This window comes from Cryobacterium sp. PH31-O1, from assembly GCF_030063455.1.
GTDB lineage: Bacteria > Actinomycetota > Actinomycetes > Actinomycetales > Microbacteriaceae > Cryobacterium.
The window spans coordinates 340187-513577 of sequence record NZ_JASITB010000002.1; the positions used below are offsets into that span (position 1 = coordinate 340187).

Sequence of the window (173391 nt, forward strand, 5' to 3'; positions counted from 1 at the left end):
CATGATTCTGCTCGCACTGGTCGGGGTGCACCCGGTCGTGTCGGTCGCGATCGTCGCGGCGCTGGTGCATCCGCTGCACCCCGACCCCACCCTGTTCGTTCTCGCCGCGTGCATCGGCTGGGGAGTGTCGACGGCGGTCGGACCGATCACCGGCTTGACCATGCTGCTCAGTGCGCGTTACGGCATCGACAGCATCACCCTCACCCGCCGCAACCTGGTCTATCTGGCGGCCGTGCTCGTCGCCGCGTGGCCGGCGCTGCTGCTCTGCGCGGCGTTGGTCTGACCCGGCGCGGGTGGATAGCGAACTACCGGGCCCGTTACCCTGGCGCACACGCAGATCAAGCGCCTTCAGGTGGATGCCGGCGGCAACAGATCAAAACACAGGAGCACCCTCGTTCGCGCGGCGAACGAGGGTGCTCCTGTGGCAAATTAGACGGCGACTTCGACCGGCTCGTCGCTGACGACGTAGTTCTGAATCTCGATGAGCAGCAGGTCGCCGGCTTCCTGGTCGGTCAGGCCCTGGGCCAGAGCGAGTTCGGAGACGAGGATCTGGCGGGCCTTTTCGAGCATGCGTTTTTCGCCGGCAGAAACGCCCTTGTCCTGGTCGCGACGCCACAGGTCGCGCACGACCTCACTGACGCGGTAAACGCTGCCGCTGGCCATCTTCTCCTGGTTGGCCTTGTAGCGGCGCGACCAGTTGCCCGGCTCTTCGGTGAAGGCGTTCTGCAGAATTTCGTATACGGCGCTGACACCAGCGGCATCGATGACGTCGCGCACGCCGACGAGCTCGACGTTGTCGACCGGCAGCTGAATGGTTAGCGCGCTGGTGTGCACGTTAAGGGTCATGAACTGCTTCTCGACGCCCTTGATGGTGCGGGTCGCGAGGGCCGTGATGGTGACCGCTCCGTGGTGCGGGTAGACCAGGGTTTCGCCGATTTCAATCTTCATAGAATGCGCCTTCAGTGTTGTGTGGGTGAGGCAACGCGAACGGGCGTTGCGCTTGAGGTGGAGGGCTCGAGCAGCCAGCCGGGCAGCAAGGCCACGAGCTGGTCGACGAGTTCGTCGTCTGAGACGTCGAGGTGACCGCGCATCCAGGCGCCGATCAGGGTGAGGGCGCCGCCGGCGACGTAGGTCGTGACCAGTTCGGCGTTGACGGCGTCGTCGAAGACCAGTACCGACTCGAGCATGCGGGTGGCGTAGGCCTCGATGATCTGGTCGTGCGCGCTGCGCGTCAATGGTAGCTCGAGCACACTCGCGTACAGCGGAAAATTCTCGACCATGTGTGCGACGAGGCGGGCATAGCCCAGCCGAGAGGCGTTCTCACCGGTACGGGGCCGAGGCAGATCAAGCCCCGCCGAGCCGATATCAGCAAACTGCGCCTGCAGCAGCTCGGCGGCGAGCACGTCGAGGCTGGCGAAGTGCGCATAAAAAGAACTGCGGCTGATACCCGCCAGACGCACGATCTCGGTCACCGAAACGGATGCCGCCGGCTGCGCGATCAACGTGCGTATCGCCGAGAGGATGAGCTGCCGGGTGCGCTCGGCCCGGGGATCGTGCTTGGGTTGGCCGAGAGTATCTGACGGCACCGTATCTGACGGCACCGCATCGGACTGCACCGCGCCCGCCGGCAGGCGAGGGGCAGTCAACGAAGTCATCCCCCTATACTAACACTTTTCGGACACATGTCCGAGACTGTTTGTACCACTTCACGGCAGACTCGCACGAAGCCCGCGAATGCGTGCCAGATTCAGCGCGCCCGGCTCGCGTCGAGCAGCTGCGCGCAACGGATGAAGCCGAGGTGCGAGTATGCCTGCGGGTGGTTGCCGAGGTGAGTTTCGGTGGCCGGGTCGAACTCCTCGGAGAGTAGACCGGTCGGGCCGGCCAGAGCAATCAGCTGGTTGAACAGCGCCTCGGCCTCGTCGAGGCGCCCGGTGAGCACGTAGGCCTCGATCAGCCAGGTGGTGCAGATGTGGAAGCCGCCCTCGAGCCCGGGCAGGCCGTCGTCGTAGCGGTAGCGGAACACGGTCGGGCCAACGCGCAGTTCGCGTTCCACCGCGCTCACGGTGAGCTGAAAACGTTCGTCGGTGACGTCGAGCAGTCCAGACAGACCGATGTGCAGCACGGCGGCGTCGAGGTCGGGGCTGTCGTAGGCCACGGTGTACGACTGGGCCTCCTCACTCCAGCCCTCGCGCAGAACTTCATCGCGAATGGTGGCGGCGAGTTCCACCCAGCCGGCACCGAGCACACGCCCATGCCGCTTTGCGGTGCGGATGGCGCGGTCCACCGTCACCCAGCACATCGTCTTGGTATAAGTGTGGTGCCGCGGCGAGCGCCGGGCCTCCCAAATGCCGTGGTCGGGTTCCCTCCAGCGACTCGTGACGGCGTCGACCATCTCGGTGAGCAGGTGCCACTGAAAGTCGGAGAGGGTCCCTTGCCGGGCGCTGAGGGTGTCGATCAGTTCGGCGACCGGTCCGAACACGTCGATCTGCACCTGGTTGTCGGCGGCGTTTCCGATGCGCACCGGGCGGGAGCCGGCGTAGCCGGGCAGTGATTCGAGGCTCGCTTCGGTCGACAACGACGAGCCGGTAACCGAGTAGAGCGGATGCAGCCACTGCGCGCCGGGACTGTCGTCTACGACCCCGGCCAGCCAGCGCAAAAACCCGTCAGCCTCGTCGGTCGAGCCGAGATCCACGAGCGCCTTAACCGTCATCGAGCCGTCGCGCAGCCAGCAGTAGCGGTAGTCCCAGTTGCGGGTGCCGCCGATTCCCTCGGGCAGCGAGGTGGTCGAGGCGGCGAGCACCGCACCGGTCGGTTCGTAGCAGAGAGCGCGCAGCACGAGGGCGGAGCGGCCGACGAGCGAGGGCTTCACCCTCGGCAGCGACAGGGAATTCACCCAGGCACGGGAGCCGTTCATCACCGCGCCGCGCCGCGCCGCTTCGCCGGCGGCATCCGCTCGATGGGGCTCGGTGTCGCCGCACCGCAGGTTGAGCATGACAGCGCCCCGGGAGAGGTCAACGACAGCGGTGGCTGTTTCGTTGCGGCCGTCGCCCGTGACGGTGAACTCGACACCAGCAGCCGTGAGCACGATCGGGTCAGGAATGCCGGTGAGCGTGACGATGCCATCGCCAGCGTGCATGTTGAAGTAGGCGACGGCGTAGTCGGGCCGCGGCGCGAATACGATGCGGGCCAGGCCTGTGCCGGTGAGCTTGCGCACCAGGTTGGTGACGCCGAGCGGTGAGGGCTCGATGTAGTCGGTCACGGTGACGTCGGCCCAGCGGGTTTCGACGATCATGGTGTTGTCGACGTAGCGCTGGCCGAGCACCCGGCTCTTCTTGACCGGTTCGATCGAGAAATGCCCGGCCTCTTCGCTGCCGAGAATGCTCGCGAACAACGATCCAGAATCGGGCAGTGGATGCGTCATCCAGCAAATGCGCGCTTCCGGCGTGACCAGGGCGGTCGAGGTGCCGTCGCCGAGCATCGAGTGGCGTTCGATGGCGACAACGTGCTGGCCGAACAGCCAGTCCTTGCGCAGTTCAAACAGGAGGGCAAGCATCTGCGCGAGCATTTCCGGGCCGCTGATGCGGTGGGCGGCGACGGATTCCCCGTTACCAATGCGAATACCGAGGTCGGGGCCGTGCAGGGTGTTCATGGCCATTTCGTCGCTCTCGGCATCGCCGGCGAAGAAGGCGGCACTGACGCCGAGCCGGGTGCGCAGGCGGTCCAGGGCCACACCGGAGTGCTGCGATTCGTCGGTCGGTTCGGGAGCATCGAAGAATTCCGAGTCGAACTCGGCGCCATTCGACCCAACCAGGTGCACCTCGCGGGGCAGGCGGGAATCCGCGGCGAGGTCCCGCAACGGGCGGCCCGACATGACGGCCGTGTGGGTGTTAGGCAGGGCCGCGAGGGCGCGCAAGGCGGTCGCCGACTCGGCCAGCAACACCGAGGGCACGTCGGAGGCGACATGGTGCGAGAGAGTGCCGCCGTAGTTGCAAGCTACCAGCAGCGAGGGCGTACGCGCGAGCTGCTGAAGGTCCTGCAGCATCTCACCTGACAGCCCCGTCAATGTGCGTGGAAGTTTGGAAAGATTCATGCGATGGGGCATCTGAGGTTCCTTGCAGGAGGGCGTCGACCGGTTGCCAGACCTAGGCGACGTTACCATTTGCCGACAACTGCCCGGCCGGGAACGCACCTTCTTGCGGGCTGTTAGCAGGTCGGCACGGCTGCGCGACCCGCTAGCCTGAAACCAGGACTTCATTTGATCTTCCACGGGTGGGTGATATGGCAACGAGATGGGCGCGATTCGCGCGCGGCTGGCTGACCGCCGCCGTGGCCGTATTCGTCGCCGCTCTCTCGCACGTGGCGGCCGGCGGGCATACCCCCGCACCGGTCAGTATTGCGATTGCTCTTGCCTTCTCGGGCATGGTCAGCGTGGCCCTCGCCGGCAAGAACCTGTCTCTCTTCAGGCTCACCGTGTCGGTGGGGTTTAGTCAGGTGCTGTTCCACCTGGTGTTCGGGCTCGGCGGATCGGCCGGTTCGATGACCGTGGCCGGGCACCACGGCACGACGACCGTGACCGTGGGGGCGGCATCCGCTTCGCCGGTCATGTTCACCGACGGGTGGATGTTGCTGGCCCACGCCCTGGCGGGAGTCGTCACGATCGTGGCGCTGCGCCGCGGCGAGCGCACGTTCTGGGCGCTGGTCGAGCTGGCGCGCACCGCTCTGGTGACCGTGGTCATCGCCCTGGGCATCGTGCTGCCGCCACTTTGGGTCGTTCGCGTGCGCGCTGCCCGGCACCTCACGTTCGTTCCTTTCGATCTGGCCGTGCTGCTGTCGCCGATGCGACACCGCGGCCCGCCCGCCCTGGTCAACCTGGCGCTCGCCGCCGTCTAGCAGACCGGGCGCTCGCGCTCCCGTTCGCGGCACGTGTTAGCCCCGCGCATCCGCTCGCGGCACTCGTTTGCGAGGTCGGCACTGGTGTGAACCAGTGCCCCGACCCCAAACACGTGCCACGAAACACCAACCCTTCTCGTGACCCCTTCGGAGGTATCACATGCACCATTTTCATGCCCGAAACCGGCTCCTGGCCGGTCTCGGGGCCCTCGCACTCGCCGCGGCGTTCGCGATCGGCGGCGCCGCACCGGCCGCGAACGCGCACGACTCGGTGCTCGCCACCGTGCCGTCCGACACCGAGCACGTCGACCTGGCGCCGGCAACGGTATCGATGCGGTTCACCGACGACATCATGCAGCTCGGTGCGGTCTTGCTCGTGGTGGATTCTGCGGGCACCGACTGGGCTGAGGGCGAACCTGCCCTCGACGGGTCGACGGCCACCGTGGCCGTCGACCCGGCCCTGCCGGATGGCGCCTACCAGGTGCGCTGGCGGGTCGTCTCAGCCGACGGGCATCCCATCTCCGGCACGTTCGACTTCAGCGTCGGTTCCGGCGCGCCGGCAGCACCCCCAACGGATGCCGCCGCGCCCGCTTTCACCACCCCCACCGATTCGAGCGTGGTCGCGTCCGTACCGCCCCCAGCGGGGCTGCCGATCGGCGTCACCGCGCTCATCGGTGCCGTCGTCGGCCTCGCATTCCTGATCGGCATCCTGGCGCTGAACCGGCGCCGCGCAGCATCCGCTGCACAACTATCTTCTACTCGTACAGAAATGACAGAACAATGACTCTCACCACGACCCCCCGCATACTCATCATCGCCGTCGCGGCGCTGCTCACCCTCTCGGGCTGCGCCAGCACCACCGACACCGCGGCTCCGGCAGCCACGACCGACACCACGGTCGAAACAACGGCGGCCACGAGCCTCGCCATCACCGACCCGTGGGTCAAGTCCGCCGAAACGGGAATGAGCGCCGCGTTCGGCACCCTGACCAACTCGAGTGACACCGACATCAACATTGTTGCGGCCATGTCGCCCGCTGCGACCATGATCGAGCTGCACGAGACGGTCGAAGACGACTCGGGAGCCATGGTCATGCAGCAGAAAGAGGGCGGGTTCATCGTTCCCGCCAATGGATCGTACGAGCTGGCCCCCGGCGCCAATCACCTGATGATGATGGGGCTGACGGAGCCCCTCGTCGCTGGCGCCGAGCAGACGTTCACCCTCACCCTCTCCGACGAGTCGACCTTCGAGTTCACGGCCCCGGCCAAGGACTACTCGGGCGCCAACGAGAACTACGAAGAAACCGACAAGTAATGACGGGCGATCAGCAGGCATCCGCTGGTCGCCGTCTCAGCCGGCGGCACCTCCTTCTGGGAGGTGCCGCGGCCGGGATCGGCGCCGTCGGCGCGGTCGGGATCGACCTGGCGATGAAGGCCGGGCCAACGGCGGTCGCTGAGCCCCTCAACGGCACGGCGACCGTGCCGTTCTACGGGGTGCACCAGGCCGGAATCGACACCGTGCCGCAAAGCAACGCGACCCTGATCGCACTCGACCTCGCCCCGGGAACCGACGCCCAGGCGTTGCGGCGGCTCCTGAAGATTCTCACCAGCGACGCCGCCAGGCTGAGCCAGGGCGAGCCGGCGCTGGCCGACTCCGAGCCCGAGCTCGCCGGCGCACCGGCCAGGCTCACCGTCACGTTTGGTTTCGGTCCCGGCCTCGTCGCCACGGCCGGCGGTACCGCACCGAGCTGGCTGCGACCGCTGCCAGCGTTCGGCATCGATCGGCTCGACCCAGCCTGGGCCGACGGCGATCTGCTGTTACAAATCGCGGCCGACGACGCCCTCACGGTCGCCCACGCCACCCGCATGCTGCTCAAAGACAGTCGCTCCTTCGCGAGCGTGCGCTGGGTGCAGACCGGCTTTCGGCGGGCGCCCGGCTCGGTCAAGCCCGGTACGACCATGCGCAACCTGTTCGGCCAGGTCGACGGCACCGTCAATTTCGTGCCGGGCACAGCCGATTTCGAGCGTCTCGTCTGGGGTAACGCCGACAACCCGGCCTGGCTGCACGGCGGCACCGGTTTCGTGTTGCGGCGGGTCGCCATGCAACTGGACAAGTGGGACAAGCTCGACCGATCCGGGCGGGAGGCATCCGTTGGGCGAACTTTGAGCAACGGCGCGCCGCTGACCGGCGTCAACGAAACGGATGCCCCCGATTTCGCCGCGAAGACCGCCATCGGTTTTCCCGTCATCCCGGAGTTCTCCCACCTGCGCCGTGCCCGCAGTGAGAACCCCGACGAACGCATTTTGCGCCGCGGCTACAACTACGACGACCTGCCCACCAATGACAGCGTGTCCAATTCCGGGCTGCTCTTCATCACTTTTCAAGCGGATGTCGACGCCCAGTTCGTGCCGATCCAGCGCCGCCTCGACGCCCTCGACCTGCTGAATGAGTGGACCACACCGATCGGGTCGGCCGTCTTCGCCATCCCGCCGGGCTGCGCCGTTGGCGGTTATATCGGCGACACGCTGTTCTGAGCGGCCGGGCCATGCGACGTCACGCGAGAGCGGGTGAGGTGTTACCGCAGGGATGTTGAAGCAACCTTTCACCCGCTCTCGCGGGCTGATGCTGACCCTCAAAATTGCTATTGATAATAGGAATCAATATGGTTAGTGACGATGGCGGCGACCACCTGCCCTTCGACACCGAACCAGAAGGCCGGCATGAATTTCGCCCTGACCGTGCACGATCTCGCCATCTCGGTCAAAGCGCGACGCCTCGTGCACGACCTGTCCCTCACCGTCGCGGCCGGCGAACGGGTGGCCCTGCTCGGCGCCTCCGGCTCGGGCAAATCGATCACCGCAGCTGCCATCCTGGGCAGCCTCGGGCCGGAATTTCGCGCCGAAGGCAGCATCAGCGTGTTCGGCACGCCCCTGCGCGGCCCGGCATCCCGGCGTTCGCACGGCGCCGTCGCCGCGATCGACCAGGATTCTGCGGCCGCCCTCAACCCGCTCGTCACGATCGGTGCGCAGCTCGCCGTTCCGGTGGCCCGCCACACCGGCCGGAAGGCGGTGCGCGGCCTCGTCGCTGACCTGCTCGACTCGGTCGGCATCGAGAACCCCGCGCGCACCATGGCCGGTTACGCCGCCGAGCTCTCGGGCGGCCAGCGGCAGCGCGTCTGCATCGCCCTCGCCCTCGCCTGCCGGGCCCGGCTGCTCATCGCCGACGAACCCACGACAGCCCTCGATGTCGTGAACCAGGCGCGAGTGCTCGAGGTGCTGCGTTTTGCCGGCCACGCCGAGCCGGCCGCGATCCTGTTCATCACCCACGACCTGGCCGCAGCGGCCGCACTCTGCGACCGCGCCGTCGTGCTCGACGGCGGGCGGGTCGTCGAGCAGGCGATGATGGCCGACCTGATCCAGGACCCGCAGCATCCGTATTCGCGTGCCCTGGTCGAGGCCGCCCAGCCCGCCCGCCACTTGGCGAGCGTCGCGTGACCGCCGAAACGGATACCGCCCCCCGCCCCGCCCTTCGCGCCACCGGTGTCTGGCACAGCTACCGGGCATCCACCCGCCGCCGCGCGCCCGCGACCCCGGCCCTGGCTAACGTCTCCTTCACCGTCACCGCCGGCGAGACCCTGGGGCTCGTCGGCCGTTCCGGCTCGGGCAAATCAACGCTGCTGCGCATACTCCTCGCCCTCGAACGGCCGACCGACGGTGAAATCCACCTGGACGGCGAACGGATCCGGCCGGGCAGCGTGCGGTCGCTGCGCTCGTTTCGTCGCCGTGTGCAGTACATCCCGCAGGATCCGGCGGCAAGCCTCGACCCGCGCATGAGCGTCGAGCAGCTCGTGCGCGAACCACTCGCCCGCCTCGACGTGGCCGGCCAGCACCAGCACCTCGTGCGCACCGCCCTCGACGGTGTCGGCCTGCCGGCGAGCCTGCACCGGCAGCGAGTGCGCGAGCTCTCCGGGGGCCAGGCCCAACGTGTCGCGATCGCCCGCGCCCTGGCCACGTCGCCGCATTTTCTGCTCGCCGACGAACCGGTCAGCGGGCTCGATTTGCCCCGGCGCAACCGGGTGCTCGATCTGCTCGCCGGGCTGGCCCAACACCGCGCGCTCGGGCTGATTTTCGTCTCGCACGACCTCGACGCGGTGTCGCGGCTGTGCTCCCGCAGCATCGTGCTGCACGCCGGCCGCGTCGTCGAAGCCGGCCCCACCCGCGATTTGCTCGACCACCCCTGCCACCCGGCGACTCAGGAGCTGGTCGAAGCGGTGCCGAGACTGCCCGCGCCGCGGCATCCGTTCACCGACCCAACACCGTTCACCGCCAGACCAAGGACCACATGAAGAACACGACACGCCTCGCCGCCATCGCTGTCACCGCGAGCCTGACTCTCACCGGCTGCTTCGCCGCCCCGGCGCCCTCCAGCACCGGCGACGACCCCGACCGCATCAGCCTCGCCATGCTGCAGCCGCCACGATCCGGGTTGTCCCCGCTCAGCGATGACGCCTTCAAACTCTCGCGCTGGAGCACCGGCGAAACCCTCGTCGTGCTCGACGCCCAGAGCGACGCCCGGCCTGCCCTCGCCACCAGCTGGCGCCAGACGGATGCCCGCACCTGGCAATTCGACCTGCGCCCCGACGTGAGTTTTCACGACGGCACGAGCCTGACCGCCGAGCAGGTCGCGGTCTCGCTCACCGCCGCAGCGCAAGCCACCCCGAAACCGCGCATCCTCGACGGGGTCGACCTCACGGCCACCGCCGACGGACCGCTCACGGTGTTGGTGCGCACCGGCACCGAAGACCCGCTCCTGCCGCAACGACTCTCGAGCCCGCAGCTGACCATTCTGGCGGCGGCAGCGTACGGCGACGACGGCACGGTCAACCCCATCAACGCAGGCACCGGACCCTTCATTCTGGCTGAGGTCGACGGCACCACCGGCGCCACCCTCAACCGTTTCGATGACTATTGGGGAACGACGGCTGCCGCGAGCGGGATCGACGTGAAGTTCGTGCCCGACGGCACCGCCCGCGCCGCTGCCCTGCGCACCGGCACGGCCGATATCGTCGAGGCGATCCCGGTCGGGCAGGTCGCCCAGATCGACGAAGCCCTCATTCACGAGGTGCCGATGCCGCGCACCAACACGCTGTACCTGAACACCGAATCCGGGCCATTCGCCGACCCGGCCGTGCGGACGGCCGCGCGCGTTGCCGTCGACAACGCCGCGATTGTCGAGCTCGTTTACGAGGGACGCGCCGATGAAGCCGCCGGGCTGCTCGGCCCCGCGGTGGGCTGGGCCGCGGGCGAGCGGGCATCCGCTGGATACACCGACGTTCTCGCCGCCCGCGCCGACGCTGCGGCCATCGACGGTGTCACGATCACCCTTGGAACTTTCACCGACCGCGCCGAACTCCCCGAAGTGGCCGTGCAATTGGAGCAGCAGTTGGAGGCGGTCGGCTTCAACGTCGAACAGGACGTGCGCGAATATCAGTACATCGAAGCGGATGCTCTCGACGGCGCCTTCGACGCGTTCATCCTCTCGCGCGCGACCGTGCTCGACTCCGGCGACCCGGTCGCCTATCTGTACAGCGATTTCGCCTGCGCCGGATCGTTCAACATCTCGCAGTTCTGCGACGAAACAGTGGATGCCGCGCTCGACTCCGCCGGCGCGCTCGCGGCCGGCAGCGACCGCCGCGCCGCCATCATGCACGCCGAGGCGCTCATCCTCGCGAGCGACGCGGCCGTGCCGATGCTGCACGAACGGGTGCTGCAGGGCGAGGGGCCCCGTGTCTCCGGTGTGGTGCGCGATCCGCGCGAGCGTGCCCTCATCACCAACGAAACGCGGGTGTCCGGCTGATGGCTCGGGGGTGGGCGATGGAGGCGGCCTCGCGTACTCTCGCGATCGCCGCCGTGGTGCTGCTGATCGGCCTGCTGCCGTGGCTGTCGGGCCGCAGCCCGGAATACACCATTTTGCGGGCCCGCTACGCGGAACTCGAAACCACCCCCGACAATCTCGCCGCCGTACGGGTCGAACTGGGCCTTGACCGCGGACCGATCGCCGTGTTCCTGCACTGGCTCAGCGGCGTAGTCCGCGGCGACTTCGGCACCTCGTGGATCAGTAACCGCCCGGTGCTCCCGGGCGTGCTCGACGCCCTCGGCGTCTCGCTCACCCTGATGGGGTTCGCCATCGGCGTGGCGGTGCTGGTCGCCGCGCTGCTCTGCCTGCCGAGCCTTCGCGCTGGCCTGGGCGGGCGCCGGTCTGGTGGCGGGGGAGCCATCGCGGCGGCGCTGACCGCACTGCCCGAATTTCTGCTCGCCGCCGGCCTGCTCATTGTCTGTGCGGTCTGGCTGCGCTGGTTTCCGCCCTACGGCTGGAGCGGAATCGACTACGCCGTACTGCCGGCGCTGGCCCTCGGCGTGCCGGCCGGCGGCCTGATCGGCCGTCTGCTCAGTGACGCGATTCTCTCCACTTTCGCGCAGCGGTGGGTGCTCACCTGGACCATGGCCGGGTTTGGCAACCGACGCATCGTCGGTGCGGTGCTGCGCCGCGCGCTGCCCTCGGTGCTCGGCCAGATCGGGCTGGTGCTCATCGGACTCACCGGCGGTGCCGTGGCTGTGGAGCAGATCTTCGCCATTCCCGGGCTCGGCCGGGCCACCCTCGGCGCGGCCAGCTCGCAGGATATCCCGGCGCTGCAGGCCGGCATCCTCGCCCTGCTCGCCGTCGCGGTGGTGGTCGGCGCTCTGGTCGGCCTGTTCCGACGGATGCTGCTCGGCCCGGCCCTGCGACTCGGCTCGCTGCCCGTGCCGGACGCCCGGGTGCCGACCCGCCGCCGCGATCTGGTCACCCCGATCGGGTCGGCTCTGGTCCTCGCGGTCGTGATCGGGGCCGGGCTGCTGCGCGACCCGTTCACCTCGCAGCACGCCCGCCTCGCCACGCCGTCGTGGTCACTGCCGTTCGGAGCGGATGCGAGTGGTCGCGACCTGCTCGGCCGCGTCGGTCACGGGGCGGTCATCACCCTCGGCACCGCCCTCGTGGTCGTGCTCGTCTGCGTCGTGCTCGGCATCATCATTGGACTCTTTCCTCACGCCTCGACCGGACCCCTCGAGGTGACGAACGCTGCTCCGCCCATTCTGGCCGGCATCATTGTCACGGCCTTATGGGGTCCGTCGATCACGGGCGCCGCCATTGCGGTGGCCCTGGTCAGCTGGGCACCGCTAGCCGCCCACACCGGTGCGCTCGTGCTGGAGGCGAAAGCCCAGCCGCACATCGGTATTTTGCCGGTACTCGGGGTGGGGCGGGGCCGGGTGATGCTGCGCTACATCGTTCCGGCGGTGGTCGGCCCGGTGTTTCGACACGCCATGCTGCGGCTGCCCGGTGTGGCTCTTACTCTGGCGGCGCTCGGCTTTCTCGGGCTCGGCACCGATCAGCCCACACCGGAGTGGGGTCTGATCCTGGCCGAGGGCATCGGCTACGCCGAGCGCGCACCCTGGGTGGTGCTCGCTCCCGCCGGCGCCCTGGTACTGGCCGCCGTACTCGCCGTTTCGCTCGCCGGACTCAACTGGTCCGGCACCCGGCGCCCTTTCGAGGTGGCACCAAGGTGAATCCGCTCGCGGATGCCCCGGCTTCAGCCGGCGACACCCGCCCGGTCAGACAGAAACGGGTTAGACGACCTCGCCCATCGGGAGGTTGCCCTTGCGGGCATCCAGCTTGCCGAAATGGGTCTCGAGCAGGCTCTTCATCTTGTGCAGTGCACCGGTGAGGGCTTCCTCGACGGTGGTGGCGTTCTCGGTGACGACGACCGGCGTGCCGCCGGCCGGACGGGCCTCGAGGGTGCACCTGATGTCGTCGGTGCTGCTGCGGCCGGCGCTGCCATCGGAGAGGTGAACCTCAACCCGGGTCAGGCGTTCGCCGTAGCGCGAGAGGGATTCTTCGACGATGGTTTCGAGTGCTCCGGCGACCCGCTCGGTGCCGTTGATGTTGCTGTCGGTGTTCACGATGACCTGCATTATCACTCCTCTAATTGCTTATGACTTAAGGCTACCGCTCCTTGATCCAACCAGTGCGCGTGCCGCCACGGCTCCGGCACATCCAGGCCGCTCAGGTCGGCAGCGAGGGGCGCGACAGCCTCAGAATGACGGAGTCGAGCAGCTCGGTCGTGCTCGGACCGGCCACGACAAGGAGGCGCTCAGCCAGCCCCATGGCGGAATGGACAACGAGCGGATGGTCGAGCCCGTACGTGGTTACGCCGGCGAAGACGTCGCCAATGAGTTCGTCGGCATCGGGCCAGTGCACTAGCACCCGCACGTTGTCGTCGGTGTCGGTGAGTGCGGTGACCGCTGACGGCCGATTCAGGAGATTGACCAGGGCGGTGGCGGCCAGGTCGAGGGCGCTGACGGCGGTATACGGGTCGTTGGTACCCGAGGCGAGGCCACGGACGGCAACTTCGACGAGTTGTTGCAGCGCGAACCGAACGTCCTGATGCGGAGTGCGGGCGGTTCCGAGCGAGAACGCCCCCCGAACACTTTTCACGAATGCAGGGTCCTGGATCGGTGGGGAGACCCGCACGAGGGGGTCTGTGGTGACAACGTAGGCCCCCGGCATCGCCACCACGTCAATGAGGCACTCCGCCTTCTCCGCGACCCGTTTGAGCTGGGCGAGGTCCACCTGCTGCACATACCCGTCGCTCGCGGTCGTGACCGGTTCCGGATCCGTCAGCACGGGGCGGGACTCGCGGGTGCCACGGGCATCCGCTTTGCTTGGATAGACATGGGCAATGGCACGTAGCAGGTCGGCCTGCACCCGGTGTTGCAGGGTGGTGATCTGCACGGAGTCGGCGATGTGGTGAATGAAGAACACCAAGACCGCCACATCGAGAACGCCAATGGCTACGCTGATGTAAATCGAAATCGTCGGCACGAAACCGCCCCCGGCGTCGGTCTCCGACCGCACCGACAGCAAAACAACGAGGGCGTACAAGAAGGTGGAGGTGAAGACAGCCAGCACGATTTGGTTTGCGCGGTCGGCCAGAAAGTTACGCACCAGACGGGGGCCGTAGGTTGATGACGTCGTCGCCAGCACAGAAATCGTGATCGAGAACGACGTGCCAGCCACGGTAAGCATAGAGGTGCCGATAATCGTGAGGATGCTTCGGGCTGCGGAGGCGCTGAGCGAATCCAAGAACACGACACGATCGCTGACGTCGAGCACGGCGTGGTCCAGCAACACCAGTGCTTGCCCGAGGAAGACCGCAGCGATTCCCAACGCCGCGGGGAGGAACCAGAACGATTCGCGGGTCCGGAGCAGAAAAGAGCGCATCAGGGTCACATCCTCTCACGAAGCATCCCCACGCGGACGGAAGAATTTTTCGCGCCCAGGACATGGTCATCGCGAGCTCAGCTAATGCCGCCCAGCCGCTCGAGGGCAGCGCGCATGATCTGCGCCTCGGGCGTCGGCGCCACGTGGTGGTTCGTGTAGATACCGACCAGCCACTGCAGAACTTCGTCTTCGCTCATGGCGACGTTGTTCCAGTTCACTCCTGGCTCGGCGGCCGTGCGCGGCTCACCGGTCTCCGGGTCGAGCCAGGCGCGGGCAATCGGCACATCGGGGTCGTCGTTGTTCATATTCCAAAGCAGGGCGATCGGGTGGTTGTCACCGTCGATGTGGTCCTGGTCGACCCGACCGGAACCAAGCCACGGCAACGTGAGCAATTCACCGACAATGCCGACCTCGATCAGCTCGAGTTGGGTCGGTTCGGTCTCGGGCACATAGAGCGTGAAGCCCTGCTCGAACCACTCGGCGGCCTCAAAGATCGAGTCGAGCAGCTCATCGAGGGCGTCGATCTCCTGCACCAGGATGAGTGCCCATTCGAGTAGTTTTTCGGTTTGGTCGGCCGGCCACGGGCTCTCGAACGGGTCGTTTGTTCCGTGGTAGTGAAAGCTGGGTCCGGCCTCGTCGAGCAGCACGTGCAGCTGGCCGCTGTCGTAGTCGATGGACAGATTGAGCGCCCCTCCCTCGTCATCACGGTCGGCGAACAGGTCGGGATGCCCCAGTTCCGGCGGCAAAGTGACGGCCGCGGCGAGCCGGGAACCCAAATCGAGTACGACGCGAAACTGGATGGTCGGCAGGCGCAGGGTTTCATCCTGCTCGAAGTGCTGGTCTGACATGGTTCGAGTTTATCGATCGTGCGCTGGTACTCCCGCGCGGATGCCCCGTCGCGCAGCACCAGCGAGCGTGGCAGACTGCGCCGTATGGATATTGAGCTGTGGTGGCCCAAGCTGATGCCGGCGACACGGGAGTGGCTGATGCAGAACAATGGTGACGCCGTTCCGCCCGAAATCGTCGCCGAAATCGCCCGAGCCGGCGGTGAGGTAGAACCAGACAGCGAAACGGATCAACCCGGCACCTACCTCTCCGATGACGACGTCGACTGGATCGAAACGGTCGCCAACGACGAAGAGCCCAGCTGACCCGTGGCCCGCAGCACCTGCAGCACCTGCAGCACCTGCATCACCTGCATCACCTGCATCACCTGCATCACCTGCAGCACCTGCAGCACCTGCAGGGTTTCATACTGTGCCACCCCCGTCCCCCGTAAACTAAGCGGATGCGCACTGCCGGAGTGGATCTCGCAGCCGAGCCCAAGGGCACCGCACTGGCGGTCATCGACTGGACCGACACCCGAGCAGGCCTGATCGAGCTGAACCTCGGCGTCGCCGACGAGGTCATCGTCGAAGCAGCCGGCACCGTGCAGAAGCTCGGCATCGACTGCGCGTTCGGTTGGCCAGACGAGTTTGTGCAGTTCGTACTCGCGCATTCCAGCGGCGACCCAGACCTGCCCGGCGTCGACGGCGGAATAGCCTGGCGTCGCACCCTCGCCTACCGGGAGACCGACCGCGAGGTACGCAGGCTGACCGGCCGCTGGCCGTTGAGCGTGTCCACCGACCGCCTCGGACTCACCGCCATGCGCTGCGCCGGGCTGCTCTCGCGAATCGCCCAGGCCGGCATCCGTGTCGACCGCTCAGGCTCCGGCGTCGTCGCAGAAATCTACCCGGGTGCCTCGCTTCGGCTGTGGGGTTTCACTACGACGGGATACCGCACCGATCCCGCTATGCGTGCGCAGCTCCTGCAGCGCATTCAGGATGCCGCGCCCTGGCTTGATCTCGGAGTATTCGCCCCGCAGATGATCACATCAGCGGATGCCTTCGACGCCGTGATCGCGGCACTCGCCGCCCGCAGCGCCGCACTGGGGTTCTACGAACCGCCAACGCCGATCATGCTCGATCGTGCCCGGCGGGAGGGCTGGATTGTGCTTCCCGCCGGCCCCCTGGCCGACCTGCTGGCTTAACGTTTCGGCGAGATGAGCCTGGAACCGACCGAAACGGGAAGGGGAACAGGTCTAAACCCGACGGCCACCGTGCTGAGAACTAGTGGCCGCCGCCGAGGTTGCCTGCGAGGCGTGTGTGCAAAATACTGCTGGCTTCGTTGAGGCCTTCGATGACAACGTGCTTGCCGTGGCGTTCATACTTGTACGTGATCGCGTCGAGCGTGGCGACGGTCGAGGCGTCCCAGATGTGCGATCCGGACATCTCAATGACGATTCGTTCCGGGTCGTCCGCGTATTCAAACTGCGTCATCATGTCGTTGCTGGAAGCGAAGAACAGCGCGCCGGTGACCGTGTAGTAGGCCGTCGGAGCTTCACCGGCAACGTCCATGACACGGCGCTCGACCTTAGCCAGGTGGGCCACGCGGCGGGCAAAAGCGACCATGGCGATGATCACGCCGACGACAACCCCGATAGCAAGGTTGTGGGTGAGAACGATGACGATAACGGTGGCGACCATGACCGTGGTCTCGCTCCCCGGCATCCGCTTGAGGGTCGAGAGGCGGATGCTGTGCCAGTCGAAGGTGAGATACGACACGATGATCATCACCGCGACCAGAGCGGCCATCGGCACGACGGCGAGCACGTCACCGAGGCCAAGCACCAAAACGAGCAGGAAGACACCGGCCAGAAAGGTCGAGATGCGGGTGCGGGCGCCGGAGGCCTTCACGTTGATCATGGTCTGGCCGATCATGGCGCAGCCACCCATGCCGCCGAAGAAGCCACTCACCATGTTCGCGACGCCCTGGCCCCAGGTCTCCCGGGTTTTGTTGGAGTGGGTGTCGGTGATCTCGTCGACGAATTTCGCGGTCATAAGCGACTCGAGAATGCCGACGAGGGCCATGCCGAGGGCGTAGGGGGCGATGATAGTGAAGGTGTTCCAGTCGAGCGGAACATTAGGGAAGACGAGTTCGGGCAGGCTCTGCGGGAGTTCGCCCTGGTCGCGGATGGTTGGAACATTGATCGCCATCAACACGGTGACGACGGTCAGCACAACGATCGCCACCAGTGGCGCGGGGATCACCTTGGTGATGCGGGGCATGACCACCATGATGATCAGTCCGGCGGCGACAAGCGGGTAGACCATGAACGGCACGCCGAGCAGTTGGGGCAGCTGGGCGGTGAAGATGAGGATGGCGAGGGCGTTGACGAAGCCGACCATGACGCTGCGCGGAATGAAACGCATGAGCTTGGCGACGCCGATCACGCTGAGGACGATCTGGAATGCTCCGGCAAGGATGACCGTCGCGATGAAGTATTCCATGCCGTAATCCCGGGCCACCGGGGCGATGACGAGGGCGACGGCACCGGTAGCGGCGGTGATCATGGCCGGGCGGCCACCGACGAACGCTATCGTCACAGCCATCACAAACGAGGAGAACAAGCCCACGCGCGGGTCGACGCCGGCGATGATCGAGAACGCGATGGCCTCAGGAATCAGGGCCATCGCCACGACCAAGCCGGCGAGTACCTCGCGGGTCAGGAGGCGCGGCGTTTTCAGAGCGGTCAGCACGGACGGTTCGGCCTTGTAACGGCTGACCTTGGGCAGGGAGGATTTTTCGGCAATATCTATGGGGAACTCCGGTGACGGGCCCTCCGGCAAAAGAGCCGTTGGGCAATGTAGGTGGGCGCTTCGGTACGCAGGCCCAGTACTGTCGTGTTCGACAATGGGGTGGGTGTGGTGGCGTGCAGGGAGCTGGCGGCCAGAACGCCAACACTACCCTAACGTTAGAGTTAAGTTGAAGAGAGGTTCGGGCATGGAGCCAGAAACACCCGCAGTCACGATGCACATCGGTGAGCTCGCTGGGAAGACCGGACTCTCGCTACGCACGATCCGGCACTACGACGAGGTCGGCCTCCTGAAGCCGACGGGACGCACCGATGGCGGTTTCCGCCTGTACACGCAGAACGATTACAGTCGGCTGATGCTCATTCGGCGCATGAAACCCCTCGGTTTCCCCCTCGAGGAAATGACCGCCCTCCTGCGTGTTATTGACACTCTGAGCCGCACGAGCAGCACGGGTGCGGCCGACCCGGGTGTTCGCCGCGAACTCAACGCCTTCATTACCGAGGCGGAGAATCGCCGCGGCAAGCTGCAGGAACAGCTCGCCATGGCCGACGAATTCCTGACGCTCCTTCGCGAGCAGTAGTACCCAGCTGGACCGCAAAAACGCCCGCCACTTTTCACTAAGACACTGGAAGGCAGGGGGTTTCTCGTGGCGGGACCGGTGGGAGTCCGCGGAACTGCCGGTAGATGTCTCTGGAGGGGCTCGCCTCGTCCGTCGGCGGCGCGATCGACCCAGAGGTCATCGGACACTTTCCGTAAGCGACCTGTGCGAGCTGAACTCCACCGATGCTTCGTCGATCCAGTAAGTCAGTCGCCGGAACTTTAAGGAAGTACATCTCGATCCGTGATTTGCCGTGTGGGCTAGACGGCCTGTCTCTCCACCATCAGGGCCTTCGTTCGCCGTCTCGGCCTGAGTTGGCCTTGACCGATGAGGATCGCAATAATCACGATGGTTCCGCCGACGATTTCGTTCCATCGGAGTGCCTCTCCGAGGATCAGGACGCCGAGGAGGACGCCGCCAATAGGGGTGAGGTACGTGACCGTGGAGGCGATGGTTGCGCCCCAGGCGTTGATGACGTTGGTGTACCAGATGTAGGCAAGCCCCGTGCCCACACCGCCGAGAACGACGACGCTGGCAACTATTCCCGGGGTCAAGGTGACCGTGCCGGTACCGATGACTGGCGTGAGCAGCAGGATGAGAATAGCGCCGGCGCCGATCTGTGAGGCGGAGACCGTAATAGCGTCGTAATCGTGGTCGCGGACGAACCGCCGGGTGTAGACGAACCCCAGACCGTAGCAGGTGGTTCCCCCGAGACAGGCCATCTGAGCCCAGAAGAACGTGGCGCTACCTGAATCGACGACGAGCCCACGCCACGGCTCGGCGACGAGGACCACTCCCCCAGCTGCGACGAAAAGACCGAGCAGCTTGACACGGGTCAGCCGCTCGCTGGGCAAGAATGCGAGGGCGACCAGCATGGTCGCGATCGGCGTTGTCGCGTTGTAGATGCTGGAAAGACCGGCTGGAAGATACTGCGCGGCCCAGGAAAAAAGAAGGAATGGAGCGACACACATGACGGCACCGATCGCGGCGAGGTGGCCCCATACGCGAAGCCCCCGCGGCCACCGCCGGCGCGTGGCCACCATAATGATCGCCAGTACGAGGGCACCGAAAAACAAACGGCCCAGCACGACCTGCGCCGGTGAGAGACCACCAACAGCGAGCTTAATGAAGAGAAAGCTCGCTCCCCAGACTGCCGCGGCACCCACGTACTGCGCCGTTAGAATCGCGCCGGAGCCGCCGCGCGCCGCTGGTCCCGTTGTCTTCGACAAGTTGCGTCTTTTCATCACACCAGTCTTCGTTAGGCTCATGGCATGAAACAAATGCATTCATCACATACTGACATGCTGAAAATCGATGGATCATCAATAACCCTCCGTCAACTCAGTGTGTTCGTTGCCGTAATTGACGAATCCGGGTTCGGCGCGGCGGCCGATCTCTTGCACATGAGCCAATCCGCCGTTTCACATGCCCTCGCGGCCATGGAACGATCTCTAGGTTTACCCCTCATCATTCGTGGGCCCCAGATCGCAGCGACCCCACTGGGCGAGGCCGTGTTACAGCATGCCCGAAGCGTTCTTGCCAGCCTCAGAGCCCTGCAAGCAGCAGCTGACCTCCACGTTAATGGCGCTGCGACGGGGACGGTTCGCCTCGCCGCTGCACCCACTGCCTCGCACCGGCTCGTGCCCGCACTCCTACAGCGGTGGCGCGCCGAACTTCCGGGGCTTGACATTCGCCTGTTCGAGGGTGGGGATGATGAACTCGAATTGTGGCTAACCAGTGGCATTGTTGATGCCGCCATTCTCATCGACCCCGACCCGATCCCTGAAGGTTCCGTCGTCCTGGCGCGCGACGATTTCCGCGCTGTGCTGCGCGCCGACCACCCACTTGCCGGCCTCGAGCGCGTCACGTTAGCGAGTCTCCAGGACGATCCGTTTCTGTCCTCGTCCAGCGGCAGTGAACCCAAAATCGCTACTCTCCACAAGATGGCCGGAGTGCCGTACCGACCCGCGCAGCGGGTGCATGAGTGCAGCACCCTGATCGGCATGGTCGAGGCAGAGCTCGGTGTCGCGATCCTTCCCTCCCTCGCTCGCTCGATGCTGACCGAGGGCGTGGTCATGATCGAGCTCGACCCAAGCCTGGAACGCACCCTCGTCTTCTCAGGGCCTCGCGACCGACCATGGCACCCCAGCGTTGAGCGCATGCGCGATATTGCTGCGGCTGGCGCGATTCATTTCTGACTATTGCATCAGACCGGCGGGTAATCCTGTTCGAAAACGCGTTCCTGTCCGGCATCGGTACCAAGTCCGCATGGCGGGAGGCCTTGCCCTTTGGAAACCATCCGACTCGTGTCACCACTAAACGGATTCCGCCAAAATGTTGACACGAGGGCTCTCTTGGCAAAGAAAAACCCTCTACTTCCCAGTGAAACACTGGGATGTAGGGGGTTTTTCGTGGCGGTACCGGTGGGATTTGAACCCACGGTGGAGTCTCCCCCACACGACTTTTCGAGAGTCGCACCTTCGGCCGCTCGGACACGGTACCGCCGTCGATCTTAGTAGAGACTGGGGGCCGACGCGAATCGGCAAACGTGCAGCAGACACACGGATGCCGCGGAGTAGCCTCAGCGGGTGACCTCACCGACCCCACGCATCCGCTCTCTCATCGCCACCGGAGCCGCCCTCATCGCGGCCGGTATCGCGCTGGGCACAACCTGGTGGCGGCGCGACCTGGAACAGCAGAAGGCCATTCTCAACGAGACCCTGCCGGTGCACTCGGCCTGGTGGCGCGCCCATGCCAAGCAACCGGGCGAGCTGCTCTACGTCGCGATCGGCGACAGCGCGGCCCAGGGCATCGGGGCTTCCAGCCCGAATAGGAGCTACGTCGGCGTCCTCGCCGATCACGTGCGTCTGGCAACCGGGCAGACGGTGCGCGTCGTGAACTTGAGCGTGTCGGGTGCCACCGTTGCTTTGGCCGTGCGTGATCAACTTCCACGCTTCGACAAACTCGAGCCAGACCTGGTCACGGTCGCAATCGGTGCCAACGACATTGCCTCGTTCAATTCGACGACTTTCGAATCGGGCATCCGCTCCGTATTCGCCGTTCTGCCGCCGCACGCCCTCGTCGCCGACCTCCCGTGCTTTCACCTCCCGCATAACGAGGTCAAGGTGGCCGTGGCCAACGAGATCATTCGCCGAGTCGCCGCCGAGCACGACCTCACCGTGGTTCCGCTGCACGCGACGACCAAGCGTTCGGGGTTTCGCAGCATCCTCACCCACGTTGCCAAGGATCTGTTCCACCCCAACGACCGCGGCTACCTGTCTTGGGCCGAAGCATTTCTGCCGGCGGTAGGCGCCGAAATCGCGCGCCGCTTCTCGGCGGTCAGCCAGACCTCAACCGACGCCGACTAGAGCCGGCACCCGCGCGCACGGCCGCCTGTCGGTGGCCCCGGCTAGGCTCGAAACATGGCAAAATCCGTCTCCTCTTTCCGTTGCTCCGAGTGCGGCTGGACCACCCTGAAATGGGCGGGCCGCTGCGGCGAATGCCAGCAGTGGGGCACCGTCGTCGATGCCGGCCAGAGCGCCGGCATCACCCGCAAGCTCAAGGCCATCACACTCGTCGGCGATGGCATCGCCCGCCCGATCACCCACGTCGAAACGGATGCCGCCGCTCACTGGCCGACCGGCATCAACGAATTCGACCGTGTGCTCGGCGGCGGCATCGTGCCCGGCTCGGTGATTCTGCTCAGCGGTGAGCCTGGCGTCGGCAAGTCCACCCTTCTGCTCGAGGTCGCGTCCAAGGCGGCCGCCGCGAAGAGCCGTGTGCTCTATGTCAGTGCCGAAGAGTCGGTCAGCCAGGTGCGGCTGCGCGCCGAACGCACCAACGCGCTCGAACCCGAACTTTATATCGCCGCCGAAACCGACCTCGGAGTCATCCTCGGGCAGATCGATGCCGTCAAGCCCGACCTCATCATCATTGACTCCGTGCAGACCGTGTCGAGCGCGCTCTCCGACGGGTCGCCGGGTATGCCCAGTCAGGTGCGGGAGGTAGCATCCACTCTGATTCGGGTCGCCAAAGATCGAGGCCTGCCGGTACTGCTCGTCGGTCACGTCACCAAAGACGGCTCGATCGCGGGGCCTCGGGTGCTCGAGCACCTGGTCGACGTGGTTTGTCAGTTCGAGGGCGACCGGCAGACCTCGCTGCGGTTTATTCGAGCTCTGAAGAACAGGTTCGGGCCTACCGACGAGGTCGGCTGCTTCGAGATGACCGGCGACGGCATCGCCGAGGTTCCCGACCCAAGCGGGCTTTTCCTCAGCCGCGCCACCGAACCCGTCGACGGCACCTGCGTCACCGTCGCGTTGGAAGGCCGTCGGGCGATGCCGGTTGAGGTCCAGGCCCTCGTCACCGACACCCAGGCACCGAACCCCCGCCGGGTCACCAGCGGCGTGGACTCCGCGCGCGTGGCCATGTTGCTCGCGGTGCTGCAGGAGCGGGCAGGCATGAATCTGTCGACCAAGGATGTCTACGTGTCGACGGTCGGCGGCATCCGTCTGAGTGAACCAGCCGCCGACCTGGCGATCGCGCTGGCCATCGCGTCAGCGTTCACCGGGCTGGCCGTGGCACACAACGTGGTCGCGTTCGGCGAGATCAGCCTGGCCGGCGAGGTACGCGGAGCACTCATGTCGAAGCAGCGAGTGAACGAGGCCGTCCGCCTGGGGTTCACCACCCAGATCGACGCCGCCTGCGGGTCGATCCACGCGGCGGTCGCCCTGGCACTCGGCACCACGCGCAAACCGCGCGACGCCGAACTCGACCGGGCGTGGAAATAGGGCAGGGCCGCCCGGTTCAGCTGCAGCGCGGTTATTCGCCGGCGCCCTGGCCGAGCTCAGGGCTCAGTGCCTTAAGCAGGTCGGCCGGAGCCGCCTGCATCACATTCGGTCCGGCAATGTCGAAGAAGACCATCTCCAGCGTCGAGGCGTGCACGGTGAGAAACTCTCGCAACCATTGACCGTCGCAGACCATGACCTGCGGGTTGATGTCGTCTGGCACCACACGCACGTAGTTCTCCGCCGCGGAGAAAAGCAGCAGCATCCGCTTCTCGGAGCCTTCTCGACCGAAAACACGCACCTGCGCCGCCTCGCCGTTCACGACGAGCTGCGGCACGATCATGTAATCGTTGCGCAGCGCATAGGCGACGGCGACGGCGTCTTGCGCCGCCAGGGCGGAGGCGAGAGCCTCGGAACGGGTGTTGGCAGTCGTATCGGTCACCCGTTCATTCAATCAGGCCGGACGGCTCGAGTCCCAGCTGGCAGCGCATGCCACGAGCGAACGGATGCCGCAGCCGCTAGTTCAGAATCATCAGCGCCGGGTCGGCCGCCTCAATTCCGTCCACGGTCACGTGCAGGTAGTACGACGCTCCGCCGGCCGGAACCGCAGTGCGAGTTTCAGCTTCACAGGTGTCAACGGCCGAGCGCGTGCGATCCCAGGTGATCGGTGTCGCGAGCGGCATGACTACCCCGGGCTTGAGCGTCACCTGGGCGTCAATCGGATCGGTCTGGCAGTCGGTCGAGGTCCAGTAGACGTCCGACCCGCTCATCACGGTGAACACCTGCCTGGCGTTACCGGCGTTGATCACACAGTCGGTCGTTCCGATGTTGGTCAGGCTCAGCGACAGCTGCGGCAGCGCGTCGGCCGCGTAATTCTTGGCGTCGGCGATGGCCGCAACCTGTACAGCGGACGGATCGCAGGCGGCACCGTCAACGGCGGTGGCCACCTCGGGAATCGTGGTGGCAGCATCCGTCGGTGCGGCCGACTCGGTCGAGTCGGCCGCCGGAGTTTTCGGGGCGTCTGCGTCGCCCTTGCTGGCTCCCGGTTGCACGATGATGAGAAAGAGAATGACGAGCACGGCCAGCAGGCCGAGCCCCACTACGAAACGTCGGCGCCGGTACACCTTGCTGGACTGGCGGCCGACCGGTTGCTTGATCGTCGACATGCCCCAAGGTTATTGATGATCGGAGCGACATCGCGGTAATACCGTGCGTGTCGGATCAATTTGCGCGGGAGAGGCCTCACTCAAGCGACGGGTTCCTGTCGCGGAGAGCGGGGCCCAACCAACTGCTGGGCCTAGTGCTGTGCACTCTTCGGTGGTTTCGGTGACTTTTTAGTCTTGCCAACCTTCACGGCTGTCCAGCCAATCACGTCTCCATCGGCGTTCTGTGCGGAGATTGCATATTTGCCGTGCTTGACGTCGTCTGCGACTGTGACACTCACGGTACCTTCCGCGTTCACCAGCAGCCAACCATCGAGGTTGTCGGCTTTTTTCTTGGAGTAGGCCCACACGGATACGTACTCTCCGGCGTGTTTCACTCCCACCTTGACGATCATCGTGTCCCCGGCCCGATAGGACCACTGGTCCGTCTCGATGTCATTCTTAAGCTTTTTCGTGAGCTCCTTCTTGGGTGCTGCTGTGGGCGCAACCCCCGGTTCGGCGCTCTCCGCAACGGCCACGGCAACGCGCACAATGGTGCCCGATGGCGCTGCGGTCATTTCCAGCACACTATTTTCGGTGGCATCTGTCGGCACGGTGACGGTGACGACGGCGGTGCCGGTCGAATCAACGGATGCCGTCCCCACGTCGGTCCCCGACCAGCGCAGCGCGAGCTGCGTGTTCTTCGGAGCCCCCAGGGACGTGAGATTGAGGCCACCCACCGTGAAGGTGAGTGTGTCACCCGCGTTAGCCGGCGCGCTGGGACCCCCGGTGACCGAGGCCTGGTTGGCGACGAAGGACGGGGTCAGTGGGCTGTTCTCCTGAAGATAGGAGATCCAGGCGTCTCGGTCGACTAGTCCGGAGTCGCGGGTCTGGGTTCCGTTCTTGAACTCGCGAAAGTTGTCACCACCGGTGAGGAGAAAATTGAACGAACCGATCCGGTAGGACCGCGCCGGGTCGATCTGTGCGCCGTCGATCCAAATACCCGTCACGCGGTCGCCCGCGGCCCGGCTGGAATCAAAGGTGTAGTTCACGTTGTCGCTCAGTCCAAGCTGCAGAAACGGACGGCTGGGAATCGTGCCATCGGCATTGGTCTGCCACTGCTGCTCGAGAACGGTTTTGAACTGTGCGCCCGTGAGGCTCGTCGTCCACAGGTTGTTCAGGAACGGAAGTACCGCGTTCGCTTCGGCGTAGGTCACGACACCGTCGGGAGCAAGCGAGAGGTCCGCGCGCATGCCACCCGGGTTGACGACGCCGATTTCAGCCCCGCCGATGGTGGGGTCTGCCAGCGAAGACCGCAGTGAGTTCGCGACGAGCGTGCCCAGGCTAGAGGGTGCCATGCGATTTTCGGCGCAGGGTGCCACTTTGTCAACGCAGGCTCGGGTGATGTCAGCGGTCACTGAACCCACCGGCACGCCCCCCTGAACAGCCGCCTCGGCCAGCGCCGCCGTCGTGATCGATTGAACTTCGGCAACCCGCGGATAGGCAGCAACGAGGTCGGCATCAGCAGCCGTGGAACGCGGCACGGTGCGGTTTTGCACCGTGGTCGTTTCGCCCGAAGCCACGTCATAGCTGAGGACGACCTGGCCGATGTTCTCGCCGTAACTGCCCGTTTGCAACACCGGGCGTTTCACGCCGTCGGCCGCGCCGGGAACCTGGGCGTTCCACGCGTACTGCTTGTGCGTGTGACCGGTGAAGATCGCGTCAACTTCGGCCGCAGTGTCGTTCACGATGCTGGCAAAAGCCCCTCCCGCTGCAAGCTCTTGCTCGAGCGTTGCACCATCGGGAATTCCCGCACCGGCACCCTCGTGATATTCGGCGATCAGAACGTCCGCTTCGCCGTTCGCTGGGTTGCCATCGCTGAGTTGGCCGGCAACGCGGTTGACGGCCGCAACGGGGTCACCGAAGCTCAGGGCCGCGATGCCGTTGGGCGAGACGAGCGAGGGGGTTTCCTGGGTCACGGCACCAATCACTCCCACGCGCACGCCGGCCACGTCGATGATGTCGTATTCCTGCATCGCGGGGGTTTCGGTACCGGCATCGTAAACGTTCGCACCGAGATAGTCGAAGCTGGCCGCGTCGGCCACTCGTCCGGTGAGGTCGCCGGAGCCCTGATCGAACTCGTGGTTGCCCACACCGGAGGCCGCGAGGCCAAGGGCATTGAGCACGTCAATGGTGGGCTGATCGTTCTGCGATGCCGAGGCGAAGAGAGAGGCGCCAATGTTGTCCCCGCCCGAGAGGAAGAGCGAGTTCGCGTCTTCGTACTCGGCGCGCAGCTGCTCAACGGTTCCCGCGAACTTGACGGTGTTGGAATCGATACGCCCGTGAAAGTCGTTGATGTTGAGCAGGTTGAGCTGGACCGCGGTGGGTGTTGTGAGGTTGAGGCCGAGCACGACCGGGTCGTGGTCCGACGACCGGTATGCGTCCGCGACATAGAAGTCGGTGACGTTGTTGTTATACCGGCTGTACTCGAGGGCGACCGACTCGACCGAGTTGATGTTCCAGACGTCGACCGCTTGAACCGTGGTGTCGGCCTCGGGCGATGCGAACACGTGGTCGAGCGAGCCGACCGTACCGCCAAAGGCGTAGGTGTATTCGCCGCTCTTGTTCGCCTGATTGATGTACCCGGCTTTCAGCAAGACCTGAATCGGGTCTTCGAGGTCGTAGGCGTTGAAGTCGCCGGTGAGAAAGACACGATCGATCCCCGAATCCGCCTTCATCTGATCGGCGAAAGCTACGAGCGCGGTCGCCTGCTCCACGCGGGTCGGGTTGGATGCACCCTGGCCGTCACCCTGATCGGCGTCAGCCCCGGTTCCGGAACCCTTGGACTTGAAGTGGTTCACAATGGCCAGAAAGCTGCTCTCGGTATCGCCGACGAGCGCAAATGCCTGAGCGAGCGGCTCGCGTGCACGACCGTTGAACGCTACCGACTCGGTGAGAATGATCGAATCTCCCACGGTTTCAACGACGGCAGGCTTATAGATAAAGGCGGTGCGAATCACGTCTTCACTGGCTGGAAGCGCCCGCGGTGAAGCCACGAACGACCAGATTTCACTGCCCGCCCCCGCATTCAGCGCCGCGGTCAGGTTGGCGAGGGCATCGTCGCGGTCTTTTCCAAAGGCGGCCGAGTTTTCGATCTCTTCAAGCGAGACCACGTCAGCGTCGAGGGCATTGATGGCCGCAACGATCTTGGCCTGCTGGCGTTCGAAACTGAGCTGGGTGGCGGCGCCGCGGGCGTCGCATCCGCTGCTGACGGTGGTCGGCACGCCGGCCCGGTCGGAGTAGTACCGGCAGCCCTCGAGGGAGTCGCCCGTGGTGGAGAAGTAGTTCAGAACGTTGAAACTTGCCAAGCGGATATCGCCACCTACGTCTTCGGGGGCGCTCGTGCGGGTGTCGGTGAAGGTTACGGGCTGCACGGTTGCGGAGTTTGAGCCGACGAGGGCCGTGGTCGGCTGGAATTTCCAGGTGTCGTTCCGAAAGTCGAAGATGACCGGCGATAGGAAAGACACCGCTGCACCGATGCGCACCGGATCGGTTACCGACAGGTACGGAACGGGGCTGCCCTGATTCGCGGCCGCCAGGTAGTTGGTCGTGGCGCCATCATCGAGGGTGACGGCCCGGCCGGCATTCTCGGCGAGAGCGTTCTGATACTCGGTCGAGCCCGGTAGCGCCGTTACGCTCGGATTCACGAGCGGGGTTGCGCCGGAGGCAAGGCCAATTTCGGCGTACTGGTTGGTCGTGTAGTTGTTGGTGATGGTGTAGTCGCCTTGCGGGGCGAGCAGCATACCCTCGAGGCTTTCGCGCTGTTCAGCGCTGGCCGGTAGCGACACCGTGGCCGGGGTCGGGGCGGCGACGTCGGTGTCGGCGAGTTGCGTGACGTCCTCGACGGTTCCAAAGGTGACCTCGGTCATGCCGAAGAATTCTACGACCGTACCGACAACCTGAACGTGGTCGCCGATCTGCACGTCGGCGGTTGCCGTGCTGGAATAAGCGAACACACCGTGTGAGGCCGTGTGGGTGGCGAAATCGATCTCGCCCCCGGTTTCCGCTGTCTGCAGATAGAACCCGTTGAATCCACCGCTCGGGTAGGAGGCCGTGACGACCCCGGACGTCTTGACGATGGTTCCAACCAGGGGGCTGGTATCCGTCGTGCCCTGAATTGCATCGATCGCAGTCGCCTCGCTGGGCAACGGGGTCGGATCGGGGTCTGGATCGGGTTCGACCGGGGTTCCCGTCTCCCCAGCCGCGTTTGTCGGCGTCGGGGCAGCAGCGCTGAAGTCGTCAGCGTTGACATCGCTGTCGACGAAGCCGGTGCGGTTCACCGAGGTGGTAACGGATGCGGCGGTAGCGGCCGTTCCCTCAAAGGTGTTTGAGCTGCCGTAGCCGATGAGATCGAGAATCTTGATCTGATCGATGAGTGAGCCGGTGGCGGGTGCGGTCAGCGCCGTGGGTTGATTCGCGAAGAAAATCGTGCCGGAGCCGGCGGCAAAGGAGGTGCCGAACGAGGCATCCGCTGTTGGAAGGGCCGCGCCATTGGCCGCGTTCGAGCTGCCCTGCACGAGGTAGTGCCCGCCGGCGGCGATGGTGCCGGTAAGGGCGATGACGCCTGTCGGGTTGGCGGTTCCTCCGGCAGAGCGGTACTGAATGGAGGTGCCGTCCAGGGATACGTCGGCAGTCGACGGGTTGTACAACTCGACAAACTTGTTGAGGTAGGTAGCTCCCGAACTTCCGCCATTCAGGTAGGCCTCATTGATGACCACTCCGGTACCAGCGGTGTTTGCGCTGGCGGGGAAGGCGATGAGTGGAGCGGCCGCGAGGCTCACCCCGAGAAGCGTGGCGAAAAACAGCCGGGAGCGGCTGCGAACGGCGGATGACATGGATCTCCTCATTCGTAGAACGATGGTCGTCTCATTACACCCGGGTTTGTACTCTCACAAATTCCCCCGGCGATTTGGTCCGGCGGGTGCAATAGTCGGCAGCCTAGCGATGCCCCACGACCGGGGGGTGAACTCCGCGTACTTTGCTCCTATGAGCACCCGATTCCGGCGCCACGCGCTGGTTTCAGCGGTGATGAGACCTGCCCCCGCACTTATTCGCTAGTTCAGGCGCTTCACCATGCGGGTGTTGCCGAGCGTGTTGGGCTTGACCCTGGCGAGGTCGAGAAACTCGGCGACGCCCTCATCGGGCGAGCGCACGAGCTCGGCGTAGATGGCCGGATCGACCGTTTCGGTGCCCATGTCGCTGAAACCGTTGCGGGTGAAGAAGCCCAACTCGAAGGTAAGGCAGAACAGTCGGCTCAGGCCGAGGTCGCGGGCATCCGCTTCGAGGCGCTGCATCATGGTGTAGCCGACCCCGCGGCCGAGCCACTCGGCGTCGACGGCCAGAGTGCGCACCTCGCCGAGGTCTTCCCACATGACGTGCAGGGCGCCGCAGCCAATCAGATTTCCGGCTGAATCTACTGCCACCCGAAATTCCTGCACCGCCTCGTAGAAGACGACGCGGTCCTTACCGAGCAGGATGCGCTGCTGCACAAGCGGCTCAACGAGCGCTTCGATGCCGGGTACGTCGCTCGTACGCGCGCGGCGCACCGAATAGTCCAGTTCGGGTAGTTCCGGTGCGGTCTGCTGCAGTTCAGTCACGCCAATCGGCCCCTTTCGTGGCTAATTCAGGATCAAACCACCAGTCTAGGGAGCCTGCCGCATGATTCTGCAGCCGCAGACCCCCACCACCACCCTTCTTCCTGATTTAGCCCCCACTTTTCCCTTTCACCAGAACGGATGCCGCCTCCCGCCGGCTAACCACCGGCATAACTCCTGCAAATTGGAGGGGCTCCGACAGCGAACCCCGGAATGACGCGGAAGTTCCCTGCGGCCGTAAGAATTTGCAGGAGTTATGCCGGACGGGCCCTGGGGCCGGACACAGAAAGGGCCCGGCAGACGAATCTGCCGGGCCCCTTCTGAACTTCTAGTCGCTCGTTATGGCCAGGTCGGGAGTAGCGGGACCTGTTCCTACAGCGGCGGCGGTGTTCACTCCGACGCCGACCGGGTCAACCCGGCTCGTCGTGGTGAAGACGTACGCCCCGTCGATGTAATCCACGTGCACGTGGTCACCGGCGTTGAGCTCGCCCTGCAGGATTTTCTCCGACAGGCGGTCCTCCACCTCACGCTGGATGGCGCGACGCAGCGGGCGAGCACCGAGCGTCGGGTCGAATCCGACCTCGATCAGGTGCTCCTTGGCGGGAACGGTGACCTCGACGGTCATGTCCCGGTCGAGCAGGCGCACGCCCAGACGCTTGATGAACAGGTCGACGATCTGCAGCAACTCGGGCTTGGTCAGCTGCGGGAACACGATGATTTCGTCGACGCGGTTGAGGAATTCGGGCTTGAAGTGCTTCTTCAGCTCGTCTTTCACCTTGCCGGCCATGCGCTCGTACCCGGTGGTGGAGTCGCCTTCCAGCTGGAAGCCGACCGGTCCGCCCGAAATGTCCTTGGTGCCGAGGTTAGTGGTCATGATGATGACGGTGTTCTTGAAGTCGACGACGCGACCCTGACCATCCGTCAACCGGCCCTCTTCCAGAATCTGGAGCAAGGAGTTGAAGATGTCGGGGTGAGCCTTCTCGATCTCATCGAACAGCACCACGGAGAACGGCTTGCGCCGCACCTTCTCGGTGAGCTGGCCGCCCTCTTCGAAGCCGACGAACCCGGGAGGCGCACCGAACAGGCGTGACACGGTGTGCTTCTCGCCGTACTCGCTCATGTCGAGCGAGATCATGGCGGCTTCGTCGTCGAACAGGAACTCGGCGAGCGCCTTGGCAAGCTCCGTCTTACCGACACCGGTCGGGCCGGCGAAGACGAAGGAACCGGAGGGACGCTTCGGGTCCTTCAGCCCAGCGCGGGTACGACGGATGGTCTTGGCGAGCGCCGAAATGGCCTCTTCCTGACCGATGACGCGCTGGTGCAGTGCCTTTTCCATGAAGACGAGCCGCGAGGACTCTTCCTCGGTGAGCTTGAACACCGGGATACCGGTGGCCTGGGCGAGGACTTCGGCGATCAGGCCTTCGTCGACGACCGCGGTGGTCTTGACGTCGCCCGACTTCCACTTCTTCTCGAGGCGCAGACGCTCGCCGAGGAGGTTCTTCTCCTCGTCGCGCAGGCCGGCGGCCTTCTCGAAGTCCTGCTCTTCGATGGCGAGTTCCTTGGCGGCGCGCACCACGGCGATCTTCTCGTCGAATTCGCGCAGCTCGGGCGGGGACGACAGGATCGACAGGCGCAGGCGGGCGCCGGCCTCATCGATCAGGTCGATGGCCTTGTCGGGCAGGAACCGGTCGGAGACGTAGCGGTCGGCGAGGTTCGCCGCGGCCACGAGGGCGCCGTCGGTGATCGACACCTTGTGGTGGGCTTCGTAGCGGTCGCGCAGACCCTTGAGAATGTTGATGGTGTGCGGCAGCGACGGTTCGTTCACCTGGATCGGCTGGAAGCGACGCTCGAGGGCGGCATCCTTCTCGAAGTGCTTGCGGTACTCGTCGAGTGTGGTCGCACCAATGGTCTGCAGCTCACCGCGGGCGAGGAGGGGCTTCAGGATCGACGCTGCGTCGATGGCGCCCTCGGCGGCTCCGGCACCCACGAGGGTGTGGATCTCGTCAATGAAGACGATGATGTCGCCGCGGGTGCGGATCTCCTTGGTGACCTTCTTCAGGCGCTCTTCGAAGTCACCGCGGTAGCGGCTTCCGGCGATCAGCGAGCCCAGGTCGAGCGAGTAGAGCTGCTTGTCTTTGAGGGTCTCGGGCACATCGCCCTTGACGATGGCCTGGGCGAGGCCCTCCACGACGGCCGTCTTACCGACACCGGGCTCACCGATCAACACGGGGTTGTTCTTGGTACGCCGCGAGAGGATCTGCATGACCCGCTCGATTTCTTTCTCGCGCCCGATCACCGGGTCGAGTTTGTTGTCGCGGGCCATCTGGGTGAGGTTGCGTCCGAACTGGTCGAGCACCTGGCTGCCGGCCGTGTTGGCCGCCTGCTCGTTGGCGCCGACCTGCACCTGCTCCTTGCCCTGGTAACCAGAGAGAAGCTGAATGACCTGCTGGCGCACACGGTTGAGGTCGGCGCCGAGCTTCACCAGAACCTGGGCGGCGACACCCTCACCCTCGCGAATGAGACCGAGCAGAATGTGCTCGGTACCGATGTAGTTGTGGCCGAGCTGTAGCGCTTCGCGCAGGCTCAACTCGAGGACCTTCTTCGCACGCGGCGTGAAGGGGATGTGGCCGGTGGGCTGCTGCTGCCCCTGGCCGATGATGTCCTGAACCTGCTCGCGCACGGCGTCGAGCGAGATACCCAGGCTCTCCAGAGCCTTTGCGGCGACGCCTTCACCCTCGTGAATCAGCCCGAGCAGAATGTGCTCGGTACCGATGTAGTTGTGGTTGAGCATCTTGGCCTCTTCCTGGGCCAAAACGACGACGCGACGAGCTCGGTCGGTAAATCTCTCAAACATATGATCGCTCCCTTGGCGCCAGGGCAGTTGGTGCCGTTACATCGAGAGTAACCAGCCTGCGCCGCTCGCGCGTGTTTGTTCGCCGTAGGCGTGACGGATGCTGCGCGCGGCTGCTCACTGCACGGCGGAGGTGAGCCGGGCGAGGTTATCGAGAATCGTGGAACGCAACGGCTGCTTGCGCCATTCGTCGAGGGTGAGCTCGCGGCTGTTTAGCCTGTTCTGGTCTTCCATGGCCCGCAGGTTACGCACGAACGACCGGCCGCGCACCATGAGCGACACCTCCATGTTCAGGCTGAACGAGCGCTGGTCCATATTGCTAGACCCGACGACGGCGACCTCGTCGTCGATCGTGAAGTGCTTCGCGTGCAGAATGTACGGCGCCTTGTACATGTAAATGTGCACGCCGGCGGTCAACAGTTCCTCATAGTAGGAGCGCTGCGCGTGGTAGACCACGGCCTGGTCACCGATCTCAGACACGAATAGTTCCACGTGCAGCCCCCGCTGCACGGCTGTTGTGATGGCGTACATGATCGACTCGTCCGGTACGAAGTACGGGCTCGTGATAATGATGCGATCCTGCGCGTAATAGAGCAGCGCGAGGAACAGGCGCAGGTTGTTCTCCCCCTTGAACCCGGGGCCGCTCGGCACTACCTGGCAGTCGAGGGCATCGGTCACCGGCCGCGGATGAACCGGCTCGATGTCGCGGGTGAGCAGTTCATTGGTTTCGCTGTACCAGTCGGTGATGAAGATCGCGTTGAGGCCCGACACGATCGGTCCCTCCAGCCGGGTCATGAAGTCTTTCCACTGCAGGCCGCGGCGAATGTTGCTTTTCATGTTGTACGAGCGGTCGATGATGTTCTGCGACCCCATGAACCCGACCATGCCGTCAACGATGAGCAGTTTGCGATGATTGCGCAGGTCGGGTCGCTGCCATTTGCCCTTGAACGGCTGCACCGGCAGCATGAGGTGCCACGCGATGCCCGCATCCGTCAGGCGTTTCTTGGTCTGGCGAAAGCCGGGCTTGCGCATGGACTGAATGTGGTCCATCAGCACCCGCACGCTGACACCACGATTGTGCGCATTTTCGAGGGCATCAAAGAAGGGTGCGGTGGTGTGATCGAGCGAGAGGATGTAAAACTCGACGTGCACGTACTTCCTGGCCTGGTCGATGTCGGCGATCATGGTGTCGAACGCCACCTGGTATTCGCCGATCAGGCTCGCCGTATTGTCGCCGACCAGCGGCATGGCTCCCAGGTTGCGGTTGAGTTCGACAACTGATTCGAGCCAGCCGGGCCACGGGTGGTCGCGGCGCACCAGTTCCATACCCTCGGTGCTGTCGAGAATGAACTTATTGATCTCATCCTGCATTAATCGGCGCTTCTTCGGCAGCGTGCGGTAACCGATCAGCAGGAACAGCAGCACACCCAGGTAGGGAATGAAGAAGATGGTCAGCAACCAGGCCATCCCCGACATCGGGCGTCGGTTGCGGGGCACCACGATGATGGCAACGACGCGAACCGAGAAGTCGATGATCAGGGCCAGCAGAACGGTGATGGTCGAGCCGTCGATGCCGAACATTGGTACTTAGGTGACCGGTTTGTCGAGACCGAGCCGGGCGCGCTCTTCGGCTTCTATTTGGGCGTACACCTTGCGTTCGGTGCGGTCGGCGCGCAGGATCGAGCGCATCATCAGCCAGAATATGAGGCCGAGCGCAATGGTGGGCACAATCGAAAAAAGCGCGTTACCCCAGAAGTTCTCAATCACGGTCCCAGCCTACGCGTAAAGGCTGGGATACCCGCTACTTGCTGAGCAGGCCGATGATGCCGCTGCCCAGATAGTAGACGCCGACACCGCCAATGATCACCCAGAGGGCGATGCGATTCATCGACGGCGGCTTGCGCCCGCCTCGGTCGGGCTTCAGCTCGTCGTCGGGCAGATAGTTCACTACTTCACCAGGGGAAACAGGATCGTTTCTCGAATACCCAGTCCGGTCAGGGCCATCAGCATGCGGTCGATGCCCATGCCCATACCGCCCGTCGGCGGCATGCCGTACTCGAGTGCGCGCAGAAATTCTTCATCGAGGCGCATGGCCTCAGGGTCTCCCCCGGCGGCGAGGCTCGCCTGCTCGATGAAACGCTCGCGCTGCACGACCGGATCCACGAGCTCGGAGTAGCCGGTGGCCAGTTCGAAGCCGCGCACGTACAGGTCCCACTTCTCGACCACGCCGGCCACCGAACGGTGGCCGCGCACCAGCGGGCTGGTGTCGATCGGAAAGTCCATCACGAAGGTCGGGCGCACCAGGTCACCCTTCACGAAGTGCTCCCACAGCTCTTCAACATACTTGCCGTGAATGGGGTGGTCGATCTCAATGCCCTCGCGGGCGGCGAGGGCGACAAGGTCGGCCAGCGGCGTCGCAGGGGTGATCGCGATGCCGACGGCCGCCGACAGGCTGTCGTACATGCCGATGCGGTCCCAGTCGCCGCCGAGGTCGAACAGTGTGCCGTCGGCCCAGGTCACCACGTGCGATCCGGCAATCGCGAACGCGGCATCCTGAATCAGCTTCTGGGTGAGGTCGGCGATGGAGTTGTAGTCGCCGTACGCCTCATAGGCTTCGAGCATCGCGAACTCGGGCGAGTGGGTGGAGTCGGCGCCCTCGTTTCGAAAGTTGCGGTTGATCTCGTAGACCCGGTCGATGCCGCCAACCACGGCTCGCTTCAGAAACAACTCGGGCGCGATGCGCAGGAACAGCTCGGTGTCGAAGGCGTTGCTGTGGGTCTGGAACGGGCGAGCGGATGCCCCGCCGTGCATCACCTGAAGCATCGGCGTCTCGATCTCGATGAACTCGAGATCGGTGAACGTTCTGCGCAGGCTCGCGACGGCCTTCGAGCGCGACAGCACGTTGGTTCGGGCCTGCTCGCGACTGATCAGGTCGAGGTAGCGGCTGCGCACCCGGGTCTCTTCGCTGAGCTCGGAGTGCAGGTTGGGCAGCGGCAGCAGCGCCTTCGCCGCGACCTGCCAGCCGGTGACCATGATCGACAGTTCGCCGCGACGACTCGAGATGACCTCACCGCTGACGAACAGGTGGTCGCCGAGGTCGACCAGGTCCTTCCACGCGGCGAGGGATTCTTCGCCGACGGCGGCGAGCGAGACCATGGCCTGGATACGGGTGCCGTCGCCGCTCTGCAGGCTTGCGAAGCACAGCTTGCCGGTGTTGCGCAGGTGCACGATGCGGCCGGCGAGGCCCACGATGACGCCGGTGGTGGCATCCGCTTGGAGTTCGCCGAATTCTGTGCGCACGGCAGGAATGGTGTGGGTAATCGGAACCGACACCGGGTACGCCCCACCGGCCGGGCTCGCGGCCGCGGCGTTCAGTCGGTCGCGTTTGCCGAGGCGCACGGCCTTCTGCTCGTTCATTTCCGCGTCGGAGAAGCCCTCGGCGTCGTCGTTCGAGGCGGGCGTAGGGTTCTGGCTCATTGGTCTCCGATGGTGCTGTCAGTTCAAATTTGAGCGGATGCTGCGGTTCACCCGAGAGTGAGCGACAGGTTGTCGATCAGTCGGGTGGTACCGATCCGCGCGGCCACGAGCATTCGGGCCGGCCCGCGATAGTCGCCCGGCACCGAGAGGAAAGTCTCCGGGTGCACGATCACGAGATAGTCCAGTTTAACCAGCGGCTGGGCGGCAATGCGCGCGTTCGCTGCGGCGAGCGCTGCATCGGGGCCGGCCTGCGCCGCCGCCAGGGCAGCGCCGAGCCCGGCGAACAGCGTCTGCGCGGCCGTATGCTGCGCGTCGTCGAGGTAGCGGTTGCGGCTCGACAGGGCCAGTCCGCTCGGTTCGCGCACGGTATTGACGACCTCGATGGTGGTGCGCACGTTGAGGTCGGCAACCATGCGCTGCACCAGAAAGGCCTGCTGACCATCTTTTTGGCCGAACACCGCGGCGTCCGGCGTCACGATGCCGAGCAGTTTCGCCACGACGGTGAGCATGCCATCGAAGTGGCCGGGGCGCGCAGCTCCCTCGTAGAGTGAGCCGACCGGGCCTGCGGCCACCCGGGTGTCGCCTTCCCCGCTCGGATACATCTCGCGGGCACTCGGCGCGAACACGAACGCCACGTTCTCGTTCCCGAGCGTGACCAGGTCGGCCTCGAGGGTGCGCGGGTAGTTGTCGAGGTCTTCGCCGGCTCCGAATTGCAGAGGGTTCACGAAGATCGACACGACCACGATGTCGCCGAGGGTATGCGCCCGTCGCACGAGCGCGAGGTGCCCGGCGTGCAGAGCACCCATCGTCGGCACCAGCACGATGCGGGTGTCACCGCCGGTCAGCGCCGCACGGTCGCGTTCCTGGCCGAGACGATCGTGCAGTTCGGCGATGGAGCTGATCACTTCTGGAGTAGTCATTCGACCTCCCGGTCGTCGTCAAGCGGATGCTGATGCCGTTGGATCTGGTCGAACCCGGCCAGGTCGAGCCGGTCGGGAGCCATCCGCCCCAGGGCGTTCTCCATCGCGGAGCGCAGCAGCGGACCAAGGATAGCGCCCGGATGCTCAAGGCCTATCCCCGCGAGCAGCCGGGCGGCCTGCTCGACGATCGATGTGGAAAAAACGGTGGCGATCTGGATCGCTTCGGCATAACTGGCACGGTCGGCTTCGGCGACGATGAGCGGTTCCCCGCCCATCTCCACGGCGAGCGCCTGCCCGATGGGCAGCACCGGGCCGGGTGCGGTCACCGCGAAGTAGCTGTCGGCCAGCCGGGCCAGGTCGAGACTCGTACCGGTGAAGGCCATCGCCGGGTGGATCGCCAGCGGGATGGCGCCGGCGGCCTGCGCCGGTGCGAGCACCGCAGCGCCGAAACGGGCAGAGGTGTGCAGCACAATCTGGCCGGGCTGCCAGGTGTTCGTCGCGGCGAGGCCCTGCACGAGGCTCTCCAGCTGGGCGTCTGGCACGGCGATGATGACGAGTTCGCTGCGTTCGACGACTTCGGGCACGGTGAGAATGGGCACGAGCGGCAGAATGGCTTCGGCGCGGTCGCGGCTGGCCTGCGAGATCGCAGAGATGCCGACGATCGCGTGGCCTGCGCCCGCGAGCGCGGCCCCGAGAATGGGCCCGACGTGGCCGGCGCCAATGATTCCGACGCCGAGGCGTCCCGGCTTAACGTTCATTCCGCGGTCTCCTGGGCTGGTGTTGCTGTCTCGGCGCGGCTCCACTGGTGGCTGGTGTCGGCGAGCGCCGACCGTACCGCGCCCCTGGCCATCCACTCGAAGAGAACCAGGGCTTCGTCGACGTCGAGAACGCTAAGTGAGGCGCTGACCGGCCCCGTGACCGTGTGCAGGTCGGCCGATGCGAGGCGCAGCCGCCTCCGCACTGGTCCCTGGCTGATGCGCACGCCCTGCATGCGCGCGAGGGGCACGAGAATCAGGTCGCGCGAGAGAACCCCGCGACGAAGTAAGGCAACCTGATCGGACACCGCCCAGCCGGTGCGCCACCAGGAGAATGGGCGCAACCAGGCAGCGCGGGCGGGGGCGTTGCTGTAGAAATCGGCGATGCCGGCGTCGCGTCTGCGACCGCCGAGCAGTCCGTTCTCGACCAGGGCGCGCTGAGTGTCGGTGTCAAAGCCGGGCAACGCCAGCTGCAGCACCTTTTCGACATCGGCGAGGGTTCCGACTGGCAGGATGGTGGCGCTGGTGGCGGGGGCGCTGTTGCGGCCGGAGGCCTGACCGGCGGTGTTGATACTGACCTGCCACCAGCCGAACCGACGCCAGAGTATGGGCTGCGACACCTTGATCGCGTGGATGCGGCCCGGTGGCAGGGTTTGGCTGCTCGTTGACAGCAGGCCGAAGCCGACCCGCACGCCGTCTGCGGTGCCGGCAATACTGAACCGCAACGTCTTGGTGATGCGGGAGAAATAGTAGCCGACGCTGCCGATGAGGCCAGGCAGCACCGCCACGAGCACCCAGCCGGTGCTCCCGGCGATCACGCTGACGACGAGCCCGATGCCGGCCAAAAGGAGAAAGACGGTGAAGCCGCTGAGAACAACCGATCCGATCAGGCGCCCCGGCGGTATGCGCACGACCGATTCGGGCGGAGCCGCGTCCGGGTCCAGCTCCGGCGCCCGGAACTCGTTGTAGCGCGCGGTCGCGAAGTCGCCGAGGGCCGAGTGTGCGGTCGGCGCGGCGGCCGCACCGATCAGGGTGGGTGCGGCTGCCGCCTCGGCTCCGGGCACGGCGGCTGGCTGCCGTGCCTGCCGCAGGCCGGAGGCGAGGTGCAGGATGTCGCGGCGCAGGTCATCCGCTAGTTTCGAGCCGAGGTAGGCGAGCTGCACGTTGCCGTCCTGGCCAGCGACCGTGATCTCCAGCCGGGCCGCACCAAACAGGCGGGGAATCAACGGCCGGGCCAGGTTGACGCCCTGCACTCGGTCGAGGCGGGCCTTGCGGTTGCTGCGAAAAATGAGGCCGCTACGCACCTCGACGATCTCACCGTTTACGCGAAAGGTGTGCGTGCGCCAGGAGAGGTAAAACACGACGAGAATGACCAGCAGAACGCCGGCGATGACCAGCAGTGCCCAGCCGGTGGCTCCGCGCTCGTAGATCGCGTCGATCGGATCGCCGCGAAAATTCTCTTCGCCGAGGAACAGGTCGATGAAACGTTCGCGCAGGTTGGCGAAAATGAAGCCGAGGATGGCCACCATGAAAATACCGCCGCGCAGCACCGGTGTGGCTGGGTGCAGTCGGTGCCACTCCCCGTCGGTGAGGTCGGTGCGCGGCGCCGCCAGTGGGGCCCCAATCGCGGCGGCTGGCTCGCTCACAGCCCCGCCCGGCGGCTCTCCGCGAGCTCCACCAGCCGGTCACGCAGGCTTTCGGCGTCGGCTTCGGGCAGTCCGGGAATCGACACCCCGGCGGTGGCCGCGGCCGTCACGAATTTGAGGTCGGCCAGGCCGAGCCACCGCGCGATCGGGCCGCGGGTGATGTCGATGAGCTGCATGCGCCCGTACGGCACCGCGACAAAACGTTGAAAGAGAATGCCGCGGCGAAACAGTAGGTCATCCTCGCGCAGCAGATACCCGATGGAGCGCACCCGGCGCGGTTCGAAAACGAGATTGATGATCGACGCGACCAGCACGGCGATGCCGACCCACAATGCCCAGGTCTGGTCGAGCAGCAACCAGAGCAGGCTCGCTCCGCCGCACACGACGACGGCGTTCACGATGGTGCCGACGATCTCGACCAGCACATACTTCGGGGAGACGCGTTTCCATTCCCCGGGCTCGCTCAATTCGAGCCGGGCAGACGGGTCGGCCCCCTCGGCGGGTTCGGCCGAATCGTCTGGAACGGGCACGTCTTGTGGAACGGGCGGCAGCGCAGCTGGCCGGTTCATCTCGGGCAGGTCAGGCACGGGTACCTCCGGACTCATGGGCATCGTCGTTCGGGTCGTCGTCGGGCGGCAGGGTGCAGAAGTGTTCGGCCACGAGGCCAGCCGTGAGCATGAGGGCCGCGCCGATCGCGGTGCCGATCGCTAGCCATAATGACGTGACGGCTGGCACCACCGACCGGGTCAGGATGTACAACACGATACCCAACGCTGCGCCCAGCAGCAGCGAAGCCGACAACGATGTGGCCTTCGACAGCACGGCCACCCGCATGGCCCAGAACGGATCGATGCGGCGCAGCGCCTTGCGATGGCTGCCCTGACGCACCTGCCAGGCCAGACTCACGACGACGGCAGCCAGCAAAATCAGGGTCAACGGCAGGGTCACCGGGGGAACGACGATCGGGGCACCGGACGCCGCGAAAGCGATCTCGACCAGAAAGCCGATCACGAGACCGGTCAGCAGCACGGCGAGCAGCCCGGTCGCCTGCGAACGCTTCATCGCCAGGCTCCCGGTGCCGGCGTGGTTTCAGTGGCCGCGGCATCCGCTACCCGGCGCACCGTGGTGCCGGTGGCGGCGAGCAGATCCCGAACCAGCCCGCGGCCGGGGATGACGGCCGCGGCGTCGAGGTCGAGCCACGGGGCCAGTACGAAGTCACGTTCCGCCGCACGCGGGTGCGGCAGGGTCAGGCGGTCGTCGTCTACGCTTCGCTGGCCGAACACGATGAGGTCGATGTCGAGCGTGCGGTCACCCCAGCGTTCGGCGCGCACCCGGCCGTGCCTGGCCTCGATGACGTTGACGGCGTCGAGCAGGGAGTGTGGGTCGCCGCCGTAGTCGATGGTTAGTACCGCGTTGAAATAACGGGGTGCACTCTCATCGACGCCGTCAACTTTCACGGCAGCAGACTCATACACCGGCGAGACGGCGACAAGCGCCGCCCCTGGCAGTTCGGCGATGTCCTGCACGGCACGGGTGAGCGCGGCCGCCCGGTCGCCGAGGTTGCTGCCGAGGGCGAGGACCACTCGTTCGACGGGCCCGGTCATGATCGAGACCGGGTGATCTGTACGGCCACGTCGGTGAACGGCACCGAGATCGGAGCCTGTGGTTTGTGGACCGTGACCTGCACGCGCAGCGCCGGCGGGTGCGCCAGCACGACGGCCGCGATGCGCTCGGCGACGGTTTCAATGAGGTCGACCGGGTCGTGCCGGGCCGCCTCGGTGACCTCTTCGGCAAGTTCGCCATAGTGGATGGTCCGGGTCACGTCATCGCTCGCCGCTGCGGCCAGCAGATCAAGCCAGACGGTCACGTCGATGACGAAGTCCTGACCGTTTTCTTTCTCAAAGTCGTAGACGCCGTGGTGGGCGTTCACCCGCAGGCCGGTGAGGGTGATCGAATCAGTCATGGGTCCATTGTGACGGACGCGCCGCGCTGTGCGGCAATCCCCGCCCACCGTGCGGGGTCGGCTGTTGCACGCTGGCCAACACGTTCAGGGCCGTGCGGGTTGCCGCGACGTCGTGCACCCGCACCGCCCAGGCACCGGCCTGCGCGGCGAGCACGCTGACCACGGCGGTGGGCAGGTCGCGGTCAGGCAGAGGAGCTCCGACCGGCAGCACCTCGGCCAGGAAACGTTTGCGTGACGCCCCGACCATGACCGGAAGACCGAGTTCGGCGAAGGCGTCAAGCCGGCCCAGGAGCTGCCAGTTGTGTTCGGGCTTCTTGGAGAATCCGAGTCCGGGGTCGAGCACGATCTGCTCCCTGGCCACTCCGGCTCGGGTCAACACGTCGACGCGGGTGCGCAGTTCGGCGATGACCTCGGTGACCACGTCGTCGTAGTCCGCCAAGGTGTCCATCTGCTGCGCGTGCGCGCGCCAGTGCATGGCCACATAGGTCAGGCCGGTCTCGGCGGCGATGCCGGCCATGCCAGGGTCGGCGAGACCCCCGGACACGTCGTTGATCACGCACGCGCCCGCGTTCGCCGCCGCGCGGGCGGTGGCGGCGTTGAGGGTGTCGATGCTCAGCCGCAGGCCCTGCCGGACGAGCTCGGTGACGACCGGAATGATGCGTTGCTGCTCCTGTTCCGGTGACACGCGGGTCGCGCCGGGCCGGGTGGACTCGCCGCCCACGTCGATGAGGTCGGCGCCCTGGGTGTGCAGCATCATGCCGTGCTCGATGGCGGCATCCGTTGACGCCCACTGGCCGCCGTCGCTGAAGGAGTCGGGGGTGACGTTGAGCACGCCCATGATGAGCGTCATCCGCCGGCGGCAATCAGGGCGATGATCTCGGCGCGTGCTGTCGGTTCGGTCAGGGTTCCGCGCGACGCCATGGTCACCGTCGAGCTCGCGGTCTGGCGCGGCCCCCGGGTGCCGACGCAGCCGTGCACGGCGTCGAGAACGACGAGGACGCCGAGCGGGTCGAGGCCTTCGTGCAGGGCATCGGCGATTTCCTCGGTGAGCCGCTCCTGCAGCTGGGGCCGCGCGGCGATGGTCTCCACGACGGCGGGCAGCCGACCGAGGCCGACGACGCGATCCCTGGGCAGGTAGGCCACGTGGGCGATGCCCAGAAACGGCAGCAGGTGGTGTTCGCAAACCGAACGAAAGGCTATATCGCGCAGCAGCACGAGTTCGCCGGTAGTCGCGCCGACCGGAACGAAGTCCATCAGCAGTTCCTGCGGGTCTTGGTCCAGCCCGGCGAAGAACTCGGCATAGGCATCCGCTACCCGTCGTGGCGTACTCTCCAGGCCGACCCGCGCTGGGTCCTCACCGATTGCAGCGAGAATCTCAGCGACGGCCGCCTGGATGCGCGCCCTGTCCACTGCCACGGGCGCCTAAGCGGTCGCGGGGCGGGGGTTGCGGGCCGGCGCGCGCTTCGGTTTGGCGGGGGCGGCGTCTCCACTGGAGATGCCACCGTCAACGGCCGCGCCGTCGATGGGAGCCTTCGGCGCCGGCATCGCGATCGGCGGTACATCCGAAACCGGGCGCTTGTCGCTGGACAGCCACTGCGGACGCTGCGGCAGCATTTCGACGTTGGCGAAAATCTCGGCCAGGGCAGTCTGATCGAGCGTTTCATGCTCGAGCAGCTTGGCGGCGAGATCATCAAGAATGGCGCGGTTCTTGATCAGAACCTCGTAGGCCTCATCGTGAGCGTCTTCGAGCAGCTGACGAACCTCGCGGTCGACACTTTCCGCCACGCGTTCTGAATAGTCGCGCCCGTGGCCCATATCCCGGCCCAGGAATACTTCGCCGGAACCTTGGCCGAGCTTCAACGGTCCAACAACACTGCTCATTCCGAACTCGGTAACCATCTTTCGGGCGGTCGAAGTGGCCTTCTCGATGTCGTTGGACGCGCCGCTGGTCGGATCGTGAAAGATGATCTCTTCGGCGACGCGGCCGCCCATGGCATAGGCCAGCTGGTCGAGCAGTTCGTTGCGGGTGACCGAATAGCGATCTTCGAGCGGCATGACCATCGTGTAGCCGAGGGCGCGGCCGCGCGGCAGGATGGTGATCTTGGTCACCGGGTCGGTGAAGTTCATCGCGGTAGCGACCAGGGCGTGGCCTCCCTCGTGGTACGCGGTGATGAGCTTTTCCTTGTCGCGCATGACGCGGGTTCGGCGCTGCGGTCCAGCCATGACCCGGTCGACGGCCTCGTCGAGGGCGCGGTTGTCGATGAGCTGGGCGTTCGACCGCGCGGTGAGCAGCGCGGCCTCGTTGAGCACGTTCGCCAGGTCGGCACCGGTAAAGCCGGGCGTCTTGCGGGCGAGCACCTCGAGGTCGACGCCCTCGGCCATGGGCTTGCCCTTGGAGTGCACCTCAAGAATGCGCTTGCGGCCGAGCATGTCGGGTGCGTCGACACCGATCTGCCGGTCGAACCGGCCCGGGCGCAGTAGCGCGGGGTCCAGAATGTCGGGGCGGTTGGTGGCGGCGATGAGAATAACGTTGGCTTTCACGTCGAAGCCGTCCATCTCGACCAGCAACTGGTTGAGGGTCTGCTCACGTTCGTCGTGGCCGCCGCCCATGCCGGCACCACGGTGACGGCCGACGGCGTCGATCTCGTCGATGAAAATGATGGCCGGCGCGTTTTCCTTGGCCTGGCTGAACAGGTCTCGCACCCGGCTGGCACCGACACCGACGAACATTTCGACGAAGTCGGATCCGCTGATGGCGTAGAACGGCACATTGGCCTCGCCGGCCACCGCGCGGGCGAGGAGGGTCTTACCGGTTCCGGGAGGGCCGTACAGCAGCACACCCTTGGGAATGCGGGCGCCGACCGCCTGGAATTTGGCCGGCTCCTTAAGGAAGTCCTTGATCTCTTCGAGCTCTTCGATGGCCTCGTCGGCACCAGCCACGTCGGCGAAGGTGACCTGCGGGCTCTCCTTGGAGACGAGCTTGGCCTTGGACTTACCGAACTTCATGACCTTGCTGCCACCGCCCTGCATCGAGATCATGAGCCAGAAGAAGGCACCGATCAGCAGTACGGGCAGCAGAAAGCTGAGCACGCCCAGCACCCAGTTAGGCTGCGGCACTTCGTCGGTGAAGCCGTCCTTCGGGTTGGCGGCGGTGACGGCCGTGATGATCTCTTCGCCGCGCGGTGCAACGTAGTAGAACTGCACCTGAGTTCCAAGGTCGCCGCTTGCCTTGGTCAGCGTGAGGTCGACGCGCTGCTCGCCGTCGACGATGGTGGCCTCGGCGACATTGCCCGATTTCAGGTAGCCCAGACCCTCCTGCGTGCTCACCTCGCGAAATCCGCTCATGGTGATGAGGCTTGACCCCACCCAGACGGCGATGACGGCGAGCACAATATAGAGAATCGGGCCGCGGAGTAGCTTCTTGACGTTCATGGTGACCTCAGGCTAGCGCTCGATTACAAGGGAAAGCCGTGTGTTCGCCCAAAGGAGAACTCAGGCGCGGGTCGCGGGCTGGCCTAGAGGGCGGCTGCAGCGACGGTGGAGTAGACGTGCGGGGCCAGAATGCCCACCGAACGCAGGTTGCGGTACTTCTCGTCGTAGTCGAGGCCGTAGCCGACCACGAATTGGTTCGGAATGTTAAAGCCCACATATTTCACGTCGATGTCGACGCGTGCAGCATCGGGCTTACGCAGCAGCGCGCAGATTTCAATCGACGCCGGACCGCGCGTTTTCAGGTTCGCCAGCAGCCACGACAGGGTCAGGCCGCTGTCGATGATGTCCTCCACGATGAGCACGTTGCGGCCGGACAGGTCGGTGTCGAGGTCTTTGAGAATGCGCACGACGCCGCTGGACTGAGTTCCGGAGCCGTAGGAGCTGACGGCCATCCAGTCCATGGTGACCGGGTGGTGCAGCTCACGAGCCAGGTCGGCCATGACCATAACCGCGCCCTTGAGCACGCCGACCAGCAGCAGATCGGTGCCCGCGTAGTCCACCTCGATCTGGCGGGACATTTCGGCCAGGCGAGCTCGAATCTGCTCCTCGCTGATCAGGATCTCGGTGAGTTCGCCGTCAATGTCGCGAGGTTCCATGTGGAAAGAGCAGTCCTTTGTGTCAGGTGGGTCCAGGCACGGAAAAAATCAATATGCCGTCCTGTCGTACAACTCTAATACCTGGCAGGCTGAGCGCCTCCTGTCCATGCCAGTCCGTCACGAGCGCCGCCACAGTGAGAGTCTGTCCCCGATCCAGCCACACCCCGCCGCCTTCCTCGACCCCGAAGCGAATCACCCGCTGCCGTATTGCAGCAGGGTGCGCTGCGAGCACGGCCGCCGCTATCCGTCCATCAGCCCAGTGCGCACGCAGTACTGAGCGCGCCAGCTCGTCGAGCGCGTCGGAATCCTCCCGCAGCGCTGCGGCGGTGCGAGCGAGCGCCAATCCGACGCCGGGGCCGAGCTCGTTCTCAAGCATCGGCAGCACCGTTTCCCGTACCCGCACCCGGGCGTAGCGCGGGTCGAAGTTCTGCGGATCGCTCCATGGTTCGAGGCCGGCATCGGCGCAGAATTGCCGGGTTGCTACCCGACGGATGCCCAACAACGGTCGCAGAATCGCCCCGGTTCGCGCCTTCATCCCGCGCAGGCTCGTCGGTCCCGAGCCGCGGGCGAGGCCGAGCAGCACGGTTTCGGCCTGATCGTCGAGGGTGTGACCGAGCAGCACCCCGCTTGCCCCGGTCTGCTCGAGTGCCGCATCGAAAGCGGCATAGCGGCTCGTCCGCGCCGATGCCTCCGGTCCTGTTCCGTCATCGTCGACGGTCACGCCCAAAACCAGCACCGGGTCGAGCCCGAGCTGCTGGGCGGTCTCGGCGGCCCGCGCCGCGACATCCGCTGAACCGGACTGCAGGTTGTGGTCGACGATGACCGCTCCGGCACGAATGCCAGCCCGACCGGCCTCGAAAGCGGTCGCGGCGGCGAGCGCGAGCGAATCGGCGCCACCGCTCAGGGCCACCAGCACGAGCCCTTCGGCTGGCAGGAGTGCGCGCACGGCCCGACGAATATCGGCGATGGCCGGGGTGAGGCGCGGGCGGCGGGAGGATTCCATCCAGTAACGTTATCCGCAGACTTAGATCAAGGGAGAAACACAGCCATGGCCGAATACGACGCAGTCATCGAAATCCCTCGCGGGAGCCGCAACAAGTATGAGGTAGACCACGAAACCGGTCGGGTGTATCTCGACCGAGTGCTCTACACGAGCTTCATGTACCCCACCGACTACGGCTACTTCGAGAACACGCTCGGCCTCGACGGCGACCCCGTCGACGTCTTAGTACTGCTGGACTACCCACTCTTTCCGGGCGTCGGCGTCTCCGTGCGTCCCGTCGGCGTGTTCAACATGACCGATGACGGCGGTTCCGACGCCAAGGTCATCGCTGTTCCGGCTGGCGACCCGCGCTGGGACCACATCCAGGATGTCCTCGACATTCCGGAGTACACCCGCAAGGAAATCGAGCACTTCTTCGAGCACTACAAGGACCTTGAGCCGGGCAAGTGGGTTAAGACGGAGGGCTGGGGCGACGCCGCCGAAGCCAACCAGATCGTCGTCGACGGCATCGCGAAGCTCGCCGAAGAGGGCCACTAACCCGCACGCTTACGAAGGCCCCCTGGTTGACTAGGGGGCCTTCGTTGTGCCTGAGGGCCCACGCGCCGGGCTAATTCAGGAGAATCTTGATCGCGCTGGGCCGCTGGGCAGCGCCCGATCCCCGGGGAATCTCCTGAATTAGCCGTCAGTTGGCGACGTGCAGGAACGCGAGACCGGTGTTAGGCGGCGGGACGGCCGACGTAGGGCGCGACGGCCCACGATGACCAGATGCTGTGCAAACGCACGCGGGCTGAGGGGTTGGGGGCTTCGAGAACCTGGCCGTTGCCCGCGTAAATCGCTACGTGGTAGTAGTTTCCCGGACTGCCCCAGAAGACCAGGTCGCCGACCTGCACCTGGGCGAAGGAGACGAGCTTGCCCTGTTGGGCCATGGTGTTGTACTGGTTCGTGGCCGAATGAGTGCCGATGTAGACGCCGGCCGCCGCATAAGCGGCTTTGGTCAGGCCGGAGCAGTCCCACGAGTCGGGGCCGGAGCCGCCGAAGACGTAGCGGTCGCCGAGCTGAGCGCGAGCGAAGGCGAGCGCGGTATCGACGACGCCAGCGTTGGGCGCGGGAGCCGGCGCGGGAGCCGGCGCGGGACCCGGCGCGGTAGGTTTCGCCGGTGCGACGGGCGTGACCGGCGCAGGACCGGATCCGGAACCAGACCCAGAACCTGAACCAGAACCCGCGCCCGCGCCTGAACCCGAGCCAGCTGCTCCGGCGTCGCGCGCTGCCTGCGCTGCCGCTACGGCCGCAGCGGACGCCTGCGCCCGCGCGAACGCGGAAGCGGCGGCGGCGGCGTCCTCGCCGGCGTGAAAGCTGCGTTCGGCCTCTGCCGTGGTGTCTTTGAGTAGCGCGAGCTGTTCAAACAGCTCGCTCGATTTGCGTTGCTGGGTCTCGTAGGCCGCCTCGGCGGCCGTCGAGCTCGCCGTCGCGGCGTTGAAAGTGGTCTTGGATTCTTCGGTGAGGCGTTCACGTTCCGCAGTCGCCGATGCCGCCTGCTCCCCCAGGGACTCGGCCGCATTCTTGTCCTGCACGGCTTCGGTGTAGATCTGCTCCGACTGCTCGCTGAGCTTGCTGGCCGTCCCGAGCTGGTTGAGCAGGTCGTCGGCGCTGTTCCCGTTCAAGAATAGGTTGAGCGATAAACCGTTGGCGCCGGACTTGGCCAGGTGCGCGGCGATCAAGCCCGCACGCATTTTGGACGTCGCTGCGGTGGCTTCAGCCGTTTCTGCCTGGTCCTTAAGGCTGGTTTCCCGCGTGGTGGCGGCATCCAGGGCGTCCTGCGTCACCCGGTAGGCCTCTGCCGCAATCTGCGCGGTCGTCACGGCCTTCGCGGCCTGGGTCGCGAGCCCGTCGAGCAGCTCGCCGAGGGTCGCAATCTCGGCCTGCTTGGTTGACTCGTTCTGCTTTGCCTTTTCGACGTCATTCCAACTCGGATAGTCGGGAGCGGCGAAGGCGGCTCCACCGGCTGCTGCAACGGATGCGGTCACCGCCGACACCGCCCCGATCGCTACAGCGGAAAACAGTCGTTTCGACGTCGTTCGAACTCGCCCGTGTGCGGTGTGGGTGGTGCCCGGTACGTTTGTGGTGCTCTTAGCCAAGTGATGCTCCCCGGTCGGCCATGAATGGAACAGGATTGATGCGGTTTCCACCAATCCACACTTCGTAGTGCAGGTGGCAGCCCTGCGCCGCCCCGGTCTCACCGGAATAGGCGATCAGCTGGCCGGCTGACACCGACTGGCCGGAGCGCACGTTGTAGCCGCCGTCCACGATGTGAGCATATCCGGTCGCTACGTTGTCGCCATGGCTGATCTTCACGAAGTTGCCGTAGGTTCCCAGGCGCCCAGCCCAGGTGACGACACCGTCGTGGGCGGCGTAGATGGGTGCGCCACAGCCGGTGCCCAGGTCGGTGGCGTAGTGGAAACTGCCACTACACGCTCCGCCATTGCAGATGACCGATCGGGGACCGAAGCCGGCGGTGATGCGACCGCTGGCGGGAACAGCCCAGCCGTTCATACTCACCGACCCGCCAGAGCCGCCACTATTGGCGCGCGCCGCTGCCGCTGCAGCGGCCCGTGCCGCTGCTTCCGCCGCAGCGCGAATGGCTTCGAGCCGGGCGCGTTCGGCCACACCGGCTTCATACCCGGCCGAGGTTGTGGCTTGGGCGTCGCGCATGAACTGCAGCTGCTGCTCCAGTTCGACGCTCTTGGCTTCGGACTCGGCGAGGGCATTCGCTGCCGCCTCGGCCGCAACCTGAGCTGCAGCCAGCGCGGCTTCGGCCGCGACTCGAAGGGTTTCACGCTCGGTCTTGGCGATCTTGGCCTGATCGCCGAGCGATTGGGCGTTGTTGGTGGCTGACTGCGCCGATTCGTAGACGTCAGAGCTGCGCTCAACCAGCTTGCTCATGTTGCCCAGTTTCGCCAACAGCAGGTCGGCGTCGGCGCCGTCACCCTCCCCCTCGAGGAAGAGGTTCACGCTCAGGTCGGTACCTCCGGTGCGGTAGAGCTGGGCGGCGAGCTGGCCAGCCTGCGTGGTGGCGGCATCCGCTGTTGCCTTGCTGGAATCGGCCTGGGTCTGGATGTCTTCGGCGCGTCGGGTGGCGTCATCGAACTCTTGTTGGGCAACCTCGAGTTCGCTGGCGCTTATCTCCGCCGCGGCCTGGGTCTCCTGCACCTGCACCTGCAGGCCCGCAATGAGGTTCTCGATTGCGGTCACCTGCGCGGTAGCCGAAGCGGTGTTCGCCTTGGCATTTTGCAGATCTTGCCAGGACGGGTACTCGACGGCGTTGGCCGGGGCTGCGGGGCTCACGAGGGTGACCAGAAGGGTCATCGCCGCCATAATGCTGGTCAGCGCCAGGGTGTGCCCGGGCCACCGATTGGTCACACGCAAACGACGGGCGGGTATGTCAGTTCCGCGGCCGGTCACGGTTCTCATTTGAATCATTGGTTCCCAACAGGCTTGTAGCAGTCGCCACGCGCGCCGAGGCAGACTCTTCAGAGTAACAAGGTGGGCACGGTTCGCCCAGCCTACCGGCGAATCTAACCCGCGAAATAGCTGCTGGCCCGCCTATTTGCGGGCGCGGTGCGAACTGGGTCGAAAAAATATCCACCGTTCGAGCGGATGCTGCGCGCGCCGATTTGGCCTTAGCCCCACAACTCCGTATGCTTACTCTTCGGCAGCCATGAATTTTGTGGCTCACGGCCCCATCGTTTAGCGGCCTAGGACGGCGCCCTTTCACGGCGTTAACACGGGTTCGAATCCCGTTGGGGCTACGCAAACTGCACGTGCATGAAAAAGTATCAAGAGAAATAGAATAGTCTTACCAAGTGCCTCGCACACAGATTCACATCTTTACATCGAGGCCCTGTAGCGCAGTTGGTTAGCGCGCCGCCCTGTCACGGCGGAGGTCGCCGGTTCAAGTCCGGTCAGGGTCGCAAAGGTAATAGCCCTTTCGAAAGGAAGGGCTTTTTTCCTTAGAAGAGGCGTTTAACGCCGCTTTGGGGCCCTGTAGCTCAGTTGGTAGAGCGTTCGACTGAAAATCGAAAGGTCACCGGATCGACGCCGGTCGGGGCCACCACCGCCACTCCCTAGGAAACACTGGGGAGTGGCCTTTTTTTATGCCCATTTTTGGGCCGCGATTCGGCCTCGTTTTCGTCAAGTGAACACATTTTGAACACACTTGAAAATGGAACACTGCCATTGAGGGCCACCGCGACGGCGTCTAAGTCGTCGTCGAAGAGGTCTGCGTAGACGTCCAGTGTCATCGCGGCCGACGAATGGCCGAGCATTCGCTGTACTGCTTTTACGTTGGCTCCGACGGAGACGGCGAGGCTTGCAGCCGTGTGTCTGAGGTCATGTGGTGTCACCTTGGGAAACTCTGGGTCGGCCTCTTGAATCGATGCAAGGGCAGAATTAAAGCGGCGGTTTCGAAAGTTTCCACTACGGAGAACTCCGCCGTCAGGCGCCATGAAGACTAAGTCGTCTGGGTGCTTTCCAGCGCAACGAGCCCGTAGGGAGTCCGAAAGGAAATCGGGGAATGGCACCGAACGACGCTCATGGGACTTCGGAGTTCCCCAGATGATCCGACCTCGAGGATCGGACACGGCCTCGACCACGTCAATCCGGCGGCGGTCGAAGTCGATTCGTGCTGTCTTGAGACCGGCCATCTCACCCCATCTCAAACCGGTGTACGCCAGCATGATGATGACGTCGGCATCGGGCCCACAGGCGCGAGCAAGTCGAGCCACTTGTTCGTTGCTGAGATATCCTCTCGAACTCTTCACGATCCTGGGGAGGCGAACCCCATCGGACGGATTGGAGGGAATGCGCCTGTCCATGACTGCGTACTTGAGAACGCCCGAAAGCACGAGATGAATCTGGCGCACGGTGGAAGGCGCCAGACGCGCCGAGAGGTCAGAAACCCACGCCTGGACGTCAGCGTGGCTCACCTCCCCTAACCGCGTCGTGCCCCACCGCGGCAGCACGTGCTTGTCAAGGCCGTGTCGGTAGCCTGACCGCGTCGTCGGCTTCAGTTGAACCTGCGCCGCGTACCACTGCTCGGCCCAGTGAGAGATGGTCACCCGGGACTTGGTCGGGTCGACCCATTCGCCGCGGTCTTTCGACATCTCGACGCCGGCGAGGAAACGTTCCGCATCTCGTTTTGTGGCAAAGCCACGTTTCATCGTTTGCCGGCGATCGGGCGTTCGGTACCGTACGAGGTACCGCTTTCCGCCGGCTGTTGCGTACGACGTGATTGTTGGCATTGGCGTCCTCCACCGAGAGGAGTTTTTATGTCTCACGACCATGATCTGCCACATGTCTGAGAAATTGTAGATGCTGCCTTCAGACGATATCCCAGAGATTGAGGATTACGGCCGCTTTTCGGATTTCGTCTTCTAAGTTGCAAAGTAGACATTCTGAAAACTTTAACCACGGCACTCTCCCGGGCTCGCTGAAAGCATCTCAGGTGCCAGGGTCAAAGACGCTTCGCGTTTTTCACCCGTTCGGCTGCGGCGAGCAGCCGTTTAACTGCGGAACTGTCAGCAGCTCGAGGCCAATCGATGGGCTACATTACGCGCAGGGTTCCAAAGAGTGCCCTACGGGCCCCTGAGTGAGTATTAGAGCCTCTGAGCCGCACTCGATCGTGCGATTGAGCCCCACCATTCGTGCGGAAGAGCACCAGCGGTGGCGTAGCTGAGCACCACCGGCGCTTCCCGTCACGGATTACGCGGTCGCGGACGGCATTGAGCACAACGCGAATGCTGTGCCGAGTCATCCTTTGAGCGGACTAGATCGCGGCATGAGCTCCGCGAAGAAGCTACGGAGCTCGGTCGTGAAGAGGTGGCTCGTCGGATACACCCAACCGTTCGTACCCACCCACCGCGGCAAATTCTTCGCCCAGTCATCCGTGAGTAGCCGCTGATAATGAAGGACCTGAGCAGCATTCGCGCGCTGCTCAAGTCCGAGACCAGTCTTGCCTTCCACTTCGGTTGCGATAGTGATCAGCAGACCTTCCCGGTTCCGTTTCGTCGCCGTGATCGAGACAATTGCCACCGCCACTAGAGCTGGAATGAGCCGAACCGAGCGGAGCATCTGATTCGACTGGAGTGGGAACGCTGCCCCGGCATCGACGAGTCGCTGCACCGCGTCCACCCATAGCCGATCGTGCACACCATCAGGGTCATGCCACACACCTTCGATCAGCAGTGGCGCGAGCTGATGCATCGAACGAACGTGACTATCGATTGTGTCGTCGACCGTTTGCCAAGTCACTTCAGCACCATCCAAAGATGAAACCGACTGAGCGGCGATGGAGTCGACCACACCGTCGACTATGCCCATGACTAAGTCATACAAATCGATCCTTCGAACGGGATCGGGCAGGTACCGCTTCAGCCGTGCGACCGCCATCGCCGTGGTCAGCGGCGGCGCCGATAACCGATCCAGAGCCTCTAGGCTCTCAACGAGCTCGCCGAATAAATCGTCAGCGCTGGAGGCGGGCAGAACGACCCCGCCCCGGCCGGTCAGCAGCCGTTTCGCGGTCTCGCCACGACTGCTGCGCTGATCCCAATACAGCGGATATCGACGTGACGTCGCCTGCTCCAAAGCACCGACAAGAGCAACGTCCCAGTCCGCCGACCATCCGGACACGACCAGCCCGTATTCATCGAACACCTGGTCCAGGAGACCAGTCCACTCCAGGGGATACTCCGAGAGCTCTGCTGGCGTGTTTCGAGTCCCGAGATCTCGATAGTCGCCATGCAGTTTAGTAACGGTCGCGCTCGAATGCGCCAATGGCTCCATTCCCTTGACGGCCTCCGGCCGCGAGATCACCTGAGCTGATACACCAACAGCATCTAGTGCCTGTTCCATCAGCCGGTCAAAGTTGGTCGTGACAATCACTTTCACTGATCCCCGGCGCACAAGCTCCGCGATCGCACGATGCGCCTTGCTGGGCTGCAGCACGGGTGTCTCATCATCTGAACCCGGCTCGAAGAAGCCAGCAAGCAGACCCTGCCGTGCCGCGGCGGACGGCGCCAACTGCTCTAATAACGACGAATACCCCAACTTACCGACGCCGTTCTGACTCCACCACAACTCAGGATCAGCCCGGGCAGCAGAAACTGCACTGGAATCATTAGGGGCCGAAGCGGCCGCGACACGAGCCACGAGTTCCGTAACGACACCCCAACCGGTCAGCAGCCCCGCTCCGGTTGAGACACCCGAACCTAGAAGCACCGCGTAGACGCCGGGTTGCGAATGCATCGACGTGGCCAACGACACCAGCGACGACAAACCTCTATTTGCAGACATGCGGCTAGCCTGACAGTAACCTCTTGCAATTGCATACCCCTGCCCCTCGTCGCCAGCTTCACGAGCGGGACCGCAGGGTTTATACGGTGTGTGACTAGCGCGCGTGCGACGCGCCACCGCTGATCGAACCGTTATGGCCCAATGCGCGGGACTGTAGAAACTGAGCACGCGCGTTCACGCTGCGGCGTGCATCTGCCGAGTTGTCTGAATAACGCTTTGTCAAGCGCTCATTGCTCCGTGCTGCCTTCTCGTCAACTCGACGTCCGGCGGCTTCCTCAGGGTTCATGCCCTTCATGGTGTGACCTCCTCCGTGATATTTGTAACGGTATCGGTACCGGCTGACACTTGGTAGTAGGCGGCCTGAGTGTTCAAGAACTCCGGCCCTTTCTGCGCGGCGATAACTAGCGCCATAGTTCGCGCCATACCGAGGATCGAAGCGCGCTGCGGCCCGCCGATGGCACCCACCTTCGCATTATTGACGCTCAGAAAACCGAGCTGCACCATATTCGCCTTGACAGGCACCGAGTAGAACGTCTTGTACTTCTTCCGACTCCAGTCAACGCCGTATACGACTTCGGGGTCACTCTTGACCTCGGTCTCTTCGTCGGCTTTGTCGAGAATTGCCCAAACCTCGTGATCTGGGTCTTCTCGCTCCAGGAAAGGCCTGTTTGGTCGATCATTGCGCCCATGCCTAGTTTCGTGGAGAGGGTTATCGAGAATGCGCAGGCCGCCTGCTTCCCTGCGCAGCGAATAATATGACGCACGGCTGTCGTCGCCGATCGCGCTGGCAGCTTGCCGGGCGAGAGTGCGCCGCAATGCCTTAATTGCCTCAATTCGAGCGGCACCACGCAAGAAGGTCGACTCGATCGCTTCGCTTATGAAAATGTTCAGGTCATCGACCGCTTTCTCGGCAGATCGTTCGCTCTCTCGAAAGGTGATCTCGCCAAGTTTTTTGTCGTAACGGTCGGCTGCCTTGTCAGCCATGATTGCCCCGGCCGCAATTGCGCCGGCAATGATTCGGGCCGTGCCCCACCCTGGGTCGGTCAACACGATTGGGGACAGCACGGCCACGACGGCTCCGAGAAATGTCAGGATCGTAAAGACGAAAGCATCCCGCAGAACGAGAAGCACTGGCCCGACCGCCTTCAAGAAGGGACTGACCGCACCCTTTTTGCCTTTGTCGCCCACATGCTTCGCGCCGCCCTTTTTGTCTCGAACCATGTGACCAATAGTTGCAGACCCGCAGCCATACGCACCGCCAAGGCGTACGTTGCAGATGTCGCGGCCGGCGGATTCGCTGACCTGTTCAAAATCTTCCGCATCTGTGGATGTAGGGCGTGAGCGTCGCCCTTGCGAAGGAACTTCCGAGGAAGCCCCGACGGTCACTGGCGGCGCGCGACTTGAATCATCACAGCAGGCCGTCGATGACTGCTCGGTGATCGTAGCTGCGGACGTAGTGAGCCTCGTCAGTGCTTAGCAGTCTCGGACGATTCCATACAGCATTCTGCCGTGCCGGCCGCGAAGTGGTGATCCGCTGGAACAGAATCGAGTCGAATCCCTCCAGTGCGCGCAGGTCGAAGGAGATGTCAGACAGAGAGCCGATGAATTCCTAGCCGAGGGTCAGCCTCAGGTAGAGCGTCGAAATGGCGACTTGGTGGAGCCAGAAATTGAGAGCGTCGGTTAGGAGCAAACTTGCGTCGGTCACGGGTGCGTCACAAGTGAACTGATTAGGAGTTGCTCTGTCTTGCAACTCTAGCGTTGCGAGGCGCTTAGCTCACGAGACACTTACGCGTGGGCGACACCCGCCCAGCGAAGCGAACCGGCGCTTCGCTGGGCAGATGTCTGGCCAGTTCCTGAGCTGCGAGACGGCGCTCCGACCACCCGCACTAGATTTGAGGCGCTTAGAGCTAAAAGGCAACTCCCAAGAATGCGCTACGCAATGATTGATGGCTGACCGCTGTCACCTCTCCCACGCATCCCGCTCGCGGGCGGCAAATTCGAGGAATGTGGTGGCGGGTTGTCCGGTGAGGCGCCGGACGGATCGGTTCGGGAAAGCTGAGATGTTGAAGCGCACGATGCGGTAGATCATCTTCTGCACGGCGATGTAGTCCTCGGGCTTGCCCTGTTTGCGCAGTCGGACGAGGTATTCGGTTTCGCTGGGTCGCCGGTAGTGGATGCTACGCCCGAGCGTGTGGCTGAGGATGGCGGCGACGTTGCGGTAGGTGAGGCTCTGTTCTCCTGAGAGGGTGTATGACCGCCCGATGTGACCGGGCTCGGTGAGCACGGCGGCGGCAACGCGGCCGATGTCGCGGGCGTCGATGAATGCGGTGAACGAGCGCCCGGCGGGTACGAAGACGTCGTCGTCTTCACGGATCTCCGCCGCGTGGGTGGTCGACAAGTTCTGCATGAAGAAGTTCGGGCGCAACGATGTGTACGGCGCACCGGTGCTCTTCAAGTACTGCTCGACGGCGTAGTGAGGGGTGCTGCGGTTCTGCTGCACGCCCTGCAACGACAGGAACACGATGTGTTGGATGCCGCGACGCCCGGCGGCATTGATGACCGGAAATAGGTATTTCTCTACATCAGCGATCGCGGGAGGTCGCATGAGGAACAGTCGGTCGCACCCATCCAATGCCTGATCGAGTTCGGCTGGTGACATCGAGAAGTCGAAGTGTCGTGCTTCCACGCCCTCACGGAGGTGGACCGCGTCGTCTGTGTTGCGCACGGCGCCGAGAACGGATTCTCCGCGCTCGAGTAGAAATTCCGTTACAGCGTCACCGACTGTGCCGGTCGCGCCGGTCACCAGAACACTCTTGGTCATTCTTTCGTCTCCACGGTGACGCGATTCATGAGGTTCGCGAGGGTTGTCAGTTCGGCCGGCGTCAGGGCCGCGAACCTGGGTCGCAGTCGTTCGGCGGTGGCTCCTTCGAAGTGCTCCACCTCGTCGTGGGCGGTGCGGGAGAGCACGATGATGCGCGATCGGGCATCATCGGGGTGGACTCCTATGTCTACGTGACCCTCCGCCCGAAGCGTGTCGACAAGTTGAGTGACAGCGCCGGCGGACACTGCGAGGAGCTCCGCGAGCCGTCCAGGGGTCGAGCCTGACGGGTTCCGGGCAAGGAAGAACAGCGCCGATAGTTGCGAACCAGTCAGTATCCGTCCTTCGAACGGACGCCGCTGCTCTGACGACAGCAATCGACTGAGCGACGCTACAGCGCCGAGCACCACACGCACCGGGTCGACCTGCCCCTCGGCGGCGCTCATCGTGCGCTGACGAACGGCATCTCGTGCACATACTGGCGATCGTCGATCTGGGTGATAAGAAACTCGGCGAGGTCGTCTCGACTGATCTTTGTGGTGCTGTCGCCACCCACCCAGCCCACGCCGTACGAGCCCGTCCCCGGATCTTCGCTCAGGCGAGGTCCGCGCACCACCGTCCACTCCAGTCCACTCTGCTGCAGCAGCGCCAAGTGCGCTTCGGCGTCTGCGAGCACTTGGCCCGACAGCAGCTTCAGGAGGCCGCGGATGATGCGATCTGGCAGCTTCGGCTGATCCTTGCCCTCAGCACGCAAGCCTCCGCCAGAAAGGGTCACGATCCGCGTGACCCCGTGACGCTGCATCGCCTCCAGGATGAGCCGAGTACCGCGCGCCTGCAAGTCATCTGGCGAGCCCTTCACATACCCAAACACACTGAGCACAACATCCGCCCCCGCCACCACCCGATCAACCGACCGCGCATCCAACACATCCCCCTCGATCACGGTTAGTCGATCATCGGCGACGGAGATCTTGTCGAGATCGCGCGCGAGTGCGCGCACCGAGAGCCCACGCGCGAGAGCTTGATCGAGCACACGACGACCGGTTTTCCCGGTCGCACCGAACAGAGCAATGGTCGTAATCATTCCTTTACTTTAGCAGCTAAACAATATTTGTATCGATGGCCACGATGGTAGAGCCCGTACCCGGGAGCCACACATCGCTGCCTACTGCATCTCGTATCCCTAGGGTCGCGATAGGTCTCATCGCTGCCGAGCTTGCGCAACGATTCGCCGCGGCACCGCCCTCACCGACGATTCTCGCAACTATGTTTCGTAAGTTATGAGCCTATTTTGGGAACACATAGTGAGTTACGAGACGCCCAGGAGCGGCTGGCTGACGCCATTCCAAAAGCCGATCGACCCAGCCCCCGAAGTCATCTGCAGGACTACTGCAGACATCTCAGCAATGGTTCCTTTAGCAAGATGATTATTTGAAGTCCTGAGCGCCAGCCAATCGTTCGGTTCAGGGCCGGGAAAGTCGTTGGCGCCGAGAGTTTTTCGAAGTTTTCGCCAGTGTCGTTCGAAGAAGAATTGGAGTTCGTCGGGGCCGAGAGTTTTGTATTAGTGGGTTATGCCCACTCGGCTGTAGAGCTGGGTGTATCGGCTAAAGTACCTCACGGATCGGGCGTACCGAAGACGATCAGCACGACGTTATATTGGTCACAGCGGTCCCGGAGCAGCTCTAATCGACGTCCAGCGGCCTCAAGTCAAGGGTGTCAGACACGGCCTCGCCGGTTAGGAATCGTGATGTTCTTACCTACCCCTTTTGCGCACGTTATCTACTTATGAGCAACCGTCATGCACGACTGGTATCGGACCCGCATCACAAACGCTTCTGGCGGGTCCGTCTGGAGGGATGCAGACTGGCCCGATGCGAGAGCCTCCCGGAGAACCCTCGTGCAAAACTTCTTTGCACGGCCTTGAAATTGATGGCCCTACCGCTCACCACTATTGGTACTGCCCGCAGTGCCGCATTTCTGCATTGTGTGAGACTGCGCTCTACCCACTTCGCCTATTTCGCAGAAGCACCACCGAGGACACGGACACGCATCCCGGCCTCGTCCACTGACCCGACCCTTCCACTCGTAGCGGTGTTGCGCGCCCGAACCGAATAACCGGATTGAGCCCCACGTGGGGAAGACCGGCCCACTGCTGCTAATTCGGCTTTTCGTGGACCTCAGAATCTGGATGAGTTCTCGGGCGGTCCCATCTGCAGTTTCGGGCAACGCGGGTGGGCCCGCCCAGAAACAGTAGCGGCGGGGGACTACTTCTTGAAGACGTCTTTGACGTTTTCGCCGGCTTTCTTTGCGCTGGCGGCAGCTTGGTCGGTTTTGCCCTCGGCAACTTTAGAGTCATCGTTCGTGACGTGACCAAGCCCTTCTTTAGCTTTGCCTTTGAGATCTTCGGCGGTGTTACGGATCTTGTCTGATGCGCTCATGGCCATCCTCTTTCTTCTGTTAGTTTTCCTCAGCTGTGCCTATTTTGCGTTGGAGAAAGCTCGGTCAAGGATGTGCGTTGTGATCCTGATCCGCCCGTGCCTAAAACTCCTACCGCTCAGAGTAGACAGTCAGCACCGAACTGACAAGGGAGACCGAGAGAGGGAGAACACTCGGATCTAGGTTTCGCGGGAGTTGGCGCAGTCGGCATTCCCCAGTGGCTCGTCGTGCACTGGCCACTGATCGGTCAAGCAGCCCTTCTTGATCACAACGGGGGAGTTTTTGTGTCGCTGTCCTGCCTCGCCGCTACCTGAGTGCGTCTAGCGCTGGCAGTCGTTGTTGGGCGGTCGTCGTTCTTGATTACGTTAGGCGATACGAGACACTTGAACTGTCACGGTGGAGTCGTGGCCATCAGGTATGTGCTGGAGCAGGGCGTCAGCTACACGTGTGGCGGTGTCTGGCGTGGCCGTATCAATACTGGTGCCCACGCGCACGGTGATAGCGGTCGTAGCCCCATCTGTGCGGACATCGACGCGGTCGAGGCGTTGCGAGTCCCCGGTCACGACGGCGGCGAGCAGGTGTGAAATTTGAGTGAGCGTGGGGGCAGGTGGGTAGACAGCGGTGACTCCGTCAATGGCGTGGACCCGTGCCGTGAGCAGGTCTTCATCAAGGGGGTGGCCGTCCTCGTTGCTGGTGGCGCCCATCAGGTCTCCTTGTCGCTGTCGGTGGTCTCTCGGTGCAGGTCTTCGATGGTGATGTTGATTGCGGTGATGTTTAGTGCTGTGTGCGTGGCGAGAGCGTCGGAAATTAGTGCACGCAGCGTGTGTGCGGCATCGGGGATGGGATGGTTCCAGAGAACGCTGGCGGTGACGGAAACGTCAACGGGGGCGCCGGGTTCCTCAACGTTGCCCTCGAGATGGGAGGTACCAATTAGCAATCCTGGGACGGTATCGCCCACGGTGCGGATCAGGGCGAGAACGGCGCCTTCGGTGACGCTGAGATCCACACGTGTGTCGGGGTGAGGCAGTGGGAGAGATCGCCCGGCGCGTACCTCACGGTGGATGTTCGTCATGATGTCCTGAAACCAGTTAGCCGGCGGAGCTGGCAAGTCAGCGACGTCTTGCGTTATTAGGTCCTGAAAAAGCTGCGACACCCGGGCGAGGCCTTGGAGCGCATTGAGGCACTCGGGGCAGGTCTCAATGCGGGGGTCGGACGGGGTACGACCAGCTGCAAGATATGCGCTGAGCTCTTCCACCGTTTTTCCGCAGTCGAGTGTTCTGGGTTCGTTGTCGTTCACCGCCATCCCTCCATTTGTGCGTAGATGCTAGCTCGGGCTCGGGCCAGTTTGCCGCGCACGGTCGCTGTGGGTAGTTCCATTTCTTGCGCGATATCGTCATAGCTGAGTTCTCCGACCTCGCGCAGCAGCCAGCATCGACGTTGGTCCTCTGGCAGTGTGTCAAGCGCCGCTGAGAGTGCCCTCAGCTGCGCGTTTCTCACGGCAATATTTTCCGGTTGAGTATCAGCGGGCAGCGCCGATTCCAGGTCTGGAAGTTCTACCTCAGCGGGTTTTCGTCGCAGTGAGCTAAACGCGAGGCGACTGGCGATGCGCATCAGCCAAGGCCGCACCGCGGCCGGATCACGCAGCTCCGGTAGCCGACGCCACGCCGTGTGGAATGCGTCTTGAACGACATCGTCCGCATCGGCCATAGAACCAACAATCCGCGCAGTGTACGCGCGCATCAACGGGCCATGCCTACGGATCAACGTTTCGAACGCGCCGGTGTCACCGTCCACCGCGCGCCCCACCAGGATCGCGTCGGCAACATCCTCCAAACGATCCCTATCGGGGTATTGCACAGTTTCGCTCATGCTCCCCGAATCTTCTTAAAGAATTTCATGACGAATCCTCGGCTCCGTGCGTCTTACTTCTTGAGCGACACTACCGCTCACGCGAACCACGTCATAGTACTTGCGTTTGCGCTTCCCAACACATATTAAGGATGATCATGGCTAACGACAACCAGAATTCCACCGTTCCCACTCCCCCCAAGCCTGCTGGCGTTGGTGCAGGCGCATCCCGCGTGGACCGCACCGCGCCCTCAGCATCTCCTGTGGATGATTCAGCGGGTGGGCACACCACCATCGCCGATGGTGTGGTGGCTAAGGTCGCTGGAATCGCTGCCCGCGAGGTGCGCGGCGTGTTCGCTCTCGGTGGTGGCGGTGCTCGTGCGTTCGGAGCGCTGCGCAATGTCGTCAACGCCGAGGATCTTACGCAGGGCGTCAAAGTGGAGGTCGGCGAGACCCAGGCGGCCGTCGACATCACCATTGTCGTCGAGTACCCCACCCCCGTCCACGAGGTCGCATCGGCCGTCCGCGCGGCTGTCAAGCGCGCCATCACCAATCTCGTTGGGCTAGAGGTCGTTGAGGTGAACGTCGACGTTAACGACGTACACCTGCCCTCCGACGACAAGGACGACGACTCCGAATCCCGCGTCCAGTGACAGCCACCAAAATGGGCATGGGAATCGGCGCTGTCCTGGCGTTGACGTGGATTGTATTTGGCTTCTGGGCCTTCCTATTTGTCGCCGTTGCGATGGCTATCGGGGCCTTGATCGGTCGAATTGTCGAGGGAAAACTCGATGTGTCGAGTATCGTTTCCGCAGTCCAGGGCAAGAAGAGCTCGTCGTGACTATCACCGACCCTGCTGTCGGTGAAAACGGAACCACCGGCGGCCGCACTCGGATCAGTCCGCGTGCGCTCGACCGGATCGTCTCCACCGTCACAGCCGAAGCCTTCGGGTCCGACCCAAAGAGAACATCGGTCACCGTAACCGACGAGAGTGGAACGCTTAATCTGGTGATCACGACGCCGGTGAAGGTTCCGTCCTTGCTCCGGGTGAACATCGACCGCAGTCTGATTGCCCGGACCGGGGGCACAGTCCTGGACCGAGCTGAGGCTGCGCAGGCATCAATCATGTCGCGGGTGTCGGAGTTGACTGGGTACAGCATCGGCCGGGTCAGTATCCGCCTAAACGGAGCCGATGTGATCCACGAAAGGAGGGTCAAATGAGCGAGACCACCGCGCTCTACCAACGCATCAAACGTCGCGAGACCCATTCATCCCGCAGTGGACTGGCGATAACCCTCGCGGTCATCGTGATCCTCACTTCTGCCTACGCGATCACTGAGATGATCCTTCACCTCGCCGATCAACCGGCGCTGGTCAGCGACATGTTTGGAGTTGCCCAGGCAACAGCGGGTCTGGCGGAGTACACCAATGGGATCGTCGTCGCTGGTGGCATCGTCACCGCTCTAATTGGGCTCATCATTATGATTGCAGCACTGACCGCAGGACGACGGGCACGGCACCTCGTCGAGACGGAGAAAACCTCGGCGGTGGTGGACAACGCGGTGATCGCTTCCGGGCTCGCCCGTCACGCCGCCTCCGCCGGGAATATCAGCCCGGACAATGTCACCGTCAGTGTCTCGCACCGCTCAGCGGTGGTGACGTTGAACCCGACGATCGGCGCGACTATCGACACGAGCGCGGTGCTCGCGGCGGTGCAGGAACAGCTGGACTCGTACGCACTCATCCCGAAAGTGCGGCCGCGAGTCGTCATCGACGAATACGGAAAGCGCGGATCATGAACAACACCAACAGGTTCCTGAACCGCACCTTCTCCTTCATCGTCGGCCTCATACTTCTCGCTTTGGGCGTGGGCGTGATCCTCGTGGCCACGATCCCGCAGGTCAGCGACGCATACAAGAACACTGCGCCGACGGTGGTTGAGAAGGTCACCAGCTGGTTCGTTGCAGCGCCCATCCCTGGACTTCAACACAGTTGGTGGTTCATCGCCCTGATCGCGGCTCTAGCGCTCCTGATCATCCTGCTCGTGGTGTTTATTTTCCGGCAGGGCCACGGCCATACCGGGACCCTCTTCACCGACACTCCAGCAGGGCAGGGACACATAACCGTGGAGTCCAAAGTTGCCGAGCAGCTCATGCAATCAGCGCTTGACGAGCATGCCGAGCTTATCTCGTCGCGGGTCAGTACCTACGAAGTCAACGGGACCCCCGTGCTGAAGATTTCGACCACCGCCCGCCGCGGCGTATCCCCGAAGCAGGTTGTTGATGATGTCGAGAACACTCTCGCCTCCCTCAGCGTCCTCCTCGGCCGGGACGTACCGGCGGCAGTGCAGATCGGCGGCGGATTCCGCGCCGCTACCAGCAAACCCACCCGACTCCGATAACCACAACTCCCAGCCCGACCAGGACAGGCGACGACGTGACCTACTGGCTTAGAGCAGTCTCCCGGCTACGACCACGCGTCGTCTGGTTCGCCCTCGGCACAGGAATCTTCTGCTGCATAGCAGTGACCGCGCTCATCCTCGCCCCCGTCCTCTCACTCATCGGAACCGGACTCGCGTTCGCTCCCTTCGTACAGGTTCCAGTAACGCAGATCATCATCGCGACAATCGGTGGATACATCCTCGTCCTTGGCCTGCTAACCCTCACCGGCCTGAGCCGAAACGGAGCCCTGTCTTGGTTTCTCGCGAGTACGGCAACACTTCTCTGCCTCATCGTGTCTCTCTACCCTCTATTTGCCGTCGCTTTCGCAGCCGTCGACAACGCCGGCAACGCGATCCCGTGGATTCTCGACTGGATCGCTCGCATCCGCGGCGGCCCCACCTAATTGTTCGTCCCACGCATCTCACGCACACACATCCTCACCATCCCTGACCTAGCACACCCCGCGTCTACATAAAGGAACATCATCATGGGCTTCTTCGGTTTTCTTCTCCTCGGCCTCCTGGCCGGCGCCATCGCCAAACTCGTCCTCCCCGGCAAACAGGCCGGCGGCTGGTTCATCACCCTTCTCCTCGGAGTCGTCGGAGCTCTCCTCGGTGGATGGCTCGGCGGTCTCCTCTTCAACGCCCCCCTCCAAGACTTCTTTAGCCTCCAAACCTGGATCCTCGCCATCGTCGGATCTCTCATCGTCCTCCTCGCCTACGGCTTCATCGCAGGCCGACGCCGCGCGTAATCCCCACCAAGCCCTAAAACCGCCTTCCAACGGGCACACCGTATTCGATCGAAAGGAACGCAATGACTAATCCTCAGGGAGAACTTCCCCCCAGCGAGGACATCGTCAAGCCGGACCAGTCTGGACTCGCCTGCAAACAGCGGGTGGGCAAATAGTCTCCGAGCGTCCCCAACTCGGACAAGACACCCCCTCGACCGGATTGCACAACCCACCAAGCTTGCCCCCGCTTACGGGTTTCTCGCCTCAGCCGAATCCAGCTCCGTAATTGGGGCGACCCTCAACGTGAACGGCGGTAAACCCACCCCTTAACGACGGATGGTATGGGGCATCCGACGTAACCCACGGCCCCTCATCGAGAGCTCCTCGTCAACGTGCGACAACGCCACGGCCCACCGTGCGCACGCCGCCCACGGCACGCTGTCTAGCCACGCCCCGTAATCCCTGACGCCATCACCGCGATCCTGAGCACTGGACAAAGCGGTGATATTACCCTTCGCAAAAATGCCTGCCCGATCCACGCGAACAGAAATTTTTGCTTCACCTTACACACTAATCACTATCAAGGAGGACCCATGAGTGGTCGCAACACAGTCATTAGAAGCCTGCACGACCTTGGACTTGCCGCCTGGTTTGGCGGATCGTTGATGGGCGCCGTCGGATTGAACGGTGCTACAGCTCAGGCCGCTTCTCCGCAAGATCGGCTCCGGCTCTCCTCGCTCGGCTGGGCCAAATGGGCGCCCGTGCAGCTGGCCGCGCTCCTTGCCCACGGCATCGGCGGTATCGGACTCATCGGCGCCAACAAGACCCGCTTGGCAGCGCAGCAGGAAAGCCGCACCAACACGACATGGAAAACTATCGTCACCGTCCTCGCCGGGGCCACGACCGCCTACTCCGGGATCCTCGGGCGAACAATCAAAAACCACCAAGACGAACCCACCCACGGTGTTACAGAGCCTGCGGATGGCGCCTCCGACCTGCTCGCGTCGACGCAGCGTCAGCAACGCGTCTTGCAGTGGGTGACACCCGCCCTCACCCTCGTGGTGATCGTCCTCGCCGCGCAGCAAGGCGAACAACAACGGCCCCTGAAAGGACTTCTGCAGACAACCATTAAGAACTTTCGGAAATAGCACCCCGGTCAACCCCTGCGGCCGTACACCTCCGGGTGCTGGAACTTTGCACCATCTAAATTTCATCCCAACGTGAACCCAGACCCCGTCCACGCCGCGACAACACACCGCCGTCGTGGACGCCCACTATTGGAGCTGTCCATGTCAAACACCAACGAATCCACCCACAACCGCAACGCCCCGAACCCCGTCGTCGCCCGTGCCGCCGGCACCGACACCCCGATAAGGGACCGCATTCTTGAACGAGAAAGGGCACAATTTGGGGGAATGAAGTTCGGATCGGCGTTCTTTGGTTGGCTCACCGCCACCGGAACCGCCCTGCTTCTTACCGCCCTGCTGGCTGCGATTGGCGCTGTCATCGGGTTTAGTACCAACTCTGACCCCGGCCAAGTCGCCAACAGCGCGGCAGACAACGCCGGCACCATCGGAGTGGTCGCCGCGATCATCTTCGCGGTCATAGTGCTGGTCGCGTATTACTGCGGTGGGTACGTCGCTGGGAGGATGGCACGCTTCGACGGCCTCAAGCAAGGCGTCGCAGTGTGGGTGTGGACGATCATCGTTGCCGTCGTCCTAGCCATTGTCGGCCTCATCGCGGGCAGCCAGGCCGATGTCCTCTCCGGCCTCAACAGCGTGCCCCGTATTCCCCTCAATGGCGATGACGTCACCGCCGGCGGCATTTCCACCGCCGTGATCGCCTTGGTGATCAGTCTTCTCGGCGCCATTCTCGGCGGCCTCGCTGGCATGCGCTACCACCGCCGGGTCGACAATGCTGGCCTCGGCCGCTGACAATACAGCCCACCACAATTTCACCACCGCACCACATATCCGCACCCACCCCACATAAGAAATGAGAAACGAATGATCAACACGAACAATGTCAACGACCTCATCGGCGCCGACGTGTACGGCATCGGCGACGACAAGATCGGATCCGTCGGGCAGGTATATGTCGACTCCGATACTCAAGCTCCGACTTGGGTCACCGTCAAGACGGGCCTGTTTGGTGGATCGGAAACCTTCGCACCGCTAGACGACGCGACGTTCGACGACGGAATCGTACGCGTCATGTATGAGAAGTCGAGGGTGAAAGACGCCCTCCGCATTGACGATGATGGCGCCTTGAGCGAAGAAGAAGAATCCTCCCTCTACCGCTACTACGGCAAGGAAAAGCGTCCCGGTGTGGCGGATTCCGGCGTCTACGACCAAGATGCCGACAGCGACTCCGACGCGACCACGGGCTACGACACCTCCGGCCCAACCACCGATACGGCGATGACTCGCTCTGAGGAGCGCCTACTCGTCGGCACGCAGAAGGTCGAAACTGGTCGGGCACGGCTTCGGAAGCACATCGTCACCGAAAACGTAACGACGACCGTCCCGGTCAGCCATGAAGAAGTCACCCTGCAGCGTGAACCCATCACCGACGCGAACCGGGGCGATGCCACCGCAGGACCCGAACTCAGCGAGGAGGAGCACGAAGTCGTCCTCACCGGTGAGCGCGTGGTCACCAGCAAGGAAACCGTTCCCGTGGAACGCGTCGCACTCGGCACAGAAACCATCACCGAGCAGCAGCAAGTCAACGCCGCGGTTTCCCACGAGGAGATCGAACTCGTCGACCCTGACACCGATACCGCACCCACAAAGTAACTCTCCCACTCATGCCGGCCGGCACGCCCTACCACGCTGGCCGGCATGACCCTCCCCGTGGATCGGCCGTAGCCGGCCGCCCCCCTTGTTACTCCTCATTTGTGCTGTACATCTTGGAAAGGTTTCTCCCATGGATTTTCCCGTCGTGCTTCAAAACGGACTCGCAGCAGTGATTGCTTTCGTCCCGCTGGCCCTGCTGTTCCTCCTTATTCTTATCGTCGGCCTCATCGTTGCCAAGGTGCTCTCCAAGGCCTTGGAGAAGCTGCTTGAAAAAGTCGGCTTCGACCGAGTCGTAGAACGCGGCGGGATCAAAAAAGCCCTCGCGAACTCCAAACTCGACCCCTCCGACATCATCGCCAAGATTTTGTACTACACGCTGGTGCTGTTCGTCCTCCAGTTCGCTTTTGGTGTCTTCGGTCCGAACCCGGTCAGTGACCTGCTCGCAGGCATCATCGCGTTCCTGCCAAAGATCATCGTGGCGATCATCATCATCGTCATCGCCGCAGCGGTCGCCGCCGGTGCAAAGGGCTTGATTCAAAACACCCTGGGGGGGCTGTCCTACGGGAAAGCACTGGCCAATATCGCCGCCGTTTTCATCGTGTTCATTGGCATCACAGCAGCATTGAACCAGATCGACGTTGCCACCACCGTCACCACACCGATCCTTATCGCTGTCCTGGCTATCATCGCGGGCGTCATCATCGTGGGAGCCGGCGGAGGACTAATCAAGCCCATGCAGGCGCGGTGGGAGGCCTACCTCAGCAAAGCTGAGGAAGAAGCCCCCAAAATTCAGCAGCAGGCTAAAAACGCGCCCAGCATCGCCGAACAAGCCCAGCACGCCAAGCAGCGCGCAGAAAACGCCACCACCTCTTCCCCTACCGCACGACGAGCCCGATAAGCCCGCCGGTTGGCCCCGCCCACCGGCGGGGCCAACCGCCACCCCACACCCACCAGCATCCACTCCACACCGAGGACGCCGTGTTTCGCTACCTTCGTTACTTCCCCCTTCTCCTGCCCCTCGTGAGGCGGCTACTCCGCAACCGGAAACCCGGACCAAGCACCCCTGGGCCTACGTCCGCCCCCAAACGACGTTAAGAAGGCCCGCCTGGGCATCAGGACATCTCAGTTCACTTACTCACTTAATGCACGGCACCGGCTTTAGCTAAAGAAAGTAGACACATCATGGGCTTTTTCGGATTTCTCCTCCTCGGCCTCCTCGCTGGCGCCATCGCCAAACTTATTCTCCCCGGCAAACAGGCCGGAGGCTGGGTCATCACTCTCCTCCTGGGCGTCGTCGGCGCCCTGCTCGGCGGGTTCCTCGGCAGTGCACTCTTCAACGCCCCCCTCCAAGACTTCTTCTCCATCCAGACGTGGCTTCTGGCCATTGCCGGTTCGATCATCGTCCTCCTGATCTACGGAGCAATCGTCAAACGACGCAAATCATGAACGACCAGATATTCGACCTAGATCCTGGACAGCTGCGAAACACACTGGGAGATCGGACGCCTCTGGAGGTCACCCTCCACGAACAACAACTCCGCGTCTCCACCCGAGTCGTTCCGTTCGAGCGTGTCCGGATCGAACGGTTCATCGTCACCGAGCAACGAACTCTCACCGTCGACATTCGGCGTGAAGAAGTGCGCATCGTTCGAGAACGAATCTCGGAGGCAGAAACCGGGGTCGACGCTCCATCTAACCTGCAGGAGCACCCACGTGAAGACCTGGTTATGATCCTCAGTGAAGAACAAGCGGTCATCACCAAAAGAATTGTGCCGGTCGAACGTGTACGCCTACACACACACGTCGTCACCGAACTGCAGGAAGTCGTTGAAGAACTCGGTCGCGAGCACATCGACGTCGTGCACACCATGGATGTGTAACGTCCGCATCACGGGCAACTTCCAAAGAACAGGCGGAGACAAAATGACCGATTCGAGCCACGACAACACTACGAATAAGCGAACGGCGGCCGTAATATACAACCCGATCAAGGTCGACCTTGACGCGATCAAGACCGCTGTGGCGCGGGAGGAAGAAGCTGCGGGCTGGAATGCCACACGGTTCGTACCCACCTCCGAAAAGGACCCCGGGCAAGGCGCGGCGCGGGCCGCTCTTGATGCGGGAGCAGACATGGTCATCGTCGCCGGCGGCGACGGAACGGTCCGAGCCGTTGCGGAAATCGTGCACGACAGCAACGCAGCCCTCGCCCTAGTTCCCTCCGGAACGGGCAACCTCCTCGCCCGCAACCTCAAACTGGTCCTCGAGGACGTGGACCAGTCAGTCCACACCGCATTCACCGGAGTGGACCGCCCCGTGGACATTGGTCTCATTGACCTGCGACGTGGAAATGGCAAACAGACCACACATGTCTTCCTGGTCATGGCCGGGCTCGGACTAGACGCGAAAATGCTCGTCAACACCGACGAGAAACTGAAGAAGAAAGTCGGGTGGCTGGCGTATGTGAGCGCCATCACGAAGTCTCTACGCGACAAGAGCGAACTCCACGTCAAATACCAACTCGACGATGGTCGCGTGCACACTATCCGCGCTCATACCGTCATCATTGGAAACTGCGGATCCCTCCAAGCCAACGTTCAACTACTGCCGGACGCGGCCGTTGATGATGGTCTCTTTGATATCGCCGTCCTCCGCCCCGAAGGGATCATCAGCTGGCTCCAAATCGGCGTGAAAGTGTTCTGGGAAAATGGTGTTCTCCACCGCAGCAAAGTCGGCCGTTTGCTCGCCACCAAAGACGTAGATGCCCTCACCTACGTCAAAGCAACGAAAATGGCCATGCGCCTGAACAAAGCAGACGAGATCGAATTGGACGGCGACAGCTTCGGCACAGTTCTAGCACTCGAGACACACATCAAACCCGGTGGACTTCGACTGCGAGTACCGCAAAAAGACACTAGCCCCGGCACATAACTCACCAACGAACACACGCCCTGACACACTGGGATTCTGCTTGTCATCCGCTCCTCCCTCAGTTCGCCCCCCTGTCTGCTGTCTGCTGTCCCACATCTTCCCAACCGCGACCCACGTGCTGGCGCATGAACTTACGCCGTCCACGCCGTACCGAAGGTAGAAAATATTGGTGCGTCCCGATATCGCGTTGGTGTCAACGACGGTTGAAAACTAAGCCAAAAACGACGGTGAAAACTGAGCCATCCGATCACGATTGATGTGTATGCCCCGGACACATCGCTGACAGGTTGTATGCGGGACATCCCTGACACTCTTTCTGAATGAGAGTGATGAGTGTGATGAGTGTGAACGAGCGTTGGCTTGAATCCTGTTGACCCCGCAACGCGATGGGATCAGCGTCGCCGCGGCATCTCCCGGCAGTCGTTTTACGACTACCGGCGACGACTCTGGTCCGAAGGAGTCCCTGATCTGCAGCCAAGGTCGACGAGGCCGACATACTCGCCGTCCAGAACGGCGTCGGAGATCGAATCCTTGATCGTGAAGCTGCGTGTCGATAATCCGCGGTGGGGTGCGCGAACCCTACACACGAAACTGGTGCAGGCCGGTCTGGCCCGCCCTCCGGTCGTGTCGACGATCCACCGCGTGTTGCAACGGCACGGTCTAGTCGTGGCTCAGGAACACCGGGCGCCGAAGGAGTGGAAGCGATTCAAGCGTCATGCGCCGAACGATCTGTGGCAGATCGATGGCACGATGGATGCCTTCGCCGACGGGTCGAAAGCGTGGATTGTCGACCTGCTTGATGACCATGCCCGCTACGCGAACGGCGCGACCGCCGTCCGGCGTTTCACGGTGCAGGCAGCGTGGAAGGCGATGGACACCGCGATCAGCGAGCACGGCGTGCCGTGGCAGCTGATCAGTGACAACGGGCTGCAATTCACATCCCGCACGGGACAGAAACCCGTCTTCTTCCAAGAGCGCCTGGCAGCGCTGAACATTCACCAACTCAAGTCTCGGCCCCGGCACCCCCAGACGTGCGGGAAGCTCGAGCGGTATCACCGAACCTGGTCTGTGGCGGTCGACGCACTCGAGCGGGTTTAGTCATCGTGAGACGCTCGCCCGGCCCAGGCGAGCGGGAGGGACTGGATGGGTACGCATCCTCGTTGATCACCCCGCGGGTTACTTGCGTGTGGCGCTCAAAGTGGGTCGCGCGAAGACCGTCTTGAAGGAGACCTTGCTGGTGTACGAGATCGATCCGCATCGGAACAGCCGTGCGGCAATTTGCAGCACGACCGCGCTGAGCAGGAAGAGTTCGATGATGACGATGGCTGCTTCCCAAACGGAGAGGGAGCCGGCTGAACGCCCTACAATTCGACAGCCGGCGCACGGACTGACGTAGACGGGTTAGAACGATCTATGCACCCACGAAGGTGGGGCAGACAGAAATTTACAATACCCGTACTCTCTCAGATGCCAACACGGCCCGCGGTTCCGCACGTACCGTCGGACCGAACCCTCTGCCGAGCTCCCGATTGGGCACCATTATGAACACCACGCGACCCATAATTCTTGCGGCCAGTGCTGCGCTGCACCGGACTGTGCGAGATGCCGGGGTCTGGGCATGAGTGATTCCGGCAACGGCGTGCTCCCTGACGCCGCCCGACCCCCAGCTGATCGATTTCTAACCGCACAAATGTGGTGGATTGCGAGCGAACTCGTTCGGCGGCATCCGCACCTGCTCATCTCCCGAGTTACCGGTACCTCTGGCGCACCCCTGCTGCTCGTGCACGATGAGCAGGACGGCATGCGCATTCAGCTCGAACTCGATAGCGGCGTAACTTTCGTGACCAGTTCAACCATTGGACAGATTACCTGGATGCAAATACTGTCGGCGGGGACATCCCGTGAAATCGTCACGACGATCGAACGGCAGAGCGGACTACAGCGACCGGGCGTACAACCCACCACCACGCCGCGGGCCCTCGTCTACCGTGTCATCGAAAATTTCCTGCTCTCGGTCATCAACGACGGCCACGAATGGGACGTCGTCACAGCCCCAATGCCCTTGACCGCGCTCACGAGCAGCGACCAGCCCGCCTCGGAATACCTCCGAGCGTTTCCCTCAACTCGGACAGCCGTTTCTGACTATCTCGATTCCTTGACGGTAAAACCGGCCGGCGGCGGGACTCGACTGTTCCACCAGCCGTTTTGGGCATTGCTGCGCGATCTCGAACCGATCGCAATCCTCGACATCGCTGGAAACATTCACACCCCGCTGGATTCGTACGAGATGATGCCGATGTTCGTGGCCGCTGGACATCGTCTCTCGCCGACCACATTCCAGGTGCTCGGCTCCTACCAGCCCTGATCAGCGGCCGATCGGGCGTACCCTGCATTGTTCGGCGAGACCTCCGGCGACGCGCAAGAACGGGCAAACATGATTGCGTGTCCCTCATTCTCGACCCGCGCGAGCTTTTTCATAGCCCGGCCTTCGCGTGGTGTTCGGGTGCCGGCCAATGGCTTGACGTCGGGATCCCGTCATTTCAGCAAAGCGACCAGCCAAGTCCCCGGACGAGCGTGCACGCGCCGCCGATGAGGTCAGGTGGCGATTTCTGAGTCGCCCACAGCGTCACGACCGCTACGCTCAGCTACACAACTGCCACCCAGGTCGCGACTCGCTTGACACTGCGGGAATCTAGTGATGCTCCGAGGGAAGCTACGGTGCCGAGAACGTCTCGGTATTGTGTGTCGAAGTCGACCAGTTCGCGGGCCAGCCGTTTCTGGAGCTTCCTCTCCCTCTTGTTCAGATCCACGGGTTCGGATTGCTTGCGCCCCTCTTCTCCCGCCCGTTTCTTGAACCACCGCTGCGCGATGACGTCAGTGAGTTCCGCCCGGATCCATTCCCAGAAATCGCCCGCCGTCCCAGCCAAACCCACGAATCGCGTCATAAAGGCTGCGCACTCCACTGGGGGTGAAGTATTCCGCAATCCACACACCGGAGATCAACACGGACTCTCCAACGGGCACTTCGATGCGATCGAAGTGGAACGCGGCTTTATAACCGCGGCGCCACCGGGTGTGGTGGGTTTGGTACAGGAAGTTTGCCGAATCACAAATCTTTATGCGCAGACGAGCGGGAAGCCACACGGCCAATTTCGAGTACTGGAGTGGGCGCAGCAGCAGGTAGGGAATGTCATACCAGCGAAAGCCTTTGCCGATGTCCCGAATCGTCACGCGTGTCGGGGAGCTTTCGGCTTCGACGTCATTCGGCGGCGGCGAACCTTCCGGGGGTCCCTGCGGTCGTTGGGCTCTGCGGGTTCTCATGTGTATCGGAAGTCTGTCAGGAATAGACGACTCACCCGACGTCTCAGGCGTTGCTGATGCGCGCGCAGCCCCCGCCCGGTAAAAATGCGTGCACGGCTGCGGGGGACAACCGGGCCAGGAAATTACCGTCCCTGAGACGCCATTCAGCGCATCTTCACTTCACAGTTTCCAACTCGCAGCTTCCGACTGGTTTACCTCACGCTCCGAGTTCGGAAATTCTTCGATACAGCGTGGCCCGCGACATGCTCAGATCTCGAGCGACCTGCGTGGCGGACTCACCGGCGTTGACCAGGCGGCGGGCATTGAGGATTTGGCTTTCGGTGAAGCGATGTCGGCGCTCGCCGAGATCTTTACCGGCCGCGCGGCGCTTTTTGACACTGTCCACGATGCGCTCACGCTTGATGGCCAGTTCCATCTCTGCCAAAGCCGCCATGACGGTGAACACTACGCCACCCATCGGTGTGCTCGTGTCCACATCTCCCCCGCCCAAGTTCAACACGCGAAGCGCGGCACCGCGGGTGCGCAGCACTCCCGCGAGGTCCAGCATGTTGGCCGTCGATCGCCCCAAACGATCAAGCGTGGCAACCACGAGGGTGTCGCCAACCTGCAAGGCGTCAAGGGCCGCATCAAATTCTGGTCGCCGTGCGCGTCCTCCGCTGACTCCGTGATCGACATAGACGTCGTCCTTACGGATGCCGGCGGCGATCAGGTCCATGATCTGCCGATCCGCAGCCTGTCTCTTCGTCGAGACCCGTGCGTACCCGATCAGTTTCGCCATTGACGCCTCCAGATGTCTCGCAGCCGTCCTTGCCTACTGAAATCCTACGACTGGGTAAAACACACGTTGCGAGACACGCCGACTCGCCCGCGTCCCTCGGGCGACGATTCGCGCAACCTCGCCACGGAGCGGATGTGCACTGCGGACACCCGGCGGATTACGCCGCGCCGGTCTGTCTCGTCAAAGTGTCTCGCAGCCCACGGGTTGCGAGAAGACGGTGCTGATTGTCCCATTCACACTTGGAGCCAATCAGTGCAAGTACAAATGTCTCTATCCGATTGTTCCTTCAGCTACTCCTGCCAACAGGTCTAGCGGTCTAGCGCGGCTCGGGGCAGCCCTGCTACGGCTTGGATCCTCTGTACGCAGTCGCCGAGTAGGAAATTTTCTGCACGCCTCCAGGCTGTATCACTACTTGCATTTCGGCATCAAATCGCGCAAAGTCACCGACATGGAGACCGACAATGACCTCGTGATCGAGCTCTGCAGTCTTCAATGTCTCGAGACCTCCGCCCTCCAGCTCGATCACCAGTGGACCGACGTCGCTCACCGTTCGTAGGATTCCTTCGATCTCGACGTTGTCTCGATCGAGCTCACGAGAAACTACGACCTCCGATATTCGTTGAGCCTCAGAGGATGACAAAAATATCCGGCGTGTGGCCTGGCCGGGTTCCTCCCACTTGAACTCGAAATCAAATGAATCATCGCGTACGTCCTTTGCGAAGTCTCGCAGGGCAGCTGCGACGCGAGGGCCCCTCTCAATTACCTTGGCGAGAAAGTCTGATGTATCGATATCAGGGCCAAGTGCTTTCCCCGCGGTTAGCAGCTCGAAGACACTCCCGATACATTCATCTATGAATTGGTGCACGGGCTGTTCAATCAGCATGACCTGGCCCGCGTCGGTAAGTTCATCAGCTGGTACGGATCTGGGCTCAACGAAGAGAAGGATAGAGCCCTGTGCAGGTGCCGCGCGAAGGTTGAGCTGAGTAAGTGTTCGAATGTCGATCCCAAATGGCCCTTTTAGGGACTTGAATCCGCGAATCGACGCGCCAGTAGACGAGACCAGGCGTTGCAGCACGACCATGATTTCGCCAATCGCACCGATGGCAGCCACTGACCCCTCGACGCCGTCACCGGTGAGGCTAATCGTGCCTGCGGAGCGCTGTTCTCTCACACCTGCACCGCCGCGCCAAAGTCCTTCGATACTTGATCGGGCCAGGTCGGCAGGGGAGTCCCACATTTCAACTTCCGATGCAGCCATCAGCGCCAAGAGCGCCTGTTCCTTAGACGCTGTAGCCATCGAACTCAACCTCCAGATAGCCTCGCATCGGCACGGCATCTACTCGCACAGGGGCCGCGCCAACAGGGCCTGACCTTACGCGCTGCCAGAAATCGTCCCAATGCCCACGAGACCAGTAGTACTTATTATCCTCGTGGCTAGCCTGAGATGGGTCAAGCACTTGACACCATACGCCTAAGTACGGGTCCACGCGGAGGCCCACGCTCTTCAACCATCCCGTCTTGAAGAATGCGGCGAGTTGTTGAGACTTTTCCGGGCTCTCGCGTGCCGCGACGAGGACATCGGACTCAATCCACACCGTGCAATCGATGTCAGAAGGAATACTTTTCGCGCTCACAAAACTTCCGGAGAACCAGATGGACACCACCGGAACGACTTTACGCAGCGCGTCGGTGGCCAACACGAGTTCAGACCAAATCTCAGTTCGAATCGTCTCACCAAATTCGGGCCGCGTCGCGAAAGATTCTTGCACCTCGCTGAGCGTGGCCAAGTACCGTCCCGGTGGGATATGCCCGGTTAATGCATCAATGCTCGGAATCACGCGCTTCCCCCTGAAGTACAGTTCATCTCCGCGGAGCCTAGCAGGGGACCGATGTCGTCCGAGACTATTCCCCTCGCGTCCATGCCATGACGGTTACTGGGGGATTCAATCACTGAAGGCTGCTCGGATCAGCTCGGTAATGTTCAACGGCTTCGCGACAGGAACGGTCAACTCTCCACTGAACACCCGGTGATGACCTCTTGCTGTTAACTCCCAGGACCCATTGACCTCGGTCATGCCTGGCCGTCGCAGAGCCAGGACCAAGTGTTCACCGTCCGACGACCACGTGCGCCGAGGTCGCAGATCTCCAACGTCTAGGTCGATAGTCACCGATCCGGAGTTCCTGAAGGTCGTGGAGCTTGGAAGGGACGGGAAATATGTTTCCTCTGTCGCGTATCGAAGCGAGCGAATGTCGATGCCAGTGGAAAGCGGAACCGGTCCCCAACGGCGCGGCGGGTCTGGCAGACGATCGGAGATGCCAAACGTCGCAGAATCGCGCCACTGCAGTGCATCGACGTCGCCTTCGAGGTGGATTCTCACAGCGACGTCTTGCAGGAATTGATCACTCTCATTAATGATCTGGAAGACCGTGGGATCGAGCACTCCAGCAGCTTCGGCGTCAACCGCGTCCGTCCATCGTTCTCGGGTCTTAAGTATCCAGGAATCCAGCTCGCGACCGTATTGCTCTCGCGTCCGAACCTCCGGTTTGGATCCAATCATCGAGACCGCCTGTCCGAGGTAGGCGCCCAAGATGCTTGCACCGTGAGCGACAGCAGCGTCGTATGCAGCCCAGTGATGGGCTGTCACGTCGGTGATTCGCCATTCCAACGTTCGCGCGTGGTCGTCGACAATCAAAGTCGCATCGCCCACGGGGCTAACACGGATGTCCACGACCGGCTCGCCAGAGCTCGCCCGGGCGACAAGCAGGTCGAATTCTTGCCCAGTAGCGATGCGGGTCTCTCCATCGCCCCGGAAATAGATCGCGCCGTCGGCGATGCCTTCGCCGTTCTTATAACAAGCAAAGATCGGATCGCCTTCTCTCGGCGGGGCTACGATTACCAATAGAATTTCATTCCCGCCTGTTACTGGAACTCGGAGAATGTCCCACGCCGGTCCACGGACCGACAGATATGGCTGGAGACCGCGGCTGAGCTCCAACATCTCTATGGGCAAGTTGCCTGTCGCTCCATCGGCACCGACGCCGATGACCATGATGGCGTGGCCCTCAAATGCTCGTGCTGAAGTAACGGGGAGCCTGTTCGCTGCTCCAAGAATGAATTTCGCCAGTTTCGCTTGACCAACCTTACTCCTCAGGTCGACGAGACTCTTAAACTCGAGGTAGTGGCGCTCCGCAGTATCCCCGAGCTTGACCGCAGCTTCCACGAGTTGGCGCGCGGACACCTCGCCAGTGGGAACACGACTGATATCAAGGCCGGTCATTCAACGTCCAATCTTTGTTCATCCGCGCGACCGAAGCGAATACCAGCATTCGCATCGTCGCAGGGCACATATTTCCCGCTGGGAAGACCTTGGACTGCCACCGTTGCGCCTCCATGCCTCATCCGCCTTCCTGTTGGCCACTAAGCACGCTCGCCCGCGAACCGTAGCGCCATCGACTCCATTTGCTCCATCACCAGCTTGATCGCGGAGGGCTGCTGGTCGGGCGGATAGCCGTTCACCACGAGCAACCGCTTGATCGACGAGCGCAGCTTGGCACGCACATCGTCGCGCACGGTCCAGTCGGTGCGCACGTCGCGGCGCATCACCTGCACGAGCCCGCGCGCGATGTCGGCCAGTTTGCCCTCGCCTTGCAGATCCACGGCGGACTCGTTCTGCGCCACCGCGTCGTAGAACGCGAGCTCATCACTCGTCAGTGCCGGCTTGAAGTGCGAACCTCGCTGCGACTCGGCGGCGACTTCCCGGGACATCTCCACGAGTGCGGCGATCACCTCGGCCGAGGTCAGCTGCTGATTGGTGTACTTGTTCATCAGTTCGGTGATGCGTTCCGAGAACGCGCGTTGCCGCACCATGTTGTTGCGAGTGGATGCCACGGCCTCCTCGGTCAGCAACTTACGCAACGCTTCAATCGCCAGATGCGGGTTGCGCGCCTGCTGAGTCTTGGACACGAACTCCGGTGTCAGATCGCTCAGCGACGGCCTGGGCATCCCGGCCGCCTCATAGATGTCGAGCACCTCACCCGACGACGTCGCGGACATGATCAGCTCCCCCAGAAGGCGCTGGATCTCATCGGGGATGGGCTCGCCGCGGGATTGCCGGTCGAGGGCATCAGCTTTGGCCATCCACACCCGGATCTCTTCGTAGATCTGCACCTCGGGGCGCAGCACAGCCAGGTTTTGCGACCCCGAACACAACGCCCAGGCCCGCGACAGCTGCCCCGAATACCGGCGATACTTCACCCCGAGAGGCTCTTCACCCTCCACGATCTGGTTGCCGGACGTGCCGGGGGCCCGCAGGTAGTTCACGGCCCCGGTCACCGCGTTCAGGTACGCCTTCTGACCGCCCTTATGCAGCACGGCCTTCCAGTCGTAGCCGGCCAGCAGCCCACGCAGGGTTTCGACGAGCGTCTCGGTAAGCGCGACCACCTCAGCGATGTTGCGGCCGAGCGGCTTGCCGGTCTGGTCATCCGCTGTATATTCGGCGAGCGCCTTGGCCAGGTTCTCGGCGAGCGGCGCGTAGGCCACGAGCAGTCCGTCTTCTTTGCCGCGAAAGGTGCGGTTGACCCGCGCGAGCGTCTGCATGAGCAGCGCTCCCTTCAGCGGGCGGTCGAGATAGAGCGTGTGCAAGGGCGGCGAGTCGAAGCCGGTGAGCATCATGTCTTTCACGATCACGAGCTCGAGCGGGTCGTCGACGTTCTTGAGCCGGGCCTTGATCACATCGTTCTGCGAGGTGCGCCGCACATGGTTCGACACCGGCGGCTGATCCGTCGCATCCCCCGAATACACCACCTTGATGACGCCTTGGTCGAGCGCGTCCGAATGCCATTCGGGCCGCAACGCCACAATCGCCTCGTAGAGCAGCGCGCAGATCTCGCGGGTTCCACCCACGATCATGGCCTTGCCCGGGGCGTCGATGAACTTGATCATGCGGCTGCGCCGGTTCTCCCAGTGCGCCACGATATCCAGAGCGAGCGCGGCGATGCGCTCGGGAGCCCCATAGACCGCGTTGACCACGGCCACGCTCTGCTCGATGCGGGCGCGCTCAGTTTCGTCGAGTCCCTGGGTGGCGTCGTCGGCCGCGTCGTCGAGCATCTCTTCCGTGACATCCGCTGCGAGCGACACCTTGATCAGCCGGGGCTCGAAGTACACCGGCACGGTCGCGCCGTCGTCGACCGCACGGCTGAGGTCGTACACGTCGATGTAGTCGCCGAACACGTCTTGCGTGTTGCGATCGTCGAAGGAGATGGGCGTGCCGGTGAACGCGATCAGCGTCGCGTGCGGCAGGGCATCGCGCAGGTGGCGGGCATACCCGTCGAGGTCGTCGTAGTGGCTGCGATGCGCCTCATCGACGATCACGATGATATTGCGCCGGTCCGACAGAAGCGGATGCTCCATCCCGGCATCCTTCTCCGCCTTGCTGATTCCAAATTTCTGCAGCGTCGTGAAGAAGATACCGCCGGTATTGCGCTCACTCAGCTTCTGCCGCAGGTCGGAACGTCGGAGGATCTGCTCCGGCTTGCCCGGCAGCAGCAGGCTGCGATCGAACGAGGAGAACAGCTGCCCGTCGAGCTCCTTGCGGTCGGTGATCACGACCACGGTCGGGTTTTTCAGCTGGGGGTGCAGCGTGACGAGGTTAGTGTAAAGCTCCATCTCCATGGACTTGCCCGACCCCTGCGTGTGCCAGACCACCCCGGCCTTTCCGTTGCTCGCCACGGCCTGCACGGTGCTCGCGACCGCCTTGTTCACCGCGAAGAACTGGTGAGGCTTGGCGATGCGCTTGGTGAGACCGTCGTCGCCCTCATCGAACGCGGTGAAATAGGTCAGCAGCTGCAGAAACCGCTCCTGGTTGTACAGACCGGCCAGGGCGGTGTCGAGGCCGGTGACCGCGTCGCCGTCGACCGTCGTCGAGTCCGGCGGCACCGGCACACCCTGTTCGTCGACGTTCCACGGTGAAAAGTGGTTGAGCGGAGTGAACGGCGTGCCATACGACGCCGACTGCCCATCGGAGGCGAGGGTAAACACGCAGAACCGAAACGCCAGCGGAAACTCGCGCAGGTACGTCTGAAGCTGGGCGTGCGCGGCGGCAACGGTGGCCCGCTCACTACCCGCCTTCTTCAGCTCGATGATGCTCACCGGCATGCCGTTGCAGTACAGCACGATGTCGAACCGGCGCAGATGGTCGCCCTGGCGCAGCGTCACCTGGTTCACGGCCAGCCAGTCATTCTGCGCCGGGTCAGAACTGATCAAACGGATACTGGGACTCGCCTCAGCCCCGCTGGCATCGAGGTAGCTGAACGGAAAGCCGTGCACGAAGTACTCGTGCATGCGCTGGTTTTCGGTGATCGCGTCCATCGACTTCGGCGCGGTCAGCTCAGCGAGGGCCTGACGCAGATACTCCACCGGTACAGCCGGGTTGAGGTTGCGCAGAGCCTCGAGCAAGCGCGGGCGGATGAGCAGCTCGCTCCACGACTCGCGCTCCCCCGTGCCCGGCGCGATCGTCTCCCCGTGCATCGGAAACCAGCCGAGCGGCTCCCCCAGCTGGTCGAGCGCGAAGTCCTCCCACGCCGCTTCGGACAATCCTTGCGGTGTCGATGTGATCGTCATTGCCTATCCCCTCAATACTTTGACGCTGGAAAAGTTAGTTGCTCCTTGCGGCGAGTATCACAGCACGCCCGCCAGTGACTTCTCGGCGTCTCTGACGCGCAGCTTGCCCGACATGAGCTGCGGGAGGAGGGCATCGCGGATCCCAACAAGCATTTCATTCTCAGTCAGAACTGCATCCTCAGTTCGCGAGAGTTCCGAAAGCCGCTCACCTAACAGATCCTGAAGTTCACGAGTAGGTAAGAGGACGTGAAGATTACCGAGGTCGACCCGTGAAAGTTCCGTTTGCCCAGTACTTCCCTCCCCGAGTTCTTCGATTGTTGGCTGAGCTCTCATGAGGCCGTAACCAGCTGTGACAGGGTTTGTCACGCTGGCATCAAACCGAACAATAGAGATGTGTGAGTCTGTCGTTACTCGTTCGTCCCGGGTCCACCGGGCAACTCGGCCCAAAGTTCCTTGACCGGTCGAATTCACCAGGACATCGTTCAGAACGAGCATCTTGTCCCGAAGTACTTTAGATTCCAAAGTGCGTCGGGATGGTGACAGCAGTACCCTTTGATCCCGCACGCACTTCTGGTTCAAAATTACGGTTGTCCCCTCGGAGGCCTCAGAATATGCAGGCGTTATGCCCCGTGAAACTAGGGTGGTGATGTCTGACAGTAATAATTCAACTGCCCCCTTTTGGAGTGCCTCCTCGAAAATCGCCCTGGAAAATGTTGCTGAAGTCGCTGCAATCCGAGAATTGGTCGCAATCTTGTCCTCGATCGCACCTAGCACCTCCACGATCGCCGTTTGGACATCCACGGGAGGTAGGGAAATTGCAATGTCTTTGATTCGACCCAACGCGAGCTTTGGTTGAGTAGATCCCACAGTCTGCTCTCGAATCGCGTGCTGGCCAGAGTCAGACGCTAAGAAGTATCGGAGAAATGTCGAACTTAAATTTGGGTTAGAGGCGACGAGTCTTGCCGCATTCTCAGTTAGAAACGCCCCATCTAGCGATCGCAGAATTGGTGCGACTACCCCGACTGTGCCAACAATCGAAATGAACACATCGCCCGTAGCGACGCGATATCTGTCAATAAACGGCTGAGTTTCTTCCGGGACGAAGGCAAGATTGGCTTCGACAACATTCCCTTCGTTGATATCAACAATCCGAATGTAAGGAGCACCGTTATCGCTCCCCTGAAGTGCGTGGCCTTTCGGAAGACGTTTCCCGCCCTTGACTTCGATTAGGTCTCCGAGCCGAACAGAGGGCCAACCGCTCACGAGACTCGCCCCAGTTGCTCGCGCACGACCGCCGCAAGGCGCTCGGACTCGTCGAACTGGGCGAAGAGCTCGGCGCTCAGCCGGGCGATCTTTTCGTTGATCGGCTCGGCATCCTCTTCGGCCTCGGCGGCACCGACATAGCGCCCGGGGGTGAGCGCGTAGTCCGCGGCCTTGATCTCGGCGAGCGACGCAGAGTAGGCGAAGCCGGGCTCGTCTGCGTAGACGAGCGAAGCATCCGTGGTCTCGACAGGCTCGAGCAGCGAGTTGGGCTCGACCGACGTGTGCGTGCCGCGCCAGGCGTGGTAAGTGCCGGTGATCTTGGCGACGTCGTCGTCGCTGAGAGCGCGCTCGGCACGGTCGACCATGGTACCGAGGTTACGGGCGTCGATAAAGAGCACCTGGCCCGTGCGGTCGATCGAGCCCTTCTCCCCCGCCGTTTTGTCCTTGGCGAAGAACCAGGTGCAGACCGGGATTCCGGTACTGCGGAACAGCTGCGTGGGCAGGGCGACCATGCAGGTGACGAGATCGGCCTCCACGAGCTGGGCGCGGATCTCTCCCTCACCTCCGCTGTTGGACGACATCGAGCCGTTGGCCATGACAACGCCAGCGCTGCCGACGGGGTTGAGCTTGGAGATGATGTGCTGGATCCAGGCGTAGTTGGCGTTGCCTGCGGGTGGCACGCCGTAGCGCCAGCGAGGATCCTGTTCGTTGCGGGCCCAGTCCTTGATGTTGAACGGCGGGTTGGCGAGGATGTAGTCGGCCTGCATGTCGGGGTGCTGGTCGCGGGCGAAGGTGTCGCCCCAGCGGCTAGCAAGGTTACCGTTGAGCCCGTGGATGGCGAGGTTCATCTTGGCCATGCGCCAGGTGCGCTCGTTGAGCTCCTGGCCAAACACCGAGAGCTCCGAGCCCTCCTTGTGATGGTTTTCGAGAAACTTCTCTGCCTGCACGAACATGCCCCCCGACCCGCAGCACGGGTCGTAGACGCGGCCGCGGGTGGGTTCGAGCATCTCTACCAGTACGCGCACGACGCCGGCCGGGGTGTAGAACTCGCCGCCGCGCTTACCCTCGGCCTTGGCGAACTTCTCCAGAAAGTATTCGTAGACCTCGCCGAGCAAGTCGCGGGCCTTGGTCGACCCCTCGCCGGTGAACCGGGCGGAGTTGAACAGGTCGAGCAGTTCGCCGAGGCGACGCTGGTCGACGCCGTCACGGTTGTAGATGCGCGGCAGCGTGGCGGCAAGGGTGGGGTTGGCGACCATAATGAGGTCCATGGCCTCGTCGATGAGCTGGCCCACCTGCTTAAACGGTTCGCCGACCGCACCTGGGATGCCCTTGGCGTTTTCGGCGATGAACGTCCAGCGCGCGGCGGCCGGCACCCAGAACACCCGGCGGCCGGTGTATTCGTCGACGTCGTCGATGAGCTGGCCGATCTGGTCCTCGTCGAGGCCGTCCGCGGTGAGCTCGGTGCGAATCTGCTCGCGCCGCTCGTCGAAGGAGTCGCTCACGTACTTAAGAAACACCAGGCCGAGGATGACGTCTTTGTACTGCGAGGCGTCCATGGAGCCGCGCAGCTTGTCGGCGGCCTTCCACAGGGTGTCCTTCAGTTCTTTCATGGTCGACGGCAGGGCCGCGGCTTTGGTCTTCGGTGCCACTAGGTGGTTCCTTTCAATGGTGCGTCAGAAGCAAGGGTGATGGTGCCAGCGGTGACACCGGCCATGAGCAAATCGGTGAGCTCATCGAGCTGCCCCAGCCGATCGCGCGCCTGCTTCTGTTCCCACCGTAGCGAGGTGACAGCTTCCGCGAGCGCTTGCCGCTGGTTCGGGGCCACATGGCGTGCTTTCCAGGCCCGCCAGCGGCGATGCCCCGGAGGCAGCGCGGCGATGTCGGCGGCGAGTACCTCGGCGAGGAGTCCGTTGGGGTCGGCTCGGTCGATGCGCAGAATGCGGGCCGGAAACAGCACCACGGAGGTGCCCTCGGTATCGACGAGAGCTGCGGGCTTCGGTGAGGTGCAGAACACAACGTCGCCCGGCTCGGTCACCCGCCCCGACACATAGTCAACGGCGAACCGGAGGCGGTCGATGCTGCGGTGGCCGAGCTCCGTGGGGTTCGCGATCTCGGCCGGGCCAATCAAACGGATGCCGGCGGCATCCGCTTCACCCTCGATTACGTCTGCTGCGGCGATGCGATTGCCGGCAACGTAGTGCAGGTGCCCGTCAGCGAGCAGCTCGTGCACGGTCACCGTGGCGGCTGCGTCGCTCCGCGGCGCGGGCTGCACCGCCAGGTCCACGTGGAGAACGGCGGTGAGCCGGTCGATGTCGACGGCGAGCGACGCCGCCGACTGCTCGAGTGGGACGGCCACGGTGTTCACCCCGGCGACCAGGGGCCGGCGGCTGGCGAGCAGCGTGCGGGTGAGTGCGAGTCGGGCGAAGCGAAATGAGTGCGCGCGCACGGTGCCGCGGTCGCCGAGGGAGGCGACGAGGTCGCTCACGAGGTCGTCGATCACCGCGGTGTCCAGCGGCGTGGCCACGAGGTCGGCCACCATGGCGTAGCGGTCGGCGAGGGCATGCTGGGTGTGGGCGGCGCCGATCACCCACAAGGCCTGCAGCTGCTGGGGTTTGCTGGTGAGCGTGCCGCCGGGAAGGCGCACGATGGCGCGCACCTGGCCGGAGCGCAACAGCGACGAGCGCAGCTGATCGGCTTCGGGGCTCAGCCCGATGTCGGTGAGCACGGCGGCCGGCGCCAGCACCACGGCGAGTTGCTGGTCGGTGAGCTGCAACACGATGTGGTCGATGGCTGACAGCATCTCGACCGGGGTCATGCTCGGGTGCGCTGCGGACGGGTACTGCGCGACGTGCACGGCAGCGCCATCCACGCTGAACTCTCCGGAAGCCTGTACTGCCAGCCCGGTGCGCACGATGCCGTGCACCATCAGGCGGCGCCGTTGCAGCCGGGCGACCGGGTCGTCGTCGTTCGCGGTCAGCACCGGAAGATCGCTGGGGTGCGCTTCGTGGAGTGCCACGAGCAGGTCGCCGGCGCTTCCCGTGGGGTCGACGATGACCGAGTCGGCGGGCTGGGTGAAACGCAGCGCAGTCACGGTGTGGGTGAGCAGGTCGATGGCCGCGCGGCTGAGGGTGACGTCACCCGCGTCGGCGAGCTTGCGCTTGGTACGGTCGGTGAGCATCCTTTCGAAGGCGGGCGCTGGGCCATAGGCGGCCTCAACGAGTACGTCGACGTACCCGGCCAGGGCCACCAGACGGATGCCGAGGGCCTCGACCTCGCGAAAGAGCAGGTCGTCGTCGGGGTCGTTTTCGTCGGCAGCGTCGAGCAACTCGGCCGCGGTGTATCCGCCGAGTGCGTGGTCACGCGCCGCGCGGAGGGCGAGCAGCGCCGTGACGCCGCGGAGGGCAATGTCGTCGAAGTCGTGGCGGGCGGCGACGGCGTAGGCGGCGGCATCCGCTGTGGCGTCGCGGTTGTTGCCGCGGCCGGTGCGTTCGAGCCAACCACCGACCTGGTCGGCGTCGAACACGTCGACATCGCGCCGGCGGCTGACCGGGGGCGGGAACGGGGTGTCGGTGCCGGCCGAGCGGCTGCGCCAGACCGAGACGACCGGGCGCTGCACGTGGGCGAGCGCGGCGATGTCGGACATGGTCATCAGCAGGCTGGTGTCGGTGATCGTCATGCGGCGTTCCTCTCGTGGTGATCTCAGCCTAGGGTCGCCCAACTTTGTTGTACAAAATTGATACGTGATAACCCCTGTTATCACTCACTATGTCGCTTGGTTTGTAGCAAACCAATAGTTTGATGTCGTGCCCACCGCAGTCGGTCGGTACGGCGGGTGAGAACGGTCGTTGCCATTGGGGGGAATGATCGCCCTCACCCGCTCACTGCAGACCAGCTAGAGGAGCCACATCATGGAAGTAGCACGCACCGAGAACCCGTCCGAAGAACTCCCACCACCGCCGCTGCCACAGGGCACCCCGTTCAACCGGCGCGACCTCACGATCGGTCTCTTCAGCCTGGGCATCGGTCTCATCGTCGGTGTCGGCGGCACACTCACCGCAACGTCGCTCGGTGGCGGGACCGGTTCCTTCTTTCCGTCCCCCGCCATCGTCGCAGCCACCGAGTCGTGCGACGTTGTCGACAACGTGTGGATCACCGTAGGCGACGAGGGCCAAAGCCTCGCGATGCAGAGCGAAGGCGAAGAGTCGCCCGGCGCTGACTATGTCGACGTGCTCTGCGTTCTCGACCAGCTCGAGGTACCGGACAGCGTCAACACGCGCATCGGCAGCACCCGCGCACTCGACGGGCGACAGACCGCGACTTGGGACGATTTCGACGCCTCCTGGGGCTACCACCCCGATAGCGGTCTCGACATCGTCGTCGAACTCTCCCAGCAGTAGCCCTGTCGTTCAACTTCACGCACTCATAACAACAAACAGAGGATCACACCATGCCCACGACCAACCACAACGCACCCCCGGTCGGAGTGCCGACAACGCAGCAGGAGCAGTTCCTTCAGCCAGCACCGCCAGCGATACCGGCCACAGACGCGCGAATGATCGGCCCCGCCGTCTCGCCGAAATCCTTTGTGGCCACCTGGCTGTTCGCCTGGCTCCTCGGCATCTTCGGCGTTGACCGCTTCTACCTCGGCAAGGTCGGCTCCGGCATCGCCAAACTGCTGACCTTCGGCGGCCTGGGAATCTGGTGGCTCGTCGACCTCATCCTCGTCCTCACCCAGGGCCGCGACAAGCAGGGGCTACGGCTTGCTGGGTACGACCAGTACAAGAAAGTCGCCTGGATCGTGACGGGCGCGGTAACCGCGCTATCGATGATCATCTCCGGGGTCAACGCGAACAACGCACCGAGCGATACCCCGGCAGCCGTGGCCCCAGTCGCCGATTCGGCCGCCGAACCAGCCGCGGAGGGACCCGCTGCAGAAGAGCCGGTCGTTGAAGCGGCGCCCGTCGACACCGTGCAGACCTGGGCCGACGACGCTTTCGGCACCTTCGAAGTCGTCACCCAGACCGGCGCCGGCGACAACCTCATCACGCTGCCGGCCGGCGCCACAGCCGGTATCGTCACCGCAACCCACGACGGCACGAGAAACTTCGCCATCTCCGTGCTCGACGCGAGCAACACATCCACTGGACAACTGCTCGTGAACACAATCGGCGCCTACAGCGGCACAACCCAGCACGGCTTCAACTCCTTCGGTGAAGACACGACCCTGCAAATCACGGCCGACGGAAACTGGAGCCTGATCATCGCACCCATCTCTGCGGCACCCGTGCTCGTCGCATCCGGCGCCGGCGACGGCGTCTATCTTTTCGACGGCTCTGCCGGCAAGCTCACGGCCACCCACGATGGCTCACGCAACTTCTCGATCATCGAGGAGACCGACGAGGCCTTCAGCACGGGGCTGCTCGTGAACGAAATCGGCGCGTACTCGGGAACCGTTCCGCTGAGCTCGGGCCCGTCTGCCATTGTCGTCAGCGCCGACGGCAGCTGGACGCTACTCGCCGAATAACACCCGGCCGGCCAAGGCGGGCCGGCCCTCCGCCAGAGGTGTCCCACCGTTGAGTTACGGTCGCAAATCGAGACGCCGACAGACCGCTTGAAATCAGCGCCAAAACGGGCGCTGTGCGGCTCCACCTCGTTTGGTCCCGTCGCTCGTGCAGACTCTCAGGTCACGTGGGAATTGTCGACCGGTGTTTTTGCGCGGGGTTCTGGTCGAAATAACGGAATCTGTCCGGCAGCGGCCCGGGCTGTCCTTGCACCAATAGCTTCCGCGAACTGGTCTCCAAAGCTGGTGCGTTTGAGTACTCCTTTGGCCAAGATTGGCAAGGCGTTGTCCCCCTTATAGAGCTGATACTCCGGGCGGCTCTCAACCCAATCGTAGGCATGGGGCGAGGAGAGAAAAGACATGAATGTCAGCTCGAACAGGCCAAGTCGTACCCAGTTGTCAATCCAGACGGCGTACTCAGGACTTACCGCTGGCTCGCCGGAAGGTCGTTTGAGATCGATGATGTTTCGCTCGAGCACGTTCCAGGCAGATTCGGAAGTGCGAATCTCAACAATTGCAAGCATCTCAGAACCGCGAAGAAGGGACCTGAGAGTGTTCGCTTCGCGTCCGTCAAGTTGCTTTACTATTTCGACGAAGGCGGGGTGCGCCCGTTCGCTTATCCGCCCGTCCATTGCCGTAGCGATCAAATTCAAATACATGTCCTTCAAGCTCTGCTCTTCATGAGTGAAAGCTAGGCCCTGGATTGCTGGACCAGCCACAGAGGGCTTAGGGGAAATGAGGCTTTCTGGCGGGATTGTGCCAGTTAGATCGGCCAGTTCCTTTTCGAACTTGTTCTTCATGTAATCCGCAAAATGCAGAATGGCGAAATTAGCAGCAGCCAGCGGCAGGAGTACGGTGTGCACCGTCTGGGCAACGATTTTCAATGATTTTGCTGCGTATTGACCCGCCTCCTGCGCGTCAGGATTTTCTTTCGCGATCTGCATGATGTCAGTCGTCAGATTGACTATCGCCTTTGCGTTCTTTAGCGGCTGATCTTGGGTCATGAAACATGAGTCTATTGGTGACATCCGATGACCCTAAACAGCCTCGCCTATGGACGGAACGCCAGGATCTCTGCGAGCTGGGCATTATCGTCGGTGGGGTCGCTGAGGAGCAGTGGAATGAATCGGATTAGGGCGGCGAAGCCGCTGGCTTGGTCCGGGTACACGCCGAGCGACACCAGGTGAGTGCTCCCGTTCGAAGTGGTCAGCTCCACGCAGGGATAGTGCTCTTCCGGCGCGATTCCCTCGCGCACGGCGTCCGCGAAGGTGTTGCTGTCGAGTTGTTCTTCGATCGAGACGACCTGGTCGAGGTTGATCCAGACGTCGTCGGCGCCGATGATGGGACGGGTGCGGTCGTGTCCGTAGGTGGTGACGGCAAGTTTGAGAAAACGCATGAGGGTCCTTCCGCGATGGGTAGGCCTTGACGTTAAGGCGCGGAATCCGACGGCCGCCGCCGATCATGCCGGTCTGTGGATAACGTCGCGCGGTGGGGGTGTGTGAGGGGGATGTTCCCCCTCACCGGGTGAGGCCACCACCGCGCGGCGGAAGATGTCAACCTTTATGAGTCAGTTTCTTTAGCCGGTCATTGAGTTCGTTCCTTCCTTTTCGGGTTCGTTGATCCACGTCGTCGAAGGGAATGTTGGCGGCTGCGGGTGATGCCGGACGAAACGTTCCGGGTGGGCGGCATATGCCGTCGTGAGAACGCGGGCACGAGCGTACTGGATGGCGGGTGCGCGGCCGTGGTGAACGTTGAACGGGGTGTGCATTCCAATGCCCGAATGGCGATGTTCAGCGTTGTACCAGTCGTAGAATTCGGTGCAGAATGAGCGTGCCTCGGCGAGGCTGTAGAACCGGTCTGGGAACTCGGGCCGATACTTCAAAATCTTGAAATGCGACTCCGAAAATGGATTGTCATTACTCGTATGCGGGCGGGAGTGCGACTTGGTCACGCCCAGGTCGGCAAGCAGAAACGCGACGGGTTTCGACGCCATCGAGGAGCCGTTATCGGAGTAGATCGTCAGCTGATCACGGCGGATGTTCTGCTTCTCGATCGTGTCGAGCAGGAGCCGCTCAGCCAGCTCGGCGGACTCCCGGGTCGCGACCATCCACCCGACGACGTACCGCGAGTAAATGTCGATAATCGTATACAAGTGGAAGTACGACCATGTGGCCGGACCCTTGAGCTTCGAGATGTCCCACGACCAGGTCATGTTGGGTCCCGTCGCGATGAGTTCGGGCTTGATGCGTGCCGGGTGCTCGGCCTGAGCACGACGCTCCCCGGTCTCGCCGTGGGCGCGGAGCAGACGGTACATCGTCGCCACCGAGCAGAGGTAGGTGCCCTCGTCGAGGAGGATCGCCTGGATCTCCGCCGGCGCCTTATCCACGAACCGCTTGGACCGCAGCACCTCCAGAACAGCGGCGCACTCCAACTCGGTCAGCGCGCGCGGCTGCTTCGCCGGCTGGGGCCGGGGCCGCGGCGAAGACGGCGGCCGTGGTGACCGCGGGTGGTGCCGGTAGTGAGTGGCCCGTGATCTTCCCACAGCCCGGCACGCGTCCCGCGTGCCGACGAGAGGGACGAGGTAGGTGATGGTGGCGTCGATTATTTCTCGGTGTTCTTCTCGCTGCTGTTGGTCGAGAGTTGATCCAACAGAGCCGAGAGTTTTCCCTGGATAGCGATCACCTGCCTCGCCGTATCCAACTCGCCCGACAGCCGCAGATTCTCCTTCCGCAGGCGAGCGGCGTCCTTTTCTGCCGCGCTGGCTGGTGGTGCGCCCGCTGGCCGAGCCAAGGCCTCCAGCACTCCTTTATCGCGCTGATCACGCCACTTACCAACGAGCGAGGTGTACAGCTTTTCTCGGCGGAGCAAAGCGCCGCGGCCCTGCCGATCGAGGCTGTCGTACTCGGTCAGAATGTCGCGTTTGTACTTGGCGGTGTAGGTCCGCCGCCGAGCACGCTCGGGAACCTGAGGATCGGGAACATCTTCCATCCCTACAGCCTGCCCGATCGAGCTGAGCCCTGTCATTACTGCGTTCGTCAAGGGGAACTCCTTCCCCGCCCTCTACGACACTATTCGGGACGATCCCGGTGCCTTATACAAGGTTGACAGAGAGGGCGGCGGTCTCACCCGCGGTTAGTGGTTGGTGTTGTCTAGGGCGGCGAGTGCGATTTCCAGTGCGCGGTCGTAGCTGATTCCTGCGGGTCGGATTGTACCGGGCACGAATCGCTGGGACTTGGGCAGTCGTAGCGTCCCTGAGTATCCGTCGGGCGCATCTTGCAGGGGCCCGTAGCCGGGGTGCAGGAGCAACCACTGGCTGAAGGGCTGATCGGCGTCGTTGAGGACGGCGACCCGAAACTTAGCGGTCGGGTTCAGGCACCGGGCCCAGAAGCGGTCGGCTTGTCCTCGATCCGTGAGACGTTCACCCACTGGGCGGAGTGTCACCCCTTGGGACGGCAGGCGCTTCATGGTCGCGGCGTGCACGTAGGGACGGAGGCAGGAATCGTCGCGAGCGGGAATGTCGTTGAGGGCTGCTTGGGCGGCGCGTTCAGCTCGTCGTGCGGCGCGGTGCGCGACGGTGTCGTCTGGGTGAATTCGGGACCATTCGCTGGCCTCGATGACGCAGCAGATGAGGTTCCAGGCACAGCTGTAGAACCGGATCAGGGCATCTCGGTCTCGCTGAGTTCTAGGGCTGCCGGTGTTCGCGTATCGGGCAAAGAATGCGCTGGCCGCTTTGCGGTCGGCTGCTATGTCATCGCCGGTGCGTTCGGGACGGGTGGTGATGGGGAACTGGGGCATGATTCTCTCCGCTCAACTGATTTTTTTCCCTGGCTGGCAAGAGAATCGATAGAGAGCGGGAGTGCCGAAGTGCCCGGCTGGTCGGGGGAAATAAGGGAGCCTGCGACCGCGCCCGAGCAGGTGGGCACGTAGGCACGGGAGCGAACTACGATGACCGGCCAGACAGACAAAAAAACAAAAAAGACATCCGCGCAGCGGTCCGAGGACCCGGAGGGTCTCCGCCGGTCCCCAAGGGGTTGCGTCTGGTGATAGGCGTCGTCTCCGGGGTGGGACCACCGCTTCGTGGCGTTGAGCACGCCGAGGTTTACGAGCTCCCGCGCCGAGCGGTGATCACCACGCTGGTCGCTCCCCGCCGCGCGCCCTTGGTCGCTTCTTTGCAAGATGCGTGGCCCTGCTGCCGCGGGCCTCGTCGATCGGCCCGCGGGTTAGTGGCCGATTTTGGCGATGAGGTCGGGGCGGAAGCCGGCCCAGTGATTGTGGTCGTCTACGACGACAATGGGCGCGCTGCTGTAGCCAAGTTCGTCTTGCACGTAGGTGAGGGCGGCGGGTGTCTCGGTGAGGTCGACGACTGTGTAGCTGACGCCCTGCTTGTCGAGGGCGAGTTTGGTCATCCGGCAGGGCTGGCAGTTCGGTTTCGTGTAGACGATGACGCCGACTGTTTCGTTCATCGCGGGGCTCCTTTCACTCACGCCTTGGGGGTGGTGCTGTTCGGTAGCGGAGGTTCGCTGTGCCCGGGAGGAAGCGACCATAAGTGCGGGACCGAGTGGTGGGGCCAGTGGGTGAGGAAATAAGTGACCGGAGGGAACGCCGAGCGCAGTTGTCCCACCGGTCGGCACACCGTGCGCACGTTGGTCAGCGCCAGCCCGGGCCAGCATGCTCCTCGAACGAACAGATACCTCCCCTGACGTGAGTGGGGCTGCGCGGTTAGCCAACGGTCATCGGATCAGCGGTGAACGCGACGTCCAGGTGCAGGTGATTGCACGTGTCGTCGAACTGGGTAAAGTGCACCACCGCCAGGCCGATGCCGGCCTCTCGCCGGCAGTCTGCCTGCCCGATCCGAGCACCGGCGGGCATGACCGGGTCGAGCAAGCCGATCAGGCGCAGGGACTGGCCGTCGGCGCCGGTGAGGCTGCGGCCGCCGAGGGAGTAGAAGTCGACGGCGCCTCCGCCGCCGTTGATCCAGTGCGAGGACCTTGTGCCGGCGCCCAGGAGTTGCCCGGTGCATTTGCGGTTGATGTCGCTGACACCGACCTGGTGAAACTGGTTGACGGCCAGAACCATCACCTGCAGGATGCGGGTGTCGATCCCGCAGTCCGGGACGGTCTGCCCGCTGGCGATCCACCGGATCTCCTTCACATGGTCGGGCACGAGTCCGCGCAACTGACCGTTATCGGCAGCGGCAACGAGCTGCTGGGCCAGCCCCACCGCATCCCCACCACCGACACCACAGGCGCCGGCGCTGCTGGCGGTCAGTGCGGTGACGACGTTGGTCGCCGGCGTGAAGAATGGTGCGTAGTGTTCCGGGTCGGCGTTGATCTGCACAGCGGATGCTGCCGCCGACGGCTTCATCGTCTCCCAACCGGTCAGCGCGGTCAGGCGTTGGAAGAACAGCCGGGCTGAGGTGGCGGGGTCCATACGCTCCGCGAGGGATCCCCAAGTAGCGCGTTGCTGGAAGAGGCCACGGCTGTCCGGGCCGATGCTGTCGCCGTGGTCGAGGTTGATCAGGCTGGACTCCCCCATCGCAGTCATCACCCCGACCGTTTGCGCCTGGGCGGTGAGGCCGAGCTGGACGCCGGCGTTGATGATGTCAGCGGCATTGGCGAGCTGGTCGCCGCTATACCCGGCCACCGGGTCGTGCCCGGCGGCATCCGCTCGGCTGACCGCCATTAGGCCGCAGGTGGTGCCGGTGCCGGAGGAGAGGGCGACGGTGCCGCCGACGGTCAGGAGCAGGCCGGTGAGGCTGGCGGCGAGCAGTTTGACCAGGCCCATGATGTTAGAAGATGGTGCCGACGGATAGGCCCTCGTCGGTGTTGGTCAGCTGCCGCTCCCACTCGGAGCGGATGTGCTCCACGTGCGCTTCCGGGTGCGACCCGAACTTGAAGATGTAATGCCCATCGGCCAGCGTCTCGATCGTGCGGGCCGTCTCCGGCGCGAACCCAAAGGTTTGCTGGCACCAGAGGGCGTCCTCGGGGCGGGACTGCCGGTAGACGATGACGGTTTGGGCTTCTTGGATGATGGCCATGCCGGGTGAGTCTTTGGGAATGTCGGTGCCTTTGTGCATGACGAACACGTTCGAGATGCCCAGGCCCCGGGAGAGCTTTTGGTTGGCTTTGATCAGCTGCGCCGACGGCCCACCGATCATGTGCCAACCTTCCTCGTAGACGACCGTGGTGGCGGAGGTGCGTTCGCTGCGCAGCCGGCCGAGCATCCACATGTTCCCGATCGCCATCACCACCGGCACCGCCGGACCATCGTCGGGCAGCTGCGAGATATCAAACGAGGTCAGCTTGCCGCTGAGGTCCACCGTGGAGGAGGTTTCGCCGTCGAGGAGGCCGGCGTATTCGTCGAGCAGCCCGTTAAGCGTCCACTTCACGGAGAGGCCGGCTTTGTGGAGGTCGTCGCGGGCTGTGGCCGACAAGGTGCGGTAGTCGTCATCGTCGACGACGAGGCCGAGGTTTGGCAGTACGTCGGCGAGCACCGGAGCTCGCCCGTGTGCTTGGCCGACGGTGCGGCGGAGGGCCGCGCGGAGGGCTTCTTCTTCCCATTCGCTGAGGGGCTGATCGCCGCGGGCGATGCGGGTGACGATGTTCAGCAGCCGTGTCTGGCCTTTGACGCCGGTGCCGCGGGCAATCATTGGGTCAAGCAGGTTCAGGGTGGTGCCGGTGCCGTCGGTGGTGAACCGGATCGGTTCAAACCCGTAATGCCGCACCACGTTGGAGTACTCGCCCTCCCCGTTCTGATCCTTCTTGTCAAACACCACCCCACGCCGGCCCTGCAGCAGCAGCGGCCGCACGACGTAATTGCATTTGGTGTGGGAACTTTTACCGGCGCCGACGTCGCCCATCACGATCACGTTCGGACTCGACACCTCGCGGGGCTCCGAGTTATACGCGGTCACGGGATCGTGGGAGATCGTCGTGCGCGACAGCACGTCCCGCCCGTTCACGACACCGCGGGTACCGGTCGGCGGGCCGATCAGCGCAGTGTTGAGAATCTCAGCCTGCCGCGTCGTCGTGGGCGCACCGGCCAGCGCAGGCGCATAAAAACCGCGACGAGCGGCCGCAGCCTGGGTGCGCAGCGGCGTGCCCGGCAGCGCCCAGGGCACAATCTCCACCGCGCCCCGGCTACCGGCCGCGTCGGTCCCGCCAGCCTCTGCGGCTGGCACCTCGAGCGGTGGGGCGAAGCGGCGCAGCACCGGCAGCGCCCACAATCTCGACCGGGATGAGTTGGTGTCGTTGGGTGTGGTCATGTGAGGGCCTCCTTGTCGGATTTGCCGGCCAGGCGGCTGTAAACGCGGGCGGAGAACGACGGCGCGGACGCGACCAAGCCGCGGCCAATCGGCCACGTCGCGCCCGACGCGGCGGCCTGATACGAGTCGAGCCAGTCCAGGCTCTCAATGCCGAGACCTGTGGAGCAGGTCTCCTCGAGCTGCCTGGACGCCCGTGCCAAATCGTCGCGGGAGCGGACGGATATGGTCACGAACCCGATCCAGACGGCGCCGTGGTGCTGCGACCCGGACACGAGGTCCTGCCGCCGCCGGCGGGCGGCCGTCATGTGAACGTCGGTATCGTCCGTGTCGAGCTGCCCGGCCTCCCTCCGGGAAAGGGCTTCGGCGGTATCGCGGACCAAGTCTTGCCGGGCGGCAACTTTCGCCTCCGACGCCGGCACCAGGTGCAGGTGAAAACTGACCGAGCGGATGAACTGGATGTCCTTCCCAATCAGCAGATCCAACACCCACAACTGCGTGCGTGCCGCCGTCGCGAGGGCTTCGGCGCGGATCGCGGCCGTGCGATGCCACCACCGCACCGGCAACCCGGTCAGGGGGTCGATGCTGTCGACGATGTGCGCGGAGAACTCTTCCTCGGCGGGTTCGCCGACCCGGTTCGGGTGCACGTCAGCGACGAAGTCGATCGGCCGCGACGGGTTCTGCTGATGCCGCACCACCGCCGCCACCTGCCGCGCCGTCAGCACCTCCACCCGGCCAATCTTCGACTCCGCAAGGCCACGCTGAGTGGACGCGATCTCCTGCCGCATCAACGCCCGCCACCCGTCACGCCCGTCGCCATATTTGCGAGCGGCATCGACGAAGGCGGGGGTGAGGGGCCAGTTGACGGTAACGAAGTGGCGTTGCACCATCGCATCGTTCCCGGTCAGCCGCAGCACTTCCTCGTAGGAGGCGACGGCGTCGACCGGCGCGGCCGGGTCGAGGTTGTTCAGCACCCAGAATTCCTGCAACGCCGTATCGGCGGGCAGTACCCGGGTGGTGATCTGCACGTCTTGCACGAGGACGGAGGGCACGGCGCGGGCGGCGAGGAACGCGCCCCAGCCGTGAGCGGCGCGCGCCATGACGCTGGCCGATTCAATCCCGCGCAGCTGCCCGCTAACGGTGAACGTCACCGACAGGTAACTCTGCTCACCCACGGGGGCATGCCAGGCAATGCCGGGCTCACCGCGGCCGTATTGCAGCCAGCCGAGCCCGTCCGACCCGTCCGGGTTTGCCCGCATCGCCACCACCGCCCGGCCCGCCTCCGCAGCCGCCTCCCGGGCCGCGGCGCCCTTCGCGGCGCGAGCGTCGGTGAGGGTTTGCTGGAGTTGGTCCCACGCCCCGACCTCGTAGGGCACGAACCGGGTCGTGCCATCGTGGCTGCGCTTCTTCCACCGGTCGCGCTTGCGGCGGCGGTCGACAATGGACCCGCGGTGCGTCTTGGCGGTGACCAGGAACGTCACTGCGCAACTGACCGCCGCCGCAGCGAGGGCGGGCCAACCAATCAGCGGGGTGAACACCATCCCGAACACGAGCGAGCAGGCCAGGAAGATGATCCGGGCGCGTGAATGCGTGCCGCCGAAGAAGGAGCGGTGTCCGCTCTCCCCACCCAGATAGCGGATGACCGTGCGGTTCCGCAGGTCCGTCATCATGGGCGATCTCCTCCCAAAGTCGGCGTGTCATCCATCGACTCCGTCACCTGCTCCCCCGCCGTCTGCGCCAAATCCACGCCCTTCCCGACAACCTCAACACCCTTGTGCGCGGCGGCGATCCCCGCCGCCGCGATCAGCGTCGGGACGCCGACAACCGCGCCCGCGCCGGTCGCCGACTCCGCCGTCCCCGCCGCGGCAAGCCCGGTCTCAGCCACCGCCGCGCCTCCACCAGCGGCCGCACCAGCCCCGGCAGCTCCCGCCGTGGCAGTCGCTGCCCGGCCGGCACCGATCGTCGCCCCGTCACCGGCCGCGCCAGTTCCGGCTGCGGCAGCAGCAGCGCGGTTGCCGATGACCTCCGACAGGCTCCCCGGAGCCGTCGAGGACTCCGAAACGCGCTCGGTCGTCGAGTCCGTGGACTCTTTGGTGGTTGTTGAACTGGACCGATCCTGGCTGGAGGGTTGGCCGTAGCGTTCGGTGGCCTCGGTCATGTTCTGCGCGCCAATGTGCTTGCCCACGTCGACGGACGGACCGGTCGTGCCACCGAAGGCCATCGGAATGATCGGCGCGAACTTCATCAGCAACAAAGGCGAGAGCGCGGCCATCAGCAGACCGATGATGGCCACCATCAGTGACACCATCGATTGCAGACCGAAGTTGTTACCAAACGCGCTGAGCTGGTTCGCCGTCATCGAAAACGCCAAACCCAGCAGCAGGAACAGCAGCGGGTGTGCGGCGAGAATCCCAATCCACAGCGCGGCGATCTTCAAGCCAAAGGATCGCTTGTTCTTGTCGATGATCCACACCAGCCCGAGCGGCAGCAGCACCCCGGTGAAGTACAGCGTCACCAGCTGCACCAACAGCATCAGCAGCACCAGGAAAAGGGCGAAGATCATGCAGACCATCAAGATAACGCCCATGACGATTCCGCCGGTGATTCCGACCGGGTCGGCCTGCTCAATCATGGAGCTGAACTGCCCCGTGACGGTTGTCGCCGTGCCGGTTAGGCCGGCTGCGACGAAAACGTCCGTCAGGGAGTGGAAGAAGTTGATCAGCATGATCCCGAACATCGGACCGAACATGGCCCCGAGCAGAAACGTTCCAAAGTACAGTCCGACGGACTCGACCAGGTCGCGGCCCGCCTGGGCGCCGCGCGCCGTGCGCACGGCCTGCGGGATTATTAGCAGCACGGCCACGAAGATCGCCGTGGCGAAGCTGATCTTGTAGGCGTTAATGAACCAATCCGACGTCAAATCCGGCAACGTCGCACTGGTCAGCGCCGGCATGATGTCGCGGCTCATGCCCGTCGCCGTGTCGCGGAGCATCTTGAAGGAGTTGCCCCACGGGTCCGACCAGTACGACACCACGCCAGTCGCACCATTCATAATGTCCCCGATCCCGCCAATCGGGTCCCAGCCGTCGTCGGTCGCGAGCCTGAGTGTGCTCGAAAGCATCAGCATCCCTCCGCAAATGGCCGACCCACCGAATACAAGTCTTCGGTCGTGCGCGTCCCGTTCGCATCGGCGATCTTCCATTGCCCGTCTTCCCAGACGGCCACAACCGTAATTGAGGATTTCAGGGTGGCACTCAGAGCTCCGTTGACTACGAATGCGGTGCCAATGGTGACTTCAACCCGGTCGTTGCTCGCCGATTCAATGACCCAAACGCCGGGGACGGTACTCATGTAGTACCCCTCTCCAAGCGGGACGATGCCACCCGATAAGTCGGGTTCAGCGGCGAGGTAGCTCACCAAGTCATTGGTGAACGATTCGCGTGCCATTGCACTATCACCAACGGCGGCAGCATCATCGGCAGCCGGATAGGGGAAGCGTTGGATCCACCGCACGAAAGATGCTGCGAAGTCGACGGCACCGTTGGTCGTGTGCGGTGCAGCTTGTTGTGCAGCCAAAATCATTGCTGCGTCTCGTGTTTCGCCGCCCAAGCATCCGTTCGGCTCCGCATCGACCGGTGTTGTGCTTGGCGACGGGAGACTGCTCGCGGTCGGGGTTGTCGGATCAGCCGTGGGTATGGCGGTGCCGGCCTGAATACCGAAGTAGACGGCACCGGCGATGATGAGGGCGCCGATGAGGATGGCGGCGCCGACGATCCAGGGCCAGGTGCGGCGGGTGGGTGGTGCGGTCGCATGCACGAGAGCTCCTATCCGAAGACGGCAAGGATGGCGCCGACGATCACGGCGAGGGCGGCCAGCACGCCGAGGGAGATACCAGCCCACATGGCCTGATTGCGGGCCGTTTTGTACTCGTTCGGGTTGCCGCCGCTAGAGGCGCTGGCCATCTTGATGATGCCGATGATCAGGAACACGATCGCCAAGATGATGCCGATCCCCCAGACCCCGGCGAGGAGCTTCTGCCAGAGCAGGGTGAATTCCGTCCCGAAGATGGTGAAGTCCGGCAGGATGCCGTCCAGTGGATTGTCGATCGTGCGCACGATGGTGCCCACGAGGGTGTGCAGGGATTCAGTGAGCATGGCGCTTCGCCTTTCGCGGCTATCGAACGGTGGCTTGCAACGTACGCACGACGCCCGCCGCCGCGGCGGCGAACGCCCGTCGCGTCGGCGGGGCGAGATGGCTGAGGGTGATCTGCCCGCGCTCAGCAATGTGCGGGTCGTAGGGGATGGTGAACACCTGCTCGACGCCGGCGTCGGCAATGATCTGATCTACCCGGTCAACGACCTGCCGGTTCTCCGGCCGCCCATCGGTCAACCGCAGGATCGTGGCGTGGTCCGCCAGGCGTGCGGCCTTGCCGCCCGCCGAGCGGAGCACGTCCAGCAGCGCGACCGCCTCCAGCACCGCGTCTCCGGCGTTGAACACCGGAATCACCAACGCGTCGGCGGTATCGACGGCGCCCTGGAACGCGGACGAGGAGGGCTGGTTACCGCTGTCCATGACGCGGATTCCGTAGTACTGGTCCACGACCGCCGCGACGGCCGTCACGTCGTCGTGGGTGAGGCGTGGCCGGCGCCGGACGGTACCGATCACGGACGCGAACGACGTTTGCGGTGCGGTGTAACCGGCGAGCTGCCCAGCACTGCTGATGGTGTCGACGTCGCGGACGAGTTCGCCCATGCCACGGGACGGGTTCCCCTCCGCCCGGAACGACAGCGCGCCGGGATCGTCGGAGACCTCGAGGATACACACCGACCCGCCGCGGGCGGCGGCGAGGACTCCGCCGGCGATGATCGCCGACGGCGTCTTGCCGACACCGCCCTTCTGGTTGGCGACCAGCACGCTCACTGCGCGGGTCCAGGTTGCCTGCCGGATCGTTTCCTCATCGCGGCGCAGCGCTTCGGCCTGCTCGCGCTCGGCCAGCTCCGCTGGACCAGGCGTCATTGACAGCCCCAGGCGGGACAGCATGCCGCGCAGGCCACGCTGCGCGCCCTGGACTGGCGGGGCGGTGGAGAGCAGTCCGAGGTCGTGGTCGGAGCCGCCGAACGGGTCGGCCAGAGCTGGCTCCGACGGGCTTGCCGCCATCCGCTGCGGCGTCGCGCTGGACGGTGCACCCGTCTCGTCGACGACCCGGAGCTCTGGGGCCGGCACGGCCGGGCCTTCAGGAGTGGGGGCATCCACTTCGATGTAGCCCTGGGCGCGTGAAGCACCGCGAAACACAGTCCTCACGCTTGGGTCGGTGTGCTGGTTCGTGGTCTGTGTCGTTGTTGCCTGATTCTGACTGGACACAAGAAAATCTCCCTCTCTAGGACTCGATACGGTGCTCGTCAATCACCACAACGACACAACACGTGGAATCAGTCACGGGGTTGGCCGGGCGCCGACAGATTGTGGCAACAGCCGGGCCTATTGCTGCCAGAGGGGCTGTCGTATCCGTTCGAGCGGACCGGGTGGGCACCGTCACTTTTCCCTTTCTGTGCGGCGTCGTTGCCGTCTACGTCGAGAGTAATGCTCACCTCTGACATTGGAGGCGACACACCGCCAAGAAGACACAAAATGCCCTCAAAAAGTCCCGGCGGCAACAACCAGTCCTGAACTTGGGTAAGCCTCAGGCTGAGTCGGCAGGTAGTGGCCGCAGGACGATGCAAGGACCTGAATGGAAGCGGCTACGCCGCTGCAACCCCCAAATTTTGAGCCGCATTCGCGGCCTGTCTTTGAAGGGCTTGTTTGACCTTTCCGGCCGGTCATCGTAGCTCGCTTCGCGCCTGCGTTCCCAGATTCTCAGACGCGGTCGCACGCTCCCTTATTTCGCCTGAGATTCTGGGCACTACAGCTCTCCCGCTCGCTATCGATTTCTCTCGCCGGAAGGCAAACAAAATATTCGGTCCAGGAGAGGAATCCATCATCATGACCATCGCTGCGGTTATCGACACCATCAGCACCGACACCACCTTGAACAGCCCCATCAGCCACGACACCATCGCCCGCGCCGCCTGGGCCACCATCGCCAACCCAGGCGATCCCCACGTCGGAGGCGTCATCGCACGATACGGAGCCGAAACAGCCCTCACCGCACTCCTCGACCACGCCGAATATACTGCCGCTGGCAGAGACGGGACAGTCGCTCAGCTGCGCTCCACCATCCTGCCTCGCTACTCGGTCGATCGGGTCGTTGACGCGATCCGCCGTACCGTCGCCGGTGGGTATGAGCTGCTCACGCCGTCGCACCCGAGTTGGCCGGCTTCTGTCGCCGACCTTGGATCTGCGGCACCGTTTGCACTGTGGATGCGCGGAGACGCTTCCATCCTGAGCGTGCCGAGTGTCGCGCTGACGGGGACGCGGTTCGCAACGCGGCATGGACGGCACGTGTGCGTGGATCTCGCCTCCGGGCTGCTCGTGCACGGTTGGGCGATCGCGTCGACGGCGGCTCGCGGAATCGACACCGCGGCCCTCATGACGGCCCAAGCATTCACCGGCCGCAACCTGCTCGTCCTGCCTACCGGCCTCGACACAGCTTTCCCGGCTGAGAACTCCGATCTGGTCGACGCGGCCGCGACGCGGGGTGTCGTCGTGAGTGAGATCGCGCCCGGTAGCGAGCCCTCGGCGTGGAGGTTCCAGCGCGGCGCCCAACTTTTGGCCGCTCTGTCCAGTAAGACCGTCATTGTCGAGGCAGGGTATGAGTCCGGTGCGCTGAGCACCGCGGTCACCGCGCTCAAGCTCGGGCGGCCCTGCGGCGCCGTGCCCGGGCGCTCCTCCAGCGCAGCCAATGCGGGCTGCGCTCGGCTCATCCGCGACTTCGGCGCCAGCCTGATCGCGACCAGCTCCGACATCGTCTATCTCTAAACGCCGGTGGAGCGTCGCCCACATCTTTCAGGCGGCGCTTCCCGTTTCATCGGTCTCGGCGAGGTCGAGCTGCTCGACCTCGACATCGCCGGCAGGCTCGACGCCAGCCGATCGCGGCGTGACCGGGACCGCTGCGGATGCCTGCATCTGCCGGTTGGGGAGGGCTCGAAACGGGGCAATGGCACCGCCCTGCACAATCCAGAACGCCCCGTCGGCGGCTTCACGCACGTCCTGCGGCGGGATGACGTAGGTGTGCTGGGCGCGGGCGCTCCCCAGCTCCTCGCCCGTGGCGCGGCCGGCAGATTCCATCCGCATCACCGTCCCGGCATACTTCACCACATCCTCCGGGTCTTTCGACCGGCCAAAGATCAGCGCCGCCCCACTCGTCAGCGCACGCCGCCGCCGAACCTCATCGTTCGACAAGCCCGCCGGGCTCTGCGACGCCAAGACCAGCCCGACACCGGCGCTACGCGCCGTCTCGAACAGGCTCCCGGCGGTGTCACCTGGATCTTGCGATCCCGTCACCAGCTGAGGGAACTCGTCAACGATCACGACGACCGGGGACTTGTCGCGCTGCTCTAACCGGGTGGCGAGGAAGTTCCGTAGGTCCAGCAGGAGCAGATCACCCAACCGGGCCTGGGCGTCATCGACGGGCGACAGTGGGATAACCGTCACGTCGGCTTTCGGAGCGTTGTAGGACCAGCCATCCTGGCCGATCCACCGTTGCATCGGCCGCAACGCCACCAGCAGGCTTTGCAACGCGCGCTCACCGGCCGTGGTGCCATCCCGGTCCACGGCCTTGATCACCAATTCCAGATCGTCCTGATCCCCGACAAACCGTGTCGGACTGGTCAAACGTTCACGGAGATCGGCAATACTGCGCAGCGGCGAGAGCTCCTGGACCGTTTGCAACACCCCGCGAATCTCGTCCAGGTAGTGCTGGTTCGCGCCGTCCGGAACGGGCATAAGCCGCATCAGCTTCGCTGTGACCTGGTCGGCGGTGCCGTTGAACAGGTCCCACGTACCGCCAGTCGTCGCGGTGCGACCGTAGGTTTCGGCCACGGCAACGAGGTGCTCGGCGTCGGCCGGGTCGCCCTTAGCGTCAATGACGAACACGGGCCATCCGTATTCCAGCGCGCACAGCACAAGTCCGTTGATCAGGACGGTCTTGCCGCTGCCCGATTCAGCGATGATCAACGCGCGAACGGAGGACGCTGTCGGGGGCAGTACGAGATATTTGCCGGTTGCGTCGACCCAGTCTCGCACCCGGCGCATGTCATAGAACCGGTCAGCGAGCGTCCGCACCGTGACCCGGCTGGTCACCCCGAACGCCCGCCGCTGGTCGCCGACCGGCAACGGGACGGTGACGGCTTGGCGGGTGGTGCCGATGATGCGGCCCGTGTCGGTTTCGAGGCGCACACCAATGCGGCGGGCCACGCTGCTATCAGCGGCGCGCTTGCGGGCCGTCTCGATCTTCTCCTGCCGTACCACGTTCGATACCCGCCGAGACCGCACCTGCTCGGCGATCTTCCGCCGCCGCAGCGACCACGCCGTCGGCAAGAGCAGCAGCCCGGCGAAGAAGTTCACGACCGCCCACGGGCCAAACATGGGCCAGAGCTGCGCCCACCACTCCGCTCCGTCAAAGAACACCGTCGCGGCTCCGGAGCGGATCCAGCCCGCTAGAAGGAACGCCTCCCAGGATATGAGCGCTGTGACCAGGAGGATGCCGACGGTGTTCACGATCCACTGCCATCGCCACACCACCCAGAACCGTGTTTTCGTCGCGATCACGTCGCCGGCAACCCGACTCACCACGACCGGAACAACTAAGGGCAGGGCGATAAGCACGACAACGACGGCGAACGCGGCTCCGAGGAGCCGGGCGATCATGTCGCTGGTGGCGTCCGAATCTGTCGGGGCCGCAGTTTCGCTCATGCGCTGACCTGCGATGCGCCCCACCCGCTGGCACCGTCCAGCTCGACCACCTTGGCGGCTCGGCCGTGCGCGGCTGCGTAAGCGCCGGCGTCCAGCTCGGGGCCGGTCCAGTGCCCGCGTGCGTCGAAGGAGTGTTGGGAAACGAGACGGGGTCGTTCGGTGCGGACCAGGTACTTGTCGGCACCCCGACTGATGGCCCGATCAGCGTCCGCCGTGCAAAAGTACGCCACCCGATCAACCCCCTCATGCACCAGCCGGTAGGTGTGGTTATGGCAGATCGCCTGATACCGCTGCCACGTCTTCGGCGTCAGCTCCACCTCAACCAGCTCGACAACACCGTCACGCTCGGCCACCCCGTCGGCCTGATGGTCACGCCGCCCGACCGGCTTCCGATCCCGCCGCCACGTGAACCCCTGCGCCAAATACCGCGCCGACACCGTCGCCACCGCGATCTCATGCCGCGTCGTCTGCCGAAACAGGTTCGGTGCCGGCTTCCCAATCGCCTGAAACGTCGCCCACACGATCGACCCGTCGAGGAAGGCCGGCCGGTCGCGGCCCACCAAGCCCACCGCTTCCATCCGGGCGGCCCAGTGCTGCGCTTTGCGCAATCCGATCGGCTCGCCCAATCCGAGTTGAGCGCCCAACGCCCACCGCAGGGCGTTCATGTCTGCGAGCCGGACAACGTCCAGCCAGTCGATCATCGCTTCGTCGCGACTTGTCACCTGCACCATCATTCAGCCTCCGCACTGACAACGTTCCAAGCTCTCTACCAACGATTCTGCACCCGGCCACCGACACCACCGGTAATGCCACACCGCACTTCGTCAACTCGCGCCGGCTATCCCCGCTCGCCTCTCGTCGTCATATTTTCCCGTCTGCTGACTGCTTGCTTCACCTCGCCCCGCTGCCGCATTTCTTTACCTTTCTGGCTTGGCTCTTCCTGCTCTCCTTTTTCGTTTCTCTTACTTTTTTGGTCTTGTTCTCTCTCTCTCTCTCTCTCTCTCTCTCTCTCTCTCTCTCTTCTCTTCTGTTTTTTCTCTTGTCTTTGTACTTATGTTTTTTTCTTCTACTTTTTTCTTTTCTTTCCCTGTCCCACCACCACCCCTTTACTTCCCAACCTCCTACACACTGAGGAACGATGGGTGTGGGAGGTTGGGAAACGAGCGCAGCGAGGGGGTGGCGGTGGGACAGGGAAGGAGACCCCTTACCCCGTCGTTTACCCCGGCGCGCGCCCTGCCGAGGTAAACGACCCCCTCAATCCATGGGCTCGTCGCATTCCGTGCTTTTGATAAACACCGTCGCACGCCTGTCTACGCGTCTGGCGCCGCTCTGACATCGTCGAACCACCGGACGACGCTGTTGCCGTTGTGGGCCTGCATGAGAGCGTCCTCGACGATGCCGGCGAATTGAGCCGCGTCACGGAGGCCGAGCTCAGCACAGGCGACTCCAGATGCGCAGCCGACGCCGCAGCTGTCTTCACCGTTGTATTCGACGCCGTCAATGACGGTGCTGTGCCAGTTGGCGAGTTGGTCGTAGACCTGGCCCAGGGAGCGCTCGGTGGCGGTCAGACATCCGAGCAGCAGGTACGAATCGTAGGGGTGGTTAATCGCGCGCGTCGCGTGTGCGAGGCTGCGTGCGGTCTCAGCAAGGTTGTTGGCCGTGGTGATCAGTTCGGTGTCGCGGTCGTTCATGGTGGTGCTCCTTTCAGGATGTGTTTGGCGGGGCCGCGAGTGCGGCCCCGCCGCTGGATGCCTACTCGGTGTCAGGCTTGGAGTTGCGCCGCACGGTGGCGACGGCCCGGTTGAGGTCGGGGCCGACGTTGTCGGCGTCGATGACGCGTCCGTATTGGCGTGCCTGGTCGTCGCCCCAGCTGTCAGTGTGCTCGCGGCCGACGACGATGACGGGGTCGCCTTTGTGCAGGGTAGCTGCGACGTTCTGGCCGAGCTCGAACTTGGCTTCCACGAAGTGCGTGGTTGCGGCGTCGTGGGCGAGCCATTTGCCTCCGCGGTATTCGCCGGTGTTTTCGATGACGCGCAGTTTGGTGATTTGGATGCTGCCGGCTGTGACGACCTCGGGGTCGAGAGCCAGGTTGCCGATGATGGTGCGTGTGGTCATGAGTGCTTCTCCTTCGATGGTGGTGCGTTGAATTGCTACGGGATGTCGTTGGCCTTGATTTCTTCGACCAACTGTTTTTTGTGCCTTCCGGCGAGAGAAATTGATAGCGAGCGAGAGTGCCGCGAGTGCCCGGAATCTCAGTCGAAATAAGGGAGCCCGCGACCGCGTCTGAGAATCTGGGAACGGTAGGCGCGCAGCGAGCTACAGTGATCGGCCGGAAAGGTCACAAATGTGTTTGGACGACGTCGGCGGGGCAAAGCAGCGGCTCCATGGTTGGAGTTTGATCCGCTCCGTCGTCGAGTTATCCACAGGCCAGTTCGCGCGCGCGTACTGTTACTGTTTTGTTTTTCCTGTTTAAGTACTGTTAAGGGGGGTCTGAAATGGCCCCCTGAAAGTGCCGTTTTTGACCCCCTTAGGGGGTCAGAAATTGGCCCCCTCAGGGGTCCACATATTGACCCCCTGATGGCTGGGAACCGGCAGGATCAGCACCCGGGAATTTCGGCTCGTCGCCGGTTTCGTACTGTCGACTTGGAGTTCGTATTCGGCGGTGAGTCCGTTGCCGCCGGCTCGAATTCGAGTGATGGCGCCGGCCTGGATGAGTTCATGGACGGCGCGTTTGACTGCGGTGTGCGCTTTCACCGAGGCGGTCTCTGGCGCGAGGTACCCCAGTCCGATGGCGGAGGATTCGCGGCCGGCGAAGTAGCGGCGCGGCGCCTGACCGAGTGGGTTGTTCGCGTCGTCCCAGCACTCCAATGCCATGTACAGGAGCAGCCGGGCCGACGCGTTGCTCAGACGCATCTGCGCGGCCAGCAGAACGGCACTCTTGGCCGCATAGAGGCCCACCGTAGTCTCACCCACCCGAACGGGGATGAGACGTTGCGAGATGGCGGAATTTCAGTAGTCTGGTCATAGATCAGATCCTTCGCAGGTGCTCGATCTTTGCCCCGGGTGGCACCCCGGGGCTTTTTCATGGGCGAACCCTCAACCGCTCGTTGCGCGGGCGATGGTTCAGGCCAGATCACCGGCCCAGGAGCGCGGTTTGACCGGTCTGGGTCTGCGCGCTCGCCTCGACCCAGGCGATGACCTCGGACCTCTTGTAGAGCACCTTCTTCGGGGTCGGCTTGTAGAACCGTGGCCCGCGGCCCATGTAGCGCAGCTGGGCGAGCGCGCCGACGGGCAGTCCGGTCAGTTCGGCCACGTGCACCGGGAGGATGAATTCTTCGTCCATGAGTGTCTCCAATTATCGACAGATTACGACAGTCGAAATCTGTTGCTGACACAGTAGAACGGTTTGCAACGGTTGACAAGTGTTTAAGTTGTAATATGTCCGCGTGACAAACTTTCTGGCGCAGTCGGGGATCGGCAACCGCATCCATGCCATCCGCAAGCAGCATGGCATCCGTTCCGCGAAGGACCTCGCCGACCTGATTCCGGGCAACAACGTCACCGAATCGATCCTGCAGAACATCGAAGCCGGCCGGAAACACGACCTCTCCGTCAGCCAACTCCTGAACATCGCAAAAGCTCTCCGCGTCACGCCGATCTTCCTGCTCACGCCGATCGGCCGGCCCTGGGCTGAACTCGACATCGCCAACCTCAGCTCCAGCTTCGACGGTATGACGGTCGTCGAGTTCGATGCCTGGATCTCGGGCGCAGAACACGGCGCGTACCACTGGAGCACCAACGACGAACGCGCCGAACGCACCCAACTGCAAGCAATGCGAGAACTCCACGCCCAGATCCGCGAACGAAAACGCCTCACCACCAACCTCGAAATCGAACGCACCCTCGACGCCGCGGCCGGCGAGATCGCCACGGCCCAAGAGTGGGACACTACCGAGGAACGCCTCGCCGAGTCAGCCCGCCGCATCGCACAGCTCACCAGCTATCTCGCATCAGCGGGCTGGGACCTCGACGGCTGGACGGACTAGGCGCGCCCAGCGTTGGACGCCGGCCCGTGTCGCCACCACTCCAATCGTGAACACATTTTGAACACATTCGTGAGAAATGGACTTGGATCACATCAGCGTGAAGTGGTCTTGTTTCGTTGATTTTCCGGGGATTTGTCGGCGCGAGCGCGTGGTTCGGTACCCCAAATTTTGACTGAAAATCGAAAGGTCACCGGATCGACGCCGGTCGGGGCCACCACCGCCACTCCCTAAAAAACTCACTCGTGAGGAACTCGGGGAGTGGCCTTTTTTATGCCCATTTTCGTGCTGCGGTTTCCTCTCATTTTCTCCCCCTGGCCACATTGTGACCAGTCGCCACCGTGTTGCCGCCAATTCTCACTCCCGACGGCCGCCGCTACCTTGAGTGAGGTACTGCAGCTGGTGCCTACCGGGACCGAGGATCTTGATGATCATAGTGATGCCTTTCAGGAGCGGTAAGGCCAGGGTGGCGTTGACTACAGCGGGATGCCCTCCCGGGCTGCCCCCCCCTATCGCAAAGGTTGTTTCCCGGCCTATCCGGCCGTGTCGGAGTGCGGCAGCGTTTCGAGGCGCCGACTTCGCGCCTCACCCGCGACGAGTCCGAGTCCGAGGACGACTGATTCGGGGATCCCGTCGAGCAAAGCTCCAATTGCAATCGCGGTACCGCTGCCCGGGTTTTCCTTTTCCGACGGTTGTTTTCCGCCGGACCGCTTGCGGTGTTTGGCTCCTCGGCGTGCGAGATACACATTGGCTGCGACATAGACCAATGCACCCGCCAGAAAGCCCGCAGCTGTCGGCCACAGGCCCCCGGCACGGGCCGCTTCATCGACTAGATCAAAGGCGAGAGCGGAAATCAACACACCAGCACCGAACGACATGATCAACGAGACGACCTTGGCGGGGATGGTCCACTACCACGACAATGCTGAGCCAAGAACCAGTGCTCCGCCGGCAAGCGTTCCCCAAAAGAGTGCCTGCACCCACACCGGCATGGACGAAACCCTCTCCGAATTCTGCTCGCTGTGTCGACTTTCCTGGCTCAACACAGCCCGTTACGTCCGCTCATCATATGTGCCCAGTGAGCCCAGGTGCTTTTGCAGGTGGCGTTTCCCACCTATGGTGCCTACGTCTAGGGCGGCCGGGGTAACGATCCGCCGCCAGCGGAAGCGAGGACAACGTCACAGCACGGCTTTCATGAATTGTCAACCTGTAGTCAAGTTCAGGGACCTCACAATTCGTTCAGGGCGGCCAGGCGCCGTATCCGGTCCTCAGGACACAAACTTTTTGGGATGCGATAGGACGGCAAGCGGGGTGGGCGTCGGCGCACGAGCACACCCGGTCCTCGCCCACCCGCGCATAAACCAATTAGTCCTGTGTGCCGTCTTCGACGGCGGCGCCGTTGATGTCGTCGGTCGTGTCTTCGGTGTCGGACTCCGTGCCGGTTTCCGTGGCCGACTCGGTGCCGGTGTCGTCCGCGGTTTCGCCGTCTGCGGTGCCGTCTTCGACCTCGTCCTGAACGTTGTCCGTATCGGTTGAGGTTGTCGGTTCGACACTCGAATTTGCCGAGTCTGGGGCGGCGGGAGTGGCTTGGGCTCCGGCGGTGAGGGTGATACCACCCACGAGAGCCAGGGCCAGAGCGACTGCTGCGCCGCTGGCAATTTTCATCTTCTTCTGCATTGCGTTCTGCCTTTCTAGATTGTGCTCCGCGATTGCGGGGCTATATTTACAAGCTAGAGACCCGCTCGTGAGATAAGCGTGAGAGCCCAAATACCGCTGTCGAATCACGGCCGAAGTGGCAGATTCAGCGTGGCTGTCGTACCTAAACCGGGCTTTGAGGTGAGCGTGATTCGACCGTCATGTGCCTGAGTGATCTGGCGCACAAGACTGAGGCCGAGACCATGCCCGGGACGCGATCGAGCCTGGTCGGATCGCCAAAAACGGTCGAACGCGTGCTGCAAGTCGCCGTCGTCCATGCCGATGCCGGTGTCCTGCACGGTGATGCTGCAAGTGCCGTTCTGGATGTCGGTGCGCACGTTTACTACACCCGACGGCGGCGTGAATTTCAGTGCGTTGTCGACGATGTTGGCGACGGCTCGAGCGAGCAACGCCGGAGAGCCGAAGACGACCGTGGGTTGCCCTAGGTGGACGTGCAGCCGGGCGGCATCCTCTCGACTGCTGGAGCGGGCGTCGACATCGTGCCGGACGAGGTCGTTCAGGTCGACGAGTTCGTACGTTTTTTTCAGTTCGACTCCCGTTCCGCGCGACAACAGCAGGAGGTCGTTGGTGAGGCGGGTGAGCCCGTCGACGGCGTCGAGCGCGGTTTGCGTTGCCCGCTCATACTCGGCGGGGGTGCGGGTGGCGAGGAGGGCGAGTTCGAGTTCGCCCTGAATGATGCTCAACGGGCTGCGCATCTCGTGAGAGGCGCCGTCGACGAAGCGTTGCTGCAGCTCGTAGTTTCTCTGCAGCGGCGCCAGGGCGGTGCGGGCCATTAGATAGCTTGCGAGGGGGATCAGCACCAGCAAGACGGCATAGAGCACGAGCAGGCCGGTGCGTAGGTTTGCGAAGCCCTGCTCGGCAGCGTTCAGCGCGCCCGCGCCGTCGGATTCGGCGGCGTCGATGTCAAAAGTTCCAGTGACGAAGATGTAAATGCCGACCGCGAACGCGGCGAACAGCAGCAGCTGCACGACCGTGTAGGTGACGGTCAGTCGGACCAGCGCGCGGCGAAACATCAACGATCCGCGTTGATGAGGTATCCGGCGCCCCGGTGGGTCTCAATTATGTCGGTCTCGCCGGTCAGCGTGAGTTTGTGCCGCAGGTAGCGGATGTACGTTTGCACGACGTTGCTGAATCCCTCGTAGTTGCTGTCCCAGGCGTGGTCAATCAGTTCGGTGGCGCTGATGATGGTGCCGGCGTTGCTCATGAGGTATTCGAGCACGGCGAATTCCTTCGCCGTCAGCACAATGGTGCGTCCGGCCCGCGTCGCTGTTCGTGTGGCGGGGTCAAGGGAGACACCTTGAGCATGTAGGACGGGTGCGTGTGCGCGGGGCGAACGGCGAAGCAGCGCCCGCACGCGGGCCAGCAGCTCAACGAGGTGGAACGGTTTGACGATGTAGTCGTCGGCGCCGGCGTCGAGCCCTTCGACCTTGGTGCGCATCGAATCCAGCGCGGTCAGCATCAGCACGGGTACGTCGCTATTGATCAAGCGGATGCGTCGGCACACGTCCATCCCTCCACCCGGCAGTCCCGGAAGCATGAGGTCCAGTACGACCAGATCGTAGGTATCGATTTCAAAGGCCTGGACGCCGGCGGGCGCGGTGTGGGCAACGTCGACGGCGTAGCCGGATTCGGTGAGGGTCCGACGGATGACGTCCGCGATGCGGACGTCATCCTCGACGACGAGTATCTTCACGCGCCGCCCGACCAGAGATCGTTAGCTGGATCGTTGGCCGGGTGGTTAGTCGGCTTGTTCACCGGTTCCTGCTCCCTTGGTTGCGGTGCCGTTGGCGATCTGTACCCCGTCGGCGCTGACCTGGATGGTGAAGTCAACTTGGTTGGTGGAACTGCGGTAGAGGCTGAACGTGTTTTCCGGAAAGTGTCCGGCGCCGGTTTCGTTGTCGAAGGACAGCGTCGTTTCCGTGTTCGGTGCCAGGGTCACTCCGTCCAGGGGAAGGTAGTAGGCCTCGCTGGCTCCGGTGGTGACATCCGTCATCACATAGTAGGTTTCCAGATTAGTCAACGGGTTGCTGGTGGTGTTCCCGACGGTGATCTGGAGCCGGTCGGTGATCGCTGTGCCGGAGCCGTCAACGTTGTCTTCGGCGAGGGCGGACACAACCGTCAGCCCCGGGGTGGTGCTGGTGTTGGTGATCGGATTTGATGTCACGGGCAGGACTGTTCCGGCTGCGGCGTTGGAGGAGGGAGTCGCGGGGGTGGCGGGTGCGTTCAGCTGGGACAGGGCGATTCCCCCAGCGGCGACGAGGGCCACGAGAGCGACGGGGATGATGATGAATTTCAATTTCATGATTGCTTCCTTTGCAGAGTGCGCCTCGTCGTTGCAAGGGCGGCGAAGACCACGGCGGCAAGGGTTGCCGCGGTGAGGGTGATGGCGTAGGGCAGCATTGCCGCCCACATCAGGCTGAGGGGTTGTTGGTTGTACTGGTCTTTGATGCCCAGGAAGGCGAAGGTGAGGCGTTCGAAGTGTTTGGTCACCGACGACGCCTCGAGGCCATTGCGAATACCGTCGAACGCGGAGAACTGGGCCAGAACAGCCAGTTCATCGGGCTTCTGGATCTGCAAGGTGGCGAACAGTCCGCCCGGAACCTGATTGTCCGGGTCCATGGTGTCGCCGATCTGGGGAATGATCAGCACGAACGCGAGCCAGATCACCAGCGCCACGATTAATCCGGTACTCAACCGGGTGGACAATGCGGTCAGGCCCACGGCCAATGCCGTCCAGAACACCAGGTAGAGCCAGGCGAAGCCGCCGGCGATGAGGAGTCGGGCCACGTCGATGCCCTGGATCGGCGCATGACCAATCGTGACCACCGCGACGAGTGAGACCGCGGTGAGGGCGGCGACGACACCGAGCCACACGATCGACAGGCCGAGCACTTTGCCGCCAGCGAACGCGAACCGACCGACCGGGCGGCTCAGAAACAGGTGCAGCGTTCCGCGGTGTTTCTCCTTGGCGATGGTGCCATAGCCCAGGACGATGGCGAATAGGGCGCCGAGAATTTCGAGGTACTCGACTCCGCCGCGCAGCAGCTTCAACGGGAAGAGCTGCGGGGCGGCCGCCGCGACCGTGCTGCCACTGGTGGCCAGATTGGCGACATACAGGTTGTAGGCATCCAGCTGGTTGCGGAAATCGGCCGACGCGGCCGCGACGGAAATCAGCGTGGCGACGGCCAGGAACCCGATCAGGATCGCGAACAGGCGACCACGTCGGAGGTCCAGCAGTTCCTTCTCGGCGACAATCCAGGTGCTATTCATTCAGACCACTCCTCAGTGTGCGGCGTGGTGTGACGACCACAATCCAGGTCATTGCGATGAGAACGGCCACCAGCAGCAGAATGCTGAGCCAGGGGCTGCCGGTAACGCTGTCATCGCGCAGCACGATGCTCGCGGCTCGTTTGAACTGCTCGGTAATTGTGAACGGGCCCGTGACCGCACCGATGAGGTCGAAGGAACCCCTGCCGGGCGATGCCAGAGCGGGAACGGGATTCAACAAAGCCACCGGACGTGCTGCTGTGCCGATTTGTGGGAGCACGAACGCGATAGCACTCCAGATCACGAACGGCACGAGCAACGCCGTCGTCTCTTTGCGGCTGTAGAGCCCGGTGAGCATGCCGAGCAGCGCGAAAATCATCATCAGCGCCCACGACAGGGCGGCGAATCCGATCAGCCGCACCGAGGGGTCGAGGCCGAGCGGCGCACCCATGATGATGCTGATGGAGGCCCCGCTGATGACGGTGCTGGCAGCCAGAACGGCCGCGATCACAGCGCCCAGACCTAGAAACTGCCCGATCAGCCGCTGCACGGTGTTGACCGGCCGGCTCAGAACCAGATCGGCCGTGGCCGACTTGCGATCACGCAGGGTGGCCTGCACGCCGAGGATAATCGCCATGAGAGCGCCGATCAGCACGACATAGATCACCGAGTTGCGTGAGTAATACAACGCAGACACCGCAGCAAAGGGATTCGGTGCCGTGGTGAGTCCATCGGCGAGGATCTTCTCATACACCCGCGTGACGGTCGTGTTGGTGATCCAGCCGATGAGTGAGGACAGCGACACCATCCCCAAGAAGACCACCAGCAGCAGCAGCGCGACCCGGGCACGGAGGGTGCAGAGGATTTCGTGCCGAGCGCTGGTGAGGATCGTGTTCATACGGCGGCCGAATCGAGCTGAAAGTAGATATCTTCCAGGGATTCGTCGGCGGGGAACGCGGCGAGCGTGTTGCTCATCGAGTCGTGATGCACCAGGCGCCCATGGTTGAGGATGCCAATGCTCGTGCAGGTCTTCGTGACCTCGGACAATAAGTGCGTGTTCATGAAAATCGTCATGCCGAATTCGTGGTTCAGGCGCACGATTGTTTCCCGCAGGGTGCGTACGCCTTCCGGGTCCAGCCCTGACGTCGGTTCGTCCAGAAACAACACGGCCGGCGCGTGCAGCACGGCTTGGGCGATGCCCACGCGCTGGCGCATTCCCTTGCTGAAGGTCCCCACGCGCTGATTGTCATGACCGGTGAAATCCAGAAAGGTCAAAACGTCGCGAATTCGAGCGTCCGGACGGCGCAGCCCCGACAACCGGGCGAAGAACCGCAGATTCTCCAGCAAGGTCAGGTTGTCGTAGAACTGCACGTTCTCGGGCAGGTAGCCGATGGACTGGCGCACGCCGGCGGCATCCGTTTTCACGCTGTGACCGTTGATCATCGCGTCGCCGGCCGTGGGTTCGAGCAGGGTGGTGAGCAGGTTCACGGTCGTGGTCTTCCCCGCCCCATTGTGGCCGAGGAGCCCGAAGACCTCCCCCTGCGGCACATCAAGGGTGAGATCTGAGAGGGCCTGATGCGCGCCAAAGCTGCGCGTCAAGGCTGCGGTTGAGATAGCGGATGTTGTCATAAGCCCGAGGTTATTGACCGCAGCGTGAGACCACGGTGAGAGACACTAAGCCCGTCATCCGGCTACTGTGCACGGCCGAATCGAACTACACGTGCGCGTGCTGGCGACGAGCAAAAATGGCCCGGATGACGATGGGCACCACGGACAGTACGACGATGCCGATCAGCACGAGATCGATGTAGCGTGCGGCGAAGTCGGCGACCCCCGGAATATGGGCCAGCCCGAAGCCCAGGAGCACAACCGCGATCGTCCAAAGCACGGCACCGACGAGGTTGAACAGGGTGAACACCCGCCTCTCCATCTTGCCGACGCCGGCCGCGACGGGAGCAAAAGTGCGCACGACCGGAACGAACCGGGCGATGGTAACGGCCGCCGGTCCGAACCGATCGAAGAACCCCTGCGTTCGGGTGACGCTCGAGCGGCTGAACAGGCCGGAGTCGCGCCGGTCGAAAATACCTCGGCCCGTCGTGCGCCCGACAATGTACCCGAGTTGATCGCCCAGCGCGGCCGAGATGGCGATGGCAGGGATGACGATCCAGAGCGGTTGGCTGATCACTCCGCTGAGGGTAAGCACGCCGGTGAAGAACAGCAGGGTATCGCCGGGCAGGAAGAACCCGACGAGCAGCCCCGTCTCCACGAACACGATTGCGCAGACGACGACGAGGCCCCAGACGCCGGCACCGGCGATCACGGCCTGCGGATCCAGAAAACCAGAAGCATGGACTGCGATGACGGACATAGTGTTCATGCTGCGCGGGCTTTCTCTGAGTTTTCTGAAGACGAGCCGGGCATCCGCTGCGGCAGACGCCGTTTAGACGGTGGCCGTCAGTTGGGCGTTCGTGGTGCGGGCGCGGCGGGTGAGCACGACTACCAGGATGAGGATCACGGTCAAGAACAGCACGCTGGTTCCCGTTGTTCCGAGCCCCAGGCCACCGTCGGCGATGGGCTGGGAGAGCAGATCGCCGGTGGATGCGCCCAGCGGTCGGGTCAGGATGTAGGCGATCCAGAACGCGAGCACAGCGTTGAGGTTGAAGACGAAGTACGCCACCGCGATCAGCGCGATGGCAGCGGCGAAGACGAGCAGCGCGACGAGGAAACCGAGGTTGAGTCCTTCGGCGACGAGGTCGCCTGCCGCAGTGCCGAGCGCGAACGTGAACAACACGGCCAGCCAGTAGAACGTCTCTCGCCGGGTCGTGAAGATGGAGTGGATGGACAGGGTCTTCTCCGAGATCGCCCAGACCGTGAAGGTCGCAGCCAGTGCGATAGCGAAGGCTACTGTCGTCACCCACAGGGGCACGCCGAGGCTGTCGGTGAGGTTATCGGTGATGAGAGTGCCCACCACGCTGATGAGCACCACGGCCAGCCAGTACACAGCTGGGGTGTATTTGCGCAGCTTGAATTGCACAATCAGCGCGGCCACCAGCAGTACGGCCATGATGACCGACGTGATCGTCAGGCCCAGACCGAGGTCCACGTTGAGAAAGTCCGCGGTGGTCTCCCCCACGGTCGTCGCGAGCACCTTGATCACCCAGAAGATGAGGGTCACCTCGGGCACCTTGGTCAGGACCCGCCGGATGGGCGAAACAGTCGTGGAAAGCATTGAGGTCGTAGACAAGTGTTCCTCCTGGGATGGGGTTAGTAGCACTAGCGAACACTGCGGCGTCTAAGACTTCTCACAGAACCGAACCATCACCGAAATCGACAAGTTTTTTTCCCGGTGAGCGGTGACCTGCTCGACGGCGAAGGATCAAAATTCGGCTGGCCTGGCCCGCGGGAGGGTGAGGCTGATCGCTGTGCCTGCGGCGGAGCTGTCGACAACGTGCACGGCCCCGCCGTAGCGCACCGCAATCTCTCGCACTAGGTACAGTCCGATACCGAACCCGGTTCGGGCCTCTCCGCCGCCGTTCACGGCCGCGCCGGAGTGCGCGAACCGATCGAAGATGCGGGCCGGGTCGATGCCTTGGATTCCGGGGCCGCGATCGCGCACGGTGACCGCCACCGCTTTCTTGGTCACGGCCACGCCCACCGTGATGATCGAGCCGCTGGGGGCGAAGCGCACCGCGTTATCCAGCAGGGCGACCACGCATCGGGTGATGCTGGAGGCGGGCACGCTCACCGGCGCGGGGTGCGGTGCATCCAGTTCGATGGTGATGTGTTTGTCGACGGCGATGAGTGCCATCGATTGCACGGAGGCGTCAACGGCACCGACCAGATCGACGACGACCGTGTCGTGCACGGCCACGCCGCCGAATTCGGCCGATTCGAGCAGATCGTTCACGATGTGGATGAGGTCCTTCGCATCGCTACGGAGCTCCGCGACGACCACAGACGACGGGTCCTCGGCGAGGAGGGTGCGTTGCAATATCTGCAAGCGGGCATCGAGCACCGCAAGTGGGGTGCGGAGTTCATGGCTGGCGTCGGCGACAAACGCCCGTTGGATGCGCAACACGTCGCCGAGGGGTTGCACGGCCCGGCGGGTGACCAACCAGCTCAACACCCCGGCCAGAACGATCAATCCCACACCCAACACGGCGGCAGCGCGCAGCAGCTTGACAGCGCTGACCTGCAGGTTCTCGGTGTCCGGCACCGGTTCGAACAGCTCACCGGGCGAGATCTCGGAGAGGATATAGACGAAAACGGCCACGATGACCACCGCCACGACCGCAGCGCATGCGATCGCGATTCGGGTACCGACCAGACGCGAGGCCCGACGGATTGCGAGGGTATCGCTGTCAACGATGCGATTGCTGCGGGTCACGGTTGCCCCAGGCGGTAACCCTCACCACGCACGGTCAGCACAATATCCGTGTCGGTCTTGCGCCGAAGATAGTGCACGTAAGTATCCACCGTTCCGGCGGTGTCCGCGACGCTGAAGACGGTCTGCAAAATCTGCTGGCGGGAGAACGTGCGTTGCGGGGCATCCGCTAACAGTTTGAGCAGTTCGTTCTCTTTCACCGTCAGCAAAATACGCCCATCGTAGGGGGAATAGATCGTGCGACTGTCAGGGTAGTACTCCCACCCGCCCACCAGCACGGTGCGGCCCTCCCCGGTGAACACCCGGCGGATGGCGCGGAGCCGGGCGAAGAGCTCGTCGAATTCGAACGGTTTGACCAGGTAGTCGTTAGCGCCGATGTCGAGCCCAGCCACTTTGTCCCCCGTCGTTCCCAACGCGGTGAGCAGCAGGATGGGGGTGGTTACGAGTTTGCGGCGGAGCGCTTCAACGACTCCGAGTCCGTCCAGTGTGGGCAGGCGCCGGTCGATGACCATCACCTCGAACTCGCCGGCGAGGCCAGCGGCCAGGCCGCCCCCGCCGTCGGCGACCAGGGTGACATCGTAGGATTCTGCGAGCACGTCCCGGATCATCGGGCCGAGCTTGGAATCGTCCTCGATCAGCAGCAGTCGGGGGCGATGGGTGTTGTCAGCGGGCATCCCTCACTCCTCCGTGCTCGGGTCCGGCCTGAAGGTCGGATCGACGTTCGCTCCAGTGTGCCAGTACGAGCCTCCAAGCGGCGTTCACCAGCGCCACGGCAGCGATCGAGTACACCAAGGGTGTGGGCAGTGTTCACTTGTCGGAGCAGGTGCATCTCTCCGGCCGTCCAGCCAGCCGACGCGCTCAGCACGAGCCCGCTGATCATGACGGCGAGGATCACTCCGGCGGCGGGAACAGCGGTCCGGGCGAATCGGCGGAGTGATGGAAGGTCGGTACTCATTTTCCTAGAATCATTCTCGACGTCACAGAAGTCTCTAAGAAAATCGCCACTTCCGACGCCCGCGCCTTGACAACCTTCAAACACCTACAGACCCGGTTCAAGCGATTGTCGCCAGCCGCTGTCAGCTACCGTGCGTCAAACACCGACCTACCGAGTTGTACGCGCCGGCCAGAGAACGTCTATGAGAGTGGATGAAACCTGGGCCAGATACAGAACACCCGCCAGGGGCGTTGGCATCCTCGGCCAAGCCAAGTACCCGATTGAAGTCCTGCTATTGTTTGCGGCCGGCATGAGGTCAATTGCCGCGCTCTCTTCCCGCGAAAGGGAGATCGTCCTCCTCGCTGCCCGCGGACTGAGCAACAGCGACGTCGCCCTGAATGCTCACATCGGCGAATCAACGGTGAAAACCCGCCTCAGCAGCATCCTAAATAAGCGCGGATTCACTTCTCGGGCACAAATCGTGGCTCACGTACACAAAAACGGGCTGCTGCGTTCGACCGAAGCAATGGACGGTTCGGCTGCGTCCTAGGTCGGCTCCTCCGATATGCAGGGAAAGGCCCGCGTTTGCGATCAAAACCCCACCCGTAGGCGGCAACTCCAAGAGAGCCGTTGATGGTCGAGGAGCTCAGTCTCATGACCGGATGGTATGAGCCAAAGCACCCCCATCTTGGTGTCTCGCAGCCCATGGGCTATGAGGCACTGAGGTTCCGAGACACGTTACGGTGGTCGTGGACGATCTCTGCGACTGTGTGCGGCACGTATCCGGTCGCAGGGTTGCGATTTTGCGAAGAGGGTCCTCATGGGAGGCTTGGAACTGACGGACGCTGCCACCGAAGTCGCTGCATTCCTTCGTGCGGACGGACTCGTACCTCTGGCCCTCGCCGCCCCAGCAGTCGCACAGCGCAGGTACATCCATCAATTGACACCACGACAATCCGGGGGAAATCATGAAGAAAATTTCTGCACTCTGCTCTGGATTAGCCGTCATCTTTTTCTTGACTGCCTGCGGTGGCCAGGTGAGCGGTCCGACAGCCTCTTCGGCCCCATCGCCCTCCGGTGCCGGTCACCCTTCGGCCTCCACTTCGCCCGTAGCGCCTCCTCCGGCGGCGTCCGAGCCCGCCGGAGAAGTATCGGACTCCGCAATCGATCCGGATCTGACACTGAGGCCCGCCGGAGCCGCTGAGTGTGACGGAGACAACCTGAATATCTCGATCGCCGCACAGCCGACGGCCAGCGGAGCCGGTTCGTTCTACTCCGAGATCACGTTTACTAACACCAGCGCCGACGCCTGTCTGGTCGAGGGACCGCCTTCCATCTTCAACCTCGCGGACAGCGCTACGGGAATGGTCGTGGGGAAGCGCGCGGCAGACAGCGGCCTGCCGGAGGTGGTGCAACTTGCTCCCGGGGGGTCTGCTTACAGCACCATCCATTTCAGCAATGCCGGAGCGTACAGCTGTGACACCGCCGTCGCCGATGTGGCCATAGTGAGTCCGCCCAACTGGGATTCGTCGCGGACCATAACGTTGGAAAGTCCCGTCACTGTATGCAATACACCCGCTACGTACAACGTGTCGTGGATCAGCGCAACCAGTCTCTTCTGATCTGACGGCATGGGCAGCGACTCTCAGCCGCCGAGGCAATCGCCGCTGCCGCGAGGGTGAGCAGGTCGAAACGGCCGCCCTCGGCACGCCAGGTCGTGTGAGATTCTAAGCAGCAGGCGGAAACAGCCCTGAAACGAAACAACAGAATTGAAAGGATCCGCGGAACCTTGTTGGGCGGATCGTCCTCGCGCAGATACCTTTTCCGGCGACAATCTAGGCGTGAATCTGCCGTGCTTCGACCGCGGTCTACGAGGCGACAACCGCAGAGCGCCCGTGGCTGCCCGCGTAGGATGAGCACATGTCCCGCATAGATCCACGTATTCAACCGATTTTTGACGAGGTGTTGCGGCGGAACGCGGGCGAGGTCGAATTCCATCAGGCGGTTCTCGAGGTGTTCGAGTCGCTCGGTCGCGTCATCGCCAAGCATCCGCAGTATGCCGAGGTGTCGATCCTCGAGCGCATCTGCGAGCCTGAGCGCCAGATCATCTTTCGCGTGCCGTGGGTGGACGATGCCGGCCGCGTGCAGATCAACCGGGGCTTCCGTGTCGAGTTCAACTCCGCGCTCGGGCCCTACAAGGGAGGGCTGCGCTTTCACCCGTCCGTCTATCTCGGCACGATCAAGTTCCTCGGGTTCGAGCAGCTGTTCAAGAACGCACTCACCGGCATGCCCATCGGTGGAGGAAAGGGCGGAAGCGATTTCGACCCGAAGGGCAAGTCGACCGGCGAGGTGATGCGATTCTGCCAGTCGTTCATGACCGAGCTGTACCGGCACATCGGCGAGTACACCGATGTGCCGGCCGGGGACATCGGCGTCGGTGGGCGCGAGATCGGATACCTGTTCGGGCAGTACAAGCGCATCACGAACCGTTACGAGTCAGCCGTACTGACGGGCAAGGGTGTGGGCTGGGGCGGTTCGCTCGTGCGCACGGAGGCCACCGGATACGGCACGGCGTTCTTCGCGGACGAGATGCTGAAAACCCGGTCGGAGTCGTTCGAGGGCAAGCGCGTGCTCGTTTCTGGTTCGGGCAATGTCGCCATTTACGCGATCGAGAAGGTGCACCAGCTCGGCGGCGTCGTCGTTGCGTGCTCCGACTCGTCGGGCGTCGTCTACGACGATAGCGGGGTCGACCTCGAGCTTCTGCGCCAGATCAAGGAGGTGGAGCGCGGTCGACTCGCCGACTACGCCGAACGAAGAGGTAGCTCATCTGACTATCGTGCCGGAGGCAACATCTGGAGTATTTCGGCCGCCACGCGCATCGACGTCGCATTGCCGTGTGCGACCCAGAACGAGCTCGATGAAACGGATGCGCGTGTACTCGCCGACAACGGCGTGCTCGCGGTCGCTGAGGGCGCCAACATGCCATCCACTCCGGAGGCGGTGCGCGTGTTCAGCGAGGCGTCCGTTCTGTTCGGCCCCGGGAAGGCCGTCAACGCGGGTGGCGTGGCGACGAGCGCGCTGGAGATGCAGCAGAACGCATCCCGGGACTCGTGGAGCTTCGACAACACCGAGCAGCGTCTCGTCGAGATCATGCGGGGCATTCACGAGCGCTGCGCCACCACGGCCGAGGAGTACGGCGAACCGGGGAACTACGTTCTGGGGGCGAACATCGCCGGATTCACCCGCGTCGCAGACGCCATGCTCGCGTTCGGGGTCGTGTAGGGGATCGCCTCAGAAGACGGAAAAACTAACCCGACAGGCGGCTTCTGCGGCCGCAGAAGCCGCCTGCGGTGCTCACATGCCCCACCGACCAATGGCTAGCACAGCGGTTAAAGCCAACCGCCCGCATCTTCACGACCGGCACATCGAAACCCTCCCGGCTCACACCACCGGGCGCTTCGCAGGCTAGTGGCGCGCCCTAATCCGCTCGCGAGAGCAGGGCTGAGGAGTCAGGCCATCAAGGGAGGTTTGTGCCGTCCGATGACTCGTCAATCTACCAATCACGCCCTCCGGGCGCCCCCTCGACCCCTTACGCGACGAAGGCGCGGTAAGCCGCAACGTTCACGCGAAGCACGCGAAGCACGTTCTGGGAACCAACTTTGACATAGACTCGAGCGAACATTCCTCGCCACCCAGCGTAAATAGAACGTGAACAATCGAAGGGAGCGAGCTATGCAAGACCGCCCGTCAGTAATTGTGTTCGACGTCAACGAGACCCTTTCCGACATGGCGCCACTGAGCGCCCGGTTCCGGGAGGTCGGGGCCCCCGCCCACCTGGCCGGCGTCTGGTTCGCCGCTTTGTTACGGGACGGGTTTGCACTCGCGGCCACGGGCGGCGCCGCACCATTTTCGGTAATCGGATCGGAATCTCTGCGGGGAATGCTGCGCGAATTGACTCTGACGCGCACTCTCGACGATGCCGTGGCGCACATCATGAACAGCTTCGCTGCTCTCAATCTGCACACCGACGTTGCTGAGGGCATTCACGCGTTAAAAGGCTCGGGTTTGCGCCTGGTGACCCTCTCCAACGGATCGGCGCAGGTCGCGGATTCCCTGCTGAACCGAGCGGGACTCCGAAGCCAGTTCGAGGCCCTGCTCACCGTTGACGATGCCCCGGCATGGAAGCCTGCTCGAGCGGCCTACGATTATGCCGTCGCTGTCTGCGAGGTCAGGCCGGCCGATGCGCTCCTCGTGGCCGTTCACCCGTGGGATATCCACGGGGCAGCACGGGCCGGTCTCCGCACCGCATGGCTGAACCGCACCGATGATGCCTACCCGACCTTCTTCGCGGCCCCCAACCATACGATCTCCACCCTGAGCGATCTGGCCGTTCAGCTCAATCCCCCGGCGACGACCTAAGAAGCACGACTCCAGAAGTTAGTGCGCACCGTCAACGAGTTTGAGGCCGACGATGCAACCAACCAAGCCAAGCAACAGCACAATCTTCAGCCACGAGACACTCGCGTCCCCGCTGATCATCGCCCACGCTACGGTGAGGGCCGCACCGATACCAACCCAGACCGCATAGGCCGTGCCGATCGGAATCTCTCGCATAGCCCACGCAAGGCCGGCCATGCTGAGCGCGATTGCACCGCCGAAGACGAGGGTAGGCCATAACTTGGTGAAGCCCTCTGACTTGCCGAGCGCCGTCGCCCAAACAGCTTCAAGAACACCCGACAGAATAAGCACAATCCACGACATGGCTGACACTCCTTGGCCAGTCTTGTCGCGTTCCGGGTACTGATCCGTCGTCCGGGGCCACGCACCGCGACCTGCACCGACCGTAGACACCAACACTGGGCAAACCATGTGAAGCTATTCGCCCGGTTGAGGCATCCGTTCGTTCGGCTGTTTCTTGCTGCCAGCTATGAGACGAAGGCGTCGTAGGCCGGGTCGTTCGCGCGAAGTACGCGCAGCACGTTCTGGGAGCCAAGTTTAACGAGGTCGGTGTCGCTCCAGCCCCTACCCTGAAGCTCAGCGAACAGGTTGGGGTAGTCCGACACGTCGGCGAGACCGACGGGCATATCGGGGCAGCCGTCGAAGTCGCCGCCGAGTCCGATGTGATCGATCCCGGCCACGCTGCGGGCGTGTTCAACGTGGTCGGCCACGTGCGCGACCGTCACGACCGGCTTGTCACCGACGGAGCCGCCTTCTTCCCAGCGTCGGTATTCGGCTGAGATGAATGCAGGAACGAAGGTGATCATCTGCACACCGTCGTTGGCGGCGAGCTGTCTGAGAATCGTATCCGGCACATTACGCGGGTGCGCATTTAGGGAAAAGCACGAGGAATGGCTGAACAGCAGCGGGCGCGTCGTGGCGTCGAGGGCGTCCTGCATGGTGGCAGCGGAGACGTGCGAAAGGTCGACCATCATGCCGATGCGGTTCATCTCGGCGATGACGGCCCGGCCTCGCTCGTTGAGGCCGTTGTGGGTCACCTCGCCGACGGCAGCGTCGGCCCACTCCGTCGTCGAGTTCCAGGTCAGTGTCATGTAGCGCACACCGAGCCGGGCATACTCACGCAGCACCGCGAGCGAGTTGTTCATCTGGTTGCCGCCCTCGACTCCCAGGAGCGACGCAATCTTTCCGTCCTGCTGGGCGCGGTCGACGTCGTCGGCGGTCACGGCCCGCTCGAAATCATCGGGGTAGGCAGCAATCAGGCGGTGGATGAAGTCGATCTGCTCGAGCGTGGCCTGAACGGAGTCGGTGCCTCCCAGGTCGGTGTGCACCCACACCGACCAGAACTGGCCCTGCACTCCGCCACGGCGCAACCTGGGGACATCCGTTTGCAGCTGACCGCGCTCCGAATGGTGTTCGGCGTCCAGTCCGGCAACCGAATAGTCGCGATGCTCGCGGCAGGCCCAGGCGAGGTCGTTGTGGCCGTCAATGACAGCAAATTTCGGAATTCTTACGGTCATGTGAACTCTTCCCGGCAATCGATGCGCTTTGACCAGCCTAGGACCCCCACCATCGGGCATTTTGTGCGCCCCGGCCGCCCGACCCCACGGCGCCAGGGACCGATTTCGTACCAGATAAACCGGGGTTGACGTGGGCCGTAGCGAGGCTGGCGCAGCACGCAGCACTGCGACCTCCCCCAGACAGGGGATTTTGACCCCTATTGAGGTTACAGCGCGGCCGACTTGAATCGGGGTAGTCTCTGCCAGTAAGTTGCTGAGAAAGAATCATGTTCCCACGCCGCGCTCCATCAAACGACAAGTGCCAGCATCGTCACTTTGTCACTATGACCGCCTGTTCCTGTAAACCCGACTGCAGGGAATGAAAGTGACATTTAATCCAATCCGCCCTACCGCCCCCGCAAGCCCGCGCTTTACCTCACTGCACCGGCCGCACCCGGCAACGCTTTCTCGCCCGAACGCAGGAGGAACGACGCATGAGTGAATCAGATTCGCCCGCATCCCTTGCCCAGTCCCTGCCGCTTGGCCGCACCCCAAAACTGCGGCTCGTCGACCAGCCCGTGTCCGCGCAGGCTGACATCGCCGTCGATACCCCCTCCTCCGGCCTGATCTGGGCAAGGCGGTACCGCACCAAGCTGCGACTGACCGATGTCGCAGTTATCGTTCTCGCTGTCGGTGTGGCTCTGGTCTTTCGGTTCGGCTTTGCCGGCATTCCGGCCGTGCCGGGATCGTTCAGCGCCAATTACTGGCTCGTGTCGCTGCTCATCGTGGTGACCTGGCTGGTGACCCTTGAGCTTTTTCACACCCGGGATTCCCGCGTCATCGGCGTCGGCGCGAGTGAATACAAGCAGGTCATCAACGCCAGCGCTCTGACCTTCGGCATGCTCGCCATCATTTTTCTGATCTTCAACATCGACATCGCCCGGTTGTATTTTGTTCTAGCGCTCCCGCTCGGCATTGTCGCGCTGGTTTTGGAACGGTGGCTGTGGCGCAAATGGCTGCTGCACCAGCGCAGGTTCGGTCACTACCTGTCTCGCGTGATCGTCGTCGGAAACCGCGACGACGTGGAATATGTCGTCAGCCAGATCGACAACAAGTCCGGCGCTGCCTACTACATCGTCGGCGCTGCCTTGGAAGACGGCATCGGGGACGAGATCTCGGCGGGCGATCGTATGGTGCCGATTGTGTCCGATTTCGAACATGTCGCTGCCGCGGCAGCGGCCATGGGCGTTGACACGGTCATCGTCGCCGGGCAGCCCAGTGGGGGCAGCTCCTACATCCGCAATCTCGGCTGGGACCTCGAAGGAACGTCTGCAGAGCTGGTCCTTTCCAGCCGGCTGACGGATGTCGCTGGTCCCCGCATCCACTTTCGCCCGGTTGACGGCCTGCCGCTTATCCACGTCGAAATCCCCCGGTTCGAGGGCGGGCGTCATGCTTTCAAGCGAACCCTCGATATGGTCACGACAGCCTGTGCCCTGCTGTTCCTGCTGCCCGTGTTCGCTGCGATTGCCGTACTCATCAAGCTGGACAGCCCCGGCCCCGTGTTGTTCCGGCAGGAACGCTGTGGCCGCAACGGACAAACTTTTCGCATGATCAAATTCCGCTCGATGGTGCAGACCGCGGAGGACGATCTGGCCGGTCTGCTTGACCAGAACGAAGCCTCCGGGGTGCTCTTCAAAATTCGTAATGACCCGCGAATCACCAAGATCGGCCGCGTGCTGCGCAAGTACTCGCTCGATGAGCTTCCTCAGCTGTGGAATATTTTCGTCGGCGAGATGAGCTTGGTCGGGCCGCGCCCGCCGCTGCCCGAAGAAGTTCAGGTCTACGAAACCCACGTGCACCGTCGCCTGTACATCAAGCCCGGCCTGACCGGAATGTGGCAGGTCAATGGACGATCGAACCTCAGCTGGGAAGACAGCGTGCGGCTCGACCTGTATTACGTCGAGAACTGGTCGCTCGCCGGCGACCTGATGATCATCTGGCGCACCTTCAAGACCGTCATTCAACCAGTTGGGGCATATTGACATGACCGCGGGGATCGAACACACTGCGCCCACCAGCCACCGGCGTCTGAGCATCGCAATGATCGGTACCCGCGGAGTGCCAGCAGCCTACGGCGGCTTTGAAACCGCCGTCGAAGAAATCGGGCGCCGCCTCGTCGACCGGGGCCACGACGTGACCGTTTATTGTCGTCGCACGGCCCGGCCTGTGCCGAAAGAATACCTCGGCATGAAGCTCGTCGAGCTGCCGGCCCTACGCCATAAAATTTTGGAGACCCTGAGCCACACCGGGCTGTCGGTGCTGCACGCAACCATGCATCGCCGCCCCGATGTCGCGTTTGTATTCAACGCTGCCAACGCCCCCTTCGTACCGTGGCTGCGGCTGCGCGGAATTCCCAGCGTCGTGCACGTCGACGGACTCGAATGGAAACGCGACAAATGGGGCGGCGCCGGACGGCGCTACTACCGCTGGGCCGAAGAGGTCGCCGTGCGTGAAGCGGATGCCCTCATCGCCGACGCACAGGGCATCGTCGACTACTACCGGGACGAATTTTCCATTCCGACCGAGCTGATCTCTTACGGCACCCGAATTCTGCAGGACACTCCGACCGATCGGCTCTCCGAACTCGGACTCCGACCCGGCGGCTATCATCTGGTCGTCGCCCGATTCGAACCCGAAAACCACGTCGACGTCATCGTCGAGGGATATCGCTCGAGCGCGGCCGGTCTGCCGCTCGTCGTCGTCGGCTCTGCCCCGTACGCGGCAGACCACATCACGCGCATCAGCGACCTGGCTGCATCCGATTCCCGCATTCGCATGCTCGGCAGCGTCTGGGACCAGGACCAGCTCGATCAGCTCTACGCGCATGCCAGTACCTACCTGCACGGTCATTCGGTCGGCGGAACGAACCCATCGCTTTTGCGCGCGATGGGCGCCGGTACCAAGGTCATCGCGTGGGACGTCGTCTTCAATCGCGAGGTGCTCGGTACCGACGGTGACTACTTCTCGGGGGCGGAGTCCCTGAGCGCCCTGCTCGAAGACGCCGAGCTGAGCCCTGAAGGTGTCGACGAGGTTGCAGCGGCGCTGCAACGACGTGCCGCGGAACTCTACAACTGGGACGACGTCACAGCCAGCTACGAAAAACTCGCCCGGCGCGTGGCCGTCGGCTACAGCACCCACAACCAAAGCAGCGGGCGGGCGGGCGTATCGACTTGGAGCCGTCCCGACTTCATCAACCGGCAACCATCCACGGCACCATCCAGGGGGATCACACTATGACCAGCACCTCGGCCCAGGCAGTTCGTTCGACCGAAACATACTTTGACACCGTGCGCCGTTTGTCGTCGGCTCAGAAGACGGCGGCACGTGGGGCACCGCCATACTCGGTCTACGTCAACCGCCGGGTTGGCCGTTACCTCGCGGCCGGCGCATATCGTTTGGGTCTCACCCCGAACAACGTCACCGCGATCAGCGCCGGCTTCACGTTCTGCGCCATCGGCCTGCTCGCGATCGGTGAGCCGAGCTGGTGGCTCGGGATCGTCGTATGGCTGCTCCTCGCCACCGGGTATGCCTTCGACTCGGCCGACGGCCAGGTGGCTCGTTTGCGCGGTGGCGGCTCGCCGTCGGGCGAATGGCTCGACCACGTCGTGGACTCCATCAAGATTTCGACGCTGCATCTGGCGGTGCTCATCACCATGTTCACTCACTTTCCGCTCACCAATTCGGCCTGGTTGCTCGTGCCGATCGGGTTCACAGCCGTGGCCGCAGTGTCGTTCTTCGCGATGATTCTCAACGATCTGCTCAAGGCCAAACACACTGCGGCCGCCCCCCTCTCCACCGCTCCCCGCACCGTAGTACGGTCTCTGCTCGGCCTGCCCACTGATTACGGGATGCTCTGCCTATCCTTCGTTCTGTTCGGGGCCCCGCTAGCCTTTCTCGGCCTGTACAGCCTGCTCTTCGTCGCCAACGCGGTCTATCTCGCGCTTGCCCTCGGCAAATGGTTTCGGGACATGACCGCGCTGGGTCGTGTCGGAGTCGCCCGACCCTGATTTGGGCATCCGCTCGTCTCGATCCTCAGCCTGCCGTGTGACCCCTTCTGGGGATGCTGCCTCATGAGTTCCGAGGTGAGTTTTGGTCAGCTTGATTGTAGTGTGGGCGCAACCGGACGGAGAATGCTGTGGAACCAATCGACTATTTGAGGACCATCACGAGACGGTGGCTGCTCATCATCATCGTGGGCCTCCTCGGCGGCGCTGTGGCGTGGGGCTACGCGGCCACCCTTCCGACCCAATACCAAGCCACCAATAGCGTCTTCGTCACGAGTGACCGTGGGGAAACCACCAGTGAGCTGCTGCAAACATCGACGTTCACACAGAACCTGGTTGAGTCCTATGCCCAGCTCGCTACGACGCCGACGGTGCTGGGCCCGGTGATCAGCCGGCTCGGACTGGAAACTTCCACTCAGGCCCTCGCGTCCCGCGTGACCGCAGTCACTCCCCTTAATACGGTGTTCATCGAGATCACCGTCACCAGCCGATCGGCGGCTCAGGCCGTGGACCTCGCTGACGCCGTCTCCGAATCGCTCGCAACGGCGGTGGAAAACCTGGCGCCCAAGGGGCCGGACAACCTGCCGTCGATTACCGTCAAGACCGTATCGCCAGCCCAACTCCCCGGCAGTCCCTTTGCCCCGAACACGCAGCTCATCGTGCTCACCGGGTTGCTGCTCGGGCTCGTTCTCGGTGTGCTCTACGCTCTGGCCCGCGAAGTGTTCGACACCCGGGTGAGTACGGAGAAGGATCTCGATCGCGTGTCCTCTGATCCCCTGCTCGGCAAGGTCGGTCGTAAGAAGCGCACCGATCCGGCCGGCCTGGTCATGCGTGTCATGCCGCACAGCGCTATGGCCGAGTCGTACCGCCGAGTGCGGGCCAACCTGGAATTCATCGACGTTGACAGCCCTCCGAGAAGCGCCGTGGTGACGTCGGCGGTCACGCGCGACGGCAAATCGACGACCGCGATCAACTTGGCCCTCGCCATGGCGGAACGGTCTTCCCGAGTACTCCTGATCGATGCCGACCTGCGGCGCCCGTCGATCGCCGAGCTGTGCGACCTCGAAGGCGACGTGGGGCTCACAACCGTGCTGCTCGGCGACGTCGGTCCCGACGACGCTATCGTGCGCTGGTCGGACGGGCTCGACGTGCTACCGTCCGGTGCCGTGCCGCCCAACCCTGGCCAGCTGCTCGGTTCGGACGCGATGAAGACTCTCATGCACCGCCTGCTGCAGGATTACGACTTCATCGTGGTTGATTCCCCGCCGCTGCTGCCGGCCTCCGACGCCCTCGGCCTGTCGCACCTCACCGACGGTGCCATCGTCGTCGCCCGTTACAAGTCGACCACCCGCCAACAGCTGGCGACCACCCTGGAGTCGCTCGAAGCGGTCAACGCCCGCATCCTGGGCATCGTGCTCAACCAGGTGCGCGAACGGCGAGCCGAGGTGTACTACGGACCGCTCGCTCCGGTGACCGGCGCCGCGCCGCGCACACCGGGAACCACCAACCGTGTCACGGCGACTCGGGCGCCGCGCACAGCCTTTGATGACACCGGTCGCCGCAGTTCCCGCACGTCGGAACCGACGCGGTCGACGTAGTGCGGGTTCTCCAGTCGTTTCCGGAGGGTCGTGCCACAACGAATCCCTACCTGCTGCAGTTAAGCCGATCGCTCACCCCCAGCGTCGAGGTGCTCGGCTTCACCTGGCGCCGGGCGCTCACCAGCCGGTACGACGTCTTCCACGTGCACTGGCCCGAGATCCTGTTACAGGGGCGCACACCGGCGCGCGCACTAGCCAGACGGATGCTGTTCCGCCTGCTCCTGGCGCGGCTGCGGCTTCGGCGTACTGCGGTGGTACGCACGCTGCACAACGTGCGCAGCCACGAAGCCGCGCCGCGGTGTGACCGACGGTTGCTGCAAACGTTCGACCATCGCACCACACTGTGGATTCGGCTCAACCCAGTCACCCCGGTGCCGGCGGGCGCGCTGGAGCGCACCATCCCGCACGGCGATTACCGGGAGTGGTACTCGAACCACGCGTCCGGGGTGCCGGTGCCGGGCCGCCTGCTGTGCTTCGGGCTCATCCGTGCCTATAAGGGGGTCGATGTCCTCGTCGATTGTTTCCGTCAGTTCCCTGACGATGCCGAATCGTCGCTGCGCATCGTTGGCGCTCCCCAATCGAGCGAGCTGGCCCAACGATTGCAGCGTGCGGCGGCCGGTGACCGCCGCATCGAATTCGTGCTGCGCCACGCGAGCGATGCCGAGCTGGCCGACGCCATCGGTGCCGCTGAGCTGGTCGTGCTGCCGTACGCCGAGATGCACAATTCCGGCGCCGTCTTGCTGGCCCTCTCGCTCGACCGCCCGGTCCTGGTACCGACGAACGCGGTGACCACAGCGTTAGCCGACGAGGTCGGTCCCGACTGGGTGCTCACCTACGACGGCCCACTGTCGGCCCAGGTTTTGGTCGACGCACTCGCCCAGACCCGGCGGCCGCGCAGCAGGCTCGCCCCCGATCTCACTCACCGCCGGTGGACTGTTGGCGCTTCCGACCACGTCGAGGCGTATAGCCGCGCCGTGCAGGCCGTGCGATTGCGCTGACGGCACGAACTGCACGGTGCCCCTCAGTCCGCAGGCGGCGCCGAGCGGCGGCGGCCGGTATCGAGCTCAGGCGCCCGCGAACAGCCAGGAGTCGGCGGCGAGCCGCCCGTCGATGAGCGGCAGATCGTCGGCGGGCGGGCGACCGGCCTGCAGGGCGTGCACCACAGCATCCGCTAGCTGCTGATCGGTGCAGCCGGGTGCGACCACGTCGTGACCGTGCTCCTCGAGCCAGGTCGCGAGCCCGGTTTCGGTCGTGGTCACGATGCTGCAGCCGTGCGCGAGACCTTCAACGATCGGCAGGCCGACCTGTTCACGCCAGCTGGGGGTCGGTTGGCTGGGCAGGGCCAGCACTCGGGCGCGTTGCAACTGCCGGTGAATTTCGCTGCGCGGTGGGTCAACGACCAGTTCGATGGTCGGGTCCAGAGCGGCGGCCTGCCGCGCCTGATTCTCCAGCGCCCCCTTGCCGATGAGGGTAAGGCGCGCTTGGGGCAGCACCGCTGTCACGAGCGGCCACGCCGCGAGAATGTTCGGCAGCCCCTTGCGCGGCACGAATGCCCCAAGAAAAACCACCCGATGAGCCTCGAGATTGTCAGAGCCGGTGCAGCTGCACGGGGCCGGTAGGGCCGGGATCACGGCCGAGACCAGATTCCGGGCGGGTTCGGGTAGGGCCTGGCGGTAGGTGACCCGGGCAGCATCCGTTCCGAAAACGATTCGGTCGGTTTGCTGCCAGACGAATCGAGCCGCGACACCGTTGAGGCCGCGGCGTAGTCGGGGGCGGGCGCGGAGGGGGCGTTCGAACGGGTCAGCGTTTTCCAGGGCGTAGCTCACGATGGTCGATCGGCGACCACCGAGCAGCGTGCGCAGTCGCAGTGCAGCGATCGCCAGCGCGCTGGCCCACACGCTGGAGAGCATGAGCGGTTCGCCTATTTCGAGGGTCGTGACCGGGGAACGGGCCAGCATCCAGGCAGCGTGCACGGGGTGCGCCTGCACCACGACGAGCCCCCGGGTGAGTTCTTCGTGAAAGTCGTACCTCTTGATGCGGAACAGAATGGCTGCCGGCGGCAACTCATGCGCGCGTTCGAGGTGGGCGCTGCGCAGGGTGCGGTAGAGCCGCGCCCGGTCGGTGGGAATACGGCCGTTAGCCACGCTTGTACTCGTGGTACACCGACCCCACCGAACCTGCCAGCATCCCGGCGCCGCGCGCGGCGGTGCGCAGCCCGCGGGCACGCAACGGCACCTGCCCGACGAGCGAACCGGCGAGGTAGCGCATGATCCCGCCGCAGACCCGTGCGGCGCCGCGCGCCTGCAGGTTCATGCGCACCAGAACGCGTTTGCCATTTTCGGTCTCGTCGAGGTTGATCCGACTCCAGGTGTTGCCCATGCGGAACGCACGTTGCAACACCCATTCCCTGGTGAGGCGGTCCGCCGGCACGATGTCGATGACTATGGCTTCATCGCACCAGATCATCTGCCCGCCGCGCTGGTGCAACTGCCGGGTGAACAGCGAGTCCGAACCGCCGGAGAGCCCGAATCGTTCATCGAAGCTGAGCCCTAGGCTGCGGACCTGAGCGAGGTCGAGCAGCAGATTATTCGTAGCGGCGAGAGACACGGGCGTGCCGGTGGTGAACCGACGGCGCTCGAAGAAGCCGCCGGCCCGAATCCACTGCTCGGGTTCGATGTCGTACTGCGAGAGCACCGGACCGACGACGGCCGCGGGTCGGTAGGTGGAGTAGGTGTCCAGCAATTGCACCAGCCAGTGGCTGCTGGGCCGTTCGTCATCGTCGATGAAGATGAGCAGGTCGGCGCCCTGGCCTTCCTGCAGCGCGCGGTTTCGCGCCGAAGCGATTCCCGGGGTCGGTTCATGCACGTAGCGAACGGGTGGGTGTCGCTTCGATGCCGACTGCCCCGCCTCTAACCAGCTGGTTTCGGTCACCAAGGCACGCGCCCCGGCCTCGGGATCATTGTCGACGACGACGATCTCGACCGGCACGTGCACCATGCCGGCTTGGTCGAGCAGCTCCGGCAGGAGCTCCTCGAGATCGGCCGGGCGGCGAAACGTCAGCACGGCGATCACGACGCGCGGGTCACTCGTGGCTTGGTTGAACATGACCGGCCCCCTCTGTAATGGTGTGCACGACGCAGCTGCTGCGGGAACGAAGGGGTTGGCTCGTGGAGGCGGCCAGGATCAACTGGCTCGCTTCACGATCAAATCGTCAAAGGTGGCGGTGACGGGCGTCACTGTGGCGGTCGATCCCAAATAGAAGGCCAGGCCGACGGCACCGGCTGTCTGCAACGCCGCGGTGGAATCCGTCGCCGTGATCTGCCACGACGCCGGTTCCGGAGTGCCGAGGGCCCAGACTTTAGCGCGAACGGTGGTCGGTGACGACCCGGTGACCTGCAGTCGGAGTTGCATCGCACTTCCGGTCGTGTAGGTCAGGCCGGCGATGTTCTGCGCTTTAAGGGTCGTGGCGCCGCGCATGAGCTGCAGCTGCACTACACCGGTCGACACATTCTTCATGCGCACCCGGTAGTCGTCGGTACCGACCCGGCGGCCGATCAGGGAGGTGTACGCACCGGAACCAGTCGCATCCTGCTGAAGGGTCGTGGTGACGAGAATGTCGGTGTCGAGCAGAGACACGCCGGGGAGGTAAGCGTTGACGGTGGCACCGGCCGAGGCCTTGAGCCGGCCGACATCGCCGCTCACCGAATAGTTCGACGCCGTACCGGTGGTGCTCCAGGCTCCCCCAGTGTCAGCGGTGCCGAGGCCGGTCGCCACAGTGCGGGAGAACGCGTCGGTAGCCAGTGGGGTGTTTGGATCCGCGTCTGGCACCACGACGGCCTGCATGGCCTGTGCGGTTGCCGTGGCGTTGTCGGTCACCGTGAGGGTTACCTCGTAGCTGCCCGCGGTTCCGTAGGTGTGTGATGCGGTCACGCCGGTTCCGGTGCTCCCGTCGCCGAAGTCCCAGCTGTACCCGGTGATGGTGCCGTCGCTGTCGGCGGAGGCGGAGGCATCCGTCGTTAGTGTGAGCGGCGTCGCCTGGTAGCTGAACGCTGCCGTCGGCGCCACGTTGGCCGGCGGGTCGGTGGCCTCGACCGTACGGTTCGTCACCGTGCTGGCACCCGAGTTGTCGGTGACCGTGAGGGTGACCGGATAGCTGCCGGCGGCCGCGTAAGAGTGTGTTGCGGTCGCACCGGTCGCGGTGCTGTCATCGCCGAAGTTCCAGGCGTAACTCGTGATCGTGCCGTCGGAATCGGTGGATCCGGTGGCGTCAACGGTCAGGTCACGGTTGGCGATCGCGCTGCTGAACGAGGCCGTCGGTGACACGTTCGCTGGGGGCCCCGATCGACCGATCAAATTGTGCCGGGCAACTGCACTCGCGCTGAGCGCCGTGTTGTAGACGGCTACCTCGTCGATGTCGGCCGCAATGTAGTCACTCGCCGGCCGGCTGGTCCACCCGCTGAGATTGTCGCCTCCGATGCGCCAGTAGCCCTGGATCGGTGCCGCCGATTTCGTGTCGGCACGCTGTGCTGCCAGAGCACCATCGACGTACAGGGACATGCCTGCTTCGCCGACCGACGCCACGATGTGGTGCCACTGGCCGTTGTTGTACGACGCTGTCGTGTTCACCGTGCGGAGCACTCCAGGCTTCACGCCGAACCAGAGGCGGCCGGCGTTGTCCATGTAGACCTGGCGGTCGTAGGCTGTGGACGCACCACTCAGAGCGTTTCCGAGCCCGATGATTTTTCCACCCCTGGTCGTCGTGGTCTTCACCCAGGCTTCCATGGTGAACGCGCCCCGTGGGGTTTCAAAGGCCGATGAGGCGGCGGTTCCGGCGGAAGTGCCGCTGAATCGCGAGGCCGTTCCCGAATCGGCGGCGAGCGCGCCCGTAACGTTTCGAGTGACTCCCGTTCCGGTAGTTTCATTGGACGCGGCAGCCCAGTCGTAGGCTGTGGTGCCGGTGGCTTCGCCGAGCGGCCAGTACGACGACGGCGAGTCGCTCTGCACCGTCGTGGCGTAGGCATTGTATTCGCCGGAACCAGAGACGGTCACGCTGGCGGGGTTACCGGTTTTCACGTTGCCGAAGGAATCCTGCACCCGCACGCGATAGGCGTAGGTCTGGCCCGGCGTCAGCCCGCTGTCGGTGAAGCCCATGGCCGGTCGGGACCAGTCGGTCGACAGGCCCTTCACCGTGCCCACGGAGACACCGTCGCGCAACACCTCGTAGGTGAGCTGTTCGTTGTCCCGGTCGAAGGCTGCCCGCCAGCCGATGCGAGCGGTGCCAGTGGACAGCGAGTCGACAGTGGGAATGAAAGCGGAGGCGGCGAACGACGCGTTCGCCACGCGCGGGCCTTCCTTGTTGGGGGCGATCGCCGTGCTTGCGAAGCGCGCCAAGCCCTGCTGGCCCTTGTTGTTGACGTTGGTGAATTCGCCACCGTACAACAGGTATTGCTCATTTCCGGTGATGGTCCATGGCCCCTGGCCCTGGCCGGTGAAGGTACCCGAGTTAATCTCGGGGTAGAAGGTCAGGATGCTCGGGCTCGGCTGGCCGGTGAAGCTGACGTAGCTGCCGACGGCGTTGGGAGTGAGCGTGCCGGTCGCCGCCATGGAGAAGGTCAGGGTGCGGTGATAGGAGCGCGGTGCGGTTTCGACCGGACCGCCCATGTTGCCGCAGTAGTGCGTGTGACCGGTGGTGTACACGACGTCGCCAAACGGCACCGCTGAATAGGTGTCACCGTGGCAGTCTTCCATCCAGATCAGTGACCCGTCACTCCAGCTGACGCGGAAGGTGCCCTCGAAATTTGCGCCACTTCCATAGTCGTAACCGGTTCCGAAGGCACCATCGGCCGAGGAGGTCAGGCTGGTGATGGCCCCGTTGACGCCAGCATTGCGAATGAGGGTGTTCACGGCCCACGGCAGCGACGCGCCGGTGACGGAGTTCGTTGCGGCCATTCCGTAGCCGGGAGTGTTGCCGCCGTTATACGAGGTGAAGGAGCCACCGATGAGTACCTTGGTGCCGTCGGGCGAGATCGCCATCGTGTTGACCGATCCCCCTGCTGGGGTACCGGTCCAGTCGCGCAGAGCACCGTTCGAGGTGGCAAACGCGGCGATCTGATTACGGGCGACGCCGCTCGCCGACGTGAACACCCCGCCCACATAGACGGTGTCGCCGAACGTGGCCAGTGTTTTCACCGAGGCGTTGACGGTCGGTGCCCAGGACGGGACCAGTGCACCGCTGGCGATGTCGAATGCGGCCAGACGGTATCGGGCCACGCCACCGACGGTGGTGAAGAAGCCTCCGGCATAGAGCCGGGTTCCGTCAGCAGATGCCGCGAGCGACCGGACGGCCCCGTTCAGGTCAGGGTTGAAGCTCGCGACCAGCACACCGGTCGTGAGGTTGTAGGCGAGCATGTTGTTGCGCACAACCTCGTTGACTCCGACGGCCGAACCTGCTGGCCTGGCCTTGGTGAACTCGCCTCCGGCGTAGACAGTGTTGCCCACTATCACCTGCGACCAGACAACCCCGTTGATCTGGGTTGTGGGGAGGGAGTCGGCGGCAACGGTTGTCGGCGTGCCCGCATCCACTGGGCGGGTATCGGCCTGCGCCAGCAGGGGTGCCGTCAAAACGCCCCCGAGCACGGCGACGGTAGTCAACAGGCTGAGCCAGCCGACACGCGGTGAGCGAGCTACCCGCGGTCGAGTCTCATCGAATGACGCGACGCTGTGCTGGTTGACGTGCCGGCGAGACGCAGGGAGAAGTCGCACGAAGATTCCTTACTGAAACGAGGTGCCGGGGCGTCGGGTAGCCACCGTATTCTTCGGAGTATAGTGAGAATCTTTCACTGATGGATGCCCCCATCCGGGGCACACCGTTATGGCCGCTTTCGGCTGGACCGCGTCAACGCGGAGCAGCGCCCTCGAACAGTACGATCGGCACACCGACCAAGTAGTCCACGGCGATACGCACCCGGTCGCGCTGGTCGGTAGGCACGGCGAAAACGAACACCCCCTGCTGGGTCGCCCCCGGCGCGACCGCCTCGGGGAAGGGCGCGCCGCCCGAAGCCGTTAATTCGGTCGCCGGACTTTGCTCGGCACCGAAAAACAGGTTAACGACGGTTGCGGTCAAGTTGACGGCATCGGGCGTGTCATTGCGCACCGTCACGGTGAAACGCAGTGAGGGCCCGCCCACCTCCCCCGGTCCGCGTGCAACCCCGTCAACCGCTTCGACCGCTTCGATACCGAAGACCACGCCGGGCACGGCCGCGGCGGTTTGGGTGAGCGGCACGGGAGCCTGCGCGGCGGGAGGGGCCAGTTCGCCCGCGGCAGATTCGGTCGGCGCCGGAGCAGCGTTGTTCAAAGGCGTGGTAGCGGTCGGAGCGGGCGAGGGCACCGCGCTCGGCGTAGCCGTCGCCTCGGTTGCCCGCGGGCTCGGCGTTGAACTCTCGTTGATTCCCGCCGTGTCCGAGGCGGTCCCGTTGGAGGCCGCGACCCCGGCGACAATGAGAACGACCACGACCACGGCGAGTGCAGCGGATGCGACGATCCACCAGACGCGCCGCCGAGGAGGCGATCCCTGACCCGAGGCTGGGCCGGTGCTGTCCGGGGCGGGGTGGCGCACTGACATGGTGAAACTCCAGGTTGCTCGGCTGGTCGCGATCAAGGAAGGTTCGTGCTTCGGGAAAACTTTGTGCGCAATAAATACGATGAAGCCATTCATACACGGGGTTCACCCTCATTCCTAGGGGGCAGGCGAACCCCATACGGGGGCACCCGCTCACGCTGTACAGTGTGCAAAACCGGCACCGACCGGCACCGACCACGATGCGATCAACGAGGCGAACGACATGAAAATTGCCATCCTGCACGGCAGCAATGATGCCTATGGAGCCTCAAAGGTGCTCTGTCAGGAAGTGGAGTGCCTGGTCAGCCTGGGGCACGAAGTGTTGGTCGTGGTTCCTCACACCGGCCCGTTGGCCACCGACCTGGCCCCATTCGGTGCCGCAGCGTCAGTCGTCGTCGATCCGACACTGGTGGTGTTACGCCGCAGCAAATTGACCGATCTGCTGCATCCGCTCACCCTGCGCTCCGACGTGGCCCGTGCCGACGTCGTCGTGCTGTGGACGCTGGCCCTGAGCGCGTACATCCCCGTGCTGCGGCTGCGACGCCGTCGATTCTACGTCTCGGTGCACGAGTTACTGCTCGGCCGTGCCGGCGGGCTGCTTGTGCGAACGCTGTTGGCATCCGGCGACTTTCCGGTGTGTGCCTGCAGTGAAGCCACCGCCATCTGGCTGCAGAACCATGGCGTTGGTCGGGATCGACTGACCGTCACATCGCCGGTGTTCGCTGCTGTCGAGGCGGTGCCTGATCGCGCCGCGCATGACCCACTGACGTTGGCCGTCGTCGGGAGGGTCAATGGGAACAAGGGGCACCTGGAAGTTGCCACGGCTTTTCAATCGTCGGCGCTGTCCGGGGCCGGGTGGCGGCTCCTGCTGTTCGGCGCGCCGTACCCCGGACAGGACGAGGCCTTGCAGGCCGTGCAGGCGCTGGTGCACAGCGATCCCCGCATTGAATACCGCGGCGAAGCGGCTTCGGTGGCGGCCATTGCCGAGGAGATTGACGCCGTGGCTTGTTTTCCGTCGACACCGGAGCCGTTCGGCCTCGTGCCGATCGAAGCCTGGCGGGTTGGCGTGCGTTCGGTCGGCTTCGCTGACGGCGGTGCCGGGGAGGTCCTTCCAGTCGTCGGCGGCCTCGGAGTTCGTCGCACCGACCGCCCCGACCGCGACATCACCGCAGCGCTCATCGGTCTGGCCGTGGCGCTGAAGGCTCGCGCGCCTCTGCCGCAGCCGGCCCAGGTCAACCCGCTGTTCTCCCAGGAGCGCCGCCGCAATCTCATCGCCCAGGTCATCGCGCGCAGCTGACACCAACGCAAATCTGAGGGAACCGGCCCGCTGCCGGATGGTTCCCTCAGATTGGATCGGGGCGCGGCCAGAGGCGCGAGCGCTGCCCGATCTACGCGGCCGGCACCTCGGGAATCGGCAGCGGCGCGTCATCCGGTATCGGCTTCACGCCCGGATCCGTTTTCACGCCCGGGGACGGCACGACCTCGGGGGCTTGCACCACCTCCGGCACCGGCACGATGTCCGGCGTCAGCGGTGCGTTGGGGGCGTCCGCCGGGGCCTTGGGCGTGATGGTCTCGTCTGCAGCCTCCTTGTTGGCCGCGCCGGTCGCTTTGATGCTCGCCGACGACCCCGTCACGGTATTGCCAAACGGATCGGTAGCCCGCACCTGATAGGTGTACGTAGTGCCGCCGGATCGCCCGGTGTCGGTCCAGGTGAGGGTGGGCCGGTTCCAGTCCGTTGACAGCCCAGTTTGGGTGCGCACGACGACACCGTTGCGCAGCACCTGATAGGTGAGTTGCTCGTTGTCGCGGTCATAATTTGACTTCCAGGTCACTTTGACGGAGTTCGCACTCGGTGTGCTGAGGGTTGGCTGAAAACTGGTGCCCCTGGCCTTGGGCCCTTCCTTATTGGGGGCGATGGACGACACCGCGAAGCGAGTGAGTCCCTGCTGCCGCTTGTTGTTCACGATCGTGAACTCACCCCCGTAGAGCACGTACTGGGAGTTGGCTGCGACGTTCCACGGACCCTGGCCCTGACCGGTGTAGGTGCCGGTGTTAATGTCGGGGTAGAACGCCAACAGGGTGGGGCAGGGCCGGCCTTCAAAGTTGTAGTAGCTGCCGCCGGTTACGTTTCGAGTAATGGTGCAGGTGGCGGCCTTGCTGAAGGTCAAGGTGCGGTGGTAGCTGCGCGGGTTCGTCTCCGGGTATCCGCCGATATTGCCACAGAAGTGGGCGTGGGCGGTGGTGTACACGACGTCACCAACCGGAACTGCCGAATAGGTGTCGCCGTGGCAGTCTTCGATCCAGACGGTGTTTCCGCTGTTCCAACTGGCTCGGAAGGTGCCCTCGAACATAGCGCCGGAACCATAGTCGTAGCCGGTGCCGTACACGCCGTCGGCATCGGAGGTGAGCGAGAGGATAGCCCCGTTGGGGCCGGCGTTTTTGATCAGTTTGCCGATGTTCCAGGTCACCGCGGTGCCGGTGCCTGAGTTGGTGGCAGCCATTCCGTAGCCGGGGGTGGTGGCACCGTTGTAGGAAGTGAATGAACCGCCGATGACGACGCGGTCGCCGTTCGGTGAGATCGTCAGGGCGTTGACGGCGCCGTCGGGGATGGTGCCCTTCCAGGTTCCCAGGGCACCGGTGGAAGCGTTGAAGGACGCAGCCTTCTGACGGCTTTGACCACTGGTCGACGTGAAGCTGCCGCCAGCGTAGACCGTGCTGCCGAAGACGCCAAGGGCGCGCACCGTGCCATTGGCCGTGGGCTTCCAGTCGGACACGAGCGCACCGGTTGCCGTGTCGAATGCCGCGAGTCGAGAACGTGCGACCCCGCCGGCGGTGGTGAAGGCTCCCCCGACGAAAATGCGCGATCCGTCGGGGGAGGCCGTCACCGACCGGACAACTCCGTTCAGGTTGGGGTTGAACGAGGTCATCACGCCGGTCGTCAGGTTGTAGGCCATGAGATTATTGCGCGACACCTCGCTGGTACCGGCGGATGCCCCCGCCGGCCGAGCCCTGGTGAATTCCCCACCGACGTAGACCGTGTTTCCCACGATCACCTGCGACCAGACGACGCCGTTGATCTGGGCCGTGGGTAGGGCATCCGCTGCAACGGTCTTGGGAGCGGAAGCGCTGGGGGGTGAAGTGTCGGCCTGGGCCGCTCCCGTCCCGGTGAATATCGCACCGGCAAGTACTGCCGCGGCGACAATGGCTGTCACAGGAGAACCCAAACGCCACAACATAGAAGTGCCTCATCTCTGGCGCGGTGACCTCGTACGGCCCCGCAGTTGTGGAATTATACTCACTTTATCAAAAACCCAACCCGCAGCATCAAAGTTGCCGCGATGCAATTGGCTGTGGTCGAACGCGCTTCGCCGCGCTCCTAGTCACGACGCCTGATAGACGTTAGGATTCCTCATTACCTCCCCCCGCCTCTCCTACCCGCATTCTGCCGCGCTCTCGTGGCAGCCTGCGAGAAATTCGAGCACCTTATGGCCGCTGAACAGTCTGTTTTCCCTTCCGATTCGGAGGGGGCCAGCCCCCTCCGAATCGGCTACGCCGCCGGCGGATTCGACCTCTTTCATGTGGGGCACCTGAATATTCTCAAGCACGCCAAGAGCCAGTGCGATTACCTCATCGCCGGTGTCGTCTCCGATGAGATGCTCGAGCTGACCAAGGGAGTTACGCCAGTGGTCCCGCTGTTCGAACGCCTCGAGATCGTGCGGCATATCTCCTTCGTCGATGAGGCCGTCGCTGAGGTCGTTGAAGACAAAATGGAGACCTGGCGCCAGCTGCGGTTCGACGTGTTCTTCAAGGGCGATGACTGGCGCGGCACACCGAGAGGCACCCGTCTTGAGCGTGAGTTTGCCGCTGTCGGCGTGGACGTTGTCTACTTTCCGTACACCGTCAACACCTCGAGCACGATGCTGCGCCGCGCGCTTGACGCGCTGACGCGACCGGATGCCGCCGCCCGCTGGCGGTCCCAGGCGATCGAGGGCACTTCGTAGTCAGCCCTCGTCCTTTTACCAAAAGACGGGGCGGATTATCGTGCAGTGCACGATAATCCGCCCCGTCTAATCAGGACTGGTACTGATTGGGTCGGTTACCCGGGGTGCACCACAACGAGGGTGTCGTCGGGCGTGTAGTAGTTACGCGCCATCTGCACCTTCGTCGACGACTGGGCGATCACCGCGCAATCGTCGACCCGAGTGTTGCGGCCAAAGGTGTTGTCGCTGATGACCACACCTCGCAGGGGGCCGTTCGCTTTCTCGGCGAGGTTGATCGAGCATCCCCCGCCGTCGGCGATGTTGTTCGTAATGGTGAGATTGGACACATCACCGCGGTCCTGGGTGACCTGCACGGATGCATTCCACGCATCGGTCAATCGATTGCCGTCGATGCGAATGTTCGCCCCTTCCTGGATCTGGATGGAATCGTCGTGGCTCGGCGTTCCGCCCTGATTCGGGTCCCGGTCATAGTGGAGGTTGTCGTGCACCCACGAGTCCATGATCGCGACGTTTCCGCCGGTCAGATGGATGCCATCGACCACACCGTGAATATTCAGGCGGGTTGCCTCAAAGTTGTAGCCGTAGATTCCTTGAACGTCGGGTGACGGTTTGGAGGGAAACAGCTCGGTGTCGATGATGCGCAAATTTTCGTAGCCGCCGAGATTGCCGATGAGGGCCATCGGACCGCTGAGCTCACGACCGCGCACGATCGAGTTCTTGATGGTGACATTGGCTGCCTCGATCTTGACCATGCCGCGAATGTCCAGGCCGTCGATGACGGTTCCAGCCTGCGTTATCGTCAGGTCGCCCTTGTGTACCGTCAACGCAGTGCCGGCTGGCACTCCCGTGTTACCGGCGTTGGGCGTGCCTCCCGTCGAGGGCGGTGTGGGAACGGGAATGGGGGCGGGCACCGGAGCTGGCGCCGGAGCGGGAGCCGGAGCCGGAGCCGGGACAGGGGCGGGGGCCGGCACTGGAGCCGGCTGCGGCGCGGGGGCCACAATCGGTTCTGGTGCGGGAGTCACCGGCGGAAACAGCCGCGCCAGAAGCCAGCGCAGTTGGGCCGGGGTCAGGCCCGTTCCCGGGGTGGTTTCGTCTGCGGGGGGGCCAGCAGGCTCGGCACCCCACGGCGCGATGGTGGAGTTCTCTTCTGCCTGTTGGGCGGCCTGTGCTGGGGCGATTCCAATGAATGCGCCGGTCAGTCCCAGCGCGACAGCGGCAATAGCCGTCGTGCGCGCACGACGAAACGAGGATCGATTTTTGTGGGGGGCGGGTAAGCCAGTGAGCATATTCGGGTTGAGTTTCATAGAAGTAATTTCGTGTCCTGCACACGTTTCGGGACGTGTTGGGCGGGGCGGCTGGAGGGAGCCACCGGTCGTGGGTACAGCATTCCGTATCGCCAGGAGCGGGTCAAACGGAAGGTTATGAATACCTTGAAGCGCGCGCTGAAGGGCGAAGTGCCAGCCCGACTTCGGAGCACCGAGGGCAAAGCCGTGCAGCGGTTCCATCTAAGCGAATCGCGCGAGTAGAGCGGCCGCCAGGGGGCGGTCTAACCGGCGTGCACCGTGACAGTTTTGCTGTCGGGCGTGTAGTAGTTGCGCGCCGTGCTGATCTTCGTCGTACTGGGCGAAATGATGGCGCAGTTGGCCACCTTGGTATTGCGTCCGAACTTGTTGTCCGTGACGACAGCGCCGTATATCGGACCATAGGACTTCTGGGCAACGTTGATGGTGCACGCGCCGCCGTCAGCGAAGTTGCCCGTGAAGGAGAAGCTCGAGACATCACCGGTGTCCTGGGTGATCTGCACCCCGGCGTTGTGGGAACCGCTCAGCGTACTGCCGTAGACCTTGATGTTGCTGCCTTTTTGAATCTGGATGGAGTCATCATGGCTGGGCTTTCCACCCTGGTTCGGGTCGCTCGTGTAATGCAGGTTGCCGTGCAGCCAGGAATTCGCAATCGTGACGTTGCTGCCGGTCACGTGAACACCGTCAATGACGCCGTGGATATCAACACGGGTCAGCGTGAAGTTGTAGCCGTAGATGCCATTGATGTCGGGAGACGGCTTCGACGGGTACAACTCCGAGTCAATGATCTTCAGACCGGAGCGCCCGCCGAGGTTGTTGACCAGCGCAGCGGGAGCGCTGACGCTTCGTCCGCGAATGATCGAATTCTTAATCGTCACGTTGATCGCGTTGATCTTTACCAATCCGCGAATGTCCAGGCCGCTGATGACAGTACCGGCCTTGGTGATGTTGAGATCGCCGTTGTGCACCTTGAGGGTTGTACCGGTGGGGACTCCGGTCGTGCCGGCGCTCGCGGTCGCAGTGCGGACCATGCCCCCGGTTACGGCCTGGGCCGGAGCGGCCAAGCCGGCCAGCGGAAGGAGAACGGCAAGGGTTGCTGCTACTGCCAACGTCGGTTTTCGTAGGGCAGAGTAGTGCCGCGTCCTCGCGCGTTCGAGTCGGACGGCATTGGGCAGATCGGGGCGGATGAGGTCAGGACGAGGGGATTCATAGCGGTGGTCGGCGGGGTGATGCTGGCGTGCGCCCGCAGAGTGCGAGGGTGTCAGGGTAAGGGGTCGGCGATGAGAACGTGAGATATGGTCAGTCATAAGTCATTTCGGGTGGTGCACGTTCGGGTATGCGATTGAGGCAACCGCAGGGAGTCACCGATAGTTATTAGAGTGTTACCCAAAAATGAAATTACGTCAAATTAACGGTGCGATCCGGTTGAGATGACGTTTCGTTGCGGAGCGCTTGCCCAGGATCTGACCGGTACCGTGAAAATACCCGGAACCGCGTGAAACCGCCGATGAAGCGCCAAAGCGAGCACGATCGCTCCCGCGCAGAGCAGCGGCGGCAGAAGTGTTGCGATCACGACGGAAACCTGCACATCGGCGATGACCAGAACGGATGCCAGCGCCGTCATGGGAAAGGTATGCACGAGGTAGATCGGCAGGGTACGCGAGCCGAGTGAGCGCACGAAATCAAAGGCGGGGAGTCGCGCGAGAAGCACGGCGACGGTTATGCCCACAGCGACGGCGAGCGCGCTCAGCACGAGCAGCACAAACGGGACCTTGGTGAGGTTCAGTTTTGTGGTCGCAACGACCAGCGCGGCATACCCGAGGCAGAGCGGCACAACGTGCCACCATCGCACGAAGGGAACGAGGCGGCGCACCAGCGGCCCCAGATAGATCGCAGCGATGAAGAACACGAGGTACTTGCCCATTTTGTCCCAGGGCGAGCCAGTGTGCAGCAGCGAAGCGCCGAACAGCACCGCAAGAACCGCCGTGAGGGCAATCTGCACGAGCGGCGGCCATCGCCGCATCAGCCAGGCCAGGGTGAAAAACAACGGCAGCGCGTAGATAAACCACAGGTTCGAGCTGGGCCGCACGAACAGTGTAACGAGGCTGGCCCAGGTGGCGTTGGGCGTTCCCGATGGGCTGATCGGTGGCAGAGCGAGCAGAAACAGCGTCTGCAGGGTGACCCAGGCGATGTAGAGATACAGGAGGAGTGACATCCGCTTGCGAAACAACTGCCAGTACGGCAAGCGGATGGCCGACGCGGCCAGAATTCCCGACATGAAGAAGAACAGGGGCATGCGAAACGTGTCGAAGAGCGGGTTGAGCGGGGCGAGCGCGCCAGCCAGCCCGACCTCGTCAAGGTACATGATGGCGTGATAGAGCACGACCAGCGTGATCGCAATTCCCTTTGCGACGTCGATCCAGGCCTCACGGGCCGGCGCCGTCGTCATGTCGGTTCCTCACCCGGTCGGACGGGGCGAATAAAGCGGAAGTGGCGCTGGTCGAAATCGGTGACGAACGGCGGCGGCTCGTAGGCGTAGCGCAGAGCGCTGCGCGAGGCGAACCGGTGTAGCGCGAGGGCCAACAGCACGGCCATGAGCGCGAGAATTGGTGGTAGAACGGGCGCGATGACGGCGACCGTGGCAAAAAAAATCGGCAGGGAGAGTACGAAGGAAATCAGGATGACGATGGGTGTGTGCGCCAGGTAAATCGGCAGGGTGATACGCCCGACCGCACCGAACCAGTGCGCGCCGCGCAGGGTTCGGCTGAACGCGATACCGCCGATGACACCGACCAGGCAGTTGAGAAAATACAGGCCGAAGACGTCGCGCAGGCCGAGCAGCGTGACGGCGGCGGTGACGGCCATCCACATCAGCATGGCGGCACCGATGAGCAGCCGGTTGTCCACCTCGCCCACGCGAATGATCCAGGTGCGCAGGTAGATGCCGGCCAAAAAGAAGAAGTAGTACTTGAGCGAACCCGACCAGCCCACGTTGGCCGTCTCGAGTCCGCTCAGTGCCACGATCGACACTGCGCCGGAGATGACGAGTTGCAGACGAGGATTCACCCGCCGGCTGAGTTTGGCGACCACGAAAAAGATTGACAATGCCCAGATGAACCAGAGTTCAAACCGCGGCAGCACCGGAGACACCATGAGGCCCAGAATGGTCTGTCGAAGGCCGAACCCTTCGCCCTTCATAGTCTGGCCGAGCAGAAAAACGATCGAACCGACGACCTCCCAGAGCAGGAAGACCCAGAGGTAGAGCCGGACCTTAACCGTCCACAGGTCGCGCCACGGCTTGAGCAGCCACTTAGGAGCGAAAAGCCCGGAGAGCACGAAGAACAGGGGCATGCGCATCGACGACAGGGCCTCGTTGATTTCTCGCCAGTATGGGATGTCGAAACCGGCACCAAGCAGCCAATTCGCCGAGTGGAACATGGCGACGAGCAGGATGGCGATTCCTCGCCCGGTGTCGACCCAGCCGATTCGTTCGATCGGCGGCCTGGTGGCGCTCACGGTCGGAACCGAACCGGTGTAGCGCCGGGGAGCGTGGGGCGCAGGAGCGCGGCATCCGTTTCGGTCGGCACCCTGCGGTTGATGAGCAGCCCGAGAACCAGCACGAGCAGCACCGAAGAGCTGAAGAACGGGCCGAAGAACAGGAACCAGACCGCCTTGACCCCGAGGTAGAGCAGCACGGCACTCGCGGTGTTGGATGATACGTGCACGCCGATGCTGCGCACGATGAGTGCGAGCATGATCAGGGCGAGCAGCAGCCCGGGAATGCCAAAACCGGCCCAGAAATCGCCGATGATGGAGTGCAGTTCGACGTGCCCGCCGAACATGTAATTCTCAACGTACCCATTGTTGGGGTCGTAGTTTATTGCGGCCATCCCGGTCTTGGCCGCGAGAATGTCCTCGGGATTGGGAGCGGTGCCAACGCCGAACCCCCACGGCTGATGTTGCATCAGGGCGATCGTCGCGGTGAGTTCGGGACGGCCGCCGAGGATGAGGGAACCGGTCTCCTCGAGTTGGGCGAGGGTGCGCTGCTGGGTCGCCTGGCCGAGGGCTCCGTCGAGAATGAGCGCCTGGATGATATTGAACACGACCAGGGCGAGGGCGCCGAGTCCCAGCAGGGCGCGCAGTGCGGATTTGCCCCGCGTGGGCCGGGTGGGGCGCATTTGCCAGGCGACCAGCAGCACGGTCAGGAGCATGAACGCGAAGGTGGAGCGGGCATCCGTCATGGTAGCGACGACCGTCAACAGCAGCGCCACGGCCAGTTCCAGCCAGCGGCGTCGAAGTTGCAGGGTGATTCCCAGCAACAGGATGGTCAGAGCCACGGAATAGCCGAACCGCCACGGGTTCGCCGCGTACAACTCGCTGGTCGGCGAAACACCGAACAAGATCCCGGCGCCATACCAGATGGCGATCTGGGAGTCAGGCAGAACCGTGCGCGCCCAGAGCACGAATCCGACGCCGGCGAGCAGCCCGACCAGACCGGCGATCGCCCCGAAGGCCTGGCCGAGGCTCGTGTCGTGCGTGGGGGCCGACAGCGCGGTGAGCCACAGCCCGGAGCCGATAGCGATCACTCCGGCGAGCACGAATAGTCTGGCCCCCCAATATTGGCGCAGCACCGGGAACCATACCGGAAACAGCGCCACACAGGCCAGTGCACCCACGGTCACACCCTGGTCGATATCCAGGCGCATGGCCACGATGACCAAAACGACCACGGCGATGAATTTGTTGACGATGGGCGGCGTCTGCGCCACGAAAAGACCGGCGCGAGGGCGCTGAGGCGACACCGCAGCGCCGAGCACTGCGGTGGTGTTGTTGGAGCGCACCTGAAAGGACAATAGCCATCACCAACCGGGCCGCACAGAAAACGATTCGGGCACCGATTCCTGTTGCGCAGCCGCATCGTGCACAACAATAGACGGCCCCGAGCAGAAGCGACAAGGGCAACGCTGCGCTAACTGAGGGATTTTCACCCCCCCGAGAGGGGGGCGCGGCCAGGGGTGGCGCGGCCTGTATAGTGGCGATTTCGTGAGAGATATTCATCGTGCGACCGGAAGCGGCCTGTGGTCATGTATAGATTCAATCGGCTCGTCGCCGACCTGCGCCGGGACCCGGCCGCCCTCGCGCAGCGTGCAACGATTCGGCTGCGGCTCGCGGGTCTGCGACTGAGCAACCGGCTCAGCCGCCGATCGGTAGCGGGTTCGGGCGCCGTCGTGGTGAACCTGACCTCCTTCGGCCATCGGATCGACCTGGTCTTCTATGCCCTCGAGACCATCGCCGGTGGGCGAATCCGCCCCGGCCGGCTCATTCTGTGGCTCGACGACGGTGCCGCGCTAGCGCACCCTCCGGCCACACTTCGTCGCTTGCAACGACGGGGCCTGGAGATTGCCTCCTGCCCCGACTTCGGGCCGCACAAGAAGCAGTATCCCTACGCCCTGACCGGGCCGACGCTCCCCCTAGTGGCCGCCGACGACGACGTGCTGTACCCGCGCCGGTGGCTGGCCGAACTGCTCGAGGCGGCCGCGCGGCATCCGCTCGACGTCACCGGCCAGCGCGCCCACACGATCACCTTCGACGGCGACCGCGTGGCGCCCTACGCGCGATGGGTCGCCGCCCGCGGCACCGCCGCCAGTTTTCGAACTCTCTGCACCGGCGTCTCCGGCATCTACTACCCGCTCGGGCTGCTCGAGGCCCTGCGCGCCGAGGGGGACGCCTTTCTGCGGGTCGCTCCGCGAGCCGACGATCTGTGGGTCTATGCGGTCGCCGTGCGGCACGGCATTCGCGCGCGCCAGGTTGGTGAGCGGCAGGCGGAATATCCGGCGATTCCGGGTTCGCAGCGCGGCACCCTCTATCGGCAGAATGTGACGGAGGGCGGCAACGACGCGCAGTTCGCGGCGTGCGTGGGCGAGCTGGAACGACAGCGGATGCTGCGCGACGACCCCCACGATTCGGGCGCGCTGCCGGGGGCGTCGCTGGACCAGGTCGTGAGCGACAATGGCGCATAGGCGACCGCGCGGACCGGTGCCACGGTCCGCCCTACCGATCGTCGCCGCAACCAGCAGGCGCCCGGTCGCGCCGAATTCCGTGTCGCGCAATATGACGATCGCGCTGATCGGAAATGCTTTCCCCCCGCTCGTCGCGCTCTTTTCCGGTCCAATTCTGGCCCAGGCCCTCGGCGTCGACGGTCGTGGTGCTGTGGCCGCTGCCACCGCACCGCTCGCCCTCGTGGTCACGGTCGCGACCTTCGGTGTTCCCGAAGCCGTAACCTGGGCGATCGCCCGCAACCCCACCCTCGCCCGCAACGCCTCGAACCGGGGCATGCTCATTCTGATTGTCGCCGGACTGCTCGCCATGGGCGCCGTCGCGTTGTCGGCGGCCTGGCTCAGCGGCGGCGATCCCACGGTGCAGCAGCTCATCCTGGTGGCCTGCCTGGCCATCGTGCCAAACCTGCTGGTCGGCGTGTTCCGTGGGGTGGCATCCGCTACCCAAAGCTGGCGGCTGGTCGCGCTGGAACGCATCATCACGTCATCGTTGCGGCTCGCCGTGCTGATTCCGTTCTGGCTCACCGGCACCCTGTCGCCCCTCGTAGCGACGATCGCCGTCGCGGCCATGCCGGTGACCGGGCTGTTCGTGTACATCGGGCGCATGCGCACCCTCGACCCGCGAGCCTTCGACGTTCCGCGGGAGGCGCGCACGGCGGGGCTGCTGAGCTATGGCCTGCGCATCTGGGTCGGCTCGCTGTCGGGGATTCTGCTGTCGAGGCTTGACCAGGTGCTCATGACGCCGTTCGCCGGGACCTACCAGCTCGGACTGTACGTGGTCGCGGTGAGCGTGAGCGAACTTCCGCTGATCATCAACCAGGCGGTGCGGGACGTGACCTTTGTGACGGATGCCGCCGATTCCGTCGACGCGCGCCTCGCGTCGTCCGCCCGCATCAGCACCCTGCTGTGCGGCCTGGCCGCCCTGTTCCTGGGCGTCACCATGCTGTGGTGGCTGCCGTTTCTGTTCGGCGAGGACTTTCGACCGGCGCTGCCGGTGGCCGGCGTTCTGCTCGCCGCGGTGGTGCTCGGCACCCCAGGGTCGATCGGTGGCTCGGGCCTGAGCGCGCGGGGGCGACCCGGTTTGCGCAGCATGTCACTGCTGATCGCCTGCCTCGTGAACATTGCCATGCTCATCGTGCTCGCACCGATGCTCGGTGCGATGGGCGCGGCACTGGCAACGCTGGCCGGCAACCTGATCTCCAGCAACCTGAACCTTTTGTTCATGTATCGAAAGTTCGGCATCAACCCGCTGCAGTTCTACGGCGTGCGGCGGCTGGACTTCGTGACCCTGCGGGAGTACGCCAAGCGGTTCTCCCGGCGCCGCAAGCGCTAGATCATTCGGTTCGGAGCCGTCACGGGTGTTGCAGGGGGCGCCGGCCGATAGGCGAGACCGTCGCGCAGGCCCCGCGCCGCAGCGATCAGCGGCTGCACCGAGGTCAACAGCTGGCGGCGGCCCCCGCGGGCGATAACCTCCCAGGCGGCCGACACGCTTCGGCGACGCCAACGTCGACGGTCGGGGGCGTCAAGGTTGCGGGCCGCAAAGACCAGACGGTTGCGCACGTTGTAGTAATAATAGGAGTAGGACTTGGCCAGGCCGGCGCTGTGCTGACCGCTGCCCTGGGTGCCGCCCTGCGCGTGCGTCGCCTGCGCGGCGGCACAGACCGCCACGGCTCCCCCCTCGTGCAGCACCCGCTGCGAGAGCTCGACGTCTTCCCAGTACAGAAAATAGTCGTCGCTGAACCCACCGATCCGGCGCCAGAGCTCGTCGCTGATCAGCAGGCAGGCGCCACTTAGCCACGGCGTTGTGCGCACGCCCGGGTGGTCAGCGCGTCTGCGGGTCGCGCGTACCCGGCCGTCGTCGAGGTACAGATCGCTGCCGTCGAACCACACCGTGCCGTCTGGCCGCAGGATGCGGGGCGAGACCAGGGTGAGCGGATGCTCTCTGACCACTGCGATCAGGCGGGCGACCTGGTCGGCGATGATGGCGGCATCCGGATTCAACAGGAGAAACTGCGTGCGCCCGCTCTGCTGCGCCCGCGCGACGCCAACGTTCATACCGCCGCCAAAACCGAGGTTGGTCGGCGACAGCACGTGCTGCCAGCCCTCCCGTTCGGCGAGTGCGCTCACCCTGGCCTGTTCGGCCGCGTCGGTGAAGTTGTCGACGACGACAACCGAGAGGTCCGGCGCTGATCGGGAGAGCGGTTGCAGATTCTCTTCGAGCAGGGCGCACGACCCGAAATTCACCACCACCACGGCAAGGGAGGCGAAGATCGAGTCGGTCATGCGGTCAGTATTGCAGATCCGTGCGGTCAACCTGACAACTTCTCAGCACGTTACTGCGCGAAGCGGTCGGTCGCCTCGATGATGGCATCGAGGATGCCGGGCTGGTCGAAGGCATGGCCGGCGTCGGGAATCAGGTGAAATTCGGCTTCTGGCCAATTCTTGTGCAGGTCCCACGCGGTGAAGGCCGGGGTGCACATGTCATAGCGGCCCTGAACGATGACGCCGGGAATGTCGGCGAGGCGGTGCGCGTTGTCGATGAGTTGGTTGGGCGTGAACCAGCCTTTATTGGCGAAGAAGTGATTCTCGATGCGGGCGAAGGCCACCGCGAAGGACGGGTCGGAGAAGTGCGCGATCTTGTCGGGTTCCTGCAGCAGGGTGATTGTCGATGACTCCCAGGTGGCCCAGGCTACCCCGGCGCGCTCCCGCACGAACTGGTCGGGATCGTGCAGCAGTCGACCGTAGGCTTCGATCAGGTGACCGCGTTCGTTTTCGGGGACCGGCGCGAGGAACGACTCCCACAAGTCGGGGTAAATTGCCGCGGCGCCGCCTTCATAGAACCAGTCGAGCTCGATCGGGCGCAGCGTGAAGATGCCGCGCACAACGAGCTCCGTGACTTTCTCGGGGTGCGTCTGGGCGTAGGCGAGGGCAAGGGTGCTGCCCCAGGATCCGCCGCAAACCAGCCAGCGATCGATGCCCAGGTGTTCACGCAGTCTTTCCAGGTCGGCCACCAGAGTCCAGGTGGTGTTGACGCTCAGGTCGACGTCGGGCTCGCTCGCGTGCGGCTTGCTGAGGCCGCAGCCGCGCTGGTCGAACAGGATGATGCGGTACTTCGCCGGGTCAAACACCCGGCGCTGGTCGGCGCTGGATGCCCCGCCCGGACCGCCGTGCAGGTAGACCGCCGGCTTACCGTCTGGATTGCCGGAGGCTTCCCAATAGATGGTCTGGTTGTCGCCAACATCGAGCATGCCGGTTTCGTAGGGTTCGAGCTCGGGGTAAAAGGTGCGCATTCCTCGAGCCTAAGCCCCCCGGGTGGGAGGTCAGGGATCAGCGGCCGACCAGACCTTGCTCGTAAGCCAGAATGACGGCCTGCACACGGTCGCGCAGGCCGAGCTTGTGCAGGATCCGGCCGACATGAGTTTTCACCGTCGACTCGGACAGAAAGAACCGTTCGGCCAGTTCCGTGTTGGAGAGCCCCTCGGCCATCGCGAGGAAGACCTCGGTCTCACGCTCGGTGAGCGCCGCGAGCGCCGTGGCGTCATGCGCCTCGGTTTGGGGCAGCTGGGTGCCGAACAGGTCGAGTAGGCGTCGAGTGACGCGCGGCGAAACGGATGCCTCCCCGGAGACCACGGTACGGATCGCGGTGATCAGCTCTGCTGGTTCGGCGTTCTTGAGCAGGAAGCCGCTCGCCCCGGCACGCAACCCGCCGAACGCGTACTCGTCCAGGTCGAAGGTGGTCAGGATGATGATGCGGGTGTGCGGCCGGTCCGCCATGATCTGCCTCGTGGCCTCGATGCCATCGAGCCCCGGCATACGCACGTCCATTAAGATGACCTGCGGGCGCACGCTCGCGGCGAGCGCGATCGCCTGCGCGCCGTCGCCCGCTTCGGCGACGACGAGGAAGTCGTCTTCGGCCTCAAGCACCATGCGAAAACCGACCCGCAGCAGAGCCTGGTCGTCGGCAAGCATGATGCGGATCGGATGCGGCGGCGAGGGCTCGGATACGGTCATGTTTCATCCTCTAAGGTCATCGAGGCGTGCACCCGCCAACCGTCGTGGAGTCCCGCTCCGGCTTCGAAGTTACCTCCGTAGATGGCCACTCGTTCCTGCATTCCGATCAGGCCACGCCCGAAATTCCGACCGCTCGGCTCCCGGCGCTTTCGGCCGTTGTCGCTGATCGTGACCTCGGCCATTCCGGGCGCCGAATTCAAACGAACCACGACCCGGGTGGGCGTATCGGCGTACCGCAGCACGTTGGTGAGCGACTCCTGCACCAGGCGAAAGATGGTCAACTGCATGCTCGGGTTGGCGGGTTCACGTCCGCTGCGTTCCAACACGACCGGAAGCCCGGTCGAGCGAAAGGATTCGACCAGGTCGGCGAGTTGGTCGATTCCCGGCTGCGGTGCGCGCGGCGCCGGCTCCGAGCCGACATCGAGAACCCCGAGCAGGCGCCGCATCTCGGTCATTGAGCGGCGCCCGGTGGCAGCGACGTCGATCATCGCCGCACGGGATCGCTCCAGGTCTTTGGGGGCTATGGCGTGGGCACCGTCGGCGAGCGCGACCATAACTGACAGGCTGTGGGCGACGACGTCGTGCATTTCACCGGCGATGCGGGTGCGCTCGGATATGCGCGAGAGCTGCGCTTGCTGGTCGCGTTCCCGGGTCAGTTGCGCGGCCAGGTCGAGCAACGAGGCCACGTATCGCTTGCTGTTGCCCATGTTGACGCCGACCAGCGTGGCGGCGAGCAGCATAATCGCCACTTGGATCGCGACCGACGTCCACGAAACCTCGGCCGGGTCGTCGGTCAGCCAGGCCGCCAGACCGGCCAGGAGCGTCGAGGTACCGAACCCGACCCAGGCGCTGCGCACATCGGAGTACACCGCGACCGCGTAAAGCGCGAGCAGCTGGGCGATCAGGTGCACTTCGCCGTAGTCCGCAAAGGCGAGCAAGCCGATCCAGGTCACTGCCAAAGCAAGCCGCGGCATCCGTCGTCGCAGCAACAGCGCCGCAGCCAGAAGCAACGCTATGGCCGCGTTGAATAAAACGTCGGCGAGCGGCGCTGGTTTCGCATCCATCAGGTTGGTGACCAGGGTGAGCGCCATCGGCACGACGTAGATCGCGGCGATCAACGCGTCGGCCAGGTGCGGATGCCTGGTCCAGAACCGCCGTACGATGCCGGGCGGGGTGGGCAGACGCACGTCTCCCCCCGGCGACAATGCACGCCCGGGGGGAGAAATGTTACGGCTCATTCTTCGATGGTACGGGTCAGGCGTCGCGGCGCTTGAGCAATGCTGCTGCTGCGCCAAGGCTTACAGCGACCCAGGCGAGGACAACGAGGAAGGCCTGCCAAGATTCCATGGTGCTCGGGGTGATCATCTCGGCGCCGGCCATGGTGAACAGGAACGGCATGATGTCGGCAACCCATCCGACGAGCATGGAGAAGAGCCCAACGACCGTCGGCAGGAGCAGGATAATTCCGAGGACCGTCGCGATTCCCCCGGCGCTGCTCCGAACAATCGTGCCGATTCCGACGGCGAACACAGCGATGAGCGCCAGGAACAGGGCATTGCCCAGCAGCGGCAGGATGACGTGCTCGTCGAACAGACTCGCGGTCAGGTCTTTCGTTCCGAGGATGGGGATGGCGATGAGGAACGACCCGACCACGCTGAACAGACCCACGAGGAAGGTGAAGCTGAACAGCACAGCGACCTTGGCCCAGAGGGCCGGTAGGCGGTTGGGTACCGCGGCGAGCGTCGACTTAATCATGCCGCTCGAATACTCACCACTGATCGAGAGCACTCCGAGGACGGCGACGATCAGCTGCCCCAGGCCCAAACCGGCAGTGGCGACCAGAACGAAGATCCCCGTGCTGTCGATGCCCATAGCTGCGGTAGCCGGCTCGTCCAACCCGGCGGACATGGCGTAGGCCATCAGCACGGCAATGCCGAACGAGGCGGCGACCACGAGGGAGAAGGTCCAGTAGGTGGAACGCAGCGTCCACAATTTGATCGCCTCGGAGCGGAGCAGGCCGATGAAGCTGAGCCCGGAACCGGTCGGAACGAACGGGGTGCGGGCTCCGGCCTGCTGGGTTGAGTTGATTACGGTGCTCATCGAGCGACCTCCGCTTCGGTGTGGGTATCGCCGGTGCGGTACTCCACTTCGTCCTGGGTCAGTTTCATGTAGGCGTCTTCGAGTGAGGCGCTCACCGCTGTTAGCTCGTGCAAGGAAATCTGCGCGGCTGCGGCACGGTCACCGATCTCGTTCACGGTCAGTCCGTTGATCTCGAGCACGTCCTGCTCCAGGTTGGTGATGGTGACATCCGCCTGCGCGAGCAAGCTGGCCAGGGCCGCGGTGTGCGGTGTGCGCACGCGCACCGTGTTCTGCGCTGCTGAGGCGATGATGTCGGCGACCGAGGCATCCGCTATCACCCGACCACGACCGAGCACAATGATGTGGTCGGCGGTGAGAGCCATCTCGCTCATCAAGTGTGAGGAGAGCAGCACGGTGCGGCCCTCGGCCGCGAGCTGCTTGGTGAGCTTACGCACCCACTGCACGCCCTCGGGGTCGAGGCCGTTGACCGGCTCGTCGAGGATGAGGGTGGCCGGGTCGCCGAGCAGCGCTGCGGCGATGCCGAGGCGCTGGCCCATGCCGAGGGAGAACCCGCCGACGCGCTTTTTGGCGACGGACTCGAGGCCGGTGAGGTTGATGACCTCGTGCACCCTGCTGGTGGGGATGCTGTGGGTTGCGGCCATGGCGCGCAGGTGGTTGTAGGCGCTGCGACCGGTGTGCACGGCCTTGGCGTCCAGGAGCACGCCGACCTCGCGCAGCGGTGCCTTGTGCTCGTGGTACGGCTTGCCGTTAACGATGACCGAGCCGGCGCTGGGGCGATCCAGACCGACGATCATGCGCATCGTGGTGGACTTGCCCGCACCGTTCGGCCCGAGAAAACCGGTGACCTTGCCGGGCTGCACCGTGAAGTCGACCGCGTCGACCGCGGTCTTGCTTCCGTAATGCTTGGTCAGGGACTGTGCCTGAATCACGACTGCCTCATTCCGTTAGGGGTGAGGCCCCGTTTGTTTGTTGTGGAGCCCCCATAACAAAACGTACGGCCTGCGATAGGCGTGGCGCATCAACCACGGGGATGGTTGATGCGCCACCGCTGTCATACCTGGGTACGACGCCTACCGCCTATTTTTTCACCGGCTTTTCGGGCGTTGGCGCCGTTCCAGACGCCCGCTGGGCCGTGTAGTAATCGCGGGCTTCGATCTGGCGCTCACGTTCGACACCGCTGGCGATAGTGGATCGCAGGTGATCCTGGGTGTATCCAAACGCGTCGACCAGATCGAGGGCGTGCGGACGGATGCGCGCAATGAGACGATCGATATAGGCCGTAACGGCCTGGGCGCGCTGTGCAGAAAGCCGCCCATGGATGAGATACCAGGCCAGGTTCTTCTCCACCAGGCCAAGGCCGAACAGGTCGCGGAGCCAGGTGAGCACCTGCTTGGTGCCGGCATCCGTTGTTGCGTCCAGTGCCCGGGTGAAGGACTCCCACTGCAGCAGTTCGCCGTGGGCGCGAGCGGCTTCGATGAGCTCGTTCTGGTGCGCATTGAACAGGTCGGCGGCCTGCTTTTTGGGCAGCTTGGTAGCGCCGCGCAGCTTGCCGGCGACCTCACCGATCATGCTCTCGACCCGATCGGTGAGCAACTCGCGCTGCACGTCGGCATCACGAAGGGCGCCGATCGAACGGGCTGTGGACCCGCGGTCGAAGACCGTCTGTCCGAGGGTGCGCAGTCCGGTGCCGTGGTAAGCGCGACCGGCGGCGTGCTGCACGACGTAGCGAGCGAGGGCTCCGACATCCGCTGAAGCGAATTTGCGGCTGTAATCGGTGAGCAAGCGCTTGGCCACGAGCTGCAGGAGTACGTTGTTGTCGCCCTCGAAGGTCGCGAAGATGTCAAGGTCGGCGCGGAGGCCGACGAGGCGGTTCTCGGCGAGGAATCCGGCGCCGCCGCAGGCTTCGCGGGCTTCCTGCAGGGTGTCGAGTGCGTGCCAGGTAGAGAGCGGCTTGAGCGCGGCGGCCAAAGTTTCAAGGTCTTGCCGGTCGTCGTCGGTGTCGGCTTTGCCGCTGAACACCTCGTCGAACTTCACCAGGAACTCGTCGTGCGCGAAGGTCTGCGCGTAGGTCGTGGCCAGTCGCGGGAACAATCGGCGCTGGTGCCGCTGGTAGTCGAGGATGACCTCTTCATCGGTGTCGCTGCCGGCGGTGAACTGGCGGCGCTGGCTACCGTACGTGATGGCGATGGTCAGTGCGAGAGCGGATGCCGCGGTGGCGGCCCCGTCGAGCGACACGCGACCCTGCACCAGGGTGCCGAGCATGGTGAAGAAGCGACGGCCTGGGCTGGAAATAGGGCTCGTGTAGGTGCCGTCTTCGGTGACGTCGCCGTACCGGTTAAGCAGGTTCTCGCGCGGAATACGCACGTCGGTGAAGTGCAGCCGACCGTTGTCGATGCCGTTGAGGCCGCCCTTGAGGCCGTCGTCTTCGCCTCCGATACCGGGCAGGAAGGCGCCGTCGGCGCCCCGAATGGGCAGGTAGAACGCGTGCACGCCATGGTTGACGCCCTGCGTGATGAGCTGCGCGAACAGCACGGCGGCGATGCCGTCGTTTGCCGCGTTACCGAGGTAGTCCTTCCAGGCGGCGCGGAACGGGGTGTTGATGACGAACTCGCCGGTTTCGGCGTCAAAGGTGGCGGTGGTGCCGATGCTGGCGACGTCGGAGCCGTGGCCGATCTCGGTCATGGCGAACGCGCCGGGAACGGAGAGGTCCATGATGCCGGGCAGATACTTGTCATGGTGGCTCTTGGTGCCCAGGTGCAGCACCGCGGCGCCGAACAGGCCCCACTGCACGCCGCCCTTAATCTGCAGGCTTGGGTCGGCGATGACGAGTTCTTCGAAGCCGGCGATGTTCCCGCCGTGGTCGTCCTGGCCGCCGAGGTGTTTAGGGAACGCGCGCAGCACGTGGCCGTTGGCGGCGAGCACCTTGAGCTGGCCGAGCACGCGCAGTCGGTGATCGGCCATGGAGAGGCCCTCAATGCGCTGCATGTCGGGGCGGGCGGTAACTTCGCGGGCGGCGAGGCGCACGTCCGCCCAGGTGCCCAGAAGCTGGCGACCAAGTTGTTCAACGTTGACCGCCGGGGCAGCCTGGTCGCCAATGCCCGTGATGGGGCCGGTGTCGACGCTGACATCGCTTCTGGGGTCGATCGTCGTCGATCGGGTGCTGGACCGCTGAATCGTGTCAACCATGGTTGGTCCTAACTGTTCGCGCGAAAGTGGTGCTCGCAACGTTAGGACCGGGTGGTCGCGGTCGTGAAACGCGCGGTGTGGGGGCGACAACGATAGCGGCCGCCCACGGCATCCATTTTGTAGGTTACACACAACTTTGGCCACTTCAGACCTGCGCTCCCCCACAAACCGCGCGCGGGTGCGGTTAGTCGAAGGCGGCGACGACCTCGAGCAGGGCTGCTCCGTAGGCCTCGAGCTTCTTGGCACCGATGCCGGTAATGCCGTCGAGGGCGGCGAGCGTTGTCGGGCCGGCCGCGGCGACGGCGATGAGCGTTGCATCGCCGAAGACGATGTAGGCGGGCACGCCCTGCTCCTTCGACTCGGCGGACCGCCAGACACGCAAGGCCTCGAACAGCGTCTCCTGCGCGGTGCTCAGGTCGGCGGCTGCGACCTTCGCCGCGCTTGGGCGGCGGGCGGCGCTGGACCGCGCCGGGCGGTCGGGTTCGCGCCGTAACTGCACGTCGCGACGGCCGCCGAGAACCTCCGCCGCGGCATCCGTCAACACGAGGGTGCCGTATTCGCCGGAGGTGGCGAGCAGCCCCTGGGCCAACATCTGACGCACGACGCCGCGCCAGGATTGGTCGCTGAGGTCGGCGCCCAGGCCCCAGGTGCTGAGCTCGGTATGCCGGTACTGGGTTGCCCTGGGGGTCTCTTTGCCCCGGAGGATGTCGATGAGGTGCCCGGCGCCGAATTTCTGGTTGCGTTCGCGGTGCAGGCGCACGATGGTGGAGAGTAGCTTTTGGGCGGGGATGGTGCCGTCCCATGCTTCTGGCGGTTCGAGGCAGGTGTCACAGTTTCCGCAGGGTTCACTGGTCTGGCCGAAGTAACGCAGCAGGTTGACCCGGCGGCAGTGCACCGTCTCGCACAACGCAAGCATGGCGTCGAGGTGGGCGGAGAGCTTGCGCCGGTGGCCGAGGTCGCCGGGTGACTCGTCGATCATGCGCCGCTGATGCACTACGTCTTGCAGGCCGTAGGCGAGCCAGGCCGTGGCCGGGGCGCCGTCACGGCCGGCGCGGCCGGTCTCCTGGTAGTAGCCCTCGACCGATTTGGGCAGATCGATGTGGGCGACAAAGCGCACGTCGGGCTTGTCGATGCCCATGCCGAACGCGATCGTGGCGACGATGACGACGCCCTCCTCACGGAGAAACCGGGACTGGGTGCGGGCGCGCAGGCCTGCATCGAGTCCGGCGTGGTAGGGCAGCGCGTTCACGCCGTTCGCACGCAGGAATTCGGCGGTCGCATCGACGGTCTTGCGGCTGAGCGCGTAGACGATTCCGGCGTCACCCGGGTGCTCGGTCTTCAAGAATGACAGCAGCTGTTTGCGCACCTCGGACTTGCCGACGATGCGGTACTGGATGTTGGGCCGGTCGAAGCTCGCCACAAAATGCCGGGCCTGGCCCATCTGCAGGCGGGTGGTGATCTCCTGGTGCGTGGCATCCGTGGCCGTGGCGGTAAGGGCGATGCGCGGCACATCGGGCCAGCGGTCGGCGAGTTCGCTGAGCGCGAGGTAGTCGGGCCGAAAGTCGTGACCCCACTGCGATACGCAGTGCGCTTCGTCGATGGCGAACAGGGCGATGGTTCCGCGCGCCAGCAGGCGTTTGGTGGCCTCGTTGGAGAGTCGCTCTGGAGCGACGTAGAGCAGGTCGAGGTCGCCGTTCAGATAGTCACGTTCAACCTGGTTTCGGGTGGCGGAATCCTGGCTGGAATTGAGGAACTCGGCGCGCACGCCGACGGCGGTGAGCGCATCCACTTGGTCTTGCATGAGGGCGATGAGCGGAGAGACGACGATGCCGGTGCCGGGTCGCACGAGTGCCGGAATCTGGTAGCACAGGCTCTTACCGCCGCCGGTGGGCATGAGCACCACTGCATCTTTGCCGTCGACGACCTGCGCGATGATCTCGGCCTGATCGCCGCGGAACGAGTCGTAGCCGAAGACGGTGTGCAGGGCTTCGGCCGCGGTCGTGAATTTGCGGGTCGCCGCGCGAATCGCAGCGGTGACACGAGCGGGCGGTTGGTTTGAAGCGGATGCTGCCCCCGAGTCGGCCTGCTGCCGCCCGCCGGGCTGCTGATCGTACTGCCGATCCCCGAATTCCCGGTCGAACTCGGGCGGCGGTGCATCGAAATCGTCCGGGGCATCGAAATCGCTCGGGCCGTCGAAATCGCTCGGGCCGTTCAAATCGCTCGGGCCGTCGGTGGAGCGGGAAGGTTCGACTTCGTCGGGGTTTCGGGGCAGCTCAGCGTTCCAACTCACCTGCACAACTTTACCCGGGCCCCCTGACACGTTGCCCCGCCCCGATCTCAAGCCGCGAGAGCGGGTTGGGCGACTGCTCAGGGTCGGGGCTTGCGGCGTAGCAGGAGCAGGGTCACGATTATCGCGAGGAGCACAGCGCCCACGGTCCCCCCAATCCAGGCGAGAGTGGAGAGAGAGCTGTCAGCTGCGGTGTCTGCGGGGGGCGAGGTGGCGGTATCCGTGGTCGTGGCATCCGCTTTAGCGCCGCAGGTCACAGCGGCGGGCGCACCGTCGGCGAGCGTCTGGCCTGCGGTCGGCTGCCAGTCGAACTGGAACTCGTCGGAGATCGCGTGGCCGTCGGTGGAGACCGTCTGCCAGATCACCGTGTATTCCCCCGCTGCGCCAAGCTGCGCCGCGGTCTCGACCGTTGCGCCCGACACTGTCGCGCAGCCGTCACCGTAGAACAGCGGTGCGCTGGCCGGCCCGGTGATGACCATCGCGCTGCCAGAGCCGGTTCCACCAAGATCGAGCAACAGGTCGTTGGTGGTGACCGAGAACACGCCGGGTTGTTCGGTCACGACGGTGTCGGCGGCCGGCGACGAATCGACGACATAGTTGTGCGCGGATGCCGGCGCGGCGCCCCAGCCGAGGGCTGCGGCAACTACGACAACCGCGAATACGGCGCTGGCCGCTCGGCGACCTGCCGGGACGACCGACGGTGTGCTCGCCCCACTTTTTTTCCGGCCAGCCGCCCTGCCATTCGACCTTCCGAGCGGGCCGCGAGTCGTCGTATTGCCGCGCATGCCGCTAGGCCGACTGCTTGCGGCGGGCGGCGACGGCCAGCACGATGCCGACGGCGCCGACGACGAGTCCGGCAGCGCCGAGCACGCGTGCAAGCACGTCGTCGGCGGATGCGGCCGTGGCGGCCGCTGCGTCATCGTGCGTGGCGACCGTTTCGGCTTCGGTGTCGGCATCGCTGTGTCCGTGCGCATCACCGGTGGCGGCAGTGACCGTTATGAACGGAGCCGGGAGAGCAGGTTCGTCCTCGCCAGGGACCGTTGTCTCATTCCAGTTGGTTTCCCCGACCTCGCAGGTTTGCAACACGGGGAATTCGAGCGTCTCACCCTCGGCGTCTGCGGGGAGCTGCAGGCTCAGCGCGAACGTGTCGCGAAAACCGTCGGGCAGCGGGGTCGCGGCCCTATAACTGATCTGGCCGACCCTGGTTGTGATCGCGTTCCCGTGGCCGTCGTCGATCGGTGTCGCGAGGTCGACATCGATTTTTTCGACGGTCCAGCCCGGGTTCACGGTCGGGGAAACGCTCGTGATGCTCTTGGGAATGTCAATGGTCATCGTCGTCGTCGACGATCCTTCGCAGCCGTGCGCGGTCGAGAAGTTGAGTACGGTATATGCTCCCGCGCCGGTTGCGTCGGGGGTCACGGTGACGTGGGCGCTGGCAGCGAGCGGCGCCGCGAGGGCAAGCAACATTCCCGCGGCAAGGGCTGAGGTGGCGATGAGGGGGGTCGTGAACTTCATGTTCATCCTTAAACTGTGGGGTGCCCGACAACGCCGACCGGTGCAGGGCGATGCCTCTGCCAGTCGTTCGGTGCGGGCGGAAAAATGGTCGGGTTTTTGTGGGTCAGGCGGCGAGCGCGAAACCGGGCGGCCCACGGTGCCGCATGGCCGACAGCACCAGAATGAGATCGCGCGGAGTCAACACCGGCGCCTGGTGCCCGAGACGCTGCGGAGCCGCGACCGGAAGGACGAGCTGGGCTGGCAATGACAGCGAGCGGATGCTCAAGCGTGCGTTGCCGACGAGACTCCAGAACGCACGTTCCGCGTATCGAAGCGCGAGAATCGTGACGATCGCGGCGCCGAAATGGGCGAGCCACATGGGCGTGCCATTGTGCGCCAGATGCGCGCTCGTGCTGGGCACGATCGGGGTGATCAGGCCGGGCAGTGCCACGTGTTGGTGAGTACCCGACGCGGCGATGGCCTCGGCTCCGAGCGCACCACCGGGCGCACCGAGTGCAAACAGGGCGTGAAAGATAAACTGGCTGGTCAGAACGGAAACGGCACCCCGCCAGAATGACAGGGTGCGCCCCGAGATGCCGACACAAACCATGCCAGCGAACGCGAGCGACACGACGACCGACAGCCAGCCGGGTGCCGGGCCTCCACCGAGGGTGTGCGACAGTGCCGCGACGAAGGTCGAGAACACGGCAACGATCCAGCCGCGCGCGAAGCGGGCCCAACGTGTGTGCATTGCGGCCCTCTCCGGCTTAGTCCAGATTCGGCCGTACCCGGATCACCTCCTTCGATCGTAACGGACTATCTGCACACCGACCGGGCAGGCGGTGCTAGTAGACGAGCACCGTAATGGTGCGCGAGGTCGAGGCCAGGTAGAGCTCGCTGCCGCTGTATCGAACGGTCAGCTCGTGGAGGCCACGGCCAAGCCCAGTGATGCCCATTGTGAGCACCCCGTTTTGCTCGGATAAGAGCGATCTGAATTTGATGCTTTCTCCCCGGTCGAACACCTGCAGTGTTCCGGCCGGTATGGCGGAATCGGCTGCGACGACGGCAACTTGCAGCCGCACCGCTCTCTTCTGACTGACAAAGTGGCGCAGCACTGAGGCCGTGGTGCTGGTGCTCACGCTCAGCGCACCACCGTTCTCCGTTACCAGGACCGGGATCGAGAACTGCGTTCCTGCGCCGCTGACGTCAAACATGATTTGGTTCAGCCCGGTCTGCGCATCGGAGGGAATCGTAAAGAGCACCTCCGAGCGACCGATCTCGTCTGTTCCATCGACGACGGCATCATTGAGCGGGTAGAAACTCGCGCGGGAAATGATTTTCCCGTCACGGCCGAATCTCGCTGTGACTTTGTCGGTGAAATACTCCCCACCTGTCATCAGCAGCGAGGACAACCTGATTTCAACCTGCTGGCCCGGCCGATAGGCGCCCCCAATTGGTTCTGCCAAGCTGACTCCGACCGCTCGTTGGCCTGAATTGGGGCCGACGGCGCCCACCTCGGCGAAGAAGTCGATCATGGCCTGCAGGTCGGTCTGACCCGAATCTGCCCGGTTGGTGCCCTCTGCCAGGGTGAAAAAGTTATCGCCGCCCGCTGCCAGAAATGAGTTCACAGCTACGCGGTGCACATCGGTGTCGGCAACCTCACGGTCAGCAAGGTACATGCGGGTGACATGGTGCCCGGCCGTTGCGAGGGGATCATAGGTGTAAAAGAGACTCTTCGAAAGGCCGAGCTTGAGAAACGGTCTACTGGAACCGGCCGGTTGCCACTGTTCTTCCAGCACCTGGCGAAGCTGGGCACCGGTCAGTTCCATGGTCACGAGCGTGTTGGCAAAGGGTTGCACCGCGGCCGCGTCACGATAGCTCACATCACCAGCGAGAACGTCGGGGTCGTCCACATGCATGTCGAGATCGGCGCGCAGGCCGCCAGGATTCATCAAGGCAATCTCGGCGCCCGCACCCGAAGTGGCCTTGAGATGCACGTCGGCGACGAAATTGCCCAGGGTCGATTCTCCACCCCGATTCTCGGAACCATCGCTGTTATACGCCCGGGTGATGAAGTCGTAAATCTCCCCGACTTTAACCGCACCCTTGGGAGCGGCCGCCTCGGTCGCCGCCATGACGATTGCGCCGACCACCGGGTCGGCCGGATAGAGCGAGACACCGTCAGTACCGACGGTGGGCAGCACCTCTCCGCTAATTCTCACCAGATCGCGACTGGCGGGGTCTACGGCGAGCGAGAGATGGCCCAGGTCTTGCCCGTAGCTGGCCGCCTGGATGACCGGACGTGGCTTAGAAGCGCCGGCCATCGCAATGGCGTGGCTGTACAGCTGGTGGGTATGACCCGAGACAATCGCCGCGACAGACGGAGCGGTGTCGGCAACGATGCGGCCGAATGCCGAGTCGTCGGAGGAGTCGATCAGGGCCGGCGTCGTGGCGCCCTCGTGCACGAGCAGGATGGTCACATCCGCTTCGCCGTTAGATGCGTCGCCGTCCGCGAGATCGAAAGCCACCCGGTTCACTTCGGTCACGACGTCGCGCACTTCGAGGGTTGAGATACCGGCCGGGCTGACCAGACTCGGTAATTGGTTGGTCACAGCGCCGATGAAGCCCACCGAAATTCCGTCGATCTCTGTCACCGAGTACTGCGCAAAGGCCGGTTGCCCGGTGCTTTTGTCATAGACATTGGCCGAGAGATACGGAAAATTGGCTGCTGGGATGACACGGTCGTCGAGGTCGGCTCTGCCCTGGTCGAATTCGTGGTTTCCGAGCGCCGAAGCATCGAGGCCGATAGCGTTGAGGGCGTCAAGCGTGGGGGTGTCCTGCTGAATAAACGAGGTGAAGGTTGAGGCGCCGATATTGTCGCCAGCGGACACTACGAGGGTGTTGCCGGCGGCCCGAAACTGGTTGATCGCGCCCGCGAGAACGGCGGCACCAGCGGCAGATCCATCGGCCTCAATGCGCCCGTGGAAGTCGTTAATGGTGAGCACGTCAATGGAAACCGTCGATTCGACGGCGCCTGCCGGCGTGACGGCAGGCGCCGAAAAAACAAACCCCAAGAGTGAGATGGCAGCCAGTGCCGCCATCATCCGGCGGCGAGGCCGACCGCGGCGACCGGGCGAAGAATTTGGGATAGGTTCGGCACCTGCTGTAATCACAATCGCGCTCCTCATTGAGTACTTCGTGCCCTGCTCCCCCTGGCGAATTCGCTGTGCACCGACACCATACGATCAACCCTTCACATTGACTAGGTCCGCGGGCGGTCCTGCCGCGAGCGACGCTAGGCTGTTGCCTTATGTTGACCGCTTTCGTTGCACTCTGCGGAGCCGTGGTCTACGGTTCCGCAGATTTTCTGGGCGGGCTGGCCGCCAAGCGCATCAGCGCCATAATGGTCACAGCGGTTAGTGCCACCTCGGGATTATTTGTTCTGGTGCTGGTACTTCCCTTTGTCGCCGGCCAGTGGTCGGTGTCGGCCGTGTTGTGGGGGGCGCTCTCGGGAGTGACCGGAGCTCTCGCTATCACGCTGCTCTACGCCTGCCTCGCAATCGGCCCCATGAGCATCCTCTCGCCGCTGACCGCCGTGGTCTCGGCGATCGTGCCGATGACCGCCGGGCTCCTCGGCGGGGAGCGTTTTCTGGCTATTGGGTACTGGGCGCTGGGTCTGGCACTGATCGCCGTCGTACTGGTGGGGTTTGTGCCAGAGCGAGGGGCCGTTCGACCACGCCCCGTGGGTATTGTTATGGCCATCGGTGCCGGAATCCTGATTGGCACCTTCATTATTCTCATCGATCAGACCCCAGCTGATAGCGGAATTATTCCCCTTGTCATGAACCGGTTCGTTAGCGGCGGCATCATGTTTGCCGTCGTCGGGCTCACTGCAGGGCGCTCCCTCCAACGGCGACGCGCCGAAAGACCGGCCCCGCGAGCACGTTCGACCAACCTGAAAACTGGTGTCAAGCTCGCTATAGCCTGCGGGGTGATCGACGTCACCGCTAACCTGCTCCTGCTTCTCGGACTTCGGCTCGGTGACCTCAGCGTGGTCAGCGTTCTGACGGCAATGTACCCGTCGGGCACGATTTTGCTGGCGGCCGTCGTGCTACGGGAGCGCATCGCGCCGGTGCAGTGGCTCGGACTCGTTCTGGCCCTTACCGCGGCGGGAATGCTCGCGATCGCCTAAGCGACCCGCTCAGTGGTTAGGCGCGACCGGTGAACGCGGGCTTACGCTTCTCCTGAAAGGCGGCGAAGCCCTCGCGGTAGTCGCCGGTGGCGCACAGCGCCGCCTGGGCTGCGGTCTCGTCGCTCATGCTTTGCCAGAGTCCGAGTCGTTCGTCCCGCAGCGAGTGCACGAGCGCCTTGCTCGCGAGAAACGCCTGCGTTGCACCGGATGCCGCGCGCGCGGCCGCCTGCACGGTCACGTCCGTGAGTTCTGCGGCGGGAAAAACCTGGCTGAACAGGCCGCCGGCGACGGCCTCTGCCCCCGACATGAGCCGTCCACTATAGATAAGGTCGAGGGTGCGGTGTGCGCCGAGACGTTCCACGAACAGGGCGTGCCCACCCGAGTCGAGGGTGGCGCCGAGGTTCGCGAACGGGGAGCCGATCTTGGCGGTGTCGGCGACGTAGACAACGTCGGTGGCGATGAGCAAGCCGAGCCCTACGCCGAGGCAGGCTCCGTGGGCGGCCGCGAAGGTCGGCGCCGGGAACCGGCTCATCCGCTGCAGCAGCGGGGTGACGAGGTCACCGAGGTAACCGAGCACGTCGTCGGTACGCGGATCGACGCCTGCGATATCGCGGCCAGCGCAGAAGGACCGCCCTTTACCGCTCAGTACCAACGCGCGCACGCCGGCTCGCTCGGCGGTCTGGTAGGCCGCGTCGAGTTCGACGATCGCGGCTTCATCGAGGGCGTTGAGCTTGTCGGGCGCGTTCAGCACCACGTGGGCGACGTCGTTGTCTATCGAGAGTTCAATCACGGCATCCGCTTTCTTGAAACGTGTTGCTAGACGTCGTAGTCGACGACGACGGAGTCAGTGGTGGGGTGGGACTGACAGGTCAATACGTAGCCGCGGGCCAGTTCTTCGGGCTCGAGCGCGTAATTCTCGGTCATCGTGACGTCGCCGCTGACCAGTTTGGCGCGGCAGGTACCGCAGACTCCACCGGCGCAGGCAAACGGCACGTCGGGGCGCACCCGCAGTGCAGCGTTGAGGATGCTTTCGTGCGCGTTGACGGGTGTGGTGACGGTATTGCTCTGGCCATCGAGCGTGAACTCGATGGAGAACGTTTTGTCGCCGGTGCCGATGATGACGGGTCGACCGCGGTCGATACTCGCCGCCGAGGGCTCACCGGCGGTAAAGAGTTCAAAACGCACATGCGAGCGCTCAACACCGGTGCTTTCGAGGGTGTCCCGGCACAGTTGGACCAGCTCGAACGGACCACACAGAAACCATTCGTCGACCGTCACCGGACGCAGAATGGTTTCGAGCATGCGCCGAAACTTCTCTTCGTCAATGCGACCGGAGAGCAACGAGGAGGATCGCTGCTCGCGGGAGAGCACGTGGTAGAGCGCGAGCCGGGCGGGATAGCGATCTTTAAGTTCGGCGAGTTCGTCGAGAAACATAACGTCGAGCGCTGTGCGGTTGGTATAGACGAGGGTGAAACTCGAAGTGGGCGAGGCTGCCAGCACCGTGTGCGCAAGTGCCATAAGCGGAGTAATTCCCGAGCCAGCGGCGATGCCGACGACGTGCTTGTCGTCGAGCCCGCGCAGGTTCGAGGTGAACGTGCCCTGCGGGCTCATCACGTCGATTTCGTCGCCGGGGTGCAACTCGCTGTTCGCCCAGGTTGAAAAGACGCCACCGAGGTCACGCTTTATGGCAACGCTGATCGACCCCGGCGTCGCCGGCCGGCAAATGGAGTAGCTACGGCGCAGTTCCTGGCCATCGATCGTGGCGCGCAGGGCGAGGTGTTGGCCGGGCAAGTAGTCGAACGCACCCTGCAATTTGGGCGGAACGATAAAAGTCACTTCGACGCTGTCCGCGGTCAGCGGGCGCACTTCGCCTACAGTGAGGGTATGAAAGCGCGCGCGATGTTTGACTGGCGCGAGGGTCTGTGCGCCCTCGCTGGTGGATTCGAGACGTGTTGCAGCCATTAGAGCACCTTGAAGTAGTCGAACGGCTCGAGGCAGTCTCGGCATTCGTAGAGGGATTTGCAGGAAGTGGAACCGAAGTGCGCGAGCTCGCGGGTGTTGAGCGAGGAGCAGCGTGGGCACTTCACGGCCATTTTTAACCGAATCGGACCAGCCGGACCAGATTCACGCACGGTTGAATGTCCCGTTGGCGCGGCGATGCCGTACTCGCGCAGCTTGGCTTTACCGATCTCGCTCATCCAATCAGTGGTCCAGGCCGGGCTGAGCACCAGCCGCACCGAGACGTTCGTATACCCGGCGCTCGTAAGCACCGTAAGAACGTCGTCGCGCATGGCGTCCATGGCGGGGCATCCGCTGTAGGTCGGCGTGAGAGTGACGGCGACAGAATCGCTGGTGACTCTCACGGAGCGAAGAACTCCGAGGTCTTCAATGGTGAGCACCGGAATCTCGGGGTCAACGACCTGGGCGGCAACGTTCCACGCGGCCAGCGAGGCCGCGTCGGTGGGGCGCGGCCGGGCTACGCCTTCATGAATGTCGGTGACTACCATGATGCTCCGGGGTGAGCGCGAGTAAGCACCTGCATTTCGGCGAGGAGAAAGGCCAGGTGTTCGGAGTGCTTACCGGCACGGCCGCCACCGGAGGCGACGAACCCGACGGGCACGTCGAGCTCGGCTTCGGCGAGCACCGGCGCGATGGCGACGTCGAATGCGGGACGAAGGCTCGATGGGCGCACGGCAATGCCCTCCAACCTGTCGATGAGCGGGTCGTCGCGAAAGATTTCGTCTACGTAAGGCCAGAGGTCGCCCAAAGCGGTGCTGATGCGGCGGCGCGACTCGTCGGTGCCGTGCGCGAGGCGCAGCACCCACTGGGTGGAGTGGTCGCGGTGGTAGTCGACCTCTTTCACCGCCTTGGCGGCGATCGCGGCGAGAGTCGCATCAGCGGATGCCCGCAGCCGGCTGTAGAGCTCGAACAGGTAGTGAGAGACGATGAACTGACGAGCGATGGTGTGCGCGAAGTCGCCGTTAGGCTGCTCCACGATGTGCAGCGAACGAAAGTCCGGCTCGGTGCGCCAGTAGGCCAGGTCGTCTTCGGTTCGGTTGGATGCCGTGCCGGCGTAATGCAACAGCGACCGCGCGTGACCGATCAGGTCAAGACCCACATTGCCGAGGGCGACATCTTCTTCCAGTTCGGGCGCCCGAGAGATCCAGGCCCCCAGCTGCTGGGCCAGAATCAATGCGTCATCGCCGAGCCACAGCGCATATTCTGCAATGTCGGGCGTCGCGTTGGACGGGCCCTCGATGAGCTCGGCGTCGAGGGTGGTGACGTCTACGGTTGCGTGACCGTGGTCATCGGCGTGGTCGGCAACATCCGTTGTCACGTTGTCGCTCACAGGTGCTTCACTCCCTCGCTCTTGGAGTAGTAGCTGGCGTGGCGGTAATTCTTACCGGCCGGCGACTCGAAGAAGGCTCCCTTGGCGTCGGGGTCGCTCGTGGTGATGGCAACGGCGGGAACAACCCAGACCGAGACGCCCTCGCTGCGGCGGGTGTACAAATCACGCGCATTGCGCACGGCGAGGATCTCATCTGGAGCGTGCAGCGAGCCGACGTGCACGTGGCTCAGGCCGCGGTTGGATCGCACGAAGACCTCCCAGAGGGGCCAGATTTCTGCTGCGGAATCGCCGGGAGTCGTCATGAGGCTGCCATTTCACGTTCGTTGGTCAGTGCGGGCTGTTTGCGGGCGTAGGCCGCGGCGGCTTCCCGCACCCACTCACCCTCTTCGTGGGCGTCACGTCGACGCTGCAAGCGCTGGGCGTTGTTCGGGCCGCGGCCCGCGAGTACCTCGTGAAACTCGGTCCAGTCGATCACGCCGAGATCCCACTGCTGGGTCTCGTCGTTGAAGTGCAGGTCTGGATCGGGAAGGGTAACGCCGAGTACTGCAGCCTGGGGAACGAGCATGTTCACGAAGCGCTGGCGCAGTTCATCGTTGGAGTGGCGTTTGATCTTCCAAGCCATAGACTGCGCCGAGTTGGGCGAGTCGTCATCGGGCGGGCCAAACATCATCAGTGCGGGCCAATACCAACGATTGACGGAGTCTTGCGCCATCTGGCGCTGTTCCTCGGTACCGGCCATGAGCTCGAGCAGAATCTCGAAACCCTGACGCTGGTGAAAGGACTCTTCCTTGCAGATGCGCACCATGGCGCGGCCGTAGGGGCCGTAGGAGGCTCGGCACAGGGGCACCTGGTTGCAGATAGCGGCACCGTCAACGAGCCAGCCGATCGAGCCCATATCGGCCCAGCTCGGGGTGGGGTAGTTGAAGATGGAGGAGTAGCGGGCTTTGCCGGCGATGAGGGCATCCGTCATATCGTCACGGGTGGCGCCGAGGGTTTGCGCCGCAGAGTACAGGTACAGGCCGTGTCCGGCTTCGTCCTGCACTTTGGCCATGAGAATGGCTTTGCGCTTGAGGCTCGGGGCGCGGGTGATCCAGTTCGACTCCGGCTGCATACCGATGATTTCGGAGTGCGCGTGCTGCGAGATCTGGCGCACGAGAGATTTGCGGTATCCCTCGGGCATCCAGTCACGCGGTTCAATGCGCGAGTCGGCTTCGATCAGGTCATTGAACTGCTGCTCTTCGACGCTGATAACGGTGGTGGCGCTCGTATCGGGCGTGATGGTGCTTGTCATCATCGGCTCCTGGTCTGCGTTGACTGTGGTGGTCGGATCATTATTGTGCGCAAGCGGGTGGCGCTAGGGTGATGCAGGTCGGCAATTTTGCACACTAGTTCGAAATCCATTACCGACCGACCGTTCAGTTAGTATATAGTCACATTATCGGTCGGGCAACCCCGACCGCCACGGCAACTCAACGAGGAGATCCGAATGACCGCAGCACGCTCCGTCGGCAGCCAGGCGATGATGCAGCGCGACCGAGCATCCGCTTCTCTCGGAATGATCGTGCACCGGAACGAGCCTGGCCACTCGGTCGTCTCCATGGTCGTGCGCGACGACATGCTCAACGGTTTCGATGTGACCCACGGCGGGTTCGTTTTCGCCCTCGCCGACACTGCCTTCGCCATTGCCTGCAATGATTCGCACCACGTCACACTCGCTGCCGGCGCTGACATTACCTTTCTGAAACCGACCACGAGCGGCCAGACCCTGACCGCGACAGGGTTACTGCGCGTGAAAAGCGGTCGCAGCGGAATCTACGATGTGCGCGTCACTGTAGATGACGATGTCACCGTGGCCGAATTTCGTGGCCGCAGCCGCACCACCAACTTGCCCGTCCCCGCCCGCAACCACCTCTAATCCTTTCGGAAGGCTTCATGTCCACGCTGACCAAGACCCGTCTGCACGCACCAGCGCTCGAAGAGCTCGACGCGGCAGAACGGATGTCCCAGGGCGAGATCCGCGCGCTGCAGCTCACGCGCCTGCAGCACACCGTGCGGCACGCCTACGAGAACGTCCCTCTCTACACTCGCAAGTTTGATGCGGCCGGCGTGCACCCCGACGACATTCGCACTCTCGAAGACGTGGCTTTGCTGCCGTTCACGACCAAGGAAGACCTACGGGTGTCTTACCCGTTCGGAATGTTCGCGGTGCCGATGGATCAGGTCGCGCGCATCCACACCTCGTCGGGCACCACCGGGCTTCCGACCGTGGTCGGATACACCAAGAACGATCTCGCCATGTGGTCGGGCCTGGTGGCCCGCAGCCTGCGTGCCTCCGGGGTGCGCCCGGGCATGAAGGTGCACAACGCCTACGGTTACGGCCTGTTCACCGGTGGCCTCGGTGCCCATGCTGGAATCGAAGCGCTCGGTGCCTGCGCGATCCCCATGTCGGGTGGTCAGACCAACAAGCAGGTGCAGATGATCACCGACTTCGAGCCCGACGTCATTATGTCGACGCCGAGCTACCTGCTCACGATCACCGACGCTATGGTCGCTGCCGGCCTCGACCCGCGTCGCTCGAGCCTCAAAGCCGGAGTGCTCGGTGCCGAGCCATGGACCAACCAGATGCGCCTCGAACTCGAAGACCGGCTCGACTTCGACGCCCTCGACATCTACGGCCTGAGCGAGGTCATGGGCCCGGGCGTCGGCAACGAATGCATCGAATCCAAAGATGGCCCGCACCTCTGGGAAGACCACTTTCTGCCAGAGATCATCAACGGCGATACCGGCGCCGCCCTGCCCGATGGCGAAACCGGTGAACTTGTCTTCACCTCACTCACCAAAGAGGCCTTTCCGGTCATCCGCTACCGCACCCGCGACCTGACCCGTCTGCTCCCGGGCACCGCACGCCCCGGAATGCGCCGCATGGAGAAGATCACCGGTCGCAACGACGACATGATCATTCTGCGGGGGGTCAACTTGTTCCCAACTCAGATCGAAGAGATCGTGCTCGGTATCGAGCATCTTTCCCCGCATTTCGTGCTTGAACTGACCCGACCCTCGCGCATGGACGAGCTCACCGTGCGCATCGAGCGGCACGAGCACGCCGACGATGCGTCCTCAGCCCTCGCTCGCGGCCTGCTCATCGACCTGATCAAGGACCGGATCGGCTCCAGCGTCAATGTGCTCATCGTCGAACCGGGCACCCTTGAGCGCAGCACCGGCAAGCACAAGCGCGTCTACGACCTGCGCTGACTTGTCGTTGTCGGTACGCCCGCGTGAGAGACTCAAGTCCTATGTCTGACGTACACACTCCCAAACGCGGGCGCCCCGGCTACGACCAGCGGGCCATTCTCGAGATTGCCGTCACCGCGTTCAACGAATACGGCTACGACGCGACCTCTATGGGTGTGCTCGCGGCACGTTTGGCGCTCTCAAAGGCCGCGATCTACCACCACTTTTCCTCCAAGGATGAAGTTCTCCAGCTTGCCCTGGATGAGGCCCTCAACGGGCTGGAGGGCGTGCTGTTGGAGTACGGTGCTGTGACCGGCACCGCCATAGACCGCCTGGCCTACGTGCTCCGCGGCGCCGTGCGGGTTCTCACGTCACGTTTGCCGTACGTGACCCTGCTACTGCGGGTGCGCGGGAACACCGACGTTGAGCGCCTCGCTCTGACTCGGCGTCGCGCCTTCGACCGTGCCGTCTCCGCCCTGGTCATCGAGGCGCGCGATGAGGGGTCGTTGCGGAGCGACATCGACCCGCGAGTCGTGACTCGCCTGCTCTTCGGCATGGTCAACTCCATCGCCGAGTGGTACCGCCCCGAGGGGCCAGAGGATGCCGCTCAACTCGCCGACGACGTGCTCGCCGTTGCCTTGGACGGCCTGCGACGCCGCTAGAACTCCCCATAACGACGAAGGGCCACGCACAATGTGCGTGGCCCTTTCTCCGTCTGTCCCAGGCGCACGTTATCGCAAACGGGGCCGCTCTGTCTGGGTTGTTAACGCAGAAAAGCCATCCCGTGGGGATGGCTTTTCTGGTGTTGCTAAGTTAAGTCCGGCGGTGTCCTACTCTCCCACAGGGTCCCCCCTGCAGTACCATCGGCGCTGAGAGTCTTAGCTTCCGG

At 63.9% G+C, this 173391-nt stretch carries 162 protein-coding genes, 4 tRNA genes, 1 rRNA gene, 2 pseudogenes and 1 riboswitch (1 of these 170 running past the window's edge); of the genes and pseudogenes, 57 read left to right on the forward strand and 112 right to left on the reverse strand.

What is annotated here, in order from left to right; translation table 11 throughout:
- On the forward strand, positions 1–283 hold the final stretch of the coding sequence (locus QMK31_RS06410) for a hypothetical protein (RefSeq protein ID WP_283500105.1). 1007 nt of this gene lie to the left of the window's left edge; only the last 283 of its 1290 coding nucleotides appear in the window; its start codon lies beyond the left edge, outside the window; the stop codon is at positions 281–283.
- Positions 284–429: 146 nt separating this feature from the next.
- Here the strand turns inward: QMK31_RS06410 and QMK31_RS06415 are convergent, their stop codons facing one another.
- From QMK31_RS06415 to QMK31_RS06425, 3 genes are all read right to left on the reverse strand, one after another.
- Positions 430–948 (reverse strand): CarD family transcriptional regulator, encoded by a 519-nt coding sequence (locus QMK31_RS06415; RefSeq protein ID WP_092107039.1) that lies wholly within the window; start codon positions 946–948, stop codon positions 430–432.
- A gap of 11 nt (positions 949–959) precedes the next feature.
- On the reverse strand, positions 960–1655 hold the full coding sequence (locus QMK31_RS06420) for a TetR/AcrR family transcriptional regulator (protein WP_283500106.1): 696 nt from the start codon (positions 1653–1655) through the stop codon (positions 960–962).
- A 92-nt stretch (positions 1656–1747) separates the two neighbouring features.
- Positions 1748–4090 (reverse strand): trehalase-like domain-containing protein, encoded by a 2343-nt coding sequence (locus QMK31_RS06425; protein ID WP_502852679.1) that lies wholly within the window; start codon positions 4088–4090, stop codon positions 1748–1750.
- Positions 4091–4278: 188 nt separating this feature from the next.
- Between QMK31_RS06425 and QMK31_RS06430 the strand changes: the two genes are divergently transcribed.
- From QMK31_RS06430 to QMK31_RS06465, 8 genes are all read left to right on the forward strand, one after another.
- Positions 4279–4890 (forward strand): hypothetical protein, encoded by a 612-nt coding sequence (locus tag QMK31_RS06430; protein WP_283500108.1) that lies wholly within the window; start codon positions 4279–4281, stop codon positions 4888–4890.
- Positions 4891–5050: 160 nt separating this feature from the next.
- Positions 5051–5674 (forward strand): copper resistance CopC family protein, encoded by a 624-nt coding sequence (locus QMK31_RS06435; RefSeq protein WP_283500109.1) that lies wholly within the window; start codon positions 5051–5053, stop codon positions 5672–5674.
- Complete coding sequence (locus tag QMK31_RS06440; RefSeq protein ID WP_283500110.1) at positions 5671–6204, forward strand: copper chaperone PCu(A)C; 534 nt, start codon at positions 5671–5673, stop codon at positions 6202–6204. Before QMK31_RS06435 ends, QMK31_RS06440 begins: the two co-directional genes overlap by 4 nt.
- Positions 6204–7424: a Dyp-type peroxidase gene (locus QMK31_RS06445; RefSeq protein ID WP_283500111.1), complete on the forward strand. Its 1221-nt coding sequence runs from the start codon at positions 6204–6206 to the stop codon at positions 7422–7424. Before QMK31_RS06440 ends, QMK31_RS06445 begins: the two co-directional genes overlap by 1 nt.
- 186 nt (positions 7425–7610) lie before the next feature.
- Positions 7611–8384, forward strand: a complete 774-nt coding sequence (locus QMK31_RS06450; protein WP_283500112.1) for an ATP-binding cassette domain-containing protein — start codon at positions 7611–7613, stop codon at positions 8382–8384.
- A complete protein-coding gene (locus QMK31_RS06455; RefSeq protein WP_283500113.1) occupies positions 8381–9235 on the forward strand; it encodes an ABC transporter ATP-binding protein in 855 nt (284 codons plus the stop codon). Before QMK31_RS06450 ends, QMK31_RS06455 begins: the two co-directional genes overlap by 4 nt.
- Positions 9232–10746, forward strand: a complete 1515-nt coding sequence (locus QMK31_RS06460) for an ABC transporter substrate-binding protein (RefSeq protein ID WP_283500114.1) — start codon at positions 9232–9234, stop codon at positions 10744–10746. The genes QMK31_RS06455 and QMK31_RS06460 overlap by 4 nt, the downstream gene beginning before the upstream one ends.
- Positions 10746–12491, forward strand: a complete 1746-nt coding sequence (locus QMK31_RS06465) for an ABC transporter permease subunit (RefSeq protein ID WP_283500115.1) — start codon at positions 10746–10748, stop codon at positions 12489–12491. Before QMK31_RS06460 ends, QMK31_RS06465 begins: the two co-directional genes overlap by 1 nt.
- Positions 12492–12551: 60 nt before the next feature.
- Here the strand turns inward: QMK31_RS06465 and QMK31_RS06470 are convergent, their stop codons facing one another.
- The 3 genes from QMK31_RS06470 to QMK31_RS06480 form a co-directional block, all read right to left on the reverse strand.
- Positions 12552–12896, reverse strand: coding sequence for an HPF/RaiA family ribosome-associated protein (locus QMK31_RS06470; protein WP_283500116.1), 345 nt, complete (start codon positions 12894–12896; stop codon positions 12552–12554).
- A 91-nt stretch (positions 12897–12987) separates the two neighbouring features.
- A complete protein-coding gene (locus tag QMK31_RS06475; RefSeq protein ID WP_283500117.1) occupies positions 12988–14205 on the reverse strand; it encodes a DUF2254 domain-containing protein in 1218 nt (405 codons plus the stop codon).
- A 77-nt stretch (positions 14206–14282) separates the two neighbouring features.
- A complete protein-coding gene (locus QMK31_RS06480) occupies positions 14283–15053 on the reverse strand; it encodes a hypothetical protein (RefSeq protein ID WP_283500118.1) in 771 nt (256 codons plus the stop codon).
- Positions 15054–15137: 84 nt separating this feature from the next.
- Here QMK31_RS06480 and QMK31_RS06485 point away from each other — a divergent pair, with 84 nt between their 5' ends.
- Complete coding sequence (locus tag QMK31_RS06485) at positions 15138–15356, forward strand: hypothetical protein (protein ID WP_283500119.1); 219 nt, start codon at positions 15138–15140, stop codon at positions 15354–15356.
- Between the two features lie 137 nt (positions 15357–15493).
- On the forward strand, positions 15494–16234 hold the full coding sequence (locus tag QMK31_RS06490; RefSeq protein ID WP_283500120.1) for a DUF429 domain-containing protein: 741 nt from the start codon (positions 15494–15496) through the stop codon (positions 16232–16234).
- Between the two features lie 79 nt (positions 16235–16313).
- On the opposite strand, the gene QMK31_RS06495 is transcribed toward QMK31_RS06490, so the two are convergent.
- Positions 16314–17717, reverse strand: a complete 1404-nt coding sequence (locus QMK31_RS06495; RefSeq protein WP_502852681.1) for a SulP family inorganic anion transporter — start codon at positions 17715–17717, stop codon at positions 16314–16316.
- A gap of 310 nt (positions 17718–18027) precedes the next feature.
- On the opposite strand from QMK31_RS06495, the gene QMK31_RS06500 reads away from it, so the two are divergent.
- Positions 18028–18420, forward strand: coding sequence for a MerR family transcriptional regulator (locus tag QMK31_RS06500; RefSeq protein ID WP_283500121.1), 393 nt, complete (start codon positions 18028–18030; stop codon positions 18418–18420).
- A 278-nt stretch (positions 18421–18698) separates the two neighbouring features.
- On the opposite strand, the gene QMK31_RS06505 is transcribed toward QMK31_RS06500, so the two are convergent.
- The gene (locus tag QMK31_RS06505) at positions 18699–19682 is read right to left on the reverse strand and encodes a DMT family transporter (RefSeq protein ID WP_283500122.1); all 984 of its coding nucleotides are present in this window, start codon (positions 19680–19682) and stop codon (positions 18699–18701) included.
- 57 nt (positions 19683–19739) lie between these two features.
- Here QMK31_RS06505 and QMK31_RS06510 point away from each other — a divergent pair, with 57 nt between their 5' ends.
- Positions 19740–20636, forward strand: coding sequence for a LysR family transcriptional regulator (locus QMK31_RS06510; RefSeq protein WP_283500123.1), 897 nt, complete (start codon positions 19740–19742; stop codon positions 20634–20636).
- A gap of 214 nt (positions 20637–20850) precedes the next feature.
- Here the strand turns inward: QMK31_RS06510 and QMK31_RS06515 are convergent.
- Positions 20851–20940, reverse strand: a tRNA-Ser gene (locus tag QMK31_RS06515).
- An 86-nt stretch (positions 20941–21026) separates the two neighbouring features.
- Between QMK31_RS06515 and QMK31_RS06520 the strand changes: the two genes are divergently transcribed.
- Complete coding sequence (locus QMK31_RS06520) at positions 21027–21806, forward strand: SGNH/GDSL hydrolase family protein (protein WP_283500124.1); 780 nt, start codon at positions 21027–21029, stop codon at positions 21804–21806.
- 54 nt (positions 21807–21860) lie between these two features.
- Positions 21861–23225, forward strand: a complete 1365-nt coding sequence (gene radA, locus QMK31_RS06525) for a DNA repair protein RadA (protein ID WP_283500125.1) — start codon at positions 21861–21863, stop codon at positions 23223–23225.
- A gap of 31 nt (positions 23226–23256) precedes the next feature.
- On the opposite strand, the gene QMK31_RS06530 is transcribed toward radA, so the two are convergent.
- From QMK31_RS06530 to tilS, 21 genes are all read right to left on the reverse strand, one after another.
- Positions 23257–23664: a dehydrogenase gene (locus tag QMK31_RS06530; protein ID WP_283500126.1), complete on the reverse strand. Its 408-nt coding sequence runs from the start codon at positions 23662–23664 to the stop codon at positions 23257–23259.
- Positions 23665–23740: 76 nt separating this feature from the next.
- A complete protein-coding gene (locus QMK31_RS06535) occupies positions 23741–24388 on the reverse strand; it encodes a hypothetical protein (RefSeq protein ID WP_283500128.1) in 648 nt (215 codons plus the stop codon).
- Between the two features lie 131 nt (positions 24389–24519).
- On the reverse strand, positions 24520–29259 hold the full coding sequence (locus QMK31_RS06540; protein WP_283500129.1) for an ExeM/NucH family extracellular endonuclease: 4740 nt from the start codon (positions 29257–29259) through the stop codon (positions 24520–24522).
- A 219-nt stretch (positions 29260–29478) separates the two neighbouring features.
- Positions 29479–30021, reverse strand: coding sequence for an amino-acid N-acetyltransferase (locus tag QMK31_RS06545; protein ID WP_283500130.1), 543 nt, complete (start codon positions 30019–30021; stop codon positions 29479–29481).
- Between the two features lie 325 nt (positions 30022–30346).
- Complete coding sequence (locus tag QMK31_RS06550; protein WP_283500131.1) at positions 30347–32872, reverse strand: ATP-dependent Clp protease ATP-binding subunit; 2526 nt, start codon at positions 32870–32872, stop codon at positions 30347–30349.
- Between the two features lie 114 nt (positions 32873–32986).
- Entirely contained in the window at positions 32987–34450 is a 1464-nt protein-coding gene (gene cls, locus QMK31_RS06555) for a cardiolipin synthase (protein ID WP_283500132.1), read from the reverse strand.
- A 6-nt stretch (positions 34451–34456) separates the two neighbouring features.
- Positions 34457–34636, reverse strand: coding sequence for a hypothetical protein (locus QMK31_RS06560; RefSeq protein ID WP_283500279.1), 180 nt, complete (start codon positions 34634–34636; stop codon positions 34457–34459).
- Positions 34637–34670: 34 nt separating this feature from the next.
- Positions 34671–34817, reverse strand: coding sequence for a hypothetical protein (locus tag QMK31_RS06565; RefSeq protein WP_283500133.1), 147 nt, complete (start codon positions 34815–34817; stop codon positions 34671–34673).
- Positions 34817–36346 (reverse strand): lysine--tRNA ligase, encoded by a 1530-nt coding sequence (lysS, locus tag QMK31_RS06570; protein ID WP_283500134.1) that lies wholly within the window; start codon positions 36344–36346, stop codon positions 34817–34819. The genes QMK31_RS06565 and lysS overlap by 1 nt, the downstream gene beginning before the upstream one ends.
- 47 nt (positions 36347–36393) lie before the next feature.
- Positions 36394–37266 carry a pantoate--beta-alanine ligase gene (gene panC, locus QMK31_RS06575; RefSeq protein WP_283500135.1) on the reverse strand — a complete coding sequence of 291 codons (873 nt, stop codon included), beginning with the start codon at positions 37264–37266 and terminating at the stop codon, positions 36394–36396.
- Entirely contained in the window at positions 37263–38024 is a 762-nt protein-coding gene (locus QMK31_RS06580; RefSeq protein WP_283500136.1) for a Rossmann-like and DUF2520 domain-containing protein, read from the reverse strand. The genes panC and QMK31_RS06580 overlap by 4 nt, the downstream gene beginning before the upstream one ends.
- Positions 38021–39667: a PH domain-containing protein gene (locus tag QMK31_RS06585; protein WP_283500137.1), complete on the reverse strand. Its 1647-nt coding sequence runs from the start codon at positions 39665–39667 to the stop codon at positions 38021–38023. Before QMK31_RS06585 ends, QMK31_RS06580 begins: the two co-directional genes overlap by 4 nt.
- Positions 39664–40254 carry a PH domain-containing protein gene (locus tag QMK31_RS06590; protein ID WP_283500138.1) on the reverse strand — a complete coding sequence of 197 codons (591 nt, stop codon included), beginning with the start codon at positions 40252–40254 and terminating at the stop codon, positions 39664–39666. Before QMK31_RS06590 ends, QMK31_RS06585 begins: the two co-directional genes overlap by 4 nt.
- Positions 40247–40729 carry a DUF3180 domain-containing protein gene (locus QMK31_RS06595; RefSeq protein WP_283500139.1) on the reverse strand — a complete coding sequence of 161 codons (483 nt, stop codon included), beginning with the start codon at positions 40727–40729 and terminating at the stop codon, positions 40247–40249. The genes QMK31_RS06590 and QMK31_RS06595 overlap by 8 nt, the downstream gene beginning before the upstream one ends.
- A complete protein-coding gene (gene folK, locus QMK31_RS06600) occupies positions 40726–41271 on the reverse strand; it encodes a 2-amino-4-hydroxy-6-hydroxymethyldihydropteridine diphosphokinase (RefSeq protein ID WP_283500140.1) in 546 nt (181 codons plus the stop codon). The genes QMK31_RS06595 and folK overlap by 4 nt, the downstream gene beginning before the upstream one ends.
- Positions 41268–41630 (reverse strand): dihydroneopterin aldolase, encoded by a 363-nt coding sequence (gene folB / locus QMK31_RS06605; RefSeq protein WP_283500141.1) that lies wholly within the window; start codon positions 41628–41630, stop codon positions 41268–41270. The genes folK and folB overlap by 4 nt, the downstream gene beginning before the upstream one ends.
- Positions 41623–42480, reverse strand: coding sequence for a dihydropteroate synthase (folP, locus tag QMK31_RS06610; RefSeq protein WP_283500142.1), 858 nt, complete (start codon positions 42478–42480; stop codon positions 41623–41625). The genes folB and folP overlap by 8 nt, the downstream gene beginning before the upstream one ends.
- A complete protein-coding gene (folE, locus tag QMK31_RS06615; protein ID WP_283500143.1) occupies positions 42477–43046 on the reverse strand; it encodes a GTP cyclohydrolase I FolE in 570 nt (189 codons plus the stop codon). Before folE ends, folP begins: the two co-directional genes overlap by 4 nt.
- A 6-nt stretch (positions 43047–43052) precedes the next feature.
- Positions 43053–45062: an ATP-dependent zinc metalloprotease FtsH gene (gene ftsH, locus QMK31_RS06620; protein ID WP_283500144.1), complete on the reverse strand. Its 2010-nt coding sequence runs from the start codon at positions 45060–45062 to the stop codon at positions 43053–43055.
- An 83-nt stretch (positions 45063–45145) separates the two neighbouring features.
- Positions 45146–45718: a hypoxanthine phosphoribosyltransferase gene (gene hpt, locus QMK31_RS06625; protein WP_283500145.1), complete on the reverse strand. Its 573-nt coding sequence runs from the start codon at positions 45716–45718 to the stop codon at positions 45146–45148.
- A 22-nt stretch (positions 45719–45740) separates the two neighbouring features.
- On the reverse strand, positions 45741–46721 hold the full coding sequence (gene tilS, locus QMK31_RS06630) for a tRNA lysidine(34) synthetase TilS (RefSeq protein WP_283500146.1): 981 nt from the start codon (positions 46719–46721) through the stop codon (positions 45741–45743).
- Positions 46722–46766: 45 nt separating this feature from the next.
- Here tilS and ppa point away from each other — a divergent pair, with 45 nt between their 5' ends.
- Entirely contained in the window at positions 46767–47258 is a 492-nt protein-coding gene (ppa, locus tag QMK31_RS06635) for an inorganic diphosphatase (protein WP_134464679.1), read from the forward strand.
- 179 nt (positions 47259–47437) lie between these two features.
- Here the strand turns inward: ppa and QMK31_RS06640 are convergent, their stop codons facing one another.
- Entirely contained in the window at positions 47438–48856 is a 1419-nt protein-coding gene (locus QMK31_RS06640; RefSeq protein ID WP_283500147.1) for a C40 family peptidase, read from the reverse strand.
- A complete protein-coding gene (locus QMK31_RS06645; protein ID WP_283500148.1) occupies positions 48849–50189 on the reverse strand; it encodes a M23 family metallopeptidase in 1341 nt (446 codons plus the stop codon). The genes QMK31_RS06640 and QMK31_RS06645 overlap by 8 nt, the downstream gene beginning before the upstream one ends.
- Before the next feature lie 265 nt (positions 50190–50454).
- On the opposite strand from QMK31_RS06645, the gene QMK31_RS06650 reads away from it, so the two are divergent.
- From QMK31_RS06650 to QMK31_RS06660, 3 genes are all read left to right on the forward strand, one after another.
- Positions 50455–50527 (forward strand) — tRNA-Glu (locus tag QMK31_RS06650).
- Positions 50528–50615: 88 nt separating this feature from the next.
- Positions 50616–50689, forward strand: a tRNA-Asp gene (locus QMK31_RS06655).
- A gap of 67 nt (positions 50690–50756) precedes the next feature.
- Positions 50757–50832: transfer RNA gene (locus QMK31_RS06660), tRNA-Phe, on the forward strand.
- Between the two features lie 10 nt (positions 50833–50842).
- Here the strand turns inward: QMK31_RS06660 and QMK31_RS06665 are convergent.
- From QMK31_RS06665 to QMK31_RS06710, 10 genes are all read right to left on the reverse strand, one after another.
- The gene (locus tag QMK31_RS06665; protein ID WP_283500149.1) at positions 50843–52018 is read right to left on the reverse strand and encodes a site-specific integrase; all 1176 of its coding nucleotides are present in this window, start codon (positions 52016–52018) and stop codon (positions 50843–50845) included.
- A gap of 508 nt (positions 52019–52526) precedes the next feature.
- The gene (locus QMK31_RS06670) at positions 52527–54068 is read right to left on the reverse strand and encodes an SIR2 family protein (protein WP_283500150.1); all 1542 of its coding nucleotides are present in this window, start codon (positions 54066–54068) and stop codon (positions 52527–52529) included.
- Positions 54069–54359: 291 nt separating this feature from the next.
- Positions 54360–55289, reverse strand: coding sequence for a hypothetical protein (locus tag QMK31_RS06675; protein ID WP_283500151.1), 930 nt, complete (start codon positions 55287–55289; stop codon positions 54360–54362).
- 739 nt (positions 55290–56028) lie between these two features.
- On the reverse strand, positions 56029–56889 hold the full coding sequence (locus QMK31_RS06680) for an SDR family oxidoreductase (RefSeq protein ID WP_283500152.1): 861 nt from the start codon (positions 56887–56889) through the stop codon (positions 56029–56031).
- The gene (locus QMK31_RS06685; protein ID WP_283500153.1) at positions 56886–57332 is read right to left on the reverse strand and encodes a MarR family winged helix-turn-helix transcriptional regulator; all 447 of its coding nucleotides are present in this window, start codon (positions 57330–57332) and stop codon (positions 56886–56888) included. The genes QMK31_RS06680 and QMK31_RS06685 overlap by 4 nt, the downstream gene beginning before the upstream one ends.
- Positions 57329–57970, reverse strand: a complete 642-nt coding sequence (locus tag QMK31_RS06690) for an NAD(P)-dependent oxidoreductase (RefSeq protein ID WP_283500154.1) — start codon at positions 57968–57970, stop codon at positions 57329–57331. The genes QMK31_RS06685 and QMK31_RS06690 overlap by 4 nt, the downstream gene beginning before the upstream one ends.
- Positions 57971–59150: 1180 nt before the next feature.
- Positions 59151–59324 (reverse strand): CsbD family protein, encoded by a 174-nt coding sequence (locus tag QMK31_RS06695; RefSeq protein ID WP_283500155.1) that lies wholly within the window; start codon positions 59322–59324, stop codon positions 59151–59153.
- A gap of 363 nt (positions 59325–59687) precedes the next feature.
- Positions 59688–60026, reverse strand: coding sequence for a hypothetical protein (locus tag QMK31_RS06700; protein ID WP_283500156.1), 339 nt, complete (start codon positions 60024–60026; stop codon positions 59688–59690).
- Positions 60026–60625 (reverse strand): Asp23/Gls24 family envelope stress response protein, encoded by a 600-nt coding sequence (locus QMK31_RS06705; protein WP_283500157.1) that lies wholly within the window; start codon positions 60623–60625, stop codon positions 60026–60028. The genes QMK31_RS06700 and QMK31_RS06705 overlap by 1 nt, the downstream gene beginning before the upstream one ends.
- The gene (locus QMK31_RS06710; protein ID WP_283500158.1) at positions 60616–61191 is read right to left on the reverse strand and encodes an RNA polymerase sigma factor; all 576 of its coding nucleotides are present in this window, start codon (positions 61189–61191) and stop codon (positions 60616–60618) included. The genes QMK31_RS06705 and QMK31_RS06710 overlap by 10 nt, the downstream gene beginning before the upstream one ends.
- 137 nt (positions 61192–61328) lie before the next feature.
- Here QMK31_RS06710 and QMK31_RS06715 point away from each other — a divergent pair, with 137 nt between their 5' ends.
- The 17 genes and pseudogenes from QMK31_RS06715 (at position 61329) to QMK31_RS06795 (ending at position 72429) form a co-directional block, all read left to right on the forward strand.
- Positions 61329–61823, forward strand: a complete 495-nt coding sequence (locus QMK31_RS06715; protein WP_283500159.1) for an Asp23/Gls24 family envelope stress response protein — start codon at positions 61329–61331, stop codon at positions 61821–61823.
- A complete protein-coding gene (locus QMK31_RS06720) occupies positions 61820–62011 on the forward strand; it encodes a DUF2273 domain-containing protein (RefSeq protein ID WP_283500160.1) in 192 nt (63 codons plus the stop codon). Before QMK31_RS06715 ends, QMK31_RS06720 begins: the two co-directional genes overlap by 4 nt.
- Positions 62008–62391, forward strand: coding sequence for a hypothetical protein (locus QMK31_RS06725; RefSeq protein WP_283500161.1), 384 nt, complete (start codon positions 62008–62010; stop codon positions 62389–62391). The genes QMK31_RS06720 and QMK31_RS06725 overlap by 4 nt, the downstream gene beginning before the upstream one ends.
- Positions 62388–62969, forward strand: coding sequence for an Asp23/Gls24 family envelope stress response protein (locus QMK31_RS06730; protein WP_283500162.1), 582 nt, complete (start codon positions 62388–62390; stop codon positions 62967–62969). Before QMK31_RS06725 ends, QMK31_RS06730 begins: the two co-directional genes overlap by 4 nt.
- Entirely contained in the window at positions 62966–63571 is a 606-nt protein-coding gene (locus QMK31_RS06735) for a hypothetical protein (protein ID WP_283500163.1), read from the forward strand. The genes QMK31_RS06730 and QMK31_RS06735 overlap by 4 nt, the downstream gene beginning before the upstream one ends.
- Before the next feature lie 35 nt (positions 63572–63606).
- The gene (locus QMK31_RS06740) at positions 63607–64014 is read left to right on the forward strand and encodes a hypothetical protein (protein ID WP_283500164.1); all 408 of its coding nucleotides are present in this window, start codon (positions 63607–63609) and stop codon (positions 64012–64014) included.
- Positions 64015–64098: 84 nt separating this feature from the next.
- Positions 64099–64362 carry a GlsB/YeaQ/YmgE family stress response membrane protein gene (locus QMK31_RS06745; protein ID WP_283500165.1) on the forward strand — a complete coding sequence of 88 codons (264 nt, stop codon included), beginning with the start codon at positions 64099–64101 and terminating at the stop codon, positions 64360–64362.
- Between the two features lie 112 nt (positions 64363–64474).
- A pseudogene (locus QMK31_RS06750) lies at positions 64475–64671 on the forward strand (NAD(P)-dependent dehydrogenase); the annotation flags it as partial.
- A 263-nt stretch (positions 64672–64934) separates the two neighbouring features.
- On the forward strand, positions 64935–65489 hold the full coding sequence (locus QMK31_RS06755; RefSeq protein WP_283500166.1) for a hypothetical protein: 555 nt from the start codon (positions 64935–64937) through the stop codon (positions 65487–65489).
- 141 nt (positions 65490–65630) lie between these two features.
- The gene (locus tag QMK31_RS06760) at positions 65631–66275 is read left to right on the forward strand and encodes a hypothetical protein (protein ID WP_283500167.1); all 645 of its coding nucleotides are present in this window, start codon (positions 65631–65633) and stop codon (positions 66273–66275) included.
- A 72-nt stretch (positions 66276–66347) separates the two neighbouring features.
- Entirely contained in the window at positions 66348–67136 is a 789-nt protein-coding gene (locus tag QMK31_RS06765; protein ID WP_283500168.1) for a DUF2382 domain-containing protein, read from the forward strand.
- Between the two features lie 130 nt (positions 67137–67266).
- Positions 67267–68034, forward strand: a complete 768-nt coding sequence (locus QMK31_RS06770) for a mechanosensitive ion channel family protein (protein ID WP_283500169.1) — start codon at positions 67267–67269, stop codon at positions 68032–68034.
- Between the two features lie 284 nt (positions 68035–68318).
- Positions 68319–68582, forward strand: coding sequence for a GlsB/YeaQ/YmgE family stress response membrane protein (locus QMK31_RS06775; protein WP_283500170.1), 264 nt, complete (start codon positions 68319–68321; stop codon positions 68580–68582).
- Complete coding sequence (locus QMK31_RS06780; protein WP_283500171.1) at positions 68579–69016, forward strand: YsnF/AvaK domain-containing protein; 438 nt, start codon at positions 68579–68581, stop codon at positions 69014–69016. Before QMK31_RS06775 ends, QMK31_RS06780 begins: the two co-directional genes overlap by 4 nt.
- A gap of 43 nt (positions 69017–69059) precedes the next feature.
- Positions 69060–70064 (forward strand): diacylglycerol/lipid kinase family protein, encoded by a 1005-nt coding sequence (locus QMK31_RS06785; RefSeq protein ID WP_283500172.1) that lies wholly within the window; start codon positions 69060–69062, stop codon positions 70062–70064.
- Between the two features lie 360 nt (positions 70065–70424).
- Positions 70425–71162: a DDE-type integrase/transposase/recombinase gene (locus QMK31_RS06790; RefSeq protein ID WP_283500173.1), complete on the forward strand. Its 738-nt coding sequence runs from the start codon at positions 70425–70427 to the stop codon at positions 71160–71162.
- Positions 71163–71682: 520 nt separating this feature from the next.
- Positions 71683–72429 carry a TY-Chap2 family putative peptide chaperone gene (locus tag QMK31_RS06795; RefSeq protein WP_283500174.1) on the forward strand — a complete coding sequence of 249 codons (747 nt, stop codon included), beginning with the start codon at positions 71683–71685 and terminating at the stop codon, positions 72427–72429.
- A gap of 509 nt (positions 72430–72938) precedes the next feature.
- Here QMK31_RS06795 and QMK31_RS06800 read toward each other — a convergent pair.
- The 9 genes from QMK31_RS06800 to QMK31_RS06840 all read right to left on the reverse strand — a co-directional run bounded on the left by QMK31_RS06800 (position 72939) and on the right by QMK31_RS06840 (position 85721).
- The gene (locus QMK31_RS06800; RefSeq protein ID WP_283500175.1) at positions 72939–73295 is read right to left on the reverse strand and encodes a hypothetical protein; all 357 of its coding nucleotides are present in this window, start codon (positions 73293–73295) and stop codon (positions 72939–72941) included.
- Between the two features lie 286 nt (positions 73296–73581).
- Positions 73582–74163: a recombinase family protein gene (locus QMK31_RS06805; RefSeq protein WP_283500176.1), complete on the reverse strand. Its 582-nt coding sequence runs from the start codon at positions 74161–74163 to the stop codon at positions 73582–73584.
- 340 nt (positions 74164–74503) lie between these two features.
- A complete protein-coding gene (locus QMK31_RS06810) occupies positions 74504–75460 on the reverse strand; it encodes a hypothetical protein (RefSeq protein WP_283500177.1) in 957 nt (318 codons plus the stop codon).
- Complete coding sequence (locus QMK31_RS06815; protein ID WP_283500178.1) at positions 75444–76001, reverse strand: DUF6932 family protein; 558 nt, start codon at positions 75999–76001, stop codon at positions 75444–75446. The genes QMK31_RS06810 and QMK31_RS06815 overlap by 17 nt, the downstream gene beginning before the upstream one ends.
- A gap of 105 nt (positions 76002–76106) precedes the next feature.
- Positions 76107–77441, reverse strand: a complete 1335-nt coding sequence (locus tag QMK31_RS06820; protein ID WP_283500179.1) for a hypothetical protein — start codon at positions 77439–77441, stop codon at positions 76107–76109.
- 140 nt (positions 77442–77581) lie between these two features.
- Positions 77582–80782 carry a type I restriction endonuclease subunit R gene (locus QMK31_RS06825; RefSeq protein WP_283500180.1) on the reverse strand — a complete coding sequence of 1067 codons (3201 nt, stop codon included), beginning with the start codon at positions 80780–80782 and terminating at the stop codon, positions 77582–77584.
- A 57-nt stretch (positions 80783–80839) separates the two neighbouring features.
- On the reverse strand, positions 80840–82045 hold the full coding sequence (locus tag QMK31_RS06830; RefSeq protein WP_283500181.1) for a restriction endonuclease subunit S: 1206 nt from the start codon (positions 82043–82045) through the stop codon (positions 80840–80842).
- Positions 82042–83655 (reverse strand): class I SAM-dependent DNA methyltransferase, encoded by a 1614-nt coding sequence (locus tag QMK31_RS06835; RefSeq protein ID WP_283500275.1) that lies wholly within the window; start codon positions 83653–83655, stop codon positions 82042–82044. Before QMK31_RS06835 ends, QMK31_RS06830 begins: the two co-directional genes overlap by 4 nt.
- A gap of 38 nt (positions 83656–83693) precedes the next feature.
- Complete coding sequence (locus tag QMK31_RS06840) at positions 83694–85721, reverse strand: hypothetical protein (RefSeq protein WP_283500182.1); 2028 nt, start codon at positions 85719–85721, stop codon at positions 83694–83696.
- A gap of 232 nt (positions 85722–85953) precedes the next feature.
- Here QMK31_RS06840 and QMK31_RS06845 point away from each other — a divergent pair, with 232 nt between their 5' ends.
- Together QMK31_RS06845 and QMK31_RS06850 are read left to right on the forward strand one after the other, a co-directional pair.
- On the forward strand, positions 85954–86442 hold the full coding sequence (locus QMK31_RS06845; RefSeq protein WP_283500183.1) for a hypothetical protein: 489 nt from the start codon (positions 85954–85956) through the stop codon (positions 86440–86442).
- Between the two features lie 50 nt (positions 86443–86492).
- On the forward strand, positions 86493–87569 hold the full coding sequence (locus tag QMK31_RS06850) for a TM2 domain-containing protein (RefSeq protein WP_283500184.1): 1077 nt from the start codon (positions 86493–86495) through the stop codon (positions 87567–87569).
- A gap of 155 nt (positions 87570–87724) precedes the next feature.
- Here the strand turns inward: QMK31_RS06850 and QMK31_RS06855 are convergent, their stop codons facing one another.
- The 12 genes from QMK31_RS06855 to QMK31_RS06915 all read right to left on the reverse strand — a co-directional run bounded on the left by QMK31_RS06855 (position 87725) and on the right by QMK31_RS06915 (position 100227).
- The gene (locus QMK31_RS06855; RefSeq protein WP_283500185.1) at positions 87725–88609 is read right to left on the reverse strand and encodes a DUF4393 domain-containing protein; all 885 of its coding nucleotides are present in this window, start codon (positions 88607–88609) and stop codon (positions 87725–87727) included.
- A 47-nt stretch (positions 88610–88656) separates the two neighbouring features.
- Complete coding sequence (locus QMK31_RS06860) at positions 88657–89001, reverse strand: hypothetical protein (protein WP_283500186.1); 345 nt, start codon at positions 88999–89001, stop codon at positions 88657–88659.
- Between the two features lie 180 nt (positions 89002–89181).
- Positions 89182–90629, reverse strand: a protein-coding gene (locus QMK31_RS06865) for an IS3 family transposase (protein WP_502852684.1) whose coding sequence is annotated in 2 segments (ribosomal slippage) — positions 89182–90272 and positions 90272–90629 — 1449 coding nt in all. Because the reading frame shifts where the segments join, the coding sequence is not laid out codon by codon here.
- Between the two features lie 108 nt (positions 90630–90737).
- On the reverse strand, positions 90738–91400 hold the full coding sequence (locus QMK31_RS06875; protein ID WP_283500188.1) for a hypothetical protein: 663 nt from the start codon (positions 91398–91400) through the stop codon (positions 90738–90740).
- A 425-nt stretch (positions 91401–91825) separates the two neighbouring features.
- On the reverse strand, positions 91826–92068 hold the full coding sequence (locus QMK31_RS06880; RefSeq protein ID WP_283500189.1) for a glutaredoxin family protein: 243 nt from the start codon (positions 92066–92068) through the stop codon (positions 91826–91828).
- Between the two features lie 256 nt (positions 92069–92324).
- Positions 92325–93389, reverse strand: a complete 1065-nt coding sequence (locus QMK31_RS06885; RefSeq protein ID WP_283500190.1) for a hypothetical protein — start codon at positions 93387–93389, stop codon at positions 92325–92327.
- A gap of 4 nt (positions 93390–93393) precedes the next feature.
- A complete protein-coding gene (locus tag QMK31_RS06890) occupies positions 93394–94869 on the reverse strand; it encodes a putative type IV secretion/conjugal transfer ATPase (RefSeq protein ID WP_283500191.1) in 1476 nt (491 codons plus the stop codon).
- The gene (locus QMK31_RS06895; RefSeq protein ID WP_283500192.1) at positions 94866–96536 is read right to left on the reverse strand and encodes a hypothetical protein; all 1671 of its coding nucleotides are present in this window, start codon (positions 96534–96536) and stop codon (positions 94866–94868) included. The genes QMK31_RS06890 and QMK31_RS06895 overlap by 4 nt, the downstream gene beginning before the upstream one ends.
- Positions 96533–97987, reverse strand: a complete 1455-nt coding sequence (locus QMK31_RS06900; RefSeq protein ID WP_283500193.1) for a hypothetical protein — start codon at positions 97985–97987, stop codon at positions 96533–96535. Before QMK31_RS06900 ends, QMK31_RS06895 begins: the two co-directional genes overlap by 4 nt.
- The gene (locus tag QMK31_RS06905; RefSeq protein WP_283500194.1) at positions 97987–98682 is read right to left on the reverse strand and encodes a hypothetical protein; all 696 of its coding nucleotides are present in this window, start codon (positions 98680–98682) and stop codon (positions 97987–97989) included. Before QMK31_RS06905 ends, QMK31_RS06900 begins: the two co-directional genes overlap by 1 nt.
- Positions 98683–98690: 8 nt before the next feature.
- Entirely contained in the window at positions 98691–99020 is a 330-nt protein-coding gene (locus QMK31_RS06910; protein WP_283500195.1) for a pilin, read from the reverse strand.
- Positions 99021–99039: 19 nt separating this feature from the next.
- The gene (locus QMK31_RS06915; protein ID WP_283500196.1) at positions 99040–100227 is read right to left on the reverse strand and encodes a hypothetical protein; all 1188 of its coding nucleotides are present in this window, start codon (positions 100225–100227) and stop codon (positions 99040–99042) included.
- A gap of 618 nt (positions 100228–100845) precedes the next feature.
- Here QMK31_RS06915 and QMK31_RS06920 point away from each other — a divergent pair.
- Complete coding sequence (locus QMK31_RS06920) at positions 100846–101781, forward strand: DNA-processing protein DprA (RefSeq protein WP_283500197.1); 936 nt, start codon at positions 100846–100848, stop codon at positions 101779–101781.
- Between the two features lie 27 nt (positions 101782–101808).
- Here QMK31_RS06920 and QMK31_RS06925 read toward each other — a convergent pair whose 3' ends face one another.
- From QMK31_RS06925 to QMK31_RS06950, 6 genes are all read right to left on the reverse strand, one after another.
- The gene (locus QMK31_RS06925) at positions 101809–103716 is read right to left on the reverse strand and encodes a type IV secretory system conjugative DNA transfer family protein (RefSeq protein WP_283500198.1); all 1908 of its coding nucleotides are present in this window, start codon (positions 103714–103716) and stop codon (positions 101809–101811) included.
- Positions 103713–104450: a hypothetical protein gene (locus tag QMK31_RS06930; protein WP_283500199.1), complete on the reverse strand. Its 738-nt coding sequence runs from the start codon at positions 104448–104450 to the stop codon at positions 103713–103715. The genes QMK31_RS06925 and QMK31_RS06930 overlap by 4 nt, the downstream gene beginning before the upstream one ends.
- Positions 104451–105026: 576 nt before the next feature.
- Positions 105027–105407 (reverse strand): hypothetical protein, encoded by a 381-nt coding sequence (locus QMK31_RS06935; protein ID WP_283500200.1) that lies wholly within the window; start codon positions 105405–105407, stop codon positions 105027–105029.
- Between the two features lie 61 nt (positions 105408–105468).
- Entirely contained in the window at positions 105469–105831 is a 363-nt protein-coding gene (locus tag QMK31_RS06940; protein ID WP_104177879.1) for a single-stranded DNA-binding protein, read from the reverse strand.
- Positions 105832–106251: 420 nt separating this feature from the next.
- Positions 106252–106689 carry a hypothetical protein gene (locus QMK31_RS06945; RefSeq protein ID WP_283500201.1) on the reverse strand — a complete coding sequence of 146 codons (438 nt, stop codon included), beginning with the start codon at positions 106687–106689 and terminating at the stop codon, positions 106252–106254.
- Positions 106690–106849: 160 nt separating this feature from the next.
- Complete coding sequence (locus QMK31_RS06950; protein WP_104131369.1) at positions 106850–107059, reverse strand: helix-turn-helix transcriptional regulator; 210 nt, start codon at positions 107057–107059, stop codon at positions 106850–106852.
- 103 nt (positions 107060–107162) lie between these two features.
- Between QMK31_RS06950 and QMK31_RS06955 the strand changes: the two genes are divergently transcribed.
- Entirely contained in the window at positions 107163–107762 is a 600-nt protein-coding gene (locus tag QMK31_RS06955) for a helix-turn-helix domain-containing protein (RefSeq protein ID WP_283500202.1), read from the forward strand.
- Between the two features lie 572 nt (positions 107763–108334).
- Here QMK31_RS06955 and QMK31_RS06960 read toward each other — a convergent pair.
- From QMK31_RS06960 to QMK31_RS07015, 12 genes and pseudogenes are all read right to left on the reverse strand, one after another.
- Positions 108335–108751: pseudogene (locus tag QMK31_RS06960) on the reverse strand (ZIP family metal transporter); the annotation flags it as partial.
- A 373-nt stretch (positions 108752–109124) separates the two neighbouring features.
- On the reverse strand, positions 109125–109436 hold the full coding sequence (locus QMK31_RS06965) for a hypothetical protein (RefSeq protein ID WP_283500203.1): 312 nt from the start codon (positions 109434–109436) through the stop codon (positions 109125–109127).
- Positions 109437–109540: 104 nt separating this feature from the next.
- Positions 109541–110488, reverse strand: a complete 948-nt coding sequence (locus QMK31_RS06970) for a sensor histidine kinase (protein WP_283500204.1) — start codon at positions 110486–110488, stop codon at positions 109541–109543.
- A complete protein-coding gene (locus QMK31_RS06975) occupies positions 110488–111168 on the reverse strand; it encodes a response regulator transcription factor (protein ID WP_283500205.1) in 681 nt (226 codons plus the stop codon). The genes QMK31_RS06970 and QMK31_RS06975 overlap by 1 nt, the downstream gene beginning before the upstream one ends.
- 45 nt (positions 111169–111213) lie before the next feature.
- Positions 111214–111777: a hypothetical protein gene (locus tag QMK31_RS06980; RefSeq protein ID WP_283500206.1), complete on the reverse strand. Its 564-nt coding sequence runs from the start codon at positions 111775–111777 to the stop codon at positions 111214–111216.
- Positions 111774–112745 (reverse strand): ABC transporter permease, encoded by a 972-nt coding sequence (locus QMK31_RS06985; protein WP_283500207.1) that lies wholly within the window; start codon positions 112743–112745, stop codon positions 111774–111776. Before QMK31_RS06985 ends, QMK31_RS06980 begins: the two co-directional genes overlap by 4 nt.
- The gene (locus tag QMK31_RS06990; RefSeq protein WP_283500208.1) at positions 112738–113640 is read right to left on the reverse strand and encodes an ABC transporter permease; all 903 of its coding nucleotides are present in this window, start codon (positions 113638–113640) and stop codon (positions 112738–112740) included. Before QMK31_RS06990 ends, QMK31_RS06985 begins: the two co-directional genes overlap by 8 nt.
- Entirely contained in the window at positions 113637–114371 is a 735-nt protein-coding gene (locus QMK31_RS06995) for an ABC transporter ATP-binding protein (protein WP_283500209.1), read from the reverse strand. The genes QMK31_RS06990 and QMK31_RS06995 overlap by 4 nt, the downstream gene beginning before the upstream one ends.
- Before the next feature lie 85 nt (positions 114372–114456).
- Positions 114457–115110, reverse strand: coding sequence for a DedA family protein (locus QMK31_RS07000; RefSeq protein ID WP_283500210.1), 654 nt, complete (start codon positions 115108–115110; stop codon positions 114457–114459).
- A gap of 72 nt (positions 115111–115182) precedes the next feature.
- Positions 115183–115971 carry a COG4705 family protein gene (locus tag QMK31_RS07005; RefSeq protein WP_283500211.1) on the reverse strand — a complete coding sequence of 263 codons (789 nt, stop codon included), beginning with the start codon at positions 115969–115971 and terminating at the stop codon, positions 115183–115185.
- A gap of 147 nt (positions 115972–116118) precedes the next feature.
- The gene (locus tag QMK31_RS07010) at positions 116119–117129 is read right to left on the reverse strand and encodes a sensor histidine kinase (protein WP_283500212.1); all 1011 of its coding nucleotides are present in this window, start codon (positions 117127–117129) and stop codon (positions 116119–116121) included.
- A complete protein-coding gene (locus QMK31_RS07015; protein ID WP_283500213.1) occupies positions 117126–117800 on the reverse strand; it encodes a response regulator transcription factor in 675 nt (224 codons plus the stop codon). The genes QMK31_RS07010 and QMK31_RS07015 overlap by 4 nt, the downstream gene beginning before the upstream one ends.
- Positions 117801–118262: 462 nt before the next feature.
- On the opposite strand from QMK31_RS07015, the gene QMK31_RS07020 reads away from it, so the two are divergent.
- From QMK31_RS07020 to QMK31_RS07030, 4 genes are all read left to right on the forward strand, one after another.
- A complete protein-coding gene (locus QMK31_RS07020) occupies positions 118263–118610 on the forward strand; it encodes a response regulator transcription factor (protein ID WP_283500214.1) in 348 nt (115 codons plus the stop codon).
- A gap of 418 nt (positions 118611–119028) precedes the next feature.
- The gene (locus QMK31_RS17325) at positions 119029–119682 is read left to right on the forward strand and encodes a DUF4232 domain-containing protein (RefSeq protein ID WP_502852647.1); all 654 of its coding nucleotides are present in this window, start codon (positions 119029–119031) and stop codon (positions 119680–119682) included.
- Between the two features lie 298 nt (positions 119683–119980).
- Positions 119981–121342, forward strand: a complete 1362-nt coding sequence (gene gdhA, locus QMK31_RS07025; RefSeq protein WP_502852649.1) for an NADP-specific glutamate dehydrogenase — start codon at positions 119981–119983, stop codon at positions 121340–121342.
- A gap of 450 nt (positions 121343–121792) precedes the next feature.
- Positions 121793–122479: a haloacid dehalogenase type II gene (locus QMK31_RS07030; protein ID WP_283500215.1), complete on the forward strand. Its 687-nt coding sequence runs from the start codon at positions 121793–121795 to the stop codon at positions 122477–122479.
- Between the two features lie 18 nt (positions 122480–122497).
- On the opposite strand, the gene QMK31_RS07035 is transcribed toward QMK31_RS07030, so the two are convergent.
- Positions 122498–122821 (reverse strand): DMT family transporter, encoded by a 324-nt coding sequence (locus QMK31_RS07035; RefSeq protein WP_283500216.1) that lies wholly within the window; start codon positions 122819–122821, stop codon positions 122498–122500.
- Positions 122822–122832: 11 nt separating this feature from the next.
- Positions 122833–122896: riboswitch (guanidine-III (ykkC-III) riboswitch) on the reverse strand.
- An 89-nt stretch (positions 122897–122985) separates the two neighbouring features.
- A complete protein-coding gene (locus tag QMK31_RS07040) occupies positions 122986–124035 on the reverse strand; it encodes a dipeptidase (RefSeq protein ID WP_283500217.1) in 1050 nt (349 codons plus the stop codon).
- Positions 124036–124508: 473 nt separating this feature from the next.
- On the opposite strand from QMK31_RS07040, the gene QMK31_RS07045 reads away from it, so the two are divergent.
- The 5 genes from QMK31_RS07045 (at position 124509) to QMK31_RS07065 (ending at position 130674) form a co-directional block, all read left to right on the forward strand.
- Positions 124509–126056, forward strand: a complete 1548-nt coding sequence (locus QMK31_RS07045) for a sugar transferase (protein ID WP_283500218.1) — start codon at positions 124509–124511, stop codon at positions 126054–126056.
- Position 126057: 1 nt separating this feature from the next.
- Complete coding sequence (locus QMK31_RS07050) at positions 126058–127311, forward strand: DUF1972 domain-containing protein (RefSeq protein WP_283500219.1); 1254 nt, start codon at positions 126058–126060, stop codon at positions 127309–127311.
- The gene (locus tag QMK31_RS07055; RefSeq protein WP_283500220.1) at positions 127308–128081 is read left to right on the forward strand and encodes a CDP-alcohol phosphatidyltransferase family protein; all 774 of its coding nucleotides are present in this window, start codon (positions 127308–127310) and stop codon (positions 128079–128081) included. Before QMK31_RS07050 ends, QMK31_RS07055 begins: the two co-directional genes overlap by 4 nt.
- Positions 128082–128209: 128 nt before the next feature.
- Complete coding sequence (locus QMK31_RS07060; RefSeq protein ID WP_283500221.1) at positions 128210–129676, forward strand: tyrosine-protein kinase domain-containing protein; 1467 nt, start codon at positions 128210–128212, stop codon at positions 129674–129676.
- Entirely contained in the window at positions 129676–130674 is a 999-nt protein-coding gene (locus QMK31_RS07065; RefSeq protein ID WP_283500222.1) for a glycosyltransferase, read from the forward strand. The genes QMK31_RS07060 and QMK31_RS07065 overlap by 1 nt, the downstream gene beginning before the upstream one ends.
- Before the next feature lie 66 nt (positions 130675–130740).
- Here QMK31_RS07065 and QMK31_RS07070 read toward each other — a convergent pair whose 3' ends face one another.
- The 4 genes from QMK31_RS07070 to QMK31_RS07085 form a co-directional block, all read right to left on the reverse strand.
- Positions 130741–131820: a glycosyltransferase gene (locus QMK31_RS07070; protein ID WP_283500223.1), complete on the reverse strand. Its 1080-nt coding sequence runs from the start codon at positions 131818–131820 to the stop codon at positions 130741–130743.
- Positions 131813–132781, reverse strand: coding sequence for a glycosyltransferase family 2 protein (locus tag QMK31_RS07075; protein WP_283500224.1), 969 nt, complete (start codon positions 132779–132781; stop codon positions 131813–131815). The genes QMK31_RS07070 and QMK31_RS07075 overlap by 8 nt, the downstream gene beginning before the upstream one ends.
- A gap of 78 nt (positions 132782–132859) precedes the next feature.
- Entirely contained in the window at positions 132860–136438 is a 3579-nt protein-coding gene (locus QMK31_RS07080; protein ID WP_283500225.1) for a PKD domain-containing protein, read from the reverse strand.
- A 133-nt stretch (positions 136439–136571) separates the two neighbouring features.
- Positions 136572–137297 carry a hypothetical protein gene (locus tag QMK31_RS07085; protein ID WP_283500226.1) on the reverse strand — a complete coding sequence of 242 codons (726 nt, stop codon included), beginning with the start codon at positions 137295–137297 and terminating at the stop codon, positions 136572–136574.
- A gap of 220 nt (positions 137298–137517) precedes the next feature.
- Here QMK31_RS07085 and QMK31_RS07090 point away from each other — a divergent pair, with 220 nt between their 5' ends.
- Complete coding sequence (locus QMK31_RS07090; protein ID WP_283500227.1) at positions 137518–138591, forward strand: glycosyltransferase family 4 protein; 1074 nt, start codon at positions 137518–137520, stop codon at positions 138589–138591.
- Positions 138592–138682: 91 nt separating this feature from the next.
- Here QMK31_RS07090 and QMK31_RS07095 read toward each other — a convergent pair whose 3' ends face one another.
- Positions 138683–140506, reverse strand: coding sequence for a hypothetical protein (locus tag QMK31_RS07095; RefSeq protein WP_283500228.1), 1824 nt, complete (start codon positions 140504–140506; stop codon positions 138683–138685).
- A gap of 273 nt (positions 140507–140779) precedes the next feature.
- Here QMK31_RS07095 and QMK31_RS07100 point away from each other — a divergent pair, with 273 nt between their 5' ends.
- Positions 140780–141295 carry an FAD synthase family protein gene (locus QMK31_RS07100; protein WP_283500229.1) on the forward strand — a complete coding sequence of 172 codons (516 nt, stop codon included), beginning with the start codon at positions 140780–140782 and terminating at the stop codon, positions 141293–141295.
- Between the two features lie 95 nt (positions 141296–141390).
- Here QMK31_RS07100 and QMK31_RS07105 read toward each other — a convergent pair whose 3' ends face one another.
- The 5 genes from QMK31_RS07105 to QMK31_RS07125 all read right to left on the reverse strand — a co-directional run bounded on the left by QMK31_RS07105 (position 141391) and on the right by QMK31_RS07125 (position 147449).
- Entirely contained in the window at positions 141391–142599 is a 1209-nt protein-coding gene (locus tag QMK31_RS07105) for a right-handed parallel beta-helix repeat-containing protein (RefSeq protein ID WP_283500230.1), read from the reverse strand.
- A 242-nt stretch (positions 142600–142841) separates the two neighbouring features.
- The gene (locus QMK31_RS07110) at positions 142842–143705 is read right to left on the reverse strand and encodes a hypothetical protein (protein ID WP_283500231.1); all 864 of its coding nucleotides are present in this window, start codon (positions 143703–143705) and stop codon (positions 142842–142844) included.
- Between the two features lie 299 nt (positions 143706–144004).
- Positions 144005–145045 (reverse strand): acyltransferase family protein, encoded by a 1041-nt coding sequence (locus QMK31_RS07115; protein ID WP_283500232.1) that lies wholly within the window; start codon positions 145043–145045, stop codon positions 144005–144007.
- Positions 145042–146112 (reverse strand): acyltransferase family protein, encoded by a 1071-nt coding sequence (locus QMK31_RS07120; RefSeq protein WP_283500233.1) that lies wholly within the window; start codon positions 146110–146112, stop codon positions 145042–145044. Before QMK31_RS07120 ends, QMK31_RS07115 begins: the two co-directional genes overlap by 4 nt.
- On the reverse strand, positions 146109–147449 hold the full coding sequence (locus QMK31_RS07125) for an O-antigen ligase family protein (RefSeq protein ID WP_283500234.1): 1341 nt from the start codon (positions 147447–147449) through the stop codon (positions 146109–146111). The genes QMK31_RS07120 and QMK31_RS07125 overlap by 4 nt, the downstream gene beginning before the upstream one ends.
- Before the next feature lie 231 nt (positions 147450–147680).
- Here QMK31_RS07125 and QMK31_RS07130 point away from each other — a divergent pair, with 231 nt between their 5' ends.
- Both QMK31_RS07130 and QMK31_RS07135 read left to right on the forward strand, forming a co-directional pair.
- Positions 147681–148616, forward strand: coding sequence for a hypothetical protein (locus QMK31_RS07130; protein ID WP_283500235.1), 936 nt, complete (start codon positions 147681–147683; stop codon positions 148614–148616).
- A 79-nt stretch (positions 148617–148695) separates the two neighbouring features.
- Positions 148696–149985, forward strand: a complete 1290-nt coding sequence (locus QMK31_RS07135) for an oligosaccharide flippase family protein (protein ID WP_283500236.1) — start codon at positions 148696–148698, stop codon at positions 149983–149985.
- On the opposite strand, the gene QMK31_RS07140 is transcribed toward QMK31_RS07135, so the two are convergent.
- The 12 genes from QMK31_RS07140 to QMK31_RS07195 form a co-directional block, all read right to left on the reverse strand.
- A complete protein-coding gene (locus QMK31_RS07140) occupies positions 149982–150935 on the reverse strand; it encodes a glycosyltransferase family 2 protein (RefSeq protein WP_283500237.1) in 954 nt (317 codons plus the stop codon). The two genes, QMK31_RS07135 and QMK31_RS07140, sit on opposite strands and share 4 nt — an antisense overlap.
- Positions 150936–150985: 50 nt before the next feature.
- Entirely contained in the window at positions 150986–151942 is a 957-nt protein-coding gene (gene pip, locus QMK31_RS07145; protein ID WP_283500238.1) for a prolyl aminopeptidase, read from the reverse strand.
- Positions 151943–151979: 37 nt separating this feature from the next.
- The gene (locus QMK31_RS07150) at positions 151980–152663 is read right to left on the reverse strand and encodes a response regulator (RefSeq protein ID WP_283500239.1); all 684 of its coding nucleotides are present in this window, start codon (positions 152661–152663) and stop codon (positions 151980–151982) included.
- Complete coding sequence (locus QMK31_RS07155; RefSeq protein ID WP_283500240.1) at positions 152660–153901, reverse strand: sensor histidine kinase; 1242 nt, start codon at positions 153899–153901, stop codon at positions 152660–152662. Before QMK31_RS07155 ends, QMK31_RS07150 begins: the two co-directional genes overlap by 4 nt.
- Positions 153902–153917: 16 nt before the next feature.
- Positions 153918–154763 (reverse strand): ABC-2 transporter permease family protein, encoded by an 846-nt coding sequence (locus QMK31_RS07160; RefSeq protein ID WP_283500241.1) that lies wholly within the window; start codon positions 154761–154763, stop codon positions 153918–153920.
- A complete protein-coding gene (locus QMK31_RS07165; protein ID WP_283500242.1) occupies positions 154760–155692 on the reverse strand; it encodes an ABC transporter ATP-binding protein in 933 nt (310 codons plus the stop codon). Before QMK31_RS07165 ends, QMK31_RS07160 begins: the two co-directional genes overlap by 4 nt.
- Positions 155693–155840: 148 nt before the next feature.
- Positions 155841–157949 (reverse strand): acyl-CoA dehydrogenase family protein, encoded by a 2109-nt coding sequence (locus tag QMK31_RS07170; RefSeq protein ID WP_283500243.1) that lies wholly within the window; start codon positions 157947–157949, stop codon positions 155841–155843.
- Positions 157950–158133: 184 nt separating this feature from the next.
- A complete protein-coding gene (gene recQ / locus QMK31_RS07175) occupies positions 158134–160164 on the reverse strand; it encodes a DNA helicase RecQ (RefSeq protein WP_502852686.1) in 2031 nt (676 codons plus the stop codon).
- A gap of 152 nt (positions 160165–160316) precedes the next feature.
- Positions 160317–161021, reverse strand: a complete 705-nt coding sequence (locus QMK31_RS07180) for a copper resistance CopC family protein (protein WP_283500244.1) — start codon at positions 161019–161021, stop codon at positions 160317–160319.
- 4 nt (positions 161022–161025) lie between these two features.
- A complete protein-coding gene (locus QMK31_RS07185; protein WP_283500245.1) occupies positions 161026–161751 on the reverse strand; it encodes a YcnI family copper-binding membrane protein in 726 nt (241 codons plus the stop codon).
- A gap of 103 nt (positions 161752–161854) precedes the next feature.
- On the reverse strand, positions 161855–162481 hold the full coding sequence (locus QMK31_RS07190; RefSeq protein ID WP_283500246.1) for a hypothetical protein: 627 nt from the start codon (positions 162479–162481) through the stop codon (positions 161855–161857).
- A gap of 94 nt (positions 162482–162575) precedes the next feature.
- Positions 162576–164903, reverse strand: coding sequence for a 5'-nucleotidase C-terminal domain-containing protein (locus QMK31_RS07195; RefSeq protein WP_283500247.1), 2328 nt, complete (start codon positions 164901–164903; stop codon positions 162576–162578).
- Between the two features lie 137 nt (positions 164904–165040).
- Between QMK31_RS07195 and QMK31_RS07200 the strand changes: the two genes are divergently transcribed.
- Entirely contained in the window at positions 165041–165922 is an 882-nt protein-coding gene (locus QMK31_RS07200) for an EamA family transporter (RefSeq protein ID WP_283500248.1), read from the forward strand.
- Between the two features lie 16 nt (positions 165923–165938).
- Here the strand turns inward: QMK31_RS07200 and QMK31_RS07205 are convergent, their stop codons facing one another.
- From QMK31_RS07205 to paaA, 6 genes are read right to left on the reverse strand one after another with little or no spacing between them, the layout of a single operon-like run.
- Positions 165939–166712, reverse strand: coding sequence for an enoyl-CoA hydratase/isomerase family protein (locus QMK31_RS07205; RefSeq protein WP_283500249.1), 774 nt, complete (start codon positions 166710–166712; stop codon positions 165939–165941).
- A 26-nt stretch (positions 166713–166738) separates the two neighbouring features.
- Positions 166739–167884, reverse strand: a complete 1146-nt coding sequence (paaE, locus tag QMK31_RS07210; RefSeq protein ID WP_283500250.1) for a 1,2-phenylacetyl-CoA epoxidase subunit PaaE — start codon at positions 167882–167884, stop codon at positions 166739–166741.
- Positions 167884–168429, reverse strand: coding sequence for a 1,2-phenylacetyl-CoA epoxidase subunit PaaD (gene paaD / locus QMK31_RS07215; protein WP_283500251.1), 546 nt, complete (start codon positions 168427–168429; stop codon positions 167884–167886). The genes paaE and paaD overlap by 1 nt, the downstream gene beginning before the upstream one ends.
- Positions 168423–169271, reverse strand: coding sequence for a 1,2-phenylacetyl-CoA epoxidase subunit PaaC (gene paaC, locus QMK31_RS07220; RefSeq protein ID WP_283500252.1), 849 nt, complete (start codon positions 169269–169271; stop codon positions 168423–168425). The genes paaD and paaC overlap by 7 nt, the downstream gene beginning before the upstream one ends.
- Entirely contained in the window at positions 169268–169573 is a 306-nt protein-coding gene (paaB, locus tag QMK31_RS07225) for a 1,2-phenylacetyl-CoA epoxidase subunit PaaB (protein WP_283500253.1), read from the reverse strand. The genes paaC and paaB overlap by 4 nt, the downstream gene beginning before the upstream one ends.
- A complete protein-coding gene (gene paaA / locus QMK31_RS07230) occupies positions 169570–170565 on the reverse strand; it encodes a 1,2-phenylacetyl-CoA epoxidase subunit PaaA (RefSeq protein ID WP_283500254.1) in 996 nt (331 codons plus the stop codon). Before paaA ends, paaB begins: the two co-directional genes overlap by 4 nt.
- Positions 170566–170757: 192 nt before the next feature.
- Between paaA and paaI the strand changes: the two genes are divergently transcribed.
- From paaI to QMK31_RS07245, 3 genes are read left to right on the forward strand one after another with little or no spacing between them, the layout of a single operon-like run.
- Complete coding sequence (gene paaI, locus QMK31_RS07235) at positions 170758–171186, forward strand: hydroxyphenylacetyl-CoA thioesterase PaaI (RefSeq protein ID WP_283500255.1); 429 nt, start codon at positions 170758–170760, stop codon at positions 171184–171186.
- Between the two features lie 17 nt (positions 171187–171203).
- Positions 171204–172523, forward strand: a complete 1320-nt coding sequence (paaK, locus tag QMK31_RS07240; protein ID WP_283500256.1) for a phenylacetate--CoA ligase PaaK — start codon at positions 171204–171206, stop codon at positions 172521–172523.
- A 41-nt stretch (positions 172524–172564) separates the two neighbouring features.
- Positions 172565–173164, forward strand: a complete 600-nt coding sequence (locus tag QMK31_RS07245; RefSeq protein WP_283500257.1) for a TetR/AcrR family transcriptional regulator — start codon at positions 172565–172567, stop codon at positions 173162–173164.
- Positions 173165–173319: 155 nt separating this feature from the next.
- Here QMK31_RS07245 and rrf read toward each other — a convergent pair.
- A 5S ribosomal RNA gene (gene rrf / locus QMK31_RS17330) occupies positions 173320–173391 on the reverse strand; the annotation flags it as partial.

Excerpts from the sequence above, each read along its gene's own strand:
- QMK31_RS06415 (WP_092107039.1), bottom strand. The coding sequence starts at position 948 with ATGAAGATTGAAATCGGCGAAACCCTGGTCTACCCGCACCACGGAGCG.
- QMK31_RS06420 (WP_283500106.1), bottom strand. The coding sequence starts at position 1,655 with ATGACTTCGTTGACTGCCCCTCGCCTGCCGGCGGGCGCGGTGCAGTCC.
- QMK31_RS06425 (WP_502852679.1), bottom strand. The coding sequence starts at position 4,090 with ATGAATCTTTCCAAACTTCCACGCACATTGACGGGGCTGTCAGGTGAG.
- QMK31_RS06430 (WP_283500108.1), top strand. The coding sequence starts at position 4,279 with ATGGCAACGAGATGGGCGCGATTCGCGCGCGGCTGGCTGACCGCCGCC.
- QMK31_RS06435 (WP_283500109.1), top strand. The coding sequence starts at position 5,051 with ATGCACCATTTTCATGCCCGAAACCGGCTCCTGGCCGGTCTCGGGGCC.
- QMK31_RS06440 (WP_283500110.1), top strand. The coding sequence starts at position 5,671 with ATGACTCTCACCACGACCCCCCGCATACTCATCATCGCCGTCGCGGCG.
- QMK31_RS06445 (WP_283500111.1), top strand. The coding sequence starts at position 6,204 with ATGACGGGCGATCAGCAGGCATCCGCTGGTCGCCGTCTCAGCCGGCGG.
- QMK31_RS06450 (WP_283500112.1), top strand. The coding sequence starts at position 7,611 with ATGAATTTCGCCCTGACCGTGCACGATCTCGCCATCTCGGTCAAAGCG.
- QMK31_RS06460 (WP_283500114.1), top strand. The coding sequence starts at position 9,232 with ATGAAGAACACGACACGCCTCGCCGCCATCGCTGTCACCGCGAGCCTG.
- QMK31_RS06465 (WP_283500115.1), top strand. The coding sequence starts at position 10,746 with ATGGCTCGGGGGTGGGCGATGGAGGCGGCCTCGCGTACTCTCGCGATC.
- QMK31_RS06470 (WP_283500116.1), bottom strand. The coding sequence starts at position 12,896 with ATGCAGGTCATCGTGAACACCGACAGCAACATCAACGGCACCGAGCGG.
- QMK31_RS06475 (WP_283500117.1), bottom strand. The coding sequence starts at position 14,205 with ATGCGCTCTTTTCTGCTCCGGACCCGCGAATCGTTCTGGTTCCTCCCC.
- QMK31_RS06480 (WP_283500118.1), bottom strand. The coding sequence starts at position 15,053 with ATGTCAGACCAGCACTTCGAGCAGGATGAAACCCTGCGCCTGCCGACC.
- QMK31_RS06485 (WP_283500119.1), top strand. The coding sequence starts at position 15,138 with ATGGATATTGAGCTGTGGTGGCCCAAGCTGATGCCGGCGACACGGGAG.
- QMK31_RS06490 (WP_283500120.1), top strand. The coding sequence starts at position 15,494 with ATGCGCACTGCCGGAGTGGATCTCGCAGCCGAGCCCAAGGGCACCGCA.
- QMK31_RS06495 (WP_502852681.1), bottom strand. The coding sequence starts at position 17,717 with ATGGCCCTGATTCCTGAGGCCATCGCGTTCTCGATCATCGCCGGCGTC.
- QMK31_RS06500 (WP_283500121.1), top strand. The coding sequence starts at position 18,028 with ATGGAGCCAGAAACACCCGCAGTCACGATGCACATCGGTGAGCTCGCT.
- QMK31_RS06505 (WP_283500122.1), bottom strand. The coding sequence starts at position 19,682 with ATGAAAAGACGCAACTTGTCGAAGACAACGGGACCAGCGGCGCGCGGC.
- QMK31_RS06510 (WP_283500123.1), top strand. The coding sequence starts at position 19,740 with ATGCTGAAAATCGATGGATCATCAATAACCCTCCGTCAACTCAGTGTG.
- radA (WP_283500125.1), top strand. The coding sequence starts at position 21,861 with ATGGCAAAATCCGTCTCCTCTTTCCGTTGCTCCGAGTGCGGCTGGACC.
- QMK31_RS06535 (WP_283500128.1), bottom strand. The coding sequence starts at position 24,388 with ATGTCGACGATCAAGCAACCGGTCGGCCGCCAGTCCAGCAAGGTGTAC.
- QMK31_RS06540 (WP_283500129.1), bottom strand. The coding sequence starts at position 29,259 with ATGTCATCCGCCGTTCGCAGCCGCTCCCGGCTGTTTTTCGCCACGCTT.
- QMK31_RS06550 (WP_283500131.1), bottom strand. The coding sequence starts at position 32,872 with ATGTTTGAGAGATTTACCGACCGAGCTCGTCGCGTCGTCGTTTTGGCC.
- cls (WP_283500132.1), bottom strand. The coding sequence starts at position 34,450 with ATGTTCGGCATCGACGGCTCGACCATCACCGTTCTGCTGGCCCTGATC.
- lysS (WP_283500134.1), bottom strand. The coding sequence starts at position 36,346 with ATGAGCCAGAACCCTACGCCCGCCTCGAACGACGACGCCGAGGGCTTC.
- panC (WP_283500135.1), bottom strand. The coding sequence starts at position 37,266 with ATGACTACTCCAGAAGTGATCAGCTCCATCGCCGAACTGCACGATCGT.
- QMK31_RS06580 (WP_283500136.1), bottom strand. The coding sequence starts at position 38,024 with ATGAACGTTAAGCCGGGACGCCTCGGCGTCGGAATCATTGGCGCCGGC.
- QMK31_RS06595 (WP_283500139.1), bottom strand. The coding sequence starts at position 40,729 with ATGAAGCGTTCGCAGGCGACCGGGCTGCTCGCCGTGCTGCTGACCGGT.
- folK (WP_283500140.1), bottom strand. The coding sequence starts at position 41,271 with ATGACCGGGCCCGTCGAACGAGTGGTCCTCGCCCTCGGCAGCAACCTC.
- folB (WP_283500141.1), bottom strand. The coding sequence starts at position 41,630 with ATGACTGATTCGATCACCCTCACCGGCCTGCGGGTGAACGCCCACCAC.
- folP (WP_283500142.1), bottom strand. The coding sequence starts at position 42,480 with ATGACGCTCATCATGGGCGTGCTCAACGTCACCCCCGACTCCTTCAGC.
- ftsH (WP_283500144.1), bottom strand. The coding sequence starts at position 45,062 with ATGAACGTCAAGAAGCTACTCCGCGGCCCGATTCTCTATATTGTGCTC.
- hpt (WP_283500145.1), bottom strand. The coding sequence starts at position 45,718 with ATGGAACCTCGCGACATTGACGGCGAACTCACCGAGATCCTGATCAGC.
- tilS (WP_283500146.1), bottom strand. The coding sequence starts at position 46,721 with ATGGAATCCTCCCGCCGCCCGCGCCTCACCCCGGCCATCGCCGATATT.
- ppa (WP_134464679.1), top strand. The coding sequence starts at position 46,767 with ATGGCCGAATACGACGCAGTCATCGAAATCCCTCGCGGGAGCCGCAAC.
- QMK31_RS06645 (WP_283500148.1), bottom strand. The coding sequence starts at position 50,189 with ATGAGAACCGTGACCGGCCGCGGAACTGACATACCCGCCCGTCGTTTG.
- QMK31_RS06665 (WP_283500149.1), bottom strand. The coding sequence starts at position 52,018 with ATGCCAACAATCACGTCGTACGCAACAGCCGGCGGAAAGCGGTACCTC.
- QMK31_RS06670 (WP_283500150.1), bottom strand. The coding sequence starts at position 54,068 with ATGTCTGCAAATAGAGGTTTGTCGTCGCTGGTGTCGTTGGCCACGTCG.
- QMK31_RS06675 (WP_283500151.1), bottom strand. The coding sequence starts at position 55,289 with ATGGTTCGAGACAAAAAGGGCGGCGCGAAGCATGTGGGCGACAAAGGC.
- QMK31_RS06680 (WP_283500152.1), bottom strand. The coding sequence starts at position 56,889 with ATGACCAAGAGTGTTCTGGTGACCGGCGCGACCGGCACAGTCGGTGAC.
- QMK31_RS06685 (WP_283500153.1), bottom strand. The coding sequence starts at position 57,332 with ATGAGCGCCGCCGAGGGGCAGGTCGACCCGGTGCGTGTGGTGCTCGGC.
- QMK31_RS06690 (WP_283500154.1), bottom strand. The coding sequence starts at position 57,970 with ATGATTACGACCATTGCTCTGTTCGGTGCGACCGGGAAAACCGGTCGT.
- QMK31_RS06695 (WP_283500155.1), bottom strand. The coding sequence starts at position 59,324 with ATGAGCGCATCAGACAAGATCCGTAACACCGCCGAAGATCTCAAAGGC.
- QMK31_RS06700 (WP_283500156.1), bottom strand. The coding sequence starts at position 60,026 with ATGGGCGCCACCAGCAACGAGGACGGCCACCCCCTTGATGAAGACCTG.
- QMK31_RS06705 (WP_283500157.1), bottom strand. The coding sequence starts at position 60,625 with ATGGCGGTGAACGACAACGAACCCAGAACACTCGACTGCGGAAAAACG.
- QMK31_RS06710 (WP_283500158.1), bottom strand. The coding sequence starts at position 61,191 with ATGAGCGAAACTGTGCAATACCCCGATAGGGATCGTTTGGAGGATGTT.
- QMK31_RS06715 (WP_283500159.1), top strand. The coding sequence starts at position 61,329 with ATGGCTAACGACAACCAGAATTCCACCGTTCCCACTCCCCCCAAGCCT.
- QMK31_RS06730 (WP_283500162.1), top strand. The coding sequence starts at position 62,388 with ATGAGCGAGACCACCGCGCTCTACCAACGCATCAAACGTCGCGAGACC.
- QMK31_RS06735 (WP_283500163.1), top strand. The coding sequence starts at position 62,966 with ATGAACAACACCAACAGGTTCCTGAACCGCACCTTCTCCTTCATCGTC.
- QMK31_RS06745 (WP_283500165.1), top strand. The coding sequence starts at position 64,099 with ATGGGCTTCTTCGGTTTTCTTCTCCTCGGCCTCCTGGCCGGCGCCATC.
- QMK31_RS06755 (WP_283500166.1), top strand. The coding sequence starts at position 64,935 with ATGAGTGGTCGCAACACAGTCATTAGAAGCCTGCACGACCTTGGACTT.
- QMK31_RS06760 (WP_283500167.1), top strand. The coding sequence starts at position 65,631 with ATGTCAAACACCAACGAATCCACCCACAACCGCAACGCCCCGAACCCC.
- QMK31_RS06765 (WP_283500168.1), top strand. The coding sequence starts at position 66,348 with ATGATCAACACGAACAATGTCAACGACCTCATCGGCGCCGACGTGTAC.
- QMK31_RS06770 (WP_283500169.1), top strand. The coding sequence starts at position 67,267 with ATGGATTTTCCCGTCGTGCTTCAAAACGGACTCGCAGCAGTGATTGCT.
- QMK31_RS06775 (WP_283500170.1), top strand. The coding sequence starts at position 68,319 with ATGGGCTTTTTCGGATTTCTCCTCCTCGGCCTCCTCGCTGGCGCCATC.
- QMK31_RS06780 (WP_283500171.1), top strand. The coding sequence starts at position 68,579 with ATGAACGACCAGATATTCGACCTAGATCCTGGACAGCTGCGAAACACA.
- QMK31_RS06785 (WP_283500172.1), top strand. The coding sequence starts at position 69,060 with ATGACCGATTCGAGCCACGACAACACTACGAATAAGCGAACGGCGGCC.
- QMK31_RS06795 (WP_283500174.1), top strand. The coding sequence starts at position 71,683 with ATGAGTGATTCCGGCAACGGCGTGCTCCCTGACGCCGCCCGACCCCCA.
- QMK31_RS06805 (WP_283500176.1), bottom strand. The coding sequence starts at position 74,163 with ATGGCGAAACTGATCGGGTACGCACGGGTCTCGACGAAGAGACAGGCT.
- QMK31_RS06810 (WP_283500177.1), bottom strand. The coding sequence starts at position 75,460 with ATGGCTACAGCGTCTAAGGAACAGGCGCTCTTGGCGCTGATGGCTGCA.
- QMK31_RS06820 (WP_283500179.1), bottom strand. The coding sequence starts at position 77,441 with ATGACCGGCCTTGATATCAGTCGTGTTCCCACTGGCGAGGTGTCCGCG.
- QMK31_RS06825 (WP_283500180.1), bottom strand. The coding sequence starts at position 80,782 with ATGACGATCACATCGACACCGCAAGGATTGTCCGAAGCGGCGTGGGAG.
- QMK31_RS06835 (WP_283500275.1), bottom strand. The coding sequence starts at position 83,655 with ATGAAAGAACTGAAGGACACCCTGTGGAAGGCCGCCGACAAGCTGCGC.
- QMK31_RS06840 (WP_283500182.1), bottom strand. The coding sequence starts at position 85,721 with ATGACGATCACCGACACCAGCCTGCTGATGACCATGTCCGACATCGCC.
- QMK31_RS06845 (WP_283500183.1), top strand. The coding sequence starts at position 85,954 with ATGGAAGTAGCACGCACCGAGAACCCGTCCGAAGAACTCCCACCACCG.
- QMK31_RS06850 (WP_283500184.1), top strand. The coding sequence starts at position 86,493 with ATGCCCACGACCAACCACAACGCACCCCCGGTCGGAGTGCCGACAACG.
- QMK31_RS06855 (WP_283500185.1), bottom strand. The coding sequence starts at position 88,609 with ATGACCCAAGATCAGCCGCTAAAGAACGCAAAGGCGATAGTCAATCTG.
- QMK31_RS06860 (WP_283500186.1), bottom strand. The coding sequence starts at position 89,001 with ATGCGTTTTCTCAAACTTGCCGTCACCACCTACGGACACGACCGCACC.
- QMK31_RS06875 (WP_283500188.1), bottom strand. The coding sequence starts at position 91,400 with ATGCCCCAGTTCCCCATCACCACCCGTCCCGAACGCACCGGCGATGAC.
- QMK31_RS06880 (WP_283500189.1), bottom strand. The coding sequence starts at position 92,068 with ATGAACGAAACAGTCGGCGTCATCGTCTACACGAAACCGAACTGCCAG.
- QMK31_RS06885 (WP_283500190.1), bottom strand. The coding sequence starts at position 93,389 with ATGGGCCTGGTCAAACTGCTCGCCGCCAGCCTCACCGGCCTGCTCCTG.
- QMK31_RS06890 (WP_283500191.1), bottom strand. The coding sequence starts at position 94,869 with ATGACCACACCCAACGACACCAACTCATCCCGGTCGAGATTGTGGGCG.
- QMK31_RS06895 (WP_283500192.1), bottom strand. The coding sequence starts at position 96,536 with ATGATGACGGACCTGCGGAACCGCACGGTCATCCGCTATCTGGGTGGG.
- QMK31_RS06900 (WP_283500193.1), bottom strand. The coding sequence starts at position 97,987 with ATGCTTTCGAGCACACTCAGGCTCGCGACCGACGACGGCTGGGACCCG.
- QMK31_RS06910 (WP_283500195.1), bottom strand. The coding sequence starts at position 99,020 with ATGCTCACTGAATCCCTGCACACCCTCGTGGGCACCATCGTGCGCACG.
- QMK31_RS06920 (WP_283500197.1), top strand. The coding sequence starts at position 100,846 with ATGACCATCGCTGCGGTTATCGACACCATCAGCACCGACACCACCTTG.
- QMK31_RS06925 (WP_283500198.1), bottom strand. The coding sequence starts at position 103,716 with ATGAGCGAAACTGCGGCCCCGACAGATTCGGACGCCACCAGCGACATG.
- QMK31_RS06930 (WP_283500199.1), bottom strand. The coding sequence starts at position 104,450 with ATGATGGTGCAGGTGACAAGTCGCGACGAAGCGATGATCGACTGGCTG.
- QMK31_RS06935 (WP_283500200.1), bottom strand. The coding sequence starts at position 105,407 with ATGAACGACCGCGACACCGAACTGATCACCACGGCCAACAACCTTGCT.
- QMK31_RS06940 (WP_104177879.1), bottom strand. The coding sequence starts at position 105,831 with ATGACCACACGCACCATCATCGGCAACCTGGCTCTCGACCCCGAGGTC.
- QMK31_RS06950 (WP_104131369.1), bottom strand. The coding sequence starts at position 107,059 with ATGGACGAAGAATTCATCCTCCCGGTGCACGTGGCCGAACTGACCGGA.
- QMK31_RS06965 (WP_283500203.1), bottom strand. The coding sequence starts at position 109,436 with ATGCAGAAGAAGATGAAAATTGCCAGCGGCGCAGCAGTCGCTCTGGCC.
- QMK31_RS06970 (WP_283500204.1), bottom strand. The coding sequence starts at position 110,488 with ATGTTTCGCCGCGCGCTGGTCCGACTGACCGTCACCTACACGGTCGTG.
- QMK31_RS06980 (WP_283500206.1), bottom strand. The coding sequence starts at position 111,777 with ATGAAATTGAAATTCATCATCATCCCCGTCGCTCTCGTGGCCCTCGTC.
- QMK31_RS06985 (WP_283500207.1), bottom strand. The coding sequence starts at position 112,745 with ATGAATAGCACCTGGATTGTCGCCGAGAAGGAACTGCTGGACCTCCGA.
- QMK31_RS06990 (WP_283500208.1), bottom strand. The coding sequence starts at position 113,640 with ATGAACACGATCCTCACCAGCGCTCGGCACGAAATCCTCTGCACCCTC.
- QMK31_RS06995 (WP_283500209.1), bottom strand. The coding sequence starts at position 114,371 with ATGACAACATCCGCTATCTCAACCGCAGCCTTGACGCGCAGCTTTGGC.
- QMK31_RS07000 (WP_283500210.1), bottom strand. The coding sequence starts at position 115,110 with ATGTCCGTCATCGCAGTCCATGCTTCTGGTTTTCTGGATCCGCAGGCC.
- QMK31_RS07005 (WP_283500211.1), bottom strand. The coding sequence starts at position 115,971 with ATGCTTTCCACGACTGTTTCGCCCATCCGGCGGGTCCTGACCAAGGTG.
- QMK31_RS07015 (WP_283500213.1), bottom strand. The coding sequence starts at position 117,800 with ATGCCCGCTGACAACACCCATCGCCCCCGACTGCTGCTGATCGAGGAC.
- QMK31_RS07020 (WP_283500214.1), top strand. The coding sequence starts at position 118,263 with ATGAGAGTGGATGAAACCTGGGCCAGATACAGAACACCCGCCAGGGGC.
- QMK31_RS17325 (WP_502852647.1), top strand. The coding sequence starts at position 119,029 with ATGAAGAAAATTTCTGCACTCTGCTCTGGATTAGCCGTCATCTTTTTC.
- gdhA (WP_502852649.1), top strand. The coding sequence starts at position 119,981 with ATGTCCCGCATAGATCCACGTATTCAACCGATTTTTGACGAGGTGTTG.
- QMK31_RS07030 (WP_283500215.1), top strand. The coding sequence starts at position 121,793 with ATGCAAGACCGCCCGTCAGTAATTGTGTTCGACGTCAACGAGACCCTT.
- QMK31_RS07035 (WP_283500216.1), bottom strand. The coding sequence starts at position 122,821 with ATGTCGTGGATTGTGCTTATTCTGTCGGGTGTTCTTGAAGCTGTTTGG.
- QMK31_RS07040 (WP_283500217.1), bottom strand. The coding sequence starts at position 124,035 with ATGACCGTAAGAATTCCGAAATTTGCTGTCATTGACGGCCACAACGAC.
- QMK31_RS07045 (WP_283500218.1), top strand. The coding sequence starts at position 124,509 with ATGAGTGAATCAGATTCGCCCGCATCCCTTGCCCAGTCCCTGCCGCTT.
- QMK31_RS07050 (WP_283500219.1), top strand. The coding sequence starts at position 126,058 with ATGACCGCGGGGATCGAACACACTGCGCCCACCAGCCACCGGCGTCTG.
- QMK31_RS07055 (WP_283500220.1), top strand. The coding sequence starts at position 127,308 with ATGACCAGCACCTCGGCCCAGGCAGTTCGTTCGACCGAAACATACTTT.
- QMK31_RS07075 (WP_283500224.1), bottom strand. The coding sequence starts at position 132,781 with ATGTTCAACCAAGCCACGAGTGACCCGCGCGTCGTGATCGCCGTGCTG.
- QMK31_RS07085 (WP_283500226.1), bottom strand. The coding sequence starts at position 137,297 with ATGTCAGTGCGCCACCCCGCCCCGGACAGCACCGGCCCAGCCTCGGGT.
- QMK31_RS07090 (WP_283500227.1), top strand. The coding sequence starts at position 137,518 with ATGAAAATTGCCATCCTGCACGGCAGCAATGATGCCTATGGAGCCTCA.
- QMK31_RS07100 (WP_283500229.1), top strand. The coding sequence starts at position 140,780 with ATGGCCGCTGAACAGTCTGTTTTCCCTTCCGATTCGGAGGGGGCCAGC.
- QMK31_RS07105 (WP_283500230.1), bottom strand. The coding sequence starts at position 142,599 with ATGAAACTCAACCCGAATATGCTCACTGGCTTACCCGCCCCCCACAAA.
- QMK31_RS07115 (WP_283500232.1), bottom strand. The coding sequence starts at position 145,045 with ATGACGACGGCGCCGGCCCGTGAGGCCTGGATCGACGTCGCAAAGGGA.
- QMK31_RS07130 (WP_283500235.1), top strand. The coding sequence starts at position 147,681 with ATGTATAGATTCAATCGGCTCGTCGCCGACCTGCGCCGGGACCCGGCC.
- QMK31_RS07140 (WP_283500237.1), bottom strand. The coding sequence starts at position 150,935 with ATGACCGACTCGATCTTCGCCTCCCTTGCCGTGGTGGTGGTGAATTTC.
- pip (WP_283500238.1), bottom strand. The coding sequence starts at position 151,942 with ATGCGCACCTTTTACCCCGAGCTCGAACCCTACGAAACCGGCATGCTC.
- QMK31_RS07150 (WP_283500239.1), bottom strand. The coding sequence starts at position 152,663 with ATGACCGTATCCGAGCCCTCGCCGCCGCATCCGATCCGCATCATGCTT.
- QMK31_RS07155 (WP_283500240.1), bottom strand. The coding sequence starts at position 153,901 with ATGAGCCGTAACATTTCTCCCCCCGGGCGTGCATTGTCGCCGGGGGGA.
- QMK31_RS07160 (WP_283500241.1), bottom strand. The coding sequence starts at position 154,763 with ATGAGCACCGTAATCAACTCAACCCAGCAGGCCGGAGCCCGCACCCCG.
- QMK31_RS07170 (WP_283500243.1), bottom strand. The coding sequence starts at position 157,949 with ATGGTTGACACGATTCAGCGGTCCAGCACCCGATCGACGACGATCGAC.
- QMK31_RS07180 (WP_283500244.1), bottom strand. The coding sequence starts at position 161,021 with ATGCGCGGCAATACGACGACTCGCGGCCCGCTCGGAAGGTCGAATGGC.
- QMK31_RS07185 (WP_283500245.1), bottom strand. The coding sequence starts at position 161,751 with ATGAAGTTCACGACCCCCCTCATCGCCACCTCAGCCCTTGCCGCGGGA.
- QMK31_RS07190 (WP_283500246.1), bottom strand. The coding sequence starts at position 162,481 with ATGCACACACGTTGGGCCCGCTTCGCGCGCGGCTGGATCGTTGCCGTG.
- QMK31_RS07200 (WP_283500248.1), top strand. The coding sequence starts at position 165,041 with ATGTTGACCGCTTTCGTTGCACTCTGCGGAGCCGTGGTCTACGGTTCC.
- paaE (WP_283500250.1), bottom strand. The coding sequence starts at position 167,884 with ATGGCTGCAACACGTCTCGAATCCACCAGCGAGGGCGCACAGACCCTC.
- paaD (WP_283500251.1), bottom strand. The coding sequence starts at position 168,429 with ATGGTAGTCACCGACATTCATGAAGGCGTAGCCCGGCCGCGCCCCACC.
- paaB (WP_283500253.1), bottom strand. The coding sequence starts at position 169,573 with ATGACGACTCCCGGCGATTCCGCAGCAGAAATCTGGCCCCTCTGGGAG.
- paaA (WP_283500254.1), bottom strand. The coding sequence starts at position 170,565 with ATGATGACAAGCACCATCACGCCCGATACGAGCGCCACCACCGTTATC.
- paaI (WP_283500255.1), top strand. The coding sequence starts at position 170,758 with ATGACCGCAGCACGCTCCGTCGGCAGCCAGGCGATGATGCAGCGCGAC.
- paaK (WP_283500256.1), top strand. The coding sequence starts at position 171,204 with ATGTCCACGCTGACCAAGACCCGTCTGCACGCACCAGCGCTCGAAGAG.
- QMK31_RS07245 (WP_283500257.1), top strand. The coding sequence starts at position 172,565 with ATGTCTGACGTACACACTCCCAAACGCGGGCGCCCCGGCTACGACCAG.